This is a genomic window from Enterobacter sp. MGH120, from assembly GCF_001037725.1.
Taxonomy (GTDB): Bacteria; Pseudomonadota; Gammaproteobacteria; order Enterobacterales; family Enterobacteriaceae; genus Enterobacter; species Enterobacter hormaechei_C.
In genome coordinates this window covers 3915833-4097006 of the sequence record NZ_KQ089940.1, presented here as the reverse complement: position 1 = coordinate 4097006, position 181174 = coordinate 3915833, and the positions used below count along the sequence as shown (strand labels likewise).

The following is a 181174-nucleotide window of genomic DNA, read 5'->3' as shown; positions in this document are numbered from 1 at the left end:
GTTGTCATGCCAATGGCACTGCCCGGTAGCTAAATGCGGAAGAGATAAGTGCTGAAAGCATCTAAGCACGAAACTTGCCCCGAGATGAGTTCTCCCTGAGACTTTAAGTCTCCTGAAGGAACGTTGAAGACGACGACGTTGATAGGTCGGGTGTGTAAGCGCAGCGATGCGTTGAGCTAACCGATACTAATGAACCGTGAGGCTTAACCTTACAACGCCGAAGCTGTTTTGGCGAAGAGACAGACACGATTTTCAGCCTGATACAGATTAACAGAATTTGCCTGGCGGCTTTAGCGCGGTGGTCCCACCTGACCCCATGCCGAACTCAGAAGTGAAACGCCGTAGCGCCGATGGTAGTGTGGGGTCTCCCCATGTGAGAGTAGGGAACTGCCAGGCATCAAATTAAGTAGTAAGCCGGTGCATTAATCCGGTGGTTACAGAAGTATTCGGTGGAGCGGTAGTTCAGTCGGTTAGAATACCTGCCTGTCACGCAGGGGGTCGCGGGTTCGAGTCCCGTCCGTTCCGCCACTTATTAAAAGCCCTGAGCTAACGCTCAGGGCTTTTTTCTTATCTGTCGTTTGATTGTTGCGAAATTAACAAAAATCCTCTGCGTTTCACGATCTTTTTCGTCATAACAACTACAGCGATAATTCTCCTCAGTTTATGAACATAACGATTGAGGAATCATATGACTATCCCTGCACTGGGTCTGGGCACTTTCCGCCTGAAAGACGATGTTGTTATTGCATCTGTTAAAACCGCACTCGAGTTGGGCTATCGTGCTATTGATACGGCGCAGATTTATGATAACGAAGCTGCCGTAGGCCAGGCCATCGAAGAGAGTGGCGTACCGCGCGACGAACTTTTCATCACCACTAAAATCTGGATTGAGAATCTCGGCCAAGACAAGCTGATCCCAAGCCTGAAGGAAAGTCTGAAAAAGCTGCGTACTGACTATGTTGATCTTACGCTGATCCACTGGCCATCACCTGACGATGCCGTCTCTGTGGAGGAGTTCATGCAGGTGCTGCTGGAAGCGAAAGAGCAGGGCTTAACGCGTGAAATTGGCATCTCTAACTTCACCATCCCGTTGATGGAAAGGGCGATTGCCGCAGTGGGTAAAGAGAATATTGCCACCAACCAGGTTGAACTCTCTCCTTACCTGCAAAACCGCAAAGTCGTGGACTGGGCGAAACAGCATGGTATTCACATCACCTCGTACATGACGCTGGCATATGGTAAGGCGCTGAAAGATGAAGTGATTGCACGCATCGCTGAAAAACACAATGCGACAGCCGCACAGGTGATCCTGGCATGGGCGATGGGTGAGGGCTATGCCGTGATCCCGTCTTCAACCAAACGTGAAAACCTGGCAAGTAACCTGTTAGCGCGGGATCTCCAGCTTGATGATGAAGATAAAAACGCGATCGCTGCACTGGAATGCAACGATCGTCTGGTCAGCCCGGAAGGGTTAGCACCAGACTGGGATTAATAAAAGCCCTTCCTCTGTACCCTTAAACCCTCACACAGCTCCTCCGGGAGCTGTTTTTATATGTTCGCTAAGGAAGTCGATAAAAGCGCGTATGCGCGTACTTACCGCTCTGTCACTGTAATACACTGCGCTAAAAGGCATCTCTACAGGTAAGCGTTTGTCAGCCATCAGTTCTACAAGCTGACCCGCAGCTATTTCCTTATCGATCATATAGTCTGATAAACAGGCGATCCCATTTCCTTCAAGACAAAGCTGTTTCAGCGTTTCTCCGCTATTAGACGAAAGTCCGCAAGTGATCTCATGAAGTTGTCCGTCATGACAGGCCACGGGCCAGGTGTTCAGCGAGACAGGTTCCGTAAAGCCCAGGCACAGGTGCTGCTTCAGCTCCTCAACAGTCTCCGGTTTGCCATGCTCTGCAATATATTGCGGTGACGCGATAATTTTGCGGTAGCTGGTGAACAGAGGGCGAGCGCGTAAACTTGAATCCGTCAGGGTTCCCGCGCGGATCGCCACATCAACTTTACGCTCAATCAGGTTAATAAACGTCTCTGAAGAGACCAGGGACAGAGTCATCTCCGGATAACGTTCCCGGAATGGCTTGATTAACGGCATCAGAAAATGAAGCACGACCGGCGTCGCCGCATCAATGCGTAGCAATCCACGCGGAGTGCTACGCGACTCCATTATTTCCGTCTCAGCTGCCGCCATCTCCTGCAAAACGGATTGTACGCGGCGAAAATAACGTTCACCTTCTTCCGTCAGGCTGAGCTGCCGCGTTGTTCTGTTGAGCAGACTTACCCCGAGCTTCATCTCCAGCTTTTTCACCGAGCGGCTGATGGCGGAGTTCGCCTGCCCGAGCTGTTCGGCCGCACGGCTGAAGCTGCCGCTTTCAACAACGGCAACAAAGATAGTCAGTTCTTCCGATGTGGCTTTCATTATTGCATCATCCGCAAAATTCTATTGAGATTCTAACCATTTTTGTTATTTAAACACTGGCGCATACTGCCTGTCATCTTAATCCTGAAGAGACGGAGTATTTATGCCACTGGCGCTTCTTGCCCTGACGATCAGTGCCTTCGCAATTGGCACGACCGAATTTGTTATTGTAGGACTTGTTCCCACTATTGCTGAACAACTCGCCATTTCGCTGCCTTCTGCCGGGCTGCTGGTATCTATTTACGCGTTAGGCGTCGCTGTTGGGGCGCCTGTGCTGACCGCACTGACTGGACGCTTTCCACGTAAACAACTGTTAGTTGCCCTGATGGTGCTCTTCACCGCCGGCAATATTCTGGCGTGGCAGGCTCCGGACTACACCACTCTGGTCATTGCCCGTTTGCTGACTGGCCTCGCACACGGTGTCTTCTTCTCCATCGGCTCCACGATTGCAACCAGCCTGGTGCCAAAAGAGAAAGCGGCGTCAGCCATTGCGATTATGTTTGGCGGCTTAACCGTCGCGCTGGTCACCGGCGTGCCGTTAGGAACGTTTATTGGGCAACATTTTGGCTGGCGAGAAACCTTCCTCGCGGTATCGCTGTTGGGCGTAATTGCTCTGGTAGCCAGCCTGCTACTGGTGCCCTCCAGTATTCCGGGGCGCGCGAGCGCCAGCCTGAGCGATCAGGTTAAGGTTCTGACACACCCGCGCCTGCTGCTGATCTATGCCGTTACGGCTCTGGGTTATGGAGGTGTGTTCACTGCGTTCACTTTCCTTGCACCGATGATGCAGGAGCTGGCTGGTTTTTCTCCGGGCGCAGTGAGCTGGATTTTACTGGGCTACGGTATCTCCGTCGCAATCGGCAATATCTGGGGCGGCAAGCTTGCAGATAAGCATGGTGCGGTACCGGCGCTAAAATTTATCTTCGCCGCGCTGGTTGTCCTGCTGATGATTTTCCAGTTCACCGCGTCGATACAATACGCAGCGCTGGTAACTGTGTTGGTTATGGGAATATTCGCGTTTGGTAACGTACCGGGATTGCAGGTCTATGTTGTACAGAAAGCCGAACGCTATACGCCCAATGCGGTGGATGTCGCATCCGGCCTGAATATCGCCGCATTCAATATCGGTATCGCACTCGGATCGGTTATCGGCGGGCAGACGGTTGAACACGTTGGATTAACCCAAACGCCATGGATTGGTGCGGTAATTGTGCTTGTCGCTTTCCTGCTTATTGGTCTGAGTGGACGGCTTGATAAACCCGCTCGTATCGCGCTTGGATAAGTATCAGTAAGTGCTTGCTTACAAAACTGGAAAGCGGTTTCTCAGTAATTGCGTTGAAAGTGTGACCTAAAATCCCTATAACATTAGAACCAGTCCGTTTTCCGGGCTGGTTCATGTTACAGAGGTCGTTTCCAAAAGTGCGAAAAAATACCTATGCCATGCGTTATGTTGCCGGAATGCCCGCGGAGAGGATCTTGCCTCCGGGGTCGTTTGCGAGCCTGGGTCAGGCATTACCAGCGGGCACGCCATTAAGCAGTGACGAAAAAATTCGCGTACTGGTGTGGAACATCTTTAAACAACAGCGTGCGGAGTGGTTATCCGTACTTAAAAATTTTGGTAAAGATGCGCATCTGGTTCTGTTACAGGAGGCGCAAACCACGCCTGAGCTGGTCAGGTTTGCAACGACAAACTATCTTGCAGCCGATCAGGTGCCTGCCTTTGTTCTGCCACAGCATCCTTCTGGGGTGATGACCCTTTCAGCCGCACATCCGGTCTATTGCTGCCCGCTGCGTGAACGTGAGCCAATCCTGCGTCTGGCAAAATCGGCGCTGGTCACGGTCTATCCGTTGCCCGACACCCGTCTGCTGATGGTGGTAAACATTCATGCGGTGAACTTCAGCCTGGGTGTTGATGTGTACAGTAAGCAGTTACTACCCATTGGCGATCAGATTGCTCATCACAGTGGGCCGATCATTATGGCCGGGGACTTCAATGCCTGGAGCCGTCCACGTATGAACGCGTTGTACCGCTTCGCGCGTGAAATGTCGCTGCGTGAAGTTCGTTTTAACGATGACCAGCGCAAGAAAGCGTTTGGTCGTCCTCTCGATTTTGTCTTCTATCGGGGTTTAAGCGTGCACGACGCCTCCGTTCTGGTGACGCGCGCCTCCGATCATAATCCTCTACTAGTTGAATTCAGTCCCGGCAAACCTGATAAATAATGGTGCGTCAGGTCTGCCGTGGGGCAGGCCTGTGCGGGTGCTGCCCTTTATTTTTTAACCCATAAAAGGACAGCAACATGACAACAACACACTCCCATCATGACAACGTCGAAAAACAGTTTGGTTCTCAGGCAAGTGCCTACCTGAGCAGCGCCGTGCACGCCTCTGGCCGCGACCTGGTGCGTCTCGGCGAGCGGCTCGCCGCGTTTCCTGACGCGCATGTGCTGGACTTAGGCTGCGGGGCGGGGCACGCCAGTTTTACCGCCGCACAGCAGGTTGCTCAGGTGACGGCATATGACTTATCGAGCCAGATGCTGGATGTGGTTGCTGAAGCGGCGAAAGCGAAAGGGCTGAATAACGTCACGACGCGTCAGGGCTACGCTGAATCTTTACCCTTTGAGGATGCGTCGTTTGAGGTTGTGATTAGCCGTTACTCTGCACACCACTGGCATGATGTGGGGCAGGCATTACGGGAAGTGAAACGCGTGCTCAAACCGGGCGGAATCTTCATCATCATGGACGTGATGTCTCCCGGACATCCAGTACGAAATATCTGGCTCCAGACGGTTGAAGCGCTGCGTGATACCTCGCACGTGCAAAACTACTCCAGTGGAGAGTGGCTTACGTTTATCACCGAAGCCGGCTTGATTTCACGCTCATTGATAACCGACCGTTTGCCGCTGGAGTTCACATCATGGATTGCACGGATGCGCACACCCGAGGCATTGACTCAGGCGATCCGATTGTATCAGGAGAGCGCCTCTGCTGACGTGAAGGCGTACTTTGAACTGCATGACGATGGTTCGTTTACCAGCGACACCATTATGGCTGAAGCGCAAAAAGCGGGATAAATAAAAAAGGCACCGAGGGGAATCGGTGCCTTTTTAACAAGCGATCGTACTATCAGGAATCTGGCGTAGCGCTGTTTTTCACAAACAACGTCAGCTGGTCGCCAGGTTGCAGGTTGTCAGTATCATTGTTCCAGCGCATCACATCTTTGATGTTTACGCCGTGACGCTTAGCAATACTGGACAGCGAGTCGCCTTTACGTACGCGATAGGTAATGCTATCGCTGTTTTTAGCGAGACGCTGTGCGCTGCTACCTGCACCTACGGTCAGCGTTTGACCCACTTTCAGACCAGTTCCGCGCAGATTATTCCACTGCTGGAGATCTTTCGCATTCACGCCAAGACGTGATGCAATACCTGAAAGCGTATCACCTGAACGCACCTTATAGCTGCGGCTGCTTACAGGCGACGTATCAGCGATCAGCGTGGACTGAACGGCTGCAATTTCACCCGAAGCTAAAGACTCTCGTAACTGTTCCGCATGTTTCTGCGGAACCATCACATAGCCAGGGCCACTAGCGCCCAGCGTGGAGCCTTTAACACCTGCATTAAAGGTTTTAAGCTTACTTACCGACATACCCGTCATATCTGCAACCTGTTGAATATCAACCGGGCTGCTGAGGCGGACACGCGCCAGTGCACGACTTTCGTCTGGTGTTGGCAGTTGTACACCGTAACGTTTGCTGTTCTTGAGAATATCGCCCAGTGCCAGCATTTTCGGTACGTAAATCTTTGTTTCCTGTGGCAGTGAGAGCGACCAGAAGTCTGTGGATTTTCCACGCGCTTTATTCGCTTTCATTGCCTTCAGTACACGACCTTCACCACTGTTATACGCCGCGACGGTCAATAACCAGTCGCCGTCAAACATCTTGTTCAGACGTTGCATCATGTCGAGAGCGGCTGTCGTTGAAGCGACAACATCACGACGCGCATCGTAGTTGCGGGTCTGCTTTAAACCATAATTTCGCCCTGTGCTCGGAATGATCTGCCAGATGCCTGCTGCATTGGCGCCAGACGTCGCGTGCGGGTCAAAAGCGCTCTCCACTATGGGTAGTAGTACCAGTTCCATAGGCATGTTACGTTTCTTAACTTGCCCGGCTATCCAGTACATATACGGCTCTGCCCGTAATGTTACATCGTGGAGATAGCTCTTATTTCTCAAATACTTCTGTTTCTGTTCGCGAATCCGGCTGTTTTCCGGAATTCCCATCTTTAGCTCGTCGCCAATAGAGGCCCACAAGTCTTGTTCCTGCGCGAAGGATGTCCCATCGTCCAACCATCGCGCCTGACTCGTAAACTTCCCTGCTTCCCCTTGACCAGCCGCAGAAAGGCTCTGTGCGTGCTGTTGTACGTTGCTGCCGTTTTGTGACTGGCAACCTACAAGCAGGACAGAGGCGAGTAATATCGCTTTTGCCTTCATGTGTGTGTCAATAGTTGCTTAAAAGACGAGCGATGATAACGGCGAAATTTTGAAAAGGCAACCCGCAATTATCTGAAGTTATCTTTCTTTGACCTTAACCATGCAAATCGCGCTTCAGGTTGTAACAAATTTGTTTCTTGATTAATTTTATTAATTAAATCAACATCATCAGTTCTTAAAAATAAATTTATTTGTCGCTCATTTTTCAGAATTACGGGGAGTGTTTTTTGGTTTTTTGCACGTAACTCCTTCACTTTCTGGTAATAATCCTGAATCGCCCGATCCTCAGGCAGCACGCTTGCAGCAAACTTCATATTCCCTAATGTATACTCATGTGCGCAACAAATTACGGTGTCGGCTGGCAGCGCATTAATTTTTTGTAAAGATTGATACATCTGTTCTGGCGTGCCTTCAAACAGCCTTCCACAGCCGCCAGAAAACAGCGTGTCGCCACAAAACAGATAAGGTTTGCTGTAGAAACAGAGATGACCGGAAGTGTGACCTGGCGTAGCAAATACGGAAAACTCCCACCCGAGGATGAAAATACTTTCGCCTTCTTCAACAACTTGCGTCGTACCCTTATCCTGTGTCTCTGCTGGTCCGTAGACGGGTAGATGGGGATAGCGTGCAAGGAGATCGGGAACACCGCCGACATGATCGTGATGGTGATGGGTAAGGAGGATCGCCTCCGGCTGCCAGCCGTTTTCTTTAATCGCGTGCAGGATCGGTGCGGATTCGCCTGGATCAACAATGATGCATCTGCGATCGTCGTCGACTAAAACCCAGATGTAATTGTCCTGAAAGGCGGAAATACTGATAAGATTCATGCATTACCTCTTATAGCGTGACGGGTGTTTTGATGAAACCGGCAAGGATACCTCAGACTGTCGCACCACCGGAACGTTGGGCAGAGTTGCCCTGGGGTGAATATTATCGCGAGGCCTTAGAACTTCAGCTTAAACCCTGGCTCGCGAAAATGTATGGTTTTCACCTGCTTAAGATTGGCAATCTGAGCGCAGAAATCAATACCGAAAGCTGCTCTATCTCGCATCAGGTTAGCGTATCGCTTAATGGCTCCCCGGTTCAGGTGAAAGCGGATCCGCTGCATTTGCCGTTTGCGGAAAAATCCATTGATGCCTGTCTGCTCGCCCACACGCTGCCCTGGTGCAGCAATCCCCATCGTCTGCTGCGGGAAGCCGACCGCGTTTTGATTGATGACGGCTGGCTGATCCTGAGCGGTTTTAATCCGCTGAGTCTGATGGGGCTACGTAAACTGACGCCCGTTCTGCGTCGCACGCCGCCTTATAACAGCAGGATGTTTACCATGATGCGCCAGCTGGACTGGCTTTCACTGTTAAATTTCGAAGTGCTAAGCTACGGGGGTTTTCAGGTCATCCCCTGGACGCGTAAAGGCGGGGTCTTATTAAGCACCCATTTACCCGCGCTGGGCTGCATGCAATTTATTGTCGCGCGTAAGAGGACGATCCCCCTTACGCTCAACCCGATGAAGCAAAGCAAATCCAAAACGCGGATCCGCCAGACCGTGGGGGCCACGCGGCAGTACAAAAAACCATGATCAGGATTCAGGTTGATAACCTGCATCCTCATGGGTTGGGTTGGATGCCGCCGCGCGAGCCAGCTCGTCACAGCGTTCGTTTTCAGGGTGACCGGCGTGCCCCTTTACCCACTCCCATTTGATTTCGTGCTGACCGAGGGCGGCATCAAGACGCTTCCAGAGATCGACATTCTTGACGGGTTTTTTCTCTGCCGTTTTCCAGCCGCGTTTTTTCCAGTTGTGGATCCATTGAGTAATACCCTGGCGGACATACTGGCTGTCGGTACTCAGCACCACGTCACAATGTTCTTTTAACGCTTCCAGCGCCACGATGGCCGCCATTAGCTCCATGCGGTTGTTGGTGGTCAGGAAATAGCCTTCACTAAATGTTTTTTCATGCTGGCGATAGCGCATAATGGCGCCATAGCCGCCGGGCCCTGGGTTACCGAGACAAGATCCATCGGTGAAAATTTCTACCTGTTTACGCATCTCTGGTAGACTTCCTGTATTTGAAACGTTCAGTAAAACGATAAGTCTGACATAAATGACCGCTATGAGCACTGCAATTACTCGCCAGATTGTTCTCGATACCGAAACCACCGGTATGAATCAGATTGGCGCCCACTACGAAGGGCACAAAATCATTGAGATTGGTGCCGTTGAAGTGGTGAACCGTCGCCTTACGGGCAACAACTTCCACGTTTACCTCAAACCCGATCGGCTGGTGGACCCGGAAGCGTTCGGCGTTCACGGAATTGCCGATGAGTTTTTGCTGGATAAGCCCACCTTTGCCGACGTCGCAGATGAATTTCTCGACTACATCAGAGGTGCGGAACTTGTCATTCATAACGCGTCGTTCGATATCGGCTTTATGGACTATGAGTTCAGCAAGCTCAACCGTGATATTCCGAAGACGAATACGTTCTGTAAAGTCACGGATAGCCTGGCGCTGGCAAGGAAGATGTTCCCCGGCAAGCGTAACAGCCTTGATGCCCTGTGCTCTCGCTATGAGATAGACAACACCAAGCGAACGCTGCACGGCGCGTTGCTCGATGCCCAGATCCTGGCCGATGTCTACCTGACCATGACCGGCGGGCAAACGTCGATGAAATTCAGTATGGAAAATGAATCCCAGCAGACGCGGGATGAAGGGGGAATTCAGCGTATTGTGCGTCAGGCGAATCGCCTGCGGGTTGTTTTAGCCAGTGATGAAGAACTGATGAACCATGAATCTCGTCTCGATTTAGTGCAGAAGAAGGGCGGAAGCTGTCTGTGGCGCACGTGAAAATGTGCTGAAACGTTTGTTAAATCACCGCTTGGGTGAATTTTGCAGCAAACGATTCAAAACCTGAGAAAAAGCGTTGACGAGTTCAGAGGCAAACCGTAATATTCGCCTCGTTCCCCAAACGGGAACAGTGGAGCGGTAGTTCAGTCGGTTAGAATACCTGCCTGTCACGCAGGGGGTCGCGGGTTCGAGTCCCGTCCGTTCCGCCACTATTCAGAAAGCCTGAGTCAGAAATGATTCAGGCTTTCGTCGTTTTATCGTCCCTCGAATATTGTTCATTCCTCTTTTTATTTTCATTAACAAAAAGTTAATAAATGCAGTGCATTTTATTAACAATTGCACGATTTTAGTGCGTTATTTGCACTGTTTTTGTGCATTTTTTGCCCGCTCTCACCTCCGTGTCCATCTTCTTATGTAATAATTATGTAAAATAATTGGTAAGAAATCATTCGGTTACCGATCATTTTTCAGAAAATTAACGAACCAATACGCTATTGGTTCGTTAATTGCTTAATCATTAGCACGTTAAGTTCTGCGTCATATCAATAACTTATTATTAATAAAAATAAAGCAATGATGAAAGCGAGCGAACCAATATGGAAAAGCCTTCACGGTTTTTAGCTAATTCCAGTACCGCGCTTGAGCAGCTGCGCGGGCTTATCAACCAGCACGAGTCAACACCAGGCATTCCGCTGCCCACTGAACGTGAGCTGTCGGACACTCTCGGCGTAGGCCGACGTGAAGTGCGTCGCGCGCTGGACGTGCTGGAAGAGGAAGGGCGTATCTGGCGCAAGCAGGGCAAGGGTACCTTTATTGGTCCATCTGCCCCGGTTGAGCCGTTGGCGCTTCAGGGATTGGTTCAGCAAACCAACCTGCTGGAAGTCATGGAAGCTCGACTACAGCTCGAACCCGGCTTAGCCCGACTTGCGGCACTGCGTGCCACCAGGGAAAACCTCGCGCTCATGCAGCGTATGCTGGAACGCATTAATAAGGTCAGCCCGGATGACCGCGATCTCAACGAACTGTGGGATAGCGCCTTCCACCGCGCCATTGCGGAGGCAGCAGGTAACCGCCTGATGCTTGGGCTTTTTGATGCGATAGATGCCGTCCGCCGGGAGCCTGGCTGGCAGCATTTACGCGAACTTGCCCGCACCCCTGAACGTGTCGATAGCTACAACGACCACCATCACAAAATCATGTCAGCGATTATTCATCGCCAGCCTAATGAAGCAGCTGCCGCCATGCGCGAACACCTGCTCAGCCTGCAAACCGCCCTGATTCAGGCTATCCACCTTGAGGACGATTCCACGCTATGACGACGATACCCTTTAAGGACTCCACGCCCGTACTGCGGCTGCAAAACCTCAACGTTAAATTCGCAGGCTCGCCGGTGAGCGTGCTCGAAGATATCTCGCTGACGGTCAGGGCGGGAGAAACGCTGGCGCTGGTAGGCGAGTCCGGCTGCGGTAAAAGCATCACTTCCCTGGCGCTGATGGGGTTATTACCTGCCAGCGCCCGGGTCGTCAGCGGGGAGATGAATTTCCGCCGCCAGGATCTGCGCAAGCTCTCGCCGCGGGAGTATGCCGATCTGCGCGGCAGCGAGCTGGCGATGATATTCCAGGAGCCCATGACCTCGCTCAACCCGGCCTTCACGCTTGGCGATCAGCTCAGTGAAGCGGTGATGCGCCATCAAACGATCTCCCGGGCTCAGGCGATGACGGTTGCGCTACAGATCCTGGAGAAGGTGCAGATCCCGGCCGCAGAGATGCGCCTTAAGGCTTACCCGCATCAGCTTTCCGGCGGTATGCGCCAGCGCGTGATGATTGCGATGGCGCTGATAAACCATCCCAAACTACTTATTGCTGACGAACCCACTACTGCTCTGGACGTGACCATTCAGGCGCAAATTCTCTCCCTGCTCAATACCTTAAAAGAAGAAACGGGCACGGCGGTGCTGATGATCACCCACGATTTAGGCGTGGTGGCCGAAGTCGCGCAGCAGGTGGCGGTGATGTATGCCGGACAGGTAGTGGAGCAGGGGAGTGTTGAAGCCCTGTTTGCCGATCCGCAGCACCCCTATACCATTGGCCTTATGGGTTCCCTTCCTTCTATGGGCGCGCGTAAAGGCCAGCTATCAACTATTCCCGGATCGGTCCCGCTGCCGGAATCCATGCCTCAAGGCTGCCGCTTTGCCACCCGATGTCCCTTCGCGCAGACGCGCTGTCATGCTGAAAAACCACCGCTCACTACGCTCGGTACGGGCCATCAGGTTGCCTGCTTCCGCGTGCCGCTCGAACACCACATTGCCCTGGGAGAGACCGCATGACCATGCCCATTCTTGAAGCCCGCGATCTGAGCAAGCTTTTCCCCGGCCCGAAAAAACTGTTTACGCCGGCTCGCTTTGTCACCGCTGTCGACCGAGTTTCGATGTCGGTGATGCCTGGCGAAACGCTGGCAATTGTCGGCGAGTCGGGGTCCGGGAAATCCACCCTTGGTCGTCTGCTGCTGCGCCTGCTGGGCGCCAGCGAAGGGCGGGTATTTTATCAGGGTGAGGAGATCACCCACGCCTCGGGCGCCCGTCTGAACCAGCTCCGGCGTGAGCTACAGATCATCTTTCAGGATCCCTTCGCCTCGCTGAACCCGCGCATGACGGTGGAGCAAATTGTCGGTGAGCCGCTGTGGCTGCACCAGAACATGAAAAAAACGGATCGCCAGTACCGCGTTTCCGAGCTACTCAGGACGGTCGGCTTGCCCGCGGCCTGGGCCGGGCGTTATCCACACGAATTTTCCGGCGGGCAGCGTCAGCGTATCGGCATTGCGCGCGCGCTGGCGTCAGGCCCAAAGCTGCTGCTGGGTGATGAGCCGGTTTCTGCGCTGGACGTTTCCGTTCAGGCACAGGTGGTTAATTTACTGGAAAGCCTGAAGCACCAGTTGGGGCTAACGATGGTGATCGTCGCCCACGGGCTGGCGGTTATCCGTCATATGAGCGACCGCGTGGCGGTAATGTATCTTGGGCAAATCGTCGAGCTGGCCACCGTCGACGACATCTTCGACGCACCGTTGCATCCTTATACCCAGGCGTTGATTGCCTCAGCGCCGCAAATGCAGCCAGGCGTAGCGCGGGATACGCCGCTGTTGCAGGGTGATTTACCGAACCCGGCTAACCCGCCGTCCGGCTGCCGTTTCCACACCCGTTGCCCCTACGTTACAGATGAATGCCGCCAGATCGAGCCGATTAATCAGGTGCTCGACGGCGGACGTCAGGTTGCCTGCCATCGCTGGCAGGAGATCAATCGCGATCGCAGCGTTATCCAGATCGCACCGCCATCCGCCGCTTTTCTGCGCCGCCGCGCGCTGTTTGAACACGCGGCCACTCACTCCTCCCTTCCTTCAAGGAACTCATGATAATGACAATGCGTAATTCTCTTTTGACCGTACTGGGAAGTGTTATGTTGCTTGGCGCGGCGCTGCCCGCCCATTCTGAAAGTGTGCTGCGAATCGGTCTGGGCGCTGACCCTGACATGCTCGACCCGCATCTGGCGCGCACCTACTATGGCCGTTTCGTGTTTGCCTCTCTCTGCGACAGGCTGGTGGACGTTGATGAGCATTTAAAGGTGGTGCCGGGGCTGGCAAAAGACTGGGCCTGGAGCGAAGACGGTAAAACCCTGACGCTCAACCTGCGTGAAGGCGTGACCTTCCACGACGGTGAAAAATTTGATGCGGCGGCGGCAAAGTACAACCTCGACCGCGCCCTGACCTTAAAAGGCTCCCTGCGTAAAAGTGAAATCTCGTCCGTAGAGTCCGTGGAAGTTACTGGCCCGATGCAGATCGCCCTGCACCTGAAGACCCCCGATGCCGCGTTGCTGATGCAGCTCACCGACCGCGCCGGGGCGATGATGGCTCCGGAAGCGGCGAAAAAGCCCGACTTTGCCGCCCATCCGGTCTGCTCTGGCCCCTATAAGTTCGACAGCCGCGTCTCGCAGGACCGCATCGTTCTGACCCGCTTCGACAACTACTGGAACAAAGACGCCTACCACTTCGACAAAATTATCTACCTGCCGATCCCGGATGCCTCCGTGCGCCTGGCGAACCTGCGCGCGGGCGATCTTGACCTGACCGAGGGCATTGCCGCCAGCGACGTCAAAACCGTCGAAGCCGACAGCAAGCTGGCGTTGGCGAAGGTCACCGGTCTGGGCTATCAGGGGATCACCTTCAATATTAACAACGGCAAGGTGCCGGCCAACGATCCGTTCAAAGATGCCCGCGTGCGCGAGGCGTTTTCTCAGGCAATCGATCGCGATGCGTTAAACCAGGTGGTCTTTGAAGGGCTCTACACCCCGGCAAATCAGGCGTTTTCACCGGTCAGCCCGTACCATGTTAACCTGCCGGTCCCGCCGCGCGACGTCGATAAAGCCAAAGCGCTGCTGAAAGCCGCCGGTGTAACCACGCCGCTGAGCGTCAATCTGCTGGTGCCGAACAACCCAACCTCGCAGCAGGTGGGACAGGTATTGCAGGCGATGGTGGCAGAGGCGGGCTTTAACCTGAACCTGCAAATGACCGAGTTCGCCACGCTGCTGGATCGCCAGCAGAGCGGTGACTACCAGTTGAGCTTCTCCGGCTGGTCGGGGCGCCCGGATCCGGATGGCAGCATTTACGGCTTTATCAACAGTAAAGGCACCCTGAACGACGGCCGATACAGCAACGCGCAAATCGATGAATGGCTGACTCAGGCGCGTCAGAGCACCGACCAGGCCGCACGCCAGCCGCTGTACGACAAGGTGGTGAAGCAGCTCCAGACCGACATGCCGATTGCCTACCTCTACTTCGAGCCGCGCATTTTTGGCCTGAACAAAAGCGTGCAGGGCTTTAAGCCGTACCCGGACGGCATCGTGCGTCTGGCCGGTTTGACGCTGGCAAAATAAACGTCCTGAGGAGAACCCATGCTGGAACTGATTTGCAAACGTCTGCTGCTGGCCGTCCCGACGCTATTGCTGGTGAGCATGATGGTGTTCGGGCTGCAAAAGCTGCTGCCCGGCGACCCGCTGATCGCCATGGCCGGGGAGGAGCGCGATCCGGCGGTCATTGCCCAACTGCGTGCTGAGCTTAATCTGGATGCGCCGATCCCCGTGCAGTATTTCCATTGGCTGACGCGCGCGCTGCAGGGCGATCTGGGCGTCTCCTTGCGCACGCATGAACCGGTTACGCAGCTGATTGCCAGCAAGCTGCCGGTCACGCTGGAGCTCTCTCTGCTGGCGATGATCATCGCGCTGGTGTTTGGCATCAGCATGGGGATCCTTGCGGCGGTGAATAAAAACAGCTGGGTCGATCACGGGGCGAACTTTGTGGCGATCTCGGGGATATCAATTCCGCACTTCTGGCTGGGGATCCTGCTGATTCTGGTCTTTTCGGTGAACTTGCAATGGTTACCTGCGTCCGGTTATGTGCCATTCAGTGAAGATCCGATCCAGAACCTGCGCACGCTGCTGCTGCCCGCGTCCGTGCTCGGAACCGGACTGGCGGCGACGCTGATGCGCCATACCCGTGCGTCGATGATTGCGGTACTGAAGGCGGATTACATCCGCACCGCGCGCGCTAAGGGGCTGCTGCCGAAAGCAGTGATCCTGAAGCACGCCTTTCGCAACGCGCTAGTGCCTGTAATCACCCTCACCACGCTGCTGTTCGGCGAGCTACTGGGCGGCGCGGTGCTGACCGAGCAGGTCTTCACCATTCCGGGCTTTGGCAAAATGATCGTCGACTCGGTGTTCAATCGTGACTATGCGGTGGTGCAGGGCGTGGTGCTGATCGTGGCGATCGGCTTCCTGATGCTCAATCTGCTGGCCGACGTGCTCTACGTCCTTATCAACCCGAAAATGCGAGGTTAACCATGGCGGAACTGACGACGCAAACCGTTGCCCCCACGCTGCCGCGCGCGCAGAACCGGGTGCTGAAGAAATTTCTCGGCAATAAAAGCGCGGTGATTGGCGCGCTTGTGGTGGGCTTTTTTGTCCTGGTGGCGCTGCTGGCGCCGTGGATCGCCCCCTTCGACCCGGTCAAAGCCAACTTCCTGGCGGTGCGCAAAGTGCCGTCGGCGATGTACTGGTTCGGCACCGACGAGCTGGGGCGTGACATCTTATCCCGCATTATTTGGGGGGCGCGCACCTCGCTGATGGCGGGCTGTATGTCGGTCATTATTGCCGTGGTCATCGGCGTGCCGCTGGGGCTGGTGGCGGGCTACTTCCAGAAGATGTGGGACGGCGTGATCTCGCGCTTTATTGAGGCCTTGCTGGCCTGTCCGTTCCTGATCATGGCGATCGCGCTGGGGGCATTTTTGGGCCCAAGCCTGACAAATGCGATGATCGCCATTGGTCTCTCGGCAATGCCGATTTTCGCCCGGCTGACGCGCGGCCAGGTGATCGCCATTCGCAACGAAGAGTATATCGACGGCGCGCGGGCGATTGGCCTGCCGGATAGCTGGATCATCATTAAATACGTCCTGCCAAACGTGATGTCGCCGATCCTCGTGCAGGCCACGCTGGCGATCGCCTCGGCGATTATCGCCGAAGCCAGCCTGTCGTTTTTGGGGCTGGGACAGCAGCCGCCAAATCCGTCCTGGGGCTCCATGCTCAACACCGCGAAAGGGTTTCTGGAGCAGGCTCCGTGGATGTCCGTTTTCCCCGGCGTGGCGATTTTCCTTGCCGTGCAGGGCTTTAATCTACTCGGCGACGGGCTGCGCGATGCGCTCGATCCGCGCCACGACTAAGGAGTCATGATGACCAAAGCGCTTGATTTTACGTCCGGTTACGATTCACGCCGTCCGCCGATGCTGGGCCATAACGCGGTTGCCACGTCGCAGCCGCTGGCGGCGCAGGCGGGGATGAAGATGCTGCAACTGGGCGGCAATGCCGTCGATGCAGCCATTGCCACCGCGATGGCGCTGACGGTGGTTGAGCCGACCGGCAACGGGATCGGCAGCGACGCCTTTGCCATCGTCTGGGACGGTGAAAAGCTTCACGGCCTCAACGCATCAGGCCGCTCGCCGGCCAGCTGGCATGCGGATCTGTTTGCCGGAAAAAGCGCAATGCCGGAAATTGGCTGGGACGCGGTGACCGTGCCGGGAGCGGTATCCGGCTGGGTCGCGCTGGCGGAGCGCTTCGGCACGCTGCCGCTGACCACGCTGGCGCAGCCTGCCATTGACTACGCGCGCAACGGCTTTCCCGTCTCGCCGCTGATTGGTCATCTCTGGCAGCGAGGCTATAGCAAGCTGAAAGATCAGCCGGGCTTCAGCGCCTGCTTCGCGCCGGAAGGCCGCGCCCCGCGCGTGGGGGAAATCTTCCGTAACCCGGCGCAGGCCAGCTCGCTGGAGCTGATTGCCAAAACTAACGGTGACGCATTTTACCGCGGCGAGCTGGCGCAGAAAATTGCCGCCTTTGCCAAAGAACACGGTGCGCATCTGACGGCAGAGGATCTGGCAAACCACCGCGTGGACTGGGTTGACCTGCTGTCGCGCGACTTCGCGGGCGGCTCGGTTCAGGAATTGCCGCCAAACGGTCAGGGGATCGCCACGCTGATCGCGCTGGGTATTCTTGAGCAGTGCGGCATTGAGAAGCATCACCCGGATTCCGTGCAGTCTCTTCATCTCTCCATCGAGGCGATGAAGCTGGCGCTGGCGGATCTCGACCGCTACGTTGCGGATGAAGAACATATGGCGTTCGCGGCAAAAGAGCTGCTGAGTGACCATTACCTGAAGTCGCGCGCCGCGCTTATCAACCACGATAGCGCCTCTGATTTTGTGTACGGATCGCCGACGCAGAGCGGGACGGTTTACGTCAGCACCGCGGATGCGAGTGGGATGATGGTCTCGTTTATTCAGTCCAACTATATGGGATTCGGTTCAGGGATCGTGGTGCCGGATACCGGGATCAGCCTGCAAAACCGGGGCTGCGGCTTTGTGCTGGATCCTGCGCACCCGAACGCGCTGGCGGGCAGCAAGCGCCCGTTCCACACCATCATTCCGGGATTTGCGATGGACGGCAACGGCAAGCCGCTGATGTCCTTCGGCGTGATGGGCGGCCCGATGCAGGCGCAGGGGCACATGCAGATGGCGCTGCGCATTATGCTGCACGGGCAAAACCCGCAGGCGGCAATCGATGCACCGCGCTGGCGCGTGGTGCAGGGCAGGGAGGTGATCGTCGAATCAACGTTCGATCGCAATACTATCGCGGCGCTGCGCGAGCGCGGGCATCAGATCGTGGTGGAAGATCCGCTTCAGGATTATAACTTCGGCGGTGCGCAGGTGATTTACCGTATGCCGGAAGGGCACTACGTGGCCGCGACGGAAAGCCGCAAAGACGGGCAGGCGCTGGTGAGTTAGTTAACGCCCGGTGGCGCTGCGCTTACCGTGCCTACGCTGTGCTTTTTGTAGGCCGGGTAAGGCGCAGCCGTCACCCGGCTTTTTTTCAACCAATGCTAAACGGATCTGCATCCTGCCAGGCCGGAAACTTCTCCCGATACTCCTTTAACGTCGTTAACGAGATCTCAGCGTCAATTCGTGTTGCCTGATGCGGCTCGGCGGTGGCAATAATCTCACCCTGCGGACTGATCACCCGGCTGTCACCGCGATAGTGATGCCCGTTGCCGTCCGTTCCCACGCGGTTACAGCCAACGACATAAGCCTGATTTTCAATCGCGCGCGCGGTCAGTAAAGCCTGCCAGTGCAGGGAGCGTGGGGCGGGCCAGTTGGCGACGTACAACGCCAGGTCATAATCGTTGCGGTTGCGCGACCACACCGGGAAGCGCAGGTCATAGCAGACCAGCGGCAGAATACGCCAGCCGCGCCATTCAAATACCACGCGTTCGCTTCCGGCTTCATAATGTTGATGTTCGTCCGCCATGCGGAACAGGTGGCGCTTATCGTAGAAATGGACTTTTCCTTCCGGCTCGACCAGCAGGAAGCGGTTGACCGGTCCGCGCCCGGTCTGGAGTGCGACGCTACCGGCAATCAGCGCATTTGTTTCCTGCGCCCTGGCGTGCATCCAGGCCACCACCTCGTCCTGCGGCATGGACTGTTTTGCTGCCTCCATCGCGAAACCTGTGGTAAACATCTCCGGCAGGACAATCACATCGCGTCCGGTAATCTCTTCCAGCTGGCGATCAAAATGGCGAAGGTTGGCGGGGCCGTCCATCCACACTAAAGGTTGCTGCAAAACAGAAATCTTTAAACCAGGCACGATACAGGCTCCTTAATAAACACTTTTTGACACTGTAGCACGTCATTACCAGAAAATGTGGCAATAAAAAACCCCGCGCAGGGCGGGGTTTGTGGGAGCAAAAGGCCTTATGCCGCTTCAGGTTTGCGGTGCTTCTCTGGCAGCTTTACCGGCTGTGTCGCCAGCTCTTCAGGTTCGAAATCATCCACATTAATACTGCGCAGACGGCTCTCTTCGGCTTTCACCAGAATCGCAGCTTCGCTGTTCTCGATGATGCCACCCGCCAGCGCCTGTTTTGCCAGCTCATCCAGTCGTGTAAACGGCAGGTTTTTGCCCAGCTGTTTGCAGATCTTCTGGTGAATCGGGTCGGCGGCCATCACGTCAAGCAGCGCCTCTTCCAGCAAACCTACCGGGTTATGCGGGGTAGGTGCCAGATATTGACCCCGACCAATACGAGAGCGGGTTGCGTTTGGTACCTGGAGGATTTTTGCCACTTTGTGATCCAGCTTGTCGGACGGCGCCAGGTGATGACGACCGGTCGGGAAGATCACCGCGCGCAGGGCACCCGCTACGAAGCGGTTCGGGAAGTTCGCCAGCAGATCGTCAATCGCCTGTTCGGCCTGATACATCGCATCCTGAACGCCCCAGTGCACCAGCGGCAGATCCGCTTCCTGACGGCCTTCATCGTCGTAGCGTTTCAGCACCGCAGAGGCCAGGAAGATCTGGCTCAGCACATCACCCAGACGGGCGGAGATGCGTTCGCGACGCTTCAGGCTACCGCCCAGGACGGCCATTGAGACGTCAGACAGCAGGGCCAGGTTGGCGCTCAGACGGTTCAGATGCTGGTAGTAACGTTTGGTCGCATCGCCGGTTGGCGTCGCGCTGGTCAGCCCGCGCGTCAGGCCCAGCCAGAAGCTGCGCACCTTGTTGCTGCCGACGTGACCGATATGTTTGAACAGCAGCTTGTCGAAGGCATCCACATCATTATTCTGCGCGGCAGCCATCTCTTCCAGCACGTACGGATGGCAACGAATCGCACCCTGGCCGAAGATCATCATGCTGCGGGTCAGGATGTTTGCCCCTTCCACGGTGATGGCAATCGGCGCACCCTGATAGCCGCGCGCCAGGAAGTTGCCTTCGCCGAGCATGATACCTTTACCGCCTGCGATATCCATTGCATCAATAATTGACTGCTGTGCGCGGTGGGTACAGTGATACTTCACAATCGCTGACAGCACGGCGGGTTTTTCACCCAGCATAATGCCGTAGGTAATCAGCGAGGCTGCGGCGTCCATCACATAGGCATTGCCCGCAATACGCGCCAGCGGCTCTTCGATACCTTCCATCTTGCCGATGGAGATTTTGAACTGACGGCGGATATGCGCGTAAGCCCCAATCCCCATCGCCACCGATTTCAGACCGCCTGTTGAGTTCGACGGCAGGGTAATGCCGCGGCCCACAGACAGACATTCCACCAGCATACGCCAGCCCTGCCCGGCCATTTTCGGGCCACCGATGATGTAGTCAATCGGGACAAAGATATCCTGACCGCGGGTAGGACCGTTCTGGAACGGCACGTTCAGCGGGAAGTGACGGCGACCAATTTCAACGCCCGGAGTCGAGGTTGGGATCAGCGCACAGGTAATACCCAGCTCTTCTTCACCGCCCAGCAGTTTTTCCGGGTCAGAGAGTTTGAACGCCAGGCCCAGCACCGTGGCGATAGGTGCGAGGGTGATATAACGTTTGTTCCAGGTCAGGCGCATACCCAGCACCTGCTGGCCCTGCCATTCGCCCATGCAAACCACGCCGGTATCAGGAATTGCGCCGGCATCGGAGCCTGCCTCCGGGCTGGTCAGCGCGAAGCACGGAATTTCCTGACCACGCGCCAGACGCGGCAGGTAGTGATCTTTCTGCTCTTCTGTACCGTAATGCTGTAACAGCTCGCCCGGGCCTAAGGAGTTTGGCACGCCAACGGTGATCGCCAGGATCCCGGAGACACCCGCCAGTTTTTGCAGCACCCGAGCCTGAGCGTAAGCGGAGAATTCCAGACCGCCGTACTCTTTCTTAATGATCATCGCGAAGAAGCGATGCTCTTTCAGGTATGCCCACAGCTCAGGCGGCAGGTCGGCCATTTCGTGAGTGATGGCAAAGTCGTTTGCCATGCGGCACGCTTCTTCTACCGGACCATCAATAAAGGCTTGTTCTTCGGCGGTCAGACGCGGCTGCGGATAGTTGTGAAGCTTTTTCCAGTCGGGGTTGCCCTGGAACAGATCGCCTTCCCACCAGGTTGTACCGGCGTCAATCGCTTCTTTCTCTGTACGCGACATCGGCGGCATCACTTTACGGAATCCCCTGAACACCGGCGCAGAGATCATCGACTTACGCATCGGCGTCAGGTTGAACGGCAGCAAAATGATGGCCAGGGGAACAAGGACCCAGATATTCCACAGACCAGCGACGCCAAGTGCAGCCGTCCAGGCCAGAAGAATCAGGCTACTCAGGAATAAACTGACACGGTGATAGAACAACACACCGAGCAGCACAACGGTTGCGAAAATGCTCAAAATCATCATAAAGAAAAGCTCCCTTGCTTGTAGGAGGTCTGACCACTTGTGATGATATGGTTGTAGTTGATGTCATTTCCTTTAGCAATGTGTTTACAAAATAATTACAACCTGGTTCACATTGTTCGCGTTTTAGCCGGCACAAAAAATCAAAACGCCGGACGATTCGCATGGCTTTAGCTTCTCGCTTTTACTGCTATCCGGTACACTCCACTGTGTTATTTCATCAATACTGAAGGATTATCCTCATGTACCAGGATCTTATTCGTAACGAACTGAACGAAGCGGCGGAAACGCTGGCGAATTTTCTGAAAGATGATGCCAATATTCACGCTATTCAGCGCGCGGCGGTCCTGCTTGCCGACAGCTTCAAAGCCGGCGGTAAAGTGCTCTCCTGCGGTAACGGCGGTTCCCACTGTGACGCCATGCACTTCGCCGAAGAGCTGACCGGACGCTATCGTGAAAACCGTCCGGGCTACCCGGCGATTGCGATTTCCGACGTGAGCCACATCTCCTGTGTAGGCAACGACTTCGGTTACGACCATATCTTTTCCCGCTACGTTGAAGCCGTAGGCCGTGAAGGCGACGTGCTGCTGGGTATCTCCACGTCCGGTAACTCTGCTAACGTGATCAAAGCGATCGCCGCCGCGCGTGAGAAGGGCATGAAAGTGATCACCCTTACCGGGAAAGATGGCGGTAAGATGGACGGTACAGCGGACATTGAAATCCGTGTACCACACTTCGGTTATGCGGATCGCGTTCAGGAAATTCACATCAAAGTGATCCACATCCTGATCCAACTGATCGAAAAAGAGATGGTTAAGTAAGACTTCGCTGGGGGGCGCCGGTGCCCCCCGCTGTTGTGGAGGTGATCTATGTGCGAACTGCTCGGGATGAGCGCCAATGTGCCAACCGATATCTGCTTTAGTTTTACCGGGCTGGTTCAGCGCGGTGGAGGAACCGGGCCGCATAAAGACGGCTGGGGTATTACCTTCTACGAAGGCAAAGGATGTCGCACGTTTAAAGATCCACAACCCAGCTTTAACTCACCCATTGCCAGACTGGTGCAGGACTATCCTATTAAATCCTGTTCGGTGATCGCCCATATCCGCCAGGCAAATCGCGGCGAAGTGGCGCTGGAAAATACCCATCCGTTTACCCGTGAACTGTGGGGCCGTAACTGGACCTATGCGCACAACGGGCAGCTTTCGGGCTATAAGTCGCTGGAAACCGGCAATTTCCGTCCTGTCGGTGAAACGGACAGCGAAAAAGCATTTTGCTGGCTGCTGCACAAGCTGACCGAGCGCTACCCCCGTACGCCCGGCAACATGACCGCCGTTTTTAAGTACATAGCGTCACTGGCGTCTGAGTTACGCGAGAAGGGCGTCTTTAATATGCTGCTGTCTGACGGGCGCTACGTGATGGCGTTCTGCTCGACGAATCTGTTCTGGATCACCCGACGTGCGCCGTTTGGCGTCGCCACGCTGCTCGATCAGGATGTGGAAATTGATTTTCAGAAGGAGACCACACCGAACGATGTGGTCACTGTCATTGCAACGCAGCCGCTGACCGGCAACGAAACCTGGCAAAAGATCATGCCAGGCGAGTGGGCGCTATTTTGTCTCGGGGACCGCGTAATTTGACGCCAGCTGCGGCTGAACCACTTCATGGCTGAGCGGTTTACTCACCACGTAACGGCCATTGACGATGGACACCACCGGCGGCTTATGGGTCTGCTCGAAGTAGTCATAGCCCGGTTTTAGCTGTTTCCAGAAATCTGTGTAAACAGAGTACTTATGGCGCGCCATGTTCGCATCCGTCATACGGAACGGATAGATGCTGACCTGAACATTCGGCTGGCCGAAGACCAGTGCGCCCGTGACAAACTGGAAGATTTCATCAATGCCGGAATCCGTCATCGCATAACAACCGACTGACACGCAGGCACCGTGAATCATCAGGTATTTCCCTTCGTAACCGTGCGCACGGTCGAAGGCATTGGGGAAACCGATGTTAATCGCTTTATAGAACCGGCTGTCCGGTTTTAGCTGGTTACGCTGAACGTTGTAAAACCCTTCCGGACTTTTGAAGTCACCCTGGCGCTGTTTCGGCCCCAGCCCGCCAGAATAGTTACAGATTTTGTAGCTATCGAGCAGCTGATACGTCTCGCCCATTTTGACAAACAGATCGAGTGTGCGCTCTTCCTTGAAGATTTGAATATAAACCGGGGATCCCATCAACTGCTGTTTATACTCTTTGCTGACCGGCGTCGTTGAACTATTACTGCCAAGCAGCCCGGCAAACGACATGCACGGTATCAGAAGCATCGCAATGAACAATGCGATTTTACGCATACTACTGGTTCCTTGATAAAACAATGACCAACTTGCCAGAACGGCAAAAGACACCCGAAATCAGACTAATCTGGACAGGAGCGCTCACATTAGCACCGATGGAGATTTTCGCAAGAGCCAACCTTTGCGTTTACAAATTAGTTTTACTTTATAACCCATTCATAATGTCCTGACTCCAGGAACTTTGCGCAATAGCTCGCATTTCGGCGCGCCAGACGGCGGATTTGCTGCCCCTGGCAGGGCCGAAAATGGTACACTCCGGCCTCTCTGGATTGTTGTTCATGGATACCTGCTAACCACATGTTTAGAATCAGAAAAGGACTCGATCTGCCAATCTCTGGCGTGCCTGAACAGCACGTCACCACCGGCGCCAGTATTCATCATGTCGCTATTGTAGGTGATGATTACGTGGGCATGCGTCCCGCGATGCTGGTACAGGAAGGCGATCGCGTAATAAAAGGTCAGGCGCTCTTCGAGGATAAAAAAAATCCTGGCGTTATGTTTACAGCCCCAGCCAGCGGCACCGTTGTCGCCATCCATCGTGGTGAGCGTCGCGTCCTGCAATCGGTTGTTATTCAAATTGAAGGCGATGAGAAACGCGAATTTGCGCGTTTTGACGCCGCCGATCTTGCCACCCTCAGCCACGACGCGGTGCAGACGCAACTGCTGGAGTCGGGACTGTGGACGGCGCTTCGCACGCGCCCCTATAGCAAAACGCCCGTGCCTGGCACTGTGCCGGCCGCTATCTTCGTTACGGCCATCGACACCAACCCGCTCAGCGCAGATCCGCAGCCTCTTATCCTGGCTGAACGCAAAGCTTTCGATGCCGGCCTCACCGTGTTAACGCGCCTGACGCCGGGCAAAGTGCATGTCTGTCAGGCCAGCGGCGGTAAGCTGGGCGGGCATCCGCAAGGGCAGGTAGCCTTTAATGAATTTGCCGGCCCGCATCCGGCCGGGCTGGTGGGAACACATATTCATTTCCTGGAGCCGGTAAGCCTGACGAAACAGGTCTGGCATCTTAATTATCAGGACGTGATCGCTATCGGTAAGCTGTTCACCACGGGTGAGCTGTGCGCAGAACGCATTATTGCCATCGGCGGCCCTCAGGCAACCCAACCGCGTCTGGTTCGCACGCTGCTTGGGGCAGACCTGACGGCGCTGTTGGCTGGCGAAACGAAAGAGGGTGAAAACCGTATTATTTCCGGTTCGGTGCTGAGCGGCAGGCACGCGACAGGCCCGATGGCCTGGCTGGGTCGTTTCCATCTTCAGGTGAGCGTGGTGCTTGAAGGGCGGGAGAAAGAGCTGTTCGGCTGGGTGCTGCCTGGCGCAGAAAAATACTCGGTAACCCGCACCACGCTCGGCCACTTCCTGCGTCGTAAGCTGTTTAACTTCTCCACCAGTACCAACGGCGGTGAGCGCGCCATGGTTCCGATTGGCAACTACGAACGCGTGATGCCGCTGGATATTCTGCCCACCGTGCTGCTGCGCGATCTCCTGGCCGGCGATACCGACGGTGCCCAGGCGTTGGGCTGTCTGGAGCTGGACGAAGAAGATCTGGCGCTGTGTACCTATGTGTGTCCAGGTAAATACGAATATGGACCCGTATTGCGCGAGGTGTTAACCCGCATTGAGCAGGAAGGATAACCATGGGCTTAAAACACCTCTTTGAAAAAATTGAGCCGCACTTTACCGAAGGGAAGCTCAAAAAGTACTACCCGCTGTATGAAGCGACAACGACCATTTTCTACACGCCGGGTCTGGTGACGAAAGGCGCGGCGCACGTTCGCGACGCCATCGACCTCAAGCGAATGATGATTCTGGTCTGGTTTGCGGTCTTCCCGGCCATGTTCTGGGGGATGTATAACGTTGGGTTGCAAACTATTCCGGCGCTGCACCATATGTACGATGCAGAGCAGCTGGCGCAGGTGATTCAGTCTGACTGGCACTATCGTCTGGCGCAGTCGCTGGGGGTGAGCTTTGCGGCAGATGCCGGCTGGGTCAGCATGATGACGCTGGGCGCTGTCTTCTTCCTCCCTATCTATATGACTGTCTTTATCGTCGGCGGTTTCTGGGAGGTGCTGTTCGCTATTATTCGCAAACATGAGATCAACGAGGGCTTCTTTGTTACCTCTATTCTGTTTGCGCTGATTGTCCCGCCAACGCTGCCGCTCTGGCAGGCGGCGATGGGGATCAGCTTTGGCGTGGTGATTGCCAAGGAGATCTTCGGCGGGACCGGACGCAACTTCCTCAACCCGGCACTGGCAGGGCGCGCGTTCCTGTTCTTTGCTTATCCGGCGCAAATCTCGGGCGACCTGGTGTGGACGGCAGCAGACGGATTCTCCGGCGCGACGCCACTTTCACAGTGGGCGGCTGGCGGCGGCGAAACGCTGGTCAATAATGCAACCGGACAGCCTGTCACCTGGTTTGATGCGTTTATCGGCAATATTCCGGGCTCCATCGGTGAAGTGTCTACCCTGATGATTTTGATCGGCGGGGCCATCATCCTCTTTGGCCGCGTGGCGTCCTGGCGCATTGTCGCAGGCGTCATGCTCGGGATGGTACTCACCGCCACGCTTTTCAACTTCATTGGTTCAGACACAAACCCGATGTTCTCCATGCCGTGGTACTGGCACCTTGTGCTGGGAGGCTTTGCGTTTGGCATGATGTTCATGGCCACCGATCCGGTCTCGGCTTCGTTTACCGACAGAGGTAAATGGTGTTACGGCGCGCTCATTGGGGTGATGTGTGTACTGATTCGCGTGGTCAACCCGGCTTATCCGGAAGGGATGATGTTGGCCATTCTGTTTGCCAATCTGTTTGCGCCGCTGTTCGACTACCTGGTCGTGCGCGCCAACATTAAGCGGAGGAAGGCGCGTGGCTGAGATCAAAAATAACGACAGCATCAGCAAAACGCTGCTGGTGGTGCTGGTACTGTGTCTGGTCTGTTCCATTGTCGTGGCCGGTTCTGCCGTAGGGTTAAAGCCGCTACAGCAGGAGCAACGAGCGCTGGATAAACAGCGTAACATCCTGGCCGTGGCCGGGCTGATGCAGGAAGGCATGACGAAGGATGACGTCGCAGCGGTGTTTGCCGAACGTATTACCGCACGGCTGGTGGATTTAAAAACCGGGGAGTTAATGGATAAAGACCCGGCGAAATACAACCAGGCGCTGGCGCTAAAAGATCCGCAGATGAGCACCACGCTTGACGCCTCGCAGGATCCGGCAGGCATTAAGCGCCGCAGCAATGTCGCGGAGATTTACCTCGTCCGTGATGAGCAAAAGCGCATCCAGGAAATCGTGTTGCCCATCTATGGCAACGGTTTATGGTCAATGATGTACGCCTTTGTGGCGCTGGATACCGATGGTCGTACGGTGAAAGGCATTACTTATTACGATCAGGGCGAAACACCAGGGCTGGGGGGTGAAGTTGAGAACCCTAACTGGCGGGCACAGTTTGTTGGTAAAAAAGTGCTCGACGACAACGGCCAGCCTGCGCTGAAGGTGGTGAAAGGGGGCGCGCGTCCCGGCGATGAATTTGCCGTTGATGGCCTTTCCGGTGCCACGCTCACCTCTAACGGTGTGCAGCACAGCTTTGATTTCTGGATGGGTGAACTGGGCTTTGGTCCCTTCCTGAAGAATGTACGTGAAGGAGCGCTGAATAATGGCTGATACGGGTGAACTGAAAGAAGTTAAAAAGGTGCTGATTGGCCCGCTGTTAGCCAATAACCCGATAACGCTACAGGTGCTGGGGGTGTGCTCGGCGCTGGCGGTGACCACCAAGCTGGAAACGGCGGTGGTCATGACGCTGGCGGTAACGCTGGTGACAGCGTTTTCCAGCATGTTTATCTCAATGATCCGCCACCACATACCCAATAGCGTGAGGATCATCGTGCAGATGGCGATTATCGCCTCGCTGGTGATCGTGGTCGATCAGCTCCTGCGCGCCTTCGCCTATGAAACCTCAAAGCAGCTTTCGGTGTTTGTCGGCCTGATAATCACCAACTGCATCGTGATGGGGCGTGCTGAAGCCTATGCGATGAAAATGCCACCGCTGGCGAGCTTTATGGACGGTATTGGCAACGGCCTGGGTTACGGCGTGATCCTGTTGACGGTTGGTTTCCTGCGCGAACTTATTGGCAGCGGCAAGCTGTTTGGCATTCCGGTGCTGGATACGGTACAGAACGGCGGCTGGTATCTGCCGAACGGCCTGTTCCTGCTGGCCCCAAGCGCATTTTTCATTATCGGTTTGCTGATCTGGCTGATTCGTACGTTGAAGCCTGAACAGCAGGAAAAGGAGTAACCGACAATGGCTCATTACCTGAGTTTATTTGTGCGCGCGGTGTTTGTTGAAAACATGGCGCTCGCTTTCTTCCTGGGCATGTGTACGTTCCTTGCCGTTTCTAAAAAGGTATCGACGGCATTTGGTCTGGGCGTGGCAGTTACCGTTGTGCTGGGGCTTTCCGTTCCGATTAACAACCTGGTATTCAACTTCGTGCTGCGTGATGGCGCGCTGGTGGAGGGGGTTGATCTTAGCTTCCTGAACTTCATCACCTTTATCGGAGTGATTGCGGCGCTTGTTCAGATCCTGGAGATGATCCTCGATAAATACTTCCCGTCGCTGTACAACGCGCTGGGGATCTTCCTGCCGCTGATCGCCGTGAACTGCGCCATCTTCGGTGGCGTCTCGTTTATGGTTCAGCGCGATTACAACTTCAGTGAATCGGTTGTGTATGGCTTCGGTTCCGGTATCGGCTGGATGCTGGCGATTGTCACCATGGCGGGGATCCGTGAAAAAATGAAATATGCCAACGTACCTGCGGGGCTTCGTGGCTTAGGGATCACCTTTATCACCACCGGCCTGATGGCGTTGGGCTTTATGTCCTTCTCCGGTGTGCAGCTATAAGGGCTAACAGATGGAAATTATTCTTGGCGTGGTGATGTTCACGCTGATAGTACTGGTGCTGTCAGGGCTGATCCTGGCGGCGCGTGCGAAGCTGGTCAATTCCGGGGATGTGATCATTGATATCAATGACGATCCGCAGAATCAGATCCGTACCCCGGCAGGGGATAAGCTGCTTAACACGCTCTCCGGCAACGGGATTTTTGTCTCGTCTGCCTGTGGCGGCGGTGGCTCCTGTGGCCAGTGCCGTGTGACGGTCAAAGAGGGCGGCGGTGATATTCTGCCAACGGAACTGTCGCATATCACGAAGCGTGAAGCGAAAGAGGGATGCCGTCTGGCGTGCCAGGTCGCTGTGCGCCAGAACATGAAGATTGAGCTGCCGGAGGAGATCTTCGGCGTGAAAAAATGGGAATGCGAAGTTATCTCTAACGATAACAAAGCCACGTTCATCAAAGAGCTCAAGCTGCGTGTCCCTGAAGGGGAGAGCGTCCCGTTCCGTGCGGGTGGGTATATCCAGATTGATTGTCCGGCACACACCGTCGCGTATGCTGACTTCGATGTGCCTGAGGAGTACCGGGCAGACTGGGATAAATTTAACCTCTTCCGCTTTGTTTCCGAGGTAAAAGAGCCCGCGCTTCGCGCCTATTCCATGGCTAACTATCCGGAAGAGAAGGGCATTATTATGCTCAACGTGCGTATCGCCACGCCGCCACCGAATGTGCCTGATGCCCCTCCTGGCGTCATGTCGTCGTATATCTGGTCCCTCAAGCCTGGCGACAAAGTGACGATTTCCGGCCCGTTCGGCGAATTCTTTGCCAAAGATACCGATGCGGAGATGGTCTTTATCGGCGGCGGTGCGGGTATGGCGCCGATGCGTTCGCATATTTTTGACCAGCTCAAACGACTTGGCAGCAAGCGTAAGATCAGCTTCTGGTACGGGGCGCGTTCACTGCGCGAAATGTTCTATGACGATGAGTTTGAACAACTGGCGCGTGATAACCCTAACTTTACCTTCCATGTGGCGCTATCCGATCCGCAGCCGGAAGATAACTGGACAGGCTATACGGGCTTCATCCACAACGTGCTGTATGAAAATTACCTCAAACAGCACCCGGCACCGGAAGACTGCGAGTTCTATATGTGTGGTCCACCAATGATGAACGCCGCCGTGATTAAGATGCTAAAAGATCTTGGCGTGGAAGATGAGAACATCATGCTTGATGATTTCGGAGGCTGATTATGCTGACTTTTCTGGCGACCTTTGCGGTGTTTGTGCTGGTGATCTTCGGCATGTCCTTAGGCTGGATCATCAAGCGTAAAAGCATTCAGGGCAGTTGCGGAGGCATCTCTTCCATCGGAATGGAAAAAGTGTGCGATTGTCCGGAACCGTGCGATGCGCGGAAAAAGCGGATGGCTCGCGAGCAGCAACGCATTATTTAGTCTTCCAGGTCGGGTAAGGCAACGCCGCCACCCGACAATTTCTGCGCGCACTTCTCAACCCTCATTTGTTTACTGTATACTTATCCAGTAATAAGTGAGGGCTTACTATGCGCAAAATAATCCATGTCGATATGGACTGCTTTTTTGCCGCAGTGGAGATGCGTGACAACCCGGCGCTGCGGGATATTCCGATCGCCATTGGCGGCAGCCGGGTTCAGCGCGGTGTCATCAGCACCGCCAACTATCCTGCTCGCAAATACGGTGTACGCAGCGCCATGCCGACAGCGATGGCGCTGAAACTGTGTCCGCATCTCACTCTTTTGCCCGGACGTTTTGATGCCTATAAAGAAGCATCGAGCCACATTCGGGAGATCTTCTCCCGCTACACCTCACTGATTGAACCGTTATCGCTGGATGAAGCCTATCTGGATGTCACCCACAGCGTGCACTGCCACGGCTCCGCCACCCTCATGGCGCAGGAGATCCGCCAGACTATTTTTAATGAGCTGAACCTGACGGCATCGGCAGGCGTCGCGCCGGTAAAATTTCTCGCCAAAATCGCCTCCGATTTAAATAAGCCCAACGGCCAGTACGTCATCACTCCGGAAGAGGTTCCGGCGTTTTTAAAGACGCTGCCGCTCAGCAAAATCCCCGGCGTGGGCAAAGTCTCCGCCGCGAAGCTGGAAAGTATGGGGCTACGCACCTGCGAAGATGTTCAGCGCAGCGATCTGGCGCTGCTGCTTAAGCGTTTTGGCAAGTTTGGCCGCGTACTGTGGGAACGCAGTCAGGGCATTGATGACCGGGATGTGAACAACGAACGGCTGCGTAAATCGGTCGGCGTTGAACGCACGCTGAGCGAAGATATCCATGACTGGACCGAGTGTGAAACCATTATTACGGAACAGCTTTATCCTGAGCTTGAACGACGCTTACTGAAGGTCAAACCGGATCTGCTTATTGCCCGACAGGGCATCAAACTAAAATTTAACGATTTTCAGCAGACGACGCAGGAGCACGTCTGGCCACGCCTCAACAAAGAGGATCTTATCGCGACGGCGAAAAAGGCGTGGGAAGAACGGCGGGGCGGACGAGGGGTGAGGCTGGTGGGGCTGCACGTCACCTTGCTGGATCCGCAGCTGGAGCGTCAACTGGTGTTGGGACTGTAGATTACGCTAATCGTAGGCCCGGCAAGCGTAGCGCCACCGGGCATCAAACGGCTAATTACTTAACAGGAATTGCTTTCAGCAGCTCAGTCAGCAGCGTCCAGTAGTGACCGACGCTTTCAATGTGAACCTGCTCATCCGGGGAGTGTGGCCCGGTGATGGTTGGCCCGATGGAGACCATGTCCATATCCGGATACGGTTTCTTGAACAGACCACACTCCAGACCCGCATGAATAACCTGAATATTCGGGGTGCTGTTGAACAGACGCTGATAAGTTTCACGCACCAGTGCCATGACCGGAGAACTTGCATCCGGCTGCCAGCCCGGGTAGCTGCCTTTTGCAGACGTTTTCGCGCCCGCCAGGGTACCCAGAGATTCCAGCATGCTCACAACGTACTCTTTACCGCTGTCGATCAGGGAACGGATCAGGCAGATGATCTCTGCGCTGTCGTCACCCATGGTCACCACGCCCACGTTCAGGGAGGTTTCCACCACGCCTTTCGCCACGTCAGAGTTGCGAATAACGCCGTTTGGCGTTGCGTTCAGCAGCTGGACGAACGTATCACGAGACTGTGCGGTCAGCGCGGCTTTATCCGTCGTAACGGACTCCAGCACCACCGTCAGGTTTTTCTCTTTTGCAGACAGTTCGTTTTTCAGGATCTCCAGATACACGCTGGAGAGGTTTTTCAGCTCGTCCGCTTTCGACGCAGGCACCGCCACGGTAGCGAAGGCTTCGCGAGGGATCGCGTTACGCAGAGTACCGCCGTTGAAGTCCACCAGACGCAGATCCAGTTCAGCGGCATGGCCCGCCAGGAAACGCGCCAGCAGTTTGTTGGCGTTGCCCAGGCCCAGGTGAATATCACCGCCGGAGTGACCGCCTTTCAGCCCTTTCAGCGTCAGCTTAAAGGTCTCGAATCCGGCAGGGATCGCTTCGCGGGACAGCGGCAGGGTAGAGATAAAATCGATCCCGCCTGCGCAGCCCATGTAGATCTCACCCTCTTCTTCGGAGTCGGTGTTGATCAGAATGTCCGCTTGCAGCCAGTTTGCCTGGAGACCGAACGCGCCATCCATGCCCGCTTCTTCAGTCATGGTCAGCAGCACTTCCAGCGGACCGTGTTCAACGCTGTCGTCAGCCAGCACGGCCAGCGCGGAAGCCATACCAATGCCGTTATCTGCGCCCAGAGTCGTGCCGCGCGCCTTCACCCACTCACCGTCGATGTACGGCTGGATCGGGTCTTTTGTGAAGTCGTGAACGGTGTCGTTGTTTTTCTGCGGAACCATATCCAGGTGCGCCTGCAATACCACTGGCTTACGGTTTTCCATACCTGCGGTGGCAGGTTTGCGGATAAGAATATTGCCAACCTGGTCGCGCTCAGCGTGCAGACCTTTTTCCTTCGCCCAACCCATAATATGTTCGGCAAGCTGTTCTTCGTGATAGGAAGGGTGCGGAATGGAGCAGATTTTGGCAAAAATATCCCACAGCGGCTGTGGAGATAATTGAGACAGTTCAGACACGATAGGTCTCCTTGTCGTTGCGCTGCAAAACAATGTTGCAGGTCACAGGGTTAGCAGGTTAATCGTTACCACAAGTCAGGCTTGCGAGATGCAACTGAGAATACCACTTTCTCCCGTGGCTGGTAGCATTAAGCATGTAAAAACTCAGGCTCATGGCGCGTAACACTGGTTTTTAGTGCGTCAGATCTCTATAATCTCGCGCAACCTGGTTCACCCTCATTTTTTTAAGCCGTATATAAACAGGCTGGGACACTTCACATGAGCGAAAAATACGTCGTCACCTGGGACATGTTGCAGATTCACGCACGCAAACTGGCTGCGCGTCTGATGCCTTCCGAACAGTGGAAAGGCATTATTGCCGTCAGCCGTGGCGGTCTGGTACCGGGGGCGCTGCTGGCTCGTGAGCTGGGTATTCGTCATGTCGATACCGTATGTATCTCCAGCTACGATCACGACAACCAGCGCGAACTGAAAGTGCTGAAACGCGCGGAAGGCGACGGTGAAGGCTTTATCGTTATCGACGATCTGGTGGACACCGGCGGTACCGCGGTGGCTATCCGCGAAATGTATCCAAAAGCGCACTTCGTCACTATCTTCGCGAAACCAGCGGGTCGCCCACTGGTTGATGATTACGTCATTGATATCCCGCAGGATACCTGGATTGAACAGCCATGGGATATGGGCGTGGTCTTCGTACCGCCTATCTCTGGCCGTTAATTTCAGTACGTAACTTTACACGCCCGGTTATGCCGGGCGTTGTTCTTTTTAGCCTGCCACGCGTTACAATGGTCTTCATATGACGTATCCATGGAGGCAACGCAATGACGCAGGCGAATCTTACCGAAACTCTCTTCAAACCCCGTTTCAAGCACCCTGAAACGTCGACGCTGGTGCGTCGGTTTAATCCGGGGACAATGCCTGCCGTTCAGTCAGCGTTAGACGGTAAGAACGTGCCCCACTGGTATCGAATGATTAACCGCCTGATGTGGATCTGGCGCGGCATCGATCCGCGTGAAATCCTCGACGTGCAGGCGCGTATCGTGATGAGTGAGTCCGAGCGTACCGACGGCGATCTCTACGATACGGTGGTGGGCTACCGTGGTGGAAACTGGATCTACGAATGGTCAAAGCAGGCCATGCTCTGGCAGCAAAAAGCGAGCCAGGAAGAAGATGCCACTCTCAGCGGAAAGCACTGGCTGCATGCGGCAAATCTGTACAGCATCGCTGCATATCCGCATCTTAAAGGCGACGAACTGGCAGAGCAGGCCCAGGCGCTGGCAAACCGGGCTTATGAAGAGGCCGCGCAGCGGTTGCCTGGCCGGATGCGTGAAATTGAGTTCGCCATTCCCGGTGGCAGCCCGGTGACCGGATTCCTGCATATGCCGGAGGGGGAAGGGCCGTTCCCGACGGTTCTGATGTGCGGTGGACTGGACTCGTTACAAATTGACTATTACAGCCTGTATGAGCGCTACTTTGCCCCAAACGGAATCGCCATGCTGACGCTTGATATGCCTTCCATTGGTTTTTCATCCAAATGGAAACTTACGCAAGACTCCAGCCTGCTGCACCAGCATGCTTTAAAAGCGCTGGAGAATATCCCTTGGGTTGACCACACCCGGGTTGGCGCGTTTGGCTTCCGCTTTGGCGCTAACGTCGCGGTACGGCTTGCCTACCTTGAATCTTCACGCCTGAAGGCCGTCGCCTGTCTTGGCCCGGTGGTGCATGCTCTGTTAAGCGATCCTGCGCGTCAGGGTAGCGTTCCTGAGATGTATCTGGACGTGCTGGCGAGCCGACTTGGCATGCATGATGCTTCAGACGAAGCGTTGCGCATTGAACTTAATCGTTATTCATTAAAAACGCAGGGCTTACTCGGCCGCCGCTGCCCAACCCCGATGATGTCCGGTTTCTGGAAGAACGATCCGTTTAGCCCGGAAGAGGAGTCACGCTTAATCACGTCGTCATCTTCTGATGGTAAATTGCTGGAGGTACCCTTCAGCCCGGTGTACCAGAATTTTGACAAAGCGCTGAAAGAGATCACACGCTGGATCACGCAGAGATTGTGTTAATAGTTTGCTAAATTTCGTTGGTTTGGTAAAACAGTGCTTCACAAAAGGAGATCGCAATGACGTTACCGAGTGGACACCCGAAAAGTAGACTGATTAAGAAGTTCATGGCTCTTGGCCCGTATATTCGAGAAGAGCAGTGTGAAGAGAATCGCTTTTTTTTCGACTGCCTGGCTGTTTGCGTCAACGTGAAGCCTGCACCCGAAAAACGTGAGTTCTGGGGCTGGTGGATGGAAATGGAAGCACAGGAAAACCGTTTTACCTATAGCTATCAGTTTGGCCTGTTTAATAAAGACGGACACTGGCAGGCGACGAGCATCAAAGATCAGGAAGTGATCGATCGCCTGGAGCATACGCTAAAAGAATTTCACGGCAAAGCTCGCGACCTGCTGGCAACGCTGGATCTGAAGCTGGAGCCTGCGGACGATTTTTCCAGCGAAGCGGTGAAACTGAGAGCCTGATGATGTCACAGCGCCGGGTGGCGGCTACGCCTTACCCGGCCTGTAAAATGTACAAACTCGTACGCCCGGTAAGCACAGCGTCACCGGGCACAAAAAAACCGGCTCAGCGCCGGTTTTTTATTACCACAACATCAGAACTGGTAGGTCATGCCCAGCGCAACGATATCATCGCTGCTTACGCCCAGTTTATTATCGTCATCGATCTGGTTGATCTTATAATCAACAAACGCAGACATATTTTTGTTGAAATAATATGTCGCACCTACGTCGATGTATTTCACGATATCTTCATCGCCGATACCTTCGATATCTTTGCCTTTAGACTGCACGTAACCCAGAGATGGACGCAGACCAAAGTCAAATTGATATTGCGCGACCACTTCGAAGTTTTGCGCTTTATTTGCAAAGCCACCGGAAATAGGGGCCATATTGCGGGTTTCGGAATAGATAGTGGCCAGATAAATATCGTTGGCATCATATTTCAAACCGGTTGCCCAGCCTTCTGCTTTTTTACCTTCGCCGCGTGCCTGAAGGTTTTGATCGTTAGTGCGATCGGAGCTGGCATAGGCACCAATCACAGAAAAATCGCTGCCGCCGAAGTCATAGCTCAGGGAGGTACCGAAGCCGTCACCGTTTTGCTTCTTCACGTCGCGGTTTTCATTTTTGCCCTGGTATTGCAGGGTCATATTCAGGCCGTCAACCAGGCCAAAGAAATCGGTATTACGGTATGTGGCCAGACCGGAGGCGCGTTTCGTCATGAAGTTATCGGTCTGTGCCAGGCCGTCACCGCCGAACTCCGGGAACATATCGGTGTATGCGGCGACGTCATACAGCGCGCCCAGGTTACGGCCGTAATCCAGTGAGCCGAAGTCTTTCAGTTTCAGCCCGGCAAATGCCAGACGTGTTTTTTGAGAAGAGTCGCTCTCAGCTTTGTTACCTGCGAACTCAGCTTCCCAACGTCCGTAGCCCGTCAGCTGATCGTTAATCTGCGTTTCACCCTTAAAGCCGAAACGAACGTAAGTCTGGTCACCATCCTTAGCGTCATCATCACTGATGTAGTGCATTGCTTTTACTTTGCCGTACACGTCCAGTTTATTCCCGTTTTTATTATAAACTTCTGCTGCCTGAACAGATGCGGAAGCAACTACGCCCATTACCACTAATGCCAGAGTGCTCTTTTTCATTTTCAATCCTGATTTTATAAAAACGCGCTAATATTCGCTGAGTAATAAGATTCGACTTATTACCCCGTGAAAAACAGGAAGGGTTTTATCGTTCGTGGGTGAAAGTTTTATGACAAAGTAAGAATATGTCTAAAAAAGTATGTTTTAATTTTTCGGTAATAAAATTGTCAAAATCTGCCGCTACGCTTCCTGATCCCGCGCAACAAAGTGACGGGTCATGCGCTAAGGCAGTTGGCAACGGAGCTGACACCTGTTAAAACGTCTGACTGACATCATTTTCCCTTATTGTTGAACGGCAGAGAATCATGAGTGACAGCCAGACGCTGGTGGTAAAACTCGGTACCAGTGTGTTAACAGGCGGATCGCGCCGCCTGAATCGTGCCCATATCGTTGAGCTTGTACGTCAGTGCGCTCAGTTGCATGCCGCAGGGCATCGTATTGTGATTGTGACTTCCGGGGCGATTGCCGCCGGGCGTGAACACCTGGGCTACCCCGAACTCCCCGCGACGATCGCCTCCAAACAGCTGCTGGCCGCCGTGGGACAAAGCCGACTCATACAGCTCTGGGAACAACTGTTCTCCATCTACGGCATTCACGTCGGGCAGATGCTGCTGACGCGTGCGGATATGGAAGACAGAGAACGTTTCCTGAACGCCCGCGATACGCTGCGTGCGCTGCTGGATAACCATATCGTTCCGGTCATTAACGAAAACGACGCTGTTGCCACCGCTGAAATCAAAGTGGGCGACAACGATAACCTCTCTGCGCTGGCGGCGATCCTGGCAGGGGCCGATAAGCTGCTGCTTCTGACCGATCAGCAGGGGCTGTTTACCGCTGACCCGCGCTCTAATCCACAGGCTGAACTGATCAAAGACGTTCACGGCATTGACGATGCGCTGCGTGCCATTGCGGGTGACAGCGTTTCTGGTCTGGGGACCGGCGGCATGGGTACCAAGTTACAGGCCGCGGACGTGGCGTGCCGGGCCGGTATCGACACCATCATCGCCGCGGGCAGCCGTCCGGGCGTGATCGGTGATGTGATGGAAGGCATCTCTGTGGGCACTCGCTTCCACGCCCAGGCGTCCCCGCTGGAAAACCGAAAACGCTGGATCTTTGGTGCGCCCCCGGCTGGCGAACTGACCGTGGATGAAGGCGCGACCGCCGCTATTCTGGAAAGAGGAAGCTCGTTACTTCCAAAAGGAATTAAAAGCGTGACAGGCAACTTCTCGCGTGGTGAAGTGATCCGAATCCGTAACCTTGAAGGTCGCGACATCGCTCATGGCGTAAGTCGTTATAACAGCGACGCGCTGCGTCGGATTGCTGGTCACCATTCCCAGCAGATCGACGCCATCCTGGGCTATGAATATGGCCCGGTTGCCGTGCATCGTGACGACATGATTATTCGTTAAGGAGCCAGAACATGCTGGAACAAATGGGCGCAGCCGCGAAAGCCGCCTCTTATAAACTGGCGCTCCTTTCCAGCCGCGAGAAAAATCGCGTGCTGGAAAAAATCGCTGATTATCTGGAATCTCAGTCGCAGGAAATTTTGCTCGCCAACGAGCAGGATCTGCTGGAAGCGCGTCGCAACGGCTTGAGTGAAGCGATGCTCGATCGTCTGGCGCTGACCCCGGCGCGTCTGAAAGGTATTGCCGACGACGTCCGTCAGGTGTGCAACCTCGCCGACCCGGTAGGGCAGGTGATTGACGGTGGGGTGCTCGACAGCGGATTACGCCTTGAGCGTCGCCGCGTGCCGCTTGGCGTCATTGGGGTGATTTACGAAGCGCGTCCAAACGTGACGGTGGATGTCGCCTCCCTGTGCCTGAAGACCGGTAATGCCGCGATCCTGCGTGGCGGGAAGGAGACCTGGCGCACCAACGCCGCGACGGTAAACGTCATTCAGCAGGCGCTGGAGGAGTGTGGTTTACCGGCGGGTGCCGTGCAGGCGATTGAAAGCCCCGACCGTGCGCTGGTCAACGAGATGCTGCGCATGGACAAATACATCGACATGCTGATTCCACGCGGCGGCGCGGGCTTGCACAAGCTGTGCCGTGAGCAATCTACCATTCCGGTGATCACCGGTGGTATTGGCGTATGCCATATCGTAGTGGATGACACCGCGGAGGTAGAACCTGCGCTGAAGATTATCGTCAACGCTAAAACACAGCGTCCAAGCACCTGTAATACGGTGGAAACGCTGCTGGTGCATCAGGGCATCGCCAGTACCTTCCTGCCAGCGCTGAGCAAGCAGATGGCGGAAAGTGGCGTCACGCTGCATGCGGATGAGAAGTCTCTCGCCCTGCTGAAAGACGGTCCGGCGAAGGTCGTTCCGGTTAACGCGGAGCAGTACGACGATGAGTATTTGTCGCTGGATCTGAACGTGAAGGTAGTTGCGGATCTTGATGACGCTATTGCACACATTCGTGAACACGGAACCCAGCATTCTGACGCGATCCTGACGCGCACCCTGCGCAATGCCGATCGGTTTGTGAATGAAGTGGATTCGTCTGCGGTTTATGTGAATGCCTCGACGCGCTTCACCGATGGCGGCCAGTTTGGTCTGGGCGCGGAGGTGGCTGTGAGCACTCAGAAGCTGCACGCCCGCGGTCCGATGGGGCTGGAAGCACTGACCACCTACAAGTGGATCGGCTACGGTGATGATACGATTCGTGGGTAAATAATCGCGGGTGATGCAAAAATAGCCGTTTGATTCAAAAGGGCATTGACGCATCACCCGGTTAGATCTACTCTTTTGCCCCGTGGTTACGCTCGTAACCGGCCTTTCAGGGCCGATATAGCTCAGTTGGTAGAGCAGCGCATTCGTAATGCGAAGGTCGTAGGTTCGACTCCTATTATCGGCACCATCCTACCTATTTTAACGTCTCCTTAAGTCTACTCAAATACCCTTTAAACCCTTATAATACGCGGTTTCACGGCCCTTGTTGTCTCTGCTCGTCTACTCACGTTCACAGAAATCTACGGTGAGTTGGGGGTATCAATGGGGGTATTCGCTGTTCGGTCTAAAGGAGATACCCCCAGATGAAGCTCAATGCCAGACAGGTCGAGACTGCCAAGCCCAAAGATAAACCCTACAAGATGGCTGATGGTGGTGGCCTCTACTTATTGGTTAAAACTAACGGATCACGCTACTGGCGTTTAAAGTATCGTATCGATGGAAAGGAAAAGTTATTGGCGCTGGGGGTATATCCCGATGTGTCTTTGGCTGATGCCAGAGCAAAGCGTGATGAAGCTCGAAAAGGTATCGCTGGGGGTATCGATCCTTTAGAGCTTAAGAAAGAACATAAAGCTGAGCGTGAAGCGCAGGTCAAAAACACCTTTCAGCAAATTGCGCTCGAATGGCACAGCATGAAAGTGAAAAAATGGTCAGTTGGGTATGCCTCTGACATTCTCGAAGCTTTCAATAAAGATATTTTTCCTTTTCTTGGTCAACGGCCTGTTGCGGACATTAAGCCATTAGAGCTTCTTAATGTGCTTAAAAAAATCGAAGCCAGAGGTGCAACAGAGAAAGCAAAGAAAGTGCGCCAACGATGTGGTGAAGTGTTTCGCTATGCCATCGTGACAGGCAGAGCCGAGTATAATCCCGCTCCTGATCTCACCAGTGCCATGCAGGGGCATGAATCTACACATTACCCGTTCCTGACCACCGAAGAGCTTCCTGCCTTTTTTAAAGCCCTTGCTGGCTACTCTGGTAGTGAATTGATGGTGTTGGCAGCAAGATTATTGATCCTTACTGGCCTAAGAACGGGTGAATTGCGTGGTGCCTTATGGTCGGAAATCGATTCCGAGAAAGCGCTATGGGAAATTTCTGCTGAACGCATGAAAATGCGTCGTCCTCATATCATCCCGCTATCTACCCAAGCGTTAGCCATTATCGAAAAGATCAGAGCAATGACGGGACAATTCCCTTTGCTGTTTCCGGGCCGCAATGATCCAAGTAAGACCATGAGCGAAGCCAGTATCAATCAGGTATTTAAGCGAATCGGCTATACAGGACGGGTTACGGGTCACGGCTTCCGTCATACCATGAGCACCGTTCTTCATGAACAGGGCTACAACACCGCATGGATTGAAACCCAACTTGCCCATGTTGATAAGAATGCTATCCGTGGCACCTACAACCATGCGCAATATCTCGATGGCAGACGCGAGATGCTGCAATGGTATGCAGACTACATGGTAAGCCTTGAGAAAGGCGGTAATGTCGTACAGGGAACGTTTAATCGGCGTGGGTAAGGATAACTGCTGATGAAAGAAGGGTTATGTCTTAATAGGCATAGCCCTTTTTCTTGGCTAAAGCAGATAAGAATTAAGTCAGAATTTAAACTGATGTTTATTAACCAGTTGATTAATAAGGAAATTATAAAAAACCTTAAAACAGAAAAATAAATAGCACTTATTGCTAAATCCCTCTACACCCCGCCCAGTGACAGCTCTCCCGCCATTTCATCTGTTTTTGTATGAAAAACACTCAATTCGAGTCCAATTCTGATTTTCCGAGGGTTGAACGTCATAAGCGATCTGCAGATACTACATTCATCAAAACAACAACGGAGAAATATATGACAACAAGAAAACTTATTCGCTTGCCAGAAGTGATGAATAAAACAGGATTTAGCAAAGCATGGATCTATAGACTTATTAGTAAGGGCGATTTCCCTAAGCCGATTAAGATTGGAATAAGAGCCAGTGCCTTTGTTGAAAGTGAGATTGATGAATGGATTGAACAACTGATCTATTCGTCACGTAATACAGCTGCATAATAATATATGTGTAGTATGTGAAAGCAATATACACATATATTTATAAAATACAACAATCCCTTTTAAATAATACATGAAAGTGTAGGGGGATATTTACTTAACGATTAAATAAGGAACCAAAAATGAAAAAAGAAAATAAATGTAATAGTCAGAACTCAGCAGAACTTACAGCATTGTTAGAATACTCCCGCTTTACCAAGAAAGTGCTTGCGAAGCCTGCTAATGAAGTATTCGATCTATTTACTGACAAATATTATATGGAAACCGTTTACGATGATATTATTGAAAAAACGAAGAAGAGTATTGATCAAAGTCAGCATAGATACATAGATTTTGAAGAGGTTAGAATAAATATAATGTGTATGCATACAGAGGCCATTATGATTTGTTATATGTGAAAATAAAACAGATCAACATGGATTGTATAGCGTTTAGAGATTTTATATGAATAATATCGATATCTTAAGCAAAAGGTCAGATATATATCTGACCTTTATTAAGTATGCTATCGTTAACCAAAATGATTTTGTGAAATATTTCCTCTCTTCCTATTGACTATTAAAATATAAGATCTATAAAAAATAAAGATACAAAAAAAGCCAGATGTTAAATCTGACTTTTTAAGGACTAAAAAAGTCAGCGAAAACTTTTTTAAGTCTTGTAATCAGTTAGAGGATTAACGTGATTACAAATATAATAAAGTATTAAATAATCTTTTCATATTTGTCAAATCTAAATCTGAGCTTTTTACAAGTCTTTTAAATACCATTTCAAGAATCTTTAATGTCCTCGAAAGCAATCAAATTATAAACCTTTGTATCAGGTCTGCATATGTGGAGCAATTGAGCGCGAGTCGCTAATGAGAGATGTCCGTATGTTTTGTTGGTTGTAGGTATAGAAGGGGAAGCGACGTAATACCAACCCGAAGCGAAGTTCTAAACAGATAAATGAAGTTGTATATGGTATAGCTATGAGAAAGCCCTACCTTTGTTGATAGCATAAATAGGGGATAACAATACATCGATCTGCATGAACGAATCTGGGGGTGTCGTAGGGTGTCCTGCATTGGAAACGATGTAGAGCTTTAAGCCAGATCAACTTGGGTGAAGTCATATTTTTCATCTTGGTTTTCGCCAATCTTGATACATTTTCAACAAAATAAGTTGGAAATTTCAGGAGGCGAAGCCTTGGATGAAGTCCCCTTTTCGGGGGCGAACGCAAGGCAGTATATAGCTTCCAGTAAGGCTAAGTTAATATATATTAAAGGTGCCTTGTTTAATATGGCACTAATAAAATAAGAGTAAAACTAGAGCTAAAAAATTATAGGGCGAAGCCTGATTTAGAAAAGGTAAAACCATAACTAAAATATTAAAACTACCTCCCGCTCCAAACAACCCATCATAAAACTTTGTCGTTGTTATCCAGCATCAAGAACTAAATCTTAAACAAAAAACGTTATCGGTAATAAAGATCAATAATGCTATATTGATAGGTTTTGACAATCAAAAGTTACTTCATCGATCGGTATTTAATTGGTTGTAACGATCGATGGATCGTAGTTGATAGTTATAAGCTATCGGGGCGTGTTTTTCGATCGGTACAAACGATATGACGCTAAAGCAATTTAATTGAATTCTAAGGCGTTTACAGATCAAGCGTAGATTTGTGTCATTGGTGAGGAAAAGATATGCGTAAACTTATGTTAGTAGCGGGTGCGGCTATCCTGCTGTCGGGTTGTGGTGAAAAAGGTGACTTTGAGAAAGCGATAAATGCCAAGATCGGGCAGGCCAGATATTGCTTCTCACTGGGGGATAACAATACCAGTTTCCCCGTCCGTCTTGCCAAACCTCGACTTGACCCGACTGGTACAGGGACGAATTCGATAATCCTTGATGGATTTATTGAACAAGGAATGATGGTTTTTGATAAAGGCTATGAATTCAATGTATTAGGAATAACAGACGAAGGAAAAAAGGCTAAAGTTTGGAGCACAAATGATGGTGCCTGTGTAGGTCGTCGGGCTGTTGACGAGATTAAGGAATGGACAGAGCCGGGTAACGGCGGCCAGAAGGTTGTTCGCGTATCCTATACGTGGAAGCTTGTTGACGTTCCGAGCTGGATTGACAAAAAAGCGTTCGCCAGCGTCAAGGGAATGAATGAACCTGCTGATGCTGCCATGAATCTCGTTAAAACCAGCAATGGCTGGAAAGCTAATTGAGGTGGCATTATGGAAAACAATACGATTAAGTGCCCATTTTGCCTAAAAGAGAGTCAGCGTGGCGTTCGTGTCTGCACCGGATGTCAGGCGTCCGTGCTATATGGGACATTTCCCGGCTGGTATGCCGCAGTGATCATTCTGTTGGCTTTTGGTCTATCATTTCTAATCGGAATGTCCACAGGCATGGCAGGAGCTACTATTAGCTTACCGCTAATATTTGCTGTTGGGTATGTTGTAGGCAAGGCTATATTTTCTAACAGTATTATATTTAGAAGAAGAATGTAAAACTGTCCTGCCTTTCAAGGTGATGGCTCGCAGTGCGAACCATCACCTATCTAAAGTTTATTCCTATCGTGTGTCATCAAATAATATATCGGAACCCACTGACATAAAAACTGTCAGCGGGACCCCGCGATATATTACTTGACGATTTGGCTCCGCTGCGATTTTTTCGCACAGCTACCAGAAAGACAATATATTATCACTCTATCTTTTATTTGCATTTTATTTGTCGTACAGTGTATTTATTTATGTAGCCGCTATTGACTAGTTTTTTAGATCGGTTATTTATTTAAATATAAGTTGAGTTCAGCTTTGTTTTTTTGTTTTTCGGAAACTGAGGCAAGGTGTAATAGCGTATCCGCTATTTACCCAATCCTTCGGATTGCCCTATCTCGCTTTGCTCGTAGGGTTGAAAAAGATCTACCCTTCCGCCTATTCCCCTTATCAAAGGGGAGGCGGTAAACCATACAGTTTTACATTGGATATTATAAATATACAGGAGTATTTAATATGCATGAAGATTTTGAAAATTTCGATAGTAGGTTAGCTGTATATACAGATAAAGATTATTTCTTAGAATGTAATGCTTTTTATTTTAATGATGAACAATATAAAAAATCATTAAAGATGTATTTTGATTTAAAATATATTTACCATGATGAGTACAAAGCTATTAATGCATTAAGTGATATTTTATATCAAAGATGCTTTTTTTACATACAAGCAAACGCAGAGTTAGATGTTAATAGAGATAGTCTTTTTACTACATATACAGATTATTTTGTAGATCAAGGAATAATTAAGAGGGTATATGATTTTATATGTAATAACGATACTGATGAACAATATGCTGCACTTACTTTTATTTATTCTGATTTGTTCAATAAAAACGGAGGAGAAATATTATGATGCTTATGTCTGTAGCAATGGTAATACTTTGTATTATGCTCGGTGGTTTTATGATTAGAAGCTGTACAGGAAAAACAAATTCTTCGAGTGAAGCAAAACAAGCAATCTCAGATGTTAGAAAAATAATCGATAAGAAATCTCTCATAAAATATAAAAGGAATAATAGAACATGAATGTAGAAAACTTAATGAATAGTATGACTATAGAATATAAGCTCGAAATACTTGCAAGATTTTTTTATTACATAGAACAAGATAAAGATATACCTTTTTTCGAAATAAATATTGATGAGCGAGATTTATGTTATTTTGTGGCTCATAGATATATACAAGAGAATAAAGCTGATGAGCTTATTGAAGCATTAATTATTGAAAATGATAACGACTACATAAGAGCAACTGATGATTACATTATACAGAGGAATAAAGAATGCAAACAGACAGGAAAAGAGGACGTATAGAGTTAAATCAAGAAGAACGCAGAGATATATCTATACAGTTCAGAGTAAACAAAGCAGAGTTTGAATATTTAAAAGAACTTGTGGAAGTATCAGGGCTTGAAAGAGGTCATTACATTAGAAAAGAAATTTTAAACTCTGAACCTATTGTTAAAAGAAAAATGCCTGAAGTAAATCAAAAAACATATATGCAGCTTTCAGCTATAGGAAACAATATAAATCAGGCTGTTAAAAGGTTAAATGGTAATGAGTATTTTGAAAAAAATGAAGTTGATAAACTTATGTTTAATATAAAGCAAGTTAGCAGAAGGATATTAGAAATAAACAAGGATCTAAATTATGAAGGGATACGTAGCTAAATCAGGTAAATCTTTTAAAAACAGAGTTAAATATATATTAAAAGATGATCATGATTTCATTTGTAGCAATATGGCAAGTGATTATAATAATGTTAGTGATTTAACTGATGAGTTTAAAACTGTAAGCAGTTTTAGGCAGGATATAAAAAAACCTGTGTTTCATGCATTTTTATCTCTTCCAAAAGATGAAAAATTAACAGATGAAAAATGGCAGGAGATAGCAAAAGATTATTTGAAAGAAATGAATATCGATATAGAAAAACATCAATATATTTGTGTGCGCCATAAAGATACAGATCAAGACCATATTCATATTGTAGCAAATAGGGTTGGCTTAGATGGTTCGGTATGGCTTGGTCAACACTCAGCATTTAATACAATAGCAGCTTGTGAACGTTTAGAAGTAAAACACGGCTTAACCATTACTAAAGGCTTACAAGGGCAAAAATCAGAGGTATCAGCACCAACCAAAGCAGAGATAGAGCAAGCCCTACGCAAAGGTGAGAAACCAGCTCGTATCGTTCTACAGAACGCATTACAGGCGGCTATGTTGGGTAAACCAGATCTGCAGACGTTTATTGACAGAGTGCAGGCCGTAGGCATTGAACCTTGGTTCAATGTTGCCAGCACTGGCAACGTGGCGGGTTGTTCTTTCAGTGTGGGAGATGTGGCCTTCAAAGGTTCGCAGTTAGGTAAAAAATACAGTTGGAACACTATAAAAAACAAGGTGAAATATGACAAAAATAGAGATGATGAACTCATTAGAAGATTCGCAGCAAGAAAAACATATGACGAAAATAGTATTAGACGATCATTTGTTGAACCAAATATCAATGACGATAGAACCATTATCAGAAACGATGATGATATTATCGGAGTCAGTCAGCACAGCTTTAAACCAGACACAACAGACACTAACAAGAGTGAACAACTCATTAGAGGCAACAACAACCGCTTTAAACTCAGCGAAAAATACAATAGACCAACAAACCCAAAAGTTAGAAGAACAACACAAAAAGCTGCACAAGTACTCAACAGAGTTAAAAAACAATACCATAAAGAACCAATCAAAACTTATAATAAAAGTATCTTCAATAGTAGGGGTTCTAAACTTAGCAGCGGTTCTATTGGTAGGATACTTGATCATGCAGAAACAGCAAACGCAGCCACAAATAAATTTAGACTCAAGAGCGGTAGCCGTGTCAATAGCAGAGCAACTAAGCTCGAAGAGATGAGATATAGGCTGGGAATAAAAAAATCAGTTATTCAGTCTAAAAATAAAGAGAAGACCATGAAAGAAGAAATAAAGAAAAAAACATCTTATTCTTTTTATTATGAAAATAGATTCAAATCGAAACTAAAAGAAAATCTCAAGAAAGAACAAACTAAAACGCAACAGGAAGACGAACAAAATCTATACTACGGTGGATTTAAACTATGGTAAATAAAGGATTTGCGTTAAAAACACATTTGCGGCATCAGTCATCTTTGAAATAATTAAGTCACCCTACTAAGCGCGACGCCAATATCCATTGCCATATCACTAACTATATCCCATGGTAATGGCCATTCAGATTCAAGGGTGCTTTTTCTCCTTCGAATTAACCAATAAACAAATAAAACAACGCTCTGTTGATAAAATTTATTGGTAGCCATTTTTTCCTTAATAGTTTCGCCAAGTTGGGGATTCTTCCCAATAAACTTAATCATCTCCTCTTCAAAGTTATCATTAATAATATGCTCAAAGGTATCATATATAATAACAGATGAGTTTTGTTTTATAGGTTGTACGCCTGTTATTTGTTCAAAGAGAGTGTCCAAAAATGACTCGTTTTTGAGTATATTTTCCGACTCAGTTCTATCCACAACCTTTTGAAAGAATTCATCTGCCGTTTCGATAAAAGCCATTGTTTTAGCAACGGTACGAACAACATCAGGTTCTATAATTGTTTTTTTCTTGTAAATGGCATCATGGGTTAATTCAGCATATGCATGCTGAAGCAGAGACCGTACCTGAACCTCACAAGGGGTGTTTTCATGAATGAGAATACCTCCATGTGTAAATGCTCTTTTATTTCGGATGATAAAATGATGAGATTGATAGGTGAAGAGCATTGGCGATTCTCTACGCTCCTCATTATAGTTTCTACACTGCGTAGCATCCCAACCTTCTTGAACGGCAACTTGTTTAATAACCTCGCATACTTTTTCAACGTCAGTTTGGAGCATTACGACAAAGCGAACACCTACCTTATCTTCAATATCATTATAAGGATTTTTGTACGCTTTATTACGATATAAGGCTTTATCAACTAAAGACCCATCATCTTTAACTCTGTGATTTACTGGTATTTTAAGATAATTCTTAAGATCTACCTTAAGAGATTTGATAAGCGCTTCTGATATAGAACTAACAATATACTGACCCCAAGCGCCATACATCGCCTTCTCGGAATGCCATTGCTTGAGGAATTCAGTCTCAGTCATTATTGATCTACTATTCTGTCTTTAACAAGAATTTTTGTCCAAGTTGGTCTATAACCATCTTGACCTGCTTCACCCTCTACAGTTTCAATAGAAACAAACTCTTCAAAGATTTCTGATGGTGCGCTGATTCGAATGTTTTTACTAAATTTTAAACGCCTATTCTTTAATTTGCTAGAGATGTACTGCGTATCTTTTATGAATGGACCAACCGGAAAATCATAATCGTCTAAATAGTTCCTAAAATTATCTACATCTGCTGTTGACATATATGAGCCAGCAAATGCCATAGGATCAACTTTTTGTGATTTACCTGCTTTTAGGTCTGCGTATAAGACGTTGTGTAAGTGGGTTCGCTCTTCTTCATCAATATCCATTTGATTTATAAAATCACATGCTATTTCAAAATAACGTTTTGTTGTTCTGGCACTGGTTGCTGGGTAATCACAACCGAGGAAAGTTTGATAAAAATACTGAGCAGCAGCTTTACCGTCAGATTTATCAATCTGATAATCAGAAATATGTACGGCCCATTGTTCACTTAAGGTGCTATCATTTTTTACGTTTTCACGTTTAAAAAATCCGGCAGACTTATAAAGTTTGGTTGAAGGCGTAAGTAGTAGCTCTTTTACATGTTTTAAAGAAATAATGCCTGTTTTTTTATCTTGCCATTTTTCGTATCCACTGTATAAGTCAGCTTTGATAATGCCTACAAAAGGAAGCTTGTTATATTGATAGGTGGCGCTGAAAACAACAAGTATACCTCCGGACATGCCTCTACGTGTTTGTGCTTTTGATAAATTTTTAGCAATTTCATAACTGTTATTTATAAATTCTACATCATTACAACCATGTAAAATATTTACGTAAAACGGAGTGCTTTCTGTCTTTTCGTTTGTTATCACCATTTCCACAGCAGAAGAATCATGCCCAAGAGAGTTATAAATTCTTTGTTTAAAATCGCTCAAAGCATCTTCATCAAAATTTATTAACTCCGTGCCTTTGCCCGGTAATACTTCCTTCCCATCTTCACCTCTTGGAAAGATCTGATGAATAGCTATTTTATCAACTTTTAAATGCACGAAGTTCATGATTGCAACTCTTTGATATTTTGTGTTATTTTCGATGATTCAATGTCGGAACTGAAAATATTTGCCCACTCACTGCCGTCTTTTTCCCAAACTGCTTGATAAGCATTGAAAAGTTCTTTAACTCTCAACTTATCTTCATCGCTATCAGTGAGGATTTTTAATTCGTTATCTATAAGATATAAACCAAAAAGTGTATTTTTTTGTCTCATCCAAAGTTTTTTAAAATCAAAGATAGCTACCCAACCATTAATGAGAGTTAATGATACACCCATTATAAGTGCAATATTCTTTTGAATAGCAGCATGATTAGGCCATTCTAAACCAACTACAACGGTAATCGATGCACTTAAAATTATAGAACCAGCTGTAAAAAATTGAAAAAAACGCTTATTTCTTCTGCATTTAGCTTTGATGGTGGTTATTTTGGTGTCAACCATGTCCATAAGTATGGTTCTTGCTGTATTGCTTGTCATGTAGTCTAACCAGAAAAATGAAAGTATATTTATCTAAGTTATAGAGCAATTTATTGATTTGATTGAAAATGTCAATTCTTTTCATATTATTTTGTCTCGAACTTCACTATTGTTTATGTTTTTCTTAGAGTTGCTCTTTTCAATAGAGCTAATAGTTGATGCTGCAATAATACAAATGAATATAGTAACCAAGAGTTACTATTTGCGAATGTGTTTCCTTAGGATGGCATATGGAATCCACGTTAGTCTAAAGTTCAGGTTGATTTCCCGCAGACAAGACAACTAGATTAATGGGGGTATTTTTGGGGGTATATAAAAGATGAAATGAAACATTCCCATGTAGAATCAATGATATGCCTTCCTTGTTTGAATCCTATTATCGCACCATCTAAATCAAATAGTTACCCTACATTCCAGTAAATCTCATTCTCAGATCATGGCAGCAAATGTTGCTAATGGCTGCACATTTTCGCGTCATCGTTTTGTACCTCAAAGAAGTTGATCGGCGGCATAACCCTAAAGGCTATACCGCCAGCGCCATGTTATCGCGCCATTAACGCAAACACTCCCCAGCCAAAGTACTCCCGCGTGTACGTCACATGACGTTCAGGCGCTATCGTCAGCTCCGCCCGAACTTCCTGCGCGAAGTCATCGTCTGGGTTTTCCTCCAGCCAGCGCCGCATGGTCATCCATTTTGCGGCTTCGTACCTGTCCCAGCCTTCCTGATCAGCCAGCACCATTTCAACCAGGTCATAGCCCTGTTGATCGAAAGACGCAACCAGACTGGGCAGAGTGAGAAAGTCTGCGATCGACGAGACGCCGCAGGCCTGGGCTGTCTCCTCCGTCGCAGGTACCTGACGCCAGTACGGTTCGCCGATGAGCATTATTCCCCCGGGCTTGAGGCTTTTTGCCAGCAGATCCATTGTCCCGGCTACGCCCCCCGCAATCCAGGTTGCGCCAACGCAGGCCGCCACGTCACATTTTTCATTCGCGACGTAGCCGGCCGCGTCGTTATGAATGAAATGGACGCGTTCGCTGACGCCGAGTTCCTCTGCGCGCCGCGTGGCCTGCGCGGTGAAGAGCGGGCTCATGTCGATGCCGGTACCGGTAATACCGTAATCACGTGCCCAGGTACAAAGCATCTCTCCCGAGCCGCTGCCGAGATCGAGAATGCGTGTGCCTGGCTTCATGCGTAACACGCGGCCCAGCGTCGCGTACTTCTCTGGTGTAAAGGGGTTATGAATGCGGTGTTTGCTTTCGCTAACAGTAAAAATACGTGGGATATCCATCATCCTCTCCTTAACGATTATCAGGCTGAGCGCGAACATTGTTCAGCCCCGTAGTGTTAATGCGGTAGGGCTGACCGTTAACGGATTTGATCAGCTTTTTGGTTTTGAGCTTTTTGAAAACGGCGAGCGTGCAGTCAGCCAGCAGTAGCCCTTCGCGGCTATAGCATTCAACGGCGGTGACGCGGCCAGAGTTATCGCGGACGTGCACAATACGGCCACCTTTGGCGAGAACGTGTAAGGTACGTTGTTCCTGACGGGATAAATTCATACTGGAAAACCTGTTTAATCATCATGTGCAAAACGTGCAAACACACAGCGGTGTCCGCATACGATTTCGGCGCATTGATAATCAGTCCGGCCTGGAAAGGTCGGGAAGCTGATTATCGGATGATTACATTCTCCAGCATCAAAGCCTCGGATTGAGTTGATAGGTATTTACGGGGTGAATGATAACACCTGGTTATTGTCAGTGAATACCCAGGGGTGAAAAATGTGATCCCGGTTGGTATCGGGCTGAGGAGAGGGGGATCATTCCTGGCCGCTCTTAATTTTGCTGTCGACCTGAGGCTGTGGTTTGCTGAAAAGATATCCCTGCACAAGCTCGCAACCCAGAGCCTGAAGCCGCTCAAGCTGCTCTTCGGTCTCAACGCCCTCGGCAATGACGCCCATATTAAGGCTTTTAGCCATACCGGTAATCAGCTTCACAATATTAAGCGCATCTTCTTGCGTAGATATCGGATTGACAAAAGATTTATCGATCTTGATTTTATCAAAATTCAGTTCGCTGAGTCTGGAGAGCGACGAATAACCTGTGCCAAAATCATCAATAGAAATTCTTACGCCCAGTGAGCGTAGTTTTTTGAGGATCGCAATGGGGTTATTTCTGTCACTGAAGAGGGAAGACTCTGTGACCTCTAACTCAAGACGGTTAGCCGGGAGCCCGGTCTCAGCCAGAACGGACTGCACCGTATTAATAAATGATTTGCTGCCCAATTGAACAGGCGAGACGTTGACGGAGATCCTGGCCGGAACAGCCCAGGAGACCGCCTCCCTACAGGCCAGTTTAAGTACAGTTTTACCTATCTCGTTGATCATGCCTGTTTTTTCAGCGGCGAAAATAAAGCTATCCGGGGAGAGCATCCCCTTGACGGGGTGCATCCAGCGAATAAGCGCTTCATAGCCGTAAATTTCCTTGCTGATGGAATTCACAATAGGCTGGTAATAAACAATAAACTCATCATTCTCTATTGCTCTTGCCATATCATTTTCAAGGGTTCTGCTTTCCTGCAACTTCTGTAGCATTCGCTGGCGGAAGACTTTGATTTGCTGAGAACCTTCTTTCTTGGCTTCATAGAGCGCCAGATCGGCAAATTTATAAAGGTAATCTGAACGTCGTTCGTTATCCGATAAAACAATACCCACACAGGTGGCTATTTTTATAAGTTGATTATTAATTGTATAGGGCTTGCTGATGCTATCACTGATTTCTCGCGCGCGTGAAACGGCTGCGGCTTCGGTTAAGCCACTGGAGAGAAACGCAAATTCGTCGCCGCCCAAACGATAAAATGTCTCTGAAAAGCGGCTCAAAGCGTTAAGGCGCGTGGATACCTCACGTAACAGTAAATCGCCAGCATCATGACCGTAGGTATCATTCACCTCTTTGAACCGGTCTAAATCGAATAACATCACCGTGACCGAAATATGTTTTTCCTCAGCCTGTAGATTAAGTTTATTGAGATCATCCCAGAAGAAAAGACGGTTTTTCATGCCGGTAAGGGAGTCATGATAAACATCGTATTCCAGTTTTGTATTCTGGATTTGCAGGGTTTCTTTGGACAGCTGAAGTTCTTCAGCCAACGTTTTAACCTGTGTATGTGCTTTGAGGATGTTTTTATTTTGATAGATAATCAAAAAGCCCAGTATGAAGCTTAAAATAACCAGTAACAGCGAAAGTGCTGAATAAATATAATACAGAACCTGTATTTTTAGGTTAGTTTCATTGATTGTATTAACATCTTTTGTTAAAGCCGTTGATGAAAGCTGGCTTAGCGGGGCATCCAGTGAATGCATATTTTTCAGATAGAGCTTTAACTCTGAACGGCTCATTTTCTCAAGATGACCATCCAGATAGTTCAGTATCTTTTCCAGGCGTAAGGCGAGCGTCTGATGCGCTTTTTCGCTGTTTATATAACGACCCAGACCGCCCTCTTTCAATAAATCATTCTGGCTCAGCATGATTTCCAGGCGCATGCGAACCTGGTCTACCGTAACGTCATCAGTCTCGGTTGCGTACAGTCCAATCCATGATTCAAATCGGTAATATTCAGATACCAGTTGGGCTACAGACCAGGACTCAGTGTAGTGAGTCAATTTTTGCAACTCTTGCTGACGATCGTAGACAAGAAATGCTATATATCCCGTAGTGATAAAAAGAGAAAAAATGATACCAACCAGTATCCTGTTCATTATGTTCTCCTGAACTACTATTCAATCTTCATTTTGCTGACCTGCCATGCCGATCGCGAGTAATAAATCTGATTATTGAGTTCAGGAAGACTGTCATAAGGGTAGACGATGAATGACGGACCTTTATCGCGGATGCGCATATATTCGCCATTGACCTTTAACGCCAGGATGGCGTTGTATTTCTGGAAGTCGCTGAGAGGGATGACGGTAGTGTAATCATTGAGTGCAACCACATTCAGAACAGAACCCTTAGCACCCACATACTCCATGAGTTTGCGCATCGGGATACCCTCAAATTTCGTGCGGCCATTATACCAGGGAGAGGTCGTCTGGAAACTCACCATCCCCAGTTTTTCCAGGCTGGCAATATCAAAAACGGCTTTTCCATTTTCGTTCGTATTTTCTATATTACCGGTAATGGTTAAGATGGGTTTGCCCACAGGCTTTGGCAGTTCGCCAGCCCAGCTTAAACTTTGTACCAAAAAGCAGCACAGCATTAGGATTATTCGCATATTGGCCTCCTCTTTTTAACAGAAGTATAAGAATTATAAGTTAATTATCCTATAAGTTTGTCTATTTTGTTGAACGCCACGGCTTTTTGCAAACGATACTTCATTAAATGTATTAAAATCAAATGGATAATCGTTGTTTGCCCCGTGATTGCAGACCTCTGGCTGGAGCTTACGTTTTTTAAAACATTAAAACTCAGTGTAATTAGCCACCCGGGTTTAAAAAATGATCGCTTTGATTTATTGATATATTTACGCACCCCCATTTTTTATCAATGGTGGCATCGTTAAGATGAATTTATTTGTACAAAGAATGATAACGCACCCTCAATGTGAGGGAATAAGAGAGTGCGCGTACCTCTGACGTCATTTGCACTGAGTTTCGGTTAACCCGTCTCCAGCATACTGAAACTGACGATCCGCGAGCGCCCCAGCTCTTTCGCCCGGTAAAGCGCCACGTCTGCCGCGCGCAGCAGGTCGTCGCTTTGGGCGTGCTGCGGGTAACTGGCGATCCCGATCGACACATCCACTGGGCCAATCTCAGCAAGCCCATAGCGCAGCGACAGCGTATGGACGCCGTTATAAATCTCAGTTGCGCAGGCGTGAGCCGCTTCCTCATCCGCACCCGTTAGCAGCACCAGAAACTCTTCGCCACCAAAGCGGAAGGCCAGGCCGGCATCGTGCACGGCACGCTGAACAATTGTCGCCACGCTCTTAATCACATGATCGCCAGCCTCATGGCCGAAGCGATCGTTAATGCTTTTAAAGTGATCGATGTCGATCATCATGCAGCTCACCGGCTCATCATTGCGCATTGCCTGAGCTATCTGAGTGCGCAGGGTATCTTCCAGGTGGTGGCGGTTACGCAAGCCGGTGAGCGGGTCGAATAGCGCTTTTTCCAGCAGGGCATCGCGCAGACGCTGGTTGGCCAGCGCCAGACCCAGGGCTTCCGCCATTAATTCGAGATATGCGCGGGACGGCGCCGTTTCAGGCGTGATGTTCTGAAACGACAGCAAACCAATGGCTTCCCCCTGCGCAATGAGCGGCACGCACAGTGAGCTGTCTTTTTGTGATTCAGGCAGATGCTGGCAACCGATATCCGGCTCGCCGTTGACCGGTGGGTGGCTCTGACCACGGCGTATGGCCCAGCATTGATCGGGGTGGAAAGCATTTTTTTCTCCCTGTGGAGATAACCATTCCGCCGCACAGCGCATCTCCCACGGGTTTCGATCCAGAATATACAGACGTCCGGCGACACCCGGCGCAATGTTGGGAGCAAACAACTCTGCCACCTCAATCACGTCGCTGACGTTCTCGCATCCCTGCAAGCGCTGGGTCATTCGCGCGAGCAGCTCGCGGATGGCCCAGTCTGCGTCGCGTTCTTTTTCAAGCCGCTGCCTTGCCAGCCCGTTCTCGCGGAAAATGCGAATGGCCTGCGCCATATCGCCTATCTCATCGACCTGGTTGAAATTGGGCGTTTCGACGCCGTAATCCTGTGAGGCCAGGCGGTGAACCACATCGCTGAGGCGCACTACCGGGCGCAGCACGCGGTGCTTGAGAATAAAGCCCATCACGAATAAGAAGAGCAGGGCGGTCAGGCCGACCATCACCTCTGAGGCGGTACGCAGCGTTTTCGACGTGTTGGTCGCCGCCTGGACATCGGCAATAATGCGCTTATCCAGCAGCATACGAAAATGGTCAATCTTGCTCTGGGCGCGTTCCGTTTCAAGTTCGTAGATTTTGCCGAAGAGTAACGCAATGGCCTGTTGTTCCTCACCCCGGGCGACGCTGGCAATTGCTGCCTGCTGTTCATCCTGTAGGCCATCAACAATCTTCAGCCCTTCATACAGCAGCGCCAGCTCTTCGCCCGTTGCGCCCGTATCTTTTAACTGTCCCACTTTGTGTTCAATATTCTTCAGTTCACCTTCTTTCGCCTGGTACGCTTTCAGCACATCGGGCTCTTTTTTGATGGCGTAAAGGCGCGCTAAGTCGGAGAGCATCCAGGTTTCTGCTTCAATCTCTTCCGTAAGCTGGTCAAAAATTTGTCGTTGCTTAACAGCCTGACGCTCTACGTTGTCGGCATGGGAAGCCATCAGCATGACGATACCGGAGGCAATGGTCAGGCACACCGTGACACCATAGGCCCAGTTTGTGATCGTGGCGATTCGCACCTGTTGGATCCTTCTACGACAAATGTGGAAGAGCGTTCATTTCAGATTATAGAAAACCCCTGATTTATCGCGAAAAAAAAGGCGGCACAGGGCCGCCTGACAAAACGCGTTTCGTTAGAGATCCGGAGGGTTTTTTCCCTCTTCGATAAAGTCTGCGTCCAGCTCCTCGGCGTTGCCTGCGTGGTCGCGGCCGGAGAAGAGGTTCCAGCAGGCGATAAACAGGGCGGCAATCAGCGGCCCAATCACAAAACCATTAATGCCGTACAGCTCCATACCGCCGAGCGTGGTGATCAGTATCAGGTAGTCCGGCATTTTGGTGTCTTTGCCCACCAGCAGCGGACGTAAAAGGTTGTCCACCAGCCCGACGATAATGACAAAAAAGCCCACAATGAACAGACCCTGCCACAGCTGGTGAGTGGCAAACAGGAAGATCGCGGCGGGAACCCAGACGATAGCCGAGCCGACGGCGGGCACCAGGGAGAGGAACGCCATCAGCGCTCCCCACAGTACGCTACCGTCAATACCGACGATGGCAAAGGCGATACCGCCAAGCGTACCCTGAACCACTGCCACGACCGCCGTACCTTTTACCGTGGCTCGTGAGACGCCGACAAACTTAGCGAACAGATGCTGTTTGGCGAAGTCAGACAGCGGCAGCGAGTCGAGGATCTGGCGCACCAGATAGGGCCCGTCTTTGAGCAGGAAAAACAGCAGGTACAGCATAATGCCGAAGCTAATAGCAAAGCCGAACGTCCCTTTACCAATCAGGAACGCGCTTCCCGCCAGATACTGTCCACCCTGTAACGCGACATCGGAAAGCTTTTTCTGAATCTGCGCGGCGTTGGTCAGGTTGTGATCCGCCAGGAAGCCGCTGGCCCAGTCCGGCAGTCGGTTGAAAATACCGGCGATGACTTCCGGGAACTGCGTGTTGTTCTGTTGCAGCTTGGTGTAAACCATGTTCAGTTCCACCGCGAGCGAGGAAAGGATCACCATCAACGGAATAAACACGATCAGGCAGATAATGCCGAGTGTGAGGAGGGAAGCCAGCCCGTTGCGATCGCCCAGCGCGGTACGCAGTTTGTTTTTCACCGGGTTGAAAATGATGGTCAGGATCGCGGCCCACAGAATCGCCGAGAAATAGGGTGACAGCACGTCAAAGAAAGCCCAGGTAACAAGGGCCAGGATGAGAATAAAGAAACCTTTGGTCAGTCCGTTAAATCGCATAGTGAGTCCTGGTGAAGAAGAAACTGTGTCGACTATAGAACTGATTTAAAGATTTACCAATAATTGCGCCGAAGTCGTGCCGGGTGGCTTTTTGTTAACAATCGCGGTATAACACCCTTCTTTGGATGTTTAGATGTCCATACGTTTAGAAGGTAATATGCAAACAGAACAACAAAACGGGCAGCTTAAGCGCACCATGAAAACCCGTCACCTGATTATGCTCTCGCTGGGGGGCGTTATCGGCACAGGGTTATTCTTCAATACCGGATACATCATTTCGACAACCGGCGCGGCGGGCACGCTGCTGGCGTATCTTATTGGTGCGCTGGTGGTCTGGCTGGTTATGCAGTGTCTGGGCGAGCTTTCCGTAGCGATGCCGGAAACCGGCGCGTTCCACGTCTACGCCGCTCGTTATCTCGGCCCGGCGACAGGGTATACCGTGGCGTGGCTCTACTGGCTTACGTGGACAGTGGCGCTGGGATCGAGCTTTACCGCAGCCGGGTTCTGTATGCAGTACTGGTTCCCGCAGGTTCCTGTCTGGACGTGGTGCGTCGTCTTTTGCGTGGTGATTTTTGCTCTTAACGTCATTTCCACGCGCTTCTTCGCCGAAGGGGAATTCTGGTTCTCGCTGGTGAAAGTCATCACCATCATCGCCTTCATTATTCTCGGCGGGGCGGCGATCTTCGGTTTTATCCCGATGCAGGACGGTTCACCGGCGCCGGGCTTAAGCAACCTTACTGCCGAAGGCTGGTTCCCGCACGGCGGTCTGCCGATCCTGATGACCATGGTGGCGGTCAACTTTGCCTTCTCCGGAACGGAGCTTATCGGCATCGCCGCAGGAGAAACGGAAAACCCGCACCAGGTTATTCCGGTTGCTATTCGCACCACCATCGCCCGGCTCATCATCTTCTTTATTGGCACCGTGTTTGTGCTGGCGGCGCTGATCCCGATGCAGCAGGCTGGCGTGGAGAAAAGCCCGTTCGTGCTGGTGTTTGAAAAGGTCGGCATTCCGTATGCGGCGGATATCTTTAACTTCGTGATCCTGACGGCGATCCTCTCGGCGGCGAACTCGGGCCTGTACGCCTCTGGTCGTATGCTGTGGTCTCTGTCTAACGAGAAAACGCTGCCGCGCTGCTTTGCCCGCGTCAACAAAAACGGCGTGCCGCTGACGGCGCTCTCCGTTTCCATGCTGGGCGGCGTGCTGGCGCTGTTCTCCAGCGTGGTCGCGCCGGATACGGTGTTTGTGGCCCTGTCAGCCATTTCCGGTTTTGCGGTGGTGGCGGTGTGGATCAGCATCTGCGCGTCACACTTCGTGTTTCGTCGCCGTCACGTGCAGTCCGGGCAGCCGCTTTCGGCGTTGCAGTATCGCGCGCCATGGTATCCGCTGGTGCCCGTGCTTGGCTTTATCCTCTGCCTGGTGGCCTGTGTCGGCCTGTGGTTTGACCCCAGCCAGCGTATTGCCCTTTATTGCGGGCTTCCGTTTGTCGCCCTGTGTTATGGTGCGTACTACCTGACCCGAAACCTGACCACGCAGGAGCCTGAACATGTCGCAGAATAATCCGCTTACCGCCCTCCTTGAAAACCAGCCGTTTGTCGTGCTGGATGGGGCGATGGCAACGGAGCTGGAAGCGCGCGGTTGTAACCTTGCCGACAGCCTCTGGTCGGCCAAAGTGCTGATGGAAAACCCGGAGCTGATCCGTGACGTGCACCTCGACTATTACCGCGCGGGGGCACAGGTGGCGATCACCGCCAGCTATCAGGCCACGCCTGCGGGCTTTGCCGCACGCGGGCTCGACGAGGCGCAATCGCGGGCGTTGATTTGCAAAAGCGTAGAGCTGGCACGCAAAGCGCGGGAAGCGTACCTGGCAGAGAATGCGCAGGCGGGCACGCTGCTGGTGGCGGGGTCGGTAGGGCCGTACGGCGCGTATCTTGCCGATGGATCTGAATATCGCGGAGATTATGTGCGTCGCGCTGAAGAGTTCACCGCGTTCCACCTTCCCCGCGTGGAGGCGCTGCTGGATGCGGGCGCGGATCTGCTGGCCTGTGAAACGCTGCCTTCTTTCCCGGAGATTAAGGCGCTGGCGGCGTTGCTGACGGCGTATCCTCGCGCCCGGGCATGGTTCTCATTTACCCTGCGTGACAGCGAGCATCTGAGTGACGGGACGCCGCTGCGGGATGTCGTTTCTGCGCTCGAAAGCTATCCACAGGTTGTCGCGCTGGGGATCAACTGTATCGCGCTGGAAAACACCACCGCGGCGCTGACGCATCTGCACAGCCTGACGTCGCTGCCGCTGGTGGTCTATCCGAATTCCGGCGAGCATTATGATGCGGTGAGCAAAACCTGGCATCACCATGGTGACGCCTGCGAGACGCTGGCGGGGTATTTACCGCAGTGGCTGGATGCCGGTGCGAAGCTGATTGGCGGCTGCTGTCGCACCACGCCGCAGGATATTGCTGCGCTGACGGTTCAGCGCTGAGGTCTTTGCCGGGTGGCGGCTGCGCCTTACCCGGCCTACAAATTGCACGAACCGTAGGCCGGGTAAGCGCAGCGCCACCCGGAGAAACAACCGCACAAAATTCACTATCCTTTCCCGCTTTTTTTCTAAAAACGAATCGTCATTAGCGATTCTTTTTTATTCCTTTATCAAAATTCTCGCGCCGGAAATACTGCCCTCATAACAACAAGAGGAGCAGACATTATGGCAATTTCATCGCGGATCACACTTCTCGGCGCACTGGCGCTGTGGGCATTTCAGGCGCAGGCGGTGGACGTCACCGTCGCGTATCAGACTTCCGCTGAGCCGGCGAAAGTTGCGCAGGCGGACAACACCTTTGCCAAAGCGAGCGGGGCGAACGTCGACTGGCGCAAGTTCGACAGCGGCGCGGCGATTGTGCGGGCGTTAGCCTCGGGCGACGTGCAGATTGGCAACCTGGGCTCCAGCCCGCTGGCGGTGGCCGCCAGCCAGCAGGTGCCGATTGAAGTCTTCCTGCTGGCGTCGCAGCTCGGAAATTCCGAAGCGCTGGTGGTGAAGAAAAGCATCACGAAACCCGAAGATTTGATCGGCAAACGCATCGCGGTGCCGTTTATCTCCACCACGCATTACAGCCTGCTGGCAGCGCTGAAACACTGGGGCATTAAGCCGGGCCAGGTGCAGATCATTAACCTGCAACCTCCGGCGATTATTGCCGCCTGGCAGCGTGGCGACATCGACGGAGCATACGTCTGGGCGCCCGCCGTCAACGAGCTGGAAAAAGAGGGCACCGTGCTGACCGACTCCGAAAAAGTGGGGCAGTGGGGCGCGCCAACCCTTGACGTCTGGGTCGTACGGAAGGACTTTGCCGAGAAACACCCTGAAGTGGTGAAAGCCTTCGCCAAAAGCGCCATCGACGCACAGCAGCCATACATCAGCAACCCGGATGAATGGCTGAAACATCCCGCCAACCTGGAGAAGCTCTCACGTCTGAGCGGCGTGCCGGAAGCTGACGTGCCGGGGCTGGTAAAAGGCAACACCTATCTGACGCCTGCGCAGCAGGTCCAGCAGTTGAACGGGCCGGTGAGCAAAGCGATTGTCGACACTGCCACGTTCCTGAAAGAGCAGGGCAAAGTGCCTGCGGTGGCGGCGGATTACAGCCAGTTCGTGACCGATCGCTTTGTGAAATAAGGGAGCTGCAATGCTGAACATTACAAACCTGTCTGCCGATTACGGCGGCAAACCCGCCCTGGAAGAGATCAACCTGACGCTGGACAGCGGTGAACTGCTGGTGGTGCTAGGGCCGTCCGGCTGCGGGAAAACGACGCTGCTGAACCTGATCGCCGGGTTTGTACCGTATCAGCACGGCACGATCCAGCTGGAAGGAAAACGGGTAACGGGGCCGGGCGCAGAGCGCGGCGTGGTCTTTCAGAATGAAGGATTACTCCCGTGGCGAAACGTTCAGGAAAACGTTGCGTTTGGTCTGCAACTGGCCGGTGTAGCGCGTGAACAGCGCCTGAGTACGGCGCGCGATATGCTGAAAAAGGTCGGGCTGGAGGGGGCTGAAAAACGCTTTATCTGGCAGCTTTCAGGTGGGCAGCGTCAGCGCGTCGGGATCGCCCGCGCGCTGGCGGCTAACCCACAGCTGCTGTTGCTGGACGAACCTTTCGGGGCGCTGGATGCCTTCACCCGCGAGCAGATGCAAACCCTGCTGCTGCGCCTGTGGCACGAAACCGGCAAGCAGGTGCTGTTAATCACCCACGATATCGAAGAGGCCGTGTTTATGGCGACGGAGCTGGTGCTGCTCTCACCGGGGCCGGGCCGCGTGCTGGAGCGCCTGCCGCTTGAGTTTGCCCGCCGCTATGTGGCGGGAGAGCCGGTACGCAGCATCAAATCCGATCCGCTGTTTATTGAACAGCGTGAATACGTCTTAAGCCGCGTGTTTGAGCAACGGGAGGCGTTCTCATGAGCATTGTTTTCAGTGAAAAAACGCGGCGGACGCGCCTTGCCTTACGCTGGCCGTTCTCTCGCCAGCTCACCTTAAGCCTCAGCACGCTGGTGGTGGTGCTGGCGGTATGGTGGGCGGTTGCCGCGCAGCAGTGGGTCAGCCCGCTGTTTCTGCCCCCGCCAGGCCAGGTTCTGGAAAAACTGATTACTATCGCCGGGCCGCAGGGCTTTATGGATGCCACGCTCTGGCAGCATTTAGGCGCCAGTCTGATGCGTATTCTGGTGGCGCTGCTGGCGGCGGTCATTATTGGCGTTCCGGTGGGGATCGCGATGGGACTGAGCCCGACGGTACGCGGCATTCTCGACCCGCTGATAGAGCTTTACCGTCCCGTCCCGCCGCTGGCTTACCTGCCCCTGATGGTGATCTGGTTTGGCATCGGCGAGACGTCAAAGATCTTACTGATATACCTGGCGATATTTGCGCCGGTAGCCATGTCGGCCCTGGCTGGCGTAAAAAGTGCGCAGCAGGTACGCATACGTGCGGCGCAGTCGCTCGGCGCCAGCCGCGCGCAGATACTGCTGTTCGTCATTTTACCAGGCGCGCTGCCGGAGATACTGACCGGGCTGCGCATCGGCCTTGGGGTGGGCTGGTCTACGCTGGTGGCGGCAGAGCTGATAGCCGCCACGCGCGGCCTTGGGTTTATGGTGCAGTCGGCGGGAGAGTTCCTGGCGACTGACGTGGTACTGGCAGGGATCGCGGTGATCGCCGCGATTGCCTTTGGATTAGAACTGGGACTGCGCGCGCTACAGCGTCGCCTGACGCCCTGGCATGGAGAAATACAATGAGTGAACGACTGACCATTACCCCGCTGGGGCCATATATTGGCGCGCAGGTGTCGGGCCTGGACGTAACCCGTCCGCTGAGCGATAACCAGTTTGAGCAGCTGTACCACGCGGTGCTGCGTCATCAGGTGGTATTCCTGCGTGAACAGGCCATTACCCCGCAGCAGCAGCGCGCGCTGGCCCTGCGTTTTGGCGACCTGCATATCCACCCGGTCTACCCGCATGCGGAAGGGGTGGAGGAAATTATCGTGCTGGACACCCATAACGATAACCCGCCCGATAATGACAACTGGCACACGGACGTTACCTTTATCGACACACCGCCAGCCGGGGCGATTCTGGCAGCAAAACAGCTGCCGGAAACGGGTGGGGATACGCTGTGGGCCAGCGGGATTGCCGCGTTTGAGGCGCTCTCCGCGCCGCTCCAGACTCTGCTGAGCGGCCTGCGGGCGGAGCATGACTTCAAAAAATCGTTCCCGGAGTACAAGTACCGCAAAAGCGAAGAGGAGCACCAGCGCTGGCTGGATGCGGTCGCAAAACATCCCCCGCTGCTGCACCCGGTGGTGCGTACCCATCCGGTGACCGGAAAGCAGGCGCTGTTTGTGAATGAAGGGTTTACCACGCGCATCGTGGACGTAGCGGAAAAAGAGAGTGAGGCGCTGCTCGGCTTCCTGTTCGCGCACATCACCAAACCGGAGTTCCAGGTGCGCTGGCGCTGGCAGGAGAACGATCTGGCGATCTGGGATAACCGCGTCACGCAGCATTACGCCAATGCGGATTACCTGCCGCAGCGAAGGATTATGCAGCGGGCGACGATCCTGGGGGATAAGCCGTTTTACCGTGCGCCTTGATTGCCGGGTGGCGGCGTTGCCTTACCCGGCCTACGTTTAATTGTAGGCCCGGTAAGCGCAGCGCCACCGGGCAACGGAGCTAGAGGTGTGCTTCTATATACCGCTGATAGCGGTTTGCCTTCAGATAACACAGATCCACCAGCACCAGCCCGTCGATACAGTTATTGAACGCCGGATCGCTGCCGAAATCGATAAACTGCACGCCGCCGGGTTCGCATAGCTCGGAATACTGTTTGTAGAGCGGCGGGATGCCGCAACCCAGGTTGCCGAGCAGGGATTTCAGCTTTGTCAGGTCATCCACGTAATCCACTCCGCCAAACTGTGCCAGCACGTCCGGAAGTGAGGCCGGGTAGGGTTGACGCGAGGCGGCTAAGGGATGGCTGGCCGGAAACCAGAGACGATAAAACGCCACCAGCAGATCCCGTGCAGCTGGCGGTAAGCCGCCGGAGATGGACACCGGACCAAACAGGTAACGGTAATGGGGATAGCGTGCCAGATAGGCGCCAATGCCTGACCACAGATAGTCCAGACCGCGACGCCCCCAGTAGCGCGGCTGTATAAAGCTGCGCCCCAGCTCAATACCGTGCTCAAGTATGTCCTGCATTTTTTCGTCGTAGTGGAACAGGCTGTAGCTGTACAACCCCTCGACGCCGCGCTTTTCCACCTGCATGGCCGTTGGCATAAAGCGGTACGCGCCGACAATCTCCAGGTCATCGTCATCCCACAGAATAAGGTGCAGATAGTCATCATCGTAGCTGTCGGTATCCCGGCGCTTCCCGCTGCCTTCCTCCACGGCACGAAAGGCAATCTCGCGCAGCCGCCCCAGCTCGCGCAGCAGAGGCGCCTCTTCCTGCCCGTTGCGCTGCCAAAGATAGATGGCCTTACCATCGCTGGTTTTGCCCAGACACTCGGCCTGCGCCAGTTCGCGCTTGAGCGTCGCCCTGTCTTCCGGGCGGGCAATGGCGCACTGGGTTTTAAAGACGCCAGGCAATCCCTTGCCAAGACGTATCACGTGCTGACGACACTGCTCGGCCATCTCACGCGATGAAAGGGTAGAACTAAACCGCTCATTCCAGGCAATCTGCTGGCCGATTTTGATCGGCAGCTGACTGTGACGGCGGCGAAACATCTGTTGCATCAGCAGCAGCATGGATACCGTTGGCGAGACCAGCGTGCTGGCATAAAACAGCAGGCTGTTGTGCGCCTGGATATGTACCGGGAGTAGCGGCACCCGTAGTTTGCCGGCCAGCTTGATAAAGCCCGGATGCCATTTTTTATCGCGGATGCCTTTGCGCGTTGGGCGGGAAACTTCGCCCGCCGGAAAGAAGATCAGCACGCCGGCGTTTTGCAGGTGCTGCTCCATCTGTATCAGCGAGGCTTTTGCGGTTCTGCCGCCCATATTATCCACGGGAATAAATAATGAACTGAGGGGCTCAAGGTGGGACAGCATCCTGTTGGTAACAACCCTCACGTCGCGTCGCACGCGGGAAACGGCATACAGCAGCGCCAGCCCATCCAGGGTGCCGGTCGGGTGGTTCGCTATCACAATGAGTGGGCCGTGTTCGGGGATTTGTTCGAGGTCGCGGGCGGAAACGGAGCAGTGAATATCAAGGTGTTCCAGAACCTGCTCCACCATATCCAGCCCTTTCAGGTGACGGTGGCTGGCGGCAAACTGCTGAAATTCGTCTTCGTGAAGCAGTCTTTTTAACAGACTTTTTTGCCAGGGTGCGGGCCTCGCCTGAGGCCAAAGGTCATCAAGAACGCTGTCGAGACTAAACATTGATCACTCCTCCTGCCGTCTTGCCCAGACAGTAGAAGGAGGAGATGTCGTTTGTATTGCAGTTTGGTGAAGATTAGCGCAGAGAGCAGGCCGGGTAAGGCGAAGTCGTTACCCGGCGCTAAAGCGGATTAACGCAGAATTTTCTTCTCAGCCAGATCCAGCGCGAAATAGCTGAAGATCAGATCCGCGCCCGCGCGTTTGATCGCCCCCAGGCTTTCGAGGATCACTTTCTCTTCGTCGATGGCACCCGCCTGCGCGGCGAATTTGATCATCGCGTACTCGCCGCTCACCTGGTAGGCGCCCAGCGGCAGTTCGGTGCGTTCGCGAATGTCGCGCAGGATATCCAGGTATGCGCCAGCCGGTTTCACCATCAGGCAGTCAGCGCCCTGGGCTTCATCCAGCAGAGACTCACGAATCGCTTCGCGGCGGTTCAGCGGGTTCATCTGATAGGTTTTACGATCGCCTTTCAGCGCCGTGCCGGCTGCTTCACGGAACGGGCCGTAGAAAGAGGAGGCAAATTTGGTGGAATAGGACATGATGGCGGTGTCGGTGAAGCCCGCAGCGTCCAGCGCCTGACGGATCGCCTGTACCTGCCCATCCATTGCCGCAGAAGGCGCAATGAAATCCGCACCCGCAGCGGCGGCAACTACCGCCTGCTTGCCCAGATTCAGCAGGGTCGCATCGTTGTCCACGCCGTGATCGCACAGCACACCACAGTGGCCATGAGAGGTGTATTCGCAGAAGCAGGTATCGGACATGACGATCATCTCCGGCACACTCTCTTTGCAGATGCGCGACATACGTGCGACGAGGCCGTCTTCTTTCCAGGCATCGCTGCCGGTCGCGTCAGTGTGGTGGGAGATACCGAACGTCATTACCGAGCGGATGCCCGCATTCGCAATGCGTTCGATCTCGCGGGCCAGATGCTTTTCAGGAATGCGCATCACGCCCGGCATCGCGTCGATGGCTTTGTAGTCATCGATCTCTTCTTCAACAAAAATCGGCAACACCAGATCGTTTAAGGTCAGTGTTGTCTCTTCAAACATGGCGCGCAGTGCGGGAGACTTGCGCAGGCGACGGGGACGTGCAATTAAATCGGTCATGGTATGCCTGATGTTTGTGGAACAAAGAGGTATAGTGTACCTGAAAGCAGGGAGCGGTGTTTTACTAAAGTTGTCTTTTAGATTTTCGAAATCGACTAATATTCGCTGTATGTATTTTGTCTATATTATAAAGCTTATTCTGGTGTTCAGTGTGGTATGTAATATTGGTGAGGTTTCTATATTGGTTCGGGATTATAAATATAAATGATTTATTGCTTTTTATTATATGTGCCGAAGCAACTAAAGTAGTTTGCAATCAGTTGAATTTATAATATTTATTCATAATGATTGATATTGTCCTGGGTTTACAAGCTTATTTGTCTGAATACGGACTTAATGGAATCATTCATTGAACCTTTTCGAAGTGAAACTGCATAATTCCTTCCGCAATTTAATGTTGCCAAATGATTTGATGGACAAACTTGCTTACGTCCCTGAGGAGGGATGACCCAATGCAAACATGGAAAAAGAAACTGGTTGTATCACAACTTGCATTAGCCTGCACACTGGCTATCGCTTCTCAGGCCAATGCGAAAGATATATCCGGCACAACATATAATACTTTTGGCTATGACAATACCGCGTCCACGCCCTGGTATTATGGTTATGCTGACTGGGATTATTCAGATGCCACACATGATGGTGACATTTATCCAGTCATCAATAAATCAACCGTAAACGGAGTTATTTCGACATACTATCTGGATGATGGTGTCAATGGCCGTGCGAACGCGTTGAGTATTTCTAACAGCACCATTAACGGCATGATCACGTCAGAGTGTATGACCACGACGTGTGCAGATGGCGTGGATACTGATGGTACCACTCATACCCAGTATGATCGTTTTAGCCTGACTGTTGATAACTCCACCATCAACGATACCTACGAGCATTACGCCTACGATGTCGTCAATGGTGAAACCACTGAAACGCATTATCTGGACACCTATGGTCTGGGTAACGCGATCACGCTGGACGTTGAATCTGATATCGTTATTCAGAACAACTCCCATATCGCGGGCATCACGCTGACGCAGGGTTATCAGGAGCTGGATAACACGCCATACGACGGTGTTGAAGGCGTTGCTAACAGCAGCAATATTTTTACCGATACGCTGGTGGTGAAAGATTCTGTGCTGACCTCTGGTGCGTACAGCGATCTGGGTACCAGTGGCTTCTACGGTCAAACGGCGAAGCCGAGCGACTACGGTGAAACCAACGCCACGGCTGCGGATGATGCGGCGCTGATCGTTGTTGCTGGCGCGTCTGATAACGCTATGCAGACCACCGCTACCTTCGATCACTCTACCATTACCGGCGACATCCTTTTCGCCAGCACCTTTGATAACAACTTCTACGAGAATGGCGATCCGGCAACGGATACCACCGATGACGGCGTCTATAACCCAACTACCAACGGCTGGGATGATACCGACAAGCTGGATGTCACGCTGACCAACGGCAGTAAATGGGTTGGCGCCGCGCAGTCCAGCGTTGAAGCCATCGGCACGGCGCAGATGTATGGTGAAGGCTACAGCGATGTAGACTGGCACACGCTTTCTCCAAACAGCATCTGGCCTGATTCTACCTTTGACAGCAACGGTCATGTTGCAGGTGAAGAAGTTTATCAGAGCGGCCTGTTCAACGTGGCGCTGGATAACGGTTCCGAGTGGGATACCCGTAAGATCTCCAACATCGACGCGCTGACGGTGAACAACCAGTCTCAGGTCAATGTTGAAAACTCCGGCCTGCTGGCAGATTCCATCACCCTGACCAATGCGTCTAGCCTGAATATTGGCGACAGCGGTGGTGTGGCTACCGACAGCCTGTATCTGGATAGCTACAGCCGTGCTGCACTCACTGAAGAGACAGCTGAGCTGTATGCCAACACCATTACCGTGGACAACGGTGCAGAGCTGGCGCTGGGTCTGGGTCAGGTTGATACGCACAATATGGTGCTGACCGATGGCGGTGTGCTTAACGTTGCCAGCCGTGATTATGTGCTGAACAGCGACCTGAACAACGCACGCTATATCACCAACGATCGCTCTAAAGCGGACTACGACTATGGTGTTGTCGCGCTGAACTCTGACGGCCATCTGGCGGTGAACGGTGACGTTGCCGGTAACTATAAAGTGCGCATCGACGATGCGACCGGCGCAGGCTCCGTAGCTGACTACGAAAACAAAGAGATCGTTCGCGTCTATGACAATAACGCGGATACCGCTGCCAGCTTTACTGCGGCAAACAAAGCTGATTTAGGTGCTTACACCTATCAGGCGCAGCAGAAGGGCGACACCGTTGTTCTCCAGCAGGAAGAGTTGACTGACTACGCCAACATGGCGCTGAGCATTCCTTCTGCTAATACCAACATCTGGAATCTGCAACAGGATACCGTGGGTACCCGTCTGACCAACAGCCGTCATGGCCTGGCAGATAACGGCGGCGCATGGGTGAGCTATTTCGGCGGCAACTTTGACGCGGATAATGGCACCGTTAGCTACGATCAGGACGTAAGCGGCATTATGGTAGGTCTGGATACTCAGATCGACGGTAATAACGCGAAGTGGATTGTCGGTGGTGCGGCTGGTTTCGCGAAGGGTGATATCAGCGATCGTACTGGTCAGGTCGATCAGGACAGCCAGACTGCGATGATCTACGCGTCGGCGAAGTTCATGAACGACATCTTCCTCGACAGCTCCCTGAGCTATACCCGCTTCAACAACGACCTCTCTGCTACCATGAGCAACGGTCAGTATGTTGACGGTAATACCACGACTGACGCCGTTGGTTTCGGGATGAAACTGGGCTATGACTGGAAACCAAACCTGTCTGGCTACGTCACGCCTTACGCGGCGATCTCTGGCCTGTTCCAGTCCGGTGATGACTACCAGCTAAGCAACGACATGCGTATCGATGGTCAGTCTTACGACAGTATGCGTTATGAACTCGGCGTGGATGCAGGTTATACCTTCAACTACGGCGGCGAGCAGGCATTAACGCCTTACTTCAAACTGGCTTACGTGTATGACGATGCCGACAACAATGCTGATATCAACAATGACAGCATTGATAACGGCGTGGAAGGCTCTGCGGTTCGCGTGGGACTGGGCACTCAGTTCAGCTTCACGAAAAACTTCAGTGCTTACACTGATGCGACTTATCTGGGCGGCGGCGACGTTGACCAGAACTGGGGAGCAAACCTGGGTGTGAAATACACCTGGTAATATAGAAAGCGCGGGGGATTTTTCCCCCGCTTTTTTATGTGTTTTAAAAATTATAAAGAACCGACATATACAGATGACTTGAGGTATGCATGAACGTTAATGCGAAGCCACTTTCTGAATTAAGCCGGCTCATAAAGTGTCTGGAAGTCGCCGGTACCCCATTTAAGATCGAACCACAACAATTAATAACTACCGGCAATAATGATGATGAACCATTGACCGTTGTCATACAATCCGGCCTGACGGCCGTCCACCGTAAATCAGACGAATTACTTATGGGTATTGCGCGGGCACCGTATATCCACGGTTTAAGCGCATGGATAAATGAAAACTATCTTGAATATTCTTTGATGGCACAGACGCCTTGTACCGGATTTTATTTACCGGCATCTGACGCGTACCAGCTTATTCAGGACGCGCAACTTTGGCAAGAGGCTTTCTGCTGGCTGTCATGGCTTAACCATTTATTGGGAAAACGTGACATGCAGTTGGTCGGAAATAATTCCTATAGCCAAATCCGGGCGATGCTGATCAATATGGCCGAGTGGGATGACACGCTACGTTCAAAAATTGGTGTTATGAATCATATTCAGCGTAGCACTCGTATTTCTCGTTCGGTCGTTGCTGAGGTTCTGGCGGCGCTGCGGCAGGGGAACTACATCAATATGAGCCGGGGCAAACTGATCAGTATCAACCGTTTGCCCACGGACTATTGAGATCAGTTAGAGGCCGTAAGCACCTGCGCTTTATTGGCGCTCAGCTCGGCCACCAGATTATTTACGCCATCACTCATATTCACGAAGCGTGTATTTGGCGACCGGGTGACCACCACAAAAGCGCCTACGTTTGATTGCGGAATCATCGCCATGTAGGTGATGAATCCGCCACCTCCACCGGTTTTTTGAATAATCCCCGGTCGGCCATCTTTTGGCGCCATATACACCCAGCCCATGCCGAGGGCATCGGCTTTACCTGGAACATCCATGCCAATGACGCGTCGTAGCTGAGCACGCTGGTAGATGAGCGTCTGCATTCGGTCGGCCTGATTGCTGCGCGCGTAAAAATCCGATGAGAGGAACTGCTGCATCCAGCGCATCATGTCGCCAGGCGTAGAGTAAACGCCACCGCTGCCAATGGCGGCCAGCGTGTTATTGCACGGGCTGGCCCCTTTTTCCGCCACCATCAGACGCTTGCACTGGTCCGGGGAGGGGGTGTACGTGGTATCTTTCATCCCGAGCGGACGCGTGATCTGCTCTTCAAACAGTTGAGGGTAGGGCTTACCCGACGCCGTCGCTAAAGCGTCGGCCAGCAGATCAAACGCCAGGTTAGAATAGCCGGCCTGCGAGCCCGGGGCCGATTTCAGGGTTGCTGTGCTCAGGTAGTTCCAGCGTTGCTCGCGGGTTGGCCAGACAAAGACAGGGCGATGCGCAGCGCCACCGGGCTGTTCTCGCGGCAGGGCGCTGGTATGGGTCGCCAGATTCACCAGTCTGATCGGCGTTCCCTGATATGTCGGAACGCGAGCGCCGGGCGGTGCATATTTGCTGAGCGGATCGTCGAGTTTCACCACGCCCTGATCGAGCAGTTTCACCAGCATTTCGCTGGTCATCAGCTTGGTTATTGATGCGACACGGATAACGGAATCCAGCTGCGGACGAACGTTATTTCCCGGTCGTGTTTCACCGAAGCTGCGAAACACCCGCTGGTTACCGTCGATCACGACCAGCGCCATTCCCGTCGCACCGCTGCCGTAATAAATAAGGTTCGCGTAGCGATCGGCAATGTCAGAGGCCAGAACCGGGGCCGTCAGAGGCTGTGCTGCCTGGGCGGTGGACAGGCTCACCGCACACAGCGCGGCGATAGAGAGCAGACAACGTTTCAACGAAAAGCATCCATCAAGTGAATAAGGAAAGTTACGGGTAGTTATACTACTAATCGGCGTCGGGCAATGGCCCGATTTGCATAACGATAGCGAGAAAAACGTAACCGTGGGTAAATTTGAACAATTTACTTGCGGCGTGGCTCCCATTTTGTGACATCGACCGTATGATAGACCCTACGATCGCTGTTGCGAATGAAACGCACCGAAACAATTCCTGAAAACTGTGAAGCGAACTAATAATTCACCCGCAGGTCTCACTTTTTTGCCTGAGCCGGGAGGCTGGCACAGGCAAGGTTTCGTGTGGCGATATGTTGAACACAGCAACAGCCATAACAACAAGAAGGAAGCACAATGTTTAAGTCTTTTTTCCCAAAGCCGGGGCCCTTTTTCCTGTCGGCATTTATTTGGGCACTGCTGGCTGTCATTTTCTGGCAGGCCGGTGGCGGCGCGTGGCTGACCCGTCTTACGGGGGCAACGGGCGACATTCCCATTAGCGCAGCGCGCTTCTGGTCCATGAGCTATCTGCTTTTCTACGCTTATTACGTGCTCTGCGTAGGGCTTTTCGCCATGTTCTGGTTCGTCTATTCTCCTCACCGCTGGCAATACTGGTCGATTCTCGGCACGTCGTTAATCATCTTTGTCACCTGGTTCCTGGTGGAAGTGGGCGTAGCGGTCAATGCCTGGTATGCGCCGTTTTACGATCTGATCCAGACGGCGCTGAGTTCGCCGCATAAAGTGACCATTAACCAGTTCTACCATGAGGTGGGGATCTTCCTCGGCATCGCCCTCATCGCCGTGGTGATTGGCGTGATGAATAACTTTTTCGTCAGCCACTATGTATTCCGCTGGCGTACCGCGATGAACGAACACTATATGGCGCACTGGCAGCACCTGCGGCATATCGAAGGTGCCGCACAGCGTGTGCAGGAAGACACCATGCGTTTTGCCTCTACTCTGGAAGATATGGGCGTGAGCTTTATCAACGCCATCATGACGCTGATCGCCTTCCTGCCGGTGCTGGTGACGCTCTCGTCGCACGTTCCGGAGCTGCCGATTGTCGGCCATCTGCCATACGGCCTGGTGATTGCTGCGATTGTCTGGTCGCTGATGGGAACGGGGCTGCTGGCGGTGGTGGGGATCAAGCTGCCGGGGCTGGAGTTTAAAAACCAGCGCGTGGAAGCGGCCTACCGTAAAGAACTGGTGTATGGCGAAGACGATGCCAACCGTGCGTCACCGCCTACCGTGCGTGAGCTGTTCGGCGCCGTACGTCGTAACTATTTCCGCCTCTATTTCCATTACATGTATTTCAATATCGCGCGCATTCTTTATCTTCAGGTTGATAACGTTTTCGGGTTGTTCCTGCTGTTCCCGTCCATCGTTGCGGGTACGATTACGCTCGGTCTGATGACCCAAATCACCAACGTCTTTGGTCAGGTTCGCGGTTCGTTCCAGTATCTGATCAGCTCCTGGACTACGCTGGTGGAGCTGATGTCCATCTACAAACGTTTACGCAGTTTCGAGCGTGAGCTGGACGATAAGGACGTGCAGGAAGTCACCCATACATTAGGTTAAAAAGGAATTGCTATGCCATTTGCCGTACCACGTGCATTACCGCTGACGTTACTCGCCGCTTTTGTGCTGGCAGGCTGTGCCGAAAAAGGGGCTGCCCCGCTCAAAGAAGGGGAGAAGCCCGTTGATGTGGCGAGCGTGGTGCGGCAAAAGATGCCCGCCAGCGTGAAGGATCGCAGTGAGTGGGCTGATGCGCTGGCAGCGACCTTCAAAAGCCAGAAGATCGCGCCTACCGAGGAGAATATCTGCTCGGTGCTCGCGGTGGCGCAGCAGGAATCGATGTATCAGTCAGATCCTGTAGTGCCTGGCCTGAACAAAATCGCCTGGAAGGAGATCGACCGCCGGGCCGAATCGATGCATATACCGGTTTTCCTGGTGCATACCGCCCTTAAAATCACCTCGCCAAACGGTAAAAGCTACAGTGAACGGCTGGATACGGTGAAAACCGAGAAACAGCTTAGCGCCATTTTCGATGATTTCATCAATATGGTGCCGATGGGGCAGAAGCTGTTTGGCTCACTGAATCCGGTGCATACCGGCGGTCCGATGCAGGTCAGTATCGCATTTGCGGAAAAGCATACCGACGGCTATCCGTGGGATATCGACGGTACGGTACGTCAGGAGGTCTTCTCCCTGCGCGGTGGGCTGTGGTTTGGGACGTATCACCTGCTGAATTATCCGGCCAACTACGATAAACCGCTGTATCGCTTTGCCGACTTTAACGCGGGCTGGTATGCCAGCCGAAATGCAGCCTTCCAGAATGCGGTAAGCCGCGCCAGCGGTGTGAAGCTCGCTTTGGACGGCGATCTCATTGCTTACGGCAGCAGTGAGGCCGGGACCACCGAACGTGCGGTGCGAAAACTCTCGACGAAGCTGGAGATGAGCAACAGCGACATTCGCCGACAGCTGGAGAAGGGCGACAGCCTGGCGTTTGAGAAAACGGATCTGTATAAGCAGGTCTTTGCGCTGGCCGAGAAGAAAAGTGGAAAGGCATTACCCAGAGCCATTCTGCCAGGCATTCAGCTGGAAAGCCCGAAGATCACGCGTAACCTGACGACCGCCTGGTTCGCGAAACGCGTTGACGATCGTCGGGCACGCTGTATGGGACTGTAATCAGTGGCGGTTGCGCCAGCGCAGGACAAGGGCAATCACGCCCAGAACCATGCTGCCCGCGAGGAAGGGAATGAGTCCAAATACGGTGCTCACGCCTAAACCGATTTCAACGCGCGGGCGGCCTGTATCCTGCACCTGCATCAGATGCTCATACACGCCAGGGGCATGCACCAGCATATTCAGCAGTTGGGTTCCTGCCCAGAAACAAAACAGAACAAACAGGGCATAGGCAATATTCCCCGCCGTGGAGGTTTTTGGTTGTTTTCCGCCAAAAATCGGTTTCGACAATGTAAAGTCTGCCATAAGACCTCCCGAAAATATCACTCTGTTTTAATACGCGTCGTACAGGGTGAGTGTGACAGGTCATAGCATTTGTCAATATCAGAATCGTGGGAAATTCGGCTCAGGATTTCTCCTGGATTGTCGATTTCTGCATCACGTCACAAATTGATAACATAAGTGAAACTGCGCTGCATTTCAGAATTTACGTATCCGCCACAGACGCCTTTATCAAACTGTGAGAGGATAGTTTTTTTTCTGCCGGAGTTGTCATGAAGCTCACTTCCAAATTACGCCGTGACTGGCATTACTACGCCTTTGCGATCGGGCTGATCTTTATTCTCAACGGTGTTGTCGGGCTGCTGGGATTTGAAGCGAAAGGCTGGCAAACCTATGCGGTTGGGCTGGTAACCTGGGTAATCAGTTTCTGGCTGGCGGGATTTATTATCCGCCGTCGTCCCGATGAGACGACGACGGCAGAGAAAGCTGACTAACCGTTAGTTAACGGAACTTTTCAGGGCGCTGTCAGCGGCGTGACGTTCCAGCGCCAGTTCAATCAGGCGGGTGATCAGTTCCGGATAGCTTATCCCGCTGGCCTGCCACAGCTTCGGGTACATGCTGATATTGGTAAAGCCCGGCAGAGTGTTGATTTCGTTAATCACCACCTCGTTATCCGGCGTCAGAAACACGTCGACGCGCGCCATCCCACAGCATCCCAGCGCCTGATAGGCTTCAACGGCGATCGCCCGGATCTTGTCGTTAACGTCAGGATCGAGCGCGGCGGGAACCACAACCTGGGCACCTTTGTCGTCAATATATTTGGTGTCGTAGGAATAGAAGTCACTGTTCAGTACCACTTCACCACAGGTACTCGCCTGCGGGAAGTCGTTGCCCAGTACGGCGCACTCAATTTCACGACCGTTAATTCCCTGCTCAACCACCACCTTATGGTCAAATTCAAAGGCCAGACGAACGGCATCGTTAAACTGCGCTTCGCTGGTGACTTTGCTGACGCCGACGGACGAGCCCTGATTCGCCGGTTTCACAAACAGCGGCAGGCCGAGTTGCGCCTGGATCTGCGCGAAGCTGTGTTTATCGCGGTTGGCGCGAGTGAGCGTCACGAACGGCGCAATATTCAGACCGGCGTCGCGCAGGAGACGTTTTGTGACGTCTTTATCCATGCAGGCGGCAGAGCCCAGCACATCGGAACCGACAAATGGCAGGTTCGCCATCCGCAACATGCCTTGCAGGGAGCCGTCTTCGCCCAGCGTGCCGTGAACGATAGGGAATACTACGTCAATCTGTGCCAGCGCCTGCGCGTTCCCGGCATCGATAAGCTGTCCCTGTTCCACGCCTGGAACCGTTGCGACGCTGACATCAGAAGGATTAAGGGCAATGTGCGCCGGATCGTCAGCGTGTAACAGATACTGGCTGGCATCGTTAACATGCCACTGGCCCTGTTTATCAATGCCCAGCAGCACCACGTCAAAACGGCTTTTATCAATCGCATCAACGATATTTTTAGCCGATTGCAATGACACCTCGTGCTCTGCCGATTTTCCCCCAAAGACAATACCTACGCGCTGCTTTGCCATCTCACTCTCTTCCAGTCTGACGAAAAGCCCATAACATACCACGATGCCCGGCGGGTTTCGCGGCCTTCTGCCATAATGTTTTGGGGATGCTGAAGGGGGGCGCGTGAAAGGAAAAGGTCTGCTTATTCTTATTGTTATTGCCGGGATCGCCACGGTGGGCTACCGCTGGTTGCCGCCGTATTATAATCCTTTCGTGCCGCTTACGCTTGACGATCCGCCCGGAAAAATAACCCAGTTTAAACTTCGACGTTTAACACCGCAGGCATGCGAAAGCCTGTTAGCGCAGGCGAATCAACGCCAGCTTATCCGTACCCAGGCTGTCGCTGACAGCGCCGGTGAGTGTCCGCTGAGTAACGTGGTGCGCGTGCGCGATTTTGGCCCGGTGAGCCTGAACAGCAGCTTTCTGGCCAGTTGTCCGCTGGCGTTAAGTTCTGCGCTGTTTGTCAGCCAGCAGGCCCGACCGCTCACCAAAACCTGGACCGGAAGCGAGCTTACGCGTATTGAACATCTGGGCAGCTTCGCCTGCCGCAATATCTACAGCCGCCCGGATGCGCGGCGCAGCGAACATGCCACGGCGGATGCGCTGGATATCAGCGCTTTCAGGCTGGCAAATGGACAGCGCGTTACCGTCCTGAACGGCTGGAAAGCGGAAAAGACGCAGCCCTGGCTACAGGCCCTGCTCTCGGCAAGCTGTGGCTATTACGGTAACGGTCTGGGGCCGGACTATAATGCCGCCCATGCCAACCATTTCCATCTGGGGATGCGCGGCTATGGATTATGTCGATGAAGCATAATCTTCCGCCAAAAATTGGATAAATTGTGACTTATTTCACAAATATGATGACTGGGAAGATAAAACACCAAAGTCTGCAAGGCCGCATCTCTGGCGCTATGTCATTGCGCGTAACTTGCTAATCTGTCGGCGAATTCGCCTAAAAATGAAGACTATTTCTGTTATGGAATCCTGGAAAGTTAATCTCATTTCAGTCTGGTTCGGCTGCTTCTTCACCGGACTGGCTATCAGCCAAATATTGCCCTTCCTGCCGCTGTATGTGTCGCAGCTGGGAGTGACTTCCCATGAAGCGCTCTCGATGTGGTCCGGCCTGACGTTCAGCGTGACGTTTCTGGTCTCCGCCATTGTGTCGCCGATGTGGGGCAGCCTGGCGGATCGCAAGGGGCGCAAGTTGATGCTGCTCCGCGCCTCGCTGGGGATGGCGATAGCCATTTTGCTCCAGGCCTTCGCCACCAACGTCTGGCAGCTATTTATTCTGCGGGCGATAATGGGGCTGACCTCCGGTTACATTCCGAATGCCATGGCGCTGGTGGCCTCACAGGTACCGCGTGAGCGAAGCGGCTGGGCGCTCAGCACGCTTTCCACGGCCCAGATCAGCGGGGTCATTGGCGGCCCGCTGCTCGGCGGCTTCCTGGCGGACCATGTCGGGCTGCGTGCGGTCTTTATCATTACCGCGATCCTGCTAACGATCAGCTTTCTGGTCACCCTTTTTCTGATTAAAGAGGGCGGGCGGCCTGTTGTCAGTAAATCCGAACGCCTGAGCGGAAAAGCGGTTTTCGCCTCGCTGCCTTATCCTGGCCTGATGATTAGCCTCTTTGTGACGACGATGGTGATCCAGCTCTGTAACGGTTCGGTAGGGCCGATTCTGGCGCTGTTTATCAAGTCGATGGCGCCGGACAGCAGCAACATTGCTTTTCTGAGCGGGATGATTGCCGCGGTGCCGGGCGTGTCGGCGCTGATGTCTGCTCCGCGTCTGGGGAAACTGGGCGACAGGATCGGTACGGCACGTATTCTGATGGCAACGCTCATCATTGCGGTGATCCTTTTCTTTGCCATGTCATTCGTCACCACACCTCTTCAGCTCGGCATCCTGCGCTTCCTGCTTGGCTTCGCAGATGGCGCCATGCTGCCCGCTGTTCAGACGCTGCTGGTGAAATATTCCAGTGACCAGGTAACCGGCCGCATTTTTGGCTACAACCAGTCGTTCATGTATTTAGGCAACGTAGCAGGCCCGCTTATCGGCGCCTCGGTCTCGGCGATGGCGGGTTTCCGCTGGGTATTTGCCGCGACGGCGGTGGTGGTCCTGCTGAATATTATTCAACTGGCCTTTGCCTTGCGACGCCGCAGGCGAATCGCTGAGGCAAAGTCGGCCCGGTAAACACGATAATATATTATTTATTCTTATGAACGCCGCATTTTTATATAACGAAATGCGGCGCCTTTCTTTCAGGAAAACGTTTCGCTTTCGCGCTGAAATATCTTTTTTGGCAGCGATGTCACTTTTGCATAAGATAAAGCTAATCCATGCTTTTCATTATTCAGAGAGGGTGTTAATTTCAGGGGAAATCACATAAGGAAATAGCACCATGAAAAATCTCATTGCTGAGTTGTTGGTTAAGCTTGCCCAAAAGGAAGAAGAGTCGAAAGAGCTGGTTGCCCAGGTCGAGGCGCTGGAAATCGTTGTGACGGCGCTGCTGCGACAGATGGCAAAACCGGAGCAGGAGGCGTTGATCGACAACGTTGAAGGCGCGCTGGAAAAAGCGCGTCCTGATTCCCAGGTGCCTGCGGAAGATGCGGAGCTGCTTCAGCAATACGTAAAGAAGCTTTTAAGGCATCCTCGCAGCTAACCTGCCTGAGGTGAAATGACGTGTCACAGAATTGTCATGCAGGATGCCTGGCGTCGCTCTGTTTTTATTTTTACACATTTATGCAGGGAAAATTAAATTGAGACAGAGCACACCTTTCACCGCATAATTTCTGTTATTAATTACCGCCTCCCACCCGGCGAAACCGGTTAATGAATATTGTTCCGATACAGGGCTGAAATAACCGCAGAGCCCGGCGAAAATCAGAGTCGCAGGGTGGTTTTTTTCCCGTAACGAGCCAGACTTAACGTGGAACTTCACATAAAGGATGGTGCAATGAAAACAACAATACTGGTTACCCTGCTCTCTGGCCTGTGTCTGATCGCCTCAGCACACGCGGAAGAGAAAACGTTAACGCCCCAGCAGCAGCGCATGACGACCTGTAACCAACAGGCGACATCGCAAAGCCTGAAAGGGGATGCCCGTAAAACGTACATGAGCGACTGCCTTAAAAATGGTGCGGCTAAACCCGGTGTAAAAAGCCTGACCCCACAGCAGCAAAAAATGCGTGAGTGCAACGCCCAGGCGACACAGCAGATGCTGAAAGGCGACGATCGCAGCAAGTTTATGAGCGCGTGCCTGAAAAAACAGGCGTAGTGCTAACGGGTGAGTCACGGCTGTGGCTCACCCAAAATTTCATACTTTCCCCGCTATCCCCCTCTCTATAATTTGGGAAAATGTTTCAGAATATTCCCAAAAATGATGAATGATGAGTTTTATGACAATCACGAGAACATTCGGGAAGCGTGGCACCAGCAGCTTTCTCAGGATGATTCATACCGTTCCGGTCTGCGATTTGCCCGGCGAATACGGCTGGCACGCATCGTTGGTCTGGCGGCGCTATTTGTTCCGCTTGCCAGCGTTCTGGTGAGCCAGTTTCTTTCCGGCGTCTGGTGGTTATTGCTGGTGGGCTGGGTCTTTGTCTGGCCCCATCTGGCCTGGCAGCTGGCTTTTCGTTCGGCTGAACCCCACAGCAGTGAAATTGTTAATCTGAAAATCGATGCCATTATTGCCGGTGTCTGGATGGGGCTAACAGGGTTCAGTGCGCTACCAACGGCGGCGCTGATCGTGATGATCGGCATGAATATGATGGGATCGGGGGGATGTCGGTTATTTCTGACAGGACTGGCGCTGCTTGCTCTGTCTGCTCTGCTCACCGTGCAATCCACGGGTAGTCCTGTGGTATTGACCTCTGAACCGCTGGCGTTGTGGCTGACGCTCCCCGTGCTGGTGGTCTACCCCATACTGTTTGCCTGGCTCAGCCACCGCACGGCGATCCGTCTGGCAGAGCATAAGCGTCGGCTTGAGCTGATGAGTACCCGCGACGGAATGACCGGCGTATTCAATCGCCGTCACTGGGAAACGCTGCTGCGTAACGAATTTGAGGCCTGCCGTCGAAGCCATCGACAGGCGACGATACTGCTCATCGATATCGATCACTTCAAGACGATCAACGACACCTGGGGGCATGACGTGGGGGATGAAGCGATTGTCGCCATCACGCGCCAGCTTCAGCTGACCCTGCGCTCAGGCGATTATATTGGCCGTTTTGGCGGGGATGAGTTCGCGGTGATCATGTCCGGCACGCCTGCCGACAGCGCGATTGCTGCGATGTCGCGCGTCCACGAACGGCTGGTCAACATGCCGCTGCACGGAGCACCTATGGCGAGGTTGTGTATCAGCGTTGGGGTTGCCCCCTGGGGGGCGCAGTTCACCCACTATCGTGAATGGCTAAAGGCGGCGGACGTGCCCTCTATAAAGCCAAAAATGCCGGACGGGGCCGCACCGAAGTGGCCGCCTGACGCCCGGCGTAGCGCATCAGGACTTACTGAGCTTCTCTGATTTTTCCATGCATTTTTCCATCGCCTCGATCACGGCGGAGCGGAACCCGCGATCTTCCAGCACGCGCACGGCTTCAATGGTTGTGCCCCCCGGTGAGCACACCATATCTTTCAGTTCGCCCGGATGTTTACCCGTTTCCAGCACCATTTTGGCCGAACCCATCACCGCCTGCGCTGCAAATTTGTAGGCCTGCGCGCGCGGCATTCCACCCAGTACGGCGGCATCGGCCATGGCTTCGATAAACATAAAGACATACGCCGGGGCAGAGCCGCTCACGCCGACTACCGGGTGGATCATCGGTTCGGCAATCACTTCCGCTTCGCCGAAGCAGCGGAAAATATTCAGTACATCCGCCACGTCTTCAGATGTGACCAGCGCGTTCGGGGTAACGGATGTCATACCGGCATTCACCAGCGACGGGGTGTTTGGCATGGCGCGAACAATCTTACGGTCGTGGCCCAGCGCGCGGGCGAGCTGATCGAGGGTCACGCCTGCGGCAATCGATACCACCAGGGTCTCTTTGTTAAGGCTGGAGGTGATCTCGCTCAGGACTTTAATCATGATATTCGGCTTAACGGCGCCAAAGACAATATCCGCCACCTGAGCCACGTCCTGTGCGCTTTCGGCAGCGTTGACACCATACTCATCACGCAGCGCCGCGACTTTATCCGGGGATGGGGTATAGACCCAAATCTGCCCCGGCAGCACCTGCCCGCTGGCAATCAGTCCGCCGAGGATAGCTTTGCCCATATTTCCGCAGCCGATAAACCCGATTTTCTTATCCATCACGTCTCTCCGTTATTATGCGTTGTTATCTCTCATTGATAGCTTAACAACGAAATGCAGGCGACAATAGTCACCAGAATCATAATGGGGAGAGACTATGGCGATTTGGGTTGATGCGGACGCGTGTCCGAATGTCATCAAAGAGATTTTATTTCGTGCTGCCGAGCGCGTGCAGATGCCGCTGACGCTGGTGGCGAACCAGAATATCCGCGTGCCGCCCTCCAGATACATCCGTTCTCTGCGCGTTCCGGCCGGGTTTGACGTGGCGGATAACGAGATAGTACGCCTGTGTGACGCAGGAGATCTGGTGATCACCGCGGATATCCCGCTGGCTGCCGATGTACTGGCGAAAGGGGCGGCGGCGCTGAACCCGCGCGGAGAACGCTATTCGCCGGCAACGATCCGGGAGAAGCTCACCATGCGTGATTTTATGGATACGCTTCGTTCCAGCGGCGTGCAAACCGGTGGGCCGGACAGCCTGTCGCAGCGCGATCGCCAGCAGTTTGCCGCCGAGCTGGATAAATGGCTGCTGGAAGTGAAGCGCCGCCCGGCGTAGCCCACCTCCGGGCGGTTTTGTGGTACAGTGTGGCTTCCACAGGCTTGTCATTCCGTACCGCTTTGCAGTAAAGTTAGCGCAACATCTACTGCAATCATTTCTTTACAGCCTTCAGTTATCCGGCAGCAAGGGGAACACCTGGTTATGAACCCACCCATCTTTTTAGTTGGCCCTCGCGGCTGTGGGAAAACCACCGTTGGTCTGGAGCTGGCGCGTCTGTGCCAGAGTCAGTTTGTCGATACTGACCATTGGCTCCAGGAGAATGCCGGTAAGACCATTGCCGATATCGTTGAGGATGAGGGTTGGGAGAGCTTTCGTGCGCGTGAAACAGCCACGCTGGAAGCGGTGACCGCGCCGTCAACCGTGATCGCGACCGGTGGGGGCATTATTCTGGCACCGTATAACCGCCAGTTTATGCGCGAAAAGGGTGTCGTGATCTACCTCTGTGCCCCGGTCTCTACGCTGGTGGGGCGGCTGGAGGCGTTTCCGGAAGAGGGACAGCGCCCGGCGCTGACCGCGAAACCGCTGAGTGAAGAGGTCAGCGACGTCCTCGCCGAACGCGATGCACTGTACCGCGAGGCGGCACACCACGTTGTGGATGCGTCAGCGTCACCCGAGAAAGTTGCGATTCAGATTATTACCGCCCTGCGTTTGGCTTGCGCCAGCTAACAGCCGTCTATACTCATAGCTCAGACATAAAAAAAGGATGAGCTATGCCAACCAGACCTCCCTATCCACGTGAAGCCCGCATCGTTACCGTTGAAAAAGGTAACGGCGATCAGACCGTAACCTGGTACCAGCTGCGTGCCGATCACCCTAAACCTGATTCGCTGATCAGCGAACATGAAACCGAACAGGAAGCGCTGGATGCGAAACGGCGCTATGAGGATCCTGAGAAGTCCTGACAGGAATCCGAATTCGTTACAACCGTGCCTGAATCACACTTTTAACATATCGCTGATGTTAAGCAGCAGTTAATATTTAGTTATTACAGGTGGATTCGGAAAGGCCAGTCGATCTTTACATTACGGTGTAGAGATCCCCTGCTACCCTTGGTGCTGTTTTGTTGAAAAAATGAACAGTGCAGCGTAGTGAGCCTGTACCTGTGTGGCAGTTGTGGTAGTAACGGAAGGCGATCAAAATGAAGGCGACGTTGGCGATCCTCACGATTGGTGTGGTGCCTGTAAGCGAAGTATTACCGCTCTTAACCGAGCATGTCTCTGAACAACAAATTACGCATCTCAGTCTGTTAGGGAAGCTGAGTCGGGAAGAGGTCATGGAAGACTACGCGGTCGGAGAGGGGGAAGATCCCCTGGCAACGTTACTCAGTGACGGTAAACTGGCGCATGTGTCGCGCCAGAAAATCGAGCGCGCGCTACAGGGCGTGATCGAAGTGCTCGACAATCAGGACTATGACGTTATTTTGCTGATGAGCACGGCACCCGTTAAAGGACTCAGCGCGCGTAATGCCATTCTGCTCGAACCGATGCGGATTATCCCCCCGCTGGTGGCCTCAATTGTTGATGGTCATCAGGTTGGGGTCATCGTTCCCGTTGAGGAACTGCTGGATAACCAGACGGTGAAGTGGGCCGCGCTGGAGCACACCCCGCTTTACGCGCTGGCAAACCCGTTCTGGGACAGCGAAGCGAAGCTGATTGCGGCCGGGCAGGAGTTGATCGACAGAGGGGCGGATGTCCTGATGCTCGACTGCCTGGGCTTCCATCAGCGGCATCGTGATTTACTGCAAAAGGCGCTGGATGTTCCGGTGCTGCTCTCTAACGTCCTGATGGCGCGCCTGGCGTCAGAATTACTGGTGTAATGATTTTGCGTGACAGGTCATGAGCATGGCCCCTATAGTGGATTTTTCTCTATAAATATAAGGGCCAGTTCATGCTTCAAAGTAACGAATACTTTTCCGGTAAAGTGAAATCCATTGGTTTTACCAGCAGCAGCACTGGCCGCGCCAGTGTCGGCGTCATGGCGGAAGGGGAATACACCTTTGGCACCGCAGAAGCGGAAGAGATGACGGTGGTCAGCGGCGCGCTGAACGTCCTGCTGCCGGGTGAAACGGAGTGGAAAGTCTATAGTGCCGGGCAGGTCTTCAACGTGCCGGGCCACAGCGAGTTCCATTTACAGGTTGCAGAGCCAACCTCTTATCTTTGCCGCTATCTGAAATAAAAGCATGCCGGGTGGCGCATTCGCTTACCCGGCCTGCGTTTTGCCTGTCAGCGCTGCGCTTCGCCGCCGAGACCTTCCACCAGGTTCTGAATTAACGCCGCCAGCTCGCCGGTCATCAGGATAAAGTCTGCGTCAAAGCGCTGAGCATAATCTTCGCGGTCGATATCTTCGTTCTGATCGCGCAGTTCATCGCAGAACTTAAGGCGCTTCACGGAGCCGTCATCACACATCACAAACTGAATGCGCTGCTGCCAGTCGAGTGCCAGTTTGGTCACCACTTTGCCCGCTTCAATGTGCACGGCGATTTCGTCGCTCACCAGATCCTGTTTCTTCGCGCGGATCACGCCGCCATCTTCCAGCAGCGCTTTCAGCTCTGCTTCATCAAGGATCTGGAAGCCCTGCGCGGCAGTCCCGCTGCGCACCCACTCGGTCAGGGTCAGCTCAATCGGCGTTTCCAGCGCCAGCGGTACCACCGGTAATGAGCCAAGGCTCTTACGCAGCAGCGCCAGCGTATCTTCCGCTTTTTTGGCGCTGGCGCAGTCCACCATGATCAGCCCGTTCACGGTGTCGATCCACATCATGGTCTGGCTAAAGCGGCTAAAGGCGCGCGGCAGCAGCGAGTGCAGCACTTCATCCTTCAGCGAATCTTTTTCGGTTTTTTTAAGCTTACGGCCCTGTTCAGCTTCCAGCTTGAAGATCTTCGCTTCGAGCGCCTGCTTAACCACGGGCGTCGGCAGGATCTTCTCTTCTTTACGGGCGCAAACGATGATTTGCCCCGTGCTGCTGGCGTGGGTCAGCGCATCGCTTTGAGAACCCATTGGCGGAACCCAGCCGGTTTTTGCCATATCCTGGCTACCGCAAGGGGTAAAGGAGTAAGCGGCTAACTGTTTTTCCATCTCTTCTGCACGCAGCGAAACGTCGCGGCTGAGACGGTAAACCATCAAATTTTTGAACCACAGCATGATAATTTCCACGGCCTTGTCGTTAAATCAGCGGGCATGATAACGAATTGTCGCATCGCTTGCATTGCTAATCGGGAAGCGGGCTTCTACTCTGTTGATAATCAAAATAATGAGGAGTGTCTTGTGCGTATTGGGATTGATTTGGGCGGCACCAAAACAGAAGTTATTGCGCTGAGCGAGCAGGGGGAGCAACTGTTTCGCCACCGTCTGCCTACGCCGCGCGATGATTATCACCAGACCATAGAGACGATTGCCCGCCTGGTCGATATGGCAGAGCAGGCAACGGGCGAGACGGGCACGGTCGGGATGGGGATCCCCGGCTCCATTTCGCCGTATACCGGCGTGGTGAAAAACGCCAACTCCACCTGGCTCAACGGTCAGCCGTTTGATAAAGACTTAAGCCAACGCCTGAACCGGGAGGTGCGTCTGGCGAATGATGCCAACTGCCTGGCGGTGTCTGAGGCCGTGGATGGCGCAGCGGCTGGCGCGCAGACCGTATTTGCGGTCATTATCGGCACCGGCTGCGGGGCGGGCGTGGCCTTCGGTGGGCGCTCGCATATTGGCAGCAACGGCACCGCGGGCGAGTGGGGACACAATCCGTTGCCGTGGATGGACGAAGATGAACTCAAATACCGCGCCGAAGTACCGTGCTACTGTGGCAAGCAGGGCTGTATTGAGACCTTTATTTCCGGCACGGGGTTTGCCACCGATTATCATCGTCTGAGCGGTCAGCCGCTGAAAGGTAACGAGATTATGCGTCTGGTTGAGGAGCAGGATCCGGTGGCTGAACTGGCGCTCAGCCGCTACGAAATGCGGCTGGCTAAGTCACTGGCGCATGTGATCAATATTCTTGATCCCGACGTGATTGTACTGGGCGGCGGCATGAGCAACGTCGACCGGCTGTACGCCACGGTGCCAACGCTGGTGAAACAGTGGGTATTTGGCGGCGAGTGCGAAACGCCGATCCGCAAAGCCGTCCACGGAGATTCCAGCGGAGTGCGCGGCGCGGCGTGGCTCTGGCCGGAATAAACGCAAAACCGTTTTTGATGTTTGTGCCCTCTCCCCGTGGGAGAGGGCCAGGGTGAGGGCACCAGAGCGCATCATCCCCCCATTTACTGCACCGCAAACTCCCTGTCCAGCCTGCTATATCCCAGCCCGTTGATCTTCTTCACTTTGATCTGCACCGGAATGCGCTCTTTCATTGCCTCTACGTGGCTGATCACGCCAATGGTTTTCCCGGTGGCGTTCAGCGCGTCGAGCGCGTCCAGCGCGGTGTCCAGCGTTTCGCTGTCGAGCGTGCCGAATCCTTCATCCAGGAACAGCGAGTCAATGCGCGTTTTGTGACTGACCAGATCGGAAAGCGCTAAAGCCAGCGCCAGACTGACCAGGAAACTCTCCCCGCCGGAAAGGGTACGGGTATCGCGTACCGCATCGGCCTGCCAGGTATCGACCACTTCCAGCTCCAGCGCGTCGCTGGCTTTACGCTGAAGCAGATAGCGGCCATGCAGACGGTTGAGCTGCTGGTTGGCAAGCCACACCAGATTATCCAGCGTCAGCCCCTGGGCGAATTTACGGAATTTATCGCCGGTGCTGGAGCCTATCAGCGCGTTGAGATAGCCCCAGTCGTCGGCCTGACGCGCCGCCTCCTCAATCTGCTGCATAAGCGCCTGCTGGTGCAGACGGTTATCGGCGTCCTGTTTGAGCTGCTGGCGGATCTCCCCCTGATGCGTGGTGTTGTCCCGAAGCTGTTGCGCCAGCTGGTGTAACTGCGCCTGAAGCGTTGCGGCATCGGTTTCCAGCCCCTCGGGGCGCTGTGCCTGATGCGCCTGAAGCTGCTGGCTTGCCTGCATCGAAAGCGCCGTGGCCTGCTGGAGCTGGTTTTCCAGCGTCTGCTTTTGTTGTTCAAGCTGGTGGATCGACGTTTCATCCAGCAGGGCGGAGAGAAATGCGTCCCGATCGGCAAAGCAGCTCGCGGTCAGCGCGGCGTTGAACTGAGCCTGTGATTGCTGGAGCCGTTCACGCTCAAGCGTCTCCTGTTGCTGTAGGGTGGTGAGCTGACTTTGCAGCGACACGCATTCGTCGTGGATGCCGCGCCAGTTCTCAGGGATAACCGCGTCGGCTTCTGCATCATTGGTAACCGGCAGCGTTTCCAGAATGGGCATCAGGGCGTTAATACCTTCCTGAATCGTACCGTGCTGGGCCTGTTTTTCCTGCCACAGGGTATATTCGCTTTCGCGCGCGCTCAGCCAGGCGCTTTCAGCCCCTTCATCGGGCACGCTAAGCGACAGCGATTGTAACGAGGCCGCCAGCGCCTGACGCGTCGCCGTCAGCTGCTGCTGGTACTGGCGCGCCTGACCTTCCTGTTCATTGAGCTGGTTTTGCAGCGTCAGACGCTGGCTGAGCTGATACAGCTGGCGTTCATACTGTTCCTGTTCGCTCATCCAGGGGGCTATATCATCCTGAATATTCAGCGCTATGTTCAGGGAGGCGCAGACCTCCAGCCACTCCTTAGTAAGTGCTTGCTCTTCCTCAGAGAGAGCCTGTGCTTCCTCTGTCTCGCGCTGGATCTGTTGGGTCAGCGCATTCACCTGCCCGAGCACCAGCAATCCTTCCTCTTTTAGCGCGGCAACCTCTTTCTCCAGCGCGTCGCGGCGGCGCTGATTGTCAGTCAGTTCAAGCGCCTGATACTGCACAACTGCCGGGTGTTCGCGTGAACCGCAGAGCGGGCAAGGCTTACCCGCTTCGAGCTGTGCACGATAGTTCTCAAGATCCTTGATTGTCGCCTCACGCTCACAGAGCGCTTTCAGGTCGGCATAGTGCTGATTTTTCTCTTTGAACTGCTGACGCCGCAGGATCAGCGTTTCATTGAACTTAGCCTGCTCAGCCTGCGCTTTCTGCACGCTTTCCGCATTCTGGCGCAGTCGTTTTTGCAGCGGCTGATAGCGAGCGTGAAGCGCTGTCAGACGCTGGCGGAGCGCCCGCGACTGTGCCTGTTGCTCCATTGCCGTCGCGAGATCCTCAGCCGTCAGCGTCAACCTACTTTCAGGCATCTCAGCCAGCTTCTGACGAAGCTCAGCCATGCGCGCTGACTGGGCAACAAGCTGATTTTTATCGCGACCCAGTTGCGTAAAATGCGCCCGCCAGCCGGCAATTTCCTGCCCCCACTGACGGAAACGATCGTGTTCGGTCAGCCACTGCGTCAGTACCTTGTGCTCTGTCTGCAACTGTTCACGGTTGCGCAGCGCACCGTTGCGAATACGCGAGCGCTGCACCGCTCTGTCGAGTAAGCGAGTATTTACTTCAACAATTCGCTCTGTTGTCTGCGCCAGGCGGGTGGTCTGCTCCTGCTGATACTCCCATAGCGGACGTAGCTGGGCGGCGGGCTGCGCCAGCTTGAGCTTCGCCAGTTGGGGCGCGGCGTCCGTCAGAGCCTGTTGCGCCTGCTGCTGCGAAGCGGCTGCACGCTGCTGCTCACGTATCAGTTCGTCGTTACGCGTAAGCCACTGAAAATCTTTCTGTTGGCTTTGCTGCTGTGCCAGCAGGACTTTTTCTTCGTCAGTAAGTGCCTGCAAACTTTGCTGCAAGTGCTGCTGCTGTTCCTCGCTCAGCAGCACAACCCCTGCGGCCTGCGCTTCGCACATCTCCAGCGCGTTACGTGCCGCTTTGTGTTTTTCAAAAACCATGGCGGAAATCTGGCCGTAAATTTCCGTGCCGGTCAGTTCTTCCAACAGCTCTGCGCGATCGCTCGGTTTAGCATTCAGGAAGGCGGCAAACTGCCCCTGAGAGAGCAACATCGAGCGGGTAAAGCGACCATAGTCCAGCCCGGTAAGCGCGGCGGTTTGTTCCAGCTTATCCGTGACTTTGTCGGCCAGAATTTTGCCGTCTTCGCAGCGGGCCAGCTCAACGCGCGGTGCCTGTAAGTTCCCGTCCGGCTGGTTGCGGGCGCGGTTCTGGCTCCAGAAAGCGCGATAAGCAACGCCTTTGACCTCAAATTCTACTTCCGCCAGGCATTCGGCGGTATCGCGCGTCATCAGGTCGTTTTGCGCCTGAGAGACCTTATTAAGACGCGGCGTTTCGTGGTAAAGCGCCAGGCAGATGGCATCCAGCAGCGTGGTTTTACCCGCGCCGGTTGCGCCGGTGATGGCAAACAGCCCGTTGCTGGCGAACGGCTCCGCGGTGAAATCAATTTTCCACTCACCCTTTAGCGAATTCAGATTTTTCAGACGCAGGCTCAGAATTTTCATGCGTTTTCGTCCTCGTCATGGAGGGAATGCAGGGTCTGGGCAAACAGCTCGTTAAGCCTGGTGCGTCTGGCCTCGTCCACCTCTTCATGCGCAAGCCGCCGCGCGAACACCTCTTCAACCCGAAGTTCGCTAAGCGTTTCACGCTGGGCGTTGAGCAGTATTTTCTCGCGCTGCTCGCGGCTGCGGCGTACCAGCAGCACCTCCACGGGAAGGTCTTCCGTCAGCGTCTGTATTTTATGCTGCATATCGTACAGGTAGTCGTCGGTGGTGATTTCGATATCGAGCCAGACGGGGGGATTAAGCGCTGCGCCGCGCCACTGCTCAAGCTGAGCGGTAATGGCGGCCAGATCGCCTTTCAGCACCGCCAGCGGCTGGGTGACCGGCACCTCAAGCGTCTCAACGGCGCTGAGTTTGCCTCCGGTGAAGCTCACCAGATGCACGGATTTGGCCTTGCCCGTTTCGTCAAAACTGAGCGAAATGGGCGAGCCGCAGTAGCGGATATGCTCGCAGCCGCCGATGATCTGCGCCCGGTGAATATGCCCGAGGGCAATGTAGTCGGCGGGGGGGAAGTTTTGCGCCGGAAACGCGTCCAGCGTACCGATATAGATCTCGCGCACCGCATCACTCTTACTGGCTCCGACGGTGGTGAGGTGCCCGGTGGCAATGATCGGAATGGCCTGATCGCCGCGCAGGGCGCAGGCTTCCGTATGTTGCTGGTGATAATAGCGGGTGATGGCCTGCAACAGATGCTGCTGTTTTTCGCTGCCGGACAGACCTGCCTGGCTTTGCACGATATCGCGCGGGCGTAAAAACGGAATTGGGCACAGCACTGCGCCCGGCGTGCCGTCGCGTTTTTTCAGGATCTGCGGCGCGTGTCCGGCGCTGGCCACCACGGTGGTATTGAGGAACGCCAGAATATCGCGGGATTCATTCAGCGTCGCCACCGAGTCATGGTTTCCGGCGACAATCACCAGGTGACAACCGGTTTGCTGGAGGTTGACCACAAAACGGTTGTACAGCTCACGCGCATAGCTCGGCGGCGATCCGGTATCAAAAATGTCGCCCGCCACAATAATCGCGTCCACCTCGTGAGCCTGAGCCGTCTCCAGCAGCCAGTTCAGGAACGCTTCATGTTCCGCGGCGCGGCTTTTGCTGTAAAAATTTTGACCCAGGTGCCAGTCTGAGGTGTGAAGTATGCGCATAAAAGATCCGTGGCAATAATAAGAAAGCAGGATTATAAACGTTCGGGGAACGGAAAATAACCGCTGTAATAAAACAACAGTTTGCTATTTATAGTGGTAATGTTTTTCATAAATCTGTCATAAATCTGACGCATAATGACGCCGCATTACAGACTTGTAACTTAAATACGATAAGACAGGGCAAAGTATGGCGAGACGTATTCTGGTCGTAGAAGATGAAGCTCCGATCCGTGAAATGGTGTGCTTCGTGCTTGAACAAAATGGCTTCCAGCCGGTTGAAGCGGAAGATTATGACAGCGCGGTGAACCAGCTGAATGAACCCTGGCCCGATCTGATCCTGCTGGACTGGATGCTGCCTGGCGGTTCCGGATTGCAGTTTATCAAGCATATCAAACGCGAGGCGATGACCCGCGATATCCCGGTGGTAATGCTGACGGCGCGCGGCGAGGAAGAGGATCGCGTGCGCGGTCTGGAAACCGGCGCGGACGATTACATCACTAAACCGTTCTCCCCGAAAGAGCTGGTGGCGCGTATCAAAGCCGTGATGCGCCGTATTTCACCGATGGCGGTGGAAGAGGTGATTGTGATGCAGGGGCTGAGCCTGGATCCTACCTCACACCGGGTCATGACCGGTGAAAATCCCCTCGATATGGGACCGACCGAATTTAAACTCCTGCACTTCTTTATGACCCACCCGGAGCGCGTTTACAGCCGCGAACAGTTGCTGAATAACGTCTGGGGAACTAACGTCTATGTCGAAGACCGAACGGTTGACGTCCATATTCGCCGCCTGCGTAAAGCACTGGAACTGAGCGGCCACGATCGCATGGTACAGACGGTCCGCGGCACGGGTTATCGCTTCTCGACCCGTTTCTGAACAATGACAGGAGTGTGACGCGTGCTGGAACGTCTGTCATGGAAAAGGCTCGTCTTTGAACTGATCTTATGCTGCATTCCGGCCCTCATTCTGGGGGCTATCTTTGGCTATCTGCCGTGGTTTTTACTGGTGGCCGTGACGGGATTGCTCGTCTGGCATTTCTGGAATTTACTGCGTCTCTCCTGGTGGCTGTGGGTCGACAGAAGTATGACACCCCCGCCGGGAAGCGGGAGCTGGGAACCGCTACTCTACGGCCTGCACCAGATGCAGATGCGTAACAAAAAGCGCCGTCGTGAGCTGGGAAGCCTGATCAAACGCTTTCGCAGCGGTGCGGAGTCGCTGCCGGACGCGGTGATCCTGACGACAGAAGAAGGGACAATCTTCTGGTGTAATGGCCTCGCGCAACAGCTACTGGGCCTGCGCTGGCCGGATGATAATGGTCAGAACATCCTGAACCTTCTGCGTTATCCCGAGTTCACGCTGTATCTGAAAAAGCGGGATTTTTCGCGCCCGCACAATCTGAAGCTCAATAACGGTCGCCATCTGGAAATCCGCGTGATGCCCTACAGCGATCGGCAGTGGCTGATGGTGGCGCGGGACGTTACCCAGATGCACCAGCTTGAGGGCGCGAGACGTAACTTCTTTGCCAACGTCAGCCACGAGCTGCGTACGCCGTTGACGGTGCTTCAGGGCTACCTGGAGATGATGCAGGAGCAAACGCTTGAGGGGCCGCCGCGTGAGAAAGCGCTGCATACCATGCGGGAGCAGACGTTCCGCATGGAAGGGCTGGTCAAACAGCTGCTGACGCTTTCAAAAATTGAGGCTGCCCCGTCGCTGGCGCTAAACGACATCATTGATGTGCCGATGATGTTGCGGGTGGTGGAGCGCGAAGCCCAAACGCTGAGTCATAATCAGCACACCCTGAGTTTTGACGTTGATAACACGCTGAAAGTGCTCGGCAGTGAAGATGAGCTGCGAAGCGCTATCTCAAACCTGGTCTATAACGCCGTGAATCATACTCCGAAAGGAACGCATATCGCGGTGCGCTGGCAGCATACCCCGGCGGGCGCTGAGTTTAGCGTCGAGGATAACGGACCGGGGATTGGGCCTGAACACCTCCCGCGTCTCACCGAACGGTTCTACCGGGTGGATAAGGCGCGCTCGCGGCAGACCGGCGGGAGCGGACTGGGGCTGGCAATTGTGAAGCATGCCGTCAGCCACCACGAAAGCCGGCTCAATATCGAAAGCACCCTCGGGAAGGGCACGCGCTTTAGCTTCGTGATTCCGGAACGATTAATTGCCAAAAAGAGCGCCTGACGGCAGATGTGTCAGGCTACCTTTCCACGGGCCAGCGAATGCTGGCCCGTTTGCTTTGCAGTCAAGCGAAACGCGGATGAATATTATACGGTTGGTGCTTTTTTGTTCGCATGATTAGCCATGAGTTTTTCTTATACATGGCATATTATGTTGGTCTGCATTTTCATGCTGGCATATTGTTCTGGTTTTACGATCCCTTCTTGCCTTTAAACGTTATAAGCGTTTAAATTGCCCCCCATATACTGTCAGACCGACTGTATTTGCGTGGTAAATCGAAAAACTATTCTTCGCCACGCCAGGACGGGAGCATATCCCGCTGAAATTGAGCAAATTTTCCGCTGTATCGTCCCGTGAGGGATGGCGAAAATCTCAACGTATTCAACACCACATCCACAGGCAGTAAGGTTTTATGACCCATCACTTGAAATCGCGTGACATTATCGCGCTGGGCTTTATGACATTTGCGCTGTTCGTTGGCGCAGGTAACATCATTTTTCCTCCAATGGTTGGCTTACAGGCGGGTGAACACGTCTGGACGGCTGCGTTTGGCTTCCTGCTTACTGCCGTGGGCCTGCCGGTACTGACCGTGATCGCGCTGGCGAAAGTCGGTGGCGGTGTGGACAGTCTCAGCACCCCGATTGGCAAAGTGGCTGGCGTTCTGCTGGCAACCGTCTGCTATCTGGCCGTTGGCCCGCTGTTCGCGACCCCACGTACGGCGACCGTCTCCTTTGAAGTGGGTATCGCCCCGCTGACCGGTGACGGCGCGATGCCGCTGTTTATTTACAGCCTCATTTACTTCGCCATCGTGATTCTGGTTTCTCTCTATCCCGGCAAACTGCTGGATACCGTGGGTAACTTCCTGGCTCCGCTGAAAATTGTGGCGCTGATCGTGCTGGCGGTTGCGGCCATCGTCTGGCCTGCGGGGCCCATCAGCTCCGCGATGGACGCTTATCAGAACGCGGCGTTCTCAAACGGTTTCGTGAACGGCTATCTGACAATGGATACGCTCGGTGCGATGGTGTTTGGTATCGTTATCGTTAACGCCGCGCGTTCCCGCGGGGTGACCGAAGCGCGTCTGCTGACTCGCTACACCATCTGGGCTGGCCTGATGGCCGGTGTCGGCCTGACGCTGCTGTATCTGGCGCTGTTCCGTCTGGGTTCAGATAGCGCAACGCTGGTCGATCAGAACGCAAACGGCGCGGCGATCCTGCATGCTTACGTGCAGCATACCTTTGGTGGTGCAGGCAGCATGCTGCTGGCGGCGCTGATTTTCCTGGCCTGTCTGGTGACGGCGGTGGGTCTGACCTGCGCCTGCGCGGAGTTCTTCGCCCAGTATCTGCCGCTCTCTTACCGCACGCTGGTGTTTATCCTCGGCATCTTCTCCATGGCGGTGTCAAACCTCGGTCTGAGCCACCTGATTCAGGTGTCAATTCCGGTGCTGACGGCGATCTATCCGCCATGTATCGTGCTGGTGGTGCTGAGCTTCACCCGCCCGTGGTGGCATAACTCGACGCGAATTATTGCGCCGGCCATGTTTATCAGCCTGATTTTTGGTATCCTTGACGGGATCAAAGCATCAGCATTTGCAGAAATCCTGCCAGCCTGGACACAGCGTCTGCCGCTGTCCGAGCAGGGCCTGGCCTGGCTGATGCCTTCCGTTGTAGCGCTGGTTCTGGCGATTATCTGGGACCGTGCGGCAGGGCGTCAGGTGACATCCAACGCCCATTAATCAACGGCAACAAATTGTTTAACCACGGGGCTTAAGGCCCCGTGGTTTTTTGTTTTTTTCGTGTTGAATGGCAAGATTTTAATGGAAAGCACTAACAAACTTAAACGTGGATTGAGCACCCGCCACATCCGCTTTATGGCGCTGGGCTCGGCTATCGGCACCGGTCTTTTTTATGGCTCGGCAGATGCCATCAAAATGGCCGGTCCAAGCGTTCTGCTGGCCTACATCATCGGCGGCGTGGCGGCCTATATCATCATGCGTGCGCTGGGGGAGATGTCGGTTCACAACCCGTCTGCCAGTTCCTTCTCCCGCTACGCACAAGAAAACTTAGGCCCGCTGGCCGGGTTTATCACCGGCTGGACCTACTGCTTCGAAATCCTGATTGTCGCCATTGCCGATGTGACGGCGTTTGGCATCTATATGGGGGTCTGGTTCCCCGCCGTGCCGCACTGGATCTGGGTACTGAGCGTGGTGCTGATCATCTGCGCCGTTAACCTGATGAGCGTGAAGGTGTTTGGCGAGCTGGAGTTCTGGTTCTCCTTCTTCAAGGTCGCGACCATTATCATCATGATCCTCGCCGGTTTCGGCATCATCATCTGGGGTATCGGCAACGGTGGGCAGCCAACCGGCATCCATAACCTGTGGAGCAACGGCGGCTTCTTCAGCAACGGCTGGCTCGGGATGGTCATGTCGCTCCAGATGGTCATGTTCGCCTATGGCGGTATTGAGATTATCGGCATCACCGCCGGGGAAGCGAAAGATCCGGAGAAGTCCATTCCGCGCGCCATCAACTCGGTGCCGATGCGTATCCTGGTGTTCTACGTGGGCACGTTGTTTGTGATTATGTCCATCTACCCGTGGAACCAGGTGGGCACCAACGGCAGCCCGTTTGTCCTGACTTTCCAGCATATGGGCATTGCGTTTGCCGCCAGCATTCTCAACTTTGTGGTACTGACCGCCTCGCTGTCGGCCATCAACAGTGACGTCTTCGGCGTGGGTCGTATGCTGCACGGCATGGCGGAGCAGGGCAGTGCGCCGAAGGTGTTTGCCAAAACATCGCGTCGCGGCACCCCGTGGGTAACGGTGCTGGTCATGACCGTGGCGCTGCTGTTCTCGGTTTACCTGAATTACATCATGCCGGAGAACGTCTTCCTGGTGATTGCGTCACTGGCGACCTTTGCGACGGTGTGGGTGTGGATCATGATCCTGCTGTCGCAGATTGCGTTCCGTCGCCGCCTGTCGCCAGAAGAGGCCAAAGCGCTGAAGTTTAAAGTGCCGGGCGGCGTGCCAACGACCATTGTCGGTCTCATCTTCCTGGTCTTCATCATTGGCCTGATTGGTTATCACCCGGATACCCGTATTTCCCTGTACGTGGGCTTCGCGTGGATCGTCCTGCTGCTGGTGGGCTGGATGTTTAAATGTCGCCGCGATCGTCAGCTGGCGGAAGCACAGTAAGGTAAAAATGCCGGGTGGCGCTGCGCTTACCCGGCCTACACTCCCTTTTGCCCTGGAAAAAATCTCCTCCTCCGTTCTCCTCCCCCAATAATCCCGAACACGATGAGCTATCTTTAATCACCCTGTGGCAAGGTGACGTCAATTTCATCAAAGGGGATTCGTGATGTTAAACGCCTGGCACCTTCCGGTTGCCCCATTTGTTAAGCAAAACAAAGACAACCTTGTGATTACGCTCTGGCTGGCAGGGGACAATCAGCCTGAACGTGTGACCCTGCGCGCCGAAGTGGATAACGAAGAAACGTCGCTGAAAATGCACAAAGTGCGCAGCCAGCCGCAGCCGGGCGTCACGGCGTGGCGGGCAAATATCGATTTGCGCAGCGGGCAGCCGCGTCGCCGCTACGGCTTCAAGCTGCTGTGGAACAACCGGCAGCTGTGGTTTACCCCGCAGGGCTTCAGCCGTTTTCCTCCGGCCCGGCTGGAGCAGTTTGCCGTGGATCACCCGGATAACGGCCCGCAGTGGGTTAACGATCAGGTCTTTTACCAGATTTTCCCGGACCGCTTTGCGCGCAGCGAAAAGCGCAACGCCGATCAGGACAAGGTTTATTACCATCATGCGGTCGGTCACGACATTATTCTGAAAAAATGGGACGAGCCGCTGACCGCCCAGGCGGGGGGATCGACCTTTTACGGCGGCGATCTCGACGGTATCAGCGAAAAACTGCCGTACCTGAAAACGCTCGGCGTGACGGCGCTGTACCTGAACCCGGTGTTTAAAGCGCCAAGCGTGCACAAATACGATACGCAGGACTACCGCCACGTTGACGAGCAGTTTGGCGGTGACGAGGCGCTGCTGCGGCTGCGGCACAACACGCAAAAAAAGGGTATGCGCCTGATCCTTGATGGCGTGTTCAATCACAGCGGTGATTCTCACGCGTGGTTTGACCGTCATAATCAGTCGATGAGCGGCGCATGCCATAATCCGGACTCACCGCAGCGTGACTGGTACAGTTTTGATGAGAATGGCCGCGCCCTGGACTGGCTGGGCTACCCGAGCCTGCCGAAGCTCGATTTCCAGTCGCCATCGCTGGTGAATGAGATCTACGGCGACGACGACAGCATCGTGCGCCACTGGCTGAAAGCGCCGTGGAACATGGACGGCTGGCGGCTGGACGTGGTGCATATGCTGGGTGAATCAGGCGGGGCGCGGAATAACCTTCAACATGTCGCCGCCATTACCCGGTCGGCAAAAGCGGCCCGGTCGGAAGCGTTCGTCTTCGGGGAGCACTTTGGCGACGCGCGTCAGTGGTTGCAGGCTGATGCAGAAGACGCGGCGATGAACTATCGCGGCTTCACCTTCCCGCTGTGGGGTTTCCTCGCTAACACCGATATCTCTTACGATCCGCAGCATATCGACGCCGAAACCTGCATGGCGTGGATGGAAAACTATCGCGCTGGCCTGTCGCATCAGCAGCAGCTGCGGATGTTTAACCAGCTCGACAGCCATGATACCGCGCGCTTTAAATCATTGCTGGGTAAAGATGTGGCGCGTCTGCCGCTGGCGGTGACCTGGCTCTTTACCTGGCCGGGCGTACCCTGCATCTACTATGGCGATGAAGTGGGGCTGGAGGGGAATAACGATCCGTTCTGCCGTAAAACCTTCCCGTGGGAGAGTGAAAAACAGGATCAGGATCTGCTCAGCCTGTACCAGCGTATGGCGACGCTGCGCAGGCAGAGTCAGGCCCTGCGCTACGGGGGCTGTCAGGTGATGTACGCCCACGATAACGTGGTGGTGTTTGTCCGCGTCTATAACCAGCAGCGTGTGCTGGTGGCGATCAACCGGGGCGAGGCGTGTGAAGTGGTGCTGGAAGATTCACCGCTGCTGGCCGGTAAAACGTGGAAGATCAAAGAGGGTAAAGCGACGTTCCAGGAGAGCGTGCTCACGCTGCCCGCGATTTCCGCTGCGGTCTGGTTCGGCAGCTAAGCGCAGGCAGAATGGTTTTCACCTTTTAAGATGGCGCAAATGCAACGATTTGTGTCAATCTTAGCGGATCGTTTACGGTGAAGGTGGAAACATGGACGAGCTTTACATCCTTGGCTGTTTGTTCCTGGTTTTTGCGCTGGTCGTGGCACCCGTGCTCGCGGTGATAGGTTTTAACCGAAGCACGGCGGCGCGGCAGGAGATCGCCCGGCTTCGCCAGCGCATTGAGGCGCTTGAGCAGCGCGGTGTCACTGAGAAAGCGCCGGAGCCGGTGCAGACCGCCGCGCCGGTGGAGACGCCAGCGTCGGTGGCAGAAGCCGTTACCCCACCTGTCGATCCCTGGCGTCCCGAACCGCCCGTCACTGAAGCAGAACCAGCGCTTGTACCGGCGGCAAAACGGCCTTCCGCCTTTGGCGGCATCCTGTCCTCGCTGACGCGCTGGTTTATGCAGGGCAATCCGCTGGCAAAACTGGGGATTGTACTGCTCTTCCTCGGCCTCTCTTTCCTGCTGCGCTATACCGTTGAACATTCACTGTTTCCGCTTGAGCTGCGTCTTGCCGCCACGGCGCTGTTTTCCATGGTTCTGCTGGCCGTTGGATGGCGGCTGCGGCACAGGCAGCGGAACTACGCGCTGATCCTCCAGGGCGGGGCGACCGGCGTGCTTTATCTGACCGTCTTTGGCGCATTCCGGCTGTGGCAAATGCTACCGATGACGCTGGCGTTTGCGCTGCTGGTGGTGATTTGCGCGGCGAGCGTCGGGCTGGCCGTGCTGCAAAAGGCGCTAAGCCTTGCCATGCTGGCGAGCCTCGGCGGATATCTTGCGCCGCTGCTCCTGTCTACCGGGGGCGGTAGCTTTGTGGCGCTGTTCTCCTTCTATCTCCTGTTATCCATCGGCATTCTCGCCATCAGCATCTGGCAGCACTGGCGCGAGCTCAACCTGCTCGGGCTGCTCTTCACGTTTGGCGTTGGCGGGGTATGGGGGCTGAGCGACTACCAGCCTGAAGACTATGCTATCTGTCAGCTGTTCCTGATTGCCAATACGCTTATTTTTGGCGTGTTTAGCGTGGCGCTGTCGCTGCGGGCGCAGGAAAAAGGCAAACAGATTATTGACGGTGCACTGCTGTTTGCTCCGCCGCTGATTGGTTTTGGGATGCAGTATGGCATGACGTCTCACTGGACGTACGGCCCTGCGCTCAGCGCGCTGGGCTATGGTTCGTTTTATCTCTCACTGGCGTTTCTCGCACTGCGACGCTATCCGTCTGTCGGGCGGCCACTGGTTATGGCGGCGCTGGCGATCGGCGGCGGGTTTGCCACGCTTGCCATTCCGCTGGCGCTTTCAGCGCGCTGGACGGCGATGGCCTGGGCGCTGGAAGGGCTGGGTATTCTCTGGCTGGGCGTGCAACAGCAGCAGCGGCGCATGAGCTATAGCGGGACGGCGCTGCTGGTGCTGGCGCTCGGCAGCGCGATATGGGCGCAAATGGACGGCGTCACCTCGTTGAGCCTGCTGCTTATTTTCGCAGTGCTCAGTCTTTGCTGGCTGGCTGCGGCCTGGCTGTGGCAGAAAATCGCACAGCCGGGCAGTTGGGCATTGCTGGCCGGTGGGCTGCTGTTCTGGTTAGTGGCGCAGCTGGGCGCATCTCAGCTGTTCCTGAAGCAGGAGTTATCGGTTCTGGCAGGCGTGCTGGCGCTGACGGCGGCGTCGGCCTGGGGATGGCGGCAGGCCGCCGCTCGTCTGGCGTGGCGGGAGCTGGATGCCAGCAAATGGCTGCTGTGGCCGGTGATGCTGCTGATGGTGCTGTATCAGATCTGGCAACAGCAAATCCTGGCGGCCGGCTGGGCAAATCTGGCCTGGGCTATTGCGCTGCCTGCCGCCCTGATGCTGCTGCGGCGCGACGAAGATAAACTTCTGCCGCGCATCTCAATGGGACTGCATCTGTCGCTGGTGTGGATGATTTTACTCGCCATAGCCGCCGAGCTTTACTGGTTTGCCCGCTCCCTGCCGTGGGGCATGGCGGCCTGGGGAAGCGGCATTGCGATGGCTGTTGGCGGTGGGGTGATTATGGCGCTCTCCGCGGCCGTACGGCGTCGCGGGTGGCCGTTCCGGGTATGGCCTGCGCTCTACGCCTGCCTTGCCGCGATCCCTGTGGTTGTGGCGCTGGTGGTATTGCTGGTCGTGACCAATTTGCAGGACGGTGTGGTCTATCAACAGACATGGCTGCCGCTGGTGAACCCGCTTGAGGAAGGGGCGGCGTTCGCGCTGCTGGGGTTGGTGGTGTTTTATCGGGAAGTGGATCGCTACTATCCGGCATCGCTTGCGCAGTCCCGTCCGTGGCCCGCCGTTGTGCTGATGGCCCTGGGTTTCTGGTGGCTTAACGGCGCATTGCTGCGCGCGCTGGCGTGGTACGGCGAGGTGGCCTGGAATTGGGAGTCGTTGTGGCATTCGCGGCTTATCCAGACCACTTTTGCCCTGTTCTGGATGTTGTGCGCGCTGGTGGTCATGATCCGCGCCACCCGTCACGCCTCCCGTCAGCAGTGGCTTGGCGGTGCGGCGCTACTGGGGGTGGTCATGCTCAAACTGATGCTGGTGGACAGCGCGGGCGGTGGCGGCCTGGCGCGCGCCGTCGCGTTTATTGGCGTGGCGATCCTGGTCCTGATTGTGGGCTATTTCTCGCCGCTACCGCCTAAAGCAGGAGAAGAAAAATGAAATGGATGAACGCGGTTGTTTGTGCGGCACTGCTGGCCGTGGCCGGTCCGGCATTCAGCGAGGGCGCGCCAGCGGAATCCCCGCGGGATTATGCCTATGGCCTGTCCCTTGATACCTCTGCCTCTTCGCCGTGGTATCGGGTCATGCTGCCGCTGGCGGTTTATCAGCAGAGCACATCGCCCGATCTGCGCGACGTGCGCGTGTTTAATCAGTCGGGCGAGCCGGTACCGTTCAGCCTGGTTACCACGACGCGTCCGCAGCCGGCACCGACCACCACGGCGCTGCGCCTCTTTGCGCTTAACGCCTCGCCGGGCGGAGAAGAGGACAGCGGCGATAAAATTATGCTACGGGCCAGAAACGGCGTGGAAATTGTGCTGGAAGGGCAACACGCGGCGGCTGCCGGACAGCACTATCTGCTGACCCTGCCGGAAAACGCGACGGAGGTTCCGCTCTCTCAGCTCCAGCTTTTCTGGGACACGCCGCAGGGCTCGTGGCAGGGGACGGCATCGGTCTATTACAGCGAGGATCTGAAAAACTGGTATACCCTGCGCGAAGAGATGCCCCTGCTGGACGTGATGAGTGGACAGGATCGCCTGAAGCTCGACCGCATCGATACCGATCTGGTGTTATCGCCTGAGGCGAATCGTTATCTGCTGCTGGTGCTGAACACGGGGCGTTCTGCCCTGACGTTAACCGGCGTCAACGCGATTAACGCGACTGAACAGCCGGAATCTGAGCACATTAGCCTGGCGGGAGAGGGGGAGCGGTTATCCGAAAGCGAAGCCGTGTGGCGCTGGAAACATCCGCAGCCTCTGAGTGCGATCGGCTTCATGCTGAATGGCGACGGTGTTCTCCCGGCAGAAATAGCCTGGCGGGAGGCGGATAAGGATCGGTGGCATACGCTGAAAAAAGAGGTGATCTACCAGCTCGGCGGCAAAACGTCTGAACCTGTTCCGCTCCCTGGCGGGCTGGTCGAGACGGTAAAAATCAAGACCCTCAATGCGCGTTTGCCTGAGAACCTGCCTGGCGTGACCGGGCAACGCGTGCGCTACGATCTGGTGTTTAACGCGCAGGGGAAGGGGCCGTACCTGCTCGCGTGGGGGAACGGGGCTGCGAAACCGGCGAGCGTGGAGACGGATATGCTGATCCCGACCGAACTGCGTAAAACCTACGATCTGGCAGCCCTGCCGATGGCGGATACGCTGGAACCTGTCCCGCTGGGTGGCGAGGCGCGTTTAACCGCGACGTCTGCGGCTGAGCAGGAAAGCAGAATGAAAACGCTGATGGTCTGGGGCGTACTGATTGCGGGGGTGATGGTGCTTGCGGGTATGGCATGGCGCATCTGGCGCGAGGTAAAAAAAGACGGCGCAGCATAAGCCATAAAAAAACCCGCGTATTCGCGGGTTTTTTGGTAAACCGTGCCGATTACAGGCTGGATACGTTCTCAGACAGGTATTTAGCTACGCCGTCTGGGGAAGCCGCCATACCTTCTTTACCTTTTTCCCACTGAGCCGGGCACACTTCACCGTGCTCTTCGTGGAACTGGAGCGCGTCAACCATGCGCAGCATTTCGTCGATGTTACGACCCAGCGGCAGATCGTTCACAACCTGGTGACGAACGATGCCGTTCGCGTCGATCAGGAAAGAACCACGCAGTGCAACGCCAGCGTCCGGATGTTCGATACCGTAAGCCTGCTGGATTTCGCGTTTGATGTCCGCAACCATCGCGTATTTCACTGCACCGATGCCGCCGTTTTCGACAGGGGTGTTACGCCATGCGTTGTGTACAAATTCAGAGTCGAAGGAGACGCCAACCACTTCCACGCCACGCTTCTGGAATTCTTCGTAACGTTTGTCGAACGCGATCAGCTCAGACGGGCAAACGAAAGTGAAGTCCATTGGCCAGAAGAACAGAACGGTCGCTTTACCGTTGGTGTGCTGTTTGAAGTTGAAGTTTTCAACGATTTCACCATTGCCCAGAACGGCGGCAGCTGTAAAATCCGGAGCCGGACGAGTTACCAGAACCATATGATTCTCCTGTAGATACTAAGGTTATTTGGAACGCAACGCGGGCCAGTATAGAGGCAGTACGGGAATAAGACAAAGAGGTGGTAACAATCGTTCCACCAGCTTTTACCTATCAATCGAACCGACTTCACAGTTCTTTATTTTTCGCCTGCGTCATCATACGCGGGTAGAACTGCCAGAAGCGGGTTTCCAGCGCATCATAATGTTCATCCAGGTCATGCCATGAGTCGCGCAGCGCGTCCAGACGCGGTCGACGGCTCGCCATGCCGTTCAGGACGTTCTGAATGAAATCCATCTCGCGGTATCGCTCCAGCCAGCGTTCAGACCAGAGATAGTTATTCAGATTCACAAAGCGCGGCGGGGAGTCCGGCAAAATGATCGACACCTGCGCGTGGGCGTAGCGCACAAACTCAGGCAGCGACATATCAGGCGACAGCCGGGACCAGTGGCCCGACAGGAAATGATCCCACATGACGTCGAGCGTGATCGGCGCCACGCGTCGGGTTTCGGGGCGGAACCAGGCTTTGGCTTCCGTCACTTCCGGCAGGTTATCGGTCAGCACGTCGATGCGGCGGTGCATAAAAATCCCGTCGACAACCTCAGGGGAGTACGCTTCCGCGGGGTTGCCGCGTACAAAATCGGCCAGCAAATTGCCGGAGAGGGAGCTGTCCGCGAGATGAGCGAGATGCAGATGAGCGAGAAAATTCATGCGTTTTCGTTGTCCGGTGGCGGCTAGTTGTTGCAGCAAAAGGGTGTGAGCACTAGACTATGCCGCCTGTTTTTAAGTCACGAGTATACGTCATGCGCGTCGCCGATTTCTCCTTTGAACTACCTGAATCCCTGATTGCTCACTACCCCATGCCTGAGCGTAGCAGCTGTCGCTTGCTGTCACTGGACGGGCCAACGGGCGCGCTGACGCACGGTACTTTCACCGATCTGCTCGACAAGCTCAACCCTGGCGATCTGCTGGTCTTTAACAATACCCGCGTGATCCCGGCGCGTCTGTTTGGCCGTAAAGCCAGCGGCGGTAAGATTGAGGTGCTGGTCGAACGTATGCTCGATGATAAACGTATTCTGGCACATATTCGCGCCTCTAAAGCGCCGAAGCCGGGCGCTGAACTGCTGCTGGGGGATGACGAGAGCATCAAAGCGACCATGACCGCGCGTCACGATGCGCTATTTGAAGTGGAATTCAACGACGAGCGCACGGTGCTCGATATCCTCAACGCCTTCGGCCACATGCCGCTGCCGCCGTATATTGAGCGCCCGGACGAAGAGGCCGACCGCGAGCTGTATCAGACCGTCTACAGCCAGAAGCCTGGCGCGGTGGCGGCGCCAACGGCGGGCCTGCACTTTGATGAACCGCTGCTGGAAAAGCTGCGCGCGAAAGGCATTGAGATGGCGTTCGTGACGCTGCACGTCGGCGCGGGGACCTTCCAGCCGGTGCGCGTGGACAGCATCGAAGACCACATCATGCACTCTGAGTATGCCGAAGTGCCACAGGAGGTTGTGGATGCGGTGCTGGCGGCGAAAGCGCGCGGTAATCGCGTCGTGGCCGTCGGTACAACGTCGGTACGTTCCCTTGAGAGCGCTGCGCAGGCCGCGAAAAGCGAGCTGATTGAGCCGTTCTTTGGCGATACGCAGATCTTTATCTACCCGGGCTATCAGTACAAAGTCATTGATGCGCTGGTGACCAACTTCCATCTGCCTGAATCGACGCTGATTATGCTGGTTTCCGCGTTTGCGGGGTATCAGCATACGATGAACGCCTACAAGTCTGCGGTAGAACAAAAATATCGCTTTTTTAGCTACGGTGACGCGATGTTTATCACGTACAATCCGCAGGCTTTGAATGAGCGTGTCGGGGAATAAGTCCGCGGCACCGTATTACAACGTTGGACTGTTTTTCTGACGTCGGAGAAAAAATGAAATTTGAACTCGATACCACCGATGGCCGCGCGCGTCGCGGTCGTCTGGTGTTTGATCGCGGCGTGGTAGAAACCCCCGCGTTTATGCCTGTGGGCACGTACGGCACCGTAAAAGGAATGACGCCGGAAGAAGTTGAAGCCACTGGCGCACAGATTATCCTCGGCAACACCTTCCACCTGTGGCTGCGTCCGGGTCAGGAGATCATGAAGCTCCACGGCGACCTGCACGATTTCATGCAGTGGAAAGGCCCGATCCTCACCGACTCCGGCGGTTTCCAGGTCTTCAGCCTGGGCGATATCCGTAAGATCACTGAGCAGGGCGTACACTTCCGTAACCCGATCAACGGCGATCCAATCTTCCTCGATCCGGAAAAATCCATGGAGATTCAGTACGATCTCGGCTCCGATATCGTAATGATCTTCGACGAATGTACGCCATACCCGGCGGACTGGGACTACGCCAAGCGTTCCATGGAGATGTCCCTGCGTTGGGCGAAGCGTAGCCGCGACCGTTTTGACGCCCTGCAAAACAAAAATGCGCTGTTCGGCATTATTCAGGGCAGCGTTTACGAAGATTTACGCGATATCTCGGTTAAAGGTCTGGTAGAGATAGGCTTTGATGGCTACGCTGTCGGCGGTTTGGCTGTGGGTGAGCCGAAGGAAGACATGCACCGCATTCTGGAGCATGTCTGCCCGCAAATCCCGGCGGATAAACCACGATACCTGATGGGTGTGGGTAAACCAGAAGATCTGGTGGAAGGCGTACGTCGCGGCATTGATATGTTCGACTGCGTTATGCCAACCCGAAACGCGCGTAACGGTCATTTGTTCGTTACCGATGGCGTGGTGAAAATCCGTAACGCGAAGCATAAGAGTGACACCAGCCCGCTCGATTCCGAGTGCGATTGCTATACCTGTCGCAATTATTCTCGCGCGTATCTGCATCATCTCGATCGTTGCAACGAGATTTTGGGGGCGCGTCTCAATACCATTCATAATCTTCGTTATTATCAGCGCTTAATGGCTGGTTTACGTAAGGCTATCGAAGAGGGTAAATTAGAGAGCTTCGTGACCGATTTCTACCAACGTCAGGGGCGGGATGTTCCACCGTTGAACGTTGATTAATTTTAATAATGAGGGAATTTGAATGAGCTTTTTTATTTCTGATGCGGTAGCAGCAACGGGTGCACCAGCGCAGGGCAGCCCGATGTCTCTGATTCTGATGCTGGTTGTGTTCGGTCTGATCTTCTACTTCATGATCCTGCGTCCACAGCAGAAGCGTACTAAAGAGCACAAAAACCTGATGAACTCCATCGCGAAGGGCGATGAAGTCCTGACCAATGGTGGCCTGGTGGGTCGCGTAACCAAAGTAGCGGAAAACGGCTACATTGCTATCGCCCTCAACGACACCACTGAAGTGGTTATCAAACGTGACTTCGTAGCTGCCGTTCTGCCGAAAGGCACCATGAAGGCGCTGTAATCCCAACTTTTCCCAAAGGGAACTGCCGTGTTAAACCGTTATCCTTTGTGGAAGTACATCATGCTGGTCGTCGTGATTATCGTCGGCCTGCTGTACGCGCTTCCCAACCTGTATGGTGAGGATCCGGCCGTTCAAATCACTGGCGCGCGCGGTGTCGCCGCCAGTGAGCAAACGCTGATCCAGGTCCAGAAAACGTTACAAGAAGAAAAAATTACCGCTAAGTCTGTGGCACTGGAAGAGGGCGCAATTCTTGCTCGCTTCGACACCACCGACACGCAGCTCCGCGCACGTGAAGCGCTGATGGGCGTGCTGGGTGATAAGTATGTCGTGGCGCTTAACCTTGCTCCTGCAACCCCACGCTGGCTGGCTGCGCTGAACGCAGAGCCAATGAAACTGGGTCTTGACCTGCGTGGCGGCGTTCACTTCCTGATGGAAGTGGATATGGATACCGCGCTCGGCAAGCTACAGGAACAGAATATCGACAGCCTGCGCAGCGATCTGCGCGATAAGGGCATTCCGTACACCACCGTACGTAAAGAAGATAACTACGGCCTGAGCATCACGTTCCGCGACAGCGCGGCACGCGATCAGGCTGTGACGTATCTGTCTCAGCGTCACCGCGATCTGGTGATCACCTCTCAGGGCAGCAACCAGCTGCGTGCGGTAATGACCGACGCGCGTCTGAGTGAAGCACGTGAATACGCCGTTCAGCAGAACATTAACATTCTGCGTAACCGTGTAAACCAGCTGGGCGTGGCTGAGCCACTGGTACAGCGTCAGGGTGCTGACCGTATCGTGGTCGAACTGCCGGGTATCCAGGATACCGCCCGTGCGAAAGAGATTCTGGGCGCGACTGCGACCCTGGAGTTCCGTCTGGTTAACTCCAATGTCGACCAGGCTGCTGCGGCTTCAGGCCGTGTGCCGGGCGATTCTGAAGTGAAACAGACCCGCGAAGGCCAGCCTGTTGTGCTGTACAAACGCGTGATCCTGACCGGTGACCATATCACCGACTCCACTTCAAGCCAGGATGAGTACAACCAGCCGCAGGTTAACATCTCGCTGGATAGCGCAGGCGGCAACATCATGTCTAACTTCACCAAGGACAACATCGGCAAGCCGATGGCGACCCTGTTCGTGGAGTACAAAGACAGCGGTAAGAAAGACGCCAATGGCCGTGCCGTGCTGGTGAAAGAGGAAGAGGTGATTAACATCGCCAACATCCAGTCTCGTCTGGGTAACAGCTTCCGTATTACCGGTATCAGCAACCCGAACGAAGCGCGTCAGCTCTCTCTGCTGCTGCGTGCCGGTGCGCTGATTGCGCCAATTCAGATTGTTGAAGAACGTACCATCGGTCCAACCCTGGGTATGCAGAACATCAAACAGGGTCTGGAAGCGTGTCTGGCCGGTCTGGCGGTGTCCATCATCTTCATGATCTTCTTCTATAAGAAGTTCGGCCTGATTGCGACCTCCGCGCTGATTGCCAACCTGGTGCTAATCATCGGTATCATGTCCCTGCTGCCGGGGGCGACGCTGACCATGCCGGGGATTGCGGGTATCGTTCTAACCCTTGCGGTGGCGGTCGACGCCAACGTATTGATAAACGAACGTATCAAAGAAGAGCTGAGCAACGGTCGTTCTGTACAGCAGGCGATTGAAGAAGGCTACAAAGGGGCGTTCAGCTCCATCTTCGATGCGAACGTAACAACACTGATTAAGGTTCTTATCCTGTATGCAGTGGGTACTGGCGCGATCAAAGGCTTTGCGATTACTACCGGTATCGGTGTCGCAACGTCGATGTTTACCGCTATTGTCGGCACCCGTGCCATCGTGAACCTGCTGTACGGCGGCAAGCGCGTCAAAAAGCTGTCTATCTGAGGAGTGCGTTGTGGCACAGGAATATACTGTTGAACAATTGAACCACGGCCGTAAAGTCTGGGACTTTATGCGCTGGGACTACTGGGCCTTCGGCATTTCAGGTTTTCTGCTGATCTTGTCCATCGTCATTATGGGCGTGAAAGGCTTTAACTGGGGTCTGGATTTCACCGGTGGTACGGTGATCGAAATTACCCTGGAAAAACCGGTCGATATGGACCAGATGCGTGAGTCTCTGCAAAAAGCGGGCTTTGAAGAGCCGCTGCTACAGAACTTCGGCAGCAGCCGCGACATCATGGTGCGTATGCCGCCGGTACACGATGCCAACGGCAGCCAGGAGCTGGGCAGCAAGGTCGTCCAGGTTATTAACGAAACGACCAGCCAGGATGCAACGGTTAAGCGTATTGAGTTTGTCGGCCCGAGCGTTGGTGCTGACCTGGCGCAGACCGGTGCGATGGCGCTGCTGGTGGCGCTGATCTCGATCCTGATTTACGTCGGTTTCCGCTTTGAGTGGCGACTGGCGGCAGGCGTGGTTATCGCCCTGGCGCACGACGTGGTGATCACCATGGGCATACTGTCTCTGTTCCACATTGAGATTGACCTGACGATTGTGGCATCCCTGATGTCCGTTATCGGTTACTCACTGAACGACAGTATCGTGGTATCTGACCGTATTCGTGAAAACTTCCGTAAGATCCGTCGCGGCACGCCGTACGAAATCTTTAACGTGTCGTTGACCCAGACGCTGCACCGTACGTTGATCACCTCCGGCACCACCCTGATGGTGATCCTGATGCTGTTCCTGTTCGGTGGCCCGGTGCTGGAAGGCTTCTCGCTGACCATGCTGATCGGTGTGTCTATCGGTACGGCCTCGTCTATCTACGTCGCGTCCGCACTGGCGCTGAAGCTGGGCATGAAGCGCGAGCATCTGATCCAGCAGAAAGTCGAGAAAGAAGGGGCGGATCAGCCGTCCATTCTGCCGTAAGAGTCTTATGTAGTATCGAAATCCCGGCCTGTTGGCCGGGATTTTTTTTGTCTGCATCTCACAAACACTCCTGACAGTATGCTGTCAGGAGCCCTGTCGTAGACTCCTTCTGAACCCTAACAACAGGCAGGAGGACGTATGAAAAGTGTTATTAACTGGTTTGAAATTCCGGTCGCCGATATGGATCGCGCCATCAAATTTTATGAGTCGGTGATGCAGGTCGCGCTGCGGCGCGAGAAGATGGACGTGGCTGATCTGGCGATTTTCCCGCACGAGGATCCGGCCACCGGCGGCGCGCTGGCGAAATTTGACGGCGTTACACCGTCTTCGCAGGGCGCTATTATTTACCTGCATACTGACAATCTGGCGGCCACGCTCGATCGTATTGCTTCTGCGGGCGGTGAGTGCGTGTTTGGCCCGCTGGAACTGCCGCAAGACATTGGCACTATAGCCCTGTTTACCGACAGCGAAGGTAATCGCGTCGGCCTCCATCAACCGGTATGAGAGTAAACCGATGACCCGACGCGCTGACCGTTTGTTCCAGATTGTGCAGATCCTTCGGGGCAGGCGTCTGACAACGGCAGCGCATCTGGCGGAAAGGCTTGGCGTGTCCGAGCGCACGGTGTACCGCGATATCCGCGACCTGTCGCTCTCCGGCGTGCCGGTGGAAGGCGAGGCGGGAAGCGGATATCGGCTGATGTCGGGTTTTGATTTACCCCCGCTGATGCTGACCAACAAAGAGTCCGAGGCGCTGATGGTGGCGATTCGCCTGCTCAAAACCTGGGGCGGGGAATCGCTGTCGCGCGAGCTGGAGTCGGCCCAGGAAAAAGTGCTGGCGATCCTGCCAGAAGAGAGCCGCCGCAAAGCTGAGCAGACGCGGATTTACGCGCCGGATATTGCCCTTCAGCCACATTCCCGTAGTGGTTTCGACGTGATCCATCAGGCGATTTCCGCCCAGCGCGTGCTGGCACTGCATTATCGTGATGAGGCTGGGCAGCTCTCAAAGCGCGAGGTTCAGCCGCTGGGCTTGTTCTTCTGGGGAGAGCGCTGGCTGCTGGCGGCGTGGTGTGAACGGCGCGATGACTATCGCTGTTTCCGGCTCGACCGATGCCTCAATATTGTGCAGACGGAGAGGCGGTTTAGCGAAAGTGCGGACAGGTCATTGGCAGATTTTTTGCGCAAGGTGAGGCAGTAAAAAGCCGGGTGGCGGCTACGCCTTACCCGGCCTACATTCGGATCGTAGGCCCGGTAAGCGTAGCGCCACCGGGCGGAATCCGCACTGATTAGAAGTTGTAACCCACGACCAGGTAACCACCCCAACCGGTAGAGCGAACGCTGAAGTCGCCGTTGCCAAAGTTCAGGCTGGCGTCGTCGTTCCACTGGCCACCGTTGTGCCAGTAACGCGCAACAACAGAGTAGTGCCAGTGATCGTAGTTCAGCGCCAGGATGTGGCTGGACGCGATGGAGTCGTTAGTGCGCGCTTTTCTGCCGTTCAGGTCGCGGAAATCGTTATCGCCCAGGTCTGAACCCCAGTCAAAGTTGGTGAAGCCGATATAGCTCAGGTTGCCGCCCCACAGTTGGGTAATTGGCACGAAGTATTTCACTTTGAAACGGTAGCCGTCCCACTCGTTCTCGTTCGCGGCGCCGTAGTTCTGCCACTGGTATTTTGCGTAGACGTTCATGGACAGGCTCATCGGCAGGCCAGTATCAATGTCTGTACCCAGACCCATGTACCAGGTGCTCTGGCGACCGGACTTGTTGCGACCCATGTCGTAGATGTAGTTGTTTGCGAAATACCACTCTTTGAACGGACCAAACGCCAGACTGGTACCGGTCAGTTTATCAATGGAGAAGCGGGGTTCGATCTCCATGAACAGTGGGGAACCGTGGTTCCAGATACCTTTCGCGTCGGTATTACCGCCGAAGAATACCGGTGCGTCCATGTAGCCATAGAAATCAAACCAGTCTTTTTTAGCGAATGCTTCGTACTCGAGGTAGGTATCGTTACGGATCTGCGGTCCGAAACGGGTATGGTAGCTGCCTACAACGTTAACGCTCTGATGCCACCAGTCGGAAAGGTATTGTGGTTTGTCGTTTTCCGCTGCGTTAACAGTGAAAGAGGTGGAGAGTGCCAGAACTGCACCGGCTGCGAATAATGTTTTTTTCATAATCATGCCACTGATTGAAATTCCCTTCCGGGAGTGAAAAATGCGCGAATTGCGTTTCTAAATATTTCGTATTTCTGCGGAGCCTATTATAGGAATCCTTGCTCACAAAAATATGTGTTGTTTCACATATCTCTCACATACGTAATCGATTGCGTTCACGTTTGCGTACTTTAGACGGGCGGGATTGTAGCGGCAATCATTTATGTTGCCAATCCATACGAAATGTAAATGTTAGCGGAGTGACATTTCGCTCCGCTAGAAGGGCGGGTTATTGCGCGGCGGGTTGAATGTCGTGAATACGGATAAAGCCCAGCTGTTCTGGGGTCAGTCCGCTCAGCTGGAGCGGGATATCAACATCGCTCGGCGCCAGCGTGCTGGCGGGGGCGGTGAAGAGCTGATTCTTCACGTTCACTTCCTGATAGCTCTCCGTGGTGCCCTGAATCTGGCCCCACTCTACGGTGCCGCTGAACGCGGGAAGCGGATCGTTGGACTCACCCTGAATGCGTAATGTTGCGCGAGTACCATCGGCATTCGCTGCAACATTCACCACAGACATCTTTAGCATGCCAATCTGGCTGTTCAGACGCGCGGGCGTGTTTGCACCTGGCAATAAATAAACGCCATTGCTGGATTTGGCATTCAGCGCGTTCTGCTGGGTGATCTTCACGGTTTCTTTGTTAAGTTTGTCCATCGCCACGTTAAGCGTATTCACGCTTTGTTTCATCTCGCGGACTTCGCTTTGCTGTGCGCAGGCGCTGAGCGTGAACAGGCTCCCCACCAGCACTATTTTCAGGTAACGTCTTGTCATTGCGTTTAATTCCTTGAAATCACAGATTGCTGCAATGGTAGACAGGATAGTGCCGTCAGGTATAGATCCTTTGTCTCAAAAAGCTCTTCCTTTGTTGTCGGGCCAGTTCAGGGTAAAATAGAAATCAGTTAACCAGATAACAGGGACATCGTATGCATTGCCCATTTTGCTCCGCTGTGGATACCAAAGTCATCGACTCACGTCTTGTAGGCGAAGGGTCTTCCGTGCGTCGTCGTCGGCAGTGTCTGGTGTGCAACGAGCGTTTTACCACCTTCGAGGTGGCAGAGCTGGTAATGCCGCGCGTGGTAAAAAGTAACGATGTGCGCGAACCGTTCAATGAAGAGAAACTGCGTAGCGGGATGCTCAAGGCGCTGGAAAAACGGCCCGTCAGCTCCGATGACGTCGAAATGGCGTTAAACCATATTAAATCTTATCTGCGGGGGTTAGGTGAGCGCGAAGTGCCGAGCAAAATGATCGGCAATCTGGTGATGGAACAGCTGAAAAAGCTCGATAAAGTCGCCTATATCCGCTTTGCCTCCGTTTACCGCAGCTTCGAAGACATCAAAGAGTTTGGCGAAGAGATCGCCCGCTTACAGGATTAAGCCCATGCACGACGAGATGTACATGGCGCGAGCTATGAAGCTGGCGCAGCGCGGTCGGTTTACCACTCACCCTAATCCCAATGTCGGGTGCGTCATTGTTAAAGATGGCGAGATTGTGGGGGAAGGTTTTCACTACCGCGCAGGCGAGCCGCATGCCGAAGTGCATGCCCTGCGCATGGCGGGTGAGAAAGCGCGTGGCGCAACGGCTTATGTGACGCTGGAGCCATGCAGCCATCACGGGCGCACGCCGCCATGCTGTGAAGCGCTGATCGCAGCGGGCGTCTCGCGCGTTGTCGCCGCCATGCAGGATCCTAACCCGCAGGTGGCGGGGCGCGGGCTGTATCGTCTGCAACAGGAAGGTATCGACGTCAGCCACGGCCTGATGATGCAGGATGCGGAAGCCCTGAATAAAGGCTTCCTGAAGCGCATGCGCACCGGCTTCCCGTTTATCCAGCTTAAGCTTGGCGCGTCACTGGATGGCCGCACGGCGATGGCGAACGGCGAGAGCCAGTGGATCACCTCGCCGCAGGCAAGGCGCGATGTGCAACGTCTGCGCGCACAAAGCCATGCTATTCTCACCAGCAGTGAAACGGTACTGGCTGACGATCCGGCCATGACCGTGCGCTGGGAAGAGCTGAATGCGGATACCCAGGCGCTCTATCCTCAGGAGAACCTGCGTCAGCCGCTGCGCATTATTATTGATAGCCAGAACCGCGTGACGCCGGAGCACCGCATCGTGCAGCAGCCGGGTGAAACCTGGATTGCCCGCACCAAAGAAGATACGCGCGAATGGCCGCAAGGTGTGCGCAGTATTATGGTGCCGGAACATAACGGGCATCTGGATCTGGTGGTGCTGATGATGCTGCTCGGCAAACAGCAGGTCAACAGCATCTGGGTTGAAGCTGGCCCGACGCTTGCCGGCGCGCTGCTTCAGGCGGGGCTGGTGGATGAGCTTCTCGTCTACGTTGCGCCTAAACTGTTAGGTAACGACGCGCGCGGCCTGTTTGTGCTGCCCGGCCTTGAAAAACTGGCCGATGCGCCGCAACTCTCATTCAGCGAGATTCGTCCGGTAGGCCCGGATGTCTGCCTCCATTTAACGACAGCGTAATTGCTCCTGAAATAGGGAAGCAGTGCGCAAAGTATTATGATAAAATCCGCCCCCCTGCGGGGCCAAATGAACCCGTAAAGGAAGAGTATGAACATTATTGAAGCTGCTGTAGCTACCCCGGACGCTCGCGTCGCCATCACCATTGCGCGTTTCAACAACTTCATCAACGATAGCCTGCTGGAAGGTGCGGTTGACGCCCTGAAACGTATCGGCCAGGTTAAAGATGACAACATTACCGTCGTTTGGGTACCAGGTGCTTACGAACTGCCACTGGCAGCGGGCGCGCTGGCGAAAACCGGTAAATACGACGCGGTGATTGCGCTGGGTACCGTTATTCGTGGCGGCACTGCGCACTTCGAATACGTTGCGGGCGGTGCAAGCAACGGTCTGGCACACGTTGCACAGGATGCTGAAATCCCTGTCGCGTTCGGCGTGCTGACCACCGAAAGTATTGAACAAGCCATCGAACGTGCTGGCACTAAAGCCGGTAACAAAGGTGCAGAAGCTGCACTGACCGCGCTTGAAATGATCAATGTATTGAAAGCCATCAAGGCCTGATTTTTTTGTAAGGGGAATTCCGTGAAACCTGCTGCTCGTCGCCGCGCCCGTGAATGTGCCGTCCAGGCACTTTACTCCTGGCAGTTGTCCCAGAACGACATCGCTGATGTTGAATACCAGTTCCTGTCAGAACAGGACGTGAAAGACGTTGACGTTCTGTACTTCCGTGAACTGCTGTCGGGAGTGGCGACTAATAGCGCGTATCTCGATGGTCTGATGAAGCCATACCTGTCCCGTCTGCTCGAAGAGCTGGGCCAGGTCGAAAAAGCAGTGTTGCGTATCGCGCTGTTTGAGCTGTCTAAACGTGATGATGTGCCGTACAAAGTGGCCATCAACGAAGCGATCGAACTGGCGAAAACCTTCGGCGCTGAAGACAGCCACAAGTTTGTTAACGGCGTGCTGGATAAAGCCGCACCTGCGATCCGTCCCCACAAAAAGTGATCCGCAAACCGGAGTCTGCATTGCCTTTTTGGCAGTGCGGCTCCGGTTTTTTTATTTAATTTGCTGAGGCATAACGTATGGCATGCGGCGAATTCTCCCTGATTGCCCGTTATTTCGACCGTGTCAGAACCTCTCGTCTTGATGTTGAAACCGGCATTGGCGATGACTGCGCACTTCTCAATATTCCCGAAAAACAGACGCTGGCAATCAGCACCGACACCTTAGTGTGTGGGCGTCATTTCCTGCCGGATATCGATCCTGCCGATCTGGCGTATAAAGCGCTGGCGGTGAACGTCAGCGATCTGGCGGCAATGGGCGCCGACCCGGCCTGGCTGACGCTGGCTCTGACCCTGCCGGAGGTGAATGAAGCCTGGCTTGAAGCCTTCAGCGATGCCCTGTTTGAACAGCTGAATTATTACGATATGCAGCTGATTGGCGGTGATACCACCGCCGGTCCGCTGTCCATGACCCTGGCAATCCACGGCTATGTGCCTGCCGGGCGCGCGCTGAAGCGCTCGGGTGCAAAACCAGGCGACTGGCTCTACGTGACCGGTACGCCGGGCGACAGCGCGGCAGGGCTGGCGATCCTTCAGAACCGTTTAACGGTTGAAGATGCTGACGATGCGGCGTATCTGGTGAAGCGCCATCTGCGGCCAACGCCGCGTATTCTGCATGGTCAGGCGCTGCGCGAGCGGGCCAGTTCGGCTATCGATTTGTCTGACGGGCTGATCTCCGATCTCGGCCATATCCTGAAGGCCAGCGGCGTGGGCGCACGCGTTGACCTGGATCTGTTCCCGCTGTCGGAGCAACTGCTTCGCCATGTCGAACCTGAACAGGCGCTGCGCTGGGCGTTATCCGGTGGAGAAGATTATGAGCTGTGCTTCACCGTGCCTGAGCTGAATCGCGGGACGCTGGATGTGGCGCTAGCGCATCTGGGGGCGAAATTTACCTGCATCGGGCAGGTGATGCCGGAAAGTGAAGGGTTGCTGTTTGTCCGCGACGGCGCCCCGGTTACGCTTGACTGGAAAGGGTACGATCACTTTGGGTGAGTGTTTTGCCGGGTGGCGGCTTCGCCTTACCCGGCCTACGATCGCACTTTATTTGTAGGCCGGGTAAGGCGAAGCCGCCACCCGGTAAGCGTTTATTTAAACCCTACCACCGGATGCTGCTGATACGGCGTCTCCAGCTCGGCAATCTGCTCCGGCGTCAACGATAAGTCCACCGCACTCAACAACTCATCCAGCTGTTCTTCCCGCGACGTGCCCACAATCGGCGCGGCGACACCGCGCTTGCTCAGCAGCCACGCCAGCGCCACCTGCGCGCGCGTTGCACCGATATCGTCGGCGATCCCGGCTAAGCGTTCGGCAATTAACGCATCGCTGGCTTCTGTATCGTCATACAGGTTTTTACCCACTTCATCCGATACCAGCCGGGCGGTAGTTTCCCCCCACGGACGGGTTAACCTTCCGCGCGCCAGCGGGCTCCACGGGATCACCGCCACGCCTTCCTGGTAGCAGAGCGGCAGCATCTCGCGCTCTTCTTCCCGGTAAATCAGGTTGTAGTGATCCTGCATAGTGACAAAGCGCGCCCAGCCGTGCTGCGCCTGGAGATCGAGCGCCTGGGCAAACTGTGAGGCATGCATGGACGATGCGCCGATGTAGCGCGCTTTACCGGCTTTCACAACGTCGTTTAACGCTTCAAGCGTCTCTTCGATCGGGGTGTTGTAATCCCAGCGGTGGATTTGCAGCAGGTCGACGTAATCCATGTTCAGGCGTCTGAGGCTGTCATCAATGGAACGCAGGATCTGCGCGCGAGAAAGGCCTTCCGCCAGATCGCCTGACGGGTAGTACACCTTAGTGGCGACCACAATATCATCACGACGGGCAAAATCTCGCAGGGCGCGGCCGACAATCTCTTCGCTGCTGCCGTCTGAGTAGCTGTTGGCGGTATCGAAGAAGTTGATGCCGCCGTCAATGGCGCGCTTGATGATAGGGCGGCTGCTCTCTTCCGGCAGCGTCCAGGCATGATTTCCCCGGTCAGGCTCGCCAAACGTCATGCATCCCAGGCAAAGCCGGGACACCTTAAGGTCCGTTTTTCCTAATGTCGTGTATTGCATGGTTCCGCTCCTGCTGTTTAAACAATACGTTTAAGCATAGCAGGAGCAGAAAAGGGGAGGGATCAGGCCAGCCAGGTGCGGATTTTAGCTTCGATACCGGCGGCGTCCAGACCAATGTCGGCGCGCGCCTCATCCTGGGTGCCTTGCGGGATGAAGTGGTCAGGGAGGCCGAGATTAAGCACCGGAACGGCTTTACGGTTCGCCATAAGCACTTCGTTCACGCCGCTACCCGCTCCACCCATGATGGCGTTCTCTTCCAGCGTGACCAGAACGTCATGGCTTTCCGCCATGCTCAGAATCAGAGATTCATCGAGCGGCTTCACGAAGCGCATATCGACCAGCGTCGCATTCAGGTTTTCAGCGACTTTTGCCGCTTCCGGCATCAACGTACCAAAGTTCAGGATCGCCACTTTTTCACCACGGCGTTTCACCAGACCTTTACCGATATCCAGTTTTTCCAGCGGCTGTAATTCAACGCCAAGGGCATTACCGCGCGGATAACGTACCGCGCAGGGGCCGTCCTGATAGTGGTAACCGGTATACAGCATCTGACGACACTCGTTTTCGTCGCTTGGCGTCATGATCACCATATCAGGGATGCAGCGCAGGAAGGAGAGATCAAACGCGCCCTGGTGCGTCTGGCCATCAGCCCCCACAATGCCCGCGCGATCGATAGCAAACAGCACAGGCAGCTTCTGAATGGCAACGTCATGGATAACCTGATCGTAGGCGCGTTGCAGGAAGGTAGAGTAGATCGCTACCACCGGCTTGTAGCCGCCAATCGCCAGGCCCGCAGCAAAGGTTACCGCGTGCTGCTCGGCGATAGCCACGTCGAAATACTGGTCCGGGTATTTTTTGGAAAACTCCACCATGCCGGAGCCTTCACGCATGGCAGGCGTCACCGCCATCAGCATGTTGTCTTTCGCCGCCGTTTCGCACAGCCAGTCGCCAAAGATTTTTGAGTAGCTCGGCATCCCGCCGCTGCTTTTCGGCAGGCAGCCGCTGGTATGGTCGAACTTAGGCACCGCGTGGAAGGTGATCGGATCTTTTTCCGCCGGTTCGTAACCACGCCCTTTTTTGGTCATGATATGCAGGAACTGCGGGCCTTTCAGGTCGCGCATGTTTTTAAGCGTCGTCACCAGGCCCAGCACATCGTGGCCGTCCACTGGGCCAATATAGTTAAAGCCCAGCTCTTCGAACAGCGTACCCGGCACGACCATGCCTTTGATGTGTTCTTCGGTACGCTTAAGCAGCTCTTTAATCGGCGGTACGCCGGAGAAGACTTTTTTACCACCTTCACGCAGTGAGGAGTAAAGCTTGCCGGACAGCAGCTGCGCCAGATGGTTATTCAGCGCGCCGACGTTCTCGGAGATCGACATTTCGTTATCGTTGAGGATCACCAGCATGTCCGGTTTGATATCGCCCGCGTGGTTCATGGCCTCAAAGGCCATCCCGGCGGTGATCGCCCCGTCGCCAATCACGCAGACGGTGCGGCGTTGTTTATTCTCTTTTTCGGCGGCAACGGCAATACCAATGCCCGCAGAAATGGAGGTGGAAGAGTGGCCGACGCTTAACACATCATATTCACTCTCGCCGCGCCACGGGAACGGGTGCAGGCCCCCTTTCTGGCGAATGGTGCCAATTTTATCGCGACGTCCGGTCAGAATTTTGTGCGGATAGGCCTGGTGGCCTACATCCCAGATCAGCTGATCGAACGGCGTGTTATAGACGTAATGCAACGCCACGGTCAGCTCAACCGTGCCAAGTCCGGAGGCGAAGTGGCCGCTGGAGCGGCTAACGCTGTCGAGCAGGTAGCGACGCAGCTCGTCACACAGCTTCGGCAGACTCTCTTTCGGCAACAGACGTAACTCCTGAGTGGAGTCAACTAACGCCAGTGTCGGGTATTTGGCAATATCAAAACTCATCAAAGGCTCATCGAGATTTATAGTTTATTTATCACGCTGGATTATGTAGTCCGCTAGCGCTTCCAGTGCCGAGGTATCCAGCGATTGCGCGGCCAGCTCATTCAGCGACCGGCGGGCATCGTCTATCAGATCCCGGGCTTTACGTTGGGCATGCTCAAGGCCCAACAGGGCGGGGTAGGTACTTTTGCCAAGCTGCTGATCCGCACCCTGACGTTTTCCCAATGTTGCAGTATCGCCCACCACATCCAGAATGTCATCCTGAACCTGGAATGCCAGACCGATACTTTCTGCGTATCTGTCCAGAACCGGCAGGGCTTTACGCCCGCGTTCACCCGCGCTCAGCGCGCCCAGGCGAACGGCTGCACGAATCAGTGCGCCCGTTTTGTGACGGTGGATGCGCTCCAGCTGTTCCAGAGTAACCTGACGACCTTCAGCCTCCAAATCCAGCGCCTGGCCGCCGCACATCCCGGCGACGCCGCTGGCCATTGCCAGTTCGGACACCATTGCCAGACGATCGCGATCGCTCACCTCAACCATCGGCGCATCGCTCAGAATGGAGAAGGCCAGGGTTTGCAGCGCATCCCCCGCCAGAATGGCATTCGCTTCGCCAAATTTGATATGGCAGGTTGGCTGACCGCGACGCAGATCGTCATCGTCCATGGCCGGCAAATCATCGTGGATCAGCGAATAGGCGTGGATACACTCCACGGCGGCTGCCGGGGCGTCCAGCGTGTTATCGCTGATACCGAACATATTGCCCGTGGCATACACCAGGAACGGACGCAGGCGTTTACCCCCCAAGAGTGCGCCATAGTGCATGGCTTCAACCAGTGGAGTGTTCTGAAAAGGCTGCGGCTCAATGAATCGGCGCAGCGCATCGTTGGCGCGGATGACGCGCGCCTGAAGCGCGTTGGAAAAATCCATTTACTCGGCGTCCGGTGTGAATGGCGTGGTTTTAGCGTCTTCGCTGTCGGAAAGCAGGATCTGCACACGCTGCTCGGCCTGCTGGAGTTTTACCTGCCCCTGGCGCGCGAGCTGCACGCCGCGTTCAAATTCGTTGAGCGCGTCTTCCAGCGGGAGATCGCCGCTCTCAAGACGGGTAACGATCTGCTCCAGTTCACTCAGCGCAGTTTCGAAACTGGCCGGTGCGTCGTTTTTCTTCGGCATAGTGAATTGACTCTTAAATTTTTCGCCCTGACATGGTAACGGACTCGGGGCAATTATCAAATAACGCGAGTGGCGCGATGGTGGTATACTTGCGCGCCTGGATGCAGCCACGGGTGTGGGCTGCTGTATCATTTTCCACTACAAGCCTTTATAAGCTTGCCTAAGAAACATTGCCGCCATGAAGTTTATCATTAAATTGTTCCCTGAAATCACCATCAAAAGCCAATCCGTGCGTTTGCGCTTTATTAAAATTCTCACCGGGAACATTCGTAACGTATTAAAACACTACGACGAAACGCTCGCCGTGGTGCGTCACTGGGACCACGTAGAAGTCCGCGCGAAAGACGAAAACAAACGTCTTGATATTCGCGACGCGCTGACCCGTATCCCGGGTATTCACCATATTCTGGAAGTGGAAGACGTTCCCTTCACCGATATGCACGATATCTTCGAAAAGGCGCTGGTGCAGTACCGCGACCAGATCGAAGGGAAAACGTTCTGCGTGCGCGTGAAGCGCCGGGGTAAGCATGAGTTTAGCTCTATTGAGGTTGAGCGCTACGTCGGTGGTGGTCTGAACCAGCACGTTGAAACGGCGCGCGTGCGCCTGACTAACCCGGACGTCACCGTTAACCTTGAGATCGAAAACGATCGCCTGCTGCTGGTCAAGGGCCGTTACGAAGGTATTGGCGGTTTCCCTATCGGCACTCAGGAAGATGTGCTGTCGCTGATCTCCGGCGGGTTCGACTCCGGCGTGTCCAGCTATATGCTGATGCGTCGTGGCTGCCGCGTGCACTACTGCTTCTTTAACCTGGGCGGCGCGGCGCATGAAATCGGCGTACGTCAGGTGGCGCATTACCTGTGGAACCGCTTCGGCAGCTCTCACCGCGTGCGTTTTGTGGCGATCAACTTTGAGCCGGTGGTCGGCGAAATCCTCGAAAAAGTGGACGACGGCCAGATGGGCGTGGTGCTGAAGCGTATGATGGTGCGTGCGGCGTCCAAAGTGGCTGAGCGCTACGGCGTGCAGGCGCTGGTCACCGGTGAAGCGCTGGGGCAGGTCTCCAGCCAGACGCTGACTAACCTGCGTCTTATCGATAACGTGTCTGATACGCTGATCCTGCGTCCGCTGATCTCTCACGATAAAGAGCACATCATCGATCTGGCGCGTAAAATAGGTACTGAAGATTTTGCCCGCACCATGCCGGAATATTGCGGTGTGATCTCAAAAAGTCCAACCATCAAAGCGGTGAAGGCGAAGATCGAAGCGGAAGAAGAGAACTTCGATTTCAGCATCCTGGAAAAAGTGGTGGCGGAAGCGTCCAACATCGATATCCGTGAGATCGCTCAGCAGACCGAGCAGGAAGTGGTTGAGGTGGAGACGGTCAGCGGCTTCGGTGCTAACGATACGATTCTGGATATCCGTTCTGTTGATGAGCAGGATGACAAGCCGTTGCAGGTGGAAGGCGTCGAGGTGGTTTCGCTGCCGTTCTACAAGCTGAGCACCCAGTTTGGCGATCTCGACCAGAGCAAAACGTATCTGCTGTGGTGCGAACGTGGGGTCATGAGCCGTTTGCAGGCGCTGTATCTGCGTGAGCAGGGCTTCGCGAACGTGAAGGTGTATCGCCCGTAGTTTCTCGCCCGGTGGCGCGAGCGCTACCGGGCCTGCGATTCTATGCTCTTTTTGGCCGGGTAATCGACAATGGAAAAAAAACATAAGTACTGGGAAATCAAAGAGAGAATCAAAAAAGATATTCTCAATGAAGTCTACAAAAAGGGCGAAAGCATTCCGTCGGAGCGCGATCTTGCCGGTATTTATGACGTTACGCGCGTAACGGTTCAGAAAGCCATGGCGATGCTGGTACAGGAAGGGTATATCGAGCGTATCCACGGCAAGGGCATGTTTGTTTTAAAGAATACTGCCAGCAATATTTACATTCTGAATAATGAAAAGAGTGACAGTATTCTCGGGTTTTCCCGTGAATTTCAGGGGCGGGTCAACGTAACCAGCCGCTTGCTGACGTTGACGACCCTTCACGCCGACGCGGCGCTGGCACAGCACCTCGAAATTGCGCAGGGTGATGATGTCTGGTTTATTCGCCGTATCCGTTTACTGGACGGACAGCCGGTGTTAATTGAAGACAGCAATATTCCTCACAAGGTGGTTGCCACTGTTCCGCAGGCTATTCTCGAAGAGGGATCGCTGTATGGCTATATTGAAGACTTTACCGGTAAGAAAATCAGCGACGCCGATTCACTGATTGAAGCGGATCTTTTTGATGAGGAGCTGGCGGCCCATCTCAATATTCTGCCAGGCCAGCCGATGTTGAAAATTACCGAAGTCACGCGCCTCGATGACGGTAGAGCATTTAACTTCTCCATCAGCTACAACCGGGCAGATATTTTCCGCGTCAAGAATATGCATATCAAACGATAACAGGCGCATCAGCGCCTGTTTCTCTTTTACAGCTTAGCGGCTGCCGCTTTATCGACAATGATCCTTAACCGTGGGTGCGGCTTTAGCAGCGTCGCGGGAACCGCCGGGTCCGGTGCGGAATTGACGGTTGTTGCGATGATGTCGGCTTTTTTCTCGCCGCTTGCCATCAAAATAATGGCCCGTGAAGCCAGGATAGTCTTCATCCCCAGCGAAATGCCCTGACGGATATGACGCTGCTGGCCGAAGTATTTAACCGAAACGGCCTGCGTCACCGCATCCAGGTCCACGATGTGGCAACCGGTATCGAGGGCGGCGCCCGGTTCATTGAAGCCGATATGGCCGTTCATACCGATCCCCAACACAATGATGTCAGGCCCACCGTGGGCCGTAATAAAGTTATCCACACGCTGACACTCTTCCTCGGGGGATTGCGTCAGGCCATCAAAGAAACAGATCTGATCGTCGCGCAGGGCCAGGTGGCTGAAGAAATGGCCCCATACCATCTCCCGGCAGCTGCCTTTATCGGCCTGACCGAGCCCCAGCCACTCATCCAGGCCAACAAATGCCGCACGGGAAAAATCGACCTTACCCTGTTTGCTGGCGTGCACCAGCGCGGCAAAAACGCCCAGCGGCGTATCTCCACCCGCGATGCAAATCAGCGCATCGGGTTTTTGCGTAACGGTTTCAATGACCGCTTTCGCCACGGCGTCACTCAGCGCCGCATAATCGTCTGTCTGTTCTACGTTCATTGTGCGTCCTTACGTTTAGCATACTGGGGTAAATAACGGTGGTTGACCTCAAGATATTCATTAAGGATCTGTTCTGCCGCGGCGGCAGAAGGCACAAGGGGATTTACGCTCAGCGCCAGCAGCGCCGTGTCGTAATTTCCAGTGACAGCGGCCTCAACGGTGAGCTCTTCATAGGCCTTCACGCTCTGGATCAGGCCGCGGATCTTCACGGGCAGCCTGCCATAGGCGAGGGGATGCGCGCCGTTTCGGTCGATCATGGCGTTGGTTTCCAGCGTAACGTGATCCGGCAGATCGGGTGTTGTGCCCCTGTTAGGAACATTTACGACGTGGATCTCTTTTTTATCGTTATAAATAGCGCTGATGATCGAGCATGCAGTATCGGAGTACCAGGCGCCTCCGCGCTGCTCCAGCTCTTTCGGCTTGTGCGCGAGATGGGGGTCCTGATAAAGCGTAAAAAGCCGTTGCTCAATTTCGCGCGTCTGCTCGCCGCGGGTTCCCTTAGTATTTGCATCGCGCAGCGCGGCGTCGGTCATCTCGCGGGTCAAAAAATAGTATTTGAGGTAGGAGATAGGGTACATGTGGAGTGCCCTGGCAAAGCGGGCACTAAACCCAATGTCCGGTATATTTTTCAGGGAGTTATTTGCGCTGCCCTCGGCCAGTTTTTCAATAAAGTCGTCGGTATAATCCTCTCCCTTGAGGAAAATTTGGTCGGCAAAAATAAGATGGTTCAGACCAATAATGCGTGCGTAAACGTCCGACTTCTGCACGCCGTAGGCTTTGGCGATGTCCATCATCATGCTATTTGCGCCACTGCAAATGCCTATGGTCCGAATGGCCGAGTGGCGGGTGATTGCCTCGGTGACAATCCCGGCCGGGTTGGTGAAGTTAATCAGCCAGCCGTTCGGGCACCATCTTTCCATGTCCTTACAGATATCCAGCAGGACCGGGATCGTGCGTTGAGCTTTCATAAACCCGCCGGGACCTGTCGTCTCTTGCCCCAGAACGCCGTATTTTAGCGGGATTTTTTCATCGTTGATGCGGGCATCAAGAAAGCCGACACGCAGCTGCGTGGTGACAAAATCGGCATCTTTCAGCGCCTCTTCCCGATCGAGCGTCAGGTGGATATTCATTGGGAGCCCGGCTTCAGCTACCATGCGCTGGGCCAGCTTTCCGACAATCTCCAGCTTCTCTTTTCCCTCTTCAATATCCAGCAAATAATAATCGGTGACCGGCAGCTCTGCGTAGCGTTTGATAAAACCGTCGATCAATTCTGGCGTGTAGCTGGAGCCGCCGCCAATAGTGACAACCTTGAGCTTTTTCATCGTGGTTCCTTTTTACAAGATGGGGTCGGAAAGCGTGTCCGCGTTGCGGCGGGCATTCTCTTCGGCCGCTTCGGTTTCAAGTTGTTTGCGCTCGGCCAGTTTGAAAAACGGCAGCCAGACCAGGGCGGAAATAACCAGCGTGCAGACGGACCAGATCACGGCAGGGATATTGCCGCCGGTCACGAACCATGCGGCGAAAATCGGCGGCATGGTCCAGGGGATCTGTAAGACGGGGCGACCAATGATGTCGAAGTACATCAGCGACCAGGTTGAGATGCACAGGATCATCGGCGTCAGGGTAAACGGGATCATCAGCAGTGGGTTGAAGACTATCGGGCAACCGAAAATGACAGGTTCGTTAATACAAAATATCGCGGAGGGCAGGGAGAGCTTGCCCACTGATTTGTACAGCCGACTGCGGGAACGCAGCATGGCAATGACCAGCCCCATGGTCGCGCCCGTTCCGCCCAGGCACATAAAGACGATATAAAACCCGTCGGCGGTAATATGGGGAATGGGCTGATGATGCAGATAGGCCTGAGTATTTTCAGCGATGTATTTCAGGAAAATGGGACTGGTGATGCCGGAAAGCACGTTGTCGCCATGTATGCCGCAGCACCACAGCAGCGAAATCAGAAAAATAAGCACCAGCATGCCCGGCAGCGAACCGAGGCCGGAGACGAGCGGGCTGAGCAGCAGGGTGAAGAAGTGGTTGATATCAAAATTCAGGATGACCCGAATCAGCCAGATCAGAGTGATTGCTACCGCGGCGGGGATCAGGCTCGCAAAAGATTGCGCCACGGCAGGAGGCACGCCCTCCGGCAGGGTGATCACGACGTTGTGCCGGATAAAAAATCGCACGATGTGCACCGTCAAAATCGCCAGGATGATGGCAGAAAACAGCCCCGCCGCACCAAGATTGTCAACGTTGAGCTGATAGCTGTCGTTGAGTTGCGCCAGTAAGAAAACCACCAGCGTGACTATGCAGCAGGTGATAGCGTTGAGGTTGTACTCCTTCGCGAGGTTGTAGCTGATACCCACCGCAGAAATCAGCCCTATTGCACCAAAGGTAACGCCCACCGGGGCGCTGAGCTTTTCGGCAAACGGGCCAAGCCATTCACTCCAGCCGGGTATCGGTAGATTGGCGAGAATGAGAAACAGGCTACCGGTGATGGTGAAGGGTAAGGTCAGCGCAATACCGTTGCGCACGGCGACCAGTATTTTATTTTCGCCTACGCGAATCAGTACAGGAATGACTCTGTGCTCAAGAAATGTAATCACATTGCTTACTCCAGAAGAGATTTCTGCTCTCCCGCCGCTGTTGATGTTATCAGGCTTTGCTGGCGGATTTTTAAACTGGTATATACCAGTTGAATGCAGTTTTTCACGGTTCTTTTAGCCTGTCAAACAGGCATGCAATGCGGTGCGGATTTGATTATTTGTCTGAAAATAAAGGGTTTTTGAAAGGGTAAAACGGTGGGGAGACGCTTCAGGGCAGGAAAATGAATCGCAGAACTGTGACGCTGGCTGCACTATTTCTGTAGGGCAGACGGGCCAGCGCGTTGCCAGCCCGGGAGGACATCAGGCTTCGTAGAAATTATAAATCCCCGCCGCCATCACCAGCGATGACGCCACTTCGTACGCTTTTTCGCGCCCGACCAGCAGGTCAATAATCTTCAGGCCAAAATCAATGGCGGTGCCCGGCCCCTGGCTGGTGAGCAGGTTAACGCGCGGATCCCAGACCACGCGTTTATCCACCCACTGGTCTTCCGGAATTGTGTCCTTCAGGCCAGGAAAGCCGGTCATATTCCCGATGGGGAAAATGTCGTGCGGAACCAGCACCGTACCTGCGGCCGCACAGATTGCCGCGACGATACGCCCGGAAAGATGAAACTGACGAACGGTTTCAACCAGCAGCGGGCTGTCGCGGAAACACTCTGCACCCTTCAGCCCACCCGGCAAAACGATCATGTCGTAATCACCGTCCGCCACCTGTACAAGCGGTGCATCCGCCAGGATCTTCACCCCACGCGAGCAGGTAATCGCCAGACTTCCGTCGCTGGCGACGCTGGCGGTAGTAACCTTAATACCACCACGCACCATCAAATCAATGGTGGTGACCGCTTCTGTCTCTTCGCTACCAGGGGCGAGGCATACCAGTGCCGATGCGCTCATACTCACTCTCCTTTCGTTTTACTAACTCAAACAGACGGCTGTTTTCCGCAACGGTAATACCGTGTGCCCGGGCGCGTTTTAACAGATAACCGGTAATGTAATCAATTTCGGTATGCCGCATAGCCCGGATATCCTGCAACATTGAGGAGATATTTTCTGCCGTACTCTCAATGACCTGGTCGACATAATAACGTAAATCGGACTCTGAGGTGTGGTAGCCTTCGCGTTCAATGACGGCGGCAACTTCCCGGCAAATCAGCGCTACCCGATCGGGATGCTTGCGCAGCTCACCGTTAGGGCAATCCAGCAGGGCGGTCAGCGGATTGATCGCGCAGTTGACCGCCAGTTTGCGCCACAGTTCCGCGCGAATGTTATTGTGCCAGGCGACGTCAGGCAGCGTGCTTTGCAGGGTATCCGCAAGATAGCTGTAATCGCCGGGCTGTTCACGCGCAGGACCGATATGGGTGATACCACTGGCAACATGGATAATGACGTTACCGTCGCGACGTGCCGCGTGGGTGGTTGTCCCCATCAGCAGCGGTTGCCGGACAGATTTTAGCTCTTCAATGGTACCCATACCGTTGTGAATCAGCAGGATTGGCGTGCTTTCAGGTAACTGGGCGGCCAGGCTTTTCACCGCATCGGAGACCTGCCAGGCCTTCAGCGTGACCAGCAGCAAATCGCTGGTGGCAAGAAATTCCGGATCGTTTGCCGTCAAAGACTCGTTGAAAATTGAACCGTCTGTACCAATTACGTTCACACTGCAATAGGGCTGGGGAATTCGCAGCCAGCCCTGAACGTCGTGTCCCTGTTTGCATAGCGCTGTAAGCCAGAGTTGGCCAAGGGCTCCGCATCCAAGCACTGTTACTTTCATCGTTCCTCCTCACCTGCAACGGCGCCAGGTGCTATGACGCTAAGTATAGCGCCATCAGCTAAGCTTCTCGTTATGCCTCGTTGCGGGTATTATGCAACGCAACAAAAATGAAGGGAGAAGAAAAGATGCCATCTTTCGATATTGTTTCTGAAGTTGATTTGCAGGAAGCGCGTAACGGCGTAGAAAATGCTGTCCGTGAGGTTGAGTCACGTTTCGATTTTCGTGGCGTTGAGGCGACCATTGAACTGAACGACGCGAACAAGACGATCAAAGTCCTGAGCGAGTCTGATTTCCAGGTCAACCAGTTGCTGGATATCCTGCGCGCCAAGCTGCTCAAGCGCGGCATTGAAGGGACCTCACTCGATGTACCGGAAGATTTTGTTCACAGCGGCAAAACCTGGTTTGTGGAAGCGAAGCTGAAGCAGGGGATTGAGAGCGCGGTACAGAAAAAAATCGTTAAGCTTATCAAAGACAGTAAGCTCAAAGTGCAGGCGCAGATCCAGGGTGAAGAGATCCGCGTGACCGGAAAATCCCGTGATGACCTGCAATCCGTGATGGCGCTGGTGCGTGGCGGCGATCTCGGTCAGCCATTCCAGTTTAAAAACTTCCGCGATTAAGACAATCATGCCCGGCTAAACCGGGCATTTTTTCAGGCCTTCAGCGCCTGCTCCACCTCAAAGCGGTTAGTCACTTTGCTGTCAATTTTGACATACGCACTGCGCTCTTCCGGGACAATCAGCACTTCGCTCACGCCCTCTGTCGCTTCCAGACGCTGTTTTAACGCGTCACCGATTGCCACGTCATCGGGAATTTCTACCCGCAGGCTACTTACATAGCGCGGCTCTTTCATGGTGCTGGCAACAAACAGCCAGAGCATCGCCAGCAGCGCACCGGCGAGGAAAACGGTCTGGGAGTCAAACAGACCGTCCACCCAGCCGCCGAGCGACCCGCCGATCGCCACGCCGAGAAACTGGCTGGTGGAGTAAATGCCCATCGCGGTGCCTTTGTATCCTGCCGGAGACTCTTTGCTGATAAGCGACGGCAGCAGGGCTTCCATCAGATTAAACGCCAGGAAGAACAGCTGTACGCCGGCGATCAGTTCCCAGAAATGCGGGCCAGCGCCCCACAGCACAATCTCGGCAATCAGCAATAACGCCACGCAGCCCACGAAGACGCGTTTCATTTTGCGCTTCACTTCGGCGTAAATAATGAAGGGCACAACGGAGACAAACGAGATCAGCATTGTGACCAGATAAATTTTCCAGTGCTCTGCCGCCGGGAAACCGGCTGCGGCAAGTTGACCCGGCAGGGCGACGAAGGTGGACATCAGCAGAATGTGCAGGCACATAATGCCGAAGTTCAGCTTAAGCAGGCGCGGCTCGGCGATGACTTTGCTGAAGCAGCCTTTCACCATCCCGGATTCACGGTTGAGGACGTGGTTTTTACTGTCAGGCACAACCCACAGCGTGAGTGCGATCCCGATGGTCGCCAGCACCGCAATCATCCAGAACAGGGCGTGCAGGCCGAGCGCATGAGTGATGACAGGCCCCAGCACCATGGCAATGGCAAACGTGACGCCGAAGCTGACGCCGATAAACGCCATGGCTTTGGTGCGGTTTTGCTCGCGGGTTAAGTCTGACAGCAGCGCCATCACGGCGGCGGCAATCGCCCCGGAACCTTGCAGGGCGCGCCCAAGAATAATTCCCCAGATGGAGTGGGAGAGGGCGGCGATGATGCTGCCAAGTACAAACACCAGCAGCCCGCCGACAATCAGCGGTTTGCGACCCACGCGGTCGGAGAGCAGGCCAAAGGGGATCTGGAATATCGCCTGCGCCAGGCCGTAGATACCAATCGCCAGACCAATCAGCGCTTCGCTGGCACCCTGTAACGCCATGCCATATGTGGTCAGAACGGGCAGGACCATAAACATGCCAAGCATCCGCAGCGAGAAAACAGTCCCTAAACCCCAGGTCGCACGCAGTTCGCCTGGCGTCATTTTATAATCGTTCATTACCACCTCTACCAAAAAGCAGGCCATAGTTTAGGCGGGGTGATAAGTGCGGTAAATAGGTGTTTGTTTAAGAGATATTACGAGGGTGTGATAAAAGCACCCCCGGATAAAAAATTACGCCTCGACGCGCAATCCGTAGCTTTTGAATTTCTCAAGAACAATGGCAATTTCATCGTCACTGAGTACAGGAACGGGATCTACTATCGCCAGCGTGGCCAGGTAGAGTTTTGCCAGCACCTCTACCTCCTGCGCCAGCCACAGTGCCTTTTCAAGATTTTCTTCGCAGGTTATCAGGCCGTGGTGCTGTAAGAGCGTCGCTTTGCGATCGCGTAATGCGACCGCGACATGCTCTGACAGCGCGCGCGTCCCGAAGGTCGCGTAAGGGGCGCAGGGAATGGAGTTTCCCCCGGCGGCGGCAATCATATAGTGAATAGCAGGAATGGGGCGGTTGAGTATCGAGACGGCGGTACAGTTAACCGCATGGTTATGGACGACGGCGTTAGCATCCGGGCGGGTCTGATACACAACCTGATGAAAACGCCATTCGCTGGAGGGCAGTTTATCTTCTTCGTGCCGCCCCTGTGCATCTACATAGACGATACTCTCTTCGGTCAGATGCTCGTAGGGAATTCCGGTCGGCGTAATCAGCATGCCGTCGCGATAGCGAACGCTGATATTGCCGGCGGTGCCCTGATTTAACCCCATGCGGGTCATCTCAAGGCAGGTGTCGATAATGTCTCTGGCTAATCGGGCTCGTTCCATTTTTTATTCTCCGGGTACAGTTTTATTTTTACTGGCGGGAACGTTTGACCAGCTTCATATCGACTTTCGCCGTCTCGTTGACCGCTTCGCCGTCGATGGCTCGCTGCATCAGTTCAAACGCTTTTTCCGCCCAGGTATCTTCATCCTGCTGCATGGACCAGACGCTGTTAGGCAGGAACCCCAGCATGGGGTGCTCATCGAAGGTGCCGATATTGATGTGTTGGGGCACGGTGCCGGTACGCGTCCGCAGGGCTTCAATTGCCCCTTCCAGAACGGGTAACGATGAGGCGATAAACGCCTGCGGAACACCCTGGCTGTCGATAAGCGAATCCATCAGGGCATATCCGCCCTCCGGCGTATTGTCCGGCCCTTCGATGACCCACTCGCGATGGTGAATACCGGCTGTTTTCAGGGCCTGTAAGTAGCCGTTCAGACGGTCCGTAATACTGGGCAGTGCGGTATCGCCCACAAGGAACCAGAGCGGCGTTTTTCTCTCTGCCAGCATGTTGCGGGCCAGTTCATCCCCCCCGGCCTCGTTATGACTCTCAACCAGCGCGTTGTCAGTAAAGCCAAAATCCCGGTCGAGGAGCACCAGTGGTTTTTGGATCTGCCGCAAATGATGCTGCTGGTTTTCCAGCGTCGAGGGAACGATAAACAAGCCGTCCACGTTGCGCGCCATCAGGGCTTTGACCAGCTTATTTTCGTAATCCACATCGTTGTAAGTACAGCTGATCATCAGCTGGTAGCCCGAACGGCGGCAGCGCAGTTCGAGTTTCTCGGCGAGCGTTGCAAAGAACACGTTCGAGATGTTGGGCACGATGAGTCCCAGCGTCTCGGTTTTGTTTAGCTTAAGACTGCGCGCCGAATGGTTGAGGGTATAGCCGAAGCGCTCGACGTGTTCATTAATTCGGGACTGTGTTTTCACGCTGATCCGATACTGTTCGGCTTTCCCGCTCAGTACCAGCCGCACGGTGGTGACGGATAAATTCAGATCCTTCGCTATCTGTTCAACTGTTTTGGCCATCGCTACGCCTCAATCCTTAACGTACGTAAAAAACTGCTGATAAAGCATACGCATCCTGCCATTACATTTCCTGCTGCATCAGGAGATTAAGCGCCTGCTGCTGGGTCCACAGCATCAGGTACGCCTCATATTTTTGCCTGTGGAAAGCCGCGGTTTCCGGCCGACGGGTGATGATGTCGCCGGCTTTGACCATTTCCCGGGTGGCATCGGTGAGCGTTGCCCATGCACCGCTCGCCACAGCGCCGCAAATGGCCGCGCCGAGAGTGACGGCATCTTCTTCGGCTAAGAGATGAATATCGCAGCCCGTGGCATCGGCATACTCCCGCAGCCAGAGCCGGTTATGGGTGGCTCCTCCACAAATGACAATACGCGACAAGGTGTGCCCGTGATGTTTCAGGGTATCCATAATATGTCGTGTGCCATAGGCTATGGCCTGTAGCGTGGCCAGGTAGAGCCTCGCCAGCGCACGTTCACCGGTTTCTAATGTCAGACCGACCACGCTGCCCCGCGCATCCGGACGCGAACGCGGCGAGCGGTTGCCGTGGTGATCGGCCAGAATGTGCAGGTTGCGGGTGGGATATTTTTCTTCCTGTTCAAGCGCGGCTACCCAGTCGTTGAGCAGCGCCACCGGATGGCGTTGCGCCGCTTCTGCTTTTGCAAACAGGTCTGCGCTGGCTCCGTGCTCGCGCAACGTCCAGTCGACCAGCGCCCCGGCAGCACTTTGCCCGCCTTCCGTCAGCCAGTAGCCCGGCAGCATGGCGCTCCAGTAAGGCCCCCAGACGCCGGGCGTATGGATCTCCGTCTGACTGGCAAGCATATGGCAGTTCGAGGTTCCGCTGATGAGCGCCAGCGTGCCCTCCGGGTGTGAGCCCGTCAGCGCCACGCCACCCGCGTGGGCATCGATCATGCCGCTTGCCACAACCACCTTTTCGGGCAACCCCAGAGCTTGCGCTGCCTGTGGGCTGAGTTTCCCGACGCATTCAGCGACGTCCAGAATAGTATCGGGAATTTTTGTCAGTAAGGTCTCCAGCCCTACCTCCCTGAGCAGCGATTCGCTGAACTGCGCCTCATGCGCAAGGTAGTTCCATTTGCAGGTGAGGGTGCACAGGCTGGCGGCGTCCTGGCCCGTCGCTTTCCAGACCAGAAAATCGGCAAGGTCGAAAAAGCGCCAGGCCTGATTCCATGTTTCAGGATGATGTCGCTGCAACCACAGCAGTTTTGGCAGTTCCATTTCAATACTCACCTCGCCGCCCACGTAGCACAGGGCAGGATCGCGTGTGGCATTGATGCGAACAGTTTCTTCGTGAGCACGATGATCCATCCACATAATGATGTCCTGCGATGCCGGACTGTCGGGGGACACGCTCAGGCCGTTACCCTCAGCATCCAGCGCGACCAGCGAGCAGGTGGCGTCGAAGCCAATCGAACAAATGGCGTCGGGTGAGATCCCAGAGGAGTCGACGGCTTCCCGCACCACCGCGCAAACCTGCTGCCAGATCTCCGCGGAGGACTGTTCCACGCGCGCGTTGCTGGCGTGAAACTGCGAAATCGGACGGGTCGCGAAGCTCAAACGCTCGCCTTGCGCAGAGTAAAGCCCAGCACGAACGCTGGCTGAACCCACATCGACTCCGAGGAAATAGCCGTCACTCATCATGAACTTCCTTATTTTTTACCAAACGGATGTAACAGTTTATCAATTTCAGGGGTGTTGATATTCTGCGCATTGACATATTTCACTGGAATATCAATTTCCTTAGCCACCGTCTGTCCGGAAATCACCGCGTTCAGCGCCTTTATGCCCTGATAACCAATCTGGTACGCGTCCTGCACCACGAAGCCCTGAATCACGCCGTTTTTGAGGAAGTTAATGATGGCTTCGGTGCTGTCAAAACCGATGACTTTCACTTTGCCCTTCAAATTCTGGCTGTCGATCGCGTTCGCAACGCCCAGGGTTGAGCCTTCGTTGGTGGCATAAATACCGGCGATATCCGGGTTGGCCTGAACCATATCAATGGTTTTATCCATCGCCTTTTGCGGGTCGCCATCGCTATATTGCACCGGCAGTACCTGAATATTCGGGTACTTCTCTTTCATTCGCTCGCTGAATCCTTCAGAGCGCTCAATGGCGGACGTCGTTCCGGCTACGTGGGCGATAATACCCACTTTCCCCTTCTGGCCTACCTGCTCCGCCAGCGCATCCGCAGCCTGTGCGCCCGCCTTACGGTTATTGGTGGCGACAAAGCTGGCCGGGATATCGGAGTTCACGCCCGAGTCGAAGGTCACCACTTTGATCCCCCGGCTGTTGGCGGTTTCGACCAGCGGGGCAAGGGCGTTTGCATCAAGCGCGGCCAGCAACAGGCCGTTTGGCTTTTGTGCCATGGTGTTTTCGACTAACTGGATCTGCTCGGCGATTTGCGTTTCATCGGCAGGGCCAACGTAGCTGGTTTTGTCACCCAACTCTTTTGCGGCAGCTTCCGTCCCCATTTTGACCGTCTGCCAGAATTCGTGCTGGTAACCTTTACTGACTACCGGCAGGTTTAAATCTTTTGCCAGCGCGCTGCTGGACAGGATGGCAACGAGCGACAGGGCGCTCAGGATATGGCTGGTTTTCATTATTTTGCTCCGTTGTAGGGTTGGCAGGGCTTGTTGTATCGAGAACCTAACGCATTCTTTTACGTAACGTGTCCAGGTAGACGGCGGCAACGACGACCACGCCCATCGCCACCATCTGCCAGAACTGGGACACGCCCATGAGATTGAGGCCGTTTTTCAGCACGCTCATAATGAACGCGCCTATGATGGTGCCGCCAATCGTGCCCACGCCGCCCATCAGACTGGTACCGCCGATCACTACCGCCGCAATGGCTTCCAGCTCATAACCCACGCCTACGGTTGGCTGGCCTGAATTGAGACGAGAGGCGAGGATCACCCCGGCCACGCCGGTTAACAGGCCGCATAAGGCGTAAACGAAAATTTTCACTCGCTGGACTTTGATCCCGGAAAGATGTGCCGCCGTTTCATTGCTGCCGACAGCGTAGATATAGCGGCCCATCACCGTTTTCTTCAGGATCCACATGGCGATCAGTGCCACGATGACCAGGTAGAACACCGGGTAAGGCAGGACGTCGAACAGGCGACCCTGCGCTAGCAGCTTGAACTGCGGGTAGTCAGAAAAATAAATCGCGCGGCCATCGGTCATCACCATATTGATGCCGCGTACCGACATCATTAAGCCGAGGGTGGCAATAAACGGTGGTATGGTCATTTTGGTGACCAGAAACGCGTTCACATAGCCGCAAAGCCCGCCGGCGAGCACGCCTGCCAGAATACAGACCGGCAGCGGCATACCAAACCCGGCGGCGATGCCCACCGCAACCCCTGAGAACGCCACCACCGATCCGAGCGACAGGTCGATCCCGGCGGTAATAATCACAAAGGTTACGCCAATGGCCATGATGCCAATCACCGCCGTTTGCAAGGCGATAGTCATGATATTTTCAGTATTAAAGAAGAACGGTGAGCTGAAGCTGAAAAACAGAACCAGCAATACCAGGCTAAAAAGAGGTGCCAGACGCATCAGGAGCGCTTTATTTATTTTCATCGTATGACTTCCGCTTTGCGGCGATGGAACGGTAACGGACATGATTAATCCTCCAGCGTGGCGTATTGCATGATTTTTTCCTGGGTGGCGTGCTCAGCCTCTATTTCGCCGGCAATGTGGCCGCTGCGCATCACAAGTATGCGGTCGCACATTCCTAATACTTCCGGCAGTTCGGATGAAATCATGATGATCGATTTACCTTTAGCGACAAGGCGGTTCATTAGTTCATAAATTTCCAGCTTGGCGCCAACATCAATTCCCCGGGTTGGCTCATCAAAAATTAAAATATCGGTATCTTTACAGACCCAGCGGGCAATAATGATCTTCTGTTGATTACCGCCGCTTAAATTCAGTGCCGCCTGTTCCAGATGCGGCGTTTTTATTCGCAGCGCATCCACCAGTTTCTGGCTGGACTCCCGGCAGCGCTTTTCATCGACATTACCCGCGGCGCCGGCGTAGTCCGGGTAATTGCCGAGCATAATGTTCATCTCAACGGAAAGGCCGAGGGCGAGTCCCTCTTTTTTGCGGTCTTCTGTTAAATAGCTGATGCCTTTCTCAATGGCGTCAGCCACGTCTTTAATCCGTGTGGGGGTGCCGTTCAGCGTCAGGGTACCGGCGTCGATCGCATCGGCGCCAAACAGGGCCCGGCCCAGTTCCGTTCGGCCTGCGCCCATTAAGCCAGCGAGGCCGAGGATCTCTCCGCGCCAGAGGGTAAAGTTGATGTCGTGCAGTACACCATTTCGCGTCAGGCCATTCACCTCCAGCACTTTTTCTCTGCGCTGATGCGGCGGGCGTTTTGGGTAGATGTTATCGAGATTGCGGCCAACCATCATGGCGATAAGCTCGCCGATCTGAACCGTTTCATAATCTACGGTGGCGATGTATTGTCCGTCGCGCATGACGGTCGCGCGATCGGCGATCAGCGCCAATTCTTCCAGACGGTGCGAGATGTAGACTATCCCCGTGCCCTGAGCCTTGAGCATCCGCGTGACGTCAAATAAACTCTCGATTTCACTTTCGGTCAGCGCGGCGGTGGGTTCATCCATGATTAGCACTTTGGCATTGACCGAAATCGCTTTGGCAATTTCAACCATCTGCTGCTGGGCTACGGTTAATTCACTGACGCGGGCGTCCGGGGCGATTTTTAAATTCAGCGTGTGCAGTATTTTCTCAACCGCCTGTCGCTGGGCGCGTTTATCTAACTGCCAGCGACTATTTTTGCAGAATTCACGGCCAATAAAGATATTCTCTTCCACGGTTAAATCGGGAAAGAGATTAAATTCCTGATGGATAATCGTAATACCTGCGTGCTGAGCACTTAGCGGATCGCTGAATGATACGGATTGCCCTTCAAAGCGAATTTCACCGGAATCGGGTTGGTAAACACCGGATAATATTTTCATCAGCGTCGATTTGCCGGCACCGTTTTCACCTAACAGGGCATGAACTTCGCCGCGGCGTAAATCGAAATCAACCTGATTCAGCGCCAGCACGCCGGGAAAGCGTTTGGTGATGCGCGTCATCTGAATAAGAGTCTCTGACATTGCAAAATTCCTGTGTTGGAAAGGCAATGAATCACAAGCCACAGTGATTTAGTTATTAAGCTAACTCGACTTAGCTTTCGTCCTTAAAAGCTATTTTAGGGTCATAATTTAGCCAAATCATTTGTATTCAAATTGTGACGTCGTGCAAAGGTATTTTGTTATTTAATTGAATTCAAACGATATGTTTAGATTTTGCTGAATCGTAATACCTGACACTGATCGAATTTTGACCTCTCATCGTGAAACTGCTCACAGATCCTGCACATTTATCTTGTCTCATTTTTAGTGAGAACCCTAAGCTAATTCGAGTTAGCAAATTTCACCGCTTTCCGTTCACGGTGCTGCCCGGGCGCTTTTTCACGGCTATGCTCCTGAGACGGATAGGTTAACCAACGTGAGGAAGGGCTATGAAAACGATAAAAGCGTTACCCCGGATTGGCATTCGACCTGTTATTGACGGCCGCCGAATGGGCGTACGCGAGTCTCTGGAAGAGCAGACCATGAACATGGCGAAAGCCACGGCGGCGCTACTCAGTGAAAAATTACGCCACCCCTGCGGTACGCCCGTAGAGTGCGTAATTGCCGACAGCTGCATTGCCGGAATGGCGGAATCCGCCGCTTGCGAAGAGAAGTTCAGCACGTGCCACGTTGGTCTGACGATCACCATCACCCCCTGCTGGTGTTACGGGAGTGAAACCATTGATATGGATCCGCTGCGCCCGAAAGCGATCTGGGGCTTTAATGGCACCGAGCGTCCGGGGGCGGTATACCTCGCAGCGGCGCTGGCAGCGCATAACCAGAAAGGGATCCCGGCGTTTTCCATCTACGGCCACGATGTACAGGATGCGGGCGACGAGACCATTCCGGCAGACGTTGAGGAAAAATTGTTGCGCTTCGCCCGGGCGGGCCTGGCGGTCGCCAGCATGAAGGGGAAAAGTTATCTGTCGGTGGGCGGTGTCTCAATGGGGATCGCGGGCTCGATTGTCGATCACAACTTCTTTGAATCCTGGCTGGGGATGAAGGTGCAGGCGGTGGATATGACCGAACTGCGTCGCCGCATCGATCATAAGATTTACGACGAACAAGAACTTGAGCTGGCCCTGAGCTGGGCGAAGGCACATTTCCGTTTCGGCGAGGATAAAAACGCAGAGCAGTATCGTCGCAATGAACAGGAAAATGCCGCGATCCTGCGGGAGAGCCTGCTAATGGCGATGTGCATCCGCGACATGATGCAGGGCAACCCTAAACTCGCTGCGATGGGCCGCGTGGAGGAATCGCTGGGCTATAACGCCATTGCGTCCGGTTTCCAGGGGCAGCGCCACTGGACGGATCAGTATCCAAATGGCGATACCGCAGAGGCGCTGCTGAACAGCTCTTTCGACTGGAACGGTATTCGCCAGCCGTTGGTAGTGGCGACGGAAAATGACAGCCTTAACGGGGTAGCGATGCTGTTTGGGCATCTGATGACCGGCACCGCGCAGATTTTTGCTGATGTACGCACCTACTGGTCGCCGGAGTCGGTTGAGCGTGTTACCGGCCAGAAGCTCACTGGACGGGCTGAGCACGGCATTATTCATCTGATCAACTCCGGCTCGGCGGCGCTGGACGGTACAGCGGAGCAGAAAGACGCCGAGGGGAAACCGACCCTGAAACCACACTGGGACATTACTGAGCAGGAAGCCAACGCGTGCCTGGCCGCAACCCACTGGTGTCCGGCGGTGCATGAATACTTCCGCGGGGGCGGTTTCTCATCAAACTTCCTCACCCGGGGTGGCGTGCCATTTACCATGACCCGCGTAAACCTCATCAAGGGTGTGGGTCCGGTATTACAGATAGCGGAAGGCTGGAGTGTTGAGCTGCCGGAACACGTACATGACATTCTGAATAAGCGCACCGATTCAACCTGGCCCACCACCTGGTTTGCCCCACGCCTGACCGGTAAAGGCCCGTTCAGCGACGTCTATTCAGTGATGGCGAATTGGGGCGCTAACCACGGGGTATTAACCGTCGGGCACGTCGGCGCTGATTTCATCACCCTGGCGTCCATGCTGCGCATCCCTGTATGCATGCATAACGTACCGGAGGCGCTGATTTATCGGCCGACGGCCTGGGGCGCTCACGGTATGGATCCGGAAGGGCAGGATTACCGCGCCTGTGAAAATTACGGACCGTTATACAAACATTAATCCGGCCTGCCAGCCTGCTCCGGCGGGCTGGCAGCCTGTGGGGACCGCGATGAAAAAATGTTTTCTGGTTCTCGATTGTGGCGCGACGAACGTGCGCGCCATTGCGCTGGATCCCGAAGGGAATATTGTGGCGCGCGCCGCGGTGGCGAACGAAAGCGAAAGCGCCGCTGAAAATCCGGCCTGGCACCAGTGGTCGCTCGACGCCATCATGCAACGGTTTGCCGTCTGTTGTCAGAAAATCAGCGCAGCGCTGAGCGAGCATCACCTGTGCGGAATGAGTGTGACGACCTTTGGCGTGGATGGCGCACTGGTAGATGAGCGGGGAGAACTGCTTTACCCGATCATTAGCTGGAAGTGCCCGCGAACCGTGCCGGTGATGGAAGCGGTTGCCCGTTCATGCTCCCCGGCAGAACTACAGCAGATCACCGGCGTTGGGCAGTTTAGTTTTAACACGTTGTATAAGCTAGGCTGGCTTCAGGACAACCATCCCGATCTGTTACAGCGTGCTCACGCCTGGCTTTTTATCTCCTCGCTAATCAACCATCGCCTGACCGGAAAGATGACGACCGATCTCACGATGGCCGGTACCAGTCAGATGTTCGATCTGCATCAGCAGCGCTTCAGTGAAACGATCTTAAGCAAGATCGGCGTGCCTCATTCCCTTTTCCCGCCGCTGGTTTCCCCCGGAGAAAGGATTGGTGAATTGCGGCCCGACGCTGCATCCAGGCTCGGATTGCCTTGCGGAGTGCCGGTGATCTCCGCCGGGCACGACACGCAGTTTGCCCTTTTTGGCGCCGGGGCGGGAATTAATGAGCCAGTTCTCTCTTCGGGTACCTGGGAGATTTTAATGGCGCGCACCTCGCAGGTTGATACCGCTTTGCTGGGGCAATACCCGGGTGCGACCTGCGAACTGGATAGCCGGACGGGGCTCTATAATCCGGGAATGCAATATCTGGCGTCTGGCGTACTGGAGTGGATCCGCGCGCTGTTCTGGTCGCCTGGTACCGACTGGGACACTATTCTGGCTCAGGCGGCGGAAATTCCGAACGGCGCGGATGGCGTCACGATGAATACCCAACTGCTCGATTCTCCACTCGCCGGCTGGCAGGGCGTTACGCTCACCACAACGCCAGCCCATTTTTACCGCGCAGCCCTGGAAGGACTCACGGTGCATCTGCAAGAAAAATGCCTGGCGCTGGAGGCGATCGCGCAATTTAAGGCGCGTGAACTCCTGCTGGTGGGGGGAGGTAGCCGCAATATGCTGTGGAATCAGCTCAAGTCCAATGCGCTTGGGATCCCGGTGAAGGTTCTTGAAGAGGCTGATACGACCGTGCTGGGGGCGTCTTTGTACGGATGGTGGGGCGTCGGAGAAACGGCCAGCGCTGAGGCTGCTCGCGATCGGGTCCACTATCGTTACCGTTATTTCTATCCTGAGGAGCAACCTTGTGCTTAAAACGATATCCCCTCTGATTTCACCCGAGCTGCTGAAAACGCTGGCAGAAATGGGTCATGGTGACGAGATTATTTTTGCAGATGCTCACTTTCCCGCGCATAGCCTGGGGCCAAAGACGATCCGCGCAGATGGCCTGCTCATCAGCGATTTGCTGGCCGCGGTGATACCGCTGTTTGAACTGGACAGCTATGCGCCACCGCTGGTGATGATGGCCCCTGTCGACGAGGATACGCTCGATATACAGGTAGAAGCGCGCTATCGCAACGCACTCTTTGGTGAGGCGGAAGGGGAGGGGGTTACGCGTATTGACCGTTATGCGTTTTATGCGCGGGCACAGAAAGCGTACGCCATCGTGGTGACGGGCGAGACCGCGAAATACGGCAATATACTGTTAAAGAAAGGGGTTACGCCGTACCAATAAAAAACGCCGGGCTAAACCCGGCGTTTTTACATCAGTCTTCTTACCAGACGTAAGTCAGCAGGTGTTGTGAATCTGGCACCATGAAGTCTACGGACATCATCACGGACAGTGAGGTGATGGCGACAATCGAGAACACAAACAGCTTGCGTGCCCAGACCTTGTCATCTTCCACTTTATAACCGCGCAGGGCCATGCCGAGCCACCATACGCTCACCGCAGCTGCTACCACCAGATATTTATATCCGGCGTAACCGCCCAGTGAGAGCATCAGCGTTGCCACGGCAAAAGCGATGATGTAGAGCGTGATGTGGTTCTTGGCAACCGAAATGCCTTTCACGACCGGCAGAACCGGAATGTTCGCCGCCTGATAATCCTTAAAGCGGAAAATCGCGATGGCGTAGGAGTGCGGCATCTGCCACAGGCTAAAGATAGCCAGCAGGATGAGCGCACCGCTGTCGAACTCGTTCGTGACGGCGCAGTAGCCAATCACCGGCGGCGCCGCGCCGGAGAGAGAACCAATCAGCGTGCCGTAGACGGAGTGACGTTTCATATACAGGCTGTAGACGCCCACATAAACCACGAACCCCATCACCCCCAGCCAGCAGGCCAGCGGGTTAGCACCAAACCACAGCAGCATAAAGCCAGCAATACCCAGCAAGGTGGCGTACACCAGCGAGACGGAAGGAGCAATCAGGCCTTTAACCAGCACCCGATTTTTGGTCCTTTCCATCTTCTTGTCGATATCCATGTCGATGTAGTTGTTAAATACACAACCGGACGCAACCACCAGTGACACACCGACCAGCGTGTAAATAAAGAGGGTGTAATCAATGCTGCCTTTAGAGGCCAGCAGGAACCCTCCGATTACGGAGATCAGGTTGCCAAAGATGATGCCTGGTTTCGTGACTTGCAGGTATTGCTTAAACATACTCGCCGCTCTTAGTGAACCATCATGTTGTAGTTAAGGTTCCACATAATCCAGATGGAACCGACTACCAGGATAGCGATGATAATCACGGTAAAGATAAAGGCCGTCATGTTCCAGCCTTCATCGGACTTGGTGTTCATGTGCAGGAAGCAAACCAGATGCACCAGAATCTGAATCACCGCGGTCACCAGGATTGCGCCCAGGATAACCGGCTTAGATGCAGAACCGTTCATCACCATCCAGAACGGGATCACCGTCAGAATGATCGACAGGATGAAGCCTGTCATGTAGGTTTTTACGCTGCCGTGGGAAGCGCCATGATCGTTAGAATGACTCATTACATCGCCCCCATCAGATAGACAACAGAGAACACACAGATCCATACCACGTCCAGGAAGTGCCAGAACAGGCTCAGGCACATAATACGGGTACGGTTAGTACTGGTCAGGCCGCGACGGGAGATCTGGAACATCAGCACCGCCATCCAGATCAGACCCGAGGTCACGTGCAGACCGTGGGTGCCTACCAGAGCGAAGAACGCTGACAGGAAGCCGCTACGATCCGGGCCGAAACCTTCCATGATCAGGTGATGGAATTCATAGATTTCCATCCCGATAAAGCCAGCACCAAACAGCCAGGTCAACGCCAGCCAGGAGACAGCCTGGCTCTTGTTGTTTTTGTACATGGCGATAGCCGCCATGCCGTAGGTGATGGAGCTGAATAACAGCAGTGCGGTTTCAACCAGAACGAACGGCAGTTCAAAGATGTCCTTACCGGTCGGGCCGCCCGCTGTGCCGTTCACCAGAACGGCATAGGTTGCGAACAGACAGCAGAACAGGATGCAGTCGCTCATCAGGTAGATCCAGAAACCGAAGACTTTCGTCGGTCCTGTATCATGGTGCGCATGTTCATGCGCGTGGGCAGTTGAGTGCGCCAGAGTATCAGTTGCCATTTTTCAGCCCCGCTTTAGAAATCTCGTCAAAATGCTGGTTTTCCAGCTTTTCAACTTCACGGACTGGTACGTAGTAGTCCACGTCCTCGTCAAAGCTCTTCACAATCCAGCTGATTACGATGCCAGCGAAGCCAACAATCGCCATCCACCAGATGTGCCAGATCATTGCGAAACCAAATACCGTTGCGAAAGCGGCAATAACCATGCCCGCGGCGCTGTTTTTCGGCATATGGATCTCTTCGTAATGCTCAGGTTGCTTGTACGCTTCACCTTTTTCTTTCATTTCCCAGAATGCATCACGCTCGTGAATGTGCGGCACTACGGCAAAGTTATAGAACGGAGGCGGAGAAGAGGTCGCCCACTCCAGCGTACGGCCACCCCACGGGTCACCGGTCAGGTCGCGGTTCAGGTTACGGTCACGGATAGACACGTAGTACTGAATCAGCTGGCACAGAATACCGCAGGCAATCAGCGCTGCGCCGCCCGCTGCAACCATCAGCATTGGGTGGAACTGCGGATCGATCTGCTGGCTCAGACGACGGGTCATCCCCATGAAGCCCAGCACGTACAGCGGCATAAACGCCACGAAGAAGCCGATGATCCAGAACCAGAACGCGCGTTTACCCCATTTTTCGTTCAGGGTGAAACCGAACGCTTTTGGCCACCAGTAGGTCACACCAGCGAAGCAGCCGAAGACCACGCCACCGATGATAACGTTATGGAAGTGCGCAATCAGGAACAGACTGTTGTGCAGAACGAAGTCAGCACCTGGTACCGCCAGCAGTACGCCGGTCATCCCACCTACGGAGAAGGTCACGATGAAGCCGATGGTCCACAGCATAGCTGAGTGGAACACGATACGACCCTGGTACATGGTGAACAGCCAGTTGAAGATCTTAACCCCGGTCGGGATCGCGATAATCATGGTGGTAATACCGAAGAAGGCGTTTACGTTGGCACCCGCACCCATGGTGAAGAAGTGGTGCAGCCAGACGATGAACGACAGGACGGTAATACATACGGTTGCCCACACCAGAGAGGTGTAACCAAACAGGCGTTTGCGCGAGAAGGTTGCCGCGATTTCGGAGAACACACCGAACACCGGCAGAACCAGGATGTATACTTCCGGGTGACCCCAGGCCCAAATCAGGTTGATGTACATCATCATGTTGCCACCCATATCATTCGTGAAGAAATGGGTACCCAGATAGCGATCCAGGGTCAGCAGCGCGATGGTGACGGTCAGAATTGGGAACGACGCGATAATCAGGACGTTGGCGCACAGAGATGCCCAGGTAAATACTGGCATCTTGAACATCGTCATACCTGGTGCACGCATCTTCAGGATGGTCACGAAGAAGTTAATACCGGTCAGGGTGGTACCGACACCGGAGAGCTGAAGCGCCCAAATCCAGTAGTCAACGCCCACGCCCGGACTGTACTCAATTCCCGACAGCGGCGGGTAGGCCAGCCAGCCAGTCTGAGCAAATTCGCCCACACCCAGTGACAGGTTAACCAGGATAACGCCGACAACCGTGAACCAGAAGCTCAGGTTGTTCAGGAACGGGAACGCAACGTCGCGCGCGCCGATTTGCAGCGGAACGACCACGTTCATCAGACCGATTACCAGCGGCATCGCCACGAAGAAGATCATGATAACGCCGTGGGCGGTAAAGATCTGATCGTAGTGGTGCGGTGGCAGGAAGCCGGCTTCGCCCGCAGACGCAAGCGCCTGCTGGCTACGCATCATGATTGCATCCGCAAAGCCACGAATTAACATGACGATACCGACGATGCAGTACATGATACCGAGTTTTTTGTGGTCAACCGAAGTCAGCCACTCATTCCACAGGTAGCTCCACTTACCGAAGTAAGTGATCAGGCCAACTAAGGCCGCGCCACCAATGATAATTGCAGCCACCGTAACCATAATAATCGGTTCATGGTAGGGCACTGCATCCAGTGTCAATTTTCCGAACATTTTCTTCCTCGGCCCCTTAGTGAGCGGTTTCCGCGTGGCTCATGTCCATGCCTTCCATACCCTGGTGCGTGTTGTGCTCGCCTTCAGGCTGGGTCATGTCCATGCTCATGCCGTGATCCATAAATTTGCCAATAACGTCTTTGAACAGATTCGGTTTCACGTTAGAGAAGTACTCCACCTTGTTGTATTCGCTAGGTGCAGCCACTTTTTCGAACGCCGCCATGTCAGACATGGTGTTTGGAGACTGCTTCGCTTTTGCAACCCACTGGTCGAAAGTCGCGCGGTCTGGCGTAGCGATAGCTTTGAACTTCATACCCGAGAAGCCCGGGCCACTATAGCTGGCGGAGATACCGTCGTAGGTGCCTGCTTCATTCGCGATCAGGTGCAGGTTAGTCTGCATACCGGCCATCGCGTAAATCTGGCTGCCCAGACGTGGGATGAAGAAGGAGTTCATTACGGAGTTGGAGGTCACTTTGAACTGAACCGGAGTGTTCGCCGGGAAGGCGATTTCATTCACGGTAGCAATGCCCTGTTCTGGATAGATGAAGAACCATTTCCAGTCCATGGAGACCACTTCAATGGTAATAGGTTTTTCATCGTGAACCAGCGGTTTGCTCGGCTCAAGTGCGTGAGTGGTTTTCCAGGTCAGTACAGCAAGGAACAGGATGATCAGAATAGGTACCGTCCAGACCACAGCTTCCACTTTATTGGAGTGTGACCAGTTAGGGCTATACTTCGCATCTTTATTGCTCGCACGATACTTCCAGGCGAAACCAACAGCCATCAAGATGGCAGGAATAACCACAATCAACATCAGGCCAAAAGCCGTCAGTATCAATGAACGTTGTTCCAGTCCAATCTGTCCTTTGGGGTCTAGTAGTGCAGAATCGCAGCCACTGAGTAATACAGTGCCTGCGAATAATGACAACCATCCCAAACTTTTATTGTATTTCCTGAGTCTCATTTAACGACCTCAATTCCACGGGAGTCTGGTGGCGTTTAAAGTGTGGGGGCATTTTACGGGAAGGTTACATTACTGTAAACATCATTAGCCCTGTGTCAGGAAGGTGTTACCGGGTTCTGCCGCACATGTCACAAGTGTTGCAAATTATGTCGCGTTTTCCGGGGGAAGCCGCACGGAGCGGGCGTTATAACGAAAGGGTGCCCCAGCATACCGCAAAAGGGACAATTGGTATAACCATTGTGAAAAATACACAAATAATTAACAATTAATTATCAATAAAAAGACAACTAAAAAACGAAAATTCAATCTTTCGAATGCTGAATCGTTTAACGGAAAATAGCGTAGCGAAATAAGCTCCAATAATTTCCGAATGCTATCCCGCACAAAACAACAAATATTTTTTTTGCCGATGGCGGTTATTTCGCCGTTATAATTTCGTGTCGTTATTACAACGGGAAATAACCTTTCGCTTTTTACTTCATGTCATCTGCGTTTTCCGCAATGACATGAAATCCAGCATCCCACCGGTCAGGATACCCACGATGGCGAGTAACACCCCTGCATCAAGCAGCTGGGTTTCAAACGGAAGCGACAAGGTGGTCGTCGCATTCAAGATGAGTACCGCGAGCCACACTACCAGCGCAAGACAACCAGCCATCAGCAGACGCAGGGCAAACCGATAGGCAGCCTGATATTCCGTGCGCGGCATGAAGTGTTCCGTCCGCTGGGTATATTCCAGCGTCTGGCGACAGACCAGCAGCAATAAAATCCCCGGCACCGCCGCCACCACCGAGAAGAGATAAAACGTCGGCCAGCCGTGAGCTTCAACAAACCAGCCCGCGACGGGGCCAACGTATACGCGCCCGACGGCAGAAAGGGCAGACAGTAGCGCAAATTGGGTGGCGGAAAATGACTTATTGCACAGCGTCATCAGCAGGGCGACAAATGCCGCAGTGCCCATACCGCCACACAGGTTTTCAAAGAATACCGCCGTCGCCATGCTGATCATATGCTTGTCGGTGATCGACAGCAGCCAGTAACCGGCATTCGATGCGCCCTGAAGGATGCCGAAGATCAGCAGAGCGCGGAACAGCGTCAGGCGCTGCATCAATACACCGCCGTACAGCGCGCCGACGATCGTGGCAAACAGTCCCAGGGTTTTGTTCACCACGCCGACTTCGCCCGCATCAAACCCGACGCCGCGGATCAGGAAGGTGGTGGTCAGACTCATGGCGAAAGCGTCGCCAAGCTTATAAAGGACAATCAGCAGCAGGATCAGCCAGGCATTATTGCGACCAAAGAAGTCGCGGAGCGGTGCGGCGACGGCCTGCTCCAGCGAGCGGGGGACCGGAATCACATCGCTCGGTTCAGGCGCGAATAGCGTGGCAATAATGCAGGGGATCAGCAGAGCGGCCATCAGCCAGTACATTCCCTGCCAGCCGAGATAGCGGTCGGCAAGCCAGAGGGCCAGCCCGCCGGAAACCAGCATACCCAGGCGGTAGCCAAGCACGCTGATTGCCGCACCGGCGCCACGCTCTTCCGCTGGCAGGACGTCCGTCTTCCAGGCGTCAAAAACAATGTCCTGCGAAGCGGAGCAGAAGGCGATCACCACCGCAAGCGCGGCCATCCAGCGCAGCTGTGTTGACGGCTCAAGGAAACCCATTGCGGCAATGGCCAGCAACAGCAGCACCTGCGTCATCACTAACCAGCCGCGACGGCGCCCGAGGAACGGTGGGGTATAGCGATCCATCACCGGCGACCACAGGAACTTAAAGACGTAAGCCTGGCCGACGAGCGAGAAGAAACCAATGGTTTTAAGATCGATGTTCTCAACCGTCATCCACGCCTGTAACGTGCCGGAGGTGAGCGCAAGGGGTAAACCGGAGGCGAAACCAAGGATCAGCAGAATAGCTGATTTCGGTTGCTGGAAAATACGTAAGTAGTGACTGGACATGTTCTTATGAACTGACCCGGTGAAGCACCGGGTCAGTCAGCAGGATTAACGGGCGTTCTGCTTGATGAAGTCGTGAATGCTGGTGTCCTGTGCCATGTCGGCAATGGTGTCAGTCAGCACACTGTTAACCGCGTCAGCGATATTTTTGTTGGAGGCCTGGAATGCGCCTTCAACGGAATAGCTTGCACGGTAGTTTTTGTTCATTTTATTGCCGTTCTTCGCGGTAGCAATGATGGCGATATCGGCTTTGGTCGCAATGTTGTAGCGAACGTTACCCTGGGAGACGTCAGCGTACAGGTTGTTCACGATGATTTGCAGATCAACCGCGCCGCTTGGGCCAATCATGTATCCACGGGAGGTCATCTGTTTTTCCAGCACTTCCTGCAACAGGAAGCGCAGGTCGCGGGAGGCGGTCAGCGTGACCTGCTGGTTGTCGCGAGTCACTTTCGCCAGCGCCTGGTCCTGACGCTGATCGGCGCCATTAATGCTGACTGTGACGCCCATCAGGCTTGGATCCTGCTGAGGCAGGGTAATTTTTGGTGAAACGTCAATGGTCGTCGGCGGAGTCGCGCAGCCGGCGAGCATAAAGAGTGCTACCAACGGAAAGAAGAGTTTTTTTAACATTTTCGGGTTCTCAACGAATCGTAAGCAAAGAGAGAAAAATTGCCGCCATCATAACATCGCTAACGGCCAGGGGAAGTGGTCAACGCATGTAAATTCATCGCCTTGTCCGAAAACTGACCACCTTTCCGCTTTTCTCTGCCTGTAAGTGACAAAACGTATGAACCTCATAGTGAACTTCATTCGTTTGGATGAGAAAATCAGACGAAAGCTAAATATTTGTTGTCAAGGTGTAATGGAACCGGTAAAAGCGGCTAATATTTAAAGGGATGGGTGACACCTTAGCGTTGTCGGAGGAGTGATTTCATGATGATACGTGAACAGATAGAAGAAAAATTAAGGGCAGCGTTCAACCCTGTGTTTCTCGAAGTTGTCGACGAAAGCTATCGTCATAACGTGCCGGCAGGTTCTGAAAGCCACTTTAAAGTGGTTCTGGTCAGCGATCGCTTCACGGGAGAACGTTTCCTGAACCGACACCGCTTGATCTACAGCACCTTGACGGAAGAACTCTCCACAACCGTACATGCGCTGGCGCTGCATACCTACACCATTAAGGAATGGGAAGGGCTACAGGATACGGTATTCGCATCACCGCCTTGTCGGGGTGCAGGCACCATCGCGTGATAAATCGGATTTGCAACCGCCGGAGTTTTTCCAGTATGTTGCTTACAGATTTCGTCAAAACGGCCTTTGGGCCGTTTTGTTTTGTCTGAGTTTTGAGCGGATGGCGCGTTTTTAAGGCTAAAAATAGCCTTAAAGTGTGAAAAAAGCCGCAGCAACATGCTCCAACCGTTCTCGACTCACCTAAGTGATGCCGCTATAATGCCGCGTCTTATTGAATGTCTTCGGGATGATTCTGGCGACAGGGAATGTGAATCTGCACATAAGAGAGCATCCCGGTATAACAGACAGATTCAGAGTTGACCGAGCACTGTGATTTTTTTGAGGTAACAAGATGCAAGTTTCAGTTGAAACCACTCAAGGCCTTGGCCGCCGTGTAACGATTACTATCGCTGCTGACAGCATCGAAACTGCTGTGAAAAGCGAGCTGGTCAACGTAGCAAAAAAAGTACGTATTGACGGCTTCCGCAAGGGCAAAGTACCAATGAATGTTGTTGCTCAGCGTTATGGCGCTTCCGTGCGTCAGGATGTGCTGGGTGAACTGATGAGCCGCAACTTTATCGACGCGATCATCAAAGAAAAAATCAATCCAGCCGGCGCGCCGAACTACGTTCCAGGTGAATACAAGCAGGGCGAAGACTTCACCTACTCCGTAGAGTTCGAAGTGTACCCGGAAGTTGAGCTGAAAGGTCTGGAATCTATCGAAGTTGAAAAACCGATCGTTTCCGTGACTGACGAAGACGTTGACGGCATGCTGGATACCCTGCGCAAGCAGCAGGCGAACTGGAAAGAGAAAGAAGGCGCTGTTGACGCGGAAGACCGCGTAACCATCGACTTCACCGGTTCTGTAGACGGCGAAGAGTTCGAAGGCGGTAAAGCGTCTGACTTCGTACTGGCGATGGGCCAGGGTCGTATGATCCCAGGCTTCGAAGACGGTATCAAAGGCCACAAAGCGGGCGAAGAGTTCACCATTGACGTGACCTTCCCTGAAGAATACCACGCTGAAAACCTGAAAGGTAAAGCAGCGAAGTTCGTTATCAACCTGAAGAAAGTGGAAGAGCGCGAACTGCCAGAACTGACTGAAGAATTCATCAAGCGTTTCGGCGTGGAAGATGGTTCTGTTGCGGGCCTGCGTACCGAAGTGCGTAAAAACATGGAGCGCGAGCTGAACGGCGCTGTACGTAACCGCGTGAAGTCTCAGGCGATTGAAGGTCTGGTGAAAGCGAACGACATCGACGTTCCTGCTGCCCTGATCGACAGCGAAATCGACGTTCTGCGCCGTCAGGCTGCACAGCGCTTCGGTGGCAACCAGCAGCAAGCGATGGAACTGCCACGCGAGCTGTTCGAAGAGCAAGCGAAACGTCGCGTTGTTGTCGGCCTGCTGCTGGGCGAAGTGATTCGTACCCACGAGCTGAAAGCTGACGAAGAGCGTGTGAAAGGCCTGATCGAAGAGATGGCTTCTGCATACGAAGACCCATCAGAAGTGATCGAGTTCTACGGTAAGAACAAAGAGCTGATGGACAACATGCGCAACGTCGCACTGGAAGAGCAGGCTGTTGAAGCGGTACTGGCGAAAGCGAAAGTGACCGAAAAAGAGACCTCTTTCACCGAACTGATGAACCAGCAGGCGTAATTTCGCCCCGACGGTTTAAAGTTTGAACAAAAAACCCGTTGCCCTCCGGCGACGGGTTTTTTTTATCACAGCTTTAGTCCTGGAAGGGTGCTAAAACGCCCTTTCAGTGTTAGCGTTACAACAAAACGTTGTTATGCTTGAAATAGGGCATGACGACCCCCATTAGTATGTAATCACGATGATTGAGACTGGCTGATAATCCGTCCATAAGGTTACAATCAGTACAGCAGGTGTTTTCAATTTTGAACCAGGAGACGGAAATGTCATACAGTGGCGAACGAGATAACTTTGCACCCCATATGGCGCTGGTGCCAATGGTTATTGAACAGACCTCACGCGGTGAGCGTTCTTTCGATATCTATTCCCGTCTGCTCAAGGAACGCGTTATCTTTCTGACCGGCCAGGTGGAAGACCATATGGCTAACCTGATCGTGGCGCAGATGCTGTTCCTGGAAGCGGAAAACCCGGAAAAAGACATTTACCTGTACATCAACTCGCCAGGCGGTGTGATTACGGCGGGCATGTCAATTTATGACACCATGCAATTCATCAAGCCGGATGTCAGCACCATCTGTATGGGGCAGGCGGCGTCCATGGGTGCTTTCCTGTTAACCGCAGGGGCGAAAGGTAAGCGTTTCTGCCTGCCTAACTCCCGCGTGATGATTCACCAGCCGCTGGGTGGTTACCAGGGCCAGGCGACGGATATTGAAATCCACGCCCGAGAAATTCTGAAAGTAAAAGCGCGCATGAATGAACTTATGGCGCAGCATACGGGTCAACCTCTCGAGCAGATCGAGCGCGATACCGAGCGCGATCGCTTCCTCTCTGCACCAGAGGCAGTTGAGTACGGCTTAGTCGACTCCATTTTGACCCATCGTAATTGATGCCCGCGACGCGAGTGTGCCGCTATACTAAGGTAGGGCGGCACGTTGCCTGTAAGCAGCTTGCGTCTGAGAATGGCATTTGCGTCGTCATGTGCGGCACATAGAACTTAAAAAAGAGGTTTGGACTCATGACAGATAAACGCAAAGATGGTTCGGGCAAACTGCTGTACTGCTCTTTTTGCGGCAAAAGCCAGCATGAAGTGCGTAAACTGATTGCCGGGCCGTCCGTGTATATCTGCGACGAATGCGTCGATTTATGTAACGACATCATTCGCGAAGAGATTAAAGAAGTCGCGCCGCACCGTGAGCGCAGCGCGTTACCAACGCCACATGAGATTCGCCACCACCTGGACGACTATGTCATTGGTCAGGAGCAGGCGAAAAAAGTGCTGGCGGTGGCGGTATACAACCACTACAAACGTCTGCGTAACGGCGATACCAGCAATGGCGTAGAGCTGGGCAAAAGTAACATTCTGCTGATCGGGCCTACGGGTTCTGGTAAAACCCTGCTGGCGGAAACGCTGGCGCGCCTGCTGGATGTTCCGTTCACCATGGCGGATGCCACCACCCTGACCGAAGCCGGTTATGTGGGTGAAGACGTTGAAAATATTATCCAGAAGCTGCTCCAGAAGTGCGATTACGACGTACAGAAAGCCCAGCGCGGGATCGTCTATATCGATGAGATCGACAAAATCTCCCGTAAATCAGACAACCCGTCGATCACCCGTGACGTCTCGGGCGAGGGCGTGCAGCAGGCGCTGCTGAAGCTGATCGAAGGTACGGTTGCGGCTGTTCCACCGCAGGGTGGGCGTAAACATCCGCAGCAGGAATTCTTGCAGGTTGATACCTCCAAGATCCTGTTTATCTGTGGTGGTGCGTTTGCAGGCCTGGATAAAGTGATCTCTCACCGTGTGGAAACCGGCTCCGGCATTGGTTTTGGCGCAACGGTGAAAGCCACGTCTGAAAAACCAAACGAAGGCCAGCTGCTGGCGCAGGTTGAACCGGAAGATCTGATCAAATTCGGTTTGATTCCGGAATTTATCGGCCGTCTGCCGGTTGTGGCGACCCTGAACGAACTGAGCGAAGACGCGCTGATTCAGATCCTGAAAGAGCCGAAAAACGCGCTGACCAAGCAGTATCAGGCGCTGTTTAATCTGGAAGGCGTTGAGCTGGAATTCCGTGACGAAGCACTGGACGCGATTGCCAAGAAAGCGATGGCGCGTAAAACCGGTGCCCGTGGCCTGCGTTCTATCGTAGAAGCAGCATTGCTCGACACGATGTACGATCTTCCTTCTATGGAAGACGTTGAAAAAGTCGTGATCGACGAGTCCGTCATTGGTGGCCAGTCCAAGCCGTTACTGATTTACGGTAAACCGGAAGCGCAGCAGGCATCTGGCGAATAATTCACCATTTCATACAATCAGTTAATCAAAAAGGGGGGATTTTATCTCCCCTTTACTTTTTCCGTATTCATGGCGTTGAATGTATGGGAAACATCCCCATATACTGGATTACATGTTAATGGTTGTGTGAAGCACAGTTACATGACCAGTTTACCTGGCGGACACTAAACTAAGAGAGAGCTCTATGAATCCTGAGCGTTCTGAACGCATTGAAATCCCCGTATTGCCGTTGCGCGATGTGGTGGTTTATCCGCACATGGTCATACCCTTATTTGTAGGGCGGGAAAAATCTATCCGTTGCCTCGAAGCCGCCATGGATCATGATAAAAAAATCATGTTGGTCGCGCAGAAGGAAGCATCAACGGATGAGCCGGGTGTAAACGATCTTTTCACCGTCGGGACCGTGGCCTCTATTTTGCAGATGCTGAAGCTGCCAGACGGCACCGTGAAGGTGCTGGTGGAAGGCTTACAGCGTGCGCGTATTACCACTCTGTCAGACGATGGCGAGCACTTCTCTGCGAAGGCGGAGTACCTTGATTCACCGGAACTTGATGAGCGCGAACAGGAAGTGCTGGTACGCACCGCGATCAGCCAGTTCGAAGGCTACATCAAGCTGAATAAGAAAATCCCACCTGAAGTGCTGACGTCGCTGAACAGCATCGACGATCCTGCACGTCTGGCGGATACCATCGCTGCCCATATGCCGCTGAAGCTTGCTGACAAACAGTCCGTGCTGGAAATGTCCGACGTTAACGAACGTCTGGAATACCTGATGGCGATGATGGAGTCTGAGATCGATCTGCTCCAGGTTGAGAAGCGCATTCGCAACCGCGTCAAAAAGCAGATGGAAAAATCGCAGCGTGAGTACTATCTGAACGAGCAAATGAAAGCCATTCAGAAAGAGCTCGGCGAGATGGACGATGCGCCGGATGAAAACGAAGCGCTGAAGCGTAAGATCGACGCGGCGAAGATGCCGAAAGAGGCGAAAGAGAAAGCCGAAGCTGAGTTGCAGAAGCTGAAAATGATGTCTCCGATGTCGGCAGAGGCGACCGTCGTGCGCGGCTATATTGAGTGGATGGTGCAGGTTCCGTGGAATGCCCGCAGCAAGGTCAAAAAAGACCTGCGTCAGGCGCAGGAAATCCTCGATACCGACCACTACGGCCTGGAACGCGTGAAAGACCGCATTCTTGAGTACCTCGCGGTACAGAGCCGTGTGAACAAAATCAAAGGCCCAATCCTGTGCCTGGTAGGGCCTCCAGGCGTGGGTAAAACCTCTCTGGGCCAGTCCATCGCCAAAGCGACCGGACGTAAGTATATCCGTATGGCGCTGGGCGGCGTACGCGATGAAGCGGAAATCCGCGGCCATCGTCGCACCTATATCGGTTCCATGCCGGGCAAGCTGATCCAGAAGATGGCGAAAGTGGGGGTTAAAAACCCGCTGTTCCTGCTCGATGAGATCGACAAAATGTCTTCGGACATGCGTGGCGATCCGGCGTCGGCGCTGCTGGAAGTGCTTGATCCAGAACAGAACGTGGCGTTCAGCGATCACTACCTGGAAGTGGACTACGACCTGAGCGATGTGATGTTCGTGGCGACCTCCAACTCCATGAACATTCCGGCCCCGCTGCTGGACCGTATGGAAGTGATCCGTCTCTCCGGTTATACCGAAGATGAGAAGCTGAACATTGCTAAGCAGCACCTGCTGCCGAAACAGATTGAGCGTAACGCGCTGAAAGCCAACGAGCTGACCGTCGAGGACAGCGCGATTATCGGCATCATTCGCTATTACACCCGTGAAGCGGGCGTTCGTAGCCTCGAGCGTGAGATCTCTAAGCTGTGCCGTAAGGCGGTGAAACAGCTGCTGCTGGATAAGAGCCTGAAGCACATTGTGATTAACGGCGACAATCTGCATGCTTACCTTGGCGTTCAGCGCTTCGACTACGGTCGTGCGGACAACGAAAACCGCGTTGGTCAGGTGACCGGTCTGGCATGGACGGAAGTGGGCGGCGATCTGCTGACCATCGAAACCGCCTGTGTCCCGGGCAAAGGCAAGCTGACCTACACCGGTTCACTGGGTGAAGTGATGCAGGAGTCCATCCAGGCGGCGCTGACCGTGGTGCGCGCGCGCGCGGAAAAACTGGGTATCAACCCGGATTTCTACGAAAAACGCGACATTCACGTTCACGTTCCGGAAGGGGCGACGCCGAAAGATGGCCCAAGCGCGGGTATTGCCATGTGTACGGCGCTGGTTTCCTGCCTGACAGGGAACCCGGTTCGTGCTGATGTGGCCATGACCGGTGAAATTACGCTGCGTGGTCAGGTACTGCCTATCGGCGGGTTAAAAGAAAAACTGCTGGCGGCACACCGCGGTGGGATCAAAACCGTATTGATCCCTTACGAAAATAAACGCGATCTGGAAGAGATTCCGGACAACGTTATTGCCGATTTGCAGATCCATCCGGTGAAACGCATTGAGGAAGTTCTGACTCTCGCACTGCAAAATGAACCGTCCGGAATGCAGGTTGTAACCGCAAAATAGTGACCTCGCGCAAAGAGCGCCAATAAAAACAAGGCTGGTAAGTCATTTCGTACTTGCCAGCCTTTTTTTGTATAGCTAATTTAGATTGCTGATTGGGTTAGCCATCAACAACGGGTGTTGTAAGGTCATAGCAGGACTGATATAACTGCTGCGCGGTCGCGCTGTGAAGGATTCAGGTGCGATATAAATTATAAAGAGAGGAAGAGAACAGTGAATAAATCTCAACTGATTGACAAAATTGCTGCGGGTGCTGATATTTCTAAAGCTGCAGCGGGACGTGCTTTAGATGCTTTAATTGCTTCTGTTACTGAATCTCTGCAAGCTGGGGACGACGTTGCACTGGTAGGCTTCGGTACTTTTGCGGTTAAAGAGCGTGCAGCCCGTACTGGCCGCAACCCTCAGACCGGTAAAGAGATCACCATTGCTGCCGCTAAAGTGCCGGGTTTCCGTGCAGGTAAAGCGCTGAAAGACGCAGTAAACTGATTGCTTTCCCGCTCCAGGGAAGCTGAAAAGTACAAGGGCGCATCGTTTGATGTGCCTTTTTTGTTTGTCCAGACCTGATTTGTGCGAGTTTATGCGAGTTGTGGGCTGACAATTGCCCTGTTTTCTTGTCACAATACGCCTTTACGCGCGACGGTCAGGATTTTCCGTCAGCGTCAGGTAACCAGTCACCTACAGCGGAGTGTTGTTACACCATGATGGACAGCTTACGCACGGCTGCTAACAGTCTCGTGCTCAAGATTATTTTCGGTATCATTATCGTGTCGTTCATATTGACCGGTGTGAGTAGTTACCTCATCGGCGGTGGCGCGAACTACGCCGCAAAAGTGAATGGCCAGGAAATTAGCCGTGGGCAGTTCGAGAACGCTTTTGCTGGTGAACGTAACCGCATGCAGCAGCAACTGGGCGACCAATACTCTGAACTTGCAGCCAACGAAGGCTATATGAAAAACCTGCGTCAGCAGACGCTGAACCGCCTTATCGACGAAGCGCTGCTGGATCAGTACGCGAAAAGCCTCGGTCTGGGCATCAGCGATGAGCAGGTTAAAAAAGCCATCTTCTCGACGCAGGCTTTCCAGTCTAATGGGAAGTTCGACAACGCGCGTTACAACAGCATTGTTAACCAGATGGGTATGACGGCTGACCAGTACGCTCAGGCGCTGCGTAACCAGTTGACCACGCAACAGCTGATCAACGCGGTGGTGGGCACCGATTTCATGCTGAAAGGCGAAACTGAAGAGCTGGCGGCACTGGTGGCGCAGCAACGCGTGGTGCGTGAAGCGACGATTGATGTCAACGCACTGGCAGCGAAACAGCAGGTTAGCGACGCTGAAGTTAATGCTTACTACGAGCAAAACAAGAACAACTTCATCTCTCCGGAACAGTTCCGCGTAAGCTATATCAAGCTGGATGCAGCTGCGATGCAGGAAAACGCGACTGACGCCGAGATCCAGTCTTATTACGACCAGCATCAGGATCAGTTCACTCAGCCGCAGCGTAACCGTTACAGCGTGATCCAGACCAAAACGGAAGCAGAAGCGAAAGCCGTGCTGGACGAGCTGAACAAAGGCGCTGATTTCGCCACCTTAGCGAAAGCAAAATCCACCGACATTATTTCTGCCAAAAACGGCGGTGATATGGGCTGGCTGGAAGAGTCCACTACCCCGGACGAGCTGAAAAATGCAGGCCTGAAAGAGAAAGGCCAACTGTCTGGTGTAATCAAATCCTCCGTTGGTTTCCTGGTGGCGCGTCTGGACGATGTTGTGGCGGCGAAAACCAAGCCGCTGGCTGACGTTCGTGATGATATCGCTGCGAAAGTGAAGCAGGAGAAAGCGCTGGACGCCTTCTATGCTCTGCAACAGAAAGTGAGCGATGCCGCAAGCAACGACAACGAATCACTGGCGGGTGCTGAGCAGGCTGCTGGCGTTAAAGCGGTTGAGACGGGCTGGTTCAGCCACGAAAACCTGCCGGAAGAACTGAACTTCAAACCAGTTTCAGATGCCATTTTCAATGGTGGTCTGGTCGGTGAGAACGGTACGCCGGGCAGCAACTCAGACATCATTACCGTTGATGGTGACCGAGCGTTCGTACTGCGCGTCAGCGAGCACAAAGCCGAGGCAGTGAAGCCCCTGGCGGAAGTGAAAGATCAGGTTGTGGCGCTGGTCAAACACAACAAAGCGGCACAGCAGGCAAAACTGGATGCAGAGAAAATTCTGGCCGATCTGAAAGCCGGTAAGAACGATGCGCTGAAAGCGGCTGGCCTGAGCTTTGGCGAAGCAAAAACGCTGAGCCGTACCGGTCAGGATCCTGTCAGCCAGGCGGCGTTTGGCCTGAGCCTGCCGGCGAAAGACAAACCTGTCTTTGGCACCACGACCGATATGCAGGGTAACGTGGTGGTTCTGGCCCTGGATGAAGTGAAAGCCGGCACGCTGCCAGACGCGCAGAAGAAGGCCATGGTTCAGGGAATTACCCAGAACAATGCCCAGATTGCTTTCGAAGCGTTGATGAGCAACCTGCGTAAAGAAGCCAAAATCAAGCTGGGTGATGTGGTCACTCAGGAGCAATAATTACGTATCTGCTCGCAGATTTTCGTAACGCTCTGCAAAAACTAAAGGCCGCTTTCGCGGCCTTTTCCATTTCTGCAATCTGCTGTTTGTCCCTGTTTTCCCGCGCGGTTATCGTGGCGTGGCTGTCAACAAACAAGGAGAAAACAGCATGAAATGTGGAATCAAAGCACTGTTAATTACCCTGGCGATTGCCACTTCCGGGATGAGTGCGGGCGCGCTGGCGGCGTCCCCTTCGGCTAAAGCCCAGGCTGCACAAACTCAGGCCGATGCAACGTCACAAGGTCAGGTTAAAGCCAACGCGACGGCCAGCACGAAAGCCATTGAGGACGAGGATACGCGGGTCAGTATCAATACTGCCTCTGCGGACGTTCTTGCCCGCGTAATGAATGGCGTGGGCCTCAAAAAAGCGCAGGCCATCGTCAGCTATCGTGAAGAGTATGGTCCTTTCAAAACCCTTGACGATCTCAAGCAGGTGCCGGGTATGGGCAGCGCGCTGGTTGAGCGCAATCTCGCACACCTGACGCTGTAATCGCGTAATCACTTGCACTGCGGCAAAAATTTGCCAGGATAAAGAGGTCATACCAGTTATGACCTCTGAACCTATAACAACGAAAGGCTATTGCGCTATGCAGACACAAATCAAAGTCCGTGGTTATCACCTCGATGTTTACCAGCACGTCAATAACGCCCGCTACCTTGAATTTCTTGAAGAGGCGCGCTGGGACGGCCTGGAGAACAGCGAAAGCTTCCAGTGGCTGACCGCACACAACATCGCGTTTGTGGTCGTCAATATCAACATTAACTACCGCCGCCCGGCTGTGCTGGGGGATGTGCTCACCGTGACCAGTGAGGTCCAACAACTGAATGGCAAAAGTGGTGTATTGAGCCAGGTCGTTACGCTGGAGCCAGAAGGGCAGGTGGTGGCCGATGCGCTGATCACCTTTGTCTGTATCGATCTCAAAACCCAGAAAGCGTTGCCGCTGGAAGGGGAGTTGCGCGAAAAGCTGGAGCTGATGATCGCGTAAGAAATGTTCAGGAATAACTGTGCTGTCGACACTTACCGTTCGACAGCACGGTCAGGTAGCCCTTATTTCAGCCCGGTCTTTTTCTGCATCGCGGCCATCACGCCCGCTTTATCCGCAAGGTAATGATTCAGACCGTTCGCGCGCAGGTTACAGGCGGCACACTGCCCGCAGCCGTCCCCTTTAATGCCGTTGTAGCAGGTCAGGGTCTCGTTGCGAACAACATCCAGCTTGCCCCAGTAGTCGGCCAGGGCCCAGGTTTCAGCCTTATCCAGCCACATCAGCGGCGTTTCGAAGCGGGTCTCTTTTGCCATTCCCAGATCGACGGCGTGATTGAGTGCTTTCACGAATTCATCCCGGCAGTCCGGGTAGCCAGAGAAGTCGGTCTCACATACGCCCGTGATCACCGCTTCGGCTTTCACCTGGTAGGCATAGATCGCCGTCAGGGTCAGGAAGAGAATGTTGCGGCCCGGTACGAAGGTGTTCGGAATGCCGCTGGCATCCGGTTCGTAATCAGGCACCGGAATGCTGTCGCGGGTGAGGCTGCTGACGGCCAGTTCATTTAACAGCGTCACGTCCAGCACTTTATGAGCGCGGGCGCCCAGTTTGAGGGCCAGTTCACGAGCGACATCGATTTCAGCGCGATGACGCTGACCATAATCAAAAGTGACGCAGTGCACTTCATCATACTGGTGAAGCGCCTGAATCAGGCAGGTTGTGGAATCTTGTCCTCCGCTGAACACGACGACGGCACGTTTCATAGATCATCTCGACAGTTACAGTAAAAGCGTCATGTTAACGCCTGGCTAAAGCGGCGACCAGCTTCTTCACGCGTTTGGGGGAGGAAGCCAGGCTTCGGTGAAGTCAAACCAGCCGCGAGTGTTAAGGCGTATGCCGTTGACGCCCGGAGGCGCGCTGATTTGATACTGGTAGTTAAAGAGTGGCGTCAGGACGGCTGTCTCCATTAACCGGCTGAAGATAGCCTGAAGTCCTGCGTGTCGGTCACGTTCGTCGGCCTGCGTCTGCACCGCATCCAGCGTGGCCTGCAAATGGGCGTATGCCGGTGCGCTCAGCAGATGCGGCCAGAGCGCATCGCAGCGGAGCCACTGCTCAAGCGTGTACGCTGGCGCTTCGCCAATCAGTCTGTCTCCCATCATGATGTCTGCATCGGCAAGCTGCTGGCACCCGTCCCACGTTTTGGCGTCGTGAAAGATGACGGTCAGTTCACAACCCTGCCGCGCAAGGTATGCTTTTAACTGGCTGGCCATGGTGTGAAGCTCAACCGGCAGGTGGTAGACGAGCGTCAATGCCTCTGGCAGCGCAACGTCGGTTAAATCAGGCCATTGGGGGATCGCCCAGCCGGGAAGCAGTTCCTCGGTAGGGGTGATGAGCCCTTCGTTCAGGGGAAGCGTGTGCAGCAGCGTTGAGAGATGAATGATATTAATCAGCCGCTTTGCCTGAAGTTCGCTCAGACGTGGGCTCTGTTTCAGCGTGAGGTAGCAGAAACCCAGACTGGTGCTGTTACTCACCAGCCGCAGGCTGGCCAGCTCGTCGGCCTCGCCAATGGCGATTTGCACCGGGTGGCGACAGCTGGTGCCCAGACTGTAGTCAAAAAGCTGGGGCGTGATCCAGTACTCGATAGCCTTAAGCAACGGATGGCCAAGGTGATACTGCTCGTGGCTTTCCAGACGCACCAGTTCAGGCTCAAAAACGCTCAGTCGAAAGGGACCGCTGCCCACCACGGGGTAATCGGGATGCGCCAGACGGCTACAGTAGGTTGCCAGCCTGTGCGCCAGCCAGTAGTCAGGTTGATGGAGAATAAACGTCAGGCACTGCGGATGCGTGGTTTCGATACGTAAGACGCTGCGGAAAAGCGTGCCCATGCCGGGCTGCGATAACAGCGCCGTCAGGCTTTTCCGGAGCTGTGCCGTCTCTATTTTATCGCCGTTATGCCAGTGCAGGGTGGAGCGAATGTAGAAATGCCAGCGCAGGCCGTCAGCGGAGATTTCCCAGTGATGCGCCAGATCGCCCGTGGGTTCACTGCTGGTACCATTAAAACGCGTCAAACCTGAGAATACCTGTCCCGCCAGATGCTGCTCCGCCCGGCCAGGGAGAAACCCCGGCTGAAGCGGCTCCAGCGAGCGATAGTAGGGAATACGCAGCGTCGGCGTATCGTTCTGCCACTGCCCGCCCATAAACGGATGCAGCAGCGATCGCAAATCTTCAGGCGCGAGCTGGGCCAGCTCCAGCGCGTTGTGCTGCTGTCCACTTTTCAGGGCCTCTTCCATCATCGTATTACGCAACGAGTCCGGGGTGACGTGAAAGCGTAATTCCCCACGCTTACCTCGTCCGGAGCGGGCGTGCCAGCTTAGCCAGCCCGCCTCCTGCGCCTGGCGCAGCAGGGTGCGAACATGTCGCTCGCTGCAAAAGCAGCGGCTGGCAAGTTCACTGATGGTAACCTGCTGCGGTGCGCCGGCGGAGGGGTGCCACAGACGCTGATACTGGTTAAGACGATTAAGCTGGCGCATGAAAAACCCGGAACAATAATTATCATCTATTCACTATTACTTCCGTATATCTCACGTAATACTGATGCACAAGTTAACCGCATCACATTTCGGGAGTAATTATGGCTCGGCTCGCTGCATTTGATATGGACGGCACGCTGTTAATGCCGGATCACCGTTTAGGGGAGAAAACCCTGAACACACTTAAGCGCCTGCGCGAGCGTGAAGTCACCCTGACGTTTGCCACTGGTCGTCATGTTCTCGAGATGCGCCATCTGCTGGGAACATTTGCCCTCGATGCGTTCCTGATCACCGGCAACGGGACGCGCATTCACTCCGTCGACGGCAATATGCTGCACCGTCAGGATCTGAATCCGGAAGTGGCGGACATTGTCCTGCACAGCACCTGGGATACGCAGGCCAGCGTGCATGTTTTTAATGATGAAGGCTGGTTTACCGGGCGTGAGATCCCGGCCTTGCTGCACGCTCACGTTTACAGCGGCTTTAAATATCAGCTTATCGATTTGCGCCGCATTCCGGCACACAAGGTGACCAAGATCTGCTTCTGTGGCGATCACGACGATCTCTGCCGCCTGCGTATTCAGCTTAACGAGGCGCTGGGCGACCGGGCGCACCTGACCTTCTCGGCGGTGGACTGCCTTGAAGTGCTGCCGGTGGGCTGTAACAAAGGATCTGCGCTGGCGGTGCTGAGCGATCATCTGGGGCTGACGATGCAGGACTGTATGGCCTTTGGTGACGCCATGAACGACCACGAGATGCTGAGCAGCGTGGGTCGTGGACTGATTATGGGGAACGCGATGCCGCAACTTATCGCCGCGCTCCCGCATTTACCGGTTATCGGACACTGTCGTAACGAAGCGGTGTCCCATTTTTTGACGCATTGGCTGGACAAAAATAACCTCCCATATTCCCCCGAATAGTGAGACCCTTCCAGCAAGCCAGGCTTTAGCCTGGCTTTTTTTATTTCACCAGCTGCGAAATCTGCGCTTTCCACGGTTCTACATCGCCAAAAGTTGCCTGCACCCATTCTGCGTTGTAATAGGTGTCCAGGTAGCGCTCCCCGCTGTCACACAGCAGCGTGACGACAGAGCCGGTACGGCCTTCTTCGCGCATCCTCGCGGCCAGCTGTAGCGCGCCCCACATATTGGTGCCGGTGGAAGCCCCGACTTTACGGCCAAGCTGTGTCTCCAGCCAGTGCGCCGTCGCGACGCTGGCGGCGTCCGGCACGCGGAGCATCTCATCCACAACGTCCGGAATGAACGAGGGTTCGACGCGCGGGCGACCAATCCCTTCGATCTTGCTCCCCACGGGGCTGCGCAGGCTGGCATCGCGGGATTGCCAGTAATCGAGGAACACCGAGTTTTGCGGGTCAACCACCATCAGCTGCGTATCATAACCCTGACAGCGGATATAACGTCCGATGGTGGCGGAGGTTCCGCCCGTGCCCGCGCTCATGACAATGTAAGAGGGAACAGGATGCGGCTCGTGGGTCATCTGGCGGAAAATGCTGTCCGCAATGTTATTATTGCCGCGCCAGTCGGTGGCGCGCTCGGCGAAGGTGAACTGGTCCATATAGTGACCATTCAGTTCGCGGGCCAGCATTTCGGAGGCCGCATAGATTTCGCAGGCGCTTTCCACAAAGTGGCAGCGTCCGCCGTAAAATTCGATCTGTTCGACTTTACGTTTCGCCGTGCAGGAGGGCATCACGGCGATAAACGGGAGGCCCAGCAGGCGGGCAAAGTAGGCTTCGGAGACGGCAGTTGATCCGGACGACGATTCAATAATCGTGGTGCCTTCTTTAATCCAGCCGTTACATAAACCGTATAAAAAGAGTGAACGCGCCAGGCGATGCTTCAGGCTGCCGGTAGGATGGGTGCTTTCATCCTTCAGGTAAAGCTGAATGCCGGGAAATCCAGGCAGAGGCAGGCGGATCAAGTGGGTGTCTGCCGAGCGCTGATAGTCGGCATTTATTTCGCTGATGGCATGTTTAACCCAGGTGCTATTCATCGTAGTTATCCGTTTGTCATTTTGTGCCCAGCATAGCGAAAAGCACAGAAAAAATTGTTGCTATCTGACCTTTAAAATAGAATGTAAGGAGAATAATTTTCTCTTCGAGGTGGCTATGTTAGATAAAATTGATCGTAAGCTGCTTTCTTTGCTGCAAAGCGACTGCACCCTCTCTTTGCAGGCGCTGGCAGATGCCGTTAATCTGACCACCACACCGTGCTGGAAGCGCCTCAAGAAGCTGGAAGATGATGGCATTCTGCTGGGACGCGTGGCGTTGCTGGATCCCGAAAAACTGGGGCTTGGACTGACCGCCTTCGTCCTGATAAAAACGCAGCATCACAGTAGCGAATGGTACTGCCGCTTCGTCACCCAGGTTTCCGACATGCCCGAAGTGCTCGGCTTCTGGCGCATGGCGGGGGAATACGACTATCTGATGCGCGTTCAGGTGGCAGACATGAAGCGCTACGATGATTTCTACAAGCGGCTGGTCAATAGCGTACCAGGCTTGTCCGATGTCACCTCCAGTTTCGCCATGGAACAGATTAAATACACCACAGCGTTACCCATTGAATAACTTCTTAAAATACCTTCAGGAAAAGACCGCGTGCGATTATTTGCCCAATTAAGCTGGTACTTTCGTCGGGAGTGGCAACGCTACCTCGGCGCGGTGGCCCTGCTTATTATCATTGCCATTCTGCAACTGATCCCGCCCAAAGTGGTGGGTTACGTCGTGGATGGCGTTACGGAACAACATTACACCGCCGCACGGGTGATGATGTGGGGCGGTACGCTGGTGCTGACGGCCGTGGTGGTTTACCTGCTGCGTTATGTCTGGCGCGTGCTGCTGTTCGGCGCGTCCTATCAGCTTGCCGTTGAGCTGCGCGAGGACTTTTACCGCCAGCTGAGCCGCCAGCACCCTGAGTTTTATCTGCGTCACCGTACCGGGGATCTCATCGCCCGCGCCACTAACGATGTAGACCGCGTGGTGTTTGCCGCCGGTGAAGGGGTGCTAACGCTGGTGGATTCCCTGGTGATGGGCTGTGCGGTACTGATTGTGATGTCTACGCAAATTAGCTGGGAGCTCACGCTGCTGGCGCTGCTGCCGATGCCGCTGATGGCGCTGGCAATTAACCGCTACGGCGAGCAGCTCCATGAACGCTTTAAGCTGGCGCAGGCGGCGTTCTCGTCGCTGAACGATCGCACCCAGGAGAGCATGACCAGCATCCGCATGATTAAAGCGTTTGGTCTGGAAGACCGCCAGTCCGCGCTGTTTGCCGCCGACGCCGCCGATACCGGCGCGAAAAACATGCGCGTGGCGCGTATTGATGCCCGTTTCGATCCGACAATTTATATTGCGATTGGCATGGCGAACCTGCTGGCAGTGGGCGGCGGCAGCTGGATGGTGGTGCAAGGCACGATGACCCTCGGGCAGTTAACCAGCTTTGCGATGTACCTTGGGCTGATGATCTGGCCGATGCTGGCGCTGGCCTGGATGTTTAATATCGTTGAACGCGGGAGCGCCGCTTACAGCCGTATCCGCGCCATGCTGGCGGAAGTGCCGGTCGTGAACGATGGCAGCGAGCCGGTACCGGAAGGTCCGGGTATTCTCAAGGCTGATATCCGCGCCTTTATCTACCCGCAAACGGAACATCCGGTGCTTGAGAACGTCAGTTTCACGCTGCGTCCTGGTCAGATGCTGGGCATCTGTGGCCCGACGGGTTCCGGTAAAAGCACCATTCTGTCACTGATTCAGCGCCATTTTGACGTGAGCGAAGGCGATATCCGTTTCCACGACGTCCCTCTGCCACGTCTGCTGCTGGATGACTGGCGCAGCCGCCTGGCGGTCGTCAGCCAGACGCCGTTTTTGTTTTCAGACACCATTGCCAACAATATCGCGCTCGGGTGTCCGACGGCGACACAGGACCAGATCGAGCACGTGGCGCGTCTGGCCAGCGTCCACGAGGATATTCTGCGCCTGCCGCAGGGCTACGATACGGAAGTGGGTGAGCGGGGCGTTATGCTCTCCGGCGGACAAAAACAGCGTATCTCTATTGCCCGCGCGCTGCTGCTGGACGCTGAGATCCTGATACTGGATGATGCGCTGTCCGCGGTCGACGGACGTACTGAACATCAAATTTTGCATAACCTTCGCCAGTGGGGAGAGGGGCGCACGGTCATCATCAGCGCGCACCGTCTGTCGGCCCTTACCGAAGCCAGTGAAATTCTGGTGCTTCAGCACGGGCATATTGCTCAGCGTGGTCAGCATGAGCAGCTTGCCGGGCAGACCGGATGGTATCGGGATATGTACCGCTATCAACAGCTTGAAGCCGCGCTGGATGAGGAGGTCGCCGATGCGTAAGTTTGGACAGATGTGGCCGACGTTAAAACGGCTGCTGGCCTATGGCTCACCGTGGCGCAAACCGCTTTCCATCGCCGTGCTGTTGCTGTGGATCGCCGCGATTGCGGAGGTGACCGGTCCGCTGCTTATCAGTTATTTCATCGACAATATGGTGGCGAAAAACTATCTGCCGCTGGGGCTGGTGGCGGGGCTGGGCGTGGCGTATGTCGGCCTACAGCTGACGGCGGCGGGGCTGCACTATGCGCAGTCGCTGCTGTTTAACCGGGCCGCCGTGGGCGTGGTCCAGCAGCTTCGCACGGATGTGATGGATGCCGCGCTGCGCCAGCCGCTGAGCGAGTTTGATACTCAGCCGGTCGGGCAGGTTATTTCGCGCGTCACCAATGACACCGAGGTGATCCGCGACCTCTATGTAACCGTTGTCGCAACGGTTCTGCGCAGTGCCGCGTTGATTGGCGCGATGTTGGTGGCGATGTTCAGCCTGGACTGGCGTATGGCGCTGGTGGCGATCGCTATTTTCCCGGCGGTGCTGATTGTGATGGTAATTTACCAGCGCTACAGCACGCCGATTGTTCGTCGCGTGCGCGCTTACCTCGCAGATATCAATGATGGCTTCAACGAAGTGATCAACGGCATGAGCGTTATCCAGCAGTTTCGCCAGCAGGCGCGTTTTGGCGAGCGAATGGGAGAAGCCAGCCGCTCGCACTATATGGCGCGGATGCAGACGTTACGGCTGGATGGCTTCCTGTTACGCCCGCTGCTGAGCCTCTTCTCTGCGCTGGTGCTGTGCGGGCTGTTGATGCTGTTTGGCCTGACGACGCGCGGAACCATCGAGGTGGGGGTACTGTACGCATTTATCAGCTACCTTGGACGCCTTAACGAACCGCTGATTGAACTCACCACGCAGCAATCGATGCTGCAACAGGCAGTGGTCGCGGGCGAACGTGTATTCGAGCTGATGGACAGGCCGCGTCAGACCTATGGCGATGACGAACGCCCGCTGGAAAGTGGATCCATAGCGTTTGATCATGTCTCGTTTGCCTACCGCGACGACCAGCTTGTCTTGCAGGATATCAACCTCGAGGTACCGTCGCGTGGTTTTGTCGCCCTGGTTGGGCATACCGGCAGCGGCAAAAGCACGCTCGCCAGTTTGCTGATGGGCTACTATCCGTTGACGCAGGGGGAGATCCGTCTGGACGGACGGCCGCTTGCCGCGCTTAGCCACAACGCGTTACGTAAGGGCGTCGCGATGGTGCAGCAGGATCCGGTGGTACTGGCGGATACCTTTTATGCCAACGTGACGCTGGGACGACCTTTCACGCCTGAGCAGGTATGGGAGGTGCTGGAAACGGTGCAGCTTGCGGATCTGGCGCGCGGGTTAAGCGAGGGGATCCATACCCGGCTGGGTGAGCAGGGCAATAATCTCTCGGTCGGGCAAAAGCAACTTCTTGCGCTGGCGCGCGTGCTGATTGAGACGCCACAGGTGTTAATTCTGGATGAAGCGACCGCAAGCATTGACTCCGGTACCGAGCAGGCGATCCAGCAGGCGCTGGCTGCCGTGCGGGATCGCACTACGCTGGTGGTAATCGCCCACCGCCTCTCAACCATCGTCGATGCCGATACCATTCTGGTGCTGCACCGTGGCCAGGCCGTTGAACGGGGGACGCACAGAGCGCTGCTTGAGGCAAAAGGACGCTACTGGCAGATGTATCAGTTGCAGCTGGCAGGCGACGAACTGGCCGCCAGCGCGCGCGAGGAAGAGTCACTCAGCGCCTGATGCACCATAACAAGGCAATGCGCTAACAGACTTAACCGTTGGTGCAAAACTGAAACGCACCCTGCACTGCCATGGTGCGTTTTTTTTCATCCCTACCCGGCGCATGCGCGCCGCGGCGCTTTCCTCCTCACCTTTCACTTCTGGCACACCCTTTGCAATATCCCTTTCGTGTTAGCTGCGGCCATTACCGAATTCTGACTGGAGGGGATATATGAAGCTGGTTACGGTGGTAATCAAACCATTCAAACTCGAAGACGTGCGTGAAGCGCTGTCTTCCATGGGTATTCAGGGACTGACTGTCACCGAAGTGAAAGGCTTTGGGCGTCAGAAAGGTCATGCCGAGCTTTATCGCGGGGCGGAATACAGCGTTAACTTCCTGCCAAAAGTGAAGATTGATGTGGCGATTGCCGACGATCAGCTTGATGAGGTGATTGATGTCGTCAGCAAAGCAGCCTACACCGGAAAAATTGGCGACGGCAAAATTTTCGTTGCCGAACTACAGCGCGTCATTCGCATCCGTACCGGCGAATCTGACGAAGCGGCGTTGTAAGTAACTCCTGGCACACAGTGATAGGGATCGAGAAAATGAAGAAAGCAACAATGAAAACAGGTCTGGGTTCGCTGGCACTGCTGCCGGGCCTGGCAATGGCTGCACCTGCTGTGGCAGACAAAGCCGATAACGCCTTTATGATGATTTGCACCGCGCTGGTGCTGTTCATGACGATTCCGGGGATCGCGCTGTTTTACGGCGGCCTGATCCGCGGCAAGAACGTACTCTCCATGCTGACGCAGGTTGCCGTCACGTTCGCGCTGGTGTGTGTGCTGTGGGTGGTTTACGGTTACTCGCTGGCCTTCGGGGAGGGCAACGCCTTCTTCGGCAACGTTAACTGGGCGATGCTGAAAAATATCGAACTGACCGCGGTGATGGGCAGTTTTTATCAGTATATTCATGTCGCGTTCCAGGGCTCATTCGCCTGCATCACCGTGGGGCTGATTGTGGGCGCGCTGGCTGAGCGTATCCGCTTCTCTGCGGTACTGATTTTCGTGGTGGTCTGGCTGACGCTCTCCTATATCCCGATTGCGCATATGGTCTGGGGAGGTGGTCTGTTGGCTTCCCATGGCGCGCTGGACTTTGCGGGCGGTACCGTTGTGCACATCAACGCCGCGGTAGCAGGTCTGGTAGGCGCATACCTGATTGGTAAGCGCGTGGGCTTCGGGAAGGAAGCATTTAAGCCGCACAATCTGCCGATGGTCTTTACCGGCACCGCCATCCTCTATTTTGGCTGGTTCGGCTTCAACGCAGGTTCAGCCAGCGCCGCTAACGAAATCGCCGCGCTGGCCTTCGTGAATACTGTTGTGGCAACCGCCGGCGCTATCCTCTCATGGGTATTTGGCGAGTGGGCCGTTCGCGGCAAGCCATCGCTGCTGGGTGCCTGTTCCGGGGCGATTGCCGGTCTGGTAGGTATTACGCCAGCGTGCGGTTACGTGGGCGTGGGCGGTGCGCTGCTGATCGGTATCGTCGCAGGACTGGCGGGGCTGTGGGGCGTTACCGCACTGAAACGTGTTCTGCGCGTTGACGATCCGTGTGATGTATTCGGCGTACACGGTGTGTGCGGCATCGTCGGCTGTATCATGACCGGTATCTTTGCTGCCCAATCTCTGGGCGGTGTGGGTTACGCAGAAGGCGTGACCATGATGCATCAGGTGCTGGTACAGCTGGAAAGCATCGCGATCACCGTTGTCTGGTCCGGTGTTGTGGCCTTTATCGGTTACAAGCTGGCTGATATGACCGTTGGGCTGCGTGTGCCGGAAGAGCAGGAGCGCGAAGGCCTGGACGTCAACAGCCACGGCGAGAATGCCTATAACGCATAATTTGAGTGCCTTGCCGGGCGGCGGCTTCGCCTTACCCGGCCTGAAAAAGCACAATTCGCAGGCCCGGTGAGCGCAGCGCCACCGGGCTTTTTACATCACCCGCGATTACGCATCACACCTTCCTGCACGGTAGAAGCCACCAGCACGCCATCCTGAGTGTAAAACTCCCCGCGTACAAAGCCGCGCGCGCTGGACGCAGAGGTACTTTCCACGCTGTAAAGCAGCCATTCATTCATATCGAATGGACGGTGGAACCACATGGAATGGTCAATTGTGGCTACCTGCATCCCTTTTTCGAGGAAGCCCACACCGTGCGGCTGTAGCGCAACCGGCAGGAAGTTGAAATCCGACGCATACCCCAGCAGGTACTGATGCACGCGTAAATCTGCGGGTACGCTGCCGTTGGCGCGGATCCACACCTGGCGGGCGGGCTCAGCGGTATGCCCCTTCATTGGGTTATGAAATTCGACCGGGCGGATCTCCAGCGGTTTATCGCACAGAAACTTCTCTTTTACCTGCGGCGGCAGCAGATGCGCGAGAGCGCGGGCAATTTCGGTTTCCGATTTCAGATCGTCCGGCGACGGGGCAGACGGCATCTTTTTTTGATGCTCATAGCCCGGCTCTGGCGCCTGGAACGAGGCGGTCATGTAGAAGATGGGTTTGCCATGCTGGATGGCCGCCACGCGACGGGCGCTGAAGCTTTGACCGTCACGCAGAACTTCCACGTCGTAAACAATCGGTTTAGCGCTATCACCGGGGCGTAAAAAGTAGCTGTGAAACGAGTGCACCAGACGGTCTGCCGGGACGGTCTCCTTGGCGGCATACAGCGCTTGCCCCACGACCTGGCCGCCAAAAACCTGGCGTAAGCCTAAATCTTCGCTCTGTCCGCGAAATAGCCCTTCTTCTATTTTTTCCAGGTTCAGTAATGTCAGCAGATTGTTCAGTGCCTGACTCATAGTGGTCCTCAATAAACGCCGTGGCGAAAGATACGCTGAGTATAACCCAGAAATGAAAGTGGTCCGATGGGTAGAATAATCTTAATATCCGGACGAAATTAGGCATAAATCCGTGATTTGTGCCACACTTGTATTCGTTATGTGAATAAAACGACATCAGATGGGATCGATCCCGCTGGTGCATTGATGATAAGGAGACTTCAATGAAACTCGTGCCTATGCTCAGTGGTGTAGCAATTGCGGTAGCGTTGTCCGCCTGTGCTGGTAAGAGTGCCGATGTACCGGTGCCAACAGCAAGCGCAAACGGGATTAACACCCTTTCACAGCAAGCTATTCAGCAGCCAAATGTTTCCGGTACGATCTGGATCAAACAGAAGGTTGCGCTGCCGCCGGATGCGGTTTTAACGGTCACGCTGTCTGATGCTTCCCTGGCGGATGCGCCGTCTAAAGTGCTTGCGCAGCGCGCGGTTCGTACAGAGGGTAAACAGGCGCCGTTCAGCTTTGTGCTGCCGTACAACCCGTCTGACGTGCAACCCAATGCGCGTATCCTCCTGAGCGCGGCGGTAACGATCAACGATAAGCTGGTCTTTATCACCGATACCGTGCAGGAAGCGGTCAACAAAGGCGGCACCAAAATCGACCTGAACCTGGTACCGGTGCAGCAAACTGAAGTGCCTGTTGCAACGCAGACCAATCAGCCGACTCTGCCTACACCGCCAACACAGCTGTAATTCTCTTTCGCCCTCTCCATGTTGACGGGAGAGGGCGTCAGTACTCCCAGCGATACTTCTGCATATCAATTTGTCCTGCCCCGGACACCTGCACCCCTTCTGAAAGTAAAGCCTGACGCTGGCGCAGCAAGTCTGGCCCGGTGAGGGAAATGGCGCCATGGCGATTGACGACCCGGTGCCACGGTAACGTGCTTCCTTCTGGTAGCCTCCTTAGCACGCCGCCTACCTGACGCGCCGCGCGTGGAGAACCCGCCAGCCGGGCGACTTCCCCATAGGTCGTGACACAGCCTTCCGGGATCGAGGCTACGATTTGCCACACTCGCTGTGGGAAAGTGTCATGTTCGTCCATTGTTTCTCCTGCGGGAAATCAGCGAAGGGTAATGTTATACGAAGATAAAGAAGATTGTCGGGGCAGTTTGCGCAATAATCCAGCATCCGGTTGCCAGCGGCTTGCAATTGAGGTGCTCCACAGGGATAATGCGCCAGCGCGTTGGTTATCAACGCTCTCAATGGGGGCTCTGTTGGTTCTCCCGCAACGCTACTCTGTTCACCAGGTCAGGTCCGGAAGGAAGCAGCCAGGGCAGACGACGTGGGTGCCGGGATGTAGCTGGCAGGGCCCCCACCCATTTGAGCTTACGCTAAGTCGTATAGATTAAAACCTCATCTCTTTGCCAACAATCATTCTGATATAGAGCCGATTATATCCGGCTCCCTTAATCGAAGATGACGTTTTCGGTTTAAGTATGGGGTCCAAGGAATCGATCGCCGTTCAGGTGGATCATATGGGTTGGAGCATCAGCTACCCAGACCTCTGTTTCCCAGGATAATTCCATCAGATATTTTGCCATCACTTTCCGGTCAGGGAAGGCTGTAACGTATACCAATCCGGGTTTAGCAGAAGCAAATAATTTTGCTAACTCACCGTGACGCTTTCCATCGACGGGCCCGTGGGAAGTAACTGATTCAATTAAAAGTAACCAGTTGCGTTTTTGCCAATAAAGAACAACATCGGGCAGTTTACCTTTTCGATCAACATTTACTCCCAGTTCCGCAAGTCGGTCTTTTCTAAAATGATCTTCCTTCGCGCCAGTATCTCCGATGTAAATAACTTCTGCTTCAGGAGCGAAACGAGGACCAAACTCAACGATGATATCCTTGATGAGCTGGCTATGCGCACCGGGGCTTAATTCTAATTCAGTACCGTCATTCAGCTTTAATGGCACCATTTCCATTTTTCGCGCCATGGCATACTGCTCAACTAAGGTCGGTACGTTGCCCATATGTTCTTTAAGCGCTGTTTCCCATTTGGCAGAACCATAGTTTAATAACACGGTATGCAGTTCAGGCGCTATCTGATAGCAAGCTTTAGGGGAGTTAACGGGGCGTTCGGGTTTATCCGGATTGTATATAGCTATTCCGCCATCACAAAACTGATGGAGCGTTTGTCGACGGAAGGTTTCACGTGTGTTTGGGGCGTACTCTTTTCCGTAAACGTCTCTACACCAATCCATGATCGGTGTCACACCCAACATTGGGCGTTCAATTTTCTCCCACTCGCCATCAGGATGAAGATCAAGCAATGCGAGCAAAGTTAAAGCCGAACGCTCGTTTATTTGAGCACGAGGCATTCCAAGTTGACGCAACACATCAAGAGCTTGCTCTATTTTTTCCTGCGCTTTCAACGGGTCAGCGATTTTTCCTTTCGTCATAAGATCTAACTCCCTGTTAATAATTTCGTCAATTTGGTTCTGTTTAAGCACTTCATCATCGAACTCACTACCCATTTTTCGCAATACTTGCATTGATGGATAATGAATTGATCTTAAATCAGAGGCATTTACCTGAGTATGCCCACCAAACTGACGGTAATACTTATCCAGCAAAGTGCAATTCAGATAGATATAAAGCCCGCGGGCGAGATCCGCATCCATACCCTTCTTCTGAATATGGAAGACATTGGTTTTGTTATCGAAACCGATCAACTCGCCAGGAAGTGAGGAGTCATATAATGTTGCGACAATGCGACGCTTTTCCTCTTTGCTGCTAAATCTTTTTAAAATCAGGAAGTAGCCCTGGTTTTTCCATAACCAGGGACGTGATGATTCGGAAACCCTAATTGCATTAGGTTTTTTCCCATCAAGGGGCCAATTCACTTTGCCGTTCAAATGCTGAGGAAAAAGTAGCGGCACTGACCCGGAATCCATTCTTTCTCTGAGGTCATTTTTAAGGCGAAAGTCAACTACCGGCCCAGTACTAACCTGAACATTAAGCTCGTCCAGAGTTGTTGTAAAAGGGGATAATCTCTCGATTATGTCCTGTTCTCTGGGACTTGCAGCGATATGAATGAACTTTTGTTTGTCTGCTGGGTTAACTATTTTGTCTATCGACACCTTGCGCTGCGTCATATCGGTGGCCGTGATTTGCCCGGATTCTTCATCAAGATGAAAATCTGACGTTGGGCTGGAGGTGATAATAACCTGCCCCTGCGGAACGCCTTTAACACAGTGAATGATGATATTTTCTTGAAGCACTTCATCCTCAGCAAATGCCGCATTACGGGAGTCGAAAATGTGGATGTGCTTGATGGACGTTTCAGAGAGTAAAAGCTCGCGGAAAGGCTGATAGTAAGGGCCATTACAGAAAGAGCGTGGAATAATCGCCACTAATTCTCCTCCCTTTTTCAGCTGTTTCAAAGCTAACGCCACAAACCCAGAGTATAGGTTGACCGTTTCTATGCCTGCATTGCGTAAAGAGGCCCGGTGAGCGCTCGACGAGAGAATTTTTTTATAAGGGGGATTCATAATCACATGGCTATAAGTCCCTGGCTCTTCACTGGTCGAAATATTTTTAGCCAGACTTGCCTCAAGTATGTAATCTACCTTACTAATTTTATGGGTTAATTTTCCATTTGCAGCCTCATCACAGGCTTTCAGTGTCTTGCTAAGATACGGAAGCATCACTTCTGCAATGTCGATGGCGTCGAGCTCCATCTTGTCGACATCAAGGCGCAACGCTCGTTCTACGAACGCCGCAGAGAGCGACCCCACTCCGCAGCCTGGATCGAGTAGCTTGATGTCACCTTTTATGTCGTCAAACAGGCTTGCCATGAACAGACAAATCGGAGCCGGGGTCATAAACTGACCGAGTGCAGATTTTGTCTTTGGATTTAACAGCTTATTCGCTTCTTTTCTATGCTGATCAGCCAGTTCCAACAAGCGCATCATATTTCCACTAGGTAACAAAAAAGTTCAAATTGCATACTGCTCCTGTGTCATCCGGAACAATATTAAGAGTCAGAATGCTTCACATGCCGACAATGTTACTACAAACAGAGCAGCGATCAGGATATCTTTAGTCCGTCAAAGGCCGCTTTGCCGATCGCCAGCCTAGCCTGCGCCACCGCTAATGGTAAACCCAGCGTCAACAGTCCGTAGCTGTTCAACGGTTGCTTTACCGATTCTGCTATCCTGGCGTGTAATACAGACTTCATTTAACTGAAATAATAATGTCATAAACCTGTAATAATAGACTGTCATTTTATTTTTCGATGCCTTTATTCTGTCATAAGCTAAAAAATATATATCTGGATAACAAACTTATCTTCGTGTATTAAATTAAACACGTGTTCCGAAAGGATGTGACAATCATGGTTACTGCGGTTTTAAACGTTAAAATTGATGAAGCGCTAAAAGAAAGACTTCGCCACTATGCGGAAGACAATAATGAGAATTTAAGCGTGACCACAGAGAAACTGCTGCTGCTGGCATTTGAAGCAGTAGAAGAGGCGGGAGTATCGGAAGAGGATGTTGATAATCAGCATACGGAAGAAGAGAGCGTAACTCCATTTACTCCTAAAGAAATCAAAGCACTACGTAAACTTCTGAAGAAGAGAAAATGAAACAACAACTATCGACTGCCAGTGACTACAACGAGGCCTGCAATCTGTTACGTTCCGGCTACGTGAAACATGTTCGTCTTGGCTGGAATGTAGGAAGTGATGAGTTCTTTCGTATTGCGTCTGACTGGTGTGATACCGGTGCAAAAATAAAGAAAGAAGGGGATAATTTCATTATTTCGCTGAAAGGCTTCCCGATTCCACCTCAACATTAAGTTGTTCTTCATGAAAACTGCTGACTGCATGCGATACAGTCAGCAGTTTTCATTGTTTCTGGCGAATAATTTACACCAGGCTCCGTTTTACTGGCGCTACACTTTTATTTAATGCACGCCACAGCGGTTTGATCCGCAATAATGCCTCTTCAAGTTCTGGTGAACTGAGTGAGAAGGGCATACGCAGGTAGCGGTCAAACGCGCCTGATAGTCCAAAACGCGTGCCGGTGCCCATAATGATGCCTGTCGTTTCGGCGCGTGCCGCCAGCTGTGTCGCCAGCATGCCGGGTAATTCAATCCAGTATGAAAGCCCTCCCTCCGCTTCCTGAAACCGCCATTCGGGGAAATGTTCCCGCAGCATCTGGCCGCAGCGGTCGCGCCGTTCTGCCAGCATTTGCCGCCGGGCAGGCAGGAAGGTTGCACTGTTTTCGATAAGCCACAGCGTGGCCAGCTGTTCCAGCACCGGCGAGCCCAGATCCAGCGTGTCGCGCGTTTGCGCGAGGGTGGCGATAGTGCGTGACGAGGCGCGGATCCAGCCGAGACGCAGCCCACCCCAGAAGCTTTTACCTGCGGAACCCAGCGTCATCACCGTGGCCTCCGGGTTAAAGGCGGCCAGCGGCGGCGGCGGGGGAACATCGAACCAGAGATCGACCATGGTTTCATCCACCACCAGCGTGGTGCGGGTCTGCGCGGCGATGTCGGTTATGGTCTGGCGCGTCATGGCATCCATGCAACGTCCGGTTGGATTATGAAAATCCGGCATCAGATAGGCCAGACGCGGGGCTGTCTGGGCAAGCGTTGCGGCAAAACCGTCGGTATCCCAGCCCGTTTCAGGCAGCGAGACGCCCACGGGCCGGCATAGCGCCCCCTGAATAGCGGCTATCGCCAGCGGGTAGGTGGGATGATCCACCACCACGCGATCCCCGGGACCGGTCATCATTCTTAAGATCAGGGCGAAGCCGCTGACGGCGCCGTTCACCACCATCACTTCGTCTGCCCGGGTGGGCAGACCGCGTGCGGTGTAGCGGGCGGCGATAGCTTCACGCAGCGCCGGAAGCCCAAGCTGATCGTACCCGGTCAGCGCCAGATTCGGCGTGATGGCCGTCAGCGCGTGGGCGTAGGCCTGGTGGATCTCTGGTCCCGCGTTGAGTGCGGCGGTTGAGAGATCCAGCGCCGCGCTGGCAGTAGAAAGCGTGGGCACGGCGCGGCTGTCTGGCAGGATCGCCCGCGAACCGCTGCCGTGACGGCTCTCCAGATAACCCTCTTCCCGCAGATGCGCCAGCGCGCTGCTGATGGTGGTGCGGCTTACGCTCAGAGCGGCGGCCAGTTCCCGCTCTCCGGGCAGGCGCGTGTTTAACGCCAGCCTGCCATCCAGAATTAACAGGCGTAACGCGTCAGCCAGCTGGCGCCACAGCGGGGTGCGGGAAGAGGCTTGCTGCCAGTGCCCTAACAGGCGTACCAGAGACTGGCTTCCAAAACGACGTGATGACATATGCAGTCCACTATTTGAAAACTGGACATTAATCATAGTGCCATTTTCACCGAAGATGGAACCTGGTTCTTCGGAGAAGAGAAAATGGTACGTCGTCTGGTACAACTTTATGTCGGTTTAGGCCTGTATGGGCTTTCAACCGCGATGTTTATTCGTTCGGATCTGGGTGTCGACCCGTGGGATGTCTTTCACCTTGGCGTCGCCATCCAGACCGGGATGAGTATCGGCACGGTGATTATTTTAACCGGGGCCGCGGTGCTGCTGCTGTGGATCCCGCTGCGTCAGCTGCCGGGACTGGGTACTATCAGTAATGTGATTTGTATTGGTCTGGCGGCCGATGCGTCAATGGCGCTGATCCCTGAGCTCACCTCGCTGCCCGTGCGCATCACCCTGCTGGTTTCCGGCATTGTTGTTAACGCCCTTGCCACCGGGATGTATATCGGCGCGGGTTTTGGCGCAGGCCCGCGCGACGGTCTGATGACCGGCATACATACCCGGCTGGGCTGGTCGATCCGCAGCGTGCGTACCGCGATCGAGGTGACCGTGTTGATCGTCGGCTACCTCCTCGGGGGAGCGTTTGGCGTTGGAACCGTACTGTATGCATTAACCATCGGCCCGCTGATCCAGCTCTGTTTGCCGTGGTTTCGCCAGAGACCGCGCATTCAGAAAGCCGCGCGGCCGGAGCGGATTGTTTAATTTTGCGAAGCGCTCACAGGCTATGATGGCGTAACTGTGTCAGAATAGAGACTTCTCTTTTACGACGCCAGAATGTATGAAAGCGATCACTCTTTATGACGTTGCCCGCGTGGCGGGCGTTTCCTATCAGACCGTTTCCCGGGTGATTAACGACGCAGAACACGTTTCTGCCCGTACGCGGGAAAAGGTCCGGCAGGCCATGGCGGCGCTACACTATGTGCCTAACCGTGGCGCGCAGCAGCTGGCCGGGAAACGTACCCGCACGCTGGGGCTGATGACCAGCGATCTGGCGCTGCATGCGCCGTCGCAAATCGCCTCAGCTGTAAAATCCCGGGCAGTGGAGCAGGGGGCTAGCGTACTCATCTCCATGGTGGAGCAACCCGCGCAGTGTCAGGCTGCTTTGCAGGAATTACTGGCGCAGCGCGTGGAGGCGCTGCTGGTGAACGTTCCGCTGGAAGATGCACAGGCAGAAATGCTTCAGGAAATGGCCTCGCCGACCCCGGTTCTTTTTCTCGATGTTTCCCCCACAGCTCGGGTTAACAGCCTTGTTTTCAATGCCGAACAGGGCGCTGGCCTGGGGGCAGAGCATCTGCTTTCGCTGGGGCACCAGCGAATTGCGCTGCTCGCCGGGCCGGAAAGTTCTGTCTCTGCCCGGGCTCGTCTGGCGGGATGGAAAACCACGCTGGCCCGGGCCGGCGTGGAGGCGTTTGCGGTGGCGCAGGGCGACTGGAGCGCGGCCTCGGGCTATGAGAAAGGGCATCAGCTCCTGGCGGGCGCGCAGCTGCCGGAGGCGATCCTCGTCGCTAACGATCAGATGGCGCTTGGCGTTTTACGCGCCTGTGCGGAAAAAGGCGTTGCGGTACCGGGGCAGATCTCGGTTGTCGGGTTTGATGATACGGCTGACAGCGCGTGGTTTTCACCTCCGCTCACCACCGTTCGGCAGGCGTTCCGCGAGGCCGGTGAGCGCAGCGTGGAGCGGCTGATGGCACCTGCCCATCACGACGAATGCTGGCAGGAACAACTTCCCGTTACGTTGATCGTGCGTCATTCCACCGCGCCGCGCGCCGCACAGCAGGCCGATCGTGAAGATCTGGCGCAACAGCTCAGAACGCTGGCGCTGCTGGCGGAGAAGCTGGCGCGCAGCTAGCACTTTTGTGATCGTGCTCGCCTGGTGACGATCAAAGTCTTTACCGCCACCGTTTACCAGGGCATGTTGGCTAAAATTGTGAGCGCTTCGCAAAGAGGTTGATATGTCTTCTACATTGCCGCTGACCCTCAGCGCACTGCTGGCGCGTCGTGACTGGGAAAACCCGGGCGTGACGCAGTGGAATCGTCTGGCCGCACACGCGCCTTTTCATAGCTGGCGCGATGATACCTTCGCCCGCGAGGATAAGCCTTCGCTGAGCAAGCGTCTGCTTAATGGCGTCTGGCGATTCAGCTTTTTCCCGGCGCCAGAGCAGGTTCCCGAGACATGGTTAACGGACGATCTGGCTGACGCCGTTGAGATGCCCGTGCCGTCGAACTGGCAGATGGAGGGATTTGATACTCCCATCTATACCAACGTCACCTATCCGATAAATGTGAACCCGCCGTATGTTCCGGCTGAAAACCCAACCGGTTGTTACTCGCTCACATTTGATATGGATGACGCCTGGCTGTGCAGCGGGCAAACCCGCATTATTTTTGACGGGGTGAATTCAGCTTTTCATCTGTGGTGTAACGGCCAGTGGGTGGGCTATTCGCAGGACAGCCGTCTGCCTGCGGAGTTCGATCTCAGCGCGGTGCTGCGACCGGGGCAGAACCGCCTGGCGGTGATGGTGTTACGCTGGTGCGACGGAAGCTACCTGGAAGATCAGGACATGTGGCGGATGAGCGGCATTTTCCGTGACGTCTCGCTGCTGCACAAGCCGGAAACGCGAATTGCCGATTATCAGATCGTGACCGATCTGAATGCCGAATGCGATCGGGCGATACTCCGGGTTGACGTTGCGCTGGAAGGCTCACGCTACGCCGAATGCGAGGTGGCGTTTACCCTGTGGCGTAACGGCGAAGCCTGCGCGCAAACCACGCAGCAGCCCGGATCGGCCATCGTGGACGAACGCGGCAGTTGGGCAGAACGGCTCACGGTGGCGATCCCCGTGAACGCTCCCGCGCTGTGGAGCGCTGAAACACCGGAATGCTATCGGCTGACAATGTCGCTTCGGGATGCGCAGGGTAACGTGCTGGAGACTGAAGCCTGCGATGTCGGTTTCAGACGCGTCGAAATCAGCAACGGCCTGCTGAAGCTTAACGGCAAACCGCTGCTGATCCGCGGCGTGAACCGTCACGAACATCATCCTGAGAAGGGGCAGGTGATGGATGAGGCGACCATGCGCCGCGACATCGAACTGATGAAGCAGCATAACTTCAACGCCGTGCGCTGCTCGCATTATCCGAACCATCCTCTGTGGTACACGCTTTGCGATCGCTACGGCCTGTACGTGGTCGATGAGGCGAATATTGAAACCCACGGCATGGTGCCGATGAGCCGCCTGGCGGACGATCCGCGCTGGTTGCCTGCCATGAGCGAACGCGTAACGCGTATGGTGCAGCGGGACCGGAATCATCCGTCCATCATCATCTGGTCCCTGGGGAATGAGTCCGGGCATGGGGCGAATCACGATGCGCTGTACCGCTGGCTGAAAACCGCCGATCCCACGCGGCCGGTGCAGTACGAAGGCGGTGGCGCCAGTACGGCCGCTACCGATATTGTCTGCCCGATGTATGCCCGCGTCGATCAGGATCAGCCATTCCCGGCGGTGCCAAAGTGGTCGATTAAAAAGTGGATCGGCATGCCGGACGAAACCCGTCCGCTGATCCTGTGCGAGTATGCCCACGCGATGGGCAACAGCTTTGGCGGCTTTGCCAGCTACTGGCAGGCATTCCGCAGCCATCCCCGGTTGCAGGGCGGGTTTGTCTGGGACTGGGTCGATCAGGCGCTGACGAAAAAAGCGGAAGACGGCACGGCATACTGGGCCTACGGCGGCGATTTTGGCGATAAGCCCAACGACCGTCAGTTCTGCCTCAACGGGCTGGTGTTTCCCGATCGCACTCCGCACCCCGCCCTTTACGAGGCGCAGCGTGCCCAGCAGTTCTTTACCTTTACGCTGGTGAGCACCGTTCCGCTGGTCGTCGATATCCAGAGCGATTATCTGTTCCGTCATACTGACAACGAGCATCTGCGATGGTCAGTGGCGCGTGACGGTGCGGTATTGGCTTCCGGCGAAACACCCCTTTCTATTGCGCCTCAGGAGACGCAGCGCGTTGAGATCCCGCTGCCTGAGCTTGATGCTGAGCCGGGCGAGGTCTGGCTCAACGTGGAGATCGTTCAGCCGCAGGCCACGCCGTGGTCGCCGCCCGGCCACCGTTGTGCCTGGGATCAGTGGCCGCTCCCGGCTCCGCTGTACCTTGCGCCACCGAAAGCAGGCGGAACCCCTCCGCAGCTAACGGTGCAGGACGAGGCGCTGGACATTACTCATCAGCAGCAGCGCTGGCAGTTTAGCCGTCTCACCGGAAACCTGACCCAGTGGTGGAACGAGGGCGCTGAAACGCTCCGTTCCCCGCTAACGGATAACTTCACCCGCGCGCCGCTGGACAATGACATTGGCGTCAGCGAGGCGACCCGCATCGATCCGAACGCGTGGGTGGAACGCTGGAAAGCGGCAGGGATGTATGGGATGTCCGCGCGCCTCCTCCAGTGTGAAGCGGAGCAGCATGCCCGTGAGGTGGTGGTGACCACGCAGCACGTGTGGGAGCATCAGGGTAAAGCGCTGTTTATCAGCTGCAAGCTCTGGCGGATTGATGACCACGGGGTGCTGCACGGTGATGTGCAGGTGACGGTGGCGTCTGACATTCCTGAGCCCGCTCGCGTGGGCCTGAGCGTTATGCTGGCGGATATCCCGGAAACGGTGCGCTGGCTGGGGCTAGGCCCGCTGGAGAACTATCCGGACAGAAAACTGGCGGCGCAGCAGGGGCGTTGGGCGTTACCGCTGGAAGAGATGCAGACGCCGTATATCTTCCCGACGGAGAACGGTTTGCGCTGCGACACCCGCGAGCTGACGTTTGGCTCCCATCAGTTGCAGGGACAGTTCCATTTCTCCCTGAGCCGTTATAGCCAGCGGCAGCTGCATGAGACAACGCATCAGCATTTTCTGCGGGAAGAGGCTGGCTGCTGGTTGAATCTTGATGCGTTTCACATGGGCGTAGGGGGGGACGACTCATGGAGCCCGAGCGTAGCCCCGGCCTTCATTCTGCAAAACCGCCGGCTGCGCTACACGTTTAGCTGGCAGCAGAACGGCTGAGCCGACACGTGCGGCCACTGCCGTGGCCGCAATGCTTATCTC

General features: G+C 54.2%; 167 protein-coding genes, 3 tRNA genes, 1 rRNA gene, 1 other RNA gene and 1 pseudogene (1 of these 173 only partly in view). 111 read left to right on the top strand and 62 right to left on the bottom strand.

The window, feature by feature from the left end:
• Positions 1-280: 280 nt before the first annotated feature.
• The 3 genes from rrf (at position 281) to dkgB (ending at position 1492) form a co-directional block, all read left to right on the top strand.
• Positions 281-396 (top strand): 5S ribosomal RNA (gene rrf, locus SK54_RS19155).
• A gap of 55 nt (positions 397-451) precedes the next feature.
• A tRNA-Asp gene (locus SK54_RS19150) sits at positions 452-528 on the top strand.
• Between the two features lie 160 nt (positions 529-688).
• On the top strand, positions 689-1492 hold the full coding sequence (dkgB, locus tag SK54_RS19145) for a 2,5-didehydrogluconate reductase DkgB (RefSeq protein WP_017694474.1): 804 nt from the start codon (positions 689-691) through the stop codon (positions 1490-1492).
• A 30-nt stretch (positions 1493-1522) separates the two neighbouring features.
• Here dkgB and yafC read toward each other — a convergent pair whose 3' ends face one another.
• Positions 1523-2428 (bottom strand): DNA-binding transcriptional regulator YafC, encoded by a 906-nt coding sequence (gene yafC, locus SK54_RS19140; protein ID WP_015571393.1) that lies wholly within the window; start codon positions 2426-2428, stop codon positions 1523-1525.
• Positions 2429-2531: 103 nt separating this feature from the next.
• Between yafC and SK54_RS19135 the strand changes: the two genes are divergently transcribed.
• From SK54_RS19135 to SK54_RS19125, 3 genes are all read left to right on the top strand, one after another.
• Complete coding sequence (locus SK54_RS19135) at positions 2532-3707, top strand: MFS transporter (RefSeq protein WP_017383719.1); 1176 nt, start codon at positions 2532-2534, stop codon at positions 3705-3707.
• A 137-nt stretch (positions 3708-3844) separates the two neighbouring features.
• Entirely contained in the window at positions 3845-4645 is an 801-nt protein-coding gene (locus SK54_RS19130) for an endonuclease/exonuclease/phosphatase family protein (RefSeq protein WP_026080641.1), read from the top strand.
• Between the two features lie 77 nt (positions 4646-4722).
• A complete protein-coding gene (locus SK54_RS19125) occupies positions 4723-5496 on the top strand; it encodes a class I SAM-dependent methyltransferase (protein ID WP_015571390.1) in 774 nt (257 codons plus the stop codon).
• Positions 5497-5548: 52 nt separating this feature from the next.
• On the opposite strand, the gene mltD is transcribed toward SK54_RS19125, so the two are convergent.
• Positions 5549-6913: a murein transglycosylase D gene (gene mltD / locus SK54_RS19120; protein ID WP_048247791.1), complete on the bottom strand. Its 1365-nt coding sequence runs from the start codon at positions 6911-6913 to the stop codon at positions 5549-5551.
• Positions 6914-6981: 68 nt separating this feature from the next.
• Positions 6982-7740 carry a hydroxyacylglutathione hydrolase gene (gene gloB / locus SK54_RS19115; protein ID WP_048247789.1) on the bottom strand — a complete coding sequence of 253 codons (759 nt, stop codon included), beginning with the start codon at positions 7738-7740 and terminating at the stop codon, positions 6982-6984.
• A 32-nt stretch (positions 7741-7772) separates the two neighbouring features.
• On the opposite strand from gloB, the gene SK54_RS19110 reads away from it, so the two are divergent.
• Complete coding sequence (locus SK54_RS19110; RefSeq protein WP_048247787.1) at positions 7773-8489, top strand: class I SAM-dependent methyltransferase; 717 nt, start codon at positions 7773-7775, stop codon at positions 8487-8489.
• Here the strand turns inward: SK54_RS19110 and rnhA are convergent, their stop codons facing one another.
• On the bottom strand, positions 8490-9068 hold the full coding sequence (gene rnhA, locus SK54_RS19105) for a ribonuclease HI (RefSeq protein ID WP_160840538.1): 579 nt from the start codon (positions 9066-9068) through the stop codon (positions 8490-8492). It lies immediately after the preceding gene.
• Between rnhA and dnaQ the strand changes: the two genes are divergently transcribed.
• The 9 genes from dnaQ to SK54_RS19060 all read left to right on the top strand — a co-directional run bounded on the left by dnaQ (position 9022) and on the right by SK54_RS19060 (position 18124).
• Positions 9022-9753 carry a DNA polymerase III subunit epsilon gene (dnaQ, locus tag SK54_RS19100; protein WP_003863237.1) on the top strand — a complete coding sequence of 244 codons (732 nt, stop codon included), beginning with the start codon at positions 9022-9024 and terminating at the stop codon, positions 9751-9753. The two genes, rnhA and dnaQ, sit on opposite strands and share 47 nt — an antisense overlap.
• Before the next feature lie 132 nt (positions 9754-9885).
• A tRNA-Asp gene (locus SK54_RS19095) sits at positions 9886-9962 on the top strand.
• A 387-nt stretch (positions 9963-10349) separates the two neighbouring features.
• Complete coding sequence (locus SK54_RS19090) at positions 10350-11069, top strand: FadR/GntR family transcriptional regulator (protein ID WP_015571386.1); 720 nt, start codon at positions 10350-10352, stop codon at positions 11067-11069.
• Positions 11066-12079 carry an ABC transporter ATP-binding protein gene (locus SK54_RS19085; protein WP_048247784.1) on the top strand — a complete coding sequence of 338 codons (1014 nt, stop codon included), beginning with the start codon at positions 11066-11068 and terminating at the stop codon, positions 12077-12079. The genes SK54_RS19090 and SK54_RS19085 overlap by 4 nt, the downstream gene beginning before the upstream one ends.
• Positions 12076-13158, top strand: a complete 1083-nt coding sequence (locus tag SK54_RS19080) for an ABC transporter ATP-binding protein (protein WP_032652644.1) — start codon at positions 12076-12078, stop codon at positions 13156-13158. Before SK54_RS19085 ends, SK54_RS19080 begins: the two co-directional genes overlap by 4 nt.
• 2 nt (positions 13159-13160) lie before the next feature.
• Positions 13161-14675 (top strand): ABC transporter substrate-binding protein, encoded by a 1515-nt coding sequence (locus tag SK54_RS19075; RefSeq protein ID WP_075550065.1) that lies wholly within the window; start codon positions 13161-13163, stop codon positions 14673-14675.
• An 18-nt stretch (positions 14676-14693) separates the two neighbouring features.
• The gene (locus SK54_RS19070; protein ID WP_015571382.1) at positions 14694-15635 is read left to right on the top strand and encodes an ABC transporter permease; all 942 of its coding nucleotides are present in this window, start codon (positions 14694-14696) and stop codon (positions 15633-15635) included.
• Between the two features lie 2 nt (positions 15636-15637).
• Positions 15638-16513: an ABC transporter permease gene (locus SK54_RS19065; RefSeq protein WP_048247780.1), complete on the top strand. Its 876-nt coding sequence runs from the start codon at positions 15638-15640 to the stop codon at positions 16511-16513.
• A 9-nt stretch (positions 16514-16522) separates the two neighbouring features.
• Positions 16523-18124, top strand: a complete 1602-nt coding sequence (locus tag SK54_RS19060; protein WP_048247779.1) for a gamma-glutamyltransferase family protein — start codon at positions 16523-16525, stop codon at positions 18122-18124.
• Between the two features lie 85 nt (positions 18125-18209).
• On the opposite strand, the gene SK54_RS19055 is transcribed toward SK54_RS19060, so the two are convergent.
• Together SK54_RS19055 and fadE are read right to left on the bottom strand one after the other, a co-directional pair.
• Positions 18210-18980 carry an amidohydrolase gene (locus tag SK54_RS19055; protein ID WP_032652649.1) on the bottom strand — a complete coding sequence of 257 codons (771 nt, stop codon included), beginning with the start codon at positions 18978-18980 and terminating at the stop codon, positions 18210-18212.
• A gap of 107 nt (positions 18981-19087) precedes the next feature.
• On the bottom strand, positions 19088-21532 hold the full coding sequence (gene fadE, locus SK54_RS19050) for an acyl-CoA dehydrogenase FadE (protein WP_048247777.1): 2445 nt from the start codon (positions 21530-21532) through the stop codon (positions 19088-19090).
• A gap of 239 nt (positions 21533-21771) precedes the next feature.
• Between fadE and lpcA the strand changes: the two genes are divergently transcribed.
• Complete coding sequence (gene lpcA, locus SK54_RS19045; protein ID WP_003863232.1) at positions 21772-22350, top strand: D-sedoheptulose 7-phosphate isomerase; 579 nt, start codon at positions 21772-21774, stop codon at positions 22348-22350.
• Between the two features lie 48 nt (positions 22351-22398).
• Positions 22399-23166 carry a class II glutamine amidotransferase gene (locus tag SK54_RS19040; protein WP_017383120.1) on the top strand — a complete coding sequence of 256 codons (768 nt, stop codon included), beginning with the start codon at positions 22399-22401 and terminating at the stop codon, positions 23164-23166.
• On the opposite strand, the gene dpaA is transcribed toward SK54_RS19040, so the two are convergent.
• A complete protein-coding gene (gene dpaA / locus SK54_RS19035) occupies positions 23137-23877 on the bottom strand; it encodes a peptidoglycan meso-diaminopimelic acid protein amidase (RefSeq protein WP_006810008.1) in 741 nt (246 codons plus the stop codon). The two genes, SK54_RS19040 and dpaA, sit on opposite strands and share 30 nt — an antisense overlap.
• Positions 23878-24177: 300 nt before the next feature.
• Between dpaA and SK54_RS19030 the strand changes: the two genes are divergently transcribed.
• The 8 genes from SK54_RS19030 to dinB all read left to right on the top strand — a co-directional run bounded on the left by SK54_RS19030 (position 24178) and on the right by dinB (position 31383).
• Positions 24178-25521 carry a Na(+)-translocating NADH-quinone reductase subunit A gene (locus tag SK54_RS19030; protein ID WP_023295963.1) on the top strand — a complete coding sequence of 448 codons (1344 nt, stop codon included), beginning with the start codon at positions 24178-24180 and terminating at the stop codon, positions 25519-25521.
• Between the two features lie 2 nt (positions 25522-25523).
• Complete coding sequence (locus SK54_RS19025) at positions 25524-26759, top strand: NADH:ubiquinone reductase (Na(+)-transporting) subunit B (protein WP_015571375.1); 1236 nt, start codon at positions 25524-25526, stop codon at positions 26757-26759.
• On the top strand, positions 26752-27546 hold the full coding sequence (locus SK54_RS19020) for a Na(+)-translocating NADH-quinone reductase subunit C (protein ID WP_023295964.1): 795 nt from the start codon (positions 26752-26754) through the stop codon (positions 27544-27546). Before SK54_RS19025 ends, SK54_RS19020 begins: the two co-directional genes overlap by 8 nt.
• Positions 27539-28177, top strand: coding sequence for an NADH:ubiquinone reductase (Na(+)-transporting) subunit D (locus SK54_RS19015; protein WP_003863219.1), 639 nt, complete (start codon positions 27539-27541; stop codon positions 28175-28177). Before SK54_RS19020 ends, SK54_RS19015 begins: the two co-directional genes overlap by 8 nt.
• Before the next feature lie 6 nt (positions 28178-28183).
• A complete protein-coding gene (gene nqrE, locus SK54_RS19010) occupies positions 28184-28780 on the top strand; it encodes an NADH:ubiquinone reductase (Na(+)-transporting) subunit E (RefSeq protein WP_003863217.1) in 597 nt (198 codons plus the stop codon).
• A gap of 10 nt (positions 28781-28790) precedes the next feature.
• Positions 28791-30014 carry an NADH:ubiquinone reductase (Na(+)-transporting) subunit F gene (nqrF, locus tag SK54_RS19005; protein WP_015571374.1) on the top strand — a complete coding sequence of 408 codons (1224 nt, stop codon included), beginning with the start codon at positions 28791-28793 and terminating at the stop codon, positions 30012-30014.
• A 2-nt stretch (positions 30015-30016) separates the two neighbouring features.
• Positions 30017-30217: a (Na+)-NQR maturation NqrM gene (gene nqrM, locus SK54_RS19000; protein WP_003863212.1), complete on the top strand. Its 201-nt coding sequence runs from the start codon at positions 30017-30019 to the stop codon at positions 30215-30217.
• 107 nt (positions 30218-30324) lie between these two features.
• Positions 30325-31383 carry a DNA polymerase IV gene (gene dinB, locus SK54_RS18995; RefSeq protein ID WP_023295965.1) on the top strand — a complete coding sequence of 353 codons (1059 nt, stop codon included), beginning with the start codon at positions 30325-30327 and terminating at the stop codon, positions 31381-31383.
• Positions 31384-31438: 55 nt separating this feature from the next.
• Here dinB and pepD read toward each other — a convergent pair whose 3' ends face one another.
• A complete protein-coding gene (gene pepD / locus SK54_RS18990) occupies positions 31439-32896 on the bottom strand; it encodes a cytosol nonspecific dipeptidase (RefSeq protein WP_023295966.1) in 1458 nt (485 codons plus the stop codon).
• A gap of 258 nt (positions 32897-33154) precedes the next feature.
• Between pepD and gpt the strand changes: the two genes are divergently transcribed.
• The 3 genes from gpt (at position 33155) to crl (ending at position 35420) form a co-directional block, all read left to right on the top strand.
• The gene (gene gpt, locus SK54_RS18985) at positions 33155-33613 is read left to right on the top strand and encodes a xanthine phosphoribosyltransferase (protein WP_003863205.1); all 459 of its coding nucleotides are present in this window, start codon (positions 33155-33157) and stop codon (positions 33611-33613) included.
• Between the two features lie 104 nt (positions 33614-33717).
• Positions 33718-34962 carry an esterase FrsA gene (frsA, locus tag SK54_RS18980; RefSeq protein WP_017694464.1) on the top strand — a complete coding sequence of 415 codons (1245 nt, stop codon included), beginning with the start codon at positions 33718-33720 and terminating at the stop codon, positions 34960-34962.
• A gap of 56 nt (positions 34963-35018) precedes the next feature.
• A complete protein-coding gene (crl, locus tag SK54_RS18975; RefSeq protein ID WP_006809999.1) occupies positions 35019-35420 on the top strand; it encodes a sigma factor-binding protein Crl in 402 nt (133 codons plus the stop codon).
• 131 nt (positions 35421-35551) lie between these two features.
• Here crl and phoE read toward each other — a convergent pair whose 3' ends face one another.
• Complete coding sequence (gene phoE, locus SK54_RS18970) at positions 35552-36604, bottom strand: phosphoporin PhoE (RefSeq protein ID WP_017383128.1); 1053 nt, start codon at positions 36602-36604, stop codon at positions 35552-35554.
• 305 nt (positions 36605-36909) lie between these two features.
• On the opposite strand from phoE, the gene proB reads away from it, so the two are divergent.
• The 13 genes from proB to SK54_RS18915 all read left to right on the top strand — a co-directional run bounded on the left by proB (position 36910) and on the right by SK54_RS18915 (position 47051).
• On the top strand, positions 36910-38013 hold the full coding sequence (gene proB, locus SK54_RS18965; RefSeq protein WP_015571369.1) for a glutamate 5-kinase: 1104 nt from the start codon (positions 36910-36912) through the stop codon (positions 38011-38013).
• Between the two features lie 11 nt (positions 38014-38024).
• Positions 38025-39278: a glutamate-5-semialdehyde dehydrogenase gene (gene proA / locus SK54_RS18960; protein ID WP_017694463.1), complete on the top strand. Its 1254-nt coding sequence runs from the start codon at positions 38025-38027 to the stop codon at positions 39276-39278.
• A gap of 111 nt (positions 39279-39389) precedes the next feature.
• Positions 39390-39465, top strand: a tRNA-Thr gene (locus SK54_RS18955).
• A 175-nt stretch (positions 39466-39640) separates the two neighbouring features.
• Positions 39641-40855 carry a tyrosine-type recombinase/integrase gene (locus tag SK54_RS18950; protein ID WP_045909840.1) on the top strand — a complete coding sequence of 405 codons (1215 nt, stop codon included), beginning with the start codon at positions 39641-39643 and terminating at the stop codon, positions 40853-40855.
• A gap of 326 nt (positions 40856-41181) precedes the next feature.
• Positions 41182-41382, top strand: a complete 201-nt coding sequence (locus tag SK54_RS18945; RefSeq protein WP_045909839.1) for a helix-turn-helix transcriptional regulator — start codon at positions 41182-41184, stop codon at positions 41380-41382.
• Between the two features lie 122 nt (positions 41383-41504).
• Positions 41505-41780, top strand: coding sequence for a hypothetical protein (locus SK54_RS18940; protein WP_000711964.1), 276 nt, complete (start codon positions 41505-41507; stop codon positions 41778-41780).
• A gap of 1289 nt (positions 41781-43069) precedes the next feature.
• Positions 43070-43600, top strand: coding sequence for a hypothetical protein (locus tag SK54_RS18935; protein ID WP_045909837.1), 531 nt, complete (start codon positions 43070-43072; stop codon positions 43598-43600).
• A gap of 9 nt (positions 43601-43609) precedes the next feature.
• Complete coding sequence (locus SK54_RS22220) at positions 43610-43885, top strand: hypothetical protein (RefSeq protein ID WP_071531696.1); 276 nt, start codon at positions 43610-43612, stop codon at positions 43883-43885.
• A 507-nt stretch (positions 43886-44392) separates the two neighbouring features.
• Positions 44393-44791, top strand: coding sequence for a hypothetical protein (locus tag SK54_RS18930; RefSeq protein ID WP_045909836.1), 399 nt, complete (start codon positions 44393-44395; stop codon positions 44789-44791).
• On the top strand, positions 44788-44964 hold the full coding sequence (locus SK54_RS22665) for a hypothetical protein (RefSeq protein WP_162963996.1): 177 nt from the start codon (positions 44788-44790) through the stop codon (positions 44962-44964). Before SK54_RS18930 ends, SK54_RS22665 begins: the two co-directional genes overlap by 4 nt.
• Positions 44961-45251, top strand: a complete 291-nt coding sequence (locus tag SK54_RS18925) for a hypothetical protein (protein WP_045909835.1) — start codon at positions 44961-44963, stop codon at positions 45249-45251. Before SK54_RS22665 ends, SK54_RS18925 begins: the two co-directional genes overlap by 4 nt.
• The gene (gene mobC / locus SK54_RS18920) at positions 45221-45607 is read left to right on the top strand and encodes a plasmid mobilization protein (RefSeq protein WP_048247774.1); all 387 of its coding nucleotides are present in this window, start codon (positions 45221-45223) and stop codon (positions 45605-45607) included. The genes SK54_RS18925 and mobC overlap by 31 nt, the downstream gene beginning before the upstream one ends.
• On the top strand, positions 45588-47051 hold the full coding sequence (locus SK54_RS18915) for a relaxase/mobilization nuclease domain-containing protein (RefSeq protein WP_048247772.1): 1464 nt from the start codon (positions 45588-45590) through the stop codon (positions 47049-47051). Before mobC ends, SK54_RS18915 begins: the two co-directional genes overlap by 20 nt.
• Before the next feature lie 53 nt (positions 47052-47104).
• On the opposite strand, the gene SK54_RS18910 is transcribed toward SK54_RS18915, so the two are convergent.
• The 9 genes from SK54_RS18910 to SK54_RS18870 all read right to left on the bottom strand — a co-directional run bounded on the left by SK54_RS18910 (position 47105) and on the right by SK54_RS18870 (position 57314).
• The gene (locus tag SK54_RS18910; RefSeq protein WP_045909832.1) at positions 47105-48094 is read right to left on the bottom strand and encodes a GTP pyrophosphokinase; all 990 of its coding nucleotides are present in this window, start codon (positions 48092-48094) and stop codon (positions 47105-47107) included.
• The gene (locus SK54_RS18905; RefSeq protein WP_021553249.1) at positions 48094-49182 is read right to left on the bottom strand and encodes a nucleoid-associated protein; all 1089 of its coding nucleotides are present in this window, start codon (positions 49180-49182) and stop codon (positions 48094-48096) included. Before SK54_RS18905 ends, SK54_RS18910 begins: the two co-directional genes overlap by 1 nt.
• Complete coding sequence (locus SK54_RS18900) at positions 49179-49655, bottom strand: DUF4231 domain-containing protein (protein WP_045909831.1); 477 nt, start codon at positions 49653-49655, stop codon at positions 49179-49181. Before SK54_RS18900 ends, SK54_RS18905 begins: the two co-directional genes overlap by 4 nt.
• Positions 49656-50197: 542 nt before the next feature.
• Positions 50198-50944 (bottom strand): SAM-dependent methyltransferase, encoded by a 747-nt coding sequence (locus SK54_RS18895; protein ID WP_045344611.1) that lies wholly within the window; start codon positions 50942-50944, stop codon positions 50198-50200.
• 10 nt (positions 50945-50954) lie between these two features.
• The gene (locus SK54_RS18890; RefSeq protein WP_017694448.1) at positions 50955-51212 is read right to left on the bottom strand and encodes a YjhX family toxin; all 258 of its coding nucleotides are present in this window, start codon (positions 51210-51212) and stop codon (positions 50955-50957) included.
• Between the two features lie 260 nt (positions 51213-51472).
• Positions 51473-53410, bottom strand: coding sequence for a putative bifunctional diguanylate cyclase/phosphodiesterase (locus SK54_RS18885; protein WP_048247770.1), 1938 nt, complete (start codon positions 53408-53410; stop codon positions 51473-51475).
• Between the two features lie 17 nt (positions 53411-53427).
• Positions 53428-53922 carry a putative pterin-binding protein gene (locus SK54_RS18880; RefSeq protein ID WP_023303170.1) on the bottom strand — a complete coding sequence of 165 codons (495 nt, stop codon included), beginning with the start codon at positions 53920-53922 and terminating at the stop codon, positions 53428-53430.
• 383 nt (positions 53923-54305) lie between these two features.
• Positions 54306-56090: a diguanylate cyclase gene (locus tag SK54_RS18875; RefSeq protein WP_045142022.1), complete on the bottom strand. Its 1785-nt coding sequence runs from the start codon at positions 56088-56090 to the stop codon at positions 54306-54308.
• 114 nt (positions 56091-56204) lie between these two features.
• On the bottom strand, positions 56205-57314 hold the full coding sequence (locus SK54_RS18870; RefSeq protein WP_017383139.1) for an AI-2E family transporter: 1110 nt from the start codon (positions 57312-57314) through the stop codon (positions 56205-56207).
• 157 nt (positions 57315-57471) lie between these two features.
• On the opposite strand from SK54_RS18870, the gene mmuP reads away from it, so the two are divergent.
• From mmuP to tauD, 6 genes are all read left to right on the top strand, one after another.
• Positions 57472-58872: an S-methylmethionine permease gene (mmuP, locus tag SK54_RS18865; RefSeq protein ID WP_048247768.1), complete on the top strand. Its 1401-nt coding sequence runs from the start codon at positions 57472-57474 to the stop codon at positions 58870-58872.
• Complete coding sequence (gene mmuM, locus SK54_RS18860; RefSeq protein ID WP_047062327.1) at positions 58859-59791, top strand: homocysteine S-methyltransferase; 933 nt, start codon at positions 58859-58861, stop codon at positions 59789-59791. The genes mmuP and mmuM overlap by 14 nt, the downstream gene beginning before the upstream one ends.
• Positions 59792-60013: 222 nt before the next feature.
• Positions 60014-60976: a taurine ABC transporter substrate-binding protein gene (gene tauA / locus SK54_RS18855; protein ID WP_017383142.1), complete on the top strand. Its 963-nt coding sequence runs from the start codon at positions 60014-60016 to the stop codon at positions 60974-60976.
• 10 nt (positions 60977-60986) lie between these two features.
• Entirely contained in the window at positions 60987-61754 is a 768-nt protein-coding gene (gene tauB, locus SK54_RS18850; protein WP_017383143.1) for a taurine ABC transporter ATP-binding subunit, read from the top strand.
• The gene (tauC, locus tag SK54_RS18845; RefSeq protein WP_023296000.1) at positions 61751-62578 is read left to right on the top strand and encodes a taurine ABC transporter permease TauC; all 828 of its coding nucleotides are present in this window, start codon (positions 61751-61753) and stop codon (positions 62576-62578) included. The genes tauB and tauC overlap by 4 nt, the downstream gene beginning before the upstream one ends.
• Positions 62575-63426: a taurine dioxygenase gene (gene tauD, locus SK54_RS18840; protein WP_017694443.1), complete on the top strand. Its 852-nt coding sequence runs from the start codon at positions 62575-62577 to the stop codon at positions 63424-63426. The genes tauC and tauD overlap by 4 nt, the downstream gene beginning before the upstream one ends.
• A gap of 79 nt (positions 63427-63505) precedes the next feature.
• On the opposite strand, the gene SK54_RS18835 is transcribed toward tauD, so the two are convergent.
• The gene (locus tag SK54_RS18835; RefSeq protein WP_047637572.1) at positions 63506-65206 is read right to left on the bottom strand and encodes a bifunctional ornithine lipid synthase OlsF; all 1701 of its coding nucleotides are present in this window, start codon (positions 65204-65206) and stop codon (positions 63506-63508) included.
• A 128-nt stretch (positions 65207-65334) separates the two neighbouring features.
• Positions 65335-66309, bottom strand: coding sequence for a porphobilinogen synthase (gene hemB / locus SK54_RS18830; RefSeq protein WP_015571323.1), 975 nt, complete (start codon positions 66307-66309; stop codon positions 65335-65337).
• Positions 66310-66761: 452 nt separating this feature from the next.
• Between hemB and SK54_RS18825 the strand changes: the two genes are divergently transcribed.
• Together SK54_RS18825 and SK54_RS18820 are read left to right on the top strand one after the other, a co-directional pair.
• Positions 66762-69536 (top strand): autotransporter outer membrane beta-barrel domain-containing protein, encoded by a 2775-nt coding sequence (locus SK54_RS18825; protein ID WP_032652677.1) that lies wholly within the window; start codon positions 66762-66764, stop codon positions 69534-69536.
• Between the two features lie 89 nt (positions 69537-69625).
• Positions 69626-70252, top strand: coding sequence for a helix-turn-helix domain-containing protein (locus SK54_RS18820; RefSeq protein WP_015571320.1), 627 nt, complete (start codon positions 69626-69628; stop codon positions 70250-70252).
• A gap of 2 nt (positions 70253-70254) precedes the next feature.
• On the opposite strand, the gene ampH is transcribed toward SK54_RS18820, so the two are convergent.
• On the bottom strand, positions 70255-71415 hold the full coding sequence (ampH, locus tag SK54_RS18815; protein ID WP_003859164.1) for a D-alanyl-D-alanine-carboxypeptidase/endopeptidase AmpH: 1161 nt from the start codon (positions 71413-71415) through the stop codon (positions 70255-70257).
• A gap of 351 nt (positions 71416-71766) precedes the next feature.
• Here ampH and sbmA point away from each other — a divergent pair, with 351 nt between their 5' ends.
• Positions 71767-72987 carry a peptide antibiotic transporter SbmA gene (gene sbmA / locus SK54_RS18810; protein ID WP_003859162.1) on the top strand — a complete coding sequence of 407 codons (1221 nt, stop codon included), beginning with the start codon at positions 71767-71769 and terminating at the stop codon, positions 72985-72987.
• Positions 72988-72999: 12 nt separating this feature from the next.
• Entirely contained in the window at positions 73000-74097 is a 1098-nt protein-coding gene (locus SK54_RS18805) for a DUF1615 domain-containing protein (protein ID WP_017383149.1), read from the top strand.
• On the opposite strand, the gene SK54_RS18800 is transcribed toward SK54_RS18805, so the two are convergent.
• Positions 74098-74400: a DUF2755 family protein gene (locus SK54_RS18800; RefSeq protein ID WP_003859159.1), complete on the bottom strand. Its 303-nt coding sequence runs from the start codon at positions 74398-74400 to the stop codon at positions 74098-74100. It lies immediately after the preceding gene.
• Positions 74401-74648: 248 nt separating this feature from the next.
• Here SK54_RS18800 and SK54_RS18795 point away from each other — a divergent pair, with 248 nt between their 5' ends.
• Entirely contained in the window at positions 74649-74870 is a 222-nt protein-coding gene (locus SK54_RS18795) for a DUF2754 domain-containing protein (RefSeq protein WP_015571318.1), read from the top strand.
• A gap of 3 nt (positions 74871-74873) precedes the next feature.
• Here the strand turns inward: SK54_RS18795 and ddlA are convergent, their stop codons facing one another.
• Positions 74874-75971 (bottom strand): D-alanine--D-alanine ligase, encoded by a 1098-nt coding sequence (gene ddlA, locus SK54_RS18790; protein WP_017383150.1) that lies wholly within the window; start codon positions 75969-75971, stop codon positions 74874-74876.
• Between the two features lie 103 nt (positions 75972-76074).
• Between ddlA and SK54_RS18785 the strand changes: the two genes are divergently transcribed.
• From SK54_RS18785 to adrA, 5 genes and pseudogenes are all read left to right on the top strand, one after another.
• Positions 76075-76758 carry an extensin-like domain-containing protein gene (locus tag SK54_RS18785; protein WP_017383151.1) on the top strand — a complete coding sequence of 228 codons (684 nt, stop codon included), beginning with the start codon at positions 76075-76077 and terminating at the stop codon, positions 76756-76758.
• A 169-nt stretch (positions 76759-76927) separates the two neighbouring features.
• A complete protein-coding gene (locus tag SK54_RS18780) occupies positions 76928-78142 on the top strand; it encodes a multidrug efflux MFS transporter (RefSeq protein ID WP_015571317.1) in 1215 nt (404 codons plus the stop codon).
• A 208-nt stretch (positions 78143-78350) separates the two neighbouring features.
• The gene (iraP, locus tag SK54_RS18775; protein ID WP_003859148.1) at positions 78351-78611 is read left to right on the top strand and encodes an anti-adapter protein IraP; all 261 of its coding nucleotides are present in this window, start codon (positions 78351-78353) and stop codon (positions 78609-78611) included.
• Positions 78612-78905: 294 nt separating this feature from the next.
• Positions 78906-79226, top strand: a complete 321-nt coding sequence (gene psiF, locus SK54_RS18770) for a phosphate starvation-inducible protein PsiF (protein ID WP_032102863.1) — start codon at positions 78906-78908, stop codon at positions 79224-79226.
• A 102-nt stretch (positions 79227-79328) separates the two neighbouring features.
• A pseudogene (adrA, locus tag SK54_RS18765) lies at positions 79329-80431 on the top strand (diguanylate cyclase AdrA).
• A 16-nt stretch (positions 80432-80447) separates the two neighbouring features.
• Here adrA and proC read toward each other — a convergent pair.
• A complete protein-coding gene (gene proC, locus SK54_RS18760; protein WP_015571314.1) occupies positions 80448-81257 on the bottom strand; it encodes a pyrroline-5-carboxylate reductase in 810 nt (269 codons plus the stop codon).
• A gap of 97 nt (positions 81258-81354) precedes the next feature.
• Between proC and SK54_RS18755 the strand changes: the two genes are divergently transcribed.
• The 5 genes from SK54_RS18755 to ppnP all read left to right on the top strand — a co-directional run bounded on the left by SK54_RS18755 (position 81355) and on the right by ppnP (position 83991).
• Complete coding sequence (locus tag SK54_RS18755; RefSeq protein WP_003859141.1) at positions 81355-81813, top strand: YaiI/YqxD family protein; 459 nt, start codon at positions 81355-81357, stop codon at positions 81811-81813.
• A gap of 144 nt (positions 81814-81957) precedes the next feature.
• Entirely contained in the window at positions 81958-82482 is a 525-nt protein-coding gene (gene aroL, locus SK54_RS18750) for a shikimate kinase AroL (RefSeq protein WP_017383154.1), read from the top strand.
• A gap of 44 nt (positions 82483-82526) precedes the next feature.
• Positions 82527-82718 (top strand): protein YaiA, encoded by a 192-nt coding sequence (gene yaiA / locus SK54_RS18745; protein ID WP_003859135.1) that lies wholly within the window; start codon positions 82527-82529, stop codon positions 82716-82718.
• Between the two features lie 236 nt (positions 82719-82954).
• Complete coding sequence (locus SK54_RS18740; protein WP_003859133.1) at positions 82955-83632, top strand: AroM family protein; 678 nt, start codon at positions 82955-82957, stop codon at positions 83630-83632.
• A gap of 71 nt (positions 83633-83703) precedes the next feature.
• The gene (gene ppnP / locus SK54_RS18735; RefSeq protein ID WP_003859131.1) at positions 83704-83991 is read left to right on the top strand and encodes a pyrimidine/purine nucleoside phosphorylase; all 288 of its coding nucleotides are present in this window, start codon (positions 83704-83706) and stop codon (positions 83989-83991) included.
• 47 nt (positions 83992-84038) lie between these two features.
• Here ppnP and rdgC read toward each other — a convergent pair whose 3' ends face one another.
• The gene (rdgC, locus tag SK54_RS18730) at positions 84039-84953 is read right to left on the bottom strand and encodes a recombination-associated protein RdgC (RefSeq protein ID WP_006809928.1); all 915 of its coding nucleotides are present in this window, start codon (positions 84951-84953) and stop codon (positions 84039-84041) included.
• A gap of 123 nt (positions 84954-85076) precedes the next feature.
• On the opposite strand from rdgC, the gene mak reads away from it, so the two are divergent.
• Positions 85077-85982, top strand: a complete 906-nt coding sequence (mak, locus tag SK54_RS18725; protein WP_023303177.1) for a fructokinase — start codon at positions 85077-85079, stop codon at positions 85980-85982.
• Between the two features lie 83 nt (positions 85983-86065).
• Here mak and sbcC read toward each other — a convergent pair whose 3' ends face one another.
• Together sbcC and sbcD are read right to left on the bottom strand one after the other, a co-directional pair.
• A complete protein-coding gene (gene sbcC / locus SK54_RS18720) occupies positions 86066-89197 on the bottom strand; it encodes an exonuclease subunit SbcC (protein WP_045331384.1) in 3132 nt (1043 codons plus the stop codon).
• A complete protein-coding gene (sbcD, locus tag SK54_RS18715; RefSeq protein ID WP_048247766.1) occupies positions 89194-90399 on the bottom strand; it encodes an exonuclease subunit SbcD in 1206 nt (401 codons plus the stop codon). Before sbcD ends, sbcC begins: the two co-directional genes overlap by 4 nt.
• A 187-nt stretch (positions 90400-90586) precedes the next feature.
• Here sbcD and phoB point away from each other — a divergent pair, with 187 nt between their 5' ends.
• From phoB to SK54_RS18680, 7 genes are all read left to right on the top strand, one after another.
• Positions 90587-91276 (top strand): phosphate response regulator transcription factor PhoB, encoded by a 690-nt coding sequence (gene phoB / locus SK54_RS18710; protein WP_023303179.1) that lies wholly within the window; start codon positions 90587-90589, stop codon positions 91274-91276.
• A gap of 21 nt (positions 91277-91297) precedes the next feature.
• Complete coding sequence (phoR, locus tag SK54_RS18705; RefSeq protein ID WP_023303180.1) at positions 91298-92593, top strand: phosphate regulon sensor histidine kinase PhoR; 1296 nt, start codon at positions 91298-91300, stop codon at positions 92591-92593.
• Between the two features lie 409 nt (positions 92594-93002).
• Complete coding sequence (gene brnQ, locus SK54_RS18700) at positions 93003-94322, top strand: branched-chain amino acid transporter carrier protein BrnQ (protein ID WP_017694430.1); 1320 nt, start codon at positions 93003-93005, stop codon at positions 94320-94322.
• Between the two features lie 81 nt (positions 94323-94403).
• Positions 94404-95777, top strand: coding sequence for a proline-specific permease ProY (proY, locus tag SK54_RS18695; RefSeq protein WP_017383160.1), 1374 nt, complete (start codon positions 94404-94406; stop codon positions 95775-95777).
• Positions 95778-95940: 163 nt separating this feature from the next.
• A complete protein-coding gene (gene malZ, locus SK54_RS18690; RefSeq protein WP_048247764.1) occupies positions 95941-97758 on the top strand; it encodes a maltodextrin glucosidase in 1818 nt (605 codons plus the stop codon).
• 91 nt (positions 97759-97849) lie between these two features.
• The gene (locus SK54_RS18685) at positions 97850-100459 is read left to right on the top strand and encodes a DUF2339 domain-containing protein (protein ID WP_048247762.1); all 2610 of its coding nucleotides are present in this window, start codon (positions 97850-97852) and stop codon (positions 100457-100459) included.
• On the top strand, positions 100456-101835 hold the full coding sequence (locus SK54_RS18680) for a DUF3999 domain-containing protein (RefSeq protein ID WP_048247760.1): 1380 nt from the start codon (positions 100456-100458) through the stop codon (positions 101833-101835). Before SK54_RS18685 ends, SK54_RS18680 begins: the two co-directional genes overlap by 4 nt.
• Before the next feature lie 49 nt (positions 101836-101884).
• On the opposite strand, the gene SK54_RS18675 is transcribed toward SK54_RS18680, so the two are convergent.
• Positions 101885-102487 carry a peroxiredoxin C gene (locus SK54_RS18675; protein WP_003859113.1) on the bottom strand — a complete coding sequence of 201 codons (603 nt, stop codon included), beginning with the start codon at positions 102485-102487 and terminating at the stop codon, positions 101885-101887.
• A gap of 127 nt (positions 102488-102614) precedes the next feature.
• Positions 102615-103196, bottom strand: a complete 582-nt coding sequence (gene acpH, locus SK54_RS18670) for an ACP phosphodiesterase (RefSeq protein ID WP_048247759.1) — start codon at positions 103194-103196, stop codon at positions 102615-102617.
• A gap of 92 nt (positions 103197-103288) precedes the next feature.
• On the opposite strand from acpH, the gene queA reads away from it, so the two are divergent.
• The 7 genes from queA to SK54_RS18635 all read left to right on the top strand — a co-directional run bounded on the left by queA (position 103289) and on the right by SK54_RS18635 (position 109947).
• A complete protein-coding gene (queA, locus tag SK54_RS18665; RefSeq protein WP_048247758.1) occupies positions 103289-104359 on the top strand; it encodes a tRNA preQ1(34) S-adenosylmethionine ribosyltransferase-isomerase QueA in 1071 nt (356 codons plus the stop codon).
• A gap of 53 nt (positions 104360-104412) precedes the next feature.
• Positions 104413-105540 carry a tRNA guanosine(34) transglycosylase Tgt gene (gene tgt / locus SK54_RS18660; RefSeq protein ID WP_015571303.1) on the top strand — a complete coding sequence of 376 codons (1128 nt, stop codon included), beginning with the start codon at positions 104413-104415 and terminating at the stop codon, positions 105538-105540.
• 22 nt (positions 105541-105562) lie between these two features.
• Positions 105563-105895, top strand: a complete 333-nt coding sequence (yajC, locus tag SK54_RS18655; RefSeq protein ID WP_003859109.1) for a preprotein translocase subunit YajC — start codon at positions 105563-105565, stop codon at positions 105893-105895.
• Between the two features lie 27 nt (positions 105896-105922).
• Positions 105923-107770 carry a protein translocase subunit SecD gene (gene secD, locus SK54_RS18650; RefSeq protein WP_017383164.1) on the top strand — a complete coding sequence of 616 codons (1848 nt, stop codon included), beginning with the start codon at positions 105923-105925 and terminating at the stop codon, positions 107768-107770.
• A 10-nt stretch (positions 107771-107780) separates the two neighbouring features.
• Positions 107781-108752: a protein translocase subunit SecF gene (secF, locus tag SK54_RS18645; RefSeq protein WP_003859105.1), complete on the top strand. Its 972-nt coding sequence runs from the start codon at positions 107781-107783 to the stop codon at positions 108750-108752.
• Positions 108753-108890: 138 nt separating this feature from the next.
• Positions 108891-109256: a VOC family protein gene (locus tag SK54_RS18640; RefSeq protein ID WP_023303182.1), complete on the top strand. Its 366-nt coding sequence runs from the start codon at positions 108891-108893 to the stop codon at positions 109254-109256.
• Between the two features lie 10 nt (positions 109257-109266).
• Positions 109267-109947 (top strand): helix-turn-helix transcriptional regulator, encoded by a 681-nt coding sequence (locus SK54_RS18635; protein WP_017694425.1) that lies wholly within the window; start codon positions 109267-109269, stop codon positions 109945-109947.
• Between the two features lie 88 nt (positions 109948-110035).
• On the opposite strand, the gene SK54_RS18630 is transcribed toward SK54_RS18635, so the two are convergent.
• On the bottom strand, positions 110036-110920 hold the full coding sequence (locus tag SK54_RS18630; protein WP_026094392.1) for a nucleoside-specific channel-forming protein Tsx: 885 nt from the start codon (positions 110918-110920) through the stop codon (positions 110036-110038).
• A 268-nt stretch (positions 110921-111188) separates the two neighbouring features.
• Positions 111189-111728 (bottom strand): SadB/YajI family lipoprotein, encoded by a 540-nt coding sequence (locus tag SK54_RS18625; protein WP_026094391.1) that lies wholly within the window; start codon positions 111726-111728, stop codon positions 111189-111191.
• A 152-nt stretch (positions 111729-111880) separates the two neighbouring features.
• Here SK54_RS18625 and nrdR point away from each other — a divergent pair, with 152 nt between their 5' ends.
• From nrdR to thiL, 5 genes are all read left to right on the top strand, one after another.
• Positions 111881-112330 (top strand): transcriptional regulator NrdR, encoded by a 450-nt coding sequence (gene nrdR / locus SK54_RS18620; protein ID WP_003859099.1) that lies wholly within the window; start codon positions 111881-111883, stop codon positions 112328-112330.
• A gap of 4 nt (positions 112331-112334) precedes the next feature.
• On the top strand, positions 112335-113438 hold the full coding sequence (gene ribD, locus SK54_RS18615) for a bifunctional diaminohydroxyphosphoribosylaminopyrimidine deaminase/5-amino-6-(5-phosphoribosylamino)uracil reductase RibD (RefSeq protein WP_047731476.1): 1104 nt from the start codon (positions 112335-112337) through the stop codon (positions 113436-113438).
• A gap of 87 nt (positions 113439-113525) precedes the next feature.
• On the top strand, positions 113526-113996 hold the full coding sequence (gene ribE / locus SK54_RS18610; protein ID WP_003859098.1) for a 6,7-dimethyl-8-ribityllumazine synthase: 471 nt from the start codon (positions 113526-113528) through the stop codon (positions 113994-113996).
• Positions 113997-114017: 21 nt separating this feature from the next.
• Complete coding sequence (gene nusB / locus SK54_RS18605) at positions 114018-114437, top strand: transcription antitermination factor NusB (protein ID WP_006809908.1); 420 nt, start codon at positions 114018-114020, stop codon at positions 114435-114437.
• 77 nt (positions 114438-114514) lie between these two features.
• On the top strand, positions 114515-115486 hold the full coding sequence (thiL, locus tag SK54_RS18600) for a thiamine-phosphate kinase (RefSeq protein WP_032670500.1): 972 nt from the start codon (positions 114515-114517) through the stop codon (positions 115484-115486).
• A gap of 92 nt (positions 115487-115578) precedes the next feature.
• Here thiL and SK54_RS18595 read toward each other — a convergent pair whose 3' ends face one another.
• The 4 genes from SK54_RS18595 to xseB form a co-directional block, all read right to left on the bottom strand.
• A complete protein-coding gene (locus tag SK54_RS18595; protein WP_023296014.1) occupies positions 115579-116553 on the bottom strand; it encodes an aldo/keto reductase in 975 nt (324 codons plus the stop codon).
• A 62-nt stretch (positions 116554-116615) separates the two neighbouring features.
• Positions 116616-118478, bottom strand: a complete 1863-nt coding sequence (gene dxs, locus SK54_RS18590; protein ID WP_015571294.1) for a 1-deoxy-D-xylulose-5-phosphate synthase — start codon at positions 118476-118478, stop codon at positions 116616-116618.
• Positions 118479-118502: 24 nt separating this feature from the next.
• Positions 118503-119402: a (2E,6E)-farnesyl diphosphate synthase gene (gene ispA / locus SK54_RS18585; RefSeq protein ID WP_017383172.1), complete on the bottom strand. Its 900-nt coding sequence runs from the start codon at positions 119400-119402 to the stop codon at positions 118503-118505.
• Positions 119403-119645 carry an exodeoxyribonuclease VII small subunit gene (gene xseB / locus SK54_RS18580; protein WP_003859094.1) on the bottom strand — a complete coding sequence of 81 codons (243 nt, stop codon included), beginning with the start codon at positions 119643-119645 and terminating at the stop codon, positions 119403-119405. It lies immediately after the preceding gene.
• A 178-nt stretch (positions 119646-119823) separates the two neighbouring features.
• Here xseB and thiI point away from each other — a divergent pair, with 178 nt between their 5' ends.
• A complete protein-coding gene (thiI, locus tag SK54_RS18575; protein WP_006809903.1) occupies positions 119824-121272 on the top strand; it encodes a tRNA uracil 4-sulfurtransferase ThiI in 1449 nt (482 codons plus the stop codon).
• 69 nt (positions 121273-121341) lie between these two features.
• Positions 121342-122076: a GntR family transcriptional regulator gene (locus SK54_RS18570; RefSeq protein ID WP_017383174.1), complete on the top strand. Its 735-nt coding sequence runs from the start codon at positions 121342-121344 to the stop codon at positions 122074-122076.
• Positions 122077-122102: 26 nt separating this feature from the next.
• Here the strand turns inward: SK54_RS18570 and SK54_RS18565 are convergent, their stop codons facing one another.
• From SK54_RS18565 to panE, 5 genes are all read right to left on the bottom strand, one after another.
• Complete coding sequence (locus tag SK54_RS18565; protein ID WP_023303188.1) at positions 122103-122825, bottom strand: glucosamine-6-phosphate deaminase; 723 nt, start codon at positions 122823-122825, stop codon at positions 122103-122105.
• The gene (locus SK54_RS18560) at positions 122822-124147 is read right to left on the bottom strand and encodes a 6-phospho-beta-glucosidase (RefSeq protein WP_015571289.1); all 1326 of its coding nucleotides are present in this window, start codon (positions 124145-124147) and stop codon (positions 122822-122824) included. Before SK54_RS18560 ends, SK54_RS18565 begins: the two co-directional genes overlap by 4 nt.
• Positions 124148-124159: 12 nt before the next feature.
• Positions 124160-125428: a PTS sugar transporter subunit IIC gene (locus SK54_RS18555; RefSeq protein WP_017694419.1), complete on the bottom strand. Its 1269-nt coding sequence runs from the start codon at positions 125426-125428 to the stop codon at positions 124160-124162.
• A 300-nt stretch (positions 125429-125728) separates the two neighbouring features.
• Positions 125729-126322 carry a protein deglycase YajL gene (gene yajL / locus SK54_RS18550; protein ID WP_015571288.1) on the bottom strand — a complete coding sequence of 198 codons (594 nt, stop codon included), beginning with the start codon at positions 126320-126322 and terminating at the stop codon, positions 125729-125731.
• Positions 126285-127196 carry a 2-dehydropantoate 2-reductase gene (panE, locus tag SK54_RS18545; protein ID WP_023296020.1) on the bottom strand — a complete coding sequence of 304 codons (912 nt, stop codon included), beginning with the start codon at positions 127194-127196 and terminating at the stop codon, positions 126285-126287. Before panE ends, yajL begins: the two co-directional genes overlap by 38 nt.
• Positions 127197-127321: 125 nt before the next feature.
• Here panE and SK54_RS18540 point away from each other — a divergent pair, with 125 nt between their 5' ends.
• Positions 127322-127813 carry a YajQ family cyclic di-GMP-binding protein gene (locus SK54_RS18540; protein WP_017383179.1) on the top strand — a complete coding sequence of 164 codons (492 nt, stop codon included), beginning with the start codon at positions 127322-127324 and terminating at the stop codon, positions 127811-127813.
• Between the two features lie 32 nt (positions 127814-127845).
• Here SK54_RS18540 and SK54_RS18535 read toward each other — a convergent pair whose 3' ends face one another.
• The 7 genes from SK54_RS18535 to SK54_RS18505 all read right to left on the bottom strand — a co-directional run bounded on the left by SK54_RS18535 (position 127846) and on the right by SK54_RS18505 (position 136138).
• Complete coding sequence (locus SK54_RS18535; RefSeq protein ID WP_017694418.1) at positions 127846-129207, bottom strand: MFS transporter; 1362 nt, start codon at positions 129205-129207, stop codon at positions 127846-127848.
• 114 nt (positions 129208-129321) lie between these two features.
• Complete coding sequence (gene fucA, locus SK54_RS18530) at positions 129322-129969, bottom strand: L-fuculose-phosphate aldolase (RefSeq protein WP_017383181.1); 648 nt, start codon at positions 129967-129969, stop codon at positions 129322-129324.
• A 28-nt stretch (positions 129970-129997) separates the two neighbouring features.
• A complete protein-coding gene (locus SK54_RS18525; RefSeq protein WP_015571284.1) occupies positions 129998-130993 on the bottom strand; it encodes a LacI family DNA-binding transcriptional regulator in 996 nt (331 codons plus the stop codon).
• Positions 130994-131054: 61 nt separating this feature from the next.
• A complete protein-coding gene (locus SK54_RS18520) occupies positions 131055-132644 on the bottom strand; it encodes an FGGY-family carbohydrate kinase (RefSeq protein WP_048247755.1) in 1590 nt (529 codons plus the stop codon).
• Positions 132645-132655: 11 nt separating this feature from the next.
• Positions 132656-133606 (bottom strand): ABC transporter substrate-binding protein, encoded by a 951-nt coding sequence (locus SK54_RS18515; RefSeq protein WP_000858088.1) that lies wholly within the window; start codon positions 133604-133606, stop codon positions 132656-132658.
• Between the two features lie 46 nt (positions 133607-133652).
• Positions 133653-134636, bottom strand: coding sequence for an ABC transporter permease (locus tag SK54_RS18510; RefSeq protein WP_017383183.1), 984 nt, complete (start codon positions 134634-134636; stop codon positions 133653-133655).
• A gap of 2 nt (positions 134637-134638) precedes the next feature.
• Positions 134639-136138: a sugar ABC transporter ATP-binding protein gene (locus SK54_RS18505; RefSeq protein ID WP_017383184.1), complete on the bottom strand. Its 1500-nt coding sequence runs from the start codon at positions 136136-136138 to the stop codon at positions 134639-134641.
• A 407-nt stretch (positions 136139-136545) separates the two neighbouring features.
• Between SK54_RS18505 and fucI the strand changes: the two genes are divergently transcribed.
• Genes fucI through fucU form a run of 3 tightly spaced genes read left to right on the top strand, consistent with a single transcriptional unit; the run spans position 136546 to position 140198 of the window.
• Positions 136546-138324, top strand: coding sequence for an L-fucose isomerase (gene fucI / locus SK54_RS18500; protein ID WP_017383185.1), 1779 nt, complete (start codon positions 136546-136548; stop codon positions 138322-138324).
• A 49-nt stretch (positions 138325-138373) separates the two neighbouring features.
• Entirely contained in the window at positions 138374-139777 is a 1404-nt protein-coding gene (fucK, locus tag SK54_RS18495; RefSeq protein WP_026080603.1) for an L-fuculokinase, read from the top strand.
• Positions 139770-140198 carry an L-fucose mutarotase gene (fucU, locus tag SK54_RS18490; protein ID WP_017383187.1) on the top strand — a complete coding sequence of 143 codons (429 nt, stop codon included), beginning with the start codon at positions 139770-139772 and terminating at the stop codon, positions 140196-140198. Before fucK ends, fucU begins: the two co-directional genes overlap by 8 nt.
• 40 nt (positions 140199-140238) lie before the next feature.
• On the opposite strand, the gene cyoE is transcribed toward fucU, so the two are convergent.
• The 7 genes from cyoE to SK54_RS18450 all read right to left on the bottom strand — a co-directional run bounded on the left by cyoE (position 140239) and on the right by SK54_RS18450 (position 147601).
• Positions 140239-141126: a heme o synthase gene (gene cyoE / locus SK54_RS18485; protein ID WP_017383188.1), complete on the bottom strand. Its 888-nt coding sequence runs from the start codon at positions 141124-141126 to the stop codon at positions 140239-140241.
• 11 nt (positions 141127-141137) lie between these two features.
• Positions 141138-141464: a cytochrome o ubiquinol oxidase subunit IV gene (locus SK54_RS18480; protein WP_006809888.1), complete on the bottom strand. Its 327-nt coding sequence runs from the start codon at positions 141462-141464 to the stop codon at positions 141138-141140.
• Positions 141464-142078: a cytochrome o ubiquinol oxidase subunit III gene (locus tag SK54_RS18475; protein WP_048247753.1), complete on the bottom strand. Its 615-nt coding sequence runs from the start codon at positions 142076-142078 to the stop codon at positions 141464-141466. Before SK54_RS18475 ends, SK54_RS18480 begins: the two co-directional genes overlap by 1 nt.
• Complete coding sequence (cyoB, locus tag SK54_RS18470; RefSeq protein ID WP_017383189.1) at positions 142068-144059, bottom strand: cytochrome o ubiquinol oxidase subunit I; 1992 nt, start codon at positions 144057-144059, stop codon at positions 142068-142070. The genes SK54_RS18475 and cyoB overlap by 11 nt, the downstream gene beginning before the upstream one ends.
• A gap of 16 nt (positions 144060-144075) precedes the next feature.
• Positions 144076-145023: a cytochrome o ubiquinol oxidase subunit II gene (cyoA, locus tag SK54_RS18465; protein ID WP_006809886.1), complete on the bottom strand. Its 948-nt coding sequence runs from the start codon at positions 145021-145023 to the stop codon at positions 144076-144078.
• A 478-nt stretch (positions 145024-145501) separates the two neighbouring features.
• The gene (gene ampG, locus SK54_RS18455) at positions 145502-146977 is read right to left on the bottom strand and encodes a muropeptide MFS transporter AmpG (RefSeq protein WP_017383190.1); all 1476 of its coding nucleotides are present in this window, start codon (positions 146975-146977) and stop codon (positions 145502-145504) included.
• A gap of 45 nt (positions 146978-147022) precedes the next feature.
• Entirely contained in the window at positions 147023-147601 is a 579-nt protein-coding gene (locus tag SK54_RS18450) for a lipoprotein (RefSeq protein WP_003859052.1), read from the bottom strand.
• 303 nt (positions 147602-147904) lie between these two features.
• On the opposite strand from SK54_RS18450, the gene bolA reads away from it, so the two are divergent.
• From bolA to SK54_RS18405, 9 genes are all read left to right on the top strand, one after another.
• Entirely contained in the window at positions 147905-148222 is a 318-nt protein-coding gene (gene bolA / locus SK54_RS18445) for a transcriptional regulator BolA (protein ID WP_003859051.1), read from the top strand.
• 331 nt (positions 148223-148553) lie between these two features.
• Positions 148554-149852, top strand: a complete 1299-nt coding sequence (gene tig, locus SK54_RS18440; RefSeq protein ID WP_015571277.1) for a trigger factor — start codon at positions 148554-148556, stop codon at positions 149850-149852.
• Between the two features lie 260 nt (positions 149853-150112).
• Entirely contained in the window at positions 150113-150736 is a 624-nt protein-coding gene (clpP, locus tag SK54_RS18435; RefSeq protein WP_006809880.1) for an ATP-dependent Clp endopeptidase proteolytic subunit ClpP, read from the top strand.
• A gap of 128 nt (positions 150737-150864) precedes the next feature.
• Positions 150865-152139 (top strand): ATP-dependent protease ATP-binding subunit ClpX, encoded by a 1275-nt coding sequence (gene clpX / locus SK54_RS18430; RefSeq protein WP_015571275.1) that lies wholly within the window; start codon positions 150865-150867, stop codon positions 152137-152139.
• A 184-nt stretch (positions 152140-152323) separates the two neighbouring features.
• Positions 152324-154678 (top strand): endopeptidase La, encoded by a 2355-nt coding sequence (gene lon / locus SK54_RS18425; RefSeq protein ID WP_014882775.1) that lies wholly within the window; start codon positions 152324-152326, stop codon positions 154676-154678.
• Between the two features lie 210 nt (positions 154679-154888).
• Positions 154889-155161: a nucleoid-associated protein HU-beta gene (hupB, locus tag SK54_RS18420; RefSeq protein WP_002444653.1), complete on the top strand. Its 273-nt coding sequence runs from the start codon at positions 154889-154891 to the stop codon at positions 155159-155161.
• Positions 155162-155373: 212 nt separating this feature from the next.
• Complete coding sequence (gene ppiD, locus SK54_RS18415; protein WP_045142051.1) at positions 155374-157245, top strand: peptidylprolyl isomerase; 1872 nt, start codon at positions 155374-155376, stop codon at positions 157243-157245.
• A gap of 148 nt (positions 157246-157393) precedes the next feature.
• Positions 157394-157774, top strand: coding sequence for a helix-hairpin-helix domain-containing protein (locus SK54_RS18410; RefSeq protein ID WP_047727279.1), 381 nt, complete (start codon positions 157394-157396; stop codon positions 157772-157774).
• A gap of 97 nt (positions 157775-157871) precedes the next feature.
• Positions 157872-158270, top strand: coding sequence for a YbgC/FadM family acyl-CoA thioesterase (locus SK54_RS18405; protein ID WP_017694410.1), 399 nt, complete (start codon positions 157872-157874; stop codon positions 158268-158270).
• 62 nt (positions 158271-158332) lie between these two features.
• On the opposite strand, the gene queC is transcribed toward SK54_RS18405, so the two are convergent.
• On the bottom strand, positions 158333-159028 hold the full coding sequence (gene queC / locus SK54_RS18400) for a 7-cyano-7-deazaguanine synthase QueC (protein WP_045142053.1): 696 nt from the start codon (positions 159026-159028) through the stop codon (positions 158333-158335).
• A 66-nt stretch (positions 159029-159094) separates the two neighbouring features.
• Positions 159095-160795: an SgrR family transcriptional regulator gene (locus tag SK54_RS18395; RefSeq protein WP_017694409.1), complete on the bottom strand. Its 1701-nt coding sequence runs from the start codon at positions 160793-160795 to the stop codon at positions 159095-159097.
• 101 nt (positions 160796-160896) lie between these two features.
• On the opposite strand from SK54_RS18395, the gene cof reads away from it, so the two are divergent.
• Positions 160897-161715, top strand: coding sequence for an HMP-PP phosphatase (gene cof, locus SK54_RS18390; protein ID WP_017383195.1), 819 nt, complete (start codon positions 160897-160899; stop codon positions 161713-161715).
• Positions 161716-161755: 40 nt separating this feature from the next.
• Here cof and SK54_RS18385 read toward each other — a convergent pair whose 3' ends face one another.
• Positions 161756-162802: a PLP-dependent cysteine synthase family protein gene (locus SK54_RS18385; RefSeq protein ID WP_045338273.1), complete on the bottom strand. Its 1047-nt coding sequence runs from the start codon at positions 162800-162802 to the stop codon at positions 161756-161758.
• 115 nt (positions 162803-162917) lie between these two features.
• Here SK54_RS18385 and SK54_RS18380 point away from each other — a divergent pair, with 115 nt between their 5' ends.
• From SK54_RS18380 to amtB, 5 genes are all read left to right on the top strand, one after another.
• Complete coding sequence (locus SK54_RS18380; protein WP_015571267.1) at positions 162918-163376, top strand: Lrp/AsnC family transcriptional regulator; 459 nt, start codon at positions 162918-162920, stop codon at positions 163374-163376.
• Positions 163377-163406: 30 nt separating this feature from the next.
• Positions 163407-165161 carry a SmdA family multidrug ABC transporter permease/ATP-binding protein gene (locus SK54_RS18375; protein WP_017383197.1) on the top strand — a complete coding sequence of 585 codons (1755 nt, stop codon included), beginning with the start codon at positions 163407-163409 and terminating at the stop codon, positions 165159-165161.
• Positions 165154-166935 (top strand): SmdB family multidrug efflux ABC transporter permease/ATP-binding protein, encoded by a 1782-nt coding sequence (locus SK54_RS18370; protein ID WP_015571266.1) that lies wholly within the window; start codon positions 165154-165156, stop codon positions 166933-166935. The genes SK54_RS18375 and SK54_RS18370 overlap by 8 nt, the downstream gene beginning before the upstream one ends.
• 211 nt (positions 166936-167146) lie before the next feature.
• Positions 167147-167485 (top strand): P-II family nitrogen regulator, encoded by a 339-nt coding sequence (gene glnK, locus SK54_RS18365; protein WP_006809867.1) that lies wholly within the window; start codon positions 167147-167149, stop codon positions 167483-167485.
• Between the two features lie 35 nt (positions 167486-167520).
• On the top strand, positions 167521-168807 hold the full coding sequence (gene amtB / locus SK54_RS18360) for an ammonium transporter AmtB (protein ID WP_015571265.1): 1287 nt from the start codon (positions 167521-167523) through the stop codon (positions 168805-168807).
• 95 nt (positions 168808-168902) lie between these two features.
• Here amtB and tesB read toward each other — a convergent pair whose 3' ends face one another.
• A complete protein-coding gene (gene tesB / locus SK54_RS18355; protein WP_015571264.1) occupies positions 168903-169763 on the bottom strand; it encodes an acyl-CoA thioesterase II in 861 nt (286 codons plus the stop codon).
• 203 nt (positions 169764-169966) lie between these two features.
• Here tesB and SK54_RS18350 point away from each other — a divergent pair, with 203 nt between their 5' ends.
• Complete coding sequence (locus SK54_RS18350) at positions 169967-170494, top strand: YbaY family lipoprotein (RefSeq protein WP_040117270.1); 528 nt, start codon at positions 169967-169969, stop codon at positions 170492-170494.
• Between the two features lie 37 nt (positions 170495-170531).
• Here the strand turns inward: SK54_RS18350 and SK54_RS18345 are convergent, their stop codons facing one another.
• Positions 170532-170843, bottom strand: coding sequence for an MGMT family protein (locus SK54_RS18345; RefSeq protein WP_048247750.1), 312 nt, complete (start codon positions 170841-170843; stop codon positions 170532-170534).
• 170 nt (positions 170844-171013) lie between these two features.
• On the opposite strand from SK54_RS18345, the gene ffs reads away from it, so the two are divergent.
• Positions 171014-171110: signal recognition particle sRNA small type (ffs, locus tag SK54_RS22195), an RNA gene on the top strand.
• Positions 171111-171231: 121 nt separating this feature from the next.
• Here ffs and SK54_RS18340 read toward each other — a convergent pair.
• Positions 171232-173718 carry a BsuBI/PstI family type II restriction endonuclease gene (locus SK54_RS18340; RefSeq protein ID WP_226877233.1) on the bottom strand — a complete coding sequence of 829 codons (2487 nt, stop codon included), beginning with the start codon at positions 173716-173718 and terminating at the stop codon, positions 171232-171234.
• A gap of 422 nt (positions 173719-174140) precedes the next feature.
• On the opposite strand from SK54_RS18340, the gene SK54_RS18335 reads away from it, so the two are divergent.
• Together SK54_RS18335 and SK54_RS18330 are read left to right on the top strand one after the other, a co-directional pair.
• Positions 174141-174392: a hypothetical protein gene (locus SK54_RS18335; RefSeq protein WP_006809862.1), complete on the top strand. Its 252-nt coding sequence runs from the start codon at positions 174141-174143 to the stop codon at positions 174390-174392.
• Positions 174389-174604: a hypothetical protein gene (locus tag SK54_RS18330; RefSeq protein WP_015571263.1), complete on the top strand. Its 216-nt coding sequence runs from the start codon at positions 174389-174391 to the stop codon at positions 174602-174604. Before SK54_RS18335 ends, SK54_RS18330 begins: the two co-directional genes overlap by 4 nt.
• A 70-nt stretch (positions 174605-174674) precedes the next feature.
• Here SK54_RS18330 and SK54_RS18325 read toward each other — a convergent pair whose 3' ends face one another.
• Entirely contained in the window at positions 174675-176096 is a 1422-nt protein-coding gene (locus SK54_RS18325; protein WP_047365340.1) for a MocR-like transcription factor YczR, read from the bottom strand.
• Positions 176097-176180: 84 nt separating this feature from the next.
• Here SK54_RS18325 and SK54_RS18320 point away from each other — a divergent pair, with 84 nt between their 5' ends.
• From SK54_RS18320 to SK54_RS18310, 3 genes are all read left to right on the top strand, one after another.
• A complete protein-coding gene (locus tag SK54_RS18320) occupies positions 176181-176792 on the top strand; it encodes a membrane protein YczE (protein ID WP_017694403.1) in 612 nt (203 codons plus the stop codon).
• Positions 176793-176868: 76 nt separating this feature from the next.
• Complete coding sequence (locus tag SK54_RS18315; RefSeq protein WP_017694402.1) at positions 176869-177939, top strand: LacI family DNA-binding transcriptional regulator; 1071 nt, start codon at positions 176869-176871, stop codon at positions 177937-177939.
• Between the two features lie 103 nt (positions 177940-178042).
• The gene (locus SK54_RS18310) at positions 178043-181132 is read left to right on the top strand and encodes a beta-galactosidase (RefSeq protein WP_048247747.1); all 3090 of its coding nucleotides are present in this window, start codon (positions 178043-178045) and stop codon (positions 181130-181132) included.
• 35 nt (positions 181133-181167) lie between these two features.
• On the opposite strand, the gene SK54_RS18305 is transcribed toward SK54_RS18310, so the two are convergent.
• Positions 181168-181174, bottom strand: the final stretch of a protein-coding gene (locus SK54_RS18305) for a nickel/cobalt efflux protein RcnA (RefSeq protein ID WP_048247746.1). It continues 809 nt past the right edge of the window; 7 of the gene's 816 nt are visible here — the last part of the coding sequence; its start codon lies beyond the right edge, outside the window; it ends in the stop codon at positions 181168-181170.

Excerpts from the sequence above, each read along its gene's own strand:
- SK54_RS18825 (WP_032652677.1), top strand. The coding sequence starts at position 66,762 with ATGCAAACATGGAAAAAGAAACTGGTTGTATCACAACTTGCATTAGCC.
- dnaQ (WP_003863237.1), top strand. The coding sequence starts at position 9,022 with ATGAGCACTGCAATTACTCGCCAGATTGTTCTCGATACCGAAACCACC.
- SK54_RS18340 (WP_226877233.1), bottom strand. The coding sequence starts at position 173,718 with ATGATGCGCTTGTTGGAACTGGCTGATCAGCATAGAAAAGAAGCGAAT.
- SK54_RS18565 (WP_023303188.1), bottom strand. The coding sequence starts at position 122,825 with ATGAACGTAGAACAGACAGACGATTATGCGGCGCTGAGTGACGCCGTG.
- SK54_RS18535 (WP_017694418.1), bottom strand. The coding sequence starts at position 129,207 with ATGAACGATTATAAAATGACGCCAGGCGAACTGCGTGCGACCTGGGGT.
- SK54_RS18310 (WP_048247747.1), top strand. The coding sequence starts at position 178,043 with ATGTCTTCTACATTGCCGCTGACCCTCAGCGCACTGCTGGCGCGTCGT.
- ribE (WP_003859098.1), top strand. The coding sequence starts at position 113,526 with ATGAACATTATTGAAGCTGCTGTAGCTACCCCGGACGCTCGCGTCGCC.
- SK54_RS22665 (WP_162963996.1), top strand. The coding sequence starts at position 44,788 with ATGATGCTTATGTCTGTAGCAATGGTAATACTTTGTATTATGCTCGGT.
- SK54_RS18405 (WP_017694410.1), top strand. The coding sequence starts at position 157,872 with ATGCAGACACAAATCAAAGTCCGTGGTTATCACCTCGATGTTTACCAG.
- SK54_RS18800 (WP_003859159.1), bottom strand. The coding sequence starts at position 74,400 with ATGGCAGACTTTACATTGTCGAAACCGATTTTTGGCGGAAAACAACCA.
- SK54_RS18335 (WP_006809862.1), top strand. The coding sequence starts at position 174,141 with ATGGTTACTGCGGTTTTAAACGTTAAAATTGATGAAGCGCTAAAAGAA.
- SK54_RS18680 (WP_048247760.1), top strand. The coding sequence starts at position 100,456 with ATGAAATGGATGAACGCGGTTGTTTGTGCGGCACTGCTGGCCGTGGCC.
- SK54_RS18510 (WP_017383183.1), bottom strand. The coding sequence starts at position 134,636 with ATGTCCGTTACCGTTCCATCGCCGCAAAGCGGAAGTCATACGATGAAA.
- ribD (WP_047731476.1), top strand. The coding sequence starts at position 112,335 with ATGCACGACGAGATGTACATGGCGCGAGCTATGAAGCTGGCGCAGCGC.
- mmuM (WP_047062327.1), top strand. The coding sequence starts at position 58,859 with ATGTCGCAGAATAATCCGCTTACCGCCCTCCTTGAAAACCAGCCGTTT.
- queA (WP_048247758.1), top strand. The coding sequence starts at position 103,289 with ATGCGCGTCGCCGATTTCTCCTTTGAACTACCTGAATCCCTGATTGCT.
- iraP (WP_003859148.1), top strand. The coding sequence starts at position 78,351 with ATGAAAAATCTCATTGCTGAGTTGTTGGTTAAGCTTGCCCAAAAGGAA.
- tauA (WP_017383142.1), top strand. The coding sequence starts at position 60,014 with ATGGCAATTTCATCGCGGATCACACTTCTCGGCGCACTGGCGCTGTGG.
- gloB (WP_048247789.1), bottom strand. The coding sequence starts at position 7,740 with ATGAATCTTATCAGTATTTCCGCCTTTCAGGACAATTACATCTGGGTT.
- queC (WP_045142053.1), bottom strand. The coding sequence starts at position 159,028 with ATGAAACGTGCCGTCGTCGTGTTCAGCGGAGGACAAGATTCCACAACC.
- hemB (WP_015571323.1), bottom strand. The coding sequence starts at position 66,309 with ATGACCGATTTAATTGCACGTCCCCGTCGCCTGCGCAAGTCTCCCGCA.
- clpP (WP_006809880.1), top strand. The coding sequence starts at position 150,113 with ATGTCATACAGTGGCGAACGAGATAACTTTGCACCCCATATGGCGCTG.
- SK54_RS19135 (WP_017383719.1), top strand. The coding sequence starts at position 2,532 with ATGCCACTGGCGCTTCTTGCCCTGACGATCAGTGCCTTCGCAATTGGC.
- SK54_RS18895 (WP_045344611.1), bottom strand. The coding sequence starts at position 50,944 with ATGGATATCCCACGTATTTTTACTGTTAGCGAAAGCAAACACCGCATT.
- proA (WP_017694463.1), top strand. The coding sequence starts at position 38,025 with ATGCTGGAACAAATGGGCGCAGCCGCGAAAGCCGCCTCTTATAAACTG.
- bolA (WP_003859051.1), top strand. The coding sequence starts at position 147,905 with ATGATGATACGTGAACAGATAGAAGAAAAATTAAGGGCAGCGTTCAAC.
- fucK (WP_026080603.1), top strand. The coding sequence starts at position 138,374 with ATGAAAAAATGTTTTCTGGTTCTCGATTGTGGCGCGACGAACGTGCGC.
- SK54_RS18805 (WP_017383149.1), top strand. The coding sequence starts at position 73,000 with ATGCCATTTGCCGTACCACGTGCATTACCGCTGACGTTACTCGCCGCT.
- SK54_RS19110 (WP_048247787.1), top strand. The coding sequence starts at position 7,773 with ATGAAACCGGCAAGGATACCTCAGACTGTCGCACCACCGGAACGTTGG.
- SK54_RS18345 (WP_048247750.1), bottom strand. The coding sequence starts at position 170,843 with ATGGACGAACATGACACTTTCCCACAGCGAGTGTGGCAAATCGTAGCC.
- SK54_RS18385 (WP_045338273.1), bottom strand. The coding sequence starts at position 162,802 with ATGAATAGCACCTGGGTTAAACATGCCATCAGCGAAATAAATGCCGAC.
- SK54_RS18450 (WP_003859052.1), bottom strand. The coding sequence starts at position 147,601 with ATGTTAAAAAAACTCTTCTTTCCGTTGGTAGCACTCTTTATGCTCGCC.
- SK54_RS18325 (WP_047365340.1), bottom strand. The coding sequence starts at position 176,096 with ATGTCATCACGTCGTTTTGGAAGCCAGTCTCTGGTACGCCTGTTAGGG.
- yaiA (WP_003859135.1), top strand. The coding sequence starts at position 82,527 with ATGCCAACCAGACCTCCCTATCCACGTGAAGCCCGCATCGTTACCGTT.
- acpH (WP_048247759.1), bottom strand. The coding sequence starts at position 103,196 with ATGAATTTTCTCGCTCATCTGCATCTCGCTCATCTCGCGGACAGCTCC.
- cyoE (WP_017383188.1), bottom strand. The coding sequence starts at position 141,126 with ATGTTTAAGCAATACCTGCAAGTCACGAAACCAGGCATCATCTTTGGC.
- SK54_RS19125 (WP_015571390.1), top strand. The coding sequence starts at position 4,723 with ATGACAACAACACACTCCCATCATGACAACGTCGAAAAACAGTTTGGT.
- mobC (WP_048247774.1), top strand. The coding sequence starts at position 45,221 with ATGCAAACAGACAGGAAAAGAGGACGTATAGAGTTAAATCAAGAAGAA.
- mltD (WP_048247791.1), bottom strand. The coding sequence starts at position 6,913 with ATGAAGGCAAAAGCGATATTACTCGCCTCTGTCCTGCTTGTAGGTTGC.
- SK54_RS18675 (WP_003859113.1), bottom strand. The coding sequence starts at position 102,487 with ATGGTTCTGGTAACTCGTCCGGCTCCGGATTTTACAGCTGCCGCCGTT.
- tig (WP_015571277.1), top strand. The coding sequence starts at position 148,554 with ATGCAAGTTTCAGTTGAAACCACTCAAGGCCTTGGCCGCCGTGTAACG.
- ppnP (WP_003859131.1), top strand. The coding sequence starts at position 83,704 with ATGCTTCAAAGTAACGAATACTTTTCCGGTAAAGTGAAATCCATTGGT.
- SK54_RS18520 (WP_048247755.1), bottom strand. The coding sequence starts at position 132,644 with ATGAGTGACGGCTATTTCCTCGGAGTCGATGTGGGTTCAGCCAGCGTT.
- tauD (WP_017694443.1), top strand. The coding sequence starts at position 62,575 with ATGAGTGAACGACTGACCATTACCCCGCTGGGGCCATATATTGGCGCG.
- tauB (WP_017383143.1), top strand. The coding sequence starts at position 60,987 with ATGCTGAACATTACAAACCTGTCTGCCGATTACGGCGGCAAACCCGCC.
- SK54_RS18320 (WP_017694403.1), top strand. The coding sequence starts at position 176,181 with ATGGTACGTCGTCTGGTACAACTTTATGTCGGTTTAGGCCTGTATGGG.
- fadE (WP_048247777.1), bottom strand. The coding sequence starts at position 21,532 with ATGATGATTTTGAGCATTTTCGCAACCGTTGTGCTGCTCGGTGTGTTG.
- SK54_RS22220 (WP_071531696.1), top strand. The coding sequence starts at position 43,610 with ATGGAAAACAATACGATTAAGTGCCCATTTTGCCTAAAAGAGAGTCAG.
- fucI (WP_017383185.1), top strand. The coding sequence starts at position 136,546 with ATGAAAACGATAAAAGCGTTACCCCGGATTGGCATTCGACCTGTTATT.
- SK54_RS18740 (WP_003859133.1), top strand. The coding sequence starts at position 82,955 with ATGAAGGCGACGTTGGCGATCCTCACGATTGGTGTGGTGCCTGTAAGC.
- SK54_RS18945 (WP_045909839.1), top strand. The coding sequence starts at position 41,182 with ATGACAACAAGAAAACTTATTCGCTTGCCAGAAGTGATGAATAAAACA.
- tauC (WP_023296000.1), top strand. The coding sequence starts at position 61,751 with ATGAGCATTGTTTTCAGTGAAAAAACGCGGCGGACGCGCCTTGCCTTA.
- SK54_RS18885 (WP_048247770.1), bottom strand. The coding sequence starts at position 53,410 with ATGAACAGGATACTGGTTGGTATCATTTTTTCTCTTTTTATCACTACG.
- SK54_RS18570 (WP_017383174.1), top strand. The coding sequence starts at position 121,342 with ATGGAAAAAAAACATAAGTACTGGGAAATCAAAGAGAGAATCAAAAAA.
- SK54_RS19070 (WP_015571382.1), top strand. The coding sequence starts at position 14,694 with ATGCTGGAACTGATTTGCAAACGTCTGCTGCTGGCCGTCCCGACGCTA.
- yafC (WP_015571393.1), bottom strand. The coding sequence starts at position 2,428 with ATGAAAGCCACATCGGAAGAACTGACTATCTTTGTTGCCGTTGTTGAA.
- SK54_RS18625 (WP_026094391.1), bottom strand. The coding sequence starts at position 111,728 with ATGACAAGACGTTACCTGAAAATAGTGCTGGTGGGGAGCCTGTTCACG.
- SK54_RS18835 (WP_047637572.1), bottom strand. The coding sequence starts at position 65,206 with ATGTTTAGTCTCGACAGCGTTCTTGATGACCTTTGGCCTCAGGCGAGG.
- SK54_RS18755 (WP_003859141.1), top strand. The coding sequence starts at position 81,355 with ATGGCGATTTGGGTTGATGCGGACGCGTGTCCGAATGTCATCAAAGAG.
- SK54_RS18915 (WP_048247772.1), top strand. The coding sequence starts at position 45,588 with ATGAAGGGATACGTAGCTAAATCAGGTAAATCTTTTAAAAACAGAGTT.
- SK54_RS19085 (WP_048247784.1), top strand. The coding sequence starts at position 11,066 with ATGACGACGATACCCTTTAAGGACTCCACGCCCGTACTGCGGCTGCAA.
- lon (WP_014882775.1), top strand. The coding sequence starts at position 152,324 with ATGAATCCTGAGCGTTCTGAACGCATTGAAATCCCCGTATTGCCGTTG.
- thiL (WP_032670500.1), top strand. The coding sequence starts at position 114,515 with ATGGCATGCGGCGAATTCTCCCTGATTGCCCGTTATTTCGACCGTGTC.
- SK54_RS18330 (WP_015571263.1), top strand. The coding sequence starts at position 174,389 with ATGAAACAACAACTATCGACTGCCAGTGACTACAACGAGGCCTGCAAT.
- thiI (WP_006809903.1), top strand. The coding sequence starts at position 119,824 with ATGAAGTTTATCATTAAATTGTTCCCTGAAATCACCATCAAAAGCCAA.
- phoB (WP_023303179.1), top strand. The coding sequence starts at position 90,587 with ATGGCGAGACGTATTCTGGTCGTAGAAGATGAAGCTCCGATCCGTGAA.
- SK54_RS19030 (WP_023295963.1), top strand. The coding sequence starts at position 24,178 with ATGTTTAGAATCAGAAAAGGACTCGATCTGCCAATCTCTGGCGTGCCT.
- proY (WP_017383160.1), top strand. The coding sequence starts at position 94,404 with ATGGAAAGCACTAACAAACTTAAACGTGGATTGAGCACCCGCCACATC.
- panE (WP_023296020.1), bottom strand. The coding sequence starts at position 127,196 with ATGAAAGTAACAGTGCTTGGATGCGGAGCCCTTGGCCAACTCTGGCTT.
- SK54_RS18410 (WP_047727279.1), top strand. The coding sequence starts at position 157,394 with ATGAAATGTGGAATCAAAGCACTGTTAATTACCCTGGCGATTGCCACT.
- SK54_RS18370 (WP_015571266.1), top strand. The coding sequence starts at position 165,154 with ATGCGTAAGTTTGGACAGATGTGGCCGACGTTAAAACGGCTGCTGGCC.
- lpcA (WP_003863232.1), top strand. The coding sequence starts at position 21,772 with ATGTACCAGGATCTTATTCGTAACGAACTGAACGAAGCGGCGGAAACG.
- SK54_RS18925 (WP_045909835.1), top strand. The coding sequence starts at position 44,961 with ATGAATGTAGAAAACTTAATGAATAGTATGACTATAGAATATAAGCTC.
- yajC (WP_003859109.1), top strand. The coding sequence starts at position 105,563 with ATGAGCTTTTTTATTTCTGATGCGGTAGCAGCAACGGGTGCACCAGCG.
- cyoA (WP_006809886.1), bottom strand. The coding sequence starts at position 145,023 with ATGAGACTCAGGAAATACAATAAAAGTTTGGGATGGTTGTCATTATTC.
- SK54_RS18525 (WP_015571284.1), bottom strand. The coding sequence starts at position 130,993 with ATGGCCAAAACAGTTGAACAGATAGCGAAGGATCTGAATTTATCCGTC.
- SK54_RS18870 (WP_017383139.1), bottom strand. The coding sequence starts at position 57,314 with ATGCGATTTAACGGACTGACCAAAGGTTTCTTTATTCTCATCCTGGCC.
- SK54_RS18395 (WP_017694409.1), bottom strand. The coding sequence starts at position 160,795 with ATGCGCCAGCTTAATCGTCTTAACCAGTATCAGCGTCTGTGGCACCCC.
- SK54_RS18560 (WP_015571289.1), bottom strand. The coding sequence starts at position 124,147 with ATGAAAAAGCTCAAGGTTGTCACTATTGGCGGCGGCTCCAGCTACACG.
- proB (WP_015571369.1), top strand. The coding sequence starts at position 36,910 with ATGAGTGACAGCCAGACGCTGGTGGTAAAACTCGGTACCAGTGTGTTA.
- SK54_RS18635 (WP_017694425.1), top strand. The coding sequence starts at position 109,267 with ATGACCCGACGCGCTGACCGTTTGTTCCAGATTGTGCAGATCCTTCGG.
- frsA (WP_017694464.1), top strand. The coding sequence starts at position 33,718 with ATGACGCAGGCGAATCTTACCGAAACTCTCTTCAAACCCCGTTTCAAG.
- ampG (WP_017383190.1), bottom strand. The coding sequence starts at position 146,977 with ATGTCCAGTCACTACTTACGTATTTTCCAGCAACCGAAATCAGCTATT.
- ispA (WP_017383172.1), bottom strand. The coding sequence starts at position 119,402 with ATGGATTTTTCCAACGCGCTTCAGGCGCGCGTCATCCGCGCCAACGAT.
- SK54_RS18905 (WP_021553249.1), bottom strand. The coding sequence starts at position 49,182 with ATGAACTTCGTGCATTTAAAAGTTGATAAAATAGCTATTCATCAGATC.
- SK54_RS18820 (WP_015571320.1), top strand. The coding sequence starts at position 69,626 with ATGAACGTTAATGCGAAGCCACTTTCTGAATTAAGCCGGCTCATAAAG.
- glnK (WP_006809867.1), top strand. The coding sequence starts at position 167,147 with ATGAAGCTGGTTACGGTGGTAATCAAACCATTCAAACTCGAAGACGTG.
- brnQ (WP_017694430.1), top strand. The coding sequence starts at position 93,003 with ATGACCCATCACTTGAAATCGCGTGACATTATCGCGCTGGGCTTTATG.
- SK54_RS18910 (WP_045909832.1), bottom strand. The coding sequence starts at position 48,094 with ATGACTGAGACTGAATTCCTCAAGCAATGGCATTCCGAGAAGGCGATG.
- SK54_RS18480 (WP_006809888.1), bottom strand. The coding sequence starts at position 141,464 with ATGAGTCATTCTAACGATCATGGCGCTTCCCACGGCAGCGTAAAAACC.
- dkgB (WP_017694474.1), top strand. The coding sequence starts at position 689 with ATGACTATCCCTGCACTGGGTCTGGGCACTTTCCGCCTGAAAGACGAT.
- sbcD (WP_048247766.1), bottom strand. The coding sequence starts at position 90,399 with ATGCGCATACTTCACACCTCAGACTGGCACCTGGGTCAAAATTTTTAC.
- gpt (WP_003863205.1), top strand. The coding sequence starts at position 33,155 with ATGAGCGAAAAATACGTCGTCACCTGGGACATGTTGCAGATTCACGCA.
- SK54_RS18880 (WP_023303170.1), bottom strand. The coding sequence starts at position 53,922 with ATGCGAATAATCCTAATGCTGTGCTGCTTTTTGGTACAAAGTTTAAGC.
- SK54_RS19060 (WP_048247779.1), top strand. The coding sequence starts at position 16,523 with ATGACCAAAGCGCTTGATTTTACGTCCGGTTACGATTCACGCCGTCCG.
- crl (WP_006809999.1), top strand. The coding sequence starts at position 35,019 with ATGACGTTACCGAGTGGACACCCGAAAAGTAGACTGATTAAGAAGTTC.
- nqrE (WP_003863217.1), top strand. The coding sequence starts at position 28,184 with ATGGCTCATTACCTGAGTTTATTTGTGCGCGCGGTGTTTGTTGAAAAC.
- SK54_RS18475 (WP_048247753.1), bottom strand. The coding sequence starts at position 142,078 with ATGGCAACTGATACTCTGGCGCACTCAACTGCCCACGCGCATGAACAT.
- dxs (WP_015571294.1), bottom strand. The coding sequence starts at position 118,478 with ATGAGTTTTGATATTGCCAAATACCCGACACTGGCGTTAGTTGACTCC.
- tesB (WP_015571264.1), bottom strand. The coding sequence starts at position 169,763 with ATGAGTCAGGCACTGAACAATCTGCTGACATTACTGAACCTGGAAAAA.
- rdgC (WP_006809928.1), bottom strand. The coding sequence starts at position 84,953 with ATGCTGTGGTTCAAAAATTTGATGGTTTACCGTCTCAGCCGCGACGTT.
- SK54_RS19080 (WP_032652644.1), top strand. The coding sequence starts at position 12,076 with ATGACCATGCCCATTCTTGAAGCCCGCGATCTGAGCAAGCTTTTCCCC.
- fucA (WP_017383181.1), bottom strand. The coding sequence starts at position 129,969 with ATGGAACGAGCCCGATTAGCCAGAGACATTATCGACACCTGCCTTGAG.
- psiF (WP_032102863.1), top strand. The coding sequence starts at position 78,906 with ATGAAAACAACAATACTGGTTACCCTGCTCTCTGGCCTGTGTCTGATC.
- SK54_RS18380 (WP_015571267.1), top strand. The coding sequence starts at position 162,918 with ATGTTAGATAAAATTGATCGTAAGCTGCTTTCTTTGCTGCAAAGCGAC.
- SK54_RS19025 (WP_015571375.1), top strand. The coding sequence starts at position 25,524 with ATGGGCTTAAAACACCTCTTTGAAAAAATTGAGCCGCACTTTACCGAA.
- SK54_RS18315 (WP_017694402.1), top strand. The coding sequence starts at position 176,869 with ATGAAAGCGATCACTCTTTATGACGTTGCCCGCGTGGCGGGCGTTTCC.
- SK54_RS18890 (WP_017694448.1), bottom strand. The coding sequence starts at position 51,212 with ATGAATTTATCCCGTCAGGAACAACGTACCTTACACGTTCTCGCCAAA.
- SK54_RS18640 (WP_023303182.1), top strand. The coding sequence starts at position 108,891 with ATGAAAAGTGTTATTAACTGGTTTGAAATTCCGGTCGCCGATATGGAT.
- dinB (WP_023295965.1), top strand. The coding sequence starts at position 30,325 with ATGCGCAAAATAATCCATGTCGATATGGACTGCTTTTTTGCCGCAGTG.
- SK54_RS19090 (WP_015571386.1), top strand. The coding sequence starts at position 10,350 with ATGGAAAAGCCTTCACGGTTTTTAGCTAATTCCAGTACCGCGCTTGAG.
- SK54_RS18630 (WP_026094392.1), bottom strand. The coding sequence starts at position 110,920 with ATGAAAAAAACATTATTCGCAGCCGGTGCAGTTCTGGCACTCTCCACC.
- aroL (WP_017383154.1), top strand. The coding sequence starts at position 81,958 with ATGAACCCACCCATCTTTTTAGTTGGCCCTCGCGGCTGTGGGAAAACC.
- mmuP (WP_048247768.1), top strand. The coding sequence starts at position 57,472 with ATGCAAACAGAACAACAAAACGGGCAGCTTAAGCGCACCATGAAAACC.
- amtB (WP_015571265.1), top strand. The coding sequence starts at position 167,521 with ATGAAGAAAGCAACAATGAAAACAGGTCTGGGTTCGCTGGCACTGCTG.
- SK54_RS19040 (WP_017383120.1), top strand. The coding sequence starts at position 22,399 with ATGTGCGAACTGCTCGGGATGAGCGCCAATGTGCCAACCGATATCTGC.
- SK54_RS18685 (WP_048247762.1), top strand. The coding sequence starts at position 97,850 with ATGGACGAGCTTTACATCCTTGGCTGTTTGTTCCTGGTTTTTGCGCTG.
- SK54_RS18505 (WP_017383184.1), bottom strand. The coding sequence starts at position 136,138 with ATGTCAGAGACTCTTATTCAGATGACGCGCATCACCAAACGCTTTCCC.
- SK54_RS18935 (WP_045909837.1), top strand. The coding sequence starts at position 43,070 with ATGCGTAAACTTATGTTAGTAGCGGGTGCGGCTATCCTGCTGTCGGGT.
- SK54_RS19015 (WP_003863219.1), top strand. The coding sequence starts at position 27,539 with ATGGCTGATACGGGTGAACTGAAAGAAGTTAAAAAGGTGCTGATTGGC.
- xseB (WP_003859094.1), bottom strand. The coding sequence starts at position 119,645 with ATGCCGAAGAAAAACGACGCACCGGCCAGTTTCGAAACTGCGCTGAGT.
- sbcC (WP_045331384.1), bottom strand. The coding sequence starts at position 89,197 with ATGAAAATTCTGAGCCTGCGTCTGAAAAATCTGAATTCGCTAAAGGGT.
- clpX (WP_015571275.1), top strand. The coding sequence starts at position 150,865 with ATGACAGATAAACGCAAAGATGGTTCGGGCAAACTGCTGTACTGCTCT.
- ddlA (WP_017383150.1), bottom strand. The coding sequence starts at position 75,971 with ATGGCAAAGCAGCGCGTAGGTATTGTCTTTGGGGGAAAATCGGCAGAG.
- SK54_RS18940 (WP_000711964.1), top strand. The coding sequence starts at position 41,505 with ATGAAAAAAGAAAATAAATGTAATAGTCAGAACTCAGCAGAACTTACA.
- SK54_RS19065 (WP_048247780.1), top strand. The coding sequence starts at position 15,638 with ATGGCGGAACTGACGACGCAAACCGTTGCCCCCACGCTGCCGCGCGCG.
- phoE (WP_017383128.1), bottom strand. The coding sequence starts at position 36,604 with ATGAAAAAGAGCACTCTGGCATTAGTGGTAATGGGCGTAGTTGCTTCC.
- SK54_RS18950 (WP_045909840.1), top strand. The coding sequence starts at position 39,641 with ATGAAGCTCAATGCCAGACAGGTCGAGACTGCCAAGCCCAAAGATAAA.
- cyoB (WP_017383189.1), bottom strand. The coding sequence starts at position 144,059 with ATGTTCGGAAAATTGACACTGGATGCAGTGCCCTACCATGAACCGATT.
- cof (WP_017383195.1), top strand. The coding sequence starts at position 160,897 with ATGGCTCGGCTCGCTGCATTTGATATGGACGGCACGCTGTTAATGCCG.
- nqrF (WP_015571374.1), top strand. The coding sequence starts at position 28,791 with ATGGAAATTATTCTTGGCGTGGTGATGTTCACGCTGATAGTACTGGTG.
- malZ (WP_048247764.1), top strand. The coding sequence starts at position 95,941 with ATGTTAAACGCCTGGCACCTTCCGGTTGCCCCATTTGTTAAGCAAAAC.
- yajL (WP_015571288.1), bottom strand. The coding sequence starts at position 126,322 with ATGAGCGCATCGGCACTGGTATGCCTCGCCCCTGGTAGCGAAGAGACA.
- SK54_RS18930 (WP_045909836.1), top strand. The coding sequence starts at position 44,393 with ATGCATGAAGATTTTGAAAATTTCGATAGTAGGTTAGCTGTATATACA.
- SK54_RS18540 (WP_017383179.1), top strand. The coding sequence starts at position 127,322 with ATGCCATCTTTCGATATTGTTTCTGAAGTTGATTTGCAGGAAGCGCGT.
- tgt (WP_015571303.1), top strand. The coding sequence starts at position 104,413 with ATGAAATTTGAACTCGATACCACCGATGGCCGCGCGCGTCGCGGTCGT.
- nqrM (WP_003863212.1), top strand. The coding sequence starts at position 30,017 with ATGCTGACTTTTCTGGCGACCTTTGCGGTGTTTGTGCTGGTGATCTTC.
- sbmA (WP_003859162.1), top strand. The coding sequence starts at position 71,767 with ATGTTTAAGTCTTTTTTCCCAAAGCCGGGGCCCTTTTTCCTGTCGGCA.
- SK54_RS18350 (WP_040117270.1), top strand. The coding sequence starts at position 169,967 with ATGAAACTCGTGCCTATGCTCAGTGGTGTAGCAATTGCGGTAGCGTTG.
- SK54_RS18900 (WP_045909831.1), bottom strand. The coding sequence starts at position 49,655 with ATGACAAGCAATACAGCAAGAACCATACTTATGGACATGGTTGACACC.
- SK54_RS18780 (WP_015571317.1), top strand. The coding sequence starts at position 76,928 with ATGGAATCCTGGAAAGTTAATCTCATTTCAGTCTGGTTCGGCTGCTTC.
- ppiD (WP_045142051.1), top strand. The coding sequence starts at position 155,374 with ATGATGGACAGCTTACGCACGGCTGCTAACAGTCTCGTGCTCAAGATT.
- proC (WP_015571314.1), bottom strand. The coding sequence starts at position 81,257 with ATGGATAAGAAAATCGGGTTTATCGGCTGCGGAAATATGGGCAAAGCT.
- dpaA (WP_006810008.1), bottom strand. The coding sequence starts at position 23,877 with ATGCGTAAAATCGCATTGTTCATTGCGATGCTTCTGATACCGTGCATG.
- SK54_RS18795 (WP_015571318.1), top strand. The coding sequence starts at position 74,649 with ATGAAGCTCACTTCCAAATTACGCCGTGACTGGCATTACTACGCCTTT.
- SK54_RS18595 (WP_023296014.1), bottom strand. The coding sequence starts at position 116,553 with ATGCAATACACGACATTAGGAAAAACGGACCTTAAGGTGTCCCGGCTT.
- nrdR (WP_003859099.1), top strand. The coding sequence starts at position 111,881 with ATGCATTGCCCATTTTGCTCCGCTGTGGATACCAAAGTCATCGACTCA.
- SK54_RS19075 (WP_075550065.1), top strand. The coding sequence starts at position 13,161 with ATGACAATGCGTAATTCTCTTTTGACCGTACTGGGAAGTGTTATGTTG.
- SK54_RS18515 (WP_000858088.1), bottom strand. The coding sequence starts at position 133,606 with ATGAAAACCAGCCATATCCTGAGCGCCCTGTCGCTCGTTGCCATCCTG.